A 230,686-nucleotide genomic window follows, 5' to 3' on the forward strand; every position below is an offset into this window, starting at 1 on the left:
TTTTTGTCTCCAAAACACCTCAGCAACACCCCAAAACCCCAACCCTCAAACCAGAAAAAACACCTCACATAAGGAAAAAACCCGATCAACCCAGACCAAACCTATGTCGGAGCCGCGTTCCTTATCGGGTCAAACTGCCCTCTGCCTGGAGGGGTCGGCCTGCGGGCGGAAATCAGATCGCACGGGCAGTTGCTCCAGAGCATCGCGGATAGCTTCCCTGTCGCGATCCTTCACCCTTAGCATCGGGGCCCTAGGAAAACTGTCGGAAAGGCCTTGCAGACCCTGAGCTGCTTTGATCCGTGCGGGGAGATCATCTCCCTTGAGCGTATTCCACAGTCGAACCAACCCAGCGTGGATCTCGACTGCGCGGACTGTGTTTCCAGCCTGAATGGCGTTCCACAATTCAACGTTTGGGCCTGGCGCCGCGCTGGCGACCGCTGCAATAGATCCTGCGGCTCCGAGTTGGTAGCAACTCATCAATGCATTGTCGATCGCCGCATAGACTTTATCCGGCCCGATCTCAGCGACCAGATTTGAGTAAGCTTCAAAGCTTTTGTCGCTCTGCTTCACACCGCACACTTCCGGGATCGTCTTCAGAATCGTCGCGCAGGTTGCGGGGCTCAGAATGTCCCAGGGCAGAACGTTGTAGATTATGACCGGCACGTCAGCGGCCGCCGATAAGGTTCGGTAAAATTCGAGCAATCCTTCGATCGAAGGTCGGAAGATGTAATGCGGTGGCGCGATCTGCAGAGCTTCGATGCGTACATGCTTGAGTGCTTCGATACGGCCCAAGGCGGAGCGTGCACTGTCGACGATGATACTCGCGATAACGGGTATCTGACCTGAAACACAGTCGACCGCGGCGCTGGTCAATATGGCGAGCTCGTCGGCTTCAAGCGTGTATCCTTCCCCGGTGCTGCCGCCAACAACGACACCGTGAACTCCGTGAGAGAGCGCCCAGTCGACCTCGCTTCTGAAAGCCTGCAGATCAAGCTCACCTGTGCTGTCGAAAGGCGTCGTCAATGGGACGAGCACCCCGCGTAGCTTATTGTCAGTACTCATTGGCAATCAAGCCTCTTAGGATCGGCGAGGATCGTGGCCCAGCGACCTCGAAATCTGGTCAGCCGTCGAGGTGACGATCGGAGCGATCGTCAACACCCGATCACGTGTCAATCGATCGGCCGGACCACTCACGCTTATCGCCGCAAACACTCGATCTGCTGCATTGTAAATCGGTGCCGCGACGCAGCGTATATTCGGTTGATGCTCCCCTTCATCGACAGCATACCCACGCTTCGCTATCTGACGAAGTTCTTTTCGAAGATCAGCCGGGTCCGTTATCGTGCTGGGTGTGTATGGAACCAAACCTTGCTTGATAATCTTCTCGATCGTTCTCTCATCTTGGAATGCCAAGGCGGCTTTTCCGACCCCTGTGCAATATGACGGTGAGATAGAGAGCGTCGTTGTCCAGTTCACGCTAGATCCGCTCGGTTCCAAATGCTCCACCGAAACCATATTCGTTCCATCGAAGACACAAAGGTGCGAGCCCTCGCCCGTCGCCTTGATGAGCCGATCTACAAGTGGTCGTGCTTCGTTGAATACATCGAGATTGCCGAGAACAATGCTGCCGAGTTCGAACAGGCGAATACCCATCCGGTACCGATCTCGACCCTTGTCTTGCTCAAGGAGCTTCACCTCGCGCAAGCTGCTGACCAAGCGATGAACCGTCGTCTTCGGCATCCCGCAGCGCTCTGAAATTTCACTGAGGCTCAGACTCCGGTCATACCGATTGAAGCAATCGAGAACGACCATGAGCTTTCGCATGGACTTCAAAGAACCTCGTTCCGCTGTTTCGGATCCAGTCTTTCGAGCCGGCTTTCGTTCGCTCTTCGATGTCGCCCTGTCAGTCAACGTTGAGCGGTCCTCAATTTTCGCAGTCATGCTTTCCTACTCTATAGATCCATCAGCAGGAACAAAATGGAAGTCTTCTGGTGGCGCATACAACGTTAATATATGAATTATTGTTGCGCAATTAAGGGTAGCGGTGCCTTCTGGCTCGGTGAACAGGACGGATGTTGAACTGATAAGTTGAGTGCCAAGATCAACCCAAAGACCAATAACCCGGTTGTCAACATGAGATCCGGTTCAATGCGAAGCGGATCGGCGTGGCTAAGCCCGTACGAAACGGGTTCCTCTTGACCCATGTATGCGTCATGCCGCTCCAGCCTACCATCCGCGCGGCACCGTCCCAAAGGAAACAGCAACTTTCGTCTAGCCCCTCGCCATGAGCCAGAGGCGGGACCAGCACCTCCGAGATTCAAATTCAAAGCTTACGGCGAATAGCGATTGACATCGGCTCGAGGCGGCGCAAAATTAACTTATTCCGCTATCCGGAGTTCTGTACGCAAAAGATGTGTCTTTGGTTTCAAAAGGCGCTTGAGGGAGGAAAGTATGCTGGGATCATCGAGATATCGTTCCATCGTGGCATCCGCGTTGCTAATCGCGGGTGCTGTCGTCGCGAGCTGCGTGCCTTCCGAGGCGCAGACGATCAAAGAAATCGTCGCCAAGAAGAAGATATCCATCGGCGTCATGACCGGGATACCGCCCTACGATACGGTAGATACAAGTGGAAAGACAATCGGTTATAACGTCGACTTGGCGAATTTGATCGGCAAATACCTCGGCGTCGAAGTCGAAATCGTGCCGGTGAACAATTCGTCCAGAATTGCGGCTCTGGAATCTGGTAAAATCGACGTCCAGATCGCTTTGGCGACTGCGACCCCTGAGCGAGCCAAGGTTGTGATGTTTACCTCCCCATATGGGAGCTATGACATGTCGCTCATCGGGGCGAAGACCGCAAATATCAAGAAAGTCGACGATCTGGCTGGGAAGAAAGTTTCTGTTCCGAAAGGCAGCACGCAGGACCTGACTATCTCCGCGTTCAATTTCCCGGGGATGCAGGTGGTCCGGTTTGACGACGACGCCACGGCAATGCAGGCGCTGGTATCCGGCCAAGTCGACGCAACCGCCGCACCTGCCGTCATGGCGAACGACCTGCTCAAGAAGAATGGTCTGGAGCGGCTGGAGGTAAAAACTCCGATCTACTCTCAGTATCAATCAATGGCCGTCCGCATGGGCTCTTTCGAACTCCTGCAATGGCTCAACAATTTCATCTTCTACATCCGAACCGACGGTCAGCTCGACGCGCTTCACAAGAAGTGGACAGGCGTCCCCGTCCCCAACCAACCGCTGCCGTCCTTCTAGTGCGACACTGAATGCGACCCTCTCGATAAACGAAATGTCTGAAGGCGGAGAAACTTGGAGAGGTCGACACGCCTTTCCACTCTGCCTTCGATTTCCGAAGTTCAAACGATAGGCGCCAGAAATCCATGGCCTATGAGATGCAGTTCCAACCGGTGCTCAATTATGCCCCGGATCTCATCGATGGAACGGTCACCACCCTCGTCTTGGCGTCTCAATCCATCGCGCTGGGTGTCATCCTTGGCGGATTGGGAGCAATCGGTCGCACGGAAGGACCGTCATGGCTGTCGATCGCCATTTCCACCTATGTAGAAGTCTTTCGGAATACACCGCTGCTCGTCCAGCTGTTTCTGGTATTTTTCGCACTTCCCATGATAGGACTTCAGGTGCCCGTCATGGTGGCGGCAGTCCTTGCAATGGCTCTCAATCTCGGGGCCTATGCCACAGAGATCATCCGGGCGGGTATTGTCGCCATTCCCAAGGCCCAAATCGAAGCCGGTCTTTCTCTCGGCCTGTCAAGGTTCCAAATCATACGTCATATCATCTTCATCCCGGCCTTGATGATCATATATCCGGCTCTGACGAGCCAACTGACCTTGACGCTTCTAGGCACAAGCATAGCTTCGGCAATATCGGCGGCCGAACTTTCGAGCGCTGCAAGCGTCATCGAGTCGAAAACCTTCAGAAGCCTGGAGACATACATCACCATCGCCTTGATCTATATCAGCCTGACTTTCATGTTCAGGTTCTTGTATTGGATTATTGGCAAGATCCTGTTTCACCGAAAGGTCGTCACATCCAAGAATGTCGTTGAGGATCCTCTTCTGACGGGAGCTGGGGCATGATCCAGACCTTCAGCTGGGATCATGTCATCTTCCTCTTGCGGGGCGCGACCTGGACCTTGAGCCTGTCCATCATCTCGTTTCTCGTTGGCGGTGCGGTAGCCCTGCTCTTGGCGCCCCTCAGGGTTCTTGGCCCCTCTCCAGTCCGCGCGAGCATCAGTGGTTATGTTCAGATTGTACAAGCAACACCGTTGCTGATCGTGGTTTTCCTAGCCTTCTATGGTCTTAGCTTCCTGAACATTCATCTCCCGCCCCTTTTCGCTGCGGGAATATCGCTTTCGATCTATTCATCCGCCTTTCTCATCGAGATATGGAGAGGATGTATTCAAGCGATAGGACGGCCACAATGGGAGGCTGGCGACGCGCTTGCCCTCTCCCTAGTCCAGCAACTGCGATACATCATTCTTCCGCAGGCCTTTAGGATCGCCATACCGCCGACAGTCGGCTTCATGGTTCAAGTGGTCAAGAACACCTCTGTCGTGGCCCTGATTGGCTTCGTGGAACTGACGCGTGCCGGTCAACTTCTCAACAACATCACGTTCCAACCGTTCGCCGTCTTTTTGACGGTTGCGGCAATCTATTTCTGTGTCTGCTTTCCTCTCTCCCTCACAAGCAAGTATCTCTCTTGGAGGATCAATGTCGCCCATCGTTGAGCTCAAGCGCATCAGCAAATCCTACGGGGCCGTCAAGGTGTTCGAGGGCATCTCACTGAGCGTCAAGCCGGGTGAGGTCGTAGCCGTCATCGGACGCAGCGGTTCCGGAAAAAGCACGATGCTACGTTGTATCAATGGACTCGAGCGAATTCAAGGTGGCGAGATTCACGTTGCCGGACACTGCATTAAGCCAGAAACGAAGAACCTTCAGGAATTGCGACTTGATGTTGGAATGGTTTTCCAGAGCTACGCGCTGTTCCCGCACCTCACCGTCAGGGAAAACATCACCCTGGCGCCACGAGTTGTTAAGAAGCTACGCTCTGAAGAGGCCGACGCGGTAGCTGCATCGGTTCTGAAAAGCGTTGGGCTGATAGAGAAAATCGACGCCTACCCGGATTCACTGTCGGGCGGGCAGCAGCAGCGGGTCGCCATTGCACGCGCGCTGGCCATGAAGCCGAAAGTCATGTTGTTCGACGAGGTCACTTCCGCTTTGGATCCGGAGCTTACGGGTGAGGTCCTCAAGGTGATGGAAGAACTTGCCGCTGCGGGCATGACTATGATTCTGGTGACCCATGAGATGAGGTTTGCCGAGAACATCGCTGATACGACCGTCTTCATGCACAAAGGGAAAATTTGGGAAGAAGGAGCGTCGAATGAGCTCTTCACAAACCCAAAAACGCCGGAGCTGAGAGGCTTCATTCAGGCTTAGCATTGGTCCCGAAGGACTGAACCTGATCGCTTTTTGTAAGGTGACTCACATGCCGAAGTGGAACGTTGTCTATTGTGACCAGCCGCATCCGATCGCGCCTGAGATCGCTGCCCTTAGCAACGACTTCAATCTCATTCGGCTGCCGGCGGATGCGAGTCGGGAGGAAGGCTTGAGCATCCTCAGAACCGCTCACGTCTATCATAATCCGAATCCGCCCTGGCGCCTGGATCGGGAAGTGCTTGAGCAATGTCCGGAGCTCTTGTTCGCGTCTCCCGACGGTGCAGGGTATGACAGCATCGACGTGTCTGAATGCACTGACCGTGGCGTCTGCGTTGCAAATCAATCGGGACTGAACTCGGGCACGGTCGCGGAGTTCGCAGTATCCGTCATGTTGGCGCATGCGCACCGGATTCTGCCTGCAGATCGAGCCATGCGGCGTGACCGCAGCTGGACCCGACTCTCCTTTACCGGCAGCGATCTGCGAGGAAAGACGCTTGGAATCGTCGGGTTCGGTAACATTGGCTCCCAAGTAGGTGACATTTGCCGAAATGGCTTCGAGATGAACGTTCTCGCTTATGACCCCTTCGTCTCCGAGGAGAGAGTTCGGGCAAGAGGCGCCGAACCGGCCACGCTTGAGACAGTGCTGTCGGAGAGCGATGTTGTGACTGTTCATATGCCGTTGTCCAAGGATACCCAGGGGATCATCGGAAGGCGTGAGCTTGAAAGAATGAAACACGATGCCCTTCTGATCACGACAGCCAGGGGAGGCGTCGTCGATGAGAACGCACTCTACGAAGTCCTCCGATCCGGGCATCTCAGTGGAGCTGGTATCGATGTCTGGCTCGAAGAACCGCCCAGCATCAATAACCCGCTTTTGACCTTGGACAATGTCATAGCAACACCGCATATCGCAGGAAGTACGCGACAGGGATACCGGGCGGTGTCGGTTGCCGCGGCTGAGCAAATCGTCGCCGTTCTCAGTGGCGAGAAACCCAAACGTATTATCAATCCAAACGTCTGGCCAAAGTTTCTGGAGCGGTTGCACGCATCGATAAAGAGCTCTCTGCTGACAGAGGCAGGTTGAATGTCCGATATGGATTTAATGCGGATCTGAAAAGAAGTATTTCAGATGTTTTCGGGCTGAATTTCAACTTACCTGGACGGCGTAGAGAACTTTCATCGTGATGAATAACCGACGATTGTCTGCTTGAATAATATTGTCAGCATTGAATTAACTCTTGGGTTTGCGTCGGTTCCATAGAGACAGGCAATTGACAACGTCACATCGAGACGTATCATGTTTTCCGAAATGTGGAATTAAGAACCGGAAATGGGAGGCGACATTGGCTGCGCGCGTGCTTTGTGTCGGGGTGGCAGTTCAAGACAATATATTTGCCGTCGAGAAGATTCCCTCCTCCCCGACGAAAAACTTCGCCACGGACTTCGGCGAAGCTGGTGGCGGGCCTGCCGCCAACGCTGCTGTCACGGTCTCGCGGCTGGGCGGACAGGCCGCATTATGGGCGCGCGTCGGGGGAGATCATCTAGGCGAGCGCATCATTAAAGAGCTACGTGAATCTGGTGTCGACACAAGGCACATCCGCCAGATACCCGGGCGCCGATCTGGTGTTTCGGCTGTCGTCGTTGATCGCAACGGCGAGCGGATGATCACCGCATACGCCGACAAGGAGCTTGATCGAAACCCGGACTGGCTTCCGGTCGATGAGATCGATTCCTTCGATGCCGTGCTGGCTGATGTCCGGTGGCCAACTGCATCGGAGCGCGTTTTAAGAGCGGCAAGAGATAAGAGCGTGCCGTCCGTTCTGGATGCGGATCTAACGACCGACGATGCCATCGCGAAGCTCGCTCCCCTTGCAGATCATACGGTGTTCTCCTTGCCAGGACTGCAACGCTTCACGGACATATCTGATCCTCAAGAGGCTCTTCAGTCAGCCCAGGCGCGTGTAGGCGGACTGGTCGGGGTCACATTAGGCTCACGTGGATTCACATGGCTGGAGGCGGGGAAACCCTGTCATGTCCCTGCCTTCACGGTGGAAGCGATCGATACGCTCGCAGCTGGAGATGTCTTTCATGGAGCCTATGCCTTGGGTATCGCAGAAGGACGTGGCGTTGCCGATGCCGCCAGACTGGCGGCCGCGACAGCTGCCTTGAAGTGCACCCGGTGGGGAGGGCGAGCCGGGATACCCGCTAGAAGCGAAGTCGAATCGCTGCTCCAGGGTCAGTTGGCCGCCACTTAAAATCTAAATGCCTCGTTCGAAATGGAGACGATCAGAATGAAAAGCGAATCCTTCCCGATCAGAAAACGACTTGACGCCAATGAGACAACGTTTGGTGCCACAGTTTACTCAGGGTCCTGTCTTGCAGTTGAAGCCATGGGTCACTGGGGGCTTGATTTCGCCTTCATCGATGCGGAGCACACCGCCTTCTCGGTCTCCGGAGACATCGAGAAGATGATCATGTCAGCGAAGCTCACAGGCATATCGCCGATGATCCGCGTGCCGAGCGTCAACGAGGTTGATGTCCGCAAAGTCTTCGAAATGGGAGCCGAGGGCGTCATCGTTCCGCAAGTGAAAACCGCCGATGAGATGCGCACGATCGTTCGGGCGGCGAAATTCCCTCCCATCGGAAGGCGGGGTGGCGATGCATCCGTCCGCTCGGCTCGCTGGGCGGGCCCCGGATTCAACTGGCCTGAATATACCGAAGCCGCGAATGCGAGCACGCTCGTCATTCCCATGGCGGAAAACTTCGAGTTCTTCGATAATCTCGATGAGATCCTCGAAGTCGACGGAATTGACATCGTCAATTATGGACCTGTTGACTACGCACTGTCCAAGCATTTGCCAGTGGATTACTCGATGTCCGGCAAGGAAATCGACCAGCTTCTCGATCTGCTGATCGCCAAGTGCCACGCTAGGGGCATCAAGGTCATGGCGCCATGCATTCCAACAAGCCTGGAGAATGCACAACGACTTATCGAGAAGGGAGTCGATATGCTGATCATGGGCAATGACATGATGTACATTAATAACGGATGTCGTCAGGCCAGGGAGGGCGTCATCGACCATGTACGCGCCACGGCGCCTCTGGCGCGAGCGAGCTGAGGCGCGCCATGGAAATATCAGCTGGTAAGCTCAGAGGTCTGCGGAGACTGGCAGACAAGGCTGGTCGTTTCAAGATGGTGGCGGTCGATCAGAGGCCGCCCATGATCAAGTCTATCGGGGAGAAGATCGCACCCCGTACCGCGGGGTATGACGAGATAGCTCCCGTCAAGGCTCTGCTCGCACGAACATTGACTCCTATGGGGTCAGCCGTGCTGATCGATCCTGATTATGGGTTTAGCCTAGCCGCCGATGGTATTCCGGCGGATCGCGGATTGCTGATCACGCTTGAGGATTTCCGATTTGAGGATTCCCCTGGAGGACGAATGACCCGCTTGCCCGACGGCTGGGACGTCGGGAAGATCAAGCGAATGGGAGCCGACGGCGTCAAGCTGCTCCTCTGGTATCGGCCCGATTGCAGTCCGGAAGTCGTGGAGCATCAGAAGCAACTGGTGCGTCAGGTCGGAGAGGCGTGCACGCGATACGACATCGCCTTCCTCCTGGAACTCCTCGTTTATCCTTTCAAGGGAGCTGCGAACCACACGACCGATTATACGGAGAACAAGGAAAAGTATCCGGAACTAGTGCTTCAAAGCTTAAGGGATTTCGCAGATCCCTCCTACGGCGTCGATATCTATAAGCTCGAGAGCCCGATTCCAGCCGATACCCTGCCGGATCCGAACGAAGACAGCGCCGAGACTCGCAAGGCTCAAGAATGGTTCGACAAGATCGGCACGATCATCGATCGACCTTGGGTGATGTTGAGTGCCGGAGCCGGCATGGAGCAGTTCCGCCGCGTTCTTGCTTTTGCCTATAAGGCCGGAGCCAACGGATACCTCGCGGGCCGCGCCATCTGGTGGCAGGCTTTTGGAACATACCCGGATTTGTCGGCGATGGAACTCGGCCTGGAACGGGACTCCGCACGCTATATGGAGGAGATCAATCTCCTGACCGACAATCTCGCACGTCCCTGGAGAATGGCGCCCGCTTTGTCGAACGGCGTACATCTCAAGAATGCCGGGCCTGCATTCCCAGCCTCATATGATGACTTTAGTGCCACGGCCGCCTGAAAGAACAGAATATGCTGAATGATCTCAAGAATAAGCGCGTCCTCGTGACAGGATCCAGTACCGGGATCGGTGCGGCAGTCGCGCAGGGCTTTGCCAGGGTGGGTGCGCGCGTTGTCGTGCACTACAAGTCGAGTGCCGAAGAGGCCGCTAGTATCGTGACTGCCATTCAGGAGACCGGAGGCGAAGCGCATTCGGTTCAAGGTGATGTCGCAAAGAGTGAAGAATCAAATCGGATCGTCGAGGAAGCGGCATCTCTGTTAGGTGGCCTCGATGTTGTTATCAACAACGCCGGTGCGATGGTTAAGAGGGCGCCGTTAGCGGAGGTCGACGACGCTCTGTACGACGATGTTCTTGACTGCAATGTTCGCTCGGTCATCATGATTTCGAAGGCTGCTGTCCCCCACTTCGAAAGGGCAGGCTCCGGCGTCATCGTGAATACAAGTTCGATCGCGGCCCGAAACGGCGGCGGACCCGGCGCTGGTCTCTATGCAGGCGCAAAGGCATTCGTCGGTAACATCACGCGCAATATGGCCAAGGAGCTCGCCGGTCGCAAAATCCGTGTCAATGCAGTTTCCCCAGGTGTGATCCTGACACCCTTTCATGAGCGCTTCTCGAGTCCTGAATGGCTTGAAGCCATGCGCAAGACGATCCCGATGGAGCGGATTGGGAGTCCGGAGGATTGCGTAGGCGTATTCTTGTTCCTCGCGTCGGATACAATGAGTGGCTATATAAATGGTCAAACCATTGAAGTGAATGGCGGCCAATACATGCCTTAGTGAGGAGCTGCGCTAGCCCTCCATAAACTGGGCGTAAAACGCTTTCGGACCCGCCAAATCCCAAGACGTCCAAACTCGCATGACCCTGATACGGACGCTGCGATGTCGGACAAAGTCCGAAAGTTTTCTAGTGTGCGCTGTTGGTGTCCACCGCCTAGAGAAAGTCCTGGTTGATCATCTGGCGGGGCACCCGCTAGACCCTGCCGCGCACCTTGAGGTGACGGGGCAGGGGAATTCTATCGGCTTCCGGTGGGGCGTTGTAGATGGCTGAGAACCACATATCCGACAGGGTGGTGGCCACGAGCCTCGTGTCATCCTCGAACATGGCCAGGGGCTGGGTTCGCCCATAGATTTTCAGCAAAAGTTCATCCACCATTCCGATCAAGCAAAAAATCGTCAACCTGAGCTTCTTCTGATCCCAAAGTTCCAGTTGCCCCTCGCGACCGAGGCGCGCGATGACTCTTTCCACCATGACATCATCCGAGCGCCGCCCAACCTCGGCGATCAACTCGTCCTCGTCCTTGAGTTGGAAGTGGCAGCGCATCAAGCCGACATTTCGCCGGAAACACTCCACGTAGTGGAGATTGGCCAAATGAATCGCTTCATATTGTGACGCATCCCGCGGGATTGGTTCACGTGACGCTCGAACGAACTTGAAATAGTCAGCAATTGTTTTGGCGACGACATCCCGTTTGGCTGGAAAGTAACGGTAAAATGTACCGTGAGCAATGCCAGCGAGCGCTGTGATATTGTCGACAGTAATCGTATGGTAGTTCTTCTCATTCAGAAGTCTAGCCGTCGCAAGTTCGATCTGAAGTTCGGTCCGAACCGTCTTCTTCTCGCCTTCCGCTACAGAGACGAGTTTTTCAAGATACCTTATGTAGTCACAGTCGAAGTCGTCAAACAAGCAGCATCACCTTTTGCCAATCCCTTGCTTCTACCAGCGTGCCACACGTTTTGCCAAATGTCCGCACTGCAAAACAGGTCACTTGACAAAAATGACGGAAACGTCATTTTTGGTTCGCACCTTGCATCGGAGCTAGCATAGATGACCTCAGCCGGGGCGACGATCGACTTCAAGAACGTACGCAAGACATACGGCAAGTTCGTTGCACTGGAAGACTTTTCGATGCGTGTGGAGGGCGGCGAGTTCATGACCCTTCTGGGCGCCAGTGGCTCGGGAAAAACCACCGCCCTCAATTCCCTTGCCGGTTTCGTCGATATCGACGGCGGCGAAATTCTGATCGATGGCGTACCGATAACCAAGCTGCCGACGGAAAAGCGCGATATCGGAATGGTGTTTCAAAACTATTCGCTGTTTCCCCATCGCAGCGTGATCCGAAATATTTCGTTTCCACTGGAAATGCGTGGCGTAGCCCGTGACGAGGCCCGGCGGCGATCTTTCAAGGCGCTTGAAATGGTGCGCTTGGACTCGCTGGCCAACAGGATGCCGCACGAGTTGTCGGGCGGCCAAAAGCAAAGGGTCGCATTCGCTCGCGCCGTCGTGTTTGAGCCACGGGTCTTGCTAATGGACGAACCCCTTGGCGCTCTGGATCTGAAGCTGCGTGAGACGCTTCAGCTGGAGATCAAGGAGTATCAGCGACAAATCGGTTGCACTGTCATCTACGTCACGCACGACCAGAGTGAGGCGCTGACGCTGTCGGACCGAATGGCAGTGATGGATAAGGGGCGCGTTCTTCAGATCGGCACTCCGGAACAGCTTTATGACAGGCCGCAATCGCGATTTGTCGCAGGGTTTGTCGGCTCCAACAACATCCTCAAGGTCCAAAGCGTCGAAGAGGGGTTCATGACTCTGGAGGGGCTCGGCCGCTTCAAGGGGGACGGCCGTCATCTGATTCCGGGCGGCTTTGTGTCGATCCGGCCTGAACTCATCACCATTCGCCATGGGGGCTCCGGGGCTCACATGGCGCATCTTTCCGAAGCCGTCTTCTTCGGCAATTCCGTACGCTACATCCTCCGCGCCGCCGACAGCAAAGAAATATCGGCCATCGAACATCGACGGCCAGGGCAAGACGTACTGCCGCTCGGAACGGCGGTCGCATTCGACCTTGATACCAGCGACCTCGTTCCGCTCTTGGATTGACTCAAACGGGTTTTGCAAACAACAACAGGGGACGTGCAATGACCAAGATCACCAGAAGAACCTTCGGAATCGCAGCCGGCGCATTAGCAGGCTCTCTTGCATTCAGCCCGTCATTCGCCGAGGACGTGACGATCGTCGTCAATGGCTCGGGCGGCGCGCTCGCTCAAACCATCACGAAAATTTTCGAAGAGCCCTTTACCAAGGCGACGGGTATCAAGGTGAGACCGACGGCACCGGTCAGTCTTCCCAAACTCAAGGCAATGGTCGAATCCGGAAACGTCGAATGGGACGTAACCGAGCTGAACGGCGACGATGTCGTAACCGCCACGAAAGCCGGTTGGTTGGTGCCCATCGACTACAAGGCTATCGACCCTGATAACAAGCTGCCGGCTATCGCGAAGCAGCCCACAGCGTTGGTCCGCGCATCCTACTCGACGGTCATCGCGTTTCGGACCGACAAGTTCGGCGGAAAAACCCCGCAATCCTGGGCCGATTTCTGGGACGTGAAATCCTTCCCTGGTCCTCGCTCCCTGGAGAACTCGCCGAAGGGTAATCTCGAATTTGCCCTGCTGGCAGATGGCGTGGCGCCGGACAAGCTTTATCCGCTCGACGTTGATCGCGCATTCAAAAAGCTTGATCAGATCAAGAAGCACATCCCGGTCTGGTGGACGAACGGCGCGCAGCACGTCCAATTGCTCATCGATGGCGAGGTCAGTATGACGTCGTCCTGGAACGGCCGGATCACGCCGCTCAAGAACGAGGGCAAGCCCGTCGACATCACGTTCAAGGGTGGCGCGTTGATGCTGTCCTACCTGGGCATTCCCAAGGGGGCAAAGCATCAGAAGGAAGCCTTGCAGTTTATGAAGTTTCGCATGGATCCTGTCGCGTCCGCGGAGTTCGTGAAGCAGGTTCCTTATCCAGGGTTCGTTCCGGGCATGATGGAACTGCTCGACCCTGCTTTTGCCGCTACGTTGCCGACGTCACCTGCGAACGCAGCGGTGCAGTTTGATTTCAACAGCGCTTGGTGGGCGGACAATCTCGATGCCGTCCAAGCCCGCTGGAATGAATGGCTGCTGATCTAGTCCACGCGAAAAGCCTAATACCGCCATGAAAATCCGATGGTCAAGGACGATCCTGCTTCTCACACCGGCAACCCTGCTGGCGGCAATGCTCTTCGTCTATCCGGTTTTCGGCGTACTCAGCCTGACGGTTCACGATGGAACATCCTTCACTGGCGAGCCGATCCGGCAGGTTTTCAATTCGCAACTCTCCATCATCGTGTTGCAGCGGACATTCGTGACCGCTGCAACCGTTACCTTGATCTGCCTGCTTATGGGATACCCCATGGCTTATTTCATGGCAGGCCTCTCACCCCGCAAGCGCGTTCTGGCTACATATCTGATCTTGCTGCCGTTCTGGATCAGCGTCCTGATCCGAACCTATACGTGGATCATTCTTCTGGGCCGTGAGGGCATTCTCAACAAGGCTCTGGTGGCGATCGGCCTGACCGCGGAGCCCATTCAACTCCTTTACACCCCGTTCGCGGTGCATATCGGCATGGTTCAGATCCTTCTGCCGATCGTCATCCTCACCTGCCTGACTTCGATCTTGGATGTGGAGCGAGACCTCGTGAAAGCTGCACGGATATTGGGAGCCACGCCCGCGCAGGCTTTTTGGAAGGTTCTGTTTCCCCTGAGCGTCAGCGGGGCCGCAACCGGCGGCATCATCTGCTTTATTCTGTGCCTCGGCTTCTTCGTGACGCCCACATTGCTGGGTGGACGCACGAGCCTGCTGATCGCTAATCTGATCGACCTTCAGGTTCATAAGACCTTGAAGTGGGACCTGGCGGCCGTCATGGCATCGGCGATGCTGGCTGCAACATTCACATGCCTGCTGGCCTATTGGATGCTGACACGCAAAAGGGCGGAATTCGCGACTGGAGGCCTAGCGCGATGACCCGTATCGTTCTGCTGGTGTATTTTGTGCTCGTGACAGGCTTTCTGCTACTGCCGCTCATCTTCCTCCTTCCGATCTCCTTGACGAACAGCCAGTTTCTCGAATTTCCTCCGAAGTCCCTGTCCCTACGATGGTATCGTGAGTTTTTCATCGATCAGAGTTGGGTGGATGCGACACTCGTCAGTCTCAAGATCGGCTTCGGCGCGACAGCCATTAGTCTTCTTCTCGGCACGTTGGCGTCTGTCGCGCTGGTTCGTTCGAACTTCAGACTCAAGGGCATTTTGACGGCGATCTTCATCGCGCCGCTCATCATCCCTTCCGTCGTAATCGCCCTCGCGCTCTACATCGTGTTCCTACGGTGGAGATTAGTGAACAATATTTATGCTTTGACGATCGCGCATGCGATGATCGCGATGCCTTATGTGGTGATGATCATCACAGGGAGTCTTCGTCGCTTCGATATGACGATTGAACGAGCGGCGCGCATTTTGGGGGCGACGCCGGTCAGAGCATTCATTCATACGACGTTGCCGTTCCTGACACCCGCTCTGTTCGCGTCAGGAATCCTGGCCTTCTTTGCGTCCTTCGATGAACTGATCATTACGCTCTTCATCTCAGGCGGTCTGCAGACGCTGCCGGTCCGGATTTGGAACGATCTCAGCCTCAAGCTGGATCCAACCGTCCCCGCCGTTGCTGTCATGCTGACGCTCGTCAGCATCCTCGGAATGACGGTTGGCGAAATCGCCCGTCGTAGGAACGAGCGCCGGTACCAGAGCAACCCTATCTCCGAGGCTTAACATGAACGATGCCGCCGACTCCAGAACTTGGTCCGACTTGAAGCCCATTGTCGACAAGATGCGAGAGAACATCGAAGCGACGCCGCTTGGACGAAACATCGGCTCGTTCGTCGATGACATGGTCGCGGCCAATCGCGACCGGAGGTTCTGGACCTTCTTCGAGGAGGAGGATGGCGGTGTTGCGACTTACGGTCAGGTACAAGACGCCATCGCCAGAACGGCGGGTGGGCTCTATGCAGCCGGCATACGGAAGGGATCGCATGTCGCGGTCATGCTGCCGAATATTCCAGCTTTTCCGATCACATGGCTCGCCATCGCAAAACTCGGCGCAGTCATGGTGCCTGTCAATGTCGGCTATACCGGGCGAGAGCTCAATTATGTGTTGACCGATTCCCAGTCGACTTTCCTGATTATCCATGCCACTTGCATTCCTGCCTATGAAGCCCTCGGTGACGAAGCGCCCTTGCCGCCATCCGCCGTCATGGTGGTGGGTGCCGGCGCGCACGAGGCAAGCGGATATTCCCGCATCGACGATAACGCTCCTGACCTCCCTCAGGATCTTCCAGAACCTGCGCTCGATGATCTCGTCAACATTCAGTACACATCCGGCACGACAGGATTTCCAAAAGGCTGCATGCTGTCGCACCGTTACTGGCTGACAATATCGCTGGTGGCGGCAATGCGCGGCGGAGAAGACGAAGATGTTAAGAACGTTCTCGCCGCTCAGCCCTTTTTCTATATGGACCCGCAATGGCTGACGCTCATGGCGATGAGGGTCGGAGGTCAAATCTTTGTAGCCCAGCGCGCAAGTTCAACCCGTTTCATGGATTGGGTGCGGCGCTACGACATCGAATATTGTCTGTTCCCTGAGATCATTTATCAGCAGCCGGAGACGGCAGCTGACGGAGACAATCGACTCAAGCGAGTTTCTGTTTTTGGCTTCAACAAGGAGAAGCATGCCGACTTTGAACGCCGCTATCACACGCTGGCCCGCGAGTCGTTTGGCATGACAGAGGTTGGATCCGCGCTGTTCGTCCCTCGGGAGGCCTATCACATGGTGGGTTCGGGCACCTGCGGAATGGTATCGCCCTTCCGCGAAGTTCAGATTACCGACCCCGAAGGGAATGTGGTGCCGAACGGCGAGGTCGGAGAATTGTGTGTGCGGGGACCTGGCATCATGCAGGGTTACTACCGAAAGCCGGAGGCGAACCAAGCTTCGTTCCGCGGTGATTGGTTCCGGACGGGCGACTTATTCTGGCGTGATGAGCAAGGATTTCATTACATCGTCGGCCGTCTCAAGGACATGATTCGACGCAGTGGAGAGAATATTGCTGCACGAGAGGTCGAGGCAGCCCTTTCCGAGATGCCGCAGATTCTTGAGGCAGCGGTGGTCGGCGTCAAGGACTCAGCGCGGGGCGAGGAGGTGAAAGCCTACATCGTGCTCCAGCCGGGTGTCTCTGAAGCAGATGCCACTCCCATGATGATCTTCGAACATTGCAAGAGCCGGCTCGCTTCATTCAAGACGCCCCGCTTTGTCGAGTATCGCGATGCCTTGCCTAAAACGCCGTCCGAAAAAATCGCAAAGCAGAAACTCATCGCCGAGAAGCCCGACTTGCGAGTTGGTAGTTTCGATCGCGTGACCAATCAGTGGCTCTGAAGAAATCAGAAGGACGAGAAAGATGCCTTTCGAGTACAAGCGCAGCGGAAAAATCGGCTATTTCACCATTCGCAATGGTACAGTGAATCCGATGACGCCGGCGATGCACAAGCAGTTCTATGGGATGATGCTTGAGTTTCTTTCGGACGATGAGGTCAGCGTGGGCATCCTCCAGGGTGCTGGTGACCGGGCTTTCTCAGCTGGTGACGACATCAAGAACGATTACGCCAAATTCGATACCCCGGCGGATGAGTTGGCCTACTATCTTTGGCCCAAACACCGTGTGGCGGAAGGCGAACCGGACACGTTTACTTGGTCACGGGAGGTACTCTCGCTCAATCGTTTCAAGCCGATCATCGGAGCGGTACGTGGCTACTGCTACGGTCAGGGAATGATCTATCTCAGTCATCTCACCGATATCCGGGTCGCCTCGGAGGATGCCAAGTTCGGCTTTCCCGAGATCGCCTATGGCATGGGCGGGGCGGGAGGCTCAACACGCCTGTCTCGCTATGTACCCCACACGGTTGCGATGGAGATGTTGCTCACCGGTGACCCGCTCTCGGCTCAGGATGCGTTGCGCGCGAACCTCGTCAATGCCGTTGTCCCTACCGATCAGGTCCTGGCGAAAGCCGAGGAATACGCCGAGCGTGTCGCACGCCATCCGCTGCTGGCGTTGCGGATCGAAATGGAAGCCTCCATTCGGTGCATGGATATGTCGCGCCAGGACGCGCTCGACTACGTGAAGAACTTGTATCGGATGCAGCGACTTACCTACAATGGCGATGAGAAGGTTGGATCGTTCCTTTACAAATCGGCCTAAGCCTTCACATCGTTTGTGAGCCGGGCCAAGGCGGAGAGAGCACCTTGTTCAGCCGCTGAACGAGGCCGATCTTGACCCGGTATGCCAGACCTCGGTGGTTTTAGATCCCCGCAACCAAACACAACAAAGCCCTCGACGGTTCTTGCCGCGAGGGCTTTTTGCTGCCCCGGAGGTTCGACAGTTCAAGTGGCCTACGAGGAGCGAAAAACTCGGACTAATCGATACGCTGTAATATAAATAAACAGTTTTCGGAACCGTCGAGCTTGCTTCGACTTGTCTCCAAGTCTGCTCACGACGAAGGCTAGGACATGAGACTTACCCTCGCTCTGACCATGCTGATTTCGGCAGTTCCCCCCGTTCTGGCCCAGGTACCGGCAGAGGTCGAAGCCTGCAGGATCGCGGGCTTGGCGGCCATCAAGGAGAAGTCGCCTTCTCTCGACCAGATCACGCTGGATATCGAATCGCTTGCGATCTCGAAGGCCGATACGAGCGTTGGGACAACCCCTATCAAGATGGTCATCATGGGCGATGCGTACCTGCAGCGCGACAAGAACGACAAGCCGAACCGATTCGTCTGCCTCATCAGCGAAGGCGGCAAGGTCGTCCTGACCTTCTTCACGGAGCAGTGACAGTCGCTTTGGGGCAAGGCCGGCTCTTCTGCTTGAGAGGCCTCGACGCCTAGCCGGCAGAGGTTCCATGGTCGTTGATCTCGACCCAGTAACCGTCAGGGTCTTGGATGAAAATCTGTCGGTAGCCCCCGGGAGCCGAGCCGATGCGGCTCTCATGACCGGGAAAGTCGGAGAATGGGATGCCTCTCGCGCCCAGGTCGGAGATGACGCCCTCCAGATCCGACGTGCTGAGCGCGAAGTGCACGGCTTTCTCGAGATGTATGGCCTTGGCATCGCCTTCCGTCAGATGAAGGGCGCCCAGGCCGTTGATCGAGAGCCAGCGAATCTGCGGATGACCCGGCTCTATGGAAATGATCTTGAACCCGAAAACGTCCTGGTAGAAGCGGAGACTGGTCTCAAGGTCTCGAACCAGCAACGAACAATGATCGAGGCTGTAGGGGCGGGGCATGGCATCTCCTCTGGCGGCAATAGTGGCAGGATAACCAATTCGTCTCCGCAAGCAGTTCCTTATACGGGATTTCACCCTATTTCTTGAGGTCGACCTGAAAGAGAAGCGACCGCATGGCGTGGCATTCCTCAGGGCAGGTGGGACGTTACCCGGAATGCCACGCTTCGCCGATCTAACCCCGGACCCCTATATCGTACTTCTCACCGGAACGGGTCTTTTGATCGCTTTGGTCGCTTGGCTTCCCATGGTGCTCAAGCGTCTTCCCTTGTCACTACCCATCGTATGCATCGGGCTTGGTGCTGGAATCTTTTCGATTCCTCAAATCACCTTCAAGCCACACCCGATGGAGCATCCGGAGTTTACGGAGCGCTTCACCGAATTTGTCGTCATCATTGCCCTCATGGGTGCGGGACTCAAGATCGACCGTGTCTTCGACTTCCGCCGTTGGTCGATTACATGGCGCCTTCTGGCGGTCACCATGCCACTCAGTATTCTGGCGATCATGCTGGTCGGATCATGGGCGGGACTGCCTTTCGTCGCCGCTCTCCTCATGGCAGCCAGCCTCGCCCCCACCGATCCGGTTCTTGCATCCGATGTCCAAGTCGGTCCCCCCAAAAGCGGCCAGGAGGACGAAGTCCGCTTCGGTCTCACCTCCGAGGCAGGTCTCAATGACGGTTTTGCCTTCCCGTTCGTTCACCTGGCCATCGCCCTGAGTCTCTCAGCAGCAACCGGAGCACCGTGGCTCGGGCATTGGCTCACCTACAATGTGCTCTGGGAGGTCGGGGCAGGCGTGGGCGCCGGATGGCTGATCGGGTGGGTCTTCGGCTGGCTGACCTTCCGCATTCCATCCGAGAACAAGCTGGCGCAGACGGGGGACGGCCTCATAGCCATCGCGGCCACGTTCATGTCTTACGGACTGACCGAGATGATCCATTGCTATGGCTTCCTGGCCGTCTTCGTCACCGCCCTGACGATCCGCCATTCCCACCGTCAACACGACTTCCATCGCGAGATGCACGACATCACCGAGCAGGTCGAGCGCCTGGCCATGATGGTTCTTCTGCTCCTGTTCGGGGGCGCACTGGTCAGCGGCCTGCTGGAGCCTCTTACGATGGCTGATGTCGGGCTCGCCCTCGTCACGCTCCTGATCATACGACCTGTCACAGGCCTGATCGGATTATATGGGTTCAGGGCAGCGCCGAGCGAAAAACTCACATTGTCCTTCTTCGGAATCCGAGGCGTCGGATCGTTCTACTATCTCGCCTATGGCCTGAACCATGCCAGTTTTCCGCAACCGGAACGGCTCTGGGCCATCATTGGGCTGATCGTCCTTCTGTCCATCCTGCTTCACGGGCTGACCGTCACCCCGATCATGCGTCTCCTGGACCGAAAGCAGGGCCGGGATCCAGACGCCCCCGAGCGGGCCGAGATTCCGCCGCCCGGCCTCACAGGTCCCTCGCAGCCCACCCGGTAGGCTCCGCTGTGGAGGACCGGGAGACGCAGTGCAGGCCACGTCTGCCAAAACGCTCAGGCGGCCTTGATCTTCGTGTCGGTCTGGGGGTAGCGGAACTTCGTATCCGTCAGGCCGGCTGCATCGGAGAGTTCCGCAGCCAGAAGCTGGGCCGACAGGATGTCCAGGATGCCTCGCGCGATACGACTCTCCTGGGCTGGCACCCGGAGCACCGTCAGGCGCTCACCATCCTCGATGTCAAGGCGCGCGGTCACCAGCACGACCGGGCAACCGATCGTTTCCAACTGGTGGGCCATCTCCACCTCTCGGCCATCGCCGAAGACGAGAACGCCTGTCTTTCCGTCCATCGATTCCATCGGTCCATGAAGGTAATGACGGGTGTCGAATGCGCAGGTGGGCACCCGCGAGGCTTCACGAACCAGGAGGGTTGCGCCCTCGGAGGTGCCAAGAGCCGCGCCTGCGCCTACGCAATCGATCGCCCTTCGATCCGCAAACAAATGCCCGATGCGATGCATCTTCTCGGCGGAGAGAGACAGTACATCTCCGGCGAGGCCGGGAAGCGCATCCCAGTCGGTCGCCGTCGGTCCGCAGAGCTTTTCCAGGAGAAGGCCTGCAACCAGGAGGGTCCCGGTATAGCCTGTGCTGGAGGGAGTCGCATCCGAGCCATTCTCGATGGTGACGTGGCGGCCCGCGGCCTCAGCCAAAGGGCTTTCAGGGTCCTTGGTGATCGCTAGTTTGGCGGCCTTGGGATGATTGCGAAGGGCCCGTACGGTCTCGATGCTCCGGCCGCGATGCGAGAGCGCGATCATGACGTCCGCGTGATCCCCACCCTCCATCAAGTCGACGGGACGGGTCGGAACGGCACGCCGGCCACGGCGCTGCAACTCGCTGGCCACGACAACAGCGGCGGCATAGCTTGCACCGATGCCGGTGACAGCGATGAGGCCCGTCTTCAGGGGTTCCAAATCGAGCTTCTCGATCTCGGCCCGCGCGTTCAGGCAATCCCTAAGGGATTCCGGCTGGCGCGCTATCGTGGAACGGTAACTCATGACATGAAGGCCTTTCGCTAAGCTGGTATGTTTAGAGAGTGGACAATACGGGGAGAGCTGCGTTCGTCCTGGGTGCAGAAATGAGCGACGCAGCAATCCGGCACGCCCCTTCGACAGGGGGGCCGGGATAAAGTTTGGCGGCAATCTGCCCCTCGAAACGCAGCGAAACCTGTTCGAAGAAGGCATTGGCGAGGAGGGGTTGGGATGCGATGACGCTACCGCCGGCCACGACCGTTACGGCGTCCGAGCCGTTTTGCCTCAAACGCGCTACAAGATCCGCGAGCTCCTTGGCGCCATCCCGAATGACCTGACGAGCCAAGAGCGATCCTCCTTCGGCCGCCTCGAACACCACTTGGGCGTGGCGCCCGAGGGCGGCCGCTCCGCCTTGCCGTCCGACGGCGCTGCCGATGCGGGCGGCGGATGGGATGTCGAGGGCCTCAAAGAGGGCGCGCACCAGGGGCTCGTCCTCCGTCCCGCCATAGTCGAGGTGCAGCGCTACCGCGCGCGCCGCCTCGCGAACGAGGCCGGATGCGCTGCCGTCGTCTCCGATAATCCAACCCCAGCCGCCTGCCACAAGCATGCGGCCTTGGGACGTCCGGCAGACGGCAATCGAGCCTGTGCCCGATACGAGACCGATCTGGTTCGTGAGACCGAGTGCGGCCGGGAGCAGTTCAGCATCGTTGACAACTTTGACCGGGAACGTGGTGTGAAGGGACAAAGCAGCCTCAAAGGCGAGGCATTCCGCCTCGTCGTCACACCCATGGGCACCCACCGCCAAACTGGCAACCGGGGCACCTTCGGCGAATCGTTGCGCGATCGCGAGCAACGCGACAGCGTCGGGGGCCCAGTTCCGCACGCGCCATTGCGCCGTGGGGAGAACGAGATCCCGGCGAGACCCAGCGGCATCATAGGCTCGGAGATGGGTCTTGGTCCCCCCGATATCGATTCCGATCATGAGCGGCGTCATGCAAGCCTCTTCGATATCATGACAAAGTTCTCTTTACGTCCCTCGCAGCCAGAGGGCTGCGGGGGCATGTTCAACCGTAGCGTTTCGAAGGATTAGGAGGCGGAGCGAATGCGTTCGCCTGCCTCGTCGAACAGAAGAATGCCGGTCGTATCGAGCTGAGCGACGCACTCTTTGCCACCCCGATAGCGGCCACCGTTGCTGCGGACCACCAAGCGTTCGCCGTTCGGCAGATCGGTATGCATATATGTGACATCGCCTAATTCTTCGACGAATGCGACCGTGGCGGGAAGTGACACGGCGCTATCGGCATCCTCGGAGAGTCCGACATATTCAGTGCGAATGCCGACCTGTACTTTCCGAAGCGAAGAATCGAACCCTCTGAACGGAAGATCGAACTGTTTCAAAGCGCCGGTCACTGCAAGAGTGATATGGTCGGACTCCACCCGAGCGACATCGGCGTCCATGAAGTTCATGCGAGGCGAACCAATGAACCCTGCCACAAACTTGTTGGCCGGATCGTCGTAGAGATCGAGCGGACGCCCACACTGCTGAATGACGCCGCCATGCATCACCACCATCTTGTCCGCCAGTGTCATCGCTTCGACCTGATCATGGGTCACGTAGATCATGGTCGTCTTGAGCTTATCGTGGAGTTGGATGAGTTCCGCCCGCATCTGAACGCGTAGCTCCGTGTCGAGATTTGAAAGCGGTTCGTCGAATAGAAACACCTTCGGTTCACGGACAATTGCCCTCCCGATGGCCACGCGCTGCTTCTGGCCACCAGACAACTCTCCGGGGCGCCGCTGAAGAAGATGTTCCAGCCGGAGAATGTTGGCAGCCCTCTCGACCTTCTCCTTGATCCGGGCCTTCTTTTCCTTGGCGATCATCAGGCTGAACGCCATGTTCTCAAAGGCAGTCATGTGAGGGTACAGGGCGTAGGATTGGAAGACCATCGCGACACCGCGACGGGCCGGGTCGACCGCGTTCACGACCTGCCCATTGAGGCGGATCTGCCCCGTGCCGATGTCCTCAAGCCCCGATATCATGCGAAGGAGAGTCGACTTCCCGCATCCGGACGGTCCCACGAACACTACGAACTCGCCGGACGAGATCTCCAGATTGATGTTCTTCAGAACGTTCACGGCCCCATAGGACTTCGACACGTTCGTGATTTCGAGCTGTGCCATTTTCAGACCTCCAAGTTCTCTTCCGGCCCCATGTACCTGAAGGCGCTACCCTTTCGACCCCGACATCGCGATACCTTCGACGATCTTGCGCTGGAAGATCAGGAAGAAGAGGAGCGGGGGAAGAGCGGCCAGAAGGTTGGCCGTCATCACGATGTCCACGGTCTGATGGGAGTAGGGTGAGTTGAACAGACCCACTACCTGACCGACGGTATAGAGTTCCGGGCTCGGTGCCACGATGAGCGGCCACATGAAGTTGCCCCATGTCTTCATGAACGTCAGAATCGCCAATGTCACGAGGGCGTTCTTGGAAAGCGGCAGGGCGATGTACCGGTAAAGTTGGAAATGGCTGGCGCCATCGAGCCTTGCTGCCTCGATCATGTCCCGGGGAATCGTCTTCATGAACTGGATCAGCATGAAGAGGCCAAACGCAGATGCAAGGCCGGGAACGACGAGGCCCTGCATGGTGTTCAGCCAACCGAGGCTCGCCGTTAGAAGATAGGTCGGTATGATGGTGACGGCGGTCGGAACCATCAGCGAGAGCATAACGGTGGCGAATAGGATGCGTTTTCCAGGAAATTCGAATAGCGCGAACTCGAAAGCCGCCATGGATCCGATAATGAGAACTCCGGCGATGGTCAGCAGGCTATATGCCACCGACACGTAGTACGCCTTCATGTAATCCGTCTCTTGCATGATCATAAGGATCTTGCTGATGCCGGCGCTGAACGACGTCGGATACAGGCGAGGGTTCAGCGAAACAGGTGTTCCCGGCTCTGCGAAAACGACATTGACCATCCACCAGATCGGGAAGACCGCCACGATGGCGATACAGGCCGCCGTTATCCACTTGAGGAGTGCCCACCCGGAGAAGGGTAGCGCAACCGCGCGGGCCGGGTTGGAATAGGCGGTGATGGCTTCAGCGGTCATCTGTCATATCCCTTCCGGCGCAGTGCAAACATAGCTGCGGTGAACAGCATGATGATCGCGGTCAGAATGAACCCATAGGCCGCGGCCTGTCCGAACCTCAAGGAGCCGAATCCGCGACCCATCATGTCCATCACTGGAAATAGAAGCGCGCCTTGGCGGCCGCCATAGCTGGCAAAAGACGAGCCCGTGAGGAGCCACGGAACGTCAAAGACCTGGAGGGCAGAGATGAAGCCGTACGTCGTCACGAAAAACAGGACCGGATACAACATGGGGATCGTGATGTAGCGCACCTGCTGCAGGCGGCTCGCGCCATCGAGACGGGCGGCTTCGTAATAGTCCTTGGGGATATTTTTCAGGCCGGCCAAGATAATCACCATGTTGAAGCCTGCCGACACCCACACGTCGACTGCGATGGCCGCATAGAGCATTGTCCCGGTGTCGTTGAGAAAGTTGATCGATCCCATGCCGAACCAACCCAGGATCATGTTGAGCAGACCGAAGTTTGGCGTGTAGATCCAGCGCCAGACAGTCGCGGCCAAGAAGGCCGGCAGTACCACTGGCAGGAAGAATGCGCTGCGGAAGATGTTGGACCAGAAGCCTTTGAAGCTATTGACAAGCAGAGCTAAGCCGAATGCGACAGATATCCCGAGTGGAACCGTGATGGCGATGTATTTGCCCAGATTCCACATGGCCTTCTCGAAATCGCGGGAAGCGAGGATCCGCTGATAATTCCCGAGACCGACGAAGCGCGTGCTGGTCGTCGCGTTCCAGTCGTGAAAGCTGTAGAAGAGCCCGCTTGCGATGGGATAGAGGAAGAAAACTGCAAACAGCAGCATGAATGGAAACACCATCATGTAATGCGGCAGATGTTTCTTGACTGTCACGATATGCCCCGCTGCGATCGCCTGGCCGGATGCCTCACCCGGCCAGGTCCTGTCGGAGATGTCTTTCAGTTACCTGCGATGCAGTCGTTCAGTTCTGCGACGAGCTCTTCGGCGCCTTTCTGAGGACTCATGCCTCCGTCCGCGACGGCTGCCGCATTGTCCGTGACGGTGGACTTGTAACAGTTCGGATAAGCGCCGACGAAGTACGGCGGTTGGACCTCAAGGGCGTATTTCACCGCCTCGACTGATCTGGCGATCAGCGGCAGGGCCGCGACTTCCGGATCCGCCATGGCGGCCGCATTGGCGTTGTAGCGTGAGAGAAGCTTCGCCCAGCGGACCATCTGTTTCTTCTCGGCGACATACGACGCGAACTTCCAGGCGATATCGACGTTCTTGCCGGGAGCAACGGCCAGGATTTCGTAGCTCTTGATGCCCGCATGGTCGCCGGCCTTGGCGGCCGGGACCAGCACGAAATCGTATTTCAAGCCGGAATCGCGCGCGGCTTGCTTATAGGTGGGGTCGACCCATGGGCCAATCACATGAAAGGCAAGCTGGTTGGTGATGAAAAGGTCCTTCGTGGCCTGATCGTTGCGACTTGTCCCGCTCGTAAGAGGCTTCATGTCGACAAAGAGCTGCAGTGCCTTAGCGTAGCTTTCGGGCTTGATCAGCGTCTTCTTGGAGGCAAAATCAATTCCCCATTCGGCGTCCGGTCCCACGATGGCATAGGTGCTTGCAACCGAGTTGAAGACCTGGGTCTGGTCCGGCATCGCAAACTTCCCGGCGGCCTTCACCTTCTTCATCTAGCCGAACCACTCCGCCCAGTCTTTCGGCGGAACCGTCGTGTCGATTCCGGCCTCTTTCAGAACGGTAAGGTTGCGGAACATGATCTCGCCGAACCCGGTATAGGGCAGGCAGTACATGGTTTGGGGCTTCGGACTGCAGCTCGCGATCGCATCCTTGTCAAATTGGTCGCGGTACTCCTGCGGCATGGCCATCCAGCGCGAGTAGACGTTTTCGACGGCTTTGGCCTCGACGAGTTGAGCGCCGACGGCGAGGCCGTTCATGAACACGTCCGGGAGATTGCCGCTGGCGGCGCCCGTGACCTGACCCGTGGTGAGGTCGTCGTCGCCCTTACCGGAAATCACGATCTTGACGCCGGGATTTTGCGCTTCGAACTCAGAGATGAATTGTTGTTGCATTTTCAGGGCTTCGCCCTGCGCAAAGTCCGAGTAGACCCAATACTGAAGCGTCACGGGCTGCTGGGCTTGGGCGGTCGTTCCAGTCGCGACGGCTAGGGCGAGGACGCTCGCTTGTGCGAGACGGCGTAGGTTCTCCATCGATGCCTCCGATGTGGCTGCTGCTGTTCCATATGCCGCGTTCTCGCCTCCCGATTTGGAGCTTCGCGATCTGTTCTAATTAGTTACGTACCTTAACAAACAAATTAGATCTGGCAACGATCTTCTTCCGTAGCGGCAGGTCGGAGAATTTTTCTTTCGGGTGAAGCGGCTTTGACCAGCGGCGGGATCGCGACTGGCACAATGGTGGGATCTTCAGCGATCCTTAGACCTCGAGATCCTCGATCAGCAGAGCACAAGCGTGCTCCGCGGTCAGCAACTCGATTCCGAGCACAGTCGCATCGGGGCCGAGGACGCTGGTCTCGATTTGAGTCGGATAGCTAAGCCGATCCACCACGTCCCGGACATAGGGAAGGATGAGGGGGTTGTTTCCGATGCCTCCGCCGAGAACCACAAAACCCGGATCCACGATGCTCACCGCTGAAGACACGATGGCGCCGATGTCTTCCGCATGATGGCGCACGTGCTCCACCGCTACCGGGTGACCGGCCTCCGCCAATGCCAGAAGCTGAGCCGGGTCGATCGGGGGAGCTCCGGCTTCCGGTGGCCAGGCTTGCCGCACGCGCTCCAGGAAAGCCTCCGATCCCACGTAAGTTTCAAGGGCCGCATTCTCTGGTCTGAGGCCTGGTCCCCAGGGGAAGGACAGGTGGCTCACCTCTCCGGCGCCGCCGTTGCGTCCCCGCACAAGCTGGTTTCTCAGGACGATGCCCATGCCGATCTTCAGGCCGATCTGGATATAGACGAAGTCGGCCCGGCCTTTGGCGACCCCATGGCTGTGCTCCGCGAAGGCGGCGCAATTGACGTTGTTCTCAAGTATCAGCGGTATACCGGGCCGGGGGGTGAAATGCGCGAAGATGTAGTCCTGGCGCGTGGAGACCGTGTCGCCATCCTTGTCCACGACCCGCGACGGGAGGGCGATGCCAACTGCCCTTAGCGGTCCCCAGCCGGGCTCGGTGATCGCACGGACGGCGTCGACCTCCTCGGCGACGGCCTGACTGATTTCGCTTGAGAGGTGCCGCTGGTTGGAGGGCAGACGGTAGATGCGGCTGTGGAGCAGCCGGCGATCGATCGTCGAGACGCGGAGCCGGACATGCGTCGAGCCGGCGTCGACCGCTATGATGTGACCGGCCCCTGTTCCCAGGCGATACATGGAGGCCTTGCGCCCAACGGCGCCCTGAACCTCGCCGATCTTCTCGACGTACCCGACCCGATCCAACTCCGCCATGGATGACGAGAGTGTCGGTCGCGAGAGACCGAGGGCAGCCCCAATCTGGGGGCGGGTCGCCGGACCGGAGGCGTAGAGCGTCCGAAACACGGACTTCGCGCTCGCCGTAAAATTCGCCCGGTTGCCGCCGTTGGACAATCCCCCCGCTCTCACATTATTCCTTTCTGAATGTAAGGTAGCCTGACAAAATAGTTACATTATCTGATTCGTAAGCGCAAACGCCCCCATCGCCTCCGGGTTCGGGCTGGATAGGAGAAGCCCTGATGGTGATTGAGGCGGGTCTGAATGAGGTCGGGTACGATATTCCCGCACGCCTTGGCGACCGGCTGGAGGATGTCCAAACTCCGGCTTTGATTGTCGATCTGGACGCCTTCGAGCGCAATTGCGAAAGAATGCGCGCCTACGTTCAGGACATGGGCGTCCGGCTGCGTGCCCATGCCAAAACCCATAAGTCCGCCGACATCGCCCGCTATCAGATGGCGAAAGGAGGCGCCTGCGGGATCTGTTGTCAGAAAGTCTCCGAGGCCGAAGCCTTGGCCCGGGCTGGCATCCGGGACATCCTGATCGCCAATGAAGTCACGGATCCGGCCAAGATCGACCGGCTGGCGCGACTCGGCCTCAAGGCCCGGATCATCGTCTGTGTCGACGATATCAGTGTCGTCTCTACTCTCTCGGATGCGGCTGGAAGACACGGATCAACCATCGAAGCCTTGGTCGAGATCGATTGCGGGGCAAGACGATGTGGCGTGAGGGATTCTGAGCAGGCGGTCACGATCGCGCAAGCCATCGAATCGGCAGCTCATCTGAAATTTGCTGGCCTGCAAGCGTATTTCGGCAGCGCTCAGCACATTGTAGACCCCTCCGAGCGGCGTACAGCTATCGGGACGGCGATCGACCTGGCTCGGGAGACGGTGGTGCGTCTGCGCGAGGTGGGACTTGAGTGCAGCATCGTCGGTGGTGCTGGAACCGGCAGTTACAACATCGAAGGCCGGTCTGGCATCTATAACGAATTGCAATGCGGATCATACATCTTCATGGATGCCCATTATGGGCGTGTCGTCGATGACGATGGTAGCGTCGTCGGACGGTTCGAGAACGCCTTGTTCGTGCTGACCTCCGTCATGAGCCACCCGTCCGCAGACCGGGCCGTGTGCGACGCAGGATTGAAGGCGCACTCGATCGACAGCGGTTTGCCTGTCGTGTTCGAGCGCCCGGATTTATCTTTTATTGGAGCATCAGACGAGCACGGGGTTATCCGCGACCCCCATGGCACGCTCAAGCTCAACGAACGCCTGAAGCTAGTTCCTGGACATTGCGATCCCACCTGTAACTTGTACGACTGGTATGTCGGTGTGAGGAACGGGCGCGTCGAGGCACTATGGCCGGTCACGGCTCGCGGCAAACTGTATTAGGCCGGATGCCGTGCTCGATCTTCGTCGGACGGATTCTCCAAGCCGATTTGCCCCTATCTTTTCGCAAGCCAGCGCGGGACGCGAACGTGCATATGGTCGGCCGTGCCTTTGTGGTGCTTAAAGTCAGGCTGTGAGCGCAGCCGAGTCGTGCGCCGCATTGCGCGTAGAGACGGCAGTCTTGCCTTCGCTTTCGGCACCCTTGAGCTCATTTGCACAGAATTAGGTCTAGGTTTCGGCGCATCTCTCCTGTCCGGAGATAAGTGATAGTATTTAATGCAAATTCCTATAATTGAAACGTAAGGTGAGTTACGTCACATTTATTGGAAAGCTGTTGACGGGATGAATGTTTTGCGACCTAATTGAGGGGCTGGATAGATCTTCAATGTAAATAAGGCAGTGTCCGATCATGGAACCCGTTGTGCGCGTGAAGAGCGGAAGTAAGTTCGAGGATCTTTATAAGTTTTCCCGCCTCGTCAAAGTCGACAACTGGATCTACTCATCCAATACCGCCGGTCGCAACTACCAAACGCGCGAAATTTCGTCCCATACGAGTGAGCAGGCGCATCAAGCATTGTCCAACCTCGAGAAGTCCCTCGCGTCGCTTGGGGCGAAGCTCTCCGATGTCGTGCGCTTCCACGTCTCGGTCGCGACGCCGGACGACCTCGATCCGGTCCTCAAGGCTATCGCCGATCGCGTCGGCGCAAATGATCCCGCTCACACCATCGCCATCGGGCCGCTGCCGCAGCCGGAGATGAAGCTCGAACTTGCTATCATCGCCTACAAGCGAGACCCCAACGTACCGGATGTCGTTCACAGCATCACGGTCTGATTGTTCAGCGTGGAAGGGGGCTTACCATGAATGCGGATGTCGTCATCGTCGGATCGGGCATCAGCGGCGCGGCAAGCGCCTATGAACTTGCGAAGGCTGGGCTGAAAGTTGTGCTCGTCGACCGTTTTGGACCTGCCGCCATGGCGTCGGGTTGGACGCTCGCCGGGGTTCGCCAGTCTGGACGGCATCCGGCCGAACTGCCCCTGGCCAAGGCAGCAGTGGAGATCTGGGCGACGTTGGCGGAGGATCTCGACGGTGAAACTGGCTACCGTCGCGGAGGCAATCTGCGTCTCGCGCGAACGCCGGAAGAGGTTCCCGTCATCGAGACCCTGGTCAAAGAGCAGCGAGCCGCAGGACTCGACCTTACGATCCTGCCGACGACAGCGGATGTGCGTGCGGTTGCTCCCGCCCTTTCGGAGACAGTGCTGCTGGCATCCCACTGTCCTAGCGATGGTAGCGCGGATCCTGCCACGACGGTCCAGTCCTTCGTGCGCGCCGCCGAGCGCCTCGGCGCCGTAACCCGGTTCGGCGAACGTGCGCAGCGCATCCTCGTCGAAAACGGCCGCGTCGCCGGCGTTGAGACCGACAAGGGTCGAATCTCGTCTGCGAGAGTCGTGGTCGCGGCCGGAATCTTCGGCAACGAGTTGTTGAAGCCCTTAGGGTATGAGGTTCCGCTACAGGTTCCGATGGTAACGGTGCTGCGTTCGGCGCCAGTCGATCCTGTCTTGGAGCAGGTGATCGGCGTCGCCAATGCGGATTGTGCGGGCCGGCAAGAGAACAACGGCCGCTTCAGGGTGACCAGCGGCCTTCAGGACTGGCACGGCGGATTGCGCGAGCGCCAGAGCGAGAATGGCCTCCGGCCGTCCGTGCTGCCCACGGGTGCCAGCATGGCGGAAGTGGTCCGGCTCTTCGGCGAGGTCGTTCCGGCCTTTGCGGAAGCTCAGATCGAGGATTACTGGGCAGGATTGATCGATCTGACCCCAGATGCCCTGCCCGTGATCGACGGCACGCTCGATCCCGAGGGACTGATCGTCGCTATGGGTTTCTCTGGCCACGGCTTCTGCCTGGGACCGATCACCGGTCGCATCATCAGCGATCTCGCTCAGGACCGGCAGACGGATCTTCCCATTCAGCCATTCGGAATCCGGCGCTTCGCCGGTCTTAGAAATTCACAGGAGCCCGCCACCCTTCACGGTTAAACCTTCGCTTCCAAGAGGCCGGCAAAGAGCCTCCGTCAAGCCTGAACAACCAGAGGATCCTTCAATGACACTCAAGCCCGCTATACTGAGCTCGCTCGTCCTAGGCACCCTACTGTCCGCCACCGCCCTGAATGCGCAGACACTCCGGGTAGCCGTTCCAGGCAGCGACATGGGAACGCTCGACCCCTACCGGGCGAGTGCGACGTTGGATATCAACGTCGTTAACTGGCTGTTCAACGGCTTGGTTCGCATCAAGCCCGGCCAGATCAGCCCTGAGATGATCGAGCCCGATCTCGCCGAGAGCTGGACGACGTCCAGCGATGGCAAAACCTGGACGTTCAAGCTGCGGGACGGGGTTCAGTGCCAAGGCGGCTATGGAGCCCTCACGGCCGATGACGTGGTCTACTCGCTCAAGCGCGCCGCCAACAAGGACACATCGAGCTTCTATGCGGAGTACGCCGCCTTCGATACGATCACGGCATCGGATCCGAAGACGGTGACGATCACCTTGAAGGAGACCGTTCCCAGCATGCTGGGGCTTCTGGTTCCCTATCACGGGGGCAACATCGTGTGCCAAAAGGCCGTCGAAGCCCTTGGCGCCGAATTCGCCCGCAAGCCCATCGGGACAGGACCGTTCGAGTTTGTCGAGTACCGCCCCCAGCAATATGTGAAGCTGAAGGCCAATGAGGCCTATTTCCGAGGCGCGCCGAAGATCAAGGAAATCTTGTTTCGCTACATCCAATCGGATTCCAGCCGCGATCTTGCGTTCCAGTCCGGTGAGATCGATCTGATCAACGGGCGTTTCGAAGATTCCTGGGTCAAGCGCATGGCTCAGATCCCGAACACCAAAGTGGACATTCTGGGACCGCTCGAGATCCATAACATTCATCTGAACATGACGCAGAAGCCGCTCGACGATTTGCGGGTTCGCCAAGCGATCGCTCACGCCATCGACCGCGACGCCATCGTCAAGTTCAGGGGAACCTCGATCTCGAAGGCTGCCGAGTCCGTTATCCCAGGAGGATATCTCGGCTTCGCACCGATCCCTCTCCTGAAATATGATCCGGCGGCGGCCAAGAAGCTTCTCGCCGAGGCCGGCTATCCCAATGGCATCACGATCAAGTCGATCCAGACGACCTTGCCGGCGATGCTGACGACGATGCAGGTGGTTCAATCTCAGCTGCGCGCGGTGGGCGTCAATCTCGAATTCACTCTGGTGGATCATCCCACATTCCACTCGCAGATTCGCCAGGACCTATCGCAGCTGGTCTATTACGGCGCCGCTCGGTTCCCCGTGGCGGACACGTTCCTGACGCAGTTTTTCGATTCGACCAGCATCGTTGGAAAGCCGTCAGCCGTAACCAACTTCTCCCATTGCGATGTTGCGGATGATGAAATCAAGTCCGCTCGCACCGCCGGCGATATCGAGAAGCAGAAGGCGCTCTGGGTCGATGCACAGAAGAAGATCGCCGATAAGGTCTGCGCGATCCCCCTCTATGAGATGGGACAGCCTTGGGCTTGGACGCAGAAGCTGGTGTTCGACTATCCGGTGAAGGGGTCGCTGAACCTCTCTCCACCCATCGATGAGACCACTCAGCTTCGGAACTGAGGGATGACCGCTTTCATCATCAAGCGCCTCGGCTTCGCCGTCGTGACGCTGTTTGCGGTGCTCAGCCTTGTCTTCTTCATCGTGCGGATCCTGCCCGGCGATCCAGCCATGGTGATCCTAGGGGACCAGGCGAGTGCCGCAAGCATCGCAGCCCTCCGCCAGAAGCTCGGTTTGGACCAGCCATTGCTGGTCCAATATCTCAACTTTCTGGTGGGGGCGATCCGCGGGGATTGGGGCGTCTCGATGGTCAGCGGCCGTCCGGTCATCGGCGAAGTGCTCAGTGTCCTGCCGAGCACGATCGAGCTGACGCTTGTTTCCCTGTTTCTTGGAGTCATTCTTGGGGTGCCGGCAGGCGTTTGGGCCGCCGTGAACCGAAACCGGATTCCCGACGTCGTGACACGCATCGTCTCCCTGCTGGGACTGTCGGCGCCAGCGTTTGTTTCGGGTATCGTTCTTCTCTTGATCTTCGCCATTGCCCTGCAATGGTTTCCCGTCATCAGCAGCGGGCAGGACACGTCCTTTAGCGGTCGCCTGCGAGATCTCGCGCTGCCGGCCGTGAACCTCGCTCTGATCATGGCGGCCTATGTGACGCGTGTGACGCGTTCGGCGATGCTCGAGGTGCTCGGACAGGATTATGTGCGGACCGCTCGGGCCAAGGGTGTGCCGGCTGGGGTCGTGATTTGGCGGCATGCCATGAGAAATTGTCTGATTCCGGTCATTACTGTGATTGGCCTCTATCTCGGAATCCTGATCGGCAACTCGGTTCTGACGGAAATCGTCTTCAACCGGCCGGGGCTCGGAAAGCTCATCGTTGGAGCGCTCACGCAGCGTGACTACACAATGCTCCAGGGTATGATCGTCATCTACACATTGATCGTCGTTCTGGTGAATCTCATCACGGACCTCGCCTACGGTCTCGTTGACCCCAGGGTGCAATACCGATGAAAAGTGATCTTTCCATCCCGACGAAGGCCAGCCCTCCCTCCGAGCTCAGGGCCGTGTCGAGCCTGGCATGGCGCGCCTTCGTTCAGGCCTTTCGCACCAACGCGACGGCAGCCGTGGGCGCTGTCCTTTTCATGATCATCGTGGTGCTGGCCGTTGCGGCGCCATGGATTGCTCCCTACGATCCCATCAGCCAGGACATGATCGTCCGCATGGAGGGGCCCTCGATGGCCCATTGGCTGGGGACCGACTATTTCGGGCGAGATACCCTGTCCCGCCTCCTCTACGGCGCGCGTTACTCTCTGGTCATCGGCCTGCTGTCGATCGTTATCGCTGTTGCGGTCGGGACCGTTATCGGTCTCACTGCGGGTTATTTCGGCGGACGCCTCGATATCGTAATCATGCAAGTGATGGACGTCGTCCTGGCATTCCCCGCTCTCATCCTCGGGCTGATCCTCGTGGCGATGCTCGGGCCCACAATGATGAACATCGTGTTTGCGATCGCCTTCACGGCGATTCCACCCTTCGCGCGAATCGCCAGGGCGCCGGTCATCGCCCTTCGGGAGCGCGAGTTCGTCCAGGCCGGAAAGGCGCTCGGCTTCTCCAACCTGAGGATCATGTTCCGTCATCTTCTTCCGAATATCCTGCCCGACATTCTCGTCATGGCGTCACTTTGGATGGCGACGGCGGTTCGGACGGAAGCCTCGCTTGCCTTCATCGGTCTTGGAATCGCTCCGCCGACGCCCACCTGGGGCGGCATGGTCCGCGAAGGTTTCGAGAATATTCTCGACAATCCTTCCCTGGCGATCTTTCCCAGCCTGGCGGTTCTGATCCTGGTTCTGGCGCTCAACCTTCTTGGCGACGGCTTGCGTGACGCAATCGACCCGAAGTTGCGGACCGAACCATGATGGCTTCCCCTGTGAAGGTCTCTCAGATGGCTGATGTGGCGAGCGCACCCGTGCTGAGCATCAAGGACCTGACGGTTCGATTCGGCCAGTACGAGGCCGTCAAAGGCATCAGCTTTAACGTGGCGCAAGGCGAGACGGTTGCGCTGGTGGGTGAGTCCGGCTCCGGTAAGAGCGTGACCGCTTTGTCCATCATGCGGCTTCTTCCCGAAAGCGCATTTCTGGGGGGCGAGATCCACTTATCCGGCCAGGACATGATGTCCCTCCGGGAAGCAGACCTGCGCGCGATGCGGGGAGGTCAAGCCGGGATGATCTTCCAGGAGCCGATGACCAGCTTGAATCCCGTGCTCACAGTCGGTTTTCAGGTGAGTGAAGCGTTTCGTTATCACGGAGACTACTCTCAGAGTGAGGCGGACGCGGAGGCGCTTCGGTTGTTCGAACGCGTCCGCATCCCGGACGGCAAGAAGCGGTTCGGCCAGTACCCTCACACCTTCAGCGGCGGTATGCGTCAGCGCATCATGATCGCCATGGCGCTGGCGTGCCGCCCGAGATTGCTCATCGCGGACGAGCCAACCACAGCGCTTGATGTGACCGTTCAGGCAGAGATCCTCAATCTCCTCGCCGACTTGCAGCGGGAAACGAACACGGCCGTTCTGTTCATCACGCATGATATGGGCGTCGTCGCGGAGGTCGCCGACCGGGTCGTAGTCATGCGATACGGCAAGGTCGTGGAGGATCGCACGGTCGAAGACCTCTTCGCCGAGCCTGGTCACGACTACACACGGCAATTGCTTTCGGCCGTGCCGCGCCTCGGTGACATGCGAGGCGAGAATGCGCCACGTCGTTTCGGATCGCCAACCCCTCACACTGAGCGCTTGGGCCCAGGCAACAACTCCGGGGGCACTAGTCGCTCGAAGCCCGCAGCACTCAGCGTCGAGAGGCTCACGACGCGCTTCCCCGTGCGCGGTGGCATTCTCGGGCGGGTCAATGGCTACGTCCATGCGGTCGAGAACGTATCCTTCACCGTGGCACCCAATGAAACTCTGTCGCTGGTGGGCGAGTCCGGGTGCGGAAAGTCGACGACCGGGCGCAGCATCCTTCGGCTTGTCGAGCCCACGGCCGGCGCCGTGCGGTTCGACGGGCAGGATCTCCTGTCCACCAGCGGAGCAGCCCTGCAGGAGGCGCGCCGGCGGATCCAGATGATCTTTCAGGACCCGTTCGGTTCCCTCGATCCCCGGCAGACCGTTGGCTCAGCGATCGCCGAGCCGATCCTCGTTCATGGACACAGGACAGGGGCGGAAGCCAGGGATCGGGTTGCCCATCTCATGGAGAGGGTGGGTCTGAGCGCCGGCCATGCTAGCCGCTTTCCTCACGAGTTTTCAGGCGGCCAGCGCCAGCGCATTTGCATCGCAAGAGCGCTTGCCCTTGAGCCGAGCTTCATCATCGCAGATGAAGCAGTGTCGGCCCTCGACGTGTCGATCAAGGCGCAGGTCATCGACCTCTTGCTTGACCTTCAGGAGGAGTTCGGCCTCTCCTATCTCTTCATCAGTCACGACATGGCGATCGTCGAGCGCGTCAGCCATCGCGTTGCTGTCATGCTGCTGGGGCGGATCGTCGAGATCGGTCCGCGCTCAGCCGTCATCGAGAACCCGCAGCATCCCTACACAAGGAAGCTTCTCGCTGCCGTTCCGATTCCCGATCCGAGCCTCCGCAGGATTAAATCCACTGGTGCGCGACAAGTGGACGAACTCAAAAGCCCGATCCGCCCCTTGGGTTACACTCCGACACCGCAACGCTTCCACGAAGTAACTCCTGGCCACTTCGTGGAAGAGATCTAGTGCGCCGACTTATTTACAATCCTTGACATAAAGGACATTTTTCCATGACCGATGTTGTCGTTATCGGAGCCGGAATCAGCGGGTCGGCCGCCGCCTATGAGTTGGCGAAGAATGGTTGGAACGTCACTCTCGTCGACCGGTATGGGCCAGCCGCGATGGCATCCGGATGGACCCTCGCAGGTGTGCGCCAGTCGGGCCGGCATCCGGCCGAATTGCCGCTTGCAAAAGCAGCCGTCGAGATCTGGTTGACCCTCGCAGAAGAGCTCGGTGCTCCGACCCATTACAAGCGGGGGGGCAACCTGCGTTGCGCTCGTAATGAAAAGGAAGTTTCCGTTATCGAGCGCCTCGTGAAAAGCCAGTCTGATGCTGGACTCGATGTCCAGTTTCTTCACGGGAAGGAGGTCCGGTCCCTTGCGCCGATAGTTTCCGAGAAGGTGCTCGCGGCAAGCCTCTGCATGAGCGATGGCCAAGCCGATCCAATCTCGACGGTATCCGCTTTCGTCAATGCCGCTCAGCGGGCCGGCGCAACCCTGCGCTTCGGCGAAAAGGTCCTGTCGATCACGGTCGAAGGTGAGCGTGTCACGAGCGTCGTAACGGATAAGGGTCAAATCCCGACACGTCATGTCGTCGTGGCCGCCGGAGTGTTCGGAAACGACCTGATCAACCCTTTGGGCCTTCACGTCCCGTTCGATGTCATGTCGGCGACGATCATCCGCTCGGCGGCCATGCCTCGAACCCTGGAACAGGTCATCGGTGTCGCCAACGGGGATACGACGGGCCGTCAGGAATATGACAATCATTTCCGCATCGGCGGCGGACACGAATACTGGGACGGAGCAATGGATGACGGCGAACGGCCGGTTGTCTATCCGAAGGCCGCCAGCATAGCCGAGGTTCTGGAGCGCTTCTGCGATCTCGTTCCCTCATTCAAGGCTGCCGGAATCGAGCGGGCTTGGGCAGGCCTCATCGATCAAACCGTCGATGCGATCCCAGTCATCGACACTGCACCTGAGATCGAGGGTCTGGTGCTTGCGCTGGGTTTCTCCGGGCATGGATTCTGTCTTGGTCCGATCACGGGCAAGATCATTGCGGCGCTGGTAGAAGGAAAAAGACCGGATCTCCCGATCGAGGCTTTTACCATTGACCGGTTCAAGGATATGCAGGCGTCTTCCAGCACTGTCACGCTTCACGGATGAAAGCGTCCGGTCTCATGCCATCATGGTCGCCCGCAGATAAACTGATGGCCTAGCGATCCAAGGCTAACGGCAATGCATTTCCATGATTCGCCGGATCTCTGAGGCGATCTCGGCCGCGCGGGAATCGTCGAGTTGGCTAGACGGAATTGCAATCGAGAGCGTGGCCGGCAAGGGCATCCCATTGCGGCGGATCCCAACGGCGACGCCGCCCGCATCGGCGTAGGTTTCACCGATGTCATAACTGAAGCCCATTGTAATCCCGCGATCCAAGCGGGTCAGAACATCGCCCTCTTTCGTGTTGTTGTACCGGGCGTATCGTGGAGCATTGTGAGCAATGATCGCAGCACGGGTCCGTTCGTCTAGGGAGGCGAGGATCGAAATGCTGCCTGGACCGATGCCGAGGGGGACGCGGCCGCCAACCCCGCCGGTCAAGGTTTGGACGAAGGCCGTTCCCTCCTGCATGTCGACGCACATCGCGTCGAACCCTGCCCGGACGAGCAAGTAACTCGAATACCCGACCTGCGCGGCGATTTCGACGACCGCCGACCGAAACTGACGGACCAGTTCGTTGATTGAACTCGGCCGGTTGGAGAGGCCGAAAATTGCAGGCCCGAGTCGGTAGAAACCCCGTCGACCTGTCCCCTCGACGAATCCATGTTGAGCCAGAGCTGTCAGAGCCCGATGGGTTGCAGACTTTGCCTCCCCGATGGCGGAGGCCAGATCCTTCAGGGATACACCCATCGGTCCGGCTTGCCCGAGATGCATCAAGACTTCGCAGGCTCGTTCCACATTGCTCGAACTGCTTTGACCCATTTTGCACCGCAACCGCTGGCTGGACCCCTCTTTTTGACATCCGATTCAGGGCCGCGCAAGAACGAGGACGGCGTCGAGCAATCCCAACCTTTCAGGCTACTGCTGGCAGAATGGCCGGAGCGCAGTCCGAATGAAGTCGACGAGTTGCTGAGCGGCAAGGGATAAGGGGCGCCGGCTGGAGGTCAGGACCCAAATGTCCATTGATGTCTTCGGGATGAGGGGGCGGCGAACGATTCGGTTCTGCGCATAATCCACGCCGATGAAGGGCGGCAGGATGGAGACGCCCACACCATTCGCGACGAAGCTGCAGGCCGTCTCCGACATAGGCACTTCGATCCGGTTGCGCTTCTGCACTCCGCGAATCTGGAAAGCCCGGTCGATCGTCATCAGGGAGCAGTCATCCCGTTCCAGGGAGATGAACGCCTCATTGCGCAAATCCTCGACGCCGATGGCTTCCTTGGAGGCTAGAGGATGGTCGGCCGGCAGAAAGCACATGAAGTCGAAGCGCAGGATCGCCTCCGCGTCGATATCGGGGTGGTCGAACGGCAGGACGCTGAGGCCGACATCCACCTGCTGCCCGATGATCAATTCAGCGATCCGCGGCGAAGCCCGGCTTTGAAGGGTGAGATGCAGGTCGGGCTGCGCCTTTAGAAAGGGCGAGAGGGCTTGCGGGAGAAAGCGTGTCGCCAGGGCCGGCATGGCCGCGATGGTGATCTGTCCCCATTCGCGGTTTCTGACAGCCGCAGCCACGCGCTCCACTCGCTCCGTGCCGGAGATCAGCAATTCGACCTCCGCGGCGACAAGGCGGGCTTCCCGTGTGGGGACGAGCCGGCCGTTGCTTCGCGAGAACAGGGCGAAGCCGCAGCTCTCAGCAAAGCTCTTGAGCAACTTACTGACTGCGGGTTGCGAGATTCCGAGCCTCTCGCCCGCATGCGTGGCCGATCCGGTTTCCATCACGGCATGGAAAGCTTCGATCTGACGAATGTTCACTTTGGAATCTTTCAGCTGCCTGCTGGCAATATGAGATCTGGTTATAATGGACAGCCAAAAAGGTATTTGACAAGCATATAGTGGAAATCTCTAATCGCTGAGGCAACGCGCCTTCCTCCGCCGCTCGTCAGTCGGGAGAGCCCCGAACCTAGCGCCGAACTGCTCGAACGAAGGAAGGCCTTCCGAAAGGCTGATCGATTGGGCCGCCTGCCGCCTGTGCAAAGATAATCAAGGGAACCGAGTGCGATGAAATCACTAGCAACAGCAGGAGCCTTTGCGGCCCTGATGGCCACGGCGGCACCAGCCTTCGCGGGCAACCTCGTCGTTTGCATCGAAGGGAGTCCGGAAAGCTTCAATCCGCAGCTCACCAGCAATGCCACGACCAGCATCGTCACGGGCCAGATCTATGACCAACTGATCTCCGTGAAGGCTGGAGGATCGGATCTCGAGCCCTCCCTGGCCGAGAGCTGGACTGTCTCTGAGGACGGGCGGACTTATACGTTCAAGCTCCGTCGAGACGTGTCGTGGCACTCCAACAAAACGTTCAAGCCATCGCGCCCCTTCAATGCCGACGACGTGGTCTTCTCGTTCGAGCGGATGATGAAGGCCGACCATCCGTATCATAAGGTGAGCGGCGGAAACTACATTACGTTCAACACCAAGTTGGCGGATGCCCTGGCGTCCGTGCGGAAAATCGACGACTACACCGTCGCTTTCACGCTCAAGGACCCGCTGGCGCCCTTTACCGGAATCTTGTCGCACCAATCGCTGGCGATCCTGTCCGCGGAGTATGCCGACCAGCTCCTCAAGGCCGGTACGCCGGAGCAACTCGACCGCCAGCCGATCGGTACGGGCCCTTTCCAGTTCACGGTCTATCAGACCAACGCCATCGTCAGGCTCAAGGCCTTCCATGAGACCTGGGGCGAGCGGGCCAAAATGGAGGCCCGGACCCCGAAGGTCGAAGACCTGATCATGCCGATCTCGACCGACGCGGCGGTGCGCCTGCAGCGGGCTCAGGCCGGAGAATGCCACATCGCTAACGCTCCGAGCCCAACGGACCGAGAGGCGATCAAGGCCAGCCAGAGGCTGAACCTCGTGGAGACGCCCGTCGCGTCTTCCGGATTCGTGGCTTTCAATTTCAAGGACAAGCCTTTTCAGGACAAGCGCGTTCGTCAGGCCTTGGCAGACGCTATCAACATGAAGAGCCTCGTCGACATCGTCTTCGACGGCACGGGTGGTGTCACTGGCGCCCTGATCCCGGCTTCGCTCTGGGGCCACAATCCGGATCTGAAGGGGCATCCCTATAATGTGGAGCGGGCCAAGGCGCTGCTGACGGAAGCTGGGTTTCCCAACGGCTTCGAAACCCAGCTCTGGGCTCTGCCGGTCACCCGTCCCTACATGCCCAACGGTCGCCGCGCGGCCGAGCTTATCCAGTCGGATTGGGCCAAGATCGGCGTGAAGGCTGAAATCGTGAGCTTCGAGTGGGGTGAGTACGTCAAGCGCGCCCGCCTGGGCGAAGCCAAGATGGCCATGTTCGGCGGGATCTGGGACTTTCCGGACCCGAGCCAGATCCCGAACAATTATTTTACCTGCAATGCGGACGGCAAGCCGAGCCCATCGAACATCGGAGCGTGGTGCAACGCGACATTCAATGATCTGATCTTGCGCGCCGGGCAGATCACCGATCAAGGGCAGCGTGCCGAGCTCTACAAGCAAGCCCAGGTCGTCTTCAACGAAGAGGTCCCGGCTATCCTGTTCGGAAGTTCGTCGGCTCTGCTGGCCGTCAGCAAGTCCGTCGAGGGGTTCACGCCGGCCGTATTCGGAACGAGCCGGTTCTCCGGCGTCACGGTCCCCTAGGGCGGCCTTGCTCCGGGAAGGATCGCAAGGCCCATCATTCCGTCCCATCATCGAGACAAGGCGCGCGCCTGGGAGCGCGCGTCCATCCCCTGGAGTCAAAAATGCGTGTCGTTGTGATCGGCGCAGGGATCCTCGGATCCAGCGTCGCTTATCACCTTGCCCAGAAGGGCATCGAAGTCGAAATCATTGATGAAGCCCATCAGGGCAAGGCGACCCTGGCGGGCGCCGGGATCGTCTGTCCTTGGGCGACAAAGGCCACCGACCCGCAATGGTATGCGCTGTATGCCGCCGGAGCCGCGTCCTACGCCGGGCTGATCGACGGCTTGATCGAGCGTGGAGAGGACGACCTGGGATATCGGCGCGTGGGCGCCTTGATCGTCGCCGAAACGGCCGAGGAGCTCGATGCCGCCGACCAGCGGATCCAGTCGCGGATCGGGAACGCCCCGGAGGCCGGCTATGTGCGCCGTGTGACCGCTCAGGAGGCCAAGCGCCTGTTCCCGCCGCTGCGGGAAGACCTGGCCGGGATCTACATCCCGGGCGGTGCCCGCGTGAACGGACGCCTGCTCGCCGCCGCGATGACGCGGGCCGCGGTGGCCATGGGCGCGGTGCTGCGCCACGATCACGTGACGCTCGACCTTCAGGACGGTCGTCCGCGTTGTCTCGACAGCAGTGGCCGGACCATCACGGCTGACGAGATCATCGTCACGGCAGGGGCTTGGGCCTCGCAGATCCTCCGCCCCATCGGATTGGAGCATCCGGTGGCGCCCCAGCGCGGACAGATCATCCACATCCAGCTCCCCGGCGTGGAAACGAAGTCGTGGCCGGTCCTTCTCCCGATGACGAGCCACTACCTGCTGGCCTTCGACGACTCCCGCGTCGTGGTCGGCGCGACCCGCGAGGACAATACCGGGTTCGATTACCGGGTGACCGCGGGCGGGCAGGCGGAGGTGCTCAATGCAGGCTTGAGGTTCGCTCCGGGCTTGGCCTCGGGCACCATCATCGAGACGCGGATCGGCTTTCGGCCCGCAGGCGAAAGCATCAAGCCGATCCTAGGGCGCGTTCCAGGCATCGAGGGGCTCATCGTCGGCAACGCGCTCGGCGCGTCGGGCCTCTCCATCGGGCCCTACGCGGGTCGGCTCCTGGCGCAATTATGCGCGGGAGAAACGCCCGATACGACCATCGAACCTTACGCCCCGGCCGCATGAGCCGGGCAACCACCGCAGCAAGAGAGAGTAATCCCATGACGGACATCATTCGCCACCGTAAGCACAAGATCATGCATGGAGCCGTCGAGCATAACGGCGTGATCTATTTCGGCGGCCATGCCGCCAACGATCTCACCAAGGGCATGGGGGATCAGACCCGCGAAGTCTGCTCGAAGCTCGATACGTTCCTGAAGGAGCTTGGCACCGACAAAACCAAGATCATTGCCGCCCGCATCTACCTCAGCGACATGTCGCAGAAGGAAGAGATGAACAAGGCTTGGCTCGAATGGATCCCGGAGGACGATCTCCCGTCGCGGGCGACGATCGGGATCGACAGCCTGGGAGATCCGAACCGACTGATCGAAGTGATCATCACGGCGGCACGGTAAGCAGGCCGAGGAGGGGCGCACGAGCGCCCTTCCACCGACGACGTATCCCAGGGAATCCGATATGGTCGAGATGAGGCAGCGGATCGATGACCGCTATGTGACCGCTGAGAAGTACACCACTCTGCGCGGCATCCATCAGGATGCCCGAAAGAACCTTTCGGACGCGCAGTGGAACTATCTTTGGTGCGGCACCGGAGACGAGGTCACGCTGAGAGACAACACGGCGGCATTCGACCGATACCTGTTTGAGACGCCTCTCTTCGCCGGGATCAGCAATCCGGACACGAGCACGAGCGTGCTGGGCTTCGACCTCAGCTTTCCGGCATTCATCGCGCCATTCGGCGGAGAGGCCGCCTTTCATCCGGAAGGGCATCTGGCCATTGGACGCGCGGCGCAAAGCGTGGGCATTCGCCAGATGGTGCCGGTAGCCGCGTCCTACTCCCTCGAAGACATTGCAGCCGCCTCCGCGGCCGCCGCCATCTTCCAGATGACCTTCGTGGGCGATGAGGGCGCCGTCTTGGCCATGATGGAGCGGGCCAAGGACGCGGGGTATCGATACATCTGCGTCACGTACTCGCCGATCCGCCAGTGGCGCGAGCGCATGATGGAAGACCGCTTTTCCATTCGCGGAGAGAAAGGTCCGGCCAATTTCGGGCCCGGTCGATCCGATCCGTCAAGTCTAACCGAACTTCTGGACTTCACTCAGCCGCGTTGGAACTGGGCACAGGCGGCCAGAGCGATCGCGCGGGCCCCGCTGCCTTGCATCGTCAAGGGCGTCACCAATGCACGCGACGCTCAAGCGGCGTTGGATGCGGGGGCAGCCGCTCTCTACGTCTCGAACTACGGCGGCCGTACAGTGGACCGGACCCCGGCCGCCCTCGATGTCCTGCCAGCCGTGAGGGCGGCGGCAGGGCCGGAGGTTCCGATCATCTTCGACTCCGGGATCAGGCGCGGCAGCGACATTGCCACCGCGATCGCGTTGGGGGCGGACGCCGTCGCTCTCGGCCGTCTGATCGCCCTCGGCCTGGCAGCCGACGGCGAGGCCGGTGTCCGCAGGACGCTCGAACTCCTGCAGCGGGAGTTCTGGACGACCCTCGGCCATCTGGGCTGCTCATCGGTCGGCGAACTGACGGGGGATGTCCTCTATAGGCAGGCGCGTTCGTGAGCCTGGCATCAAATGGGCAGCCCTGGCCATGAGCGCCGACCGGCCGCATAACGGCATCTGGCGGCCTCGTCGCGTGGCGGGCCAAGCTTACAGGGCGCCACTCTCAACTCCCGAGGCGAGGTCCAGAGCTTGCTGCCTGGCCAGTTGGATCAGGGCCTCCCTATCCCTCTCTTGCCTCTCGTTTCACAATATCGTAAAGCCAAGGGACCAGACCGGGCCCCTCTGACAACTCAGGCGAGTTGTGATGTCGGACTGGAGCATCCCATAGGTGGCCCGGTTCATGACGATGTCCTCACAGTGACGGCCTCATCGGCATCTCCCGCATTAGGGCGGGCGGTGCGCTTGAGCTTGTGAGCACGACAGCCTCAAAAGAGCCGGCGCCTGCCTTTCACCGGAAAGCAGGTCCCGTATGAGCGAATTTTTTACACCGGAAGCCCTCTCGGCCCTCCTTCAAGTCATCATGATCGACTTGGTGCTGGCGGGAGACAACGCGATCATCATCGGCCTTGCGGCGGCTGGACTGCCGAAGGAGCAGCGGGCCAAGGCAATTCTGATCGGAATCGTCGCAGCGACTGTTCTGCGTATCGTGTTCGCGGCCGCGACCACCCAGCTTCTCCAGATCGTGGGCCTTCTCCTGGCGGGCGGCATTCTCCTGCTGTGGGTGTGCTGGAAGATGTGGCGTGAGCTTCGCGCCGGCCATGGCGAAGAGGTTCAGGCGGAGGAAGCCCTCACGGGGGCCGACGTCGACAAGGACGGCCGGGTCGCCGGCGCGGCTCCGCGCAAAACCTTCGCGCAGGCCGCATGGCAGATCGTGGTGGCCGACGTATCCATGTCCCTCGACAATGTTCTGGCCGTGGCCGGCGCCGCTCGCGAGCATCCCGAGATCCTGATCTTCGGTCTCGTGCTGTCCATCGCCCTGATGGGCCTCGCAGCGAGCTTTATCGCTCGGCTCCTGCAGCGCCACCGGTGGATCGCCTATGTGGGCCTTGTCATCATTCTCTATGTCGCCGGCGAGATGATCTATCGCGGAGCCATGGAGGTTTGGCCGCTTCTCAGCGCACCGTAGGGTACCATACGGGTCGGCCGGCTCTCCCTCGGGAGAGCCGGCCGAGTTCAGATGGCGCCGTGAAGGATCGCGAAAGCGGCCGCCCCGCCGGCCAGCACGAAAAGCGGATTGAGCTTCGGGCGCCACGCGAAGATCAGGCAGGCGAGAGCCGCTATGATCCAGGACAGGGCCCCGGCTCCGGCCACGCGGAAGATCGCCACCACGCCGGCGAGAATGAGGCCCGCCCCGATGGGGGCCAATCCGGTTTCCAGCGCCGTGTGCCAGTGCCGGCCTCGATAATGACTCCACATCCTGGCAACGCCGTAGCACAGCAGCGACGATGGCACGAACAGGGCCAGCGTGGCGATGACGGCCCCCGTCCAGCCTGCCACCTTCCAACCCAGAAGCGTCACGAGCATCGAGCCCGGGCCCGGTGCAGCTCTTGCGATGGCAAACAGATCCACGAATTCCCGCGCCGTGACCCAGCGATGAACCTCGACGGACTGGTGCTGAATGCCCGCGAAAATGCTGGGGCCGCCGCCAATCGACACGAGGGAGAACGGCACAAAGACCGCCACGAGGGACCAGAGCAGGTTCTCACGCATTCGATGCGGCCTTCCGCCAGGCGAGGAGCACCGATAGGGGCGCCAGAACCAAAACCACCGGGACGAGGGGCCACTGCATGATGCCGACCGCCGTGAACGTGACGGCCAGGGTAATGAAGGGGACGAGGCTTGAGCTCGCGCTGCGGGCCCCCTTGATAGCGACGACCAGAAGCAGCCCGATGGCCGCCGCGGCGGCGCCGCTCATGCCGTCCTGAATCCAAGGCATCGTCGATAGGCGGTCATACGCGACCAGGAGGCCGATCACGGCGAAGAAGGGGCCCGCCACGAGAGCCGTCACGGCACAGATCGCACCAGCCGGGCCGCGCAGGCGCTGTCCGATATAGACAGCCAGATTGGTCACATTGGCGCCGGGAAGAATCTGCGACAACGCGAGACCGGAGAGAAAGTCGGCATCGGTCATCCATCCCCGCAGGGTGACCACGTCACGATAGATCCACCCGGATAGTCCGCCCCCGAAGCTGAACAGGCCGATCCGGAAGAAGATGAGGATGATGGAGACGAGGGGGACGGAGGGGCGATCCAAGGGCATCGTGCACATTCATGATGGGGTGCCTGCGGCGGGGCGAACATTCGGCTGCCGGCCCGTCAGAATATACCTGAACCCCGGAACGGCAATCGGCTCCCCGCAGACCTATCCCACCGTGAAACAACAGCAGCGCTTCGGACTTGATCCGACGGGAGCCAGGGCCTTAGCTCAAGGTGGCGCTCTCCTGACGAGGGATCACTTCGTCGGTCTCTGCGTTCGAGACCGGCGCCCCGGAAAGGCGCCCGGTTGCTCCATCTTGGCGATCCGAGCCCGCACTCGCCGGAAAACCCCTTGGGGCCAGGCCGGAACGTCTCCTATCTGACCTCCTCGGCCGTGCCTCCGATGGCCTCTTCGAGCAACCTCATCGCCCGCGCGCCATCGGCGATGGTCGGGACGTCCACAGACTCGCGGATCGCGCGGGTAAAGTCTCCCAGGAGTGCATGATACCCCTTGTGGTCTTCGTTGGCGGCGGCCGTCAGATTGGGCTCCCAGACCAGTGTATCCACTCCGTCGGCGAGCGTCGCATCGCGATCCGACACCTTGAAGGGCGGGGCTCGGTAATAGCGGACCTCGTGGACGTTCCTGACCTCGACGCGGCGATGGTCGCCCATGACCTGCCACCATTCCATGGGCGTTCCGCGCGACTGGTGGGTGCCCACTACGAGGGTGCCGATGCCACCGCTCGTGAAGCGGAAGTCGACGTGCAGGAGAAGCTTGCCGGGGGCCATTTCGTGCCGGCGCGCGCTCACCGACGCGACATCACCCATGAGTGATGGGACGAGGTCGAAGTAGTGCACGCAATGATGCAGGTAGAATCCGCTGTAGTCGGGATCCTTGGCGAAATAGGTCGGCGCCGTCATGTACTGGCCCAGGAAGCTCGCGCGCTCTCCGAAGTCCGGTGCCCTGAGGATGTTCGAGGCGATCCTGTTCGCGGTCGAATAACGCTTCATGAAGCCGACGACGACCGGCACGTCCTGCCGCTTCGCGGCGGCGGCCAGCTGCTCGGCCTGCGCGGCCGTGGGCGCCGGAGGCTTTTCCATGAAGACCGGCAGGCGCCTCTCGATGGCGGCCATTCCAATGTCGAAATGGCCTTGGGGGCCGATGGCCAAGCCGAGCGCGTCGACATCGCCTCGGTTCAGGATGGCGCGCCAATCCTGCGTCGTGTTTTCCGGCGGAACCCCGAAGCGGGCGGCCGTTCTGGCGAGGCGATCCCCATCCGCGTCGCAGAGGGCCGCGATCGTCACGTCATGACGCATGAGCTGTGGCAGCAGCATCTCGTTGGCATGGGTGCCGCACCCGATCCAGGCGATCCGAACGGCGCTCATCGATAGCTCCCCGCGAAGGACAGTGCCGCCTTGAGGTAGCTGATGCTCTCGCCCAGCTCCCCGTCTTCGTCCCGCGTGGGGGCGCGCCATTGAGCGAGGGTGACGCCGGCCCTCTCGTCGTCGCGGCGGAACGGCTCCAGGACGATCGGTCCTTCGTAACCGACGTCATGCAGAGCCCGGGCAATCGACGGCCAGTCGATATGGCCGGATCCGACAAAGCCGCGATTGTTCTCGTTGGCCTGGAAATGGACAAGCCGCTTGCCCGTGGCCCTGATCGCGCGGCTCATGTCGAACTCTTCCATATTCATGTGGAACGTATCGAGCATGACGCCGAGCCCAGGGGAATTGACGCGATCGACGATCTCGATGGCGTGGGCGGCCGTGTTGGCGATGTCGGTCTCGAAGCGGTTCAGGGATTCGAGGCCCAGGACGATGCCGGCGTCGAAGGCTCGCGGTGCGGCCCTCTCGAGCCCTGAAACGACGCCATCGATGCGCCTCCGGCGCTCATCCGGATCGACCGGAGACGGTGCACGGCCGGCGAAGACGAGAGGAGCTCCATAAAGCGGGCCGCCCACGATGCGCGCGCCGAGGGCGGACGCGATGTCGATGCAGGTCTCAAGATACGCGACCCCGGCGTGATGGGCCTGTGGGTCGGAGCTGGCGAGATCCCGCGTGAGGTTTACCCGCGCCGCCAGGACGATCGACAGGCCTGCATCGGAGGCGGCCCGGCGGGTCTCGTCGAGATCGAGCTCGCCCGGCTCCGGCACGAGAAGTTCCACCACGTCCGCGCCTGCCGCCTTCATGCGGGCGAAGGTGGGGAAGTGGTCGCGCGTGAAAGGACGCGCGTAGAACATGGAGATGACCCCGATGGGATTGATACTTGTCATGACTTCACCGCACCGGCCGTGAGACCGCCCACGAGCCTTCGTTGCACAAGGAGGAACAGGATCGTGACGGGAAGGGCGATGAGCGTTCCGCCCGCCGTCAAGAGGCCCCACTGGATCGTGAATTCACCGATGAAAAGCTGCAGTGCCACCGTGACGGTTCTCACGGACTGGCCCGACAGCATCATGGCGAACAGGTACTCGTTCCAGGAGGTGATGAAAATGTAGATCCCGGCCGTTACGACGCCCGGCGCCACGAGGGGCAGCACGATGAGGCGGATCGTCTGCACGCGCGTTGCCCCGTCGATCATCGCGGCCTCGTCGAGATCCTTTGGGATCGCGTTGAAGTAGCTCGTCAGCATCCAGATCGCGAAGGGGATCGCAAAGGTGGAGTGCCCGAGGATGACGCCCAGGAACGTGTCGAGAAGGGCCAGGTTCTTCATGAGAACGAAGAGCGGAATGATGAGAAGCACCACCGGAAACATGTTGATGACCAAAAAGCCGGTCATCAACATACGCCGTCCTCGAAACCGGAACCGGGAGAACGCATAAGCGGCCGGGATGGAGACGGCGAGCCCGAGAATGGCCGCTCCTGCCGCGATGATGAAGCTGTTGAGGAGGTTGCCGGCGAAGCTCGTCCGGCTGATCAGCTCCCGGTAATGATCGAGCGTCGCGTTCTCGGGCAGATAGCGGACAGGCCAGAGCGAAAGCTCGGCCTGAGGCTTGATCGAGGTCAGCACCATCCAGATGTAGGGCGCGAGCGCGAAGACCAGGATGGCCAGCACGGGCAGCTCCACCTCCAGGAACCGCCTTGTTTTGGTCCTGCGGTCCTTCATCGGTCGAGATCTCGCGAGGCGCGCCGGACGTAGAGCCAGACGACGGTCAGCAGTAGCAAGGTGAGGATGAGGGCCAGGGCCGCCCCGTAGCCGAATTCCATGCTGTTATAGGCGCGCACGAACGAGTAGAGGGGGAGGGTGTGCGTGGCATAGCCCGGCCCGCCGCCCGTCATCACGAGAATGACGTCGAGGGAATTCGCCACCCAGATGGTTCGCAGGAGGAGGGCGGTCGCGATGACGTCGGCGATGCTCGGGAGCGTGATGTGCCGCAACATCTGGCCGCGATTGGCGCCGTCGATCTCGGCGGCCTCGTAGAGTTCCGACGGGATCGTCTGAAGGCCTGCCAGGATCGTGATGGCGAAGAAGGGGAAGCCCTGCCAGATCAAGGCCGCCATGATCGACGGCAATGCCAAATCGGGCCGCGCGAGCCATGCGATGGGCGCGTCGATGATCCCGGTCCGAACGAGCATGTCGTTCAGGACGCCGACATTGAAGTCGTACATCCACGTCCACATCAGGCCAATGATGACGCTGGGGAGAGCCCACGGAACAACGACCAGAGCGCGTGCAAAGCCGCGCCACCAAAAGCTTTGGTTCAGGAGCAGCGCCGTTCCAAGCCCCAAGAGGAATTGCAACCCGACCACGCCGACGATCCAGATCGCGGAGTGACCGAGCGAGATCCAGAAGACTTCGTCCTGTAGGATGGCGGCGAAGTTCCGCAGGCCGATGAACGTTGCCGCATCGGGTTCGTAGAGGAGGTAATCGTGCAGGCTGAGCCAGATCGTCTGAACGGCTGGCACAAGCACGATGGCGGCCGTGATCGCCAGGGCCGGGGCCAGGAACCAGGCGGGCGTCCAGCGCGAGAAGCTGTTATGGGCGGACGTGATCAAGGAAGCGTTCCGGATTGGGGCGGTGGCGTGCCACCGCCCGGTCGGGCTTGGATTGCGGCCGTTGTGATGTTCAGCCGTTGAAGTGCTGCTCGATGGCCTTCATCATGTCGTCCGGCGAGATCTCGCCGTTCAGGGCGCGCTGCATGTTGGTCGGCCAGATGCGGGCGATGAAGTCCGGCGTCTTGGGATGGTCGGGGAGCGATCCGGCGATGGGGAGCGAGGCCTGGCTCGCATCCACGAAGCGCTTGGGATGGCCGGTCCACTTGGCGGCGCCGGACGTGGTGATGGGCAACTGCCCGGTGAGCTTGTTGAGCTCGATGTTGTTGTCCGCCGTGGACAGGAAGGCAATCCATTTGAAAGCCGCCTCCTTGGCCTTGCTGGCGGCAAAGACGGCGTTGGATTCGTCGCCGAAATAGGTCCAGCCCCGCCCGTCCGCCGCGCGCGGAACCGGCACGGCCGAGACCTTGTCGCCCAGGGCCCCGACGATCTCGTTGGCGGATCCCACATGGTGCATGATCATCGCGGTGCGACCCGCCTTGAAGGCGTCCACGATCTGCCGGAAGCTGTCGGTCGGGGCGGAGGCCGGCGTGACCTTGGCGTCGCGGGCTAGGCCCACATACCAGCGGTTGGCCGCCAGTGCCTTCTCGCTGACCATGCCGCCCTTCTCGAAGCTGGCGCCGCCGCCGATCACGAACGGCCCCCAGTTGTCGAAACCGCCGGCGCCGCCGCGCATGCCGAAGCCCGCCATGTCGCCCTTGGTGAGGGCTTTCGCGGCCGCCAGGAACTCGTCGAAGGTCTTCGGCGGCTGAATCCCGGCCTGCTGGAACAGGTCCGGACGGTAATAGAGATAGATCACCACATATTGCAACGGCAGGTAATACTGCTTGCCGTCGGCGCCCTTGTTGATCTTCCAGATATTGTCCGGGATGTCGCTGCGCCCGGCCCATCCGCCGATCATCGAGTCGATGGGCTCGAGGGCCTTCATGGCCGCAAGGCGCGCCGCCCAGGAGAGGCGAACCATGGCGGCGTCGGGGCCGTTTCCGGCGACAAGCGCCGCGAACAGGCGTGTCTGGTAGTCGTTGCCGCCGCCCCACGGAATGGCCTCGGCCTGGATCTTGATGCCGGGATTCTCAGCCTCGAATTTCGCCACGAGGGCGGCGGGCGTGTTCTGCGGGTTGTCGAAGTGATACCACCAGCGCACGGTCGCAGGCGTCTGCGCGATGGCGGGACGGGCCAGCGGGGCTGCGAGGGCAGCGGCGGCTGATAGCTTCAGGAAGTCGCGGCGCTCCATGATTGTGTTCCTCCCAGGTTCTTTTCGTTGAAATGTGAGACGATGAAGTCGGCCCCCGACGCGATCATCTTGCGAGCCGCGCTGAGTTCCCGGGTCATGCGGAGACAGCCGTGGACCACGCCGGGAACGTGGTCGCAGCGGAAGGATATGCCGGAGGCTGCGAGCTTCTCGGCCAATTGAAGCGTGTCGTCGCGCAGCGGGTCGAGGCCCGCCGCCGACAGGTACAGGGGCGGGAGGCCGCTCAGATCATGCCTCACGGGGGTGGCGAGGGACGCGGCGTCGTCGCCCTCCGGGCCCAGGAAATTCGTCCAGTACCAGCGCATGTTCACGCTGGTGAGCAGGTAGTCGCCTCCACCGAACGCGGCGTGGCTCGCGGTCGAAAAATCCGGCGCGTAGCAGCCGTAGAACAGGGCCGCCGAGGCCGGCATCGGCAGGCCGCTGTCACGGCGGGCCAGAAGGGCCGCGAGAGCCAGATTGGCGCCCGCGGAATCCCCCGCCAGGGCAATATCCCTCGCCTGAAGAGACGCTCCCAGGCCACCATTCTCGACGAAAGCCAGGGCCGCCAGAACGTCGTCGAGGGGAGCCGGGAACGGATGTTCCGGAGCGAGGCGGTAATCGATACCGAGCACGGGCAGCCCGGCCTCGGCCGCGAGATTGCGCATCGTGCCGTCATGGGTGTCGATGGACCCGAACGTCCAGCCGCCCCCATGGACGTAAAGGATGAGTGACCGGATTGTCCCCGGGCCGGGACGGTACAGGCGGGCCCGCATCCGGTGCGCGCCCGAACCGATCGCCAGCTCGTCGGCCGCCATGGCGGGCGCGCCCTCGCTCCAGGGGATGGTGCCGGCATCCGATTGCCGGCGGGCGACATCAATGGGCAGCGTCTTGAAATCCGTCTGCGGCCCGGCCCGCATGCGGTCGAGGATCACCTGCATGTCCGGATCCACGAAGGGCGTCATGGCTGCTCCTGCGTGACGATGGTGTCGATATGGTCGCCGATGGCCTGTGCCAGGCCGCTCGCGTCGCGCGCCGCAAGGTGCTCCAGCAGGGCGTGGTGGCGGTGGGCCGTCTCGGTGAGGGGGCGTTGATGCCCCGGCGCCCAGAGCTTGGACCGGTGCGTGTGGATTGTGCAGCGCGTCAGGATCTGCTCCAGCGCCTCGAGCCCCGACAGCTTGAACAGGGTCAGGTGGAAGGTCATGTCGAGTTCGATCAGCGTGAAGGCATCGCCCTGACGGGCGGCGTCCTCCATCTGGACGATGAGGCCGCGCAAGTCCTCCAAGGCCTCGTCGGACACGTTGCGCGCCGCCTTCAGGGCCCCGCGCACCTCGATCCGGCGCCGGATCGCGAGGGTCTCCTCGGCCTCCTCCTGGTCGAGGCGGGTCACGGTCGTGCCCCGGTGACCGGCCCGCGTGACGAGCCCGTCCTCCTGCAGCCGCAGGAGAGCCTCCCGGATCGTGCCTTGGCTGCAGCCGATCTCACGCGCCAGGCCGAGTTCAGTCAGGCCGCTGCCGGGCTGCAGTTCGTTCATCATGATGCGCCGCTTGACGGTCTCGTAAACGAGCTCGCGCGGACGCTTGATCGACACGACGTTCATGGCGCCCCTGATCGGTTATCAATATCGATAATGGGGGGAGCGCGTGCGGTCAATCGCAGGGAGCTGAGACTTAAGGCGTAAGCGAAAACGCCGGAGACAACTGGAAGGACCAGTCGCCTCCGGCGTCATGCAGCCTGCGGCGGCAGGCGCCGCTTCCTTGTTGATCGGCCTACAGGTAGGCCGTCGACAGGGCCGGCACCATGGCGATGATCAGCAGGCCGACGAACAAGGCCGCGATGTAGGGCCAGATCGCGCCCATCGCCTCGTCCGGCGATACGTTGCCGATCTTGCACGCGATGTAGAACCCGACCCCGATAGGCGGCGCCATGAGGCCCACATTCATCGCCGTCACCACCACCATGGAATAGTGGATGTCGTTGATCCCGAGGTTCTTGGCGATGGGGAACATGATGGGCGCCATCAACACGATGGCGGGCAGCCCCTCGAGCACGCAGCCCAGCACCATGAACACGGCGATCGTCACCATCATGTAGGTGATCCAGCCGCCCGGCAGGTCCGTCACCATGGCGGCCATCTTGAAGGCGAAGCCGGTCTGGGTCAGCGTCCAGGCCATGGCCGAGGCGGTGCCGAGGATGATCAGGATGGCGCCGGACAGGGCGGCGGTCTCCACCAGCATGCTGTAGATCTTGCCCGGCCGGATGCCGCCGTAGAGCACCATGCCGATGATCATGGCATAGAGCACCGCGATGGTGGACACTTCGGTGGCGGTCGCCACGCCGCCGCCGACCGCACTGCGGATGATGAACGGGAGAACGAGGGCCGGGCCTGCGACGGCCAGGGCCTTGCCGACAGCTTTCAGGGGCGCCCGGCGGATGCCCTCCATCATCTCGCCCCGCGCTTTCCAGCGCGCCAGGATGGCGAGCACGGCGAGCAGCACCATGGCGATCACGAAGCCCGAGGTGAACAGGCCCGCGATCGACACGCCCGCCACCGAGCCCAGCACGATGAGCACGATGGAGGGCGGCACCGTATCGGCCATGGCAGCGCCCGTGGCGAGCAGCGCGATCATCTCCTTGGGCTTGTGGCCACGCCGCTTCATCTCCGGGAAGAGGGCGGGCGCGACGGTGGCCATGTCGGACACTTTCGATCCCGAAATGCCGGACACGAGGAAGAGCGAGCCCAGCAGCACGTAGGACATGCCCGCCTTCACGTGACCGAGGAGCGAGGCCAGGAATTCCACGATGGCGCGGCCCATGCCGGTGGCATCCAGAATGCAGCCCAGGAACACGAAGATCGGAACGGACAGCAGGATGAGGCTCGACATGCCCTCGTCGATGCGCCCGATCATCACGATGGTGGGCATCGAACTCGTGAAGGTCAGGAATGCGAGGGCGCCCAGGCCGAAACAGAACGCGATGGGAACGCCGATGGCCAGGAAGAACGCCACGAAGCCGACGAGGAAGATGATGATGTTGAAGTTGCCCAGGGCCGGGAGGCTCGGCGAGGCGAGCCACAGCATCCCGAGCGCCACCACGATGAACCCGACCGCGAGCCCCAGATCCTGGGCCTTCGCGCCGCGATAGGCGTCCCGCAGCGCCAGGAGCGCCATCAGGAAGATGCCGGCCGGCAGGGCCGCCGCGCGCCAGCTCATGGGAATGTTGAGGGCCGCCGACGTGATGAATGATTCCTCGACCGCGTATTCATAGGCCGGCCAGGCCATGCCGAGAAGGAAGGTCGCCACGAGCAGGGGGCCCAGGGCGCTGAAGAAGCCCCGGATTGTCTCCGGCATCATGTTGAGGAACAGCGTCAGGCGCAGGTGCTCGTTGCGGTCGATGGCGATCACGGCCCCGAGCATCGCGAGCCACAGGAAGCACATGGAGGCCGCCTCGTCGATCCAGACGATGGGCAGCGAGAGAACGTAGCGGGAGGTCACGCCCATGAGCAGCAGGCCGATGATCAGCGTGAGCAGGACGGCCGAGACAAATTCCAGGGGCTTCAGGAGGGCCGAGCCGCTTTGCAGGCCGACCGGCGGTCCTTCCAAGTCGTCTATGTGAATACTGTCCGCTGCCGCGCTCATGGTTCCCTCTCCTGGTTTTGCCGCTTTTGGCGTTGTCTTGGCATGGTTGGGCCCAGCCTGGTTCGTTGTCATTGTGGCTCAGCTCATGGTGTTGGGGTGGTCAGTGCCTGCATCACGGCAGGTTCTCCCGGAAAATCACCTCGACCCGCATGGGGTCGGGGGGCGTGTCGAGCTTGCGTCCCTCGCGCAGGTCCCGGAACAGGGATGCGCATTTGACGATGGTGTCCTCGGCGCTTTGGGTGATGACCGCGTCCATCGTCCCGTCGAGCAGTAATTCGCGGGTGTCGGACGTCAGGCCGTGGCCCACGAAGACGATGTCCTGGTCGCGGCGCGCGTCCTTAAGGGCGCGGCTGATGCCGGAGGCGCCGCCGCCGATATTGTAGATGCCGTCGAGGTCCGGATGCTGGGTGAGGAGGGCCCGCATCTGCCGGTAGTTGAGCCCTTCGTCGTCCTTGCCTTCCCGCAATCCCACCACGTGGATGTCGGGATAAAGCTCCTGAAGCAGGTCGAGAAAGCCCATCTCGCGCTCGCCATGGGCACGGTAGCTGAGGCTGCCCGCGATCATGGCGACCTTCGCGGGCCGCTTGCCGATGAAGCGCGCGAGCAGGTAGCCCGCCATGCGCCCGGCGGCGCGGTTCTCCAGGCCGAAATACGCCACCCGGCCCGGGCTCGCCACGTCGGAGATCAGGGTCGCGACGGGTTTGCCCATGGCGGCGATGCGATTGACGGCCTCGCGCACGATGGGGTGCTCGATGGCCATGAACGCGATGCCGTCCGCCGTCTTGGCATGCCGGTGCAGGGTGCGGGCGAGAAGGTCGGGGTTGAAGCTCGGGATGTATTCGACCGTGGGTTTGATCGAGAACCGCTCGAGCTGCGGCGCCATCTCGGTGACCATGCGGCCGAGACGCGCGATGTAGCGGTTGCTGCCCTCCGGCAGGATGAAGGACACCGGAGAGAGCGGACGCACGTCCCGGGCCCGCTCGTCGCTCTCGTCCACGTAGCCCAGTTCCGCCGCCGCCTTCATGACGCGCTTGATCGTGCCGGTTTTGACCCCGGAGCGGCCGTTCAGGACGCGGTCCACGGTGGCGGTGGACACGTCGGCGAGCCGGGCCACGTCGACGATGGTCACGCGGCGGCTCAGGGAGAGGGACTCTTCGAGAATGCTCATTGATTACATCAAAATACATCAAAACTTTGATTTGACCACATCAGTATTATGACTGATTTTCCCGTTCGGAAAGAGAAAAACCATCTTTTCGGGAGGAAATTGATGACGACGATCAGCAGACGGTCCATCCTGAAGGGCCTGAGCGTTGCCCCGGCTGCCGCGACCCTGTTCACGGTTCCGCGCTACGCCAAGGCGGCGGAAATCACCCTGCGCTACGGTAACAACCTGCCCCTGAGCCATCCGCTGAACATCCGCGCCAAGGAGGCGGCGGACCGGATCGCCAAGGAAACCAATGGCCGCGTCGAGATGCTGATCTTCCCGGCGAACCAGCTCGGCGGCGACACCGACATGCTGTCTCAGGTGCGCAACGGGGCACTCACCTTCTTCACGCCGTCCGCTCTCGTGATCGCCACCCTCGTGCCGGTGGCGGCCATCAACGCCGTGGGCTTCGCGTTCAAGGATTACAACCAGGTCTGGGCCGCCATGGACGGCCCCGTGGGCGCCTTCGTGCGCAAGGCCATCGCGGATTCCCGCCTGCATGCGCTGGAAACCATGTGGGACAACGGCTTCCGCCAGATGACCACCAGCGGCGCGCCCATCAAGGACGCGGCCGGGATGCGGGGCCTGAAGATCCGCGTGCCGGTCAGCCCCATCAGCATCTCGATGTTCTCAGGCCTCGGCGCCGCGCCGGCCAGCCTGCAATTCAGCGAGGTCTACACGGCGCTCCAGACCAAGGTGGTCGACGCGCAGGAAAACCCGCTTCCGATCATCCAGGTGGCCAAGCTCTACGAGGTGCAGACCTCCTGCGCGATGTCAAACCACATCTGGGACGGCTACTGGTTCATCGCCAACGGCCGCCAATGGTCGAGCATGCCGGCGGACGTGCAGGAGATCGTCTCCCGCGCCATCAACGAGGCGGGCCTGAAGCAGCGCCAGGACATCAAGACCCTCAACGAATCGGTCCAGGCCGACCTGCAAAGCAAGGGTCTCACCTTCAACGAATGCGACACGGAAAGCTTCCGGGCCAAGCTGCGCGAGGCCGGCTTCTACAAGGAGTGGAAGCAGAAGTTCGGGCCGGAGGCCTGGGGCCACCTCGAGAGCGTGGTCGGAACGCTCGCGTAAGCCGTCCGGCTCTCGCATCGCCATCGATCTCTGGCGCGGTTGCCCGCAGCCGCGCCGTTCTTCGTTCATCAAAGGTCAAACATGAGCCGCTTCTTCGGTGAAATCAGGCAGGCCGGATACGTCGTCGACGACATCGAGGCCGCCATGGATTATTGGACGCGCGTTCTGGGCGTCGGTCCGTTCTTCTACAAGGAGCGGGTTCCGATCGAGAATTACGTCTACCGGGGCGAGTCGCACCAGCCGCACAACTCCGTAGCGCTCGCGAATTCGGGCCCGCTGCAGATCGAGCTGATCCAGACCCGCAACGACGCGCCGTCGATGTATCGCGACTTCAAGGAGGGCGGCCATCGGGGCCTCCAGCACGTCGCCTACTGGACCGAGGATTACGACGCGGACCTGGAGCGTCTCATCGGCCAGGGCTTTGTACCCGTCATGAGCGGCGAGGTGGGCGAGCGGGGACGCTTCGTCTATTTCGACACCGAATACCACCCCGGCACCGTGATCGAGCTCTCCGAGGTCGCAGGACCCAAGGGTAAGATGTTCGACCTGATCCGGGCGGCGTCCGAGGATTGGGACGGGCAGGATCCCGTGCGCCCGTTCCCGGATCTCTCCAAGCTCTGAGGGACCATGTCGGACCAGCATTACGAGGCCACCTACCTCATTGAGACGCCCCTGCCGCTTGAGAAAGTGGCGGAGGTGATGGCGGGCGAGCAATCCTGCGGCACCTTCACCCGGGTGGAGGGCGAGACCGACGAGTTGCGCGCCCGCGCGCGGGCCGAGGTCGTGTCCTTGCGCGATCTGGGCGAGGTCGAGCCCTCCATGCACAGCGCGTGGCTCGACCGGAAGGGACTGGCAGGCCGCTCGCGCCGGGGCGAGGTGACGATCCGCTTTCCCGTGGCCAATGTGGGCGTCAATCTCTCGACGCTCGCCGCCACGGTGGCCGGAAACCTGTTCGACCTCGGCGAGGTTACGGGCCTTCGCCTGGAAGCCCTGAGACTGCCGGGCGCCTACCGCAAGCAATACCCACTGCCGCCCCATGGCGTGGCCGGAACGCGCCGCCTGACCGGCGTCGGGCAGGGCGCGCTCGTCGGCTCGATCATCAAGCCGAATGTGGGCCTGTCGGCGGACGAGACGGGGGCCCTCGTGGCGCGCCTGTGCGAGGCGGGGCTCGATTTCATCAAGGACGACGAGATCTCGGCCAATCCGGCGCATGCGCCCTTGCAGGCCCGCATCCCGGCCGTGATGGCGGCGGTGCGCCGCCACCGGGACCGCACCGGCAAGAACGTCATGGTGGCCTTCAACATCACGGACGAGACCGACGCCATGCGCCGCCACGCCGATCTGGTGGCGAAGGAGGGCGGGTCCTGCGTGATGGCGAGCCTCAACTGGTGTGGGTTCTCCGGCATCGAGACCCTGCGCCGTAGCACCGATCTTGTCCTGCACGGACACCGCAACGGCTACGGCGCCCTGTCGCGCCATCCGGCGCTGGGCATTGGCTATCTGGCCTATCAGACCCTGTGGCGGCTCGCGGGCGTGGACCACATGCACGTGCACGGCCTCGGCGGAAAGTTCGCCCAGGAGGATGCCGAGGTCGTGGCGAGCGCAAGGGATTGCCTCACGCCGCTCTGCGACGTGGACGACAGGGTCATGCCGGCCTTCTCGTCCGGCCAATGGGCCGGAACCGTGGAAGAGACCTTCCGGGCCACCGGCACCTCCGACCTGCTGTTCATGGCGGGCGGCGGGATCATGGCGCATCCCGGCGGTCCGGCCGAGGGCGTCGCGAGCATCCGCGAGGCCTGGCGGGCCGTGGAGGCAGGCGAGAGCCTCGACGAGGCGCGGGCGCGCCACAAGAGCCTTGCCGACGCCTATACGTTCTTCGGCAAGCATTAGGGACGGGAGACAGCCGTGACGCCGTCCTACGGGTGGTACGGAGACGACTTCACCGGCGCGACGGATACGCTGGCCACCCTGGCGCGCCGGGGCCGGAGTGCCTTCCTGTTCCTGCGCGTGCCGGAAGAGCAGCACCTGAACGGGTTCGCCGATCTCGACGCCGTGGGCATCGCGGGGGCGGCCCGCACCATGAGTCCGGACGAGATGCGGGCCGAGCTGGAGCCGGTCGGCGCCTTCTTCCGGGCTCTCGGCGTGCGTCTTCTGCATTATAAGTGCTGCTCGACCTTCGACAGCGCGCCCGAGCGCGGCAATCTCGCCACCGCCATCGCGGTCTTGCGCGGTTCGGTGCAGCATCCTGGCGCCGCCATCCTGGGCGGCCAGCCGTCGCTGGGCCGCTATTGCGCGTTCTCCAATCTGTTCGCGGCATTCGGCCGGGACGGCGTTCACCGCCTCGACCGTCATCCGGTCATGAGCCGCCATCCGGCGACGCCCATGAACGAGGCGGATCTGCGCCTGCATTTCGCCGCCCTCGGCCTGCCGGGCGTCCAAGGGATCCACTGGCCCGCCCTCGGCCACGATGGAGCCGCCGACGAATGGGAGGCCCTGTCGTCGACGGCGCCCGCGGTGCTGTTCGACGCCCTCGAAGCCGGACACGTGGGGGCGGTCGGGCGCTTGCTGCGCGAGGCGAGCCGGGGCCGGTCCCTGCTGGCCGTGGGGCCGAGCAGCGTCGCCCAGGCGTTCTTCGAGGAGCGGGACGGCATCGCGACCGCTCCGCCGGTTCCGGCGGAGGGTCCGGTCCTGGCCTTCGTGGGGAGCCTGTCGGCCACGACGCGGGCCCAGATGGCCGCGGCGCGCTCCTATCGGCGCATCGCCGTCGACCCCGGCATCCTGACGACCAGCGCGGACGCGCGGACCCGGATCGCCGAGGAGGCCGCGTCCCTGCTGGCGGACGGCCGCCACGTGATGCTGTCCACGGCACCAGACGAAGGAGACGTTCCACTGTCGGCCGCCGCCAGCCTGCCCGATCTGAGCGCCGTCCTCGTCGACGATGTGCTCAAGCGCTGCCCGGTGAGGAGGCTCGCCGTCGCGGGCGGGGACACGTCGAGCAAGATCGTGGGCCATCTCGGCTATTGGGGTTTGGGCTATTACGGCCAGATCGGCAACGGCGTCGCGGTCAGCGCGACCCGCAGCGACGATGCGGCCCGCGACAACATGGTCCTGATGCTCAAAGGCGGCCAGATGGGCCAGGAGACCCTGTTCGAGGACTTCCTGGAGGACCGGGCGCACTGGTAGCGCGCCCGTCGCACCGCCGCGAAATCATGCTATGCGGCGTGCCAGCGATTCACCAGCGAGGCGGCGGACCAGACATGACGAAAGCGCTCATCATCGGCATCGGAGCTGGGGACCCCGACCACGTCACGATCCAGGCCATCAAGGCGCTCAACCGGGTGGATGTGTTCCTCGTGCCCACCAAAGGGGACGAGAAGGCGGATCTCCTGCACCTGCGCCGCGAGATCTGCGAGCGCTACATCGAGGGCCGATCCTACCGGTTCGTGGAGTTCGAGCAGCCCCGGCGGGATGATCCGACGGTCTCGTACCGACAGACCGTGGAGCAGTGGCACGACGCGATCGCGGAGCGTTATGAGAGGCACCTGCTCGACGAGTTGGCCGAGGGGCAATGCGCCGGGTTTCTCGTCTGGGGCGATCCGTCCCTGTACGACAGCACCGTGCGCATCCTCGACAAGGTGCGGGCCAGGAGCCGGATCGCGCTCGACTACGAGATGATCCCCGGCATCACCAGCGTCCAGGCCCTGACCGCTCGGCACGCCGTGCCGCTCAACCGGATCGGTGAGGCGGTTCAGATCACGACGGGCCGCAAGCTGGCTCAATGCATGCCCGAGGATGCCGGCAGCGTCGTCGTCATGCTTGACGGCCAGCAGGCCTTTCAGGCGATCCCGCCCGAGGGCCTGGAGATCTTTTGGGGCGCCTATCTCGGGACCGAGGACGAAATCCTGATCGCGGGGCGCCTGGAGGACGTCAGGGACGAGATCGCCCGCGTCCGGTCCGAAGCGCGCGGCCGCAAGGGCTGGGTCATGGATACCTACCTGTTGCGCAAGGTCGATCCAAGCAACGCGTGAAGATCATGCAGCCGATCCCGCCGCCATGCATCCGGCTGCTCTCCGTCGAGGGTCGAAGAAGCATATCGTTAACCAATCTCTTCTAGAGATGACCTTACGATACTTCTTCAACGGGCCACACCATGACGATCATCGGGACCCTGTCGCGCCGGCAGTTGCTTGGCGGCTTTGCCGCGTCAGTGGCCCTGATGGGCGGTTCCGGCCTCTGGGCCGATCCGGTGTCAGCCCAGCAAGTCGAGGACATCAATGACCTGAAGCCCGGGGAGTTCACGTGGCATCCGGACCGCTCGCCGGACGGACCCGTCGCCATCATCGTGTCGATCCCCGACCAGCGCGTCTCCGTCTATCGCAACGGCATCCGCATCGCCGTCTCGACCTGCTCGTCCGGGCGGCCCGGCCACGAGACCCCGCTCGGGGTCTTCACGGTGCTCCAGATGGCCAAGACCCACCGGTCCACGATCTATGACGGCGCGCCCATGCCGGATATGGAGCGGCTGACATGGTCGGGCGTGGCGCTCCATGCGGGCGGCCTGCCGGGCTATCCCAGCTCCCATGGCTGCGTTCACCTGCCCCGCGCCTTTTCCGACAAGCTGTTTACGATCACCCATGTGGGCACGCCCGTGATCATCGCCGGAGCCGCCGGCGACCCCGCCACGATCCTGCATCCGGGCCTCGTTCTCACGCAAGCCTCCGAGTCCGAATTCGACAAGGCGTTGGCGGACCTGAAGGACCGGACCGTGCCCGGTTCGGACCCGGCCTCCTCGACGGCCCTGTCCATGATCGTGTCGTCGGCTGATGACGAGATCGTCGTCATGGAGAACGGCGACACGGTGGCGAGCGGACAAGTCACGATCACTCCCGCCGATACGCCGCTGGGCTCGCACGTCTTGATCTATGGCGGCATCGATCCGGCCGCCCGCCAGATGATCTGGCACGCCATCCCCTACACGACGGAAGCCACCGCCCAGACGGCCCAGGAGGCCGCGGGAGTCCTCCGGCGCATTCGCGGGACGGACGCGATCTTCAGGAGGATCCAGGACCGCCTGCATCCCGGCGCGATCCTCATCACCACCGACCTGCCCCTGACGCCCGAGACGCGGAGCGGCAAGGATTTCGTGGTCATGTCGGCGGCCGATGCCTGATCGCCCCTCCAACCACGGCGACGGGCATCGCCTGTCCCGGCGAGCGTTGATGCTGGGATCGATGGCGGCGCTGCTGCCGGTCGATGCCGCCCCCGGCCAGGAAGCCGGCGCGGCTCCGCTCATCTCCGCTCCACGCCTTGTTCCGGCCCGGTCGCTTCCCGTGCCCGGCACCGTCAGCCCGCCGCTCCAGGCCGTGATCGGGGCGCCCTATCCAACAGGCTGGGATGCCATCCCGACCTCCCCGGAGGCCTGGAGGGCCCTGGCGGCCCAGAGTTCTGCCGCCGTTGCGCCCCATCTGCCGGCGATCCGGGAGCGCCTGGGCGTGACCGTCGAGCCCTCGCGGATCGCGGGCGTGAATGTGTTCATCGTCACGCCGAACGATCTTCCGACCGCCAACCGCGACCGTCTCCTGGTCCATGTCCATGGCGGCGGCTATGTGCTCTATCCGGGCGAGGCCGGGGCGGGTGAAGCCATGCTCATGGCGGGCTATGCCGGTTACAAGACCGTGTCCGTGGATTACCGGATGCCGCCGGACCATCCCTTTCCGGCCGCCCTCGACGACGCCATGGCGGTGTGGCGGGACCTGTCAGGCCGCCAGGATCCCCGGCGGATGGGGATCTTCGGCAGCTCGGCGGGCGGAGGGCTGACGCTGGCGATGGTCCTGCGGGCCAAGGCGGAGGGCCTGCCGCTTCCCGGCGCCATCGCGCCCGGCACGCCCTGGGCCGATCTCACCGGCGCGGGCGACACGCTGCAGGCCAATGCCTATGTGGACAACGTGCTGGTGTCGTATGCGGGCTGGGTCGGGGCGGCGGCATCCCTCTATGCGGGTGGCCAACGCCTGACCGATCCTCTCCTGTCGCCGATCTTCGGGGATTTCCAGGGGTTTCCGCCCGCGATCCTGACGTCCGGCACGCGGGACCTCTTCCTGAGCGACACGGTCCGGGTTCACCGCAAGCTGCGCCAGGCGGGCGTCGAGGCGTCGCTGCAGGTCTTCGAGGGGCAGAGCCATGCTCAGTTCCTCACGCCTTTCGTGCCCGAGACCGAGGAAGCGTTTCGTGAGATCGCGCGCTTCTTCGCGCGCCATCTCGGCTAGGATGATCGAAGCTGTGCCGCTGGCGTCGGCGCGGCCCTTGTGGTTACGATAGGGCAGCCGCTCACCGGCACGCTTCGGCGCCGGTTGGAGAGGCATCGGGGCAACAACCATGGGAAACGATGCAGCGGCGCCGGTCGCGATGCCATCCGCCGCGCCGGACCGTCCGGTCCGGCCTCCGGGCCCGTGCCGCCCCGACGAGATCCGGCTCGGGCGCGCCATCTGCGGCCATTTTGGGCAGGCCGAGCGGCGGGAATGGTGGCTCGCCAACGGCTTGGGCGGCTATGCGGGCGGCACGGTCGCCGGCAGCCTGACCCGCCGCTATCACGGTCTCCTGATCGCTCCCGTCGAGCCGCCCCTGGGCCGCAGGCTCATCCTGGCCAAGGCGGACGCCACGCTCGTGGGCGGCGACGTGCCCGTTCCCCTGTTCACCAACGGCTGGATGGGCGGTGCCATCGCGCCGCCCGGTCATGTGCGAATCGAGAGCTTCCGGTTCGACTACACGGTGCCGGTCTGGATCTACGAGGCCGAGGGCCGACGCATCGAGCACCGGATCTGGATGGAGCCCGGCGCGAATACGACCTATGCGGCCTGGCGCCTCCTGCCGGATGCCTGCGCGCCGAACGCCGCGCTCGCCCTGCGCGTCGCGCTCCTGGTCAACGACCGTGACCACCACGGCAACATGGTGCCGGGCGGGTTCACGCCAGACATCGCGGCCGAGGGGGACACGCTCACGATCCGGGACGGGTCCCTGTTCACGCTCACGATCGCGGCGCCGGGCGGGTCCGTCACGGCCGCGAATGAGTGGTACCGGAACTTCGACCTGTCGCTGGAGGCCGACCGAGGGCTCGATCCCGTGGACGCCAACCTGTTCGCGGGCTCGGCCGATCTGCCTCTCGGTCGGGGCGCCCTCATGGGGATCGTCGCGAGCCTCGAGCCTGACGCTTCGACCGATCTGGAGGCTGCCCTGGAGCGGCGCCTCGCCCATGACCGCAGCGTCCTCGCGGCGGCGGCCCGCACCCTGCCGGACAGGCCGGACTGGATCGCCCGGCTGGCTCTTGCCGCGGACGCGTTCGTCTTCGCGAGGCCCTTGCGGGACATGCCGGACGGGCAATCGGTCATTGCGGGCTACCCGTGGTTCGGGGATTGGGGCCGGGACACGATGATCAGCCTGCCCGGTCTTACGCTGGCGATGGGACGGCCGGACACGGCCAAGCGCATTCTGCGGACCTTCGCACGTTTCGTCAGCCAGGGCATGCTGCCGAACGTGTTTCCGGGCGACGGCGCAGAGCCCGCCTACAACACCGCCGATGCATCCCTCTGGTTCTTCGAAGCCTGGCGGGCTTATGTGGACGAGACCGGAGACACCGACGCCCTGCGCGAGGTCTATCCGGTTCTCGAGGACATGATCGCCTGGTATCTGAAGGGGACGCGCTACGGCATCGGCGTCGACCCCGCCGACGGGCTGCTGCGGGCGGGCGTCTCGGGCGTGCAGGTCACTTGGATGGACGCCAAGGTCGGGTCCTGGGTGGTGACGCCCCGCATCGGCAAGGCGGTGGAGATCAACGCCCTGTGGTTCAATGCCCTACGGATCATGGCGGATTTCGCGGCACGGCTGGGCCAGCCGGATACATTCAGCGAACCAGCGGAGCGCGCGCGCGCGGGCTTCTCGCGGTTCGTGCGACCGGACGGGCAAGGGCTCTACGACGTCATCGACAGCCCGGAAGGGCAGGACACGAACATCCGGCCGAACCAGATCTTCGCGGTCAGCCTGGCGCATAGTCCGCTGGAGCGCGACGCGCAGGAGCGGGTCGTCGCGTGTTGCACCCGTCACCTGCTGACGTCCTATGGCCTGCGCTCTCTGGCGCCGGGCAGCGCGGGCTACTGCCCCGTCTATGGCGGCAATGTCCGGGAGCGGGACGGAGGATATCACCAGGGCCCGGTCTGGACCTGGCTGCTCGGTCCATTCGCGCTGGCCCATTACCGGGTGACCGGCGATGCCGGGGCCGCTCTGGCGTTTCTCGATCCCTTGCGGGATGCTCTGGCCGACGGGGGGCTGGGCACCCTCGGGGAGATCTTCGACGGCGACCCGCCGCATCATCCGCGCGGCGCGCCGGCCCAGGCCTGGTCCGTCGCCTGTACCCTCGACGCCTGGCGGCGTCTCCAGGGGGAACTCTCCTCCAACCAAGGCAGGACCTGAAGCCATGGCGGCAGCATTCGACCCGGAGCGCAAGCGCCTGCGGGAGGCCCGGGACGGCAAAGCCCGTTGGCGCCGGTGGGGCACCTATGTCAGCGAGCGGCAATGGGGCACCGTGCGGGAGGATTACAGCCCAGACGGCACGGCCTGGGACTACTTCACCCACGACCATGCCCGCAGCCGCGCGTATCGCTGGGGCGAGGACGGCTTGGCGGGGTTCTGCGACGAGGACCAGTACCTGTGCCTGTCCGTCGCCCTCTGGAACGGGCGGGATCCCATCCTGAAGGAACGTCTCTTCGGCCTCACCAACGCACAAGGCAATCACGGCGAGGACGTGAAGGAGATCTATTACTATCTCGACGCCATCCCGACCTATTCCTACGCGAAGATGCTCTACAAGCTCCCGCAGGGAGCCTACCCGTATCAATGGCTCATCGACGAGAATGCGCGCCGTCACGGCCGGGGGGAACCCGAATTCGAGCTGATCGATACCGGGCTGTTCGACGAGGACCGCTATTTCGACGTGGAGGTGGAATACGCCAAGGCCGACGTCGACGACGTTCTGATGCGCGTGACGGTGCATAACCGAGGCCCGGAGGCGGCGCCGGTTCACGTCCTGCCCCAGGCGTTCTTCCGCAACACCTGGTCCTGGCGCGAGGGAGAGCCGAGGCCTGTGATGACCGAGGAAGGCTACGGTCTCGTCCGCGTCGAGCATCATGACCTCGGCCTGTTCCACCTGGCTTTCGACGAGCCTGACGAGACTCTCTTCTGCGACAATGAAACCAACATGCAGAAGGTGTTCGGCGTCTCCGGGGAGCCGGGGTTCTCGAAGGATGCCTTCCATTCCTACGTGGTGGATGGGCGCCCTGACGCGGTCAATCCGGACAAGACCGGCACCAAGGCGGCGGGCCTCTACCGGCGGGACGTTCCGGCCGGCGGGCACGTGACGTTTCGGGTTCGCCTGCGCTCCGGCGAGCCGATTCAGAACCGGTTCGAGAATTTCGCCGAGATCTTCGCGGCCCGGCATGCGGAGGCCGACGCCTTCTACGCGGCGCAGCAAGCCCGGGTCGCGGACGAAGACATGCGGCTCGTCCAGCGCCAGGCTTTCGCCGGGATGCTGTGGAACAAGCAGTTTTACTTCTACAACGTCTCGGAATGGCTCGACGGCGACCCAGCCCAGCCGCCGCCTCCCGAGGCGCGCAAGCACGGACGCAACAAGAAGTGGCGGCACTTGAGCAGCGCCAGCATCATCTCCATGCCGGACAAATGGGAGTATCCCTGGTTCGCCGCCTGGGACCTCGCCTTCCATTGCGTGACGTTCTCGCTGATCGATCCCGACTTCGCCAAGGACCAGCTCGCCCTGCTCTGCAAGGTCTGCATGATGCACCCGGACGGGGAACTGCCCGCCTACGAATGGGCCTTCGGGGACGTGAACCCGCCCGTCCATGCCTGGGCGGCCCTGCGCGTGTTCGAGAACGACCGCCGCCAGAACGGCGGCGTCGGCGACAACGACTTCCTGGAAGGCGTCTTCCTCAAGCTCATCATGAACTTCACCTGGTGGGTGAACCGCAAGGATTCGGACGGACGCAACATCTTCGAGGGCGGCTTCCTGGGCCTCGACAATATCGGCATCTTCGACCGCTCGGCGCCCCTGCCAACGGGCGGGTACATCAGCCAGTCCGACGGCACGGCCTGGATGGCGATGTACTGCCTGAACATGATGCGCATCGCTCTCGAACTGGCCGCCCACGACCAGACCTACGAGGAACTGGCGATCAAGTTCTTCGAGCACTTCCTGTTCATCGCCAAGGCCATGACCGACATGGGCGAGGAGAGCATCGGCCTCTGGGACGACGAGGACGGATTTTACTACGACGTCCTCTGCATGCCCAACGGCCAGAAGATCCCCATGCGGCTCCGGTCCATGGTGGGGCTCATTCCGCTCTTCGCCGTCGAGGTCATTGAGAAATCGGTGCTCCTCAGCATGCCGGGTTTCGCCGAGCGCCTGAGCTGGTACCGCGAGCGGCGAGGCGATCTCGCGCAGCTCGTTTCGCGCTGGGCCGAACAGGGCAAGAACGGACGCCATCTCCTGTCGCTGGCCCGCGCGTTCCGCACGACAAAGATCCTCCAGCGCATGCTGGACGAGAGCGAGTTCCTGTCGCCTCACGGCATTCGCGCCCTCTCGCGAAGCTATCTCGAGCATCCCTACGAATTCGACTATAACGGCGCGCGCTACTGCCTCCAGTACCAGGCGGCCGAGTCGAACAGCAGCGTCTTCGGGGGCAATTCCAACTGGCGTGGACCGGTCTGGATGCCCGTCAATTTCATGATGGTCGAGAGTCTTCGTCGCTTTCACGACTATTATGGCACGGACTTCAAGGTCGAGTGCCCGACGGGCTCTGGCGTCAAGATGTGCCTTGGCGATGTGGCCGATGAGCTCTCACGTCGTCTGACCTCGCTGTTCCTGCGCGGTCCGGACGGGAACAGGCCCGTCTTCGGCGCCAACCGGAAGCTCCAGACCGATCCGCACTTCCGGGACTACATCCGCTTTCACGAGTATTTTCACGGCGACAACGGATCTGGGCTTGGAGCGTCCTGCCAGACCGGTTGGACCGGCCTCGTGGCCAATCTCATCGATCATCTGGCGTCTCAATCGGCCGAGGAGCCACAGGAGAGCCGCGAGCGGACATCCGCCGCCGCCTCGTCGTGAACCACACCCACATCATTTGGAACCGAACCATGTCACTTGAAAACAAAGTCGCCATCGTCACCGGGGGCAATAGCGGAATCGGCAAGTCCATCGTGCTGGCTCTCGCGGCGCAAGGCGCGAAGGTCGTCATCGATTATCTCTTCGATCCCGATGCGACGGACGCCCTCGAGAAGGAAGTCGCCGGTCTCGGCTCGCAGGCGGTCGGTTGCCAGGCCGACGTGAGCAAGGTCGACGATCTGCAAAAGCTGATCGACACAGCCGTTCAGACCTTCGGCCGCGTTGACATCATGGTCAACAATGCGGGCGTCGAAACCCGCACATCCGTGCTCGACACCACAGAGGGGCAATACGACAAGGTGCTGGACGTCAACCTGAAAAGCGCCTTTTTCGGAACCCAGATCGCCGCCAAGCAGATGATCAAGCAGGGCGAGGGTGGACGCATCATCAACATCACGTCGGTACACGAGGATTGGCCGATGCCAGGCAACACGCCCTATTGCCTGTCCAAGGGCGGCATCCGCATGCTCACGCGCACCGCCGGGGTCGAACTGGCAAGCCATAACATCCTGGTCGTGGGAGTGGGCCCCGGTGCCGTCGCCACGCCCATCAACACCTCGACCATGAAGGACCCGGCCCTGCTGGCAAAGCTCGATGGCGCGATTCCGCTCGGGCGCATGGCGCAGCCGGAGGAGATTGCGAATGTCGTGGCCTTCCTGGCGGGCCCCAACGCCACCTACCTGACGGCCACAACCATCTTCGCCGATGGCGGCATGATGCAGAGCAGCGTCGGACTCTAGTGGCGATGAGCGACCATTACGACGTTATCATCATCGGAAGCGGCGCCGGTGGCGGAACGCTGGCGCGCAAGCTGGCACCGTCAGGCAAACGCATTCTCATCTTGGAACGTGGCGATTGGCTTCCCCGCGAAGCCTTGAACTGGAACACCGCAGCCGTGTTTCAGGAAAACCGCTATATCTCCCCCGACACGTGGTACGATTCCGAGGGACGCGCCTTCCAACCGCAGGTGCATTACTTCGTGGGGGGCTCGACGAAGCTGTTCGGGGCAGCCCTTTACCGCCTGCGCAAGGAGGATTTCGGCGAGACCCGCCATTATGACGGCGTCTCTCCGGCTTGGCCCATCTCGTATGAGGAACTGGAGCCATATTACACCGCCGCCGAGCAAATGTACCATGTGCACGGCCAGCATGGATCCGATCCGACGGAACCGCCCACCAGCGGACCGTATCCGGATCCGCCGATCTCCCATGAGCCCCGCATCCAAAGGCTTTTCGACAACCTGGAGGCAGCGGGCTATCACCCGTTCTATGCGCCATCGGCAGTTATGCTCAATGAAGCCGACATGGCCTACAGCACCTGCATCCGGTGCCAGACCTGCGACGGTTTTCCGTGCCTTGTTCACGCGAAATCCGACGCGGAAGTCGTGGGTGTCAGGCCCGCGATCGAGTTCGAGAACGTCACGCTTTTGCGCAATGCCGAGGTTCTGAAGCTGGAGACGGACCCGGCGGGCCGTTCTGTCACGGGGGTGGTCGCCACCGTGAGCGGGCAACCCGAGACATTCTCGGCCGACATCGTGGTGGTGTCGTGCGGGGCCGCGAATTCGGCGAAGCTCCTGTTGGGGTCCGCGAACGACGCGCACCCCAACGGTCTCGCCAACGGGTCGGATCAGGTGGGCCGGAACTACATGTTCCACAATAGCCAGGCGGTGCTGGCACTCTCCCTCGAGCCGAACCCGACCATGTTCCAGAAGACGCTGGCACTCAATGACTTCTACTTCGGCATGGACGGCTTCGACTATCCCATGGGCAACATCCAGATGGTGGGGAAGTCGCTCGGAGCCATGTACAAGGGCGAGAAGCCGTTGGAGACTGCTCTCGTGCCGGTGGGCCTGCTCGACGATGTGGCGCACCACGCGGTTGATTTTTGGCTCACCACGGAGGATCTGCCAGATCCTGAGAACCGTGTGACCCTGGAAGCGGATGGGCGCATCAGGCTGAGCTACACACCCAACAACCAGGTGCCGAAGCAGAAGTTGTACGAGAAGCTGAAATCCATGCTGAACCATCTTGGCATGCACCCTGATTTCCTGGTGCATCGCCAAGCCTACATGAAGACCGACATTCCCCTCGCCGGTTGCGCCCATCAGGCCGGGACATGCCGGTTTGGCGACGATCCCGCCACATCCGTCCTCGACCGCAACTGCAAGGCCCACGAACTCGACAACCTCTACGTGGTCGATACGAGCTTTTTCGTCAGCATCGGGGCCGTCAACCCGTCCCTAACGGCAATCGCGAATGCGCTGCGGGTTGGCGACCACCTCCTGCAGAGGCTCGGCTGATGGTGGCGTCCGGCCGCGAGATCGGCCTGCTCTATGCCGCGGCGGTCGCTCAGGGTCTCGCGCTGGTTACCTTTCCGGCCGCGAGCGCCGTTTTCACCGATCCGAACGGGTTCGCCTTCAGCAGCACCCAGTACGGCACCATGTTCCTGCCTCAGTTCGTGATGGCGATCCTGGCGTCGAGCCTGGCGCCGAAGCTGGCGGCTCGCCGAGGCCTCAAAGCCGTTCTACTGGTTGGGCTTGTGGCCGATCTCGCATCGATGGCGGTGTTGGCGGCCAGCGCGTTGATGACGGGAACGGCGATTGCGTTTCCGATCATCTGTCTTGCGACCGCAGCGCTCGGTTTCGGTTTCGGCGCCACCGTGACGGCGCTGAACAGTCTCAGTGAGGCGTTCTTCCCCGAACGGCCGGATCGGGCCGTTTTGACCGTCAACGCTTTGCTCGGCGTCGGCACCGCCCTGGCGCCGCTCTTCGTCGCCGTATTGTCCGGCCTGGGCCTCTGGTGGGCTCTGCCGGTCTTGATGGTGTTGTGTCTGGGACTCATTCTGGTCCTGCTTGTCAGGCAGCCGCTCCAGGCGGGCGTGCCAGGCGAGACGCGGTCGACCTCTCAGACGAAGGAGCATCTGCCAGGGCGGTTCTGGCTCTATGGCGGCGCGGTTCTGCTCTACGGCATCCTTGAAACCATCAGCGGCAACTGGGGAACACTCTATCTCAGCCAGGAGCGCGGCGTGCCCGTGCATGAAGCCTCCTATGCGCTCACGGCCTTTTGGGTCGCGGTCACGCTCGGGCGCGTCATCGTCGCCGGGTTGGCGTCACACGTTTCGCCGCGCGTCATCTATCAGGCCCTGCCCGTTCTTCTCGCCCTTGCCTTCGGGGCGGCGGCAAGCGCGCATTCCGGGTGGAGCGGTATTCTGGCTTTCGGCCTGTTGGGGCTGGCATGCTCCGCGCTGCTGCCTCTCAGCCTCAGCTTCGCCGGCAGCGAGTTTCCCCGTCTCACCGCGACGACGGCGGGTGGTTTGCTGGCCTTGTATCAGATCGGCTATGGCATCGCGGCGTTCGGCGTCGGACCCCTTCAGGAGATGGCGGGCGTTTCCTTAGGCCGCATATTCCAGGCCGGGATCGTCATTGCTATCGCGCTGACGGTGGCGGCGTTCCTGATTGCCCGCCGCAACTCTTCCGCGCGCGCCTGATAGGAGAAGACGTCCTCAAGCCGCGAAGGGCGCAACCTCCACACCCTCCGCCTCCAGGCGGAACCTCACCGTGCGCGCGAGGTTGACCGCTCCCGGCGTATCGCCGTGAACGCAGACCGAGTCCACGCGGGTTTTCATGCGTTTCCCGGAGGTGGACACGATCTCCCCGTCGCACACCATGCGCAGAACCCGCTCGGCCACCACGTCGGCGTCATGGATGACGGAGCCCGGTTGAGAACGTGAGACGAGCCGCATGGCGTCGTCATAGGCGCGATCGGCAAAGACCTCGAGGGCGTGGGGCATGTCGAGCGCCAGGGCGGCCCGCTCCATGGCGGTCTGGGGCATCACGAGATAGACGAGACCGAGATCGACCGCCCGAATGGCGCGGCCCACCGCCGTGGCGAGATCCTCATCGTCCATCGAGAGATTGTTCAACGCACCGTGCGTCTTCACATGGGTGACCCGATGGCCCGCCATCGCGGCCAGCGCTTGGAGGGCGCCGATCTGATAGGCGACCATCGCCTCGATGTCGGAGAGACTGTCGCCGCGAATGACCCGGCGTCCGAAACCCCAGAGGTCGTTGAAGCCGGGATGGGCCCCGACGCTGACGCCCTTGCGCTTCGCCTCCAAGGCCATGCCGCGCATGATCGTGGGATCGCCGGCATGAAATCCGCAGGCCACGTTCGCGGTGGTGACGATATCGAGCATGGCGGCATCGTCGCCCATGCGCCACGCCCCGAAGCCCTCGCCCAGATCGGAATTCAGATCGACCCTCATGGCATCCCCCTTTGACGATCGGTTCATAGCCCGGATGACGCTCCGGCGTCACCCGATCGGACAGGCTCGCCCGCCAGTTTCGCGCTCAGACGGCCGTGCGTGGGACGCAGGCGGTCAAGCATGAGATAGATGATCGGGGTCGTGTAGATCGTCAGGATCTGCGACATCACGAGACCGCCGATGATCGTGATGCCGAGAGGCCAGCGCAATTCGGCTCCAGGTCCGGTCGCGAGGACGAGGGGGAGGGCCCCCAGGAGCGCCGCGAGCGTCGTCATGGTGATGGGGCGGAAGCGCGCCATACAGGCCTCCCGGATGGCCGCCTCGGCCGAAAGGCCGTGACTGCGCTGCGCCTCGATGGCGAAGTCCACCAGCATGATGCCGTTCTTCTTGACGATCCCGATCAGCAGCATGATGCCGATGAGGGCAATGAGGGATAGGCTCGTCCCGGTGACCCACAGCGTCAACAGGGCCCCCAGGCCCGCCGAGGGCAGGGTCGAGAGAATGGTCAGCGGATGGATCAGGTTCTCGTACAGGATGCCGAGCACCAGGTAGACCGTGATGAGCGCCGCCAGGATGAGAACCACTTGGCTCGACTGGGTCTGGGTGACCTCGCCCGCATCGCCCGCGAACTCGACCCGGACCGCTTCCGGCATGTGCAGCTCCATCAGCGCGCGCTCGATCTCCGGCGTGACGACGCTGAGTTCCGCGTCCTCCGCGATGTTGAAGCTGATCGTGGCCGAGGGGAACTGACGCTGGTGGTTGACCACGAGGGGCGCGGAGGAGAACTCGACGCTCGCCACGGAGGAGAGCGGGACCTGCGTGCCGTTGCCCGCCGACACGAAGAGCCTGCCGAGGCTCGTGACGTCGCGCTGCAGGTTCGGGTCCACCTCCAGGATGATCCTATACTGGTTCCTGGTCCGGTAGAGCGTCGCCACCTGGCGCTGCGAGAACGAGTCGTTCAGGACCGCCGTGATGTCCCGCACGGAAACGCCGAGCTGGGAGGCCCGCGTGCGATCGATCCTGACATAGGCCTCGGGCCCGCCCTGTTCGCGGTCGGTGTTGACGTCGAGGACACCCGGAACGGTGCGGATCCGGGCCACGGCCCGCGGAACCCAGCGCGTGAGTTCCGCCAGTTCCGTGCTCCAGAGCGTGACTTGGTACTGCGAACGCCCGCCGCGTGCCCCGATGGTGATCTCCTGGGGCGGGAAGAGCGTAACCTGGGCTTCGACGATCTCGGCGAGCTTGGGCCGCAGGCGGGCGATGATTTCCTCTGCGGTCAGCTTGCGCTCCTCGAGAGGCTTCAGATTCAGGAAATAGCGCACCTGGTTGCCCGAGCCAAACCCTGAACCACCGACCGTAGAACTGACGCCCGACACCGCCGGGTCGGACATCAGCACGGCCATGACTCGTTCATCGATCCGGGTCATGGCCTGGAACGAGGTATCGGGCGATGCCCGGGCGAAGCCCATGATCAGCCCCGTGTCGCCCCGCGGAAGGATCGCCTTGGGCAGGGAGACGTAAAGCCCCGCTGTCAGGCCGACGGCCCCGAGGGTGATGAGGAGCATCAGCCATTTGTGCCCGAAGGCCCGGTCGAGGGTGCGGGCATAGAAGGCGCCGACCGCCTCGAGCACCGGCTCGACCAGCCGGTCGAGGGCTGTCTGGCGCGGACGCGGCAGGGTGCGGATGAAGCGGCCGCAGATCATCGGCGTGACGGTGAGGGACACCACCGCCGACATCACCACCGCGTAGGTGAGGGTCAGCGAAAATTCCTGGAGGATCCGTCCCGTGACGCCGCCCATGAAGAGGATCGGAATGAAGGCCGCGATCAGGGACAGGCTGATGGAGATCACCGTGAAGCCGATCTGCCGGGCGCCCAGCAGGGCGGCTTGGTACGGTTTGAGACCCGCTTCCATGTTGCGGTAACAGTTCTCGATCATCACGATGGCGTCGTCCACCACGAAGCCGACCGAGATGGTCAGCGCCAGCAGGGACATGTTGTTCAGGCTGAAGCCCGACAGCCACATGAGCGCCACGGTTCCGGCGAGCGACAGCGGAACCGTCACGCCCGCCGCCGCGGTGGGCACGCCCCGGCGCAGGAAGACGTAGACCACCAGCATGACGAGAAGCACGCTCAGGCCCAGGGTCAGCTGCAATTCGTCCACGCTGGCCTGGATCATGGTCGTTCGGTCGTTGACCACCGAGAGAGCGGTGTCCGCCGGGATGAGGAGGTTCAGCTCGGGCAGGAGGTCCCGCACGCGCTTGACCGTTTCCACCACATTGGCTTCGGACGTCTTCTGCACCATGAGGGTGACGGCAGGCTGCCGGTTGTATCCCCCTGCCGTGCGGCTGTTGCGCGTGGCTGCCTCGACCTTCGCGACGTCGGTGAGTCGCACGATATTGCCGCCATCGGCCTTCAGGACGATCTTGGAGAAATCCTCGAGCGTCGCGATCTGGCTGTTGGTGCCGATCAGGATGCTCGTATCGGGTCCGTCGAAGCGCCCATTCGGGCCCAGCGACGTGGCGCCGGTGATCGCGGTGCGCACGGCTTCCATGCCGATGCCGCGCGCTTCGAGGGCCGCCGGATCGATGGCGACCCGGAAAGCCGGCTGATCCGCGCCCCCGACCGTGACTTCCGCAACCCCCGGAGTCTGCGCGATCCGGGTCGCCACGATGAGATCGGCAATGTCGTAGAGTTCGCTCGCGAGCCGGTTCTTCGAGGTCAGGGTCAGGGACAGGATCGGGAAGGCCGCGGGGTTGAATTTCCGCAGGCGCGGTTCCTGCGACAGGCTGCTCGGCAGGTCCGCGCGGGCCGCCGTGATCGCGGCCTGTACGTCGCGGGCGGCATCGTCGACGTTGCGGCTGAGCTCGAACTGGATCGCGATGTTGGTGGAGCCGAGAGCGCTTGTGGAGGTCAGCTCCGTCACGCCCGCAATGGTGCCGAGATGCCGCTCCAGGGGTGCCGCCACCGTGGCGGCCATGACCTCCGGGTCCGCCCCCGGCAGGGACGCGGATACCCGGATGGTGGGAAAGTCCACGCTCGGCAGGCTGGCGACCGGCAGGAACAGATAGGCGACCAGCCCTGAGAGGAGGAGGCCGACGGCCATCAGGAATGTGCCGATCGGCCTGCGGATGAACGGCTCGGAAATGTTCATCGCGAGACGCTCATGGAGATGGCTCGGGCGCCTCGTCGCCGTCGACGCTCAAGCTCCCGAAGCGCCGAGCCACCCGGCGGCGGACGCCGTCCATGGCGAGATAGATCACCGGCGTCGTGTAGAGGGTCAGGATCTGGCTTGCCAGGAGGCCGCCGATGATCGTGACTCCGAGCGGAACCCGCAGCTCCGCGCCCGCGCCATGGCCGAGAACGAGGGGCAGGGCGCCGAAGATGGCCGCCACGGTGGTCATCATGATGGGCCGGAAGCGCAGGTGGCACGCCTCGCGGATCGCGGCTTCCGGCGAAAGGCCGCGCGTCCGCTCGGCATCGATGGCGAAATCGATCATGATGATCGCGTTCTTCTTCACGATGCCCATCAGCAGGATGATACCGATGATGGCGATGAGCGACAGCTCCATCCCGAAGGCCATCAGCGCCAGCAAGGCGCCTACGCCCGCCGACGGCAGGGTGGTGAGGATCGTGAAAGGATGGACAAGGCTCTCGTAGAGCACGCCCAGAAGGATGTAGATCACCACGACGGCGGCCAGGATCAGCCAGGGCTGGCTCTGCAGCGACGCCGCGAACTCCTCCGCGTCGCCCGTGAGCGTGCCGTAGAAGTTGGCCGGAAGCCCGATCTCGGCCTCCGCGTCCTCGACGGCCTGGATGGCCTGGTCGAGGGATGCGCCCGGCGCCACGTCGAAATTGAAGGTCGCGGCGGGGAACTGCTGGACGTGGTTGACCACGAGCGGAGCCGCGACCCGCTCGACGCGCGCGACCGACAGGAGCGGGATCTGCGCGCCTCCCGTGCCCGCCACGTAGACCTTGGCGAGGGCCGACGGGTCGCTCTGGTAGCGGGGATCGGCCTCCAGCACGACGCGGTATTGGTTCGCCTGCCCGTAGATGGTGGCAATCTGGCGCTGCCCGAAGGCGCTATAGAGAACGTCGTTCACAGCCTGCATGGTGACGCCGAGGCGGCCCGCCGCCACCCGGTCGACGGTGATCTGCACCCGCTGCCCGTTGTTCTGGAGATTGGACGACACATTGGCGAGAACCGGACTGTTCCGCAGCGCATCCTCCACGCGAGCGGCCCAATCCGGAAATGTCTGCTGGTCAGCGCCCACCAACACGTACTGGTATTGCGTCCGACCGGCCTGCGTGCCGATCTGGATATCCTGCACGAGCTGGAAATAGGCCGTGATGCCGGGGATTACCCCGACCTGCTCGCGCAGGCGCGCCATCACGGCCTGAGCATTCTCCGTGCGAGCGGACAGGGGACGCAGCACGACGGACAGGCGGCCCGTGTTGAGGGTCGGGTTCGCCTCCCCGATTCCCACCACCGACACCACTCCCAGGACCTGAGGATCCCGTCCGACGATCGTCTCCACCTGTTGCTGCAGGGCCTGCATGCGCTCGAAGGACACGTCCTGGGCGGCCTCCGTGGTGACCGTGAGGAGGCCGCTGTCCTGCTGGGGCATGAATCCCTTGGGGATCGCGACATAAAGCCAGACGGTCGCCACGAGCGTCGCGAGGGCGACCAGCAGGGTGAGGGCGCGATGGCGCAGGACCCCGTCCAGGGTGACCCGGTAGAGCCCCAGAAGACCGTTCAGGGTGCTCTCGCTCCACCGAACGAGAAAAAAGTGCCGTCCGGGCCGTGCGGGCTTCAGGAGCCGTGCCGCCATCATGGGCGTCAGGGTGAGCGAGATGACGGCCGACACCACGACCGTGATGGTCAGCGTGAGGGCGAATTCCCGAAACAGGCGGCCGACGATTCCCGTCATGAAAAGGAGCGGGATGAACACCGCGACGAGGGACAGGGTCAGCGACACGATGGTGAAGCCGATCTCGCCCGCGCCCTTATAGGCCGCCTCGAGGGGCGAATGGCCCTCTTCGATGTAGCGCACGATGTTCTCGATCATCACGATGGCGTCGTCGACCACGAAACCCGCCGCGATGGTGAGCGCCATCAGGGACAGGTTGTCGATGGTGAAGCCCGCGAAATACATGACGCCGAAGCTGCTCATGAGGGAGAGCGGCAGGGTCACGCCGGCAACAAAAGTCGCGCTGAAGGTGCGCAGGAACAGGAGCACCACGAGAATCACGAGGGCGACGCTGAGCACCAGGGTGAGCTGGACCTCTTTCACCGAGGCCTTGATGGTGGCGGTGCGGTCGCTGACGATGGACAGCGTCGCGCTGGCCGGGACGGAGCGCTGGAGCGCCTGGATCTGGCGGCCGATGAGGTCGACCGTCTCGACGATGTTGGCGCCGGGCTGTCGCTGCACGTCGATGATGACCGCGGGCTTGCCGTTGTAGAAACCCGAAACCTTGTCGTTCTCCAGCCCCAGCATGATCTTGGCCACGTCCTTGAGGAGGACCGGCGATCCGTTCGCGGTGGCCACCACCACGGTCTCGTAGGCCTTGGCGTCGCTGAGCTGGTCGTTGGCCGCGATGGTCAGGGCCTTCTGGGCTCCGTCGAGGGAGCCTTTGGATCCCGACAGGCTTGTATTGGCGATGGCGGTGCGAAGCGTGGAGAGCGAGATGCCATACGAAGCAAGACGCGGGAGGTCGACCTGGATGCGGATCGCTGGCCTCACACGTCCTTGCACCGTGACGCGCCCGACGCCTGATATCTGGCTCAGCCGCTGGCTGATGAGCGTGTCGGCAAGATCGCTCAACTGCTCGAGGGGCAGCGCGTCGGACGTGAGGGCCAGGGTCACGATGGGCGGATCGGCGGGGTTCACCTTGGCGTAGGTGGGCGGGTAGGGCAGGTCGTTGGGCAGCGTGGCGTTCGCGGCGTTGATGGCGGATTGAACGTCCTGCGAGGCGGCATCGATGTCCCGGTCGAGAATGAACTGCAGTGTGATCTGGCTCCACCCGTAGGAGCTCATGGAACTCAAGGTCTGCAAGCCCGAGATCTGGCTGAGCTGGCGCTCCAGGGGAGCGGTGACGAGGGACGCCACCGTGTCGGCGCTCGCACCAGGAAGCTGCGTGGTGATCTGGATCGTCGGGAAGTCGACCTGGGGCAGGGAGGAGATCGGCAGGAGCCGGTACCCGAGAATACTGCCCAACAGCACGGCCACCGCCAGGAGAGCCGTGGCGATGGGACGCGCGATGAAGGGAGCCGAGACGTTCACGGGGTCGAGGCCGGTTCGGCCGCCGATGCGTTGCGCCTGCGGCGTTGGTTCCCCTGATTCGGTTCGCTGGCCGTGGCGGGCTCACCCGACGAGAGGGTGATCCGGGAGCCGTCCTGGAGATTGGCGAAGCCGCTCGTCACCACTTGCTGACCGGCATCGAGACCGCCGGCGATCACGGCCTGCGTTTCGTTCTGCTGGGTGATGCGAACCGGCGTCAGCTTCACGGTGTCGTCGGGCTGGACCACATAGACGAAGCTGCCCACCGTGCCCTGCTGGACGGAGGCGGCCGGCACTACGATGGCGCCGCCCAGCGTTTTCAGGAGAAGGCGCACGTTGACGAACTGGCCGGGCCAAAGGCGCCCTTGGGCATTCTCGAACGTACCCTTCATCTTCACCGTGCCGGTGGCCTGGTCGACCTGGTTGTCGATAACCTCCAGCACGCCCGCGTCGAGCTGCTGGGATCCGATGCTTGCCGTCACGGACAGGGGCCCCTTGGCGGTCGCCACCTCGGAGACCACGGTTTCGGGCAGCGTGAAGAGGACCGAGATCGGGCGAAGCTGCGTGATGACCACGAGGCCGGTTTCGTCTCCGGAACTCACAAGATTGCCCTCGTCGATCTGGCGGATGCCCGTGCGCCCGTCGATGGGGGCCGTGATGGTGGTGTAGTCGAGACTAGCCTGTGCGCTGTCGATGGCGGCTTGGTCCTGCCGCACCTGTGCCTCGGCCTGAGCCACCGCGGCCCGCTGGGTATCGGCCTGCTGCTTGGAGGCGAAATCCCCCCGCGCAAGGCTCGTATAGCGTTCGAGATCCCGGCGCGCATTGTCGAGGCTGGCCTGATCCATGGCTTTCTTGGCCACCGCCTGATCGAGGGCAGCCTGATAGGTCACCGGGTCGATCTTGGCGAGAACGTCGCCCTTCCTGACGTCCTGGCCCTCCTTGAAGTTCACGCTCAGGAGACGGCCGCTGACCTGGGCCCGCACCGTGACGGTCTTGTAGGCCCGCACGGTGCCCACGCCGTCGAGATAGACCGGCACGTCGGCCGCCCGTGCGGCCTCGGCCAGGATGGGCACCGGGAGGCTCCGGCGTCCCCCCGGACCGCGAGGGGCGCCCGAAGGAGAGCCGCCACGGCCGAGAGCCGCATCGCCGGCCGGCCGGTCGCCCCAAAACGGAATGGCGTCGCGCATGGTCCAGCCGATGCCGGCAAGAGCCGCCAGGGCGATCAGCAGGACGAGGGTTCTGGGCTTCATGAGGGTTTTGGTTTCCTTTCGGCCGTTTCACGCCCGCCGCGCACGGGCTTCACGGCACGCGCGCCACGTCGAGGCCTGGGCCCCTCTCCCAGCCTCCGCCGAGCGCCCGGTAGAGGTCGACCACGGATTGCAGCCGCGCCAACCGGGCCTGGACCAGGGCATTCTGCGCCGAGAACAATGTCTGTTCTGTGTTCAGGAGGGTCGTGCGGTCGATGATACCAGCCCGCAACTGCTCCACCGAGATATCATAGGCGCGCTGCGACGATTCAACCGCCTTGCCCTGGAGGGCCTCCTGCTCGGCGGTCTTGCGATAGGCCACGAGAGCGCTCTCGACCTCCTGGAAGGCCACCAGCACGGTCTTCTGATAGGTGACCAGCAACTCGCGAAAGCGCGCCTGGTCGATCTCCACCTGGCCCTGGAGGCCGTAGGCGTCGAGGATGGGCTGCGTGAGCCCGGCGGCCACCTGATAGAACTGGCTGGACGGGTTGAGCAGGGTGCGGAGCGCCGCGCTCTGGAAGCCGCCCTGGCCGGTCAGCTGGATGGACGGCAGGAGCTGCGCCTTGGCGGCCTGGACGTCGAACCGAGCGGCGGCGAGCTGGGCTTCCGCACGGGCAATGTCGGGGCGCCGCTCAAGGAGCCCAGACGGCAGGCCCGGTCGGATCGCAGGGATCCGCAGCGCATTCAGGCTCGCGGTTGCGACTCTCACGGCGTCCGGCGTCTGCCCGAGCAGGACCGCCAGGGCGTAAAGGTTCTGCTCCAATTGGATCTCGAGGCCCGGGATCCCGGCCCGGACATTGTCGACCAGGCTCTCTTGCTGGGCCTCATCCAGATTGGAGGCGGTGCCGAAGCGCACGCGGGCCTGGACGGCCTCCAGGATGCGCTGGGCGCTCGCCAGGTTGTCGCGGGCGATGGCGATCTGCTGCTTGAGAGCCACCACCTGGAAGTAGGTGTTGGCCACGGTGGCATCGGTGGTGATGATCACCGTCGACAGGTCGAAGGCGCTTGCGGCGGCGCTCGCCTCGGCGGAGCGTCGGTTGGACAGGTTCTTGCCCCAGAAGTCGAGTTCGTAGCTCGTGCTCAAGCCGGCGGAAAGGTTTCTCGAACGACCGCCGGAGCCCAGGCCCGATCTGGCGCCCCTGTAGGATTGGCCGGCATCCGTGGTGGCCGACAGGCTCGGAATGAGGGCCTGGCTGGCCACCTTGATGGCCGCGTCCGCCTGTTCGACCCGGGCGACGGCGGCTTCGGCGTCGAGATTGCCGGACCGCGAGGCCTGCATGAACCGGTCCAGTTCCCTCGACGAGAAGACCCGCCACCAGCCATCGGACGGCCACTCGGCCCCGGGGCGGGAGGGGGCGTTCTTGAACCGGGCCTGGACGGGCGCGCTGAGGGCTTCGACCCCGGGATCGACCGCGCAGGCGGAGGCGCCGAGAGCCAGGACGAGGGCACTTGCGACGCGAACATAACCTGCCGCACGGGCAGAAGGACACAACCTCATCGACGCCGGGCTCACTGGAACTGCCCCGATGAGTTAACAGCTATTCGGCAGAGAGCCAAGAAAGCCCCTAGGTCGCCCCGAACGCAAAACAGGGAGGCTGACCTCCCTGTCGACACCGAACGGCCACTCTGGATGCGGCCTCGCCTATTTGCGCTGCGGCCGAAGCGACCGGGCCAGTTCGCGGATGACGTTGTCTTCGATGTTCAGGTTCAGCCGGTCGATCTCGTCGCTGGAGGCATCCACCTCCACGGCCGTGCTCGACTCGGAGGCCTGCGGGGCGGCGGGTCGCTGATTCGACGACGCGCGGCGCTGCGGCTCGGGAGCGGGTTCCTGGCGCGTCGCCTCCTGACGGGACGATGGCTGGGGTGCACCGTAACCGCCGCGCGGGGCCGCATAGCGGTTTTCGAAGATGTCGAGCAGCGTATTGAGAGCCGCATTGGTGAGCGGAATTTCCGGCGCCTGCGGCAGACCTTCGAGAGCGATGGAGCGGTTGTGATAGGCTTGGTCGGCCGTAACCTCAGGTCCGAACCAAGACGGAGCGCGGAAATCCCGCGCATCCTCGTCGCGCTCGAACTCGACGGATATCAGATCGAGGGGGCCCGGCGTGACGAAGCGGCTGATGCGAATGTCATGGTTGCCGACGGTCAGGACGGAGCGCACGTAATCGACCTTGCCGGGTGTGACGTCGAGCAGCGCTTCCGCATGCGGGCGCGGCACGTCCGTGCGTTCTTCGACCGGCATCCCAGCACCGGTCGTGATCAGCACAAGGCTGCTCTGTTCGCCATCCAGATAGACGTAGGAGCTGCGATCCGCCTGATTGGGAAAGTAGCCTTCCGTCACACGGTTGCCGCCGCGCTCCTTCCGAATGAGGCGAGCCAGCGAAGAAGCTACGAGAAAACGTCGGGTCTGACTCATTGCGGCACACGCTCCCTGACCACTTAGGCTTGGTATTCTAGCTTAATTAGGGAACCAATGACCTTTGGTAAACACTTGTCCCCCATGAATGACAACTTCAGGGTTAACGGCGGTGTATAAACCCAGGCTCGTGCGAAAAACGCAGACCGCGATCCCGAATGACGACCATCCATGGCGTGGTAACGGGCTTCGCACCCGCACAGGAGTATAACACGCTTCCTCCTGCTACGACGAAATCGCGGCCGCCGAAACGTTGTATTGGTTGCAACGACCCGCTCCTGTCGCCGCAAGTCTTCTTCAAGTCTAACGAGTGTTCGCGCGATCTTGTGAGATATCTCACAGCGTCTCGTCGGATCGCGTGTTAGGGGTAGTCCGACAAGACCGGATCGGATTGCTGCATGTTATGGTCTGGGCGGCGGGAACTGAATCTGAGTACCCCCAGGCCGAGAGGTTCCTCGAAAGAGATCCGAGAACGGTTCGGTGAGCCATAGGATCGCTTCAGACGCGTCGAACATAAGAATTGTTACGGCAAGTCTGCATCATATGTTGTGTTCAGACTACTTTCCTACCTCAAAAGTGCAGAACGATACCTCCTTTCCACTTTAGTTAACATAAGACGCACGCACTATAGTCATCATTGAAGTCGGCCAAAGGATAACGAAGATGCCAAAAGGTGAAGCGCAGGTCAGTACGGTTCTCGTCTGCAATAATCCCATGCTGCGTGAGGGCCTCAAGCATATCCTTACGGATACGCGCTTCGGTATCTGTCCGGAGGATTCAATCTCCGGTGATGCCGGCCAGTTCCAGAGCGCGGACTCGGCGCAACTCCTGTTCATCGTGGACGCGAACCACGATTACGGAAAGCCGGCGGAGCGGATCCGCAGTCTTCGCATTCAGTATCCGGCCGCAAGCGTAGTGGTTCTCGCCAATCATTTCGACATGAGCGACATGATGGCGGCCCTCGATGCCGGAGCCCAAGGCTATTGCCTGTCGACCATCGACTGCGCGGTTCTGGTGAAGTCTCTCGAACTGGTCATGCTGGGCGAGACGGTGTTCCCCTCCGCCTTGTTCCTATCGAACGTCGCCAGCTTCCAGCGCGGCCGGGACGTCGTCGAGGCTCCCGTGCGCGCCGTCCGGTCCGCCCAGTCCGACCGTCAGGCCAGGAACCTTTCCAGCCGCGAGGCCGAGATCCTGCGCTGCCTGATGCAGGGTGCGCCCAACAAGGTCATCGCGCGGGAACTCGACGTGGCGGAGGCGACCGTCAAGGTTCACGTTAAGGCCATCCTGCGCAAGATCCAGGTGTCGAACAGGACGCAGGCGGCGATCTGGGCGACCGAGCATATGTCGGACGAGCCGTCCGCAGTCGCCCGATAACGCGGAGAACCCTCTCGTCCGGGCGCAACGTCGCTCGAGACTGTCATGACGCGGCGGGCCCTGTGCCCGCCGTTAGTGTATGAAGCTGCGGCCAAGCGGGATGGTGAAGAGGATGCCGCCGTCCTCGTCCACCACTTCGAGGCGCCAGCCCTGCCAGTCCTCATTGCTCATGTCGTCGTCCTCGCGCAGCTCCTCGACGGCTTTCATGGCCTGGGCGCGCGCCTCCTCGACATCGTCGACTTCGATGCCGTCAGTGTCCTTGATCGTGTCGGACCCGCTGAGGAGGTTAAAGTAACATCGCATAATTTTTAAAGCGGTAGCTTCCATCTGCCTTCGCCATGACGTTGAGATCGCAAAGCCCGGCCATGTATTTCAACGTCGTGAGTTCACTGTCTGTCTAGATGTGCCCGAAGGGTCTGTCCAGCATCGCAGACGGCGAACCGCTTGGGAGGTAGAATTTCCCAGAACTGGTTAAACCTTTGTGAAGGAAAATGATTTTTCCAAGCCGGCCTCCTCCTTCCGACCAGCGTGGCAACAGGTTCCCAGATCCGCTACCGCCTTGGGGGTATGTCACCCCTTCTATGTATTTCTCAGCTTCAGGTTGCGTATCCAGGCTAATCACCGGCCCAATACTTATACTGTCTTCATTGAGACATCATGCCGTCCTGAGCCGCCATCACAACATTTGTGCGGTTTATCGTTCGAAAGCGCGAATTAATTAGTTGTAAAACGCTGATTCTACGGTACTCTTAACCCATAGTTAAGTAAGATCAGCATTGACATCGCCAGCATCGTAGGGGGGCTGAATCATGCGCAAGAGCAATGACCCGAACAGCCTTTTGGATGTGGATTCCTTCACTCAGGATACCTATCCGAGGTACTCACAGTCGGCACCCGGCCTGGACATGACCCTGAAAAGCATCAAGGCTCCTCCGGTCGTCGCGACCCTCTTGGTCGAGCCCAACACCCTCCTGCGGGAAGGCCTCAAGCGCATTCTGTCAGGAACGGATTATGGCGTCGTGGCCTCGGGGACAGCGATCGAGGACCTCCCCGTCGCCCGGATCGCCCACGCACACCCCCAGCTCCTGATCCTCGGCGTACCGTGCAACCACGACACTCTCGCGGCCGATCTCCAAAGCCTCAAGGCAGAGCGGCCGGGCCTCAAGGTCGCGGTTCTGGTCGAGACTTACGATCTGGACCAAGTGGTCGCGGCCTTCGATGCCGGCGCCGATGCTTATCTGGCCAAGACCATCTCTCATGAGATTCTGCTCAAGTCCCTCGATCTCGTCATGCTGGGCGAGATGGTCTTTCCGTCGGCCATCCTCGATCTCGTCCGCCGCCAAGCCGCCGCGACAGTCCAGGAGGCTCCGCAGGCGCATCCGATCCAAGCCGTCGACGGTGACGGCGAGGCCGCGCCCAAGCAGCTCTCCGTGCGCGAGACCGTCATCCTGCGTTGCCTGATGCAGGGCGATTCCAACAAGCTGATCGCCCGCAAGTTCGATATCGCCGAGGCGACCGTCAAGGTCCATGTCAAGGCAATCCTGCGCAAGATCCAAGCCAAGAACCGGACCCAGGCCGCCATCTGGGCTGCCAGCCACCTTCAGTCGAGCCGGTCGGGCGCGCAGGGCTGAGTGCCGCCCGCCCGTTTGGGTGTCCGATCTGTCGAAAAGGGCCCGCAATTCGCGGGCCCTTTTCTTTTTAGGCTCAAGCGCGGGATTGTTTGAACGAAGAGGGCCGCCGGAGCGGCCATAGAATCGGCTGGTGCCAGGGCATTTTTGGGTGAACTGGGTAAGGTTCATCGCGCAAAGGGCGCCATCGCAAGGACCGGAGCTGCTTCCATGTCATCGGAAGCAGCTCCACGGGCCGGGCTCAGCGCCCCAGTTCCTGCTTGGTGGAGCCACGCCGCTTCGTGCGCGAGATCAGCACCTGCGTGTCGACAGGCGTCGCCTCCTCTGTCGGAGAATCCTCCTGCGAGGGCAGCCGGACGGGCTTTCCAAGGCCCATGTCCTTTGCGAGCTCCGACCGGTGCTTGGAGTAGTTGCGGGCCACCATCGGATAGTCCGGCGGCAGGGACCACTTCTCCCGGTATTTTTCGGGCGTCAGGCCCAACTTGCCCAAATGCCGTTTGAGCGTGCGATAGGGCTTGCCATCCTCCAGGCAGATCAGGAAATCCGCCGTCACCGATTTCTTGATCGGAACTGCCGGCTCCTGCTTGGCGACCTCCGGCGGGGCCGGAGCGGGCCGCCCCAGGAGAGCATCGTGCACGGCTGAGATGAGGTTCGGCAATTCCGCACGGGGGACCGGGTTGTTGCTGACATAGGCGATGACGATGGAAGTGGTAAGTTTTGTATAATCGATTGGGGAGTTCTTGGATTGGTCCATCGATCCCTTGTCCTCTGTTTGGCGCCCGCGTCGAAAATTTGACCTTCCTTGTGCTTTAAGTAAACCGTTAGATAAGGCGGTTTTATGGTTTCTTGGTGGTCTTTGGAGTTATATTTACGTATCCAATATGATTAGTGAATACAAATCTAAGTATAGTAACTGCAATATTAACGATCTCAACGGATGAATCTCGGTCCGATTCTTAATTTTTGATGATCTTGAAGGGCGCTGACGCGGTGATTTGTGCCGAAAAGTGCCTTAGGGAACAGGCAGCTTCCGATGCAAGAAGATAAACCGAGTTTTACTGGCCGCCGGCGGGCTTCGATGGAGCGTAGCCGAAGGAGCGATCGGTATTCACCGGCCGCCGTAGAAGTTTAGGAGCTTAGTTTTCAGTCTCTCGGCTAGCCAGTACAAATGATGGCGCCAAGGCCAGGCGCGAAGGCCAGTGATGGATTTTCGCTATACATGATCTCGAAACCTGGCTTCGCGGCCCCCGGCACCGCGGCCTGTATGACGATGGGGCACGGGCGCCTCGGGCTGGCGGGTCCGCAGCACGGATGGCGCAGGGAGCCTCGAGCGATCCTGTTCAAGCGGTAGAAGGTCCAGCCATCCGGCGGGTTGGCCCTGCGGGCCCCTCGCGACCTCCGCGCCTGACGGACGGCTGGAGGCGCCATGTCGTTTGACCGCTCATGCCCCATGGGGTCGCAATGCGCCATCGAAGGCGACGGACGATGGTGCGCTCAACGAAAATCGGCCGGCCGCGCGAAAGCGGGCCGGCCGACGAATCGGTCTATGCCGAGGAAATCAGGCGAGCTCGATCGCACCGACCTCGAGGCCCTTGCGGCCCTCGACGATCGCCACGCGCACGGTCTGGCCCTGGTCCAGTCCGCTGAGGCCGGCCCGCTCCACCACCGAGCAGTGGATGAACAGATCCTTGCTCTCCCCCTGCACCGCCACGAAGCCGAAGCCCTTCACGGGATCGTACCATTTCACGGTGCCGGTCTGGTCCGGCGGGCCCGCGACGGGGCGCTGCTGGAAGCCGCCGCCGCCGCCCGGACGCCCAGCCGGACGTCCGCCACCGCCGCCCATGGGCGGACGGGGACGGCGCGGCGGCTCAGGCTCGGCCGTGCTCGCATCCACGCTCACGATCTCGTTCACCTGCGGGCCCTTCTGGCCGGCGCCGACGCGAACCACGAGGGTCGTGCCGGATTCGAGCGCGCTGTAGCCAGCGGCCTCGACCGGACGGATATGCAGGAACGCCTCCCCGGAACCGTCGGTCATCTCGACGAACCCGAAGCCTTTCTCCGCATTGAACCATTTCACGCGGGCTTCCGTCTCGGGGCCTGAAGCGGCCGAAGCGGGAGCATGAGAACGTGCTGGTCTGTCGTAGGATGATGGTGGAGGCGCATAGTCGCCCCAAGGATCAGCAGGTTGATCGCCGAACTGACGTCGACGGTCACGATGATCGTTACCCCGGCCCATAAATAACTGCCTTCTGAAGTCTGTAGTTTCGTCCGCTCACTGTAGGCCTAACGCTCTCAATGCTGAAGCGCAAGGAGGGGGCCCGCTCCACCATGCCAGTCCGATAGGGCACTTGGGAGAGGATTTTCATTCCATGCCTACTCCCGAGGGTCCATCGTAAAGCTATATCTGGCGAAACAGCTACGGCTAAAGTGACCCGCTTTCCACAAGAAAGCAAGTCAGTTTGAGAGAAATGCCAGTGTTCCCTTCGCGAACAACTTGCTTTACGAGCATTCTAAGTTTGACAAAAACTAATGCTCACAGGAAATCCCGGAAGGATTGCGATGGATCAGACCGACCAGACGAAAGTCGATTATACAGAGCTCACGGCCCATGTGGTGTCGTCCTATGTGGCTCATAACGCGGTCCATCGGGCCGACCTTCCGACCATGATCGCATCCGTCTACGGCGCCCTGCAGGGCTTGGGCGCCCCCAAGGCGGCGGAGCCGGTCAAGCAGCCGCCCGCCGTCCCGGTCAAGAAGTCCGTGACGCCTGACTTCCTGATCAGCCTCGAGGACGGGAAGCATTACAAATCCCTCAAGCGGCACCTGACGAAGCTTGGGATCACGCCCGCCGAGTACCGCGAGAAATGGGGCCTGCCGCGGGACTACCCGATGGTGGCGGCCAGCTACGCCCAGCGCCGCTCCGAACTCGCCAAGAGCATCGGCTTGGGCAGCATGCGCAAGCAGGCCGCCGAGCCGGAGGTCGAAGCGGCTCCGGTCGAAGCGCCCAAGGCGAAGCGGCGCTCGCCCGCCAAGCGCAAGGCTGCCCGGTAGGAACGCGGCCTCTTCCCAAAAAGGCCCGATCTCTCCACGAGGCGCCCTCTGTTCGAAGGGGGCGCCTTTTTCTTGCGCACTGATAGCAAGCGCGGCTCCATCCGGGAAACTCGTCCATTTTCGATCTTGACCTTCCTATGATGGGAAGGTTTAGACAGGAGGCCGTCTGGACTTCAAGGATCCTGCCGTGACGGATACGAACGCCCGCCCCATCCTATCGCCTGTCGAGGTCCTGGATATCACCATCCGGGGGATGAGCTGTGCCTCCTGCGTCGGACGGGTCGAGCGGGCGGTTCGGGCCGTCGATGGGGTGGAGGATGTCGCGGTCAACATCGCCACTGAGGGAGCCCGCGTGTCCTTCAGGGGGGCGCGGGGGGCCGGAATCCTCGAGGCCATTCGGTCTTCCGGTTACGAGCCCGAAGAGCACCAGGCCGAGCTGACGATTCGGGGAATGAGCTGCGCCGCCTGCGTCGGACGCATCGAACGGATCCTGAAAGCCGTGCCGGGCGTGACCGGGGCGAGCGTGAACCTCGCGACGGAGCGAGCCCGCGTCACCTTCGTTGGCCGTGACGACGTGGCGGCGGATGCGGCCGAGGCCGTGACGGCCTCGGGCTACGAGGCCAGGGTCGTGACCGCAAACCAGCCTGCGGGCGGCGCGGACGAAGCGCGGACAGCCGACCTCGCCGCTCTTCGCGGCTCCCTCATCATCGCCACCCTGGCGACCCTGCCGCTCATGGTCATCGAGATGGGTTCGCACCTGTCCGACGGCCTCCACCATGCCCTGGCGGACGGGCTGGGGGAGGGGATGGCCGGAGCCATCGCCTTCATCCTCGCCAGCATCGTACTCCTGGGGCCGGGACGGGTTTTCTACCGCAGAGGGTTCCTGGCGCTGCTGCGGGGGGCTCCCGACATGAACTCCTTGGTGATGCTCGGCACCGGAACGGCCTATCTCTACTCCACCGTGGCCGCTTTCCTGCCGTCGCTGCTCCCCGAGGGTCTCGCCCACACCTATTTCGAGGCCGGGGCCGTGATCGTCACCCTGGTCCTGCTGGGCCGCTACCTGGAGGGGCGGGCACGGGGACGGGCCGGGTCCGCCATCCGAGGGCTTCTCACGCTCCAGCCGCCGGTCGCTCGGGCCGTCCGCGACGGGCGGGCAGAGGACGTGACGGCGGATTCGCTCCGGGTGGGCGACATGGTGATCGTCCGACCCGGCGAACGCATTCCCGTGGACGGAGACGTGGTCTCGGGATCGTCCTACGTGGACGAGTCCATGATCACGGGGGAGCCTGTGCCGTCCGGGAAGGGTTCCGGGTCGTCCGTGGTCGGCGGAACCGTCAACGGAGCCGGAACCCTGACCCTGAAGGCCACCAAGGTCGGACGCGACACGGTGCTGGCCCAGATCGTCCGGACCGTGGAAGAGGCGCAGGCCTCGAAGCTGCCGATCCAGGCTCTCGTCGATCGGATCACCCTGTGGTTCGTGCCGGCCATCATCGCCTGCGCATCGCTGACGCTTCTTGTCTGGCTCCTGTTCGGGCCCGACGCGTCTCTTGGCCTCGCGGTCGTCAACGCGGTGGCGGTGCTGATCGTGGCCTGCCCCTGCGCCATGGGGCTCGCAACGCCCACCTCGATCATGGTCGGCACCGGCAAGGCCGCCGAACTCGGCATCCTGTTCCGCAGGGGCGATGCGCTCCAAGCCCTGCGCGACGCCCGGGTCGTGGCCCTGGACAAGACCGGGACGCTCACCGAGGGACGCCCGGCGCTGACCGGGATCGAGGCGAACGACGGTTTCGACGAGAACGAGGTTCTCGCCCTCGCGGCGTCCGTCGAGGCGCGCTCCGAACATCCCATCGCGCAGGCCATCGTGGCGGAGGCGCGCCGGCGAGGATTGCCCCTGGTCGAGCCGGCCGCGTTCGAGGCCGTTCCGGGCTTCGGCATCGAGGCCGAGGTCGCGAGCCGTCGTCTCGCCATCGGAGCGGATCGCCTCATGCGCCGGAAAGGCCATGACCTGGCGGCCGGCGCACAGGCGGCGCAGGACATGTCCCGGAAGGGGCACACGCCGGTCTATGTATCGGTCGACGGACGGCTTGCGGCCGTTCTGGCGGTGTCCGACCGCATCAAGGACACCACCGCGCCAGCCCTCGAGGATCTGCGGCGCATGGGGCTCAGGGTCGTCATGATCACGGGCGACAATCGGGCCACGGCGGACGTAGTCGCGCGGCGTCTGGGGATCGACGAGGTGTTGGCCGAGGTGGTGCCCGCCGGCAAGGCCGAGGCCGTGAGGAGGCTCCAGGCGGGAGGCGATGCCGTGGCCTTCGTGGGCGACGGCATCAACGATGCCCCAGCCTTGGCCCAGGCCGATATCGGCATCGCCATCGGCACCGGAACCGACATCGCCATCGAGGCCGCCGACGTGGTGCTCATGTCCGGCGACCTGCGCAACGTTGCCCGCGCGGTCGCCTTGTCGCAGGCCACCCTGCGCAACATCCGCCAGAATCTCGCCTGGGCCTTCGGCTACAACGTCGTGCTGATCCCGGTCGCGGCGGGAGCACTGTATCCGGCTTTCGGGATCCTGCTCTCGCCCATGTTGGCCGGGCTTGCCATGGCCCTGTCGAGCGTGAGCGTCGTCGGCAATGCCCTGCGGCTGAAGCGGTTCCGGATGCCGGTCTCGCCCGGCGTCCCGGCTGTGCGGGCGAGCGAATGACAGAGCAGGAGGCCATGCGATGAATATCGGCGAAGCCGCGCGCGTCTCGGGCGTCTCGGCCAAGATGGTGCGCTACTATGAAAGCATCGGCCTCATTCGGTCGGTCACGCGCACCCAGAGCGGATACCGGGTCTACAGCGACGACGATGTTCATGCCCTGCGTTTCATCCGCCGCGCCAGGAGTCTCGGCTTTTCGGTGGACGAGACATCGCAGTTGCTGGCCTTGTGGCACGACAAGTCCCGCGCAAGCGCCGACGTCAAGGCGTTCGCGCTCAAGCATGTGGCGGAGCTTGAGACGAAGATCGCCGAGCTGCAGGCCATGAGCCGCACGCTGCAGCACCTGGCGAGCCATTGCCACGGCAACGACAGGCCCGATTGCCCCATCTTGGACGACCTAGCCGACGACTCGTCTCGCGCGTCTCGGTGATCGGCGCTGCCGCTGCCTCAGGTCGATGCGGGCGGCACCGGATGGGCGGCGTCCGATCGGGGAGCCGTTCGCGGGAGATCAGTCCCGACGCCCTTGCGTTCGAGGACGCGACGTCCTATATCGGGTCTGTCAACCGAAGTTGTTCGGCCTATGCTCCGCTGCTCGTCGATAGAGCCCGTGAGCCTCTTTTCCGCTAGCATTGAAGTTTGACGGCCACGCCATAAATGCCGTGGCCCATCCGTCGTTTTGCTCCGCAATCGATTATCAAGAACCAACAACGTCGCACGGCCCGACCGGCCTCAGCGGCTCAAGGAACGCTATGCACACCCGCACTCCCATCAAACCCGTCAAGGCCATGCCGCGTCCTCTTTCGGCCAAGCCTTCTCCCCGCAAGGCCATGCCTTCGTGGAAGCCCCAGGTGCCGAACCTGACGCGCGACGAAATTCGTGAGATCGTGATCGATCTCATCGGCTGATCGAGCGGCCTGACGAAAAAAGCCGGAGCAATGGCCTCCGGCTGCTCGCTTCTCCTCGGGATCCCTGGATCCCCAATCAGACCTGAAGGCGGGCAAGGTTTTCGCGGTCGCGCCCCTGTCGGGCCTTGTGCTCCCTCTCCCGCGCCGGCCGGGACCGTTGCCACATGTAGATCCCCAACGGAAGCGCCAGCGCCGCGAGGCCCAAAAGGACAGTGACCACCGACAGTCCGCCCGCATCCGAGCGGGGATGCCCCATCACGCGATCAAGGGGATTGGAGCGCCGTGGCCCGTCGTCGCCGACGACATCGCGGTAGTCCATGGCCGAACCGCCGGTGCCATACCCCGCGCTGTCGCCGTAATCCCGTTCGGAAGGGGAGGCCTCAAGCCGGGTTGCCCTTGCATCCTCGATCGGAGCCTCTCTGAAATCGCCCGCCGCGTCCTGCCGTGATGTCGTCATGGGGTCCTCGTCTCACCGCGAAACGCCCGGCCTGAGAAGCCAAAACGTGCGGGCCTAACCGGACGCCGGGCCGTTTTGTTCCGAAGCTGTGCCGAGGCCTGCCCGAAACGATCCGTGCCGATTTCCGGTCGGATGCGTTAGTCCACCAGCTGCAACAATCGTGTCATCTCCATGCCCCCATCCCCCGTCTACCGTCCCGCCATGCGCCACGGCGATCTGGGCTCCGAATTCTTCGATGTGGTTCGGGCCGCGTCGTTCCCCCGGCACCTCCTGCGATACCGCAATCAGCGCTGGGCCGAGCGGGTCGGGCTCGGCACCCTGACGGAGACGGAGTGGCTCGATCATTTCGGGCGGTTCGAGCCCCTTCAGGGCAGTTTCCCGGAGCCCCTGGCGCTGCGCTATCACGGCCATCAGTTCCGATCGTACAACCCCGATCTCGGAGACGGCCGCGGGTTTCTGTTCGCCCAGCTTCATGATCTTCGGGACGGTCGGCTTCTCGACCTCGCCACCAAGGGCAGCGGCCAGACCCCCTGGTCGCGTCACGCGGACGGACGGCTGACCCTCAAGGGTGGCGTCCGGGAAATCCTCGCCACCGAAATGCTCGAGGCGCTGGGTGTCGAGACGTCGAAATCCTTCAGTCTCGTCGAAACCGGCGAGGAGCTCGAGCGGGGCGACGAGCCGTCGCCCACCCGCGCCTCGGTGCTGGTTCGCTTGAGCCATTCCCATATCCGGATCGGGACCTTCCAGCGTCTTCTGTTTCGGGACGACAGCTCCAATCTCGGAAAATTGCTCGACTACACCGTCGAGACCTATTTCCCGGGCCTCTGGCGGGACGACCGGGCTCAGAGGGCCAAAGCCTTCCTTGAAGAGGTCTGCCGCCGGGTCGCCCGCATGGGCGCCGAGTGGATGACCGCCGGCTTCGTGCATGGCGTGCTCAATACGGACAATATCAACGTCACGGGCGAGAGCTTCGACTACGGTCCATGGCGCTTCCTGCCGGCCTACGACCCGGCCTTCACGGCCGCCTATTTCGACCAGACCGGACTCTATGCGTTCGGCCGGCAGCCGGACGCCCTGCTGTGGAACCTCTACCGGCTCGCCGAATGCCTGCTGCCGCTGGCGCCCCAGGCGGAGCTCGAGGCCGCTCTGGCGGCGTTCGAACCGGCCCTTCACGAGGCCTTCGCGGCCCATCTCCTGCGCCGCCTCGGGCTTGCTTCCGCGGGTCCTTCGCGGGACGCGGCCCTGGCCCGTGCCCTGTGGACCTTTCTGTTGGAATCGAAAGCCCCGTTTGAGCAGACGTTCTTCGACTGGTACGGGGGGCTCGCGAGCGCGAGGCGAGCTCAGGAGGGACCCTCCCTCAGCTACTATGCCCATCCGGCTTTCGAGCCGGTGCTGGCTGCCATGGACGGCTTCACGCCGGTCCAGGGGCTGAACCTGGACGATCCGTACTTCGCGGGCGCCCGGCCCTGCACGATGCTGATCGACGAGGTCGAGGCGATCTGGGATCCGATCGCGGCCCGGGACGACTGGTCGGCGCTGGAGACGAAAATCGAGGCGATCCGGGCGATGGGGCGGGCTTATGGGGCCGAGGCCGGCGTCGATCCGTCTCCGGTACCCGGACAGGCGGGCCCGTTCTGAGCTTCAGCGGGCGTAGACCGCCGAGTTGCCGGCGTGCTCCCGCACTTCCACACTCTCGAGCCAGACCCGCCCTCCGGTCTCCTTCTGCACGAAGGCCAGGACGTAGTCGAAGACGTAGCGGGCCGTCGCTTCGCAGCCGACGGAGGGCATGAGCCGCACGTCGGCGAGGCCGAGCCGTCCCAATTCCTCCAGACGGCCGCGCTCCGGGTCGTCCTCGGCCACCAGCATCGTGTGGTCGAACATGTGCTTGAGCCACTCCTTGACGGGCTTGAGACCGCCGAAATCATAGCACCAGTTGCGCTCGTCGAGCTGATGGGTGGCGAAAACGAACTTGAAAGCCAGGGCGTAGCCGTGGATCAGGCTGCAATGGGAATGGGTCGCCCGCCACTGGCGGAAGCAGCACGACAGACCCTCGTTGTGATCGTAGGTCTTGGTCGAACGATAGATCTCCCGCCCCGGCATCCCCGGGACGTCGAGCTTCGAGAGGCCAGCCGCTTGGTTCACGCGCGTCTCCTGGTGCTTCCGTCCTTCGGGGATAGGTTCACTCGGGGGATAGGTTCACTCGGCGGCGCTGCGGTCCAGAGCGATGCACTCGTTCAGGAACTCATTCTTAAGATCGGCGGATTCCGCCAGCTGTCCCCAGTAATACGTGTTGACCATCCGGCTGCGCCGGGTGGCCCTGACACCGCGCTGGGTCTTGCACATATGGACGGCGCTGATGCGCACCGCGAGACCGCGGGGCTTGGTCATGTCGACGATGTACTGGCCGATCTGCTTGACCATCTCCTCTTGGATCTGGAGACGCGACGCGAAATGGTCGACGATCCGATCGTACTTGGACAGGCCGATGATCTTGCCCTCGGCCGACGGGAGAATGCCCACATAGGCGTGCCCGTAGATCGGCATGAGGTGATGGGCGCACATGGACCGCACATCCAGAGGACCCGTCACGATCAACTGGTCGTAGGCTTGAGCGTTGTCGAATTCCGTGATGCGGGGCGGCGCGGTATAGCGGCCCTGAAGGATTTCCTCGACATACATCTTGGCCACGCGCTGGGGGGTGTCGCGGGTGTTGTGATCGTTCTGGTGATCGATGTGCAGGATGTCGAACAGTTCTTCGAGTTTGCGAGCGGCGGCAGAAATCATAGCCTCGCGCTCGGCTTCATTCATTGGCTCATCCATGGCCTCATTGCAGAGGCGGGCTTGATTCACCTTACGGACATAGAAATTCATGGCGAGCCTGCTTGTTTTATTATATGAATACAGCGCTTTAAGCTGTTGTTTGAGTTGGTAGACTCCGGTTGACAAGAGCCTGACGCAGAAGGCTATATACTAATTCTGCGACATTTAAACTCTATTATAAGAATAAAAATTAACTTAACGCAAAGTTATAAGGGTGAATGTCGGAAGGTAGAACGAGGGGGCAAAATGCTTACTGCTAAGTTGAACCGTACAATGCTAAGTTTCCTGGCCGGTCTGGGAGCACTGCTCGTTGCCGTCACGGCCCAGGCCGGGTCTCTTGCGACGCCCACCGAGAAGCCTATCCTGACAATCTCTGGCAAGATCGACACGACGAACAAGGACGGGACCGCCCAGTTCGACCGGCCCATGCTGGAAGCCCTGGGAATGACCACCATCGAGACCACGACGCCGTGGTACAGCGGCCCGGTCAAGTTCGAGGGCGTGTCTCTCAGCAAGCTCATGAAGCAGGTCGGCGCGTCGGGCGAACGGGTCTCGATCGTGGCCCTCAACGATTACAGCAGCGAGATCCCCATTGAGGATTTCGAGAAATACAACGTCATCCTGGCGGTCAAGCGCAACGGCGAATACATGCCGGTTCGGGACAAGGGCCCGCTCTTCATCGTCTATCCGTTCGATTCCAATCCGGACCTGAAAAGCCAAACCTTCTACAGCCGGTCCGTGTGGCAGGTTGCCAAGATCGTGGTGAAGTAACGGAGCCGATCAGTCTCTGGAGGCTGGGCATTTGTCGCTGCGCATACTCAAACTTGTGCTGACGATTGTCATCAGCTTCTTCGTGCTGTCGGCAGGCTACATCTCCTGGCTGACCGTCGAGCGGCAGACCGCATTGCAGCATGTATCCCGGTACAACACCTCCTGGCTCGCGAGCCAGGCGGTGTCCGAGTTCATGCGCCTGCAGCACCGCATCAGCGCCTATGGGCTTCCCGGCAGCAGCGTCGACAAGGAGGAAGTGCAACTGCGCTTCGACATCCTGGCGAGCCGGGCCAAGCTGCTCAGCGACGGCGAATTCCAGGACTTCGTTCAGCGCGACGCCGAGCGGACCGAAGCCATCCAGAGCCTCAACAGGGCCCTGGCCGAGGCGCAGCCCATCATCGACGACATCGACCAGCCTGGTGCGGTGCAAAAAGCACTGACGATCCTCGATCCGCTCGAGACGAAGCTGACCGGACTGGCATCCGAGGCCAACCATTACGGGGGCCTGCGGGCGGCAGAAGACCGCAACGAGCTTGTGCGCTTGCACTGGCTCTTCTCCAGCCTTGCCGGAGGGCTCATCGTCTGCGGCTTCCTCCTCATCGGCCTGCTGGGCTGGCACAACCGGCTGCTGAGCCGGGCCCATCGGGAGCTGCGCACGCTCGCGGAAGACCTTCAGGCCACCTCCGCCGAACTCGAGAAGGTCAACAAGGCCCTCGGGCATGCCTATGCCGAGCTTCAGCGGCGCAACGAGGTCCTGCAGATCCAGGAGCTGGAGCTGCGAACCCAGAACGAGCGGTTCAACGCGGCCCTCAACAACATGCCCCACGGCCTGTGCATGGCCGACGCCACGGGCCGGATCATCGTCTTCAACGCCCGCTTCGCCCAGCTCTTCGATCTGGAGCGTAACGTCCAGGCGGGGACGACCCTCAAAACCCTTGTCGAGACCGGCGCCAGGGGGCGCGAGGGCGCCGAGGCCCTGCGCCGCATCTGCATCGAGCAGCAGGACCTGATCCGGGATCGCCGGTCCGCCTCGTTCATCCATGAGCAGCCGGACGGCCAAACCTTTTCGATCTCCCATCAGCCCATGATCGGCGGCGGCTGGGTGGCCACCTACGAGGACATCACCGAGCGCCGCCAGGCCGAGTCCCAGATCGCCTACATGGCCCACCACGACGCCTTGACGGATCTGGCGAACCGCATCCTCTTCCGGGAGAAGATGGAACAGGCGCTGGCCGACCAGGCCTTCCGGACGAACAGCCTGGCGGTCCTGTGCCTGGACCTGGACCGCTTCAAGGACGTCAACGACTCCCTCGGCCATGAGACGGGCGACATGCTGCTCAAGATCGTGGCGCAGCGCCTGCGCGACTGCGTCGGCGAGGAGGATGTGGTGGCCCGCCTCGGGGGCGACGAGTTCGCGATCCTGCAGACCTCGGTCTCGGAGCCGCACGACTGCGCGATCCTGGCCGCCAGGGTGGTGGATGCCCTCGGGGCTCCCTACGATCTCGACGGGCAGGAGATCGTCATCGGCACGAGCGTTGGCATCGCCCTCGCGCCGGACGGTCAGGTGGCTACAGACCAGCTCCTCAAGCACGCCGATCTGGCTCTCTACCGGGCCAAGGCCGACGGACGTGGAACCTACCGGTTCTTCGAGCCGGAGATGGACGCCCAGCTCCAGGCCCGGCGCGTGCTGGAGGTCGACCTGCGCAAGGCGCTGGTCAACGGCGAGTTCGAGCTGTTCTACCAGCCGCAGGTCAATATCCGCGCCCACGAGATCAGCGGCTTCGAGGCCTTGCTGCGCTGGCGCCACCCGGAACGGGGTATCGTATCCCCGGCGGAGTTCATCCCGGTGGCGGAGGATATCGGCTTGATCTCGCCCCTTGGCGAATGGGTCATCGAGCAGGCCTGCCAGGAGGCCGTCACCTGGCCCCGCGCCTCCAAGGTGGCCATCAACCTGTCGGCCGTGCAGTTCCGCAGCAAGACGCTGGTCCAATGCGTGAGCAATGCGCTGGCGCGCTCGGGTCTCGATCCCAACCGCCTTGAGCTGGAGATTACGGAATCCGTCCTGCTCCAGGACAACGAAGCCATACTGGCCATCCTCTACCGCCTGCGGGAGCTGGGCGTTCGCATCGCCATGGACGATTTCGGAACGGGCTATTCGTCGTTGAGCTACCTGCGCAGCTTCCCGTTCGACAAGATCAAGATCGATCAGTCCTTCGTGCGGGAGCTTTCATCCCGGGCGGATTGCTTGGCCATCGTGCAGTCGATTACGAGCCTGGGCAACAGCCTGGGCATGTCGACCACTGCCGAGGGCGTCGAGACTGAGGACCAGTATCTCCAGCTCCGCGCCGCCGGCTGTACCGAGGTGCAGGGCTACTACTTCGGACGCCCCAAGCCGGCGCGGGAGCTCATCCACTCGCTGGCCGACATCGCCGAGGTCGCCTGATCGCCTCAAGGGGTGGGCATGTCGGGCGCCGGGCCCAGGATCCGCGCGTGCTCGGCCTCCGCGGCCCCGTAGGCGGCGCCGGCCAGGGCCGCCAGCCCCGCCCGGTCCCGCAGGGTGATGCCGCCTCTCCTGGCCCGAATGGCGCCGGTCCGCTCGATGGAGCGCAACGCCCCCGTGATCCCGGCTCTCCTCACGCCCAGCATGGCCGACAGGAACTCGTGGGTTAGAGGGATATCCTCCCGGTCCACCCGGTCGTGGCGCATGAGGAGCCAACGGGCGAGCCGCTGCTCGATGGTATAGAGGCCGCTGCTCAGGGCTGTCTGGGCGACCTGCGCCAAAAAGGCCTGGGCGAACTTCAGGAAGTGCGCCCGCATGGAGGGGCTGTCTGCGAGAAGGGTTCGCAGATCCTCGACCCGCACGCGCAGCGCCCGGAAAGGCACCTGGACCACCGTGTCGTGAGATGCCACGCCGACGCCGTGAACGATCGCGAGACCCGACATCCCCTCGGGTCCGACGACCCCGATTTCCATGCGTCTCCCGTCGGCCGCCGAAGCGACCACGGAGGCGGCCCCAGGTCCCGGAAAATAGACCGCGTCGATGGCCTCCCCCGACTGCTCGAGGCTGTCGCCGAAATCCAGCGAGACCGGCTCGAGGAGGCCGGCCAGGAGAATGAAATCCGAGGGCGGCAGCGCCGCCAGGAGACGGTTCTGAACCGAGCTGCGGGTCAGGGGCAGCGACATCCCACACGCTCCTTGGACGATACGCCCGCCTTATCCGGCCCTCATCGGCTTGCCCGATCACCGGGCCGAGCCTTTCTGTCACGTCAACGAATGAAGGCCGTCGAAGTTCTGTACGCTATGGTACGTAGAAGTGCGCTATCCCGTCTTATCCGTGTTCCTTTTTCAAGGTTTCCAAAGGTATTGATCGAATAACTCTTAGGTATTAGCAAAAAGACGCGACTTCACCGTTTCCTTACTTTCATAGGAAATCCCTCCTTCGATGTCGCTCATCTCATCAGACAATTCAAATTCAACTGAATGGAATCTAGATGCTTGGAGTGAATATATCCGGTGGTGAGTACAAGGAATCCGGTACTCAATACGGGAAGGACTATATTTTCCCCTCGACCACAGAGATCAATTATTACGCCTCTAAGGGCATGGACGTCATTCGCGTCCCGTTTCAGTGGGAGCGGATGCAGAAGTCCCTCTACGGCAACCTCAACGCCACGGAAGTCGCCCGTCTGAAGGACGTCGTGGCCTATGCAAACAGCAAGGGCGTTGCGGTCGTGCTGGACGCTCATGATTACGGGACACGCAAGGTCAACGGAAAGTCCTACAAGATCGGCGTCGACTCCCAGGCTCCCGCATCCTCCCTCGCCGACTTCTGGGGCAAGATGGCGGCGATCTTCAAGGGCTCGAACGTCCTCTACAACATCATGAACGAGCCGCATTACCAGACGTCGGCGCAGCAGGCTGTCATCAACAACCTCGCCATCAAGGCGATCCGCGACGCAGGCGCCAAGGAAAAGATCCTGGTGCCGGGCTCGAACTGGACCGGCGCCCATTCGTGGGTTTCGGGCAGCAACGACACGGAGGTCGGCCTCAAGACCGTCGATCCGCTCAACAATTATGCCTTCGACGTGCATCAGTATCTGGATTCGGATTCCTCGGGCACCAGCCCGACGGCCGTGTCGACGGAGATCGGCGTCCAGCGCCTCACCAAGATCACCGAGTGGGCCCGAGCCAACAACAAGGACCTGTTCCTCGGCGAGTTCGGCGCGGCCAACAACAAGACCGCGCTTACCGCTCTCGACAAGATGGTCAAGTACATGGACGACAATGCCGATGTGTGGATCGGCGCGACCTATTGGGCCGGCGGCGCCTGGTGGGGCGACTACATGTACTCCATCCAGCCGAAGGACCTGAAAGCCAAGGGCGTCAACGCGACCGACAAGCCCCAGATGGACATCCTGGAGAAGTACGACCTCAAGGACGGCGGCGCCCACTCAGCCTCGGCCCTGACGGTCACGGCGCAGCCGGCTCCGTCCTTGTCCCGCACTGCGATCAACGGCACCGACGGCAACGACAACCTGAAGGGGACGGCAGGCGCCGACGCCATCAAGGGTCTCGCCGGCCATGACACGATCGTCGGCAGGGCCGGTGCCGACGTCCTCGCGGGAGGCGCGGGCAACGACAGGCTTGTCGGAGGCGCGGGCAACGACCGGCTGATCGGCGGTCCGGGTCGCGACAAGCTGACGGGCGGTGCGGGCGACGACATCTTCGTCTTCAATGCGAAGCTCTCGGCCAAGACGAACGTCGACACCATCACGGACTTCAACGTCGACGATGACGTGATCCGGCTGGACAGCGCGGTCTTCACCAAGCTGGCGAAAGCCGGTCCTCTGGCAGCCGGCAACTTCTACAAAGGGCTCGAGGCCCACGACGCCAACGACCGGATCATCTACGACAGCACCACGGGCTCCCTGTCCTACGATGCGGACGGAAATGGCGCCGGTGCCGCGATCAAGTTCGCTCACCTGGCCAAGAACCTGAAGCTCTCGGCCTCCGACTTCGTCGTGATCTGAAACATCTCAGAACCGTATTTTGCGCATCGACAGGGCCCCGAAAGGGGCCCTGTCGCGTTGTTGCACGGTCAATGTTCCACCCTGCCGACCCATTCGATCATGGCGAATCGAATTTGGTCCGGTCCAAGTGCCGCCGCACTTGATAGGCGTCTCAAGAGCGCGAAACCGACTGTACTTCTAGGATCATATTCCCTAACGGCTAAGTTTTTGCGGTTGCGAGGAACTTTTTTCCGGGCGGTGCCCTGCCACGATCTGGCGGCTTGACAGCAATATTTTATACAATCTACAAAATGACGACTTTCAAAGGAGCATCGGAATGGCATTCCAGATCGGCTGGCAGGGCGTTTTCCCGGCAGTGACCACCCAGTTCCACGCGGACCTCAGCCTCGATATCGAAGGAACGCGCCGGGTTATGGATGCGCTCATCCGCGATGGCGTCTCCGGCCTCATCGTTTGCGGCACGGTCGGCGAGAACTGCTCGCTCACGCGCTCCGAGAAGATTGCCATCATGGAAGCCGCCAAGGATGTGGCCCGGGGCCGCGTTCCCGTGATCTGCGGCGTTGCCGAATTCACCACCGCCTTCGCGTCCGAGGTCGCCCGCGAAGCCCAGCGGATCGGTATCGACGGCATCATGGTCATGCCAGCCCTGGTCTATTCCTCCAAGCCCCACGAGACCGCCGCGCACTTCCGGGGCGTCGCCAAGGCCAGCGACCTGCCGGTCATGGTCTACAACAACCCGCCGATCTATAAGAACGACGTGACGCCGGAGATTCTGGCTTCGCTGGCGGATTGCGAGACCATCGTGTGCTTCAAGGAATCCTCCGGCGACACCCGCCGCTTCATCGACGTGCGCAATATGGTCGGCGACCGTTTCGTGATGTTCGCGGGCCTCGACGACGTGGTGGTCGAGAGCGTGATGGTGGGCGCGCAGGGCTGGGTGTCGGGCATGTCCAATGCCTTCCCCTGCGAAGGCGAGACCTTGTTCCGGTTGGCCCGCGACGGCCGTTTCGCCGAAGCGATGCCTCTCTACGAGTGGTTCATGCCGCTCCTGCACCTCGATGCGCGCCCGGATCTCGTCCAGTGCATCAAGCTGTGCGAGCGCATCATGGGCCGCGGCACCGACTTGACCCGTCCGCCACGCCTGGCGCTGGACGACGCGGAGCGCGGCGAGATTGAGTCGATCATGGCCAAGGCCCTGGCGAACCGGCCCGTGCTGCCGGATGTCGGCCTCAGGACGGCAGCCTAAACGTCATGGCACGCCATACCTTCTTCTGCATCGACGGCCATACCTGTGGAAACCCCGTCCGCGTCGTCACGGGCGGGAGCATCCCGCAGCTCCAGGGCGCCAGCATGTTCGAGCGCCGCCAGCATTTCCTGGCGGAGTTCGACTGGATCCGGACCGGATTGATGTTCGAGCCGCGCGGCCACGACATGATGTCGGGATCGATCCTCTACCCGCCGACCCGCCCGGATTGCGACGTGGGCATCCTCTTCATCGAGACCTCCGGGTGCCTGCCCATGTGCGGCCATGGCACCATCGGCACCGTGACCATCGCGTTGGAGCATGGTCTCATCCAGCCGAAAACGCCGGGCCTTTTGAGGCTGGACACGCCCGCCGGCCTCGTCGAGGCCCGATACGAGCAGAACGGCCCCTATATCGAGAGCGTGCGCATCACCAACGTGCCGTCCTTCCTGTATGGCCGCGGCTACGAGGTCGACGTGGAGGGCTTTGGTACGTTGACGGTGGATGTCGCCTATGGCGGCAACTTCTACGCCATCGTGGAGCCGCAAGACCGCTATTCGGACCTTGCGGACGTGGACCCGTCCGACATCCTTCGATGGAGCCTAAGGCTGCGCAAGGCCTTCAACGAGCGCCACCGGATCGTCCATCCGGACAACCCTGCGATCGATCGCCTCACCCATGTGCTATGGACCGGGAAGGCCCAAGGGCCGAACGGCTCGGCACGGAACGCCGTCTTCTATGGCGACAAGGCGATCGACCGCTCACCCTGCGGCACGGGAACGTCCGCCCGCATGGCTCACCTGGCGGCACAGGGAAAGCTCTCGGAGGGCGATGCCTTCGTGCATGAGAGCATCATCGGCTCGACCTTCACGGGCCGCATCGAGGGGCGGACGAAGGTCGGCGACCGGGATGCCATCGTGCCGTCGATCGAGGGCTGGGCGCGGGTCACGGGTTTCAACACCATCGTGATCGACGAGCGGGATCCGTTCGCGCACGGCTTTCAGGTCACGGATCGCTAGGCGATGAACCCCCCGCGGGCCGCGAAGCCTCTTGGACACCGCACCATGGCGCTGGCGGCGGCGGATGCGCTCCGCCAGCGGATCCTCGGCGGCGTCTACCGGGGCGGGCACCAGCTTCGGCAGGACGCGCTCGCGAGCGAGCTCGGGATCAGCCGCATCCCCCTGAGGGAGGCCTTCGTACAGCTCGAGAGCGAGGGTCTCGTGAAGATCCTGCCCCATCGCGGCGCGATCGTATCGGAGACGTCCGTCGATGAGATCGACGAGCTGTTCCAATTGCGGGCACTATTGGAGCCACGCCTGCTCCGTCATTCGGCGCCGCGCCTGACGACGGAGGATCTTGCCGCTCTCGACATGATCCTGAGCGAGTACGATGCCGCCATGCTGTCCGACGACGCCTCGCGGTGGGGCGAACTCAACACCGCCTTCCACCAGCAGCTCTATGCGCGCGCGGAGCAGCCGCGAACCGCCTCCATCGTCGCCACGTTGCTGCAAGGGACCGACCGCTACACACGCATGCAGCTCTCCTTCACGGATGGGCGGGCGCAGGCGCGGGAGGAGCATGCCCGTCTCCTGCAGCTCTGCCGATCCGGCGACGTTGCGGAGGCCTGCGCGCTCTTGACCGCGCATATCCGGCAAGCCGGTCACGCGCTGGAATCGTTCATCCGAAACAGGCAGCCGCAGGATCCCGAATCCTGAGCCTCCTGTCCGTCCCAATGCTGGCCAAAGGAATGGGCCCGCCGAAGCGGGCCTGCTCCGTCGTTTCGCCGAAGGATCAATCCTTCCAACGGCCTTCGTACTTGAACTCGGGAGCCGCCTGGAGCTGCTCCTTGGTGGCGTTGATCGTCCCGCGCCACGCCTTGTCGGCCTCGTTATAGGTCAGCATGACAGCGGACGGGTCCACAACCACATTACGCTCGCCAACCCCAAGGAACCCGCCGACCGAAATCACGTAGCCAACGAGACGGCCTTGGCTGATCACGGCATCCTCGATTTCGCCAACCTTCTCGTTGGCGGCATTGCGCAGGTCCACATCGTCCAGACGGTCGCTGGTGATCGCATCCTGCGGCACCGTCACGAAGTTCGGCGCAGCGGGTGCCGGAGCCTGGGCGAAAGCCGAGCCGGCGAGAGCGGCCGTGGCCGCAAGTGCGATGAGGACGCGTTGCATTCAATGTTCTCCCTGGTGGATGCCATCGGAGAATGCCGCCCCGCCGCTAAGGTTCCGATCCCTCATGCCGATCCGCCGGATCCCTGTCGCTAATCCCGTCGGGCAGCGCTATACTGAGTTCCAAGGGCTCGACCGAGGTCCGACCACGGGTTCGAGCAAGGATCCGACCAAGGGTTCGATGCCCGTCACGCACGCTTATTTCCCAGGGAGATTTCGATGTCCAAGCCGCCGGGCCGCACGCGGCCGAGCGATCCGCGCCAAGCCGCCGAAGCGGCCTTCAAGGCCGTGACCGCGAAGCCCCTGGAGGCTCCGCCCAAGCGGGCGTCCGTTCCGAATGCCAAGGAGACGGTTTCTCTCCGGATCGACCGGGACGTGCTCGATCACTTCCAGGAGGATGGCCCCGGCTGGCAGGAGCGGATCAACGACGCCTTGCGCAAAGCAGCCGGAAAATAAGCCACGGACATCTGATTGGCGTCCGGCCGGAGACCATCAATCGTCGGAGGACGAGGGGTCGACCTGCTGGAGGATGGACCCGACAGGCACCCATCCGGTGCATTGCCGGCTGGTGGGGACGAGGTAGATCCGTCCGTCCTCAACCTCCTCGACGCGGCACGCATAAGCTCGCCGGTCGCCCGGAGGGCGATAGATCACCGTCATTCCGATCTCGAAATCGGTGCCATCTGGAACCGGGTTCGCTGCAGCCGCAGGAACAGGATGCCGCGCGGCCTGAGCGTGCTGATCCCCGCTGCGGGCGCGATAGCGGTCCAGGGCCGTGATGGCGATCCGCGCCCGATCCCTGTAGCGGTCCGACAGGACGCGAATGAGCGATCCATCCTCTCGCCCCGGATACCACGAAGTGCCGCCGATCTTGGCCAGCTCCTCGGCAACAATCTCGATTTCATCGTCAGTCATGGGCATTCTCCGGCCGGGGAAGCGGGTCGGCTGCCAGTCCCCAACACGATGACATTTGTTATTCAATCATGGACTGTGAAGGGGGCGCAATCCTATCCCGAAGAGTCGTTATCCATGGCGCAAAGGCCTTAATGACAAAGGGATATGCTCCTTTGGAATCAAGGCTTTTTCTCTCCGGACGAACAGGGACCGCAGCTTGGCCGGGAACGAAGGGCGCGCGGACCCGTTGGCCTTCGAGACAAAGGGGCGAAAGCCGCTTTCGTGTTTCCATGGTCTGGAGGATGCATGCCCACGAACCTTCCTCAGGAAAGCCGAATCCGCCCCACCGGGTCCATGGAGCTGGATCCCAGCGGCGAAGGTGTCGCCGTCGACGAGACCCGGCGCATGATCGCGTCCAACAAGGTCGAAGGCACGGCCGTCTTCAATGGCCAGGGCGAGGCGTTGGGATCGGTCTACAATTTCATGGTCGACAAGTTTACGGGACAGGTCGGCTACGTCGTCATGTCCTTCGGGGGATTCCTCGGCATCGGAGAGCGCTACCATCCCCTGCCATGGAAGGCGCTGACCTACGACACCACCCTCGGGGGCTATCGGATCGACCTCGACCGGGACAGGCTGGAGGAGGCGCCGAACTACGGGCCCGACGACGATCCTTTCGCGGATCCGGATTACGGGCGCCGCCTCGACGACTATTACGGCCCGGCCCGGATCTGAGGATGTGGAGGGCAGGGGGCTGGGCGTTGCCGCTGAGGCACCATTTGGTTAACGTCCCGCCCAAACAGACGGGAGAGAGTCGTTGCCTCGGCTGGTAGTTGTTTCAAATCGCGTCGCCGTTCCGGACACGTCCGGCAAGAGCGCGGCGGGTGGCCTCGCCGTTGCCCTTAAGGAGGCGTTCCAGTCGAACCGTGGGCTCTGGTTCGGCTGGAGTGGAAAGGTCTCGGCCCACCCGTCGGCCACCCCAAGGATCACCGACCGTGGCCGCGTCCAATACGCCCTGATGGACCTCTCCTCCATCGACCGGCAGGAATACTATAATGGGTTCGCGAACCGGGCCCTCTGGCCCACGATGCACTATCGGATCGGCCTGTCGGAATTCTCGCGGGCCGATTATGCGGGCTACCTCCGGGTGAACCGGACCTTCGCAAATGCGCTCGCTCACATGGTCGAACCCGACGACCTCATCTGGGTCCACGATTATCACCTCATCCCGTTGGCGTCCGAACTGAGGGCCTTGGGGGTGCGCAATTCCATCGGCTACTTCCACCACATTCCCTGGCCCGCCCCGGAGGTTCTGGGCACGCTTCCCGGCAGCCTCGAACTCTTGCGCACGATCGCGGAGTACAACCTCGTCGGCGTTCAGACCGATCGCGACGCGGACAACCTGCGTCGCGGTCTCATCCAAGAGGCTGGCGCCTCGCCAATCGGCCCCGATCGGGTCGGCCTCGGCAAGCTGCGCACCCGCGTCAAAAGCTTTCCCATTGGAATCGACGTCAACGGATTCCAGCAGGCCGCCCGGCGTCCAGGCTCGAACCGGTTGCTCACGCAGACGGCGGCGGGCTTGGGCTCGCGCAAGCTGATCATCGGAGTGGACCGACTGGATTATTCGAAGGGCATCCCGGAGCGCATGGAATCGTTCGAACGCTTCCTGATCGGCAATCCGGATTATCGCGGGCGCGTCACCTACCTGCAGATCGCGCCGACAAGCCGGAGCGAGGTGCCCGAATACGCCACGATCAGCCGTGCCGTGAACGAGACGCTGGGACGCATCAACGGCTCCCTGGGAGAGCCCGGCTGGGTGCCCATCCATTACGTGAGCAACAGCTACCCGCGCTCGATCCTGGCGGGCCTCTACCGGCTGGCTCAAGTTGGACTCGTCACGCCCATGCGGGACGGCATGAACCTCGTCGCGAAGGAGTACGTGGCCGCGCAGAACCCCGACGATCCGGGCGTCCTCGTGCTGTCGAAATTCGCCGGCGCGGCGGAGCAGATGACGGATGCGCTCCTCGTCAACCCCAATGACCGGTTCGAGGTGGCCGAGGCCATTCGCGAGGCGCTCCAGATGGGTTTGGAGGAGAGGATCCGCCGCTGGGAGGGGCTGATGAGCGCATTGCGCGCTTCCGACGTGACCCAATGGGCCGCGACCTTCCTGAAGGACCTCAAACGGAGCGGATCCGGCGCGGGAGTAGGGCGCCGGGAGGGTCAGGAAGCGGCCCAGTAGGGATGCCGCCCTGGGCAGGTGCCGCTCATGAGCGGCGGTTCAGCACCAGGTAGGCGGCAGCCGTCCACGAGAACGTATCGCCACCGAGACCCTCGCCCGTGGTGGGATCGAAGTACTCGCAGAAGCCGGCGCGCTCCATCGCCTGGACGGTTCCGCGCTCGACGCGGCGGGCCGTGTCGTTCAGGCCGTTATGGCGAAGTCCGTCCGCGATCAGCCAATTGATGACGGCCCAGACCGGCCCGCGCCAGTAGCGCCTGGGCTCGAAAGCCGGGGCTGACGGCATCGTGGACGGAACGCCCACCGCCATGCCCTCGCACCAGTGTGCGATCTCCGCGTCGACGGCCTTGCGCTGGGATTGATCGAGCATCACGGCAATCAGCGGGATGAAGCCCGCCTGGGTCGGCGCCGCGATATCCTCGCCGGACACGAGGTCGCGGGAGACGAAGCGGCTCAGGTCATCGCGCCAGCGGCCCGCGAGACCCTTCTCCAGCGTCTCGGCCATGGACGTCAGCTCGGTGGTCTCGTCTGGGAGATCGAGCCTTCGGGCCAGATCGATCAGGTCCCGCGTCGAGCGCGCCAGGATGGCGGTCATCTGCACTTCGGCGACTTTGAACGGCGCCGCCTTCCACTGCTTCGCCGGATCCCATCCGCAATCCCGGTACACGTCGACGAGGTGGATGAAGCGCTGGTAGTCGACATCGCGGGGCCGCATGGATGGGTCCACATGGCCCGTATCCTTGCGCCGGATCGCGGTGGTGGTCGTCGTCGGCACACGCGCCAGGGCCTCGTCCCAAGCCGGGGAATTGTCGCTGCCGCTCTCCCAGGGGTGCAGGATCGCCACCAGTCCGGTCCCTTCGGGATCCCGCGCCGCCAGCCACCAGCGATGGGAGCGGAGCGCGTTGCGGAAGAGCTTGCGCGTCCGCTCCGCGGCGCCGGCATCGCCTGCCGCGACGGCGGCTTCGTGCACATGGCGCAGGGCCATGCCGAAGACGGGCGGCTGCGTGATGCCCGAGGTCGGGATACGGTGCCGGGTGCCCCACACGTCCGGGCCGGGAAAGTAGGTGTCGCTCGGCGCGTGGAAAACGATGTGCGGGATCATCCCGTCGTCCCATTGTCCCTCCGCGAGCCGCTCCAGCTCACGGTAGGCGCGGTCGACGTCGAACGTCGCAAAGCCCATGGCCACGAAGGCCGAATCCCAGTTCCACTGGAACGGGTAGAGCCGTTCGGTGGGCACGGTGTAGCCGCCGCGATCGTTGCGGGCCAGGATCGCGCGGGCGGCCTTCGCCATGTCGGGGCGTGTCATGTCGTTCATCGGGTGGAGTCCTGTGGGCGCGCCAGGGCGCGACCGGTTGAGGTGTCGATCCAGGTGAGGCGGGAGGGATCGACGGTGAGTCCGACGCGCTCGCCCGCACGGACGGTCGCGGTCGGCGGTGCCACGATGCGGGCCGCCTGTCCTTCGATGGAGCCAGTGAGCAGCAGGTGCGAGCCCATGGGCTCGACCACCCGCACGTCGAAGGGGAGGCCGCTGCCGTCGCCGGACAGATGCGCGTCCTCGCCGCGCAGGCCCAGGTCGAGATCGAGCCCTCCAGCGGGCGCCACGAAGCTTACGGGGCCGATCCGCACCGTTCCGCTTTCAGCCTTCACCTTGATGAAGTTCATGGGCGGGTTGCCGATGAAGCCGCCGACGAAGCGGGTGGTGGGGGCTGCGTAGACGCTGAGCGGCGTGTCGATCTGGTCGATCTTGCCGCCATACATGACGGCGATGCGGTCGGCGAGGCCCATGGCCTCGGTCTGGTCGTGGGTGACATAGATCGTGGTCGTTCCCGCCTCGCGCAGGACCGCCTTCAGCTCGGTGCGCATTTCCAGGCGCAGGAGCGCGTCCAGGTTGGAGAGCGGTTCGTCCATCAGGAGCACGGCGGGCTGAACGGCGAGCGCCCTCGCGACGGCCACGCGCTGGCGCTGCCCGCCCGAAAGCTTCGCCGGATAGCGATCGAGATAGGGCTCGATGTGCAAAAGCGCCGCCGCGCGCTCCACCTGGCGCTTGACCTCCGCGTCCGGGACCTTCTTCATCCGCAGCCCGAACGCGACGTTCTCGAACACAGTCATGTGCGGGAACACGGCATAGTTCTGGAACACCATCGCGAGACCGCGCTCGCGGGGGGAGAGCGCGCTGACGTCCCGACCTCCGATGACGATGCGGCCCGAACTCTGGGTCTCGAGCCCCGCGATGATGCGCAGGAGCGTGGTCTTGCCGCATCCGGAGGGTCCCAGGAGTGCGACGAACTCCCCGTCTCCGACGTTCAGCGATACCTCCTGCAAGGCGTGGAAGTCGCCGAAATGCTTGCTGACCCGGTCGATGACGATATCGGCCATGGGAGCCTCCGTTTACTTGCTCGCGATGCCCCACACGGCGAACAGGTATCGCCTGACCGCGAAGATGAAGAGCACCGATGGAATGATGAGGATGAAGCCGCCCGCGAACCGGTAGTGCAGAGGGCTCTCGGACAGGACCTTGAGAAGGTAGGCCGTGAGCGTGCGTTCGCGAACGGTCAGGATCGAGGCCGCGAAAACCTCGTTCCAGGAGATCACGAAGGCAAAGATCGCGGTGGCGGCAAGCCCTGGAAGCGCCAGCGGCATCACGACCCTTAGAAAAGCTTGGAATCGGGTGCAGCCGAACACCCAGGCTGCCTCCTCGTACTCCCGCGGGATCCCCATGAACAGGCTCTGGGTCACGAGAACCGCGAAGGGCAGGGCCAGGACCGTGTGAATCAGCGACACTCCGAACGCCGTGTCGTAGAGGCCGAGCCGGATGAAGGAGACGGTCAGCGGAAGGGCCAGGATAGCAAGCGGAAAGGCGCGGGTGAGCAGCACCAGCAAGCGAAAGGCCGTCTGTCCCTTGAACGAGTAGCGTGCGAGCGCGTAGCCCGCCGGCGCTCCGAGCAGCACCGAGAACAGGACCGTGAAGCCTGCGGCGATGAACGAGTTCATCAGTGCGCCGAACACACCTTCGATGTTCAGGAACTGCAGCATCGAGGCCGCCGACAGGTCGGAGGGCCAGATCGATTTCGGCCAGCGGAACACTCCGAGACGTCCGCCGAAGGCGCCGAGCGCCACGAAATAGATCGGGAGCAGCACCCAGGCGAGGACGGCGATGATGCCGGTCCAGAGCAGCAGGCGGCGCGCGCCCGGAACGGAGATGCCGGACGGTTTCACGATGGGCGTTGCGGTGACGCTCGTCATGGCAGCTGCTCCGGGCGGACGCGCAGGACGCGCAGGTAAAACACCGTCGCGGCGATCGAAATCGCCATGATGAGGACGGCGTAGGCGGCCGCGACGCCATAGTTCTGGTTGATGTTCTGCCAGTTATAGGCCTCGCCCGCGAGCACGGGGAAGTTCGTGCCGCCGAGCGCGTAGACGACGGCGAAGACCTCGAAGGCCAGAACGGTGCGCAGGATCAGGGCCGATTGCAGGCTGGGCTTGAGCAGCGGCAGCGTGATCTTGCAAAAGCGCGTCCAGGGCTTGGCGCCGAAGATCTCCGCCGCCTCGGAGAATTCCTTGGGGATCAGCTGAAGACCCGCGATGACGATGACGAGCACGATGGCGGTGGCGCGCCAGACTTCGGCCAGCACGATGCCGATGAACAGCGTGACGGGCGTCTCCTGCGACAGCCATCCGGTCTGGCCCTGGATCAGCCCCAGACCGTAAAGAGCGGAGTTGAGATAGCCGGAATTCTGAAGGATCGCGAGCCAGGCCAAGCCTGCCGCCAGATCCGAGATGCCAAGCGGAATGGTGAAAACCCACAGGATGAGATCGCGGCCTTTTCCGACCTTCGAGATCATCAGCGCCATGCCGATGGCCAAGGCGACCTGGAGCGGCACCACCACGAGGGTCAGCATGAAGGTGTTGCGGATCGCGACCGAGAAGTTCAAGTCGCCCGCCATGCGCGCATAGTTGCCGAGCAACGTTCCGTCGTCGGACGAGAAGGACAGCCAGATCGTCTGCACGAGCGGCACGATGAAGAGCGCGCCGAGGAACACGACCGATGGCGCGATCAGGGCGTAGGGGATCCAGTTGGCACGCGTTGGCATGGCCGCTCCGGCAGGATGGACGGGAGGTCTCCCGGATCAACGCGAGCGATCCGGGAGGCAGGTCTCGGATCAGTTGACGGGGCAGGCGCCCTGGCTCGCCTTGTCGGGCGACCAGCAGGGAGCGTTGGTCTGCTTCATCAGGCCGTCGAGCACTTTGGCCTGGTCCTCCAACACGGTCTTCACCGGCTCGTTGCGCAGCACGATGCGCTGGAAGGTGTCGTTATAGACCTTGTTGAACTCGCCGCCCTTCGCGCCGAGCCCGACGGGCAGCAGTGACACGACGGCGTCCTTGGCCCCTTGCGTCGCCGCAACGGCGTTGGCCAGCAGCTTCACGCCGGGTCGCAGGTTGGTGGGCAGTTCGGCCTTCACGACAGGGAAGAAACCCACTTCGGCCGCGGTCTGTACCTGAACCTCGGGCTTCGTGAGATGCTCGATGACAGCGACGGCGCCCGCCCGGTTCGGCGCGTCCTTCGGGATCGCGAGCCCGGCGACGACGGGCATGTAGCCGCGCCCCTTCGGGCCGGCCGGAGCCGGGAACGTCACGAACTGGTCGGGCTGGGCATCGAGCGCATCCTTCACGCGCGCCACGTGGTCCCACGCGACCCACACTTCACCGGCGAGCAACGGCTCGTTCATGAAGTTGTAGTTGGTGGAGTTGGGATTGCTCACGGCCCACAGGGCCTTCATGGTCTCCCAGCCCTTCTCGGCATCAGCCGACTTGAACGGCGTCACGACGCCGCCCGTGAAGGAGGGGTAGAAGTAGCCCTGAAAAAAGCGCGGCAGCAGGCCCGTCGGACCCGCCGGGAAGCCGAGACGGCGTTGGCCCGTCTTCTCGGCGATGGTCTTGCCCCATTGCAGGAGCTGGTCGTAGGTTAGGGCATTGACGTCCGCGCCCTGCGGCAGGAAGGGCAGGGCCTGCTTGTTGGCCACCATGATGTAGGTGGCCTGCATCCATGGAATGTATTGCTGCTTGTCCGTGCCGAGCTTGCCGAGGGTCATGAGGTTCTCGGGGATGCCGAGGCTCGCGACCTTGGCGGCCAGGTCGTCGACAGGCTGAAGATCGTCCGGCACATGGGGTTGCAATTCGCCATGAAGCGCGCCGACGACGCTCACCGTACGCTTGCCGGCCTGCGTCTCCGCTTTCATGCGTACCGCGAAGGCCGGCGGCTCGTCCACCACGTAGGTCACCTTGCCGGCGATGCCCTTCAGGAGCACGTCGCGCACCTTGGTGGCCTCCTCGATCGGGCGAAGCTGGGTCGAGTAGAAGACCGTCTCCTGGGCCCTGGCGGCGGAGAGCCCGCCGATCATGGCGACGGCGATCGCGGCCGTCCTGAGCATGTCCTGTTTCATCGCATTACCTCCGGCGCTCCTTATCGTCACCCGCCCGGCCCGGATCGCTTGGCCGAACGGTCTCCCGTCACGGCGGGGCCGCGTGCGTGGCGCGCGGCACCTGCCGGACAGGCAAGATTCTTTGAAGATCCCGTGGGTCCCCGCCGCCGATCCGGGCCAGCAGCATCTCGGCGAGCTGGCGTCCCACCTGGGCGTCCGCGATTTCCATGGTGGAGAGCGGCGGATCGGTGAACGCGGACGAGGATATGTTGTCGTGACCGATGACGGAGACGTCCCGGCCGGGTCTCAAGCCCATATCCTTCAAGGCCTGCAGCGCCCCGATGGCGATGCTGTCCGTGGCGCAAAGCAGGGCCGTGGGGCGATCCGGCTGCGCCAGAAGGGCTCTGGTGGCCTCGTAGCCGCCAGCCTCGTTGGGGAAGGCTGTGACCTCGGCTCTTTCGGAGAAGCCGAGGTCGGACAGACCCCGCAGCCATCCGGTTCGGCGCAGGCCCGCGAAGGTCAGATCCTGCGGCGCCCCGATATGGGCGATGCGCGCGTGCCCGAGGCCGCCCAAGGCCAGCGTCGCGGTCCTGAAGGCCTCTTCGCCGTCGCCGTCGATGAAGGCGTGGCCCTCGTCCCGCGTCGTCCGGCCATGGGCCACGAACGGGATGCCCCGAGCCTCGAGGAAGGCCACGCGTTCGTCGTCCCGGTAGGTGCGCACGACGATCATGGCGTCCGCGCGCCGGCCCTCGACGAGGCGGCGATAGGTTTCCATTTCGCCCTTTCGGCTCACCGTGGGGACGAGCATGAGGTCGAGCCCGTCCTCGGCGAGCCGCTCCCCGCAGGAGGCGAGCATGTCGAGAAAGATGGCGGGACCGAAATGGCCCGGTTCGGCCGGAAGGGTCACGGCCACGGTCTCAGGGCGCCGCCGCCGCAGGCTTCGGGCGGCCGAGTTGGGCTGGTAGTTCATCGACCGGGCGGCCGCCTGTACGCGCTCGCGCGTCGCCGGCGCCACGTCCCCGTAGCCGTCAAGGGCACGGGATACGGTCGTGATCGACAGTCCGAGGGACTGAGCCAGTTGCTTCAGATTGGCCAAAGGCGCCTTTGCCCGTGCGTTGCCTTGATGAAGTTATATCCAAAACGTTTTGGATAACTCAATCAGACATTCGTCTAGCGTCGTCCTTGGGTGAACCTCTGCCCTGCAACGTCGGCTGGTCGCACCTCTGCCTGGGCGGGTCGAACGTTCTCGAATCCCAGCCCTGCGCGATGCAATTGAACTCCCCGTCGTAGTTTTTATAAAAGAACATTTCGGTTGACGAAAAGAACGGCTTGCCTACAATCAGTCCTGTTCTCGGGCTCAGGCCCGAAGCCGCGGTGATTTGAAGTGTGCAGCTTGCGCCGCGTCATCAAACGCTAAAGCGTCACGATGCGTCTCATGCGCTTCGTGATCCCATTGAAGGATTGCGATCATGACGAACCCTCTTCCGAGCAGGACTTGGTCCCGAACGGTTCGCCGCGTCCGCGGCGCCCGCGACTGGTTTCGGTGTTGAAGCGCGGCCTTCCGGCGTCCGATCACCTTCCCGTCAGCGCGGCCCTTTCCGGGCGGCAGAAAGTCATGCTCATGTCCACCACCACTCACGTCATCGAAGTCGGCGACGTTACGGCCGGCATCATCGTCGCCATCAAGGGCGGTTTCCGCTTCTTCGCGGCCGAAAGAGCCTTCAAATCACTGGATCTCGCCGTCTTCCCGACGATCGAGGATGCCAACCGGGCGGCGCGGGAGAAGCTGCCTCGTCAAAAGCATTAGAAGCCCCGGCGGTCCGGCCGGCCGCCTCGTCCTGCCTCTTTCAACGACACTCTGGGCCCGGGCGGGCCGGTTTCGAAGGCAACTTGATCTTGCCCGCCCGATCCTTATTGATGTCAGCGGTTGAGTGCCGTGGATGATCGGTCCCGTTGAGACTGCTCCGTATCTGTTTCCGAGGAGAAAGACATGCAGGCCGTGCCCCATCGACCGACCGCCCATGGGCGGCGTTTCAGGCCCCTCTGGCGCGGCTGCGCGGCTGCGCTTGTGGCGGGAGCTGCGATGCTGGCCGGCGGCTCTCACGCTCAGGCGCAGACGCAGCTTCTCAACGTGTCCTACGATCCGACCCGCGAGCTCTACCGGGAGATCAACAAGGCTTTCGCCGACGAGTGGAAGCAGAAGACGGGAGAGACCATCACGGTGCGGGCCTCCCATGGCGGCTCGGGTGCCCAGGCCCGGACCGTCATCGACGGCATCGATGCCGACGTGGTGACGCTGGGCATCCCGTCCGACATCGATGCGATTGCCAGGGCCACGAAGAAGATCCCGGCGGATTGGCGCTCCAAGCTGCCCAATAACGGCCTGCCCTACACGTCGACGGTGGTGTTCATCGTGCGAAAGGGCAACCCGAAGAGCGTCAAGGACTGGGACGACCTCGCCAAGCCGGGGGTCCAGGTGGTGACACCCAACCCCAAGACCTCCGCGGGCGGACGATGGAACTTCCTGGCCGCCTGGGGCTACGCGCAGCAGAAGGAGGGCGGCAGCGTCGAGAAGGCTCGCGCCTTCGTGACCGAAATCTACAGGAACGTCCCGGTGCTCGACACGGGCGCACGGGGCTCCACGGTCACGTTCGCCCAGCGCAACATCGGCGACGTTCTGCCGGCCTGGGAGAACGAGGCTTTCCTGATCTTGGAGGAGTTCGGCAAGGACAAGTTCGACATCGTCGTGCCGTCCGTCTCGATCCTGGCCGAGCCGCCCGTGGCCCTGGTGGACGGGAACGTGGATTCCAAGGGCACCCGCAAGGCCGCCGAGGCCTACTTGCAGTTCCTCTACGGCGACAAGGCCCAGGCGATCTTCGCCAAGCACCATTATCGCCCGAGCAAGCGCGAAGCCGCCGCCAAGGAGGACCTAGCGGACCTGCCGGAGATCAAGCTGTTCACCATCGAGTCGCTCCAGGGCAACTGGGACGACATCCAGAAGAACAACTTCGACAGCGGCGGCATCTTCGATCAGATCAGTAAACGGTAGTTCATGAGCTCTGCCGCACCGGTGCTCTCGCGCCTCAAGCGTCCGAGCGTGATCCCAGGCTTCGGGATCACGTTCGGCTTTTCGCTGTTCTATCTCGGTCTCATCGTTCTGCTTCCGTTGGCGGCGCTGATCGTGAGGGCATCCCGCATCGGCTGGGACGGGTTCCTGGCCGTCGCCACGGACTCGCGGGTGCTGGCCGCCCTGAAGGTCAGCTTCGGCATTTCGCTGCTGGCCGCTCTCGTGGCGTCGGTCTTCGGCCTGCTCGTGGCCTGGGTGCTCACGCGCTACGATTTTCCGGGCCGGCGCATCATCGACGCGGTCGTGGACCTGCCCTTCGCGCTTCCGACGGCGGTCGCCGGGATCGCGCTCGCGGCGCTCTATGCGCCCAATGGCTGGATCGGCGGCCTCGTGGAGCCGTTCGGGCTCAAGATCGCCTATACGCCGGCCGGCATTTTCATCGCCCTCGTGTTCATCGGCCTGCCTTTCGCGGTGCGCACCGTCGAGCCGCTGATCGCGGAGATCGACCGGGAGCAGGAGGAGGCCTCCGCCACCCTCGGAGCGTCCCGGAGCCGAACGTTGTGGAAGGTTCTGTTGCCGCCGCTCATCCCGGCGATCCTCACGGGTTTCGCGCTCGCCTTCGCCCGGGCGGTGGGCGAATACGGATCGGTGATCTTCATCGCCGGCAACCTGCCTTACGTGTCCGAGATCGCGCCGCTGCTCATCGTCATCAAGCTGTCGGAGTTCGACTACGCGGGCGCGGCCGTCATCGCCACGATCATGCTGGCGATCTCATTCCTGGCGCTGCTCGTCATCAACCTGATCCAGGCCTGGAGCCGGCGGAGGTTCGGCCATGTCTGACCGGCCCCTGTCCCCCTCGCCCGAGGGCTGGGAAAGCGTCACCACCGAGCGTCCGGTCGTGCGCTGGACGGCGATCACGGTCGCGCTGGTGTTCCTGGCCCTGTTCCTTCTCCTGCCGCTCGTGATCGTGTTCGTCGAGGCATTCCGGCGCGGGGCGCAAGCCTATCTCGAGGCGTTCCAGGAGCCGGACGCGCAGGCGGCGATCTGGCTGACGCTCACCGTGGCGGCCATCTCGGTGCCCCTCAATGTCCTGTTCGGGCTCACGGCCTCCTGGGCCATCGCCAAGTTCGATTTCAAGGGCAAGAGTCTTCTCATCACCCTCATCGACCTGCCGTTCTCGGTCTCGCCGGTGGTCGCGGGGCTGATCTACGTGCTGCTGTTCGGGGCGCAGGGCTTCTTCGGGCCCTTTCTGTCCGCGGCCGGCTTCAAGGTGATCTTCGCGCTGCCGGGCATCGTGCTCGCCACGGTCTTCGTCACGTTCCCGTTCGTGGCCCGGGAACTCATTCCTCTCATGCAGGAGCAGGGCACCTCGGAGGAGGAGGCGGCCCTGACGCTCGGGGCCTCGGGCTGGCGCACGTTCTGGACCGTGACGCTGCCCAACATTCGCTGGGGGCTCCTGTACGGCGTCCTGCTCTGCAACGCGCGCGCCATGGGCGAGTTCGGCGCGGTCTCCGTGGTGTCGGGACATATCCGCGGTCTCACCAACACGATGCCGCTCCACGTGGAAATCCTGTACAATGAATACAACTTCGTCGCGGCCTTCGCCGTCGCCTCCCTCCTGGCGGGCCTTGCCATCTTTACCCTCGGCGTCAAATCCTTCCTCGAATGGCGCTATGGCGATTCGCTCTCGAAGCGCGTCTCGCATTGATCGGAGCGAAGGTTTGGAGATCAGGGTCGCGGACGTCGCGAAGCGGTTTGGGGCCAATGCAGCCCTCGAAGACATCAACCTGACGGTGCGGCCCGGCGAGTTGCTGGCCCTGCTGGGGCCGTCCGGCTCCGGCAAGACGACGCTCTTGCGGGTGATCGCGGGGCTCGAGGAGGCGAACCAGGGCCACGTGTATTTCGGCGGGCAGGACGCCACGAGCCTGCCGGTGCAGAAGCGTCAGGTCGGGTTCGTGTTCCAGCATTATGCCCTGTTCAGGCACATGAACGTGGCCGACAACATCGCCTACGGCCTGCGCGCCCGCGAGCGGGCCCGCCGTCCCGCCGAATCCGAGATCCGCGACCGCGTCGGCAAGCTGCTCGACCTCGTGCAACTGCCGGGACTGGAAAAGCGGTTCCCGGCCCAGCTCTCCGGCGGGCAGAGGCAGCGCATCGCGCTCGCACGGGCTCTCGCGGTCGAACCGCGCGTGCTGCTGCTCGACGAGCCGTTCGGCGCGCTCGACGCGAAGGTGCGCAAGGACCTGCGCGGCTGGCTGCGGGAGATCCACGAGCGCACGGGACAAACCACAATCTTCGTGACGCACGATCAGGACGAGGCGCTGGAACTGGCCGACCGGGTCGCGATCATGAGCCAGGGCCGCCTGGAGCAGGTGGGGACCATCGACGAGGTGCAGGACAGACCGGCCACGCCCTTCGTGATGAACTTCCTCGGAGATGCGGTGCGCTTCGACGCCACCGTGGCGGACGGGCGGATCCTCGTGGCGGGGCGGCCCCTGGGCTTCAGGCCCCCGCAAGGGCTGTCGGGCGCCGTCGACCTCTATTGCCGCCCTTGGCATCTCCACCTCGTCCCGTCGGAGCAGGAGGATGCGAGCGGCACGATAACGGCCATCCGCCGGTTGGCCGGCGCACGGCGCGTCGAGGTGTCGGGGGCCGCGGCCGAGACGCTCGAGATCGACGTGCCGCTGGACGCTCCGCTGCAGCCGGGCGAGACCGTCCATCTGGGCATCAAGCAGGGCTTCCTCTTCCCGCGATAGGACAGAATGCCGCGAAGATCCCTGACCCGGAAGCGTGGCGTTTCCGAGACGTGGCGGCCCCCTTGTGCTAGGCTTGCGCCGCGATGACCGCTTCGACCGCCGTGTCCGGCCCCAAGACGGCCCTTTCAGCCGACAGGCCCACTTACCGACAGGCCTGCGGCGCCTGCTCCGGCTGCACGGTCCGGCGCATGGCGGTGTGCGCCGCCCTGGCGGACGACGAGGTCGCCGAGATGGAGCGCGTCATGAGCTCGTTCACGCTCGAGCCCAATCAGGCGCTGGTGGAGGAGGGCGACCCGAAACGGCGGGTCTTCACCCTGACCTCCGGCATGCTGCGGCTGTCCCTCATGCTGCCCGACGGCCGCCGCCAGATCACCGGCTTTCTCATGCCGGGCGATTATCTCGGCCTGTCCGACGATGAAGTCTATTCGCAGACCGCCGAGGCTGTGATGCCGTCCGTCCTGTGCGGCTTCGCGACCGCCGACATGGACAAACTCATGGAGCGTTATGGGCGCCTGAAGGACCGGCTCCACCTCATGACCCGCCGCGCCTTGCGTCAGGCGCGCGAGAGCCAGATGATCCTCGGCCGCCTCGCCCCGTCCGAGAAGGTCGCGTCCTTCCTGCTCGTCATGTCGGCCCGGGCCGCCGAGCATGGGCAACCCGAGAGCCCGGTCCATCTGCCCATGACCCGCACCGACATCGCCGATTTTCTCGGGCTGACGGTCGAGACCGTCAGCCGGACCTTCACCAAGTTGAAGACGCAAGGGCTGATCCGCCTTCCCGACCCCCACTCGGTCGAGATCGTGGACAAGCGGCTGCTCGCGGCGGTGGCCGGCAACGTCGCCTATTGAGGGCTGAGGCGCCCGTTTTCGACCCGCAAGACCCGGTCCACGGCCCCGTCCGGGAGGCTCGCATGGGTTGCCAGCAGCACCGTCCGGCCTCGCGTGGCCGCCGCAAGATCGGCCAAAAAGTCCGCTTCGGTCTCCCGGTCGAGGCCGCTCGTCGGCTCGTCGAGGGCCACGATCCTGGCCCCTGAGAGCAGCACGCGAGCCAGGCAGAGCCGCCGGGTCTGTCCGGCCGAGAGGGTGCGCCCGGCCTCTCCGAGCCACGTGTCGAGCTCCTCGGGCAAGCCTCGTACGAAGCCGTCCAGTCGGGCCGCCCGAAGGGCGCCCCAGAGAGCATCGTCATCCGCGTCGGGGCAACCGATCCTGAGATTGTCCCGGATGGTGCCGAGGAAGACAGGCGTGTCCTGGCTGAGCAGGGCGACGCGCCGGTGCAAGTTGGCCTGCGTCACCGTGCGGATATCCTGTCCGGCGACACGGATCGCGCCCGCCTCGGGATCGGAGAGGCGCAGGAGCAGGTGCAGGATCGTCGACTTGCCGCAGCCGCTCGGGCCGATGATGGCGACCCGTTCGCCATCCCTGACCTGCAGGCTGAGATCCCTCAGAACGAGCCTGTCGGGAGTGTGGCCGAAACGAACCGCCTCGAAATGCACGGAGCTTCCTTCCGGCAATGCCGATGGCCTTGCCGGGTCGAGGATGGTCGGTTCGGACGCGGCCAGCGCCTGGACCCGACGGCCCGCCGCGAGGGCCGCACCGAGCCGACCGGCGCCGCGGGCGAGAAGGCTCGCCGCCTCGAAGCTCGCCAGCGTGGCCAGAAGAAGCCCGACCAGCACCGGGCCGTTGACCGCGCCGGTGTCGAGAGCCTCCAGGCCTTGCCAGAGGATTCCGACGAGTGTCACTCCACCCATCGCCTGGACCCCGGCCGTACCGAGGGCGTTCAGGGCGCTCTGCCGGGTCCGGGCCCGCGTGAGGCGGCGTCCGGAGGCCGAGAAAGCTCGAAAGGCGCTCTCGGTCTGGCCCATGGCCCGGAGGTCCGCGTGGCCGTCTATCGCGTCCAGGACCCGCATCCGTAGCTCCGCCGAAGCCAGGGTCGCGGCCTCTCCCGGGCGCTGGCTCGCAAGGGCGAGGGCGATCGGGAGAGCTAAAGAGGCGCAGCCGAAGCCGAGGGCATAGATCGGGGCCGCATCCGGCAGCAGGACAGCCAGGAGGGACGTCATCGCAAGGCCCGCCGCAAGCGCCGTCAGGATCGGCCCGATGGCCGTCAGGAAGACGGTGTCGAGGGCGTCGACATCCGCAGTCAAGCGGGAGACCAGATCACCTCGCCGGAAGAGGCGACCCTGGAACGGCACGCGTGGGACCAGCCGGCGGAAGAGCCAGCCGCGAAGGTCCGCCAGGAGCTTCAGGGTGGCGTCATGGCCGACCAGCTTCTCGCCGTAGCGCGCCACGATCCGCATGAGGGAGAGGCCGCGCACCATCGCCGAGGGGCCGAACAGGTTGAAGGCCAGCCCAGCCGTCGTGAGCGCGGCACCTGTCAGGAACCAGCCCGAGACGCCGAGCAGGGCGATCCCGGCCGCCAAGGTGACCAGGGACAGGCCCAAAGCGGCCAAGAAGGGTCCGGTGCGCTTGCCGGCAAGGTGAAGGATCAGGCTGAGACTGTTCATGCGGCACCTTGCTGGGGCATGGGCGACAAGGCCCGGCGGGGGCAGAGGACGGGCAGGAGAGCGCCTCCTCCGATGACGAAGGTCCGGTCCATGGCGGCCGCCAGGGCCGCCGAATGGGTGGCGACGATCAGCGTGCGGCCCCTGGCGAAGGACAGGATTCCCTCGATGACCCGCTCCTCCATATCCGGGTCGAGGTGGGCGGTCGGCTCGTCGAGCAGGACGATGCCGGGATCGCGCAGGTAGATCCGCGCCAGGGCCACCCGGTGCGCCTCGCCACCGGAGAGACCGAGCCCGCCTTCGCCGATGGGGGTGTCCAGACCTTGCGGGAGCGCGTCGGTGAAGGCCGTCACGCCCGCAAGGTTTGCAGCCTTGTGCAGGAGGCTGTCGGGCGCTCCGGGCTGGCCGAGGCGGATATTGTCCGCGATGCTGCCCTGAAAGAGGTGCGGACGCTGGCTCAAGTAAGCCACGTCCCGCCGCAGGCCATCCTCGGACAAGCGCGACAGGCTCCGCTCCCCGAGCGCGATCTCGCCCTGGTACTTCCGCAAACCCGCCAAGGCTTCCAGCAGGGTCGACTTGCCAACGCCGCTCTCGCCCAGGACCGCCACGTGCTCGCCCGGCAGGGCCACGAGCTTGGCGTGGGACAGGATCGTGCGCCTGCTTCGCGGCGCGGTCAGGGTCAGGTCCGTGGCGAAGACGGACACGGCCCGGCCAGGCCTCTCGGCCGGGCAATGCCCGATAGTGGGGGCAGGGGCCTCCGGCAGGCCCTCGAACAACTCCGCGATTTCGGCCAGGGCGGCCTTGGCGTTGGCGCGGTCGTGGTAATGGACGGCGAGCTGGCGCAGGGGCAGGTAGACCTCCGGGGCCATCAGAAGGCAGAACAGGCCCGCCTGAAGGGTCAGCGCGCCCGTGCGCAGCTCCACGAGGCCGAGATAGGTGAGCCCGACGTAGAGGGCCACGCCCGCCACGCCGAGAGCCGCGAAGAACTCCAGCACCGCCGAGGACAGGAACGCGATGCACATGACGCCCAGCGTCCGCCGCCGCAAATCGTCGCCAGCCTCCTCGATCACGGTGGCCTCTGCGTCGGCCCGCCCGAAGAGCCTGAGGGTGACGATGCCCCGCAGCCGGTCGGCGAACAGGCCGGACAGCCGGGCGAAAGCCTGGACGTGGCCCCGGCTCGCGGCTTCGGCGCCCCAGCCGACAAGGGCCATGAAGACTGGGATGAGGGGCGCGGTGAACAAAAACAGCAGCCCCACCACGACATCGACGGGAAAGACCGCCGCCGCGAAGGCAAGCGGCAGGATGGCGGCGCTCACCGTGGCCGGGAGGTAGCGGACCAGGAAGCCCTCGACGGCTTCGACCTGATCCACCACGGCGCTGGCGAGCGCGCCCGAGGCGCGTTCTGCCGTCCAGGCAGGGTGCTGGGCCAGGATGTGGCGGAACAGGGTCTTGCGCAGGCGGGCCTTGACGGTCTCGGCGGCCCTTGCCCCGGCCTGCTCTCCCGCAAAGGCCAAGAGAGCTCGCAGGGCCATGAGTGCGCCGATCCCGAGGATGGGCTGGAGGAGGCTCATCCGCGGAACTTTCCCGACAACCGCATCATGCAGGACACCGGAGAGCAGGAAGGCCTGTCCCACGAGCAGCAGGCCCCCGATCAGGGGAGCGGCCACGGACAAGGCCGCGAGAGGACCGGTCTGACGCCACAGACCCATCAGGCGGCGCATGTGAACACGCCCCTCGGGCCCCCGTCCGGTCTCCATGTCCCGCTCCATGACCCCACCCCATTCCGATCCAGGGCAGGGATAAGGCTCCCGGTGACGGCGAGCATTGATTTGAATCAAGGCGCCTCCGGGCAGGCAGGTCTAAGCCCGGGGTCGATCCGGCACCGGCCGGGTCCGAACAAGGCACCGCATATGATCGACTACACCGTCGTGGACCTGTCGCGCCTGCAATTCGCAGCGACGGCCATGTATCACTTCCTTTTCGTGCCCCTCACGCTCGGCCTGTCCTTCATGATGGCGATCATGGAGAGCGTCTATGTCATGACGGGCCGCGACATCTGGCGGCGCATGACCCTGTTCTGGGGCGTCTGCTTCGGCATCAACTTCGCCATGGGCGTTGCTACCGGCATCGTCATGGAATTCCAGTTCGGGACGAACTGGGCGTACTACAGCCACTATGTCGGCGACGTGTTCGGAGCACCGCTTGCCATCGAAGGCCTGATGGCGTTCTTCCTGGAAGCGACCTTCATCGGCCTGTTCTTCTTCGGCTGGGACCGGTTGTCGAAGGTGGGCCATCTCGTCGTCACATGGCTCGTGGCGCTGGGCGCGAACTTCTCGGCCCTGTGGATTCTCATCGCCAACGGCTGGATGCAGAACCCAGTCGGATCGACCTTCAACCCGCAGACCATGCGCATGGAGATCGTCGACTTCATGGCGGTGATCTTCAACCCCGTCGCGCAAGCGAAGTTCGTGCACACGGTGAGCGCCGGCTATGTCACGGGCGCGATGTTCATCATCTCGGTCAGCGCTTACTTCATGCTGCGCGGGCGTCATCTCGAACTCGCCAAACGTTCGATGGCGGTGGCGGCGAGCTTCGGCCTCGCGGCATCGCTGTCGGTGGTCGTGCTGGGCGACGAGAGCGGATACGTCACCACCGAGCACCAGAAGATGAAGCTCGCGGCCATGGAGGCCATGTGGGACACCGAACCCGCGCCGGCGGGCTTCACGCTCTTCGCGCTGCCGGACCAGCAGACGCGCCAGAACACCTATGCGATGCACATCCCCTATGCGCTCGGGCTGATCTCGACCCGCTCGATCAGCAAGGAAGTGCCCGGCATCCTGCCCCTTGTGGAGCATGCCAAAACGCGGGTCCAGAACGGCACCAAGGCCTATGCGGCCCTGCAGGCCGTGCGCGCCAACCCGAACGATGCCGAGGCCCAGAAAACCTTCGAGGCCAACTGGCACGACTTGGGCTACTCGCTGCTGCTCAAGCGCTACCGCGACGACGTGCAGAACGCGACGCCCGAGGAGATCGAGAAGGCCGCCTTCGACACGGTGCCGCACGTGCCGCCGCTGTTCTGGAGCTTCCGCATCATGGTGGCTTTGGGCTTCTACTTCATCCTGTTCTTCGCGGTCGCGTTCTGGCTCGCCACGAAGCACAAGCTCGGCGACAGCCGCCTGCTCCTGAAGATCGCGCTGTTCAGCCTGCCGCTGCCGTGGGTGGCCATCGAGGCGGGTTGGCTCGTGGCGGAATACGGACGCCAGCCCTGGATCATCGAGGGCGTTTTGCCGACCTTCTATGCGGCCTCCGGCCTGACCCTGACGGACCTCGCCATCAGCCTCGGCGTCTTCCTGACGATCTACACCGTCCTGTTCATCATCGAGATGATCCTGATGGTGAAGGTGATCCGCAAAGGGCCCGCCGACGAATTGCTGGTGCAGGACGGCCTTGGGGGCGGCGCCTATGTGCCCGCCGGCGCCACCGCACGCCCCGAACGCTGAAGCCTGTCACATCGAAGGATATCCACGTCATGGAATTCATCCCCCTTTCCTATGAAACCCTCCGGATGGTCTGGTGGCTGCTGCTCGGCATCCTCCTCATCGGCTTCGCGCTCATGGACGGCTACGACCTCGGCGTCGGCGCGCTCCTGCCGTTCGTGGCCAGAACCGACCCGGAGCGGCGCATCCTCATCAACCTCGTCGGCCCGACCTGGGAAGGCAACCAAGTGTGGCTCGTGCTCGGCGGCGGCGCCATCTTCGCCGCCTGGCCGCCGCTCTACGCGGTGTCGTTTTCAGGGTTCTACCTGGCGATGCTCGTGATCCTCGTGGCCCTGATCCTGAGACCGGTGGGCTTCAAGTTCCGGGGCAAGATCGCGGATCCGCGCTGGCGCTCGGCGTGGGACGGGGCGCTGTTCGTGGGCGGCGCGGTGCCGGCGCTGATCTTCGGCGTCGCCGTCGGCAACGTCCTGCGCGGTGTACCCTTCAACCTCGACGACACGTTGCGGCCATCTTATGCGGGCACGTTCTTCGGCCTGCTCACGCCCTTCGCGTTGCTCTGCGGGCTGGTGAGCCTGTCGATGGTGGTGGCCCACGGTGCCGCCGTCATCGCGGCCCGCACGGAAGGCGTCACGGCGGTGCGGGCACGGGCCTACGGCAAATGGGCCGCGATCCTGACGGCTTCGTTCTTCGCGCTCGGCGGCCTGTGGGTGGCCTTCGGCCTCGACGGCTATAGCGTCACCAGCGTGCAGGATGCCGCCGGGCCCTCGAATCCCCTGGCCAAGACCGTCACGACCGCCACGGGCGCATGGCTGGCTGGCTATGCCGCCCGGCCGTGGACGATCATCGCGCCGCTTCTCGGCTTCGCGGGCTGCGCCATCGCGTGGATCGGCCTGACCGCCCGGGCGTGGAAGACATCGCTCATGGGCACGAGCGCCGCCATCGTGGGAGTCATCTCGACGGCGGGCCTGTCTCTCTTTCCGTTCCTGCTGCCGTCGTCGCTCAACCCCAATGCGAGCCTCACCGTCTGGGACGCTTCATCGAGCCACCTCACCCTGTGGACCATGCTGATCGCCACCTGCGTGTTCCTGCCGATGATCCTGGCCTACACGGCCTGGGTCTACCGGGTCATGAGCGGGCCCGTCACGGCGGATTCCATCGGCCGCAACCCCAACGCCTACTAGGGAGACCTGAACATGTGGTATTTTTCCTGGATCCTCGGGGTTGGCCTTGCCTGCACCTTCGCCATCCTGAACGCCATGTGGTTCGAGATGCGTGAGGATGTCCGCCGCGAGGCTAAGACCAAAGGCCGCCGGACATGAACGAGGGTCTGATCCGCCGTTATGCGGGCCTGTCGGTCCCGCGCTACACGTCCTATCCCACCGCCGCGGAGTTCTCCCCGGCTGTGGGAGCCTCAGCCCATGAGAAATGGCTCAAACAGGCCGATCCGCGCGAGCCGGTTTCGATCTATCTCCACGTCCCGTATTGTCGCGAACTCTGCCACTATTGCGGCTGTCACGCGAAGGCTTTGCGCCGGGCCGACGTTCTGGCGGATTACCGTCAGGCGCTGGAAGCCGAGATCCGCCTCGCGGGCAGCCTCCTGTCGTCTCCATTGCGCGTGGCCCGGCTCCATTGGGGCGGCGGGACGCCCAGCCTGCTGGGCGGAGAGGGCTTAGCCTCCGTCATCGACGTGCTGCAGCGATACGTCATGTTTCAAGACGGCATGGAGCATGCCATCGAACTCGATCCGCGCCATGTGGATGCCGGTCTTGCAAGGGATCTGGCACGCATCGGAATCAACCGGGCGAGCCTGGGGGTGCAGGATCTCGATCCGGCGGTTCAGCGGGCCATCGGCCGGGTGCAGCCCTTCGCCCAGGTCGAGCACGCCATGGCTCTTCTGCGTGAGAGAGAACTTGCCGACCTCAATGTCGATCTCATCCATGGCCTTCCGTTCCAGACCCAGGACTCGATCCGGCGGACCTGCGCGCAGGTGGCCGACCTCAAACCGTCCCGCGTCGCCTGCTATGGATACGCGCACATGCCGGAGCGCAAGCGTCACCAGCGCCTCATCGACACGTCCGCGCTGCCGGGGCCGCGCGAACGCTTCTTGCAGGCCCAGGCCGTGGCGGAGGCCTTTCGGGCGCGAGGCTATGTCGCGGTCGGGATCGATCACTTCGCCCAGCCGGGCGACCCGGTCGCGCAAGCCGCCCAGGATGGGACCCTGCACCGGAATTTCCAGGGATATACCGACGACGACCGGCCGGTGCTCATCGGCTTCGGAGCCTCCTCCATCTCGCGCTTTCACGAGGGCTTCGCCCAGAACGCAACGGATATCGGCGCCTACAAGGAGGCTGTCGGCCGGGGGCAACTCGCTTCCGCCCGGGGCTACCGGTTTTCGGACCAGGACGAGATGAGAGGGGCCATCATCGAATCCCTGATGTGCCGCTGGAGCGTCGACCTCGGCGAGTGGGACACGCCCGACCGGTTTGCCGACGAGCGTGCGCTCCTGCGCCCGTTCATCCTGGACGGCCTCGTCCGGCTCCAGGGGACGCGCGTCGTGATGACGGACGAGGGCAGACCTTTCGTTCGCTTGGTCGCCGCGGTGTTCGACGAGTTCCGGCACGATGGTCGCGATGCCCGCTTCAGCAAGGCGGTCTAAGGGATCCGCTGACCAATATGACGTTAGGTAAACTTGCCTTTACATTCGATGGCGGGCGTGTAGCCTGCACGCCAATCATCGAACGGCCGGACCAACGCTCGCCTGCTGTCCGATTCGACAGACTGGATTGGCCCTCATGCTCAGCCGTAGCCTCATCGCCTTGGCCCTCCTGGCGCTCCCGGCCTCCGCGGGCGCACAGGTCTCGGCCCGGATCGGCCTCCTGTCCTGCGACGTGTCCGCCGGCGTCGGCCTCATCGTGTTCCAGAAGCAGACCATGACGTGCACCTTCCGGCCCGACGGCGGTGGGGCGCCGGACCGCTATACCGGTTCCATCGACCAGTACGGTCTGGAGATCGGCGCGACGGAGCGCAGCCACCTGGTCTGGGCCGTGGCCGCAGCCTCGCAGGGCCTTTCCCAGGGGGCGCTCGCGGGCACTTATGCGGGCGTGAGCGCCGACGCGGCCGCCGGGATCGGCGCGGGCGCCAGCGCCCTCATCGGCGGCACGGGCCGGGCCTTCTCGCTTCAGCCCATCGCCGTCGAAGGGGAGACCGGGATCAACCTCGCGGCGGGCGTCCGCACCGTCACCCTGCGGCCCGCGAACTGACCTGATAAACAAAAGAGCAGGACGCCTCCGGGCGTCTCTGCCTAATCTGCCGACGCGTTGCATGTTGCCCGACCTCCCTTCGAAGAGGATGTGCTGCCTTGCTGTCCCGCCGCTCCGTCGTCCTGGCCTTCGCTGCCGGATCGCTCGCCTCCATCCGCCACGCGAGGGCGCAGACCCCCGACGCGTATTTCTCCGGCTCGGCCGACGACAGCGGATTCGAGTTCCGCTCCACCAACATGAGCATGATCCCGCCGGAGTTCCGGCGGCAGCTCGTCCCTTATGCCTACGACCTGCAGCCCGGCAGCATCGTGGTCGATACCCAAGCCCATCACCTCTACCGGGTGCTCGATCAGAACACGGCCCTGCGCTATGGCGTGGGCGTCGGCCGTGAGGGGTTCCAGTGGTTCGGCAGCGCTCAGGTGATGCGCAAGGCCACGTGGCCGAACTGGACGCCGCCTCCCGAAATGCTCCAGCGCCAGCCCGATATTCCGCACTTCATGAAGGGCGGGCCGGACAATCCTCTCGGTCCCCGCGCCATGTATCTCTACCGGGACGGACGCGATCTCCTGTACCGCATTCACGGCACGACGGAGCCGTGGACCATCGGGACCGATGTGTCCTCGGGCTGCATCCGGATGCTGAACGAGGATGTCATCGACCTGTTTCAACGCACGCCCACCGGCACACCGGTTTTCGTGCTGAAACAGCGGGTGTGAGTTCGAGGAGCAGGCACCCATCTCGAGGAGGCCCATGTCGATCCAGTTCCTGCAGTCGCGGGGCGACGAAGCGCCGATCGCCATCCCGGCCATGGGGCTGAAGCTTTTGGTGCGCCTGCCTCCGGACAAGACGGGCGGCACGCTCTCCATCATCGAAACCACGAACGCACCGGGTTTCGGCCCACCCTTGCACCGCCACCGCGAAGCGGAGATCTTTCACGTCCTGGAAGGTGAGTATCTCTACGAGGTCGACGGCAAGCGCTTCCGCGCCCGGGAGGGCGACCTGATGAGTATTCCGGGCGGCGCGGCCCACGCCTTCGTCAATCTGACGAACAAGCCGGCCCGTCAGTCCGTCATCATCGCGCCGGGCCTCGATGCGGCCGGGTTCTTTACGGAGTTGGCCGGCGTGATGCAGGACGGACGTCCCGACACCGACACCCTGAACGCTTTCGGCCGCAAGTGGGGTGTCGAGTTCCTCGGACCACCGCTGATGCCGTGACGGCGGATCGAGGCGGCGTCCGCTTCAGGCGTCATCGGTTGCTCGGTGCGGCGGCCGCGCTGGCGAGGTAAGGATCGTTGCCCTGCGCGACCTCTCGGCTTCCAAGAAGCGTCTTGGGTTCCAGATAGGCCTCCAGCCCGTAAGGGCCGTGCTCGCGACCGATGCCGGATTGCTTGAATCCGCCGAACGGGGCCAGGGGCTCGTGATGCAGCCCGTTGACGAGCACGCGTCCGGCCGCGATGCGGGAGGCTACCGCGCGCGCCCGTTCGTCATCCTTCGAGATCACGCAGGCCTGAAGCCCGTAGACGGTATCGTTGGCGATTGTGATGGCATCCTCCTCATCCTTGTAGGTGATGAGCGACAGGACCGGACCGAAGATCTCCTCACGCGCAATGGTCATGTGGTTCTGGACATCCGAGAAAACCGTGGGTCGGACGAAGTAGCCCTCCAATCCGTCCGGCTTGCCCTCGCCGCCCACGACGATGCGGGCACCCTCTTCCAAGCCGACGCGGATGTAGCGCTGGACACGCTCCCATTGCTTGAGGCTGACCATCGGGCCGATGGCGGTCTCGGGATTGCGCGGGTCCCCCACTTTCACAGCCTCTACGGTGGTCCGCAGCCGTTCCTCGGCTTCCCTCTTCCTGCTCTCCGGCACGAGGATGCGGGTGCCTGCCAGACAGGCCTGACCGCTGTTGATGAAGCCCGCCCTCACCGCCAGCGGAATAGCCGTGTCGAGATCCGCGTCCTCCAGGATGAGGGTCGGGGATTTCCCTCCGAGTTCCAGTGTGATCCGTTTCAAGGTTTCGGCGCCCGCTCGCATGATGCTCTTGCCCACCGCCGTCGAACCCGTGAACGAGATCTTGGCGATGTCGGGGTGGCGGGCCAGCTCCGCTCCCACCACATCGCCGCGGCCGTTGACGATGTTGAAGACGCCGTCCGGGAGACCGGCCTCGTGCAGCGCCTCGGCCACGACCTGCGTCTGGAGCGCGCTCATCTCGCTGGGCTTGATCACCGCCGTGCAGCCTGCCGCCAGCGCGAAGGCCAGCTTGTTGCAGATGAAGCCCGCATTGGCATTCCAGGGCGTGATCAGACCCGCGACGCCGACGGGCTCCAGCACCACGTCGGCGCTGCCGATCCGGCGTTCCAGGGGGTAGGTTTCGAGAGTGCTCGCGGCATCCAGAAACGATTGCGCCGCATAGCCCGCGGCCCAGGCGGCACGGGAGACCGGGGCCCCATATTCCTCGATCATCGTCTCGGCGATCCGATCCGTCCTGGCCGCCACCGCCTCGTGAAGCCGGCGCAGGAGTGTGATGCGGTCGGCCTTCCGGGTTCGCGAGAAGGATGGGAAAGCGCGCCGCGCGGCCGCGATGGCGAGCCCGGCATCTTGTGCGTTGCCAAGTCTCACCTGCCCGATCACCCGGCTGGTCGAAGGGTTGAACAGATCGAAACGTTCCTCGCCCCGCGGGGTCACGAAGGAGCCGTCAATGTAGATGGTATCGATGGAGCGCATGAACCTTCTCCGTTCGGATTGTGAACTGGAGATAAGCCGCCTTGATTGGTCCGATAATCCGGATAAATACGGACGAGGTATTACGGTATCCGGGATAATGGCCCGCACGGGACTGACGGAATATGAGGCCGTGATGGCCGTCGCCCGCCACCGCAGCTTCCGGGCCGCGGCGACGGAGCTTGGCCTGTCCACCACGGCGCTCAGCCAGACGGTGGCGGCGCTGGAAGCCCGGCTCGGGGTCAGGCTGTTCAACCGCACGACCCGGAGCGTCTCGCTCACGGCTGCGGGAGAAGGCTTCATCGAGCGGCTCGCGCCGGCAGTCGCGGCGATCCGGGAGGCCGAGGAGGCGGTCAACAGCCACCGGGACACCCCTGTCGGCACCTTGCGTCTCAACACCTCCGTGGGGGCGGCCCGACAGATCCTGCAGCCCATCGTGTTCGCGTACCTGCGGCGCTATCCGCAGATGAAGGTGGACATCGTCACGGAGGGACGGCTGGTCGACATCGTGGCCGACGGTTTCGATGCGGGGATCAGGCTCCTGGAAGCGGTGCCTCAGGACATGATCGCGGTCGCGTTCGGTCCGGATCAGCGCCTCGTCGTGGTCGGGTCTCCCGATTACCTGGCGCAGAACCCGGCGCCCCAGGCTCCGGCGGATCTCCTCGCCCACAGCTGCATCCGCAGCCGGTTGCCGAGTGGATCGATCTGGCGGTGGGAGTTCGAGCGCCGGGGCGAGGAAGTGACGGTCGACGTCCAAGGGCCGCTCACCCTGGACGAGGCGCACCTGATGCAGGATGCCGCCCGCGCGGGCATCGGCCTCGCCTATCTGTCCGAGTGGAACGTGGCCGAGGACCTCAAATCCGGCCGCCTCGTGCGGGTTCTCGACGAGTGGACGCCGTCTTTCCAGGGCCTCTGCCTGTACTATCCCGGACGGCGCCATGTCCCGGCCGGGCTGAGAGCCTTCATCGGGCTCATCAAGGCGGTGCGGGAGCGCTCGGCCTGATGCCGTGCTAGCGGATGGAGCGGATGCCCAGCCGGAAGGACAGCCCCGCCAGGAGCACCAGGGCGGCGTTGATCAGGAGCCCGTCCGCGAACCCGATGCCGACGGCGTCGATGGTGCTGCCGATGGCGATGGGACCGACGATGAAGCCGGCATCGCCCACGGCGCGCAGGATCCCCATGGTCGGGCCGTACTGGCCTGGCGGCGCCGTATTGGCCGCGAAGGCGTTCGAGGCCGGTCCGCCGAGGCCGGTGGCCAGGCCGATCAGCAGCACGCCTGCCCAATAGAGATTGATGGAGGGGCTGAGCGCGATGACGGCCAGCCCGAGGGCCGTGAAGAGGCTCGACATCAGAATGATCGTCTTGTGGCCGTGATGATCGCAGATCCAGCCCGCGATCGGCATCACGATCAGGGTGCCGAACCCGATGAGCGAGATGGCGATGCCGATGCTGTTGACGCCCAGCTCGAAGCGCTGCTGACCCAGGAGGGGGATCATACCCCAATTGGCCGCCGTGCGGGTGAAGAAGATGCTGAAGGTCACGCCGGCGACGAGCAGGAAATTGCGCTTCGTCACGACCTGCGAGATCATCTGGAAATGGCTCTCGTGATGGCCTGCGGGCTTGGCTTGTGTCTCCCGGCAGCGCAGGAGCGCGTACGCCGAGGCAAGGGCCGTGCTGGCGGCCCAGAACCAGAACGGAGCCGTGATGCCCCAAGCCTCCGCCACGATGCCGCCGAGAGCCGGCCCGATGCTGGTGCCGGCCAGGAGGGCACCGAGATAGAGCGCCATCACGCGGCCTCGCGTCGTCGGCGAGCTCAGGTCGGCCAGAGCCGTGGCCGCAGCCGTCATGTAGAGTCCCGAGCCGATCCCCTGCAGGAAGCGCCAGATCAGCAGCACGACGAAATCGTCCGCGAGAGCCGCGCCCACCGACGTCGCAGCGATCAGAGCCGGGCCGCCCCACAGCAGGAGCTTGCGGCCGAAGCGCTCGGTCAGGAGGCCTGCGGGGATATCGGCCGCGAAACGCCCGACGCCGAACATCGTGATGACGAGGGCGGCCTCCGTCGCGCCGACGGAGAAGGATTGTCCGTAGAGGCTTAGCACCGGCGCCACCATCCCCATCCCGGCCATGACGAGGCACACGATGACGAGGAGGGAAGGCAACATGGGCGTCTGCCGCAGGATGTCTCCATATGATGCCCGGCTGATCGCGTCCATTCCGCCCCCCTAAAAAACCCGGCCGCCGTTGGGGTGGCCGGGCTCCATCGATCTACTTGGTCTTATGCTTACTCGGCAGCGACGGCCGACGGAGCAGCGTTGCGAACGAGACGCTCGCAGACTTCGTCCGTGGTCATGACGTCCCCGAAGGTGAGATAGAATGCGATGAGGGACGCGGCATGCTCCTCGTCGTTCGAGGCTGCATTGGCGTCGCTGACCATGAGCGTCTTGAAGTTCAGCATCATGGCGTCGCGGGCCGTCGACTCGCAGCACACGTTGGTGACGCAACCGGTGATCAGGACGGTATCGAGACCCCTGGCGCGCAACTGGGCTTCCAGGTCCGACGAACCCTGGATGAGGGCGCTGTAGCGATACTTCTTGATCGTCAGATCTTCCGGCGCGGTGACGAGATCCGCCCAGAGCTCGTGGCCTTCGGTTCCTTCCGACATGGCCTCGATGCGCTTCTGCTTGCGCTCGGGAAGCGTGAGGCATTCGTGCATGTGCGACCAGCTCTCGAGGGTCTCGTCCGTGAAGGTGTTGCGGATCCACACGACGGTGCCGCCTGTGGCGCGCACGGTCTCGGCCAGACGGTTGACGTTCGGCACGATCTCGCGGGCCATGTCGCAGAGCGCGTGGGCCACACCCGGCTTCATGAAGCCGTTTTGAAGATCGATGACGACCAGCGCCGTCTTGGACGGATCGATATTGTCATAGGGGTGAGCCGTTCCGCGGCGGGCGACCACCCGGTCGGTCACATGTTTCGGCATCTCGAATGTATGCATCTCTGGTCTCCTCTCACAAAAAGGTCATTCGGCCGGGACGAGGTCTTGCGGGGCATGAACGCACCGGACGCACTGGCCCGACTTGAGGGTGTACGGGGGCGGGATGGCCGCCCGACACCGATCGATGGCCTCACCGCAGCGAGGCTCGAAGCTGCAGCCCGGGGGAAGCATGCGCAGATCGGGCGGCGATCCCGGAATCGTTTGCAGCCTCGTGCCGCGTGGCTGCCCATGAACGGTCGAGGATAGAAGTCCGCGGGTATAGGGATGAACCGGATCCTGCAGGACGTCCCGCACCGAGCCGGTCTCGACGAAACGTCCCGCATACATGACTGCGATTCGATCCGAGACCTCCGCGGCGACGCCGAGGTCGTGCGTGACGAAGATCACGGCCATGCCGAGTTCCTGCTGCAGGGACCGGAGGAGAAGCAGGATCTGGGCCTGCACCGTGGCATCGAGTGCGGTCGTGGGCTCATCGGCGAGAAGCACGCGAGGAGAGCAGGATAGGGCGAGCGCGATCATCGCCCGCTGGCGCAGGCCACCCGAGAGCTCGTGCGGATAGGCGTCGAGGCGCCGCTTGGCGCTCGGCACCTGGACGAGCTCCAGCATCTCGAGAGCTCTTGTCCGGCCCGCGCGCCGGGACACGCCCTTGTGCTGAGCGACCATCTCGGCAATCTGGTCGCCGATGGTATAGACCGGGTCGAAGGCGGTCATCGGCTCCTGGAAGATCATGGAGATGGTCGAGCCGCGCAGGGCCGCCATCGACCTGCCGGACGCTTTGAGCACGTCGTGGCCCGCGACTTCGACATGACCGGTGATGCGCGTGCGATCCGGCGCCAGGAGGCGCATCAGGGCGCGGAGTGTCACGCTTTTCCCGGAGCCGGATTCCCCAAGGATGCAGAGCACCTCGCCTGCCTTCAGGCTGAACGCGACGCCGTTGACGGGCCTGACGGTGCCCTCGCGCCCATGAAATTCGACCGTCAGGTCGTCGACGTCGACGATGGACGAGAGCTGGGTCGGGATCTGCGTCAGCATGGGAGTGACTCCTCGACGAATTCGCCGGCGCGGCTATGGCCGGAGCGCGGGTCGGCCATGAGGCAGGCGGCCTGGTGGCCGCCGCCCACGTCCGCGAGGGACGGCAGTGTCCCGGCGCAAACGTCCTCGGCGAAGGGACAGCGGGTGCGGAAACGGCAGCCGGAGGGTGGGTTGACGGGGTTCGGCGGATCGCCGGAGAGTGGCGGCGTCGCCATGCGCTCGTCCGGATCCATGGACAGGCGGGACCCGAGGAGCGCGCGCGTATAAGGGTGGCGCGGACGCTTGTAGATCTCCTCGACCGGCCCGACCTCCATCACGCGCCCGAGATACATGACCAGCACCCGGTCGGCGATGAACTGCACCACGTTGAGGTCGTGGGAAATGAAGATGTAGGTGAGGTTGAGCTGATCCTTGAGATCCGAGAGAAGGTTGAGGACCTGCGCCTCCACGGATTTGTCGAGGGCCGATACGGCTTCGTCCAGCACGACGAGGCGCGGCGACAGCGCCAGCGCACGGGCGATGTTGACACGCTGGCGCTGGCCTCCCGACAGCTGATGCGGATAGCGCCCGCCGAACTGACGGGGGTCGAGGCCGACCCGCTCCAGCAGCTGGTTCGCTAGGGCGCGCGCTTGGGTCTTCGGCATCCCGTGCACGATCGGGGCGAAGCTGATGGTATCGCGGATCGGCAGGCGGGGATTGATCGACGAATAGCTGTCCTGGAACACCATTTGCATCTGCCGCCGCAACTCCTTGACGGAGATGCCGCGTGCTTCGCCCACCGCGTCGCCGTCGAAGACGATGCTGCCGTCATCCGCGCCCATCAGCTGCATCAGGAGCCGCGCCAGGGTCGACTTTCCGCAGCCCGACTCGCCGACGATGCCGAGGGTCTCCCCCTTGGCGACGGCGAAGGACACGCCGTCGACCGCCTTCACGGTCTGGCCCGGCTGTCCGATTCGGTCGGCCTTGATGGCGAAATGCTTGCGCAGGTTCTCCACGATCAGCATGGGCTGAGCGGGGCCGCCGCGGTCGCTGTGGCGGGTCGCCGCCGGAGTGAAGGTGATTGCCATGGCTGGGCCCTACATTTTGACGTCCATGGCGCTTCTCAGCCCGTCACTGACCAGATTGAAGCACATGGAAACGATGAAAATCGCGACGCCCGGCATCGCGGCGACCCAGGGCTGCACGTAGATGGCCGGCCGAAGGGTGCTAAGCATGAGGCCCCAGTCCGGCTCGGGCGGGCGCACGCCGAGGCCCAGGAAGCTCAGCCCGGAGGCGATCACGATGGAGACGCTGACGAGGCCGCTGGCATAGATCATGATCGGCGCCAGGACATTGCCGAGCACATGGGTGCGCAGGATTGGCCATGCGCCGGCGCCGCTGGCCCGGGCGGCCTCCACGAAGTCGAGGTTGCGCACCTGCGTGGTTGAACTTTCGGCGATGCGGCAGATCGGCGGAATGAAGATCAGGATGAGCGAAACGACGCCGTTCACCATGCCGCCGCCGAGGGCCCCCGAGACGCCGACGGCTAGCAGAACCGACGGGAAGGCATAGAACACGTCCATGACGCGCATGATCGCCATGTTGACCCGCCCGCCATAGAAGCCCGCGACGATGCCCAGAGCGCCGCCGATCACGAAGGCGACCGCGACCGGGAACGTGCCCATGAAGAGCGAAATGCGCCCGCCGTACAGGATGCGGCTCAGGATGCAGCGTCCGAGCTCATCCGTTCCCAAGGGGTATCCGGCCGTCCCGATTGGCTTCAGGCGGCGGCTTATGCCGGTCGCATAGGGATCGTGCGGGGCGAGCAGTGGCGCGAAGACCACGGCCAGCACGATGAGAGCGAGCAAGCCGAGGCAAACCAGCGTCGTGGGGTCGTGCCTGAGCCGACCCAGGACGCTGCGCCAGTAACCGCGCTCGACGGCAGCGGATCGTTCGATCTCGATCCGCGCGAGGGGGAGGGTTGAATCCGTCATGGTGCGTCGCCTTCCTCAAGCCCGCCGGATGCGCGGATCGAGTGTCGTCTGGAGGAGGTCCACCAGCAGGTTGGTGAGAACGAACATGAGCGCCAGAACCAGGATCGTGCCCTGGAGGATCGGCACGTCGCGGCGCAGGATCGCGTTGTTCAGGAGAAAGCCCGTTCCCGGCCAGCTGAAGACCGTTTCGACCACGATGGAGCCGCCGATCAGGTGGCCGAACTGCAGGCCCATCACGGCAAGAACGGGCGCTGCCGCGTTCTTGACCACATGGCGCAGAACGCCGCGCTCGCTGAGGCCCTTCGCCCGCAGGGTCTGGACGAATTCATGTCCCAGCACCTCCGCCACGGAGGCGCGGACCGTTCGGGCGATGATGCCAAGCGGCACGAGGGCCAGGGTGATCGTGGGCAGGATGAGGTATTTCAGGCTCTCAAGATCGAGGCCGAAGCCCTGCGAGCCGGACTTGCCCATGCCGACGGCAGGCAGAAGGTTGAGCTCGACCGCGAAGACGATCACCAGGATGATGCCAAGCCAGTAGTTCGGCACGCTGACGCCGAAGATCGCGATGCTCGTGACGACCTTGTCGGAGACCTTGCCGTGGAGGTAGCCCCCGACCCCTCCGATGATGATCGCCAGCGTGAAGGCGACGGCCACCGCGCAGGCGCCCAGCAGGAGCGTGTTGGACAGGGCCCGGCCGATCTCCTCGATCACCGGCCGGCCCGTGCCGATGGAGGTTCCGAAGTCGCCCGTCAGCACGTTTCCGAGCCAGAACAGGTATTGCATCGGAACCGGCCGGTCGAAGCCGTACTTGGCCTTCAGCTCCGCCACGGCCTCCGGCGGCGTATCGTCCGGCAGCAAAGTTTGAAGCGGGTCGCCGGGCGCGAGATAGACGAGGGAGAAGCAGACGATGCTGACGCCGAGCGCGATCGGAACCGCATAGAGGATTCGGCGGAGGATGTAGTAGAGCATGGGAGCGGTCCATCCGTCCGGCGCTTCCTGCGAAGCGCCGGTCAAGGGAAGCGGGTCAGGGCGCGACGGTGACGGGAGTCAGGTCCTGGAACCAGTTCTTCGACTGCACGAAACCTTTGACCTTCGGGCTCATGGCGCGCGGGTTCACGTCATGGGCGATCCAGATCATCAGGGCGTCGTCCACCATCTTCTGGTGCGCCTCTGCGAACAGGCTGGCCTGCTTCTCGGGATCGAACTCGACGACGGCTTTGGCGCACACGGCGTCGATCTCCGGGTTCGAGTAGTGTCCCCAATTGGCACCCTTGGGCGAAGCCTGATCGGTCTGGGCGAACCGGCAGATCGCGCCGAACGGCTCCTGCGTGTTGCGGCTGAAATTAATGCCGTTGATGCCCGCCTGCATGGTTTCGGGAGCCTTCACGCCCTTGCGCTGCGTTTCGATCAGGGCGTTCCAGTCCATCACCTCGAATTCGACGTTGATGCCGATGTCGCGCAGGTTCTCCTGCACGAACTCGTTCATGGGGAGTGGTTGCATCTGGCCCGATCCCGCCGTGGAGATCGCCATCTTGACCTTCACGGGCTTGCCGGGGCCGTAGCCCGCTTCCTTCATCAGCTTGAGAGCAGCCTCCTTGTCGGTCTTGATCTGGAAAGCCGGCTTGCCGTACCAGGGATGATCCGGCTCCACATTCCCTGTGGACTCGATCATGAGGCCGCCGAGCATCTCCTTCATGCCGGCGCGATCCACGGCGAGGTTTGCGGCTTTTCGGACCCGAACGTCGCTCCAGGGGTTGCCGGGCTGGTAGCTGAGCTCCCAGGACCAGATGTGGGGGTATGCGTTCGACACGATCTTCATCCCGGCCTTCTCGAGACGCGGAATGGTGTCCGGGAGCGGCGCCTCGATCCAGTCGACCTGTCCCGACAGGAGAGCCGCCGATCGCGTCGTGGCCTCCGGCATCGGCATCGCCACGAGGCGGTCGTGTTTGGGGATACGCTTCGGGTCCCAGTAGTTCGTGTTCTTCACGAGCTCGATGCGCTCGCGGGGTACGAGCTTGCTGAACAGATAGGGACCGGTACCGGACGGGTTCTTGCCGAAAGCATCCCAGTCGCCCTTCACCTCCTTGTAGCGGTGCGGGCTGACGAGGAGCACGTAGGCGAGCTGGTAGGGCAAAAGGGCGGTCGGGTCCGTGGTATTGATGGCGATCGTCATGTCGTCGACCTTCTCGACGTTCTTGATCGAGATGATGCGGGCCTTGACCGAGGCGGCCTGCGCGGCGTGATAGTGCGGCACCTTCGAGTCGAGCAGGTGCTCGAAGTTCCACACCACGTCGTCGGCCGTGAACGGAGCGCCGTCGTGCCAGCGCACGCCCTCGCGCAGCTTCAGGATCCAGCGGTTCTTGTTGGCCGGGTCGACTTCCCAGGACGTGGCGAGGCCCGGCACGATGCCGGAGGGCTTGTCGGCGGAGGACAGGTCCCAGGCAATCAAGGAATCATAGAGGTTGTAGCCGACGAAGCGGTATCCCTCGAAGCCTTGATCCGGATGCCCGATGGTGATCGGCACGTCGCCCGCCGTCATCGCGACGCGCAGGACGCTCTCCGCCGAAGCGGAGGTCGAGAACGAGGCTGCGACGGCCAGTCCGGCGAGTGCAGCTCTCAGCTGATGATTCCACATGGTCCCTGTCCCCTGGATGATCGTTCGGCCGGCCCTTAAGCGCTGCCGGGCTACGGAACCATCGTCGCAAGGACCGTGCCAAACCGGCGGTTCAGGGTCGGCCACAAGGCCTCGGCATTGACGGGGCGGGCCCGCGTGAATTCGACAAGGCCTTGATCAGGATGGATATTCCAGGTCTCGCAGAAGCACATGCGGCGGACCTCCAGGTGGCCCGGGATCGCACGGCTTCACGGCCCCGTCTCCTCGGGAGCCTCGTTGCCCGGTCCCGGCGTGTTAAGCGTTCGCTTAAGCCCCCGTGCCGCGTGGCGCGTCATGAACTGACTAAACATCCGTCAGATCCCAGGGCCTGACGCGAGACGTTCGACAAGGGCGGGGATGCTTCTGGCATGGGGATTGCTTGAGCGTTCACGCAAACCCTGACGGATCGGCCATTCCCTCTTGCCATGAACGATAGAAATCTCTCCAAGCTGCCCGACTTGCGCCTTCTGTCGCAATTTCTCACGGTCTGCGATGCGCAATCCATGACCGCCGCAGCCCAGCAGATGGGCGTTTCGACCGCTGCCGTGTCGCAGGCCCTGCAACGTCTGGAGGCCGACATCGGTGTTCCCTTGCTGGAGCGAGGGCCGCAGGGCGTACGCGTCACGCCAGCGGGAGCCGAGCTGCGGGACCGTGCCCGGGCCCTGCTGGAGCGCGCCGAGGAGACCATGGAGGCGCTGCGGCCCTATCAGGCGCGCGCCATCCCGCGACTTCGTCTCTATGTGCTCGAAAGTGCCGCCAGCTACCTGATCCCATCGATCATCATGTCCCTCGACAAGGCCGTAGGAGAGCTCTCGGTGAATTCCGGCAACAATCCGCACTACGCTGAGGACCTCCTGCGGGGCAGGCTCGACATCCTGATTTCCGGCGATGAGTTTCCCGGGATCGACACCATCGACCGGTGGCCGCTCTGCCGCGAGAAGCTCGTCATCCTGGCGCCTGCCGGCCTGCCCGACGACCTCCTCACCGTCCAGGCCCTCTGCGAACGCTTGCCTCTGTTGCGCATCACGCGCGGGAAGCGCGTCGACAACCTCGTCACGGCCTACCTGGAGGAAATGGGTCTCGATCCTCCTCGGCGGGTCGAGGCCTTCTCGGCGTCTCCGATCCTCGACCTGATCGGACGCGGCTATGGCTGGACGATCACGACGCCGCTGAGCGTCTGTTACCATAAGCCGGAACGGGACAAGGTTCGGTGGCTGGCGGTGCCGCAGAACCATTATAGCCGGGACCTGTTTCTGTTCGCCGAGAAGGACAGGCTGCTGGACGTCCCCGGCATGTTGGCCAAGCAGTGCCACCGGGCCCTGCGGGCCGAGGTCAAGCAGTGGAGCCAGTCGCTGCCGCCCGAGGCTGCCGATGCCATCGCGGTGTTCGACCGACCTGTCCAGCGGCTGGGCCGGAACATTTGACCGCTTCGAAGGCGCGCTTGACGGTCGTCGGCGCAGGCCGCTTGCCCTTCCAGGCACGAAACCGCTAACTCTGCCGGCCGACGCAGCGGCTGGAGCGACCCGTGACCACTTATCCCGAGGCGAGACTGAGGGTCTATTTCGATGCCGAGACCATGCTGGGGCCCGGCAAGGCCGATCTCCTTCAGAACATTCACGAGACCGGCTCGATCTCGGCTGCGGGCCGCCGCATGGGGATGAGCTACAGACGTGCCTGGACCCTGGTCGATACCCTCAACCACTATTTCCGGGAGCCGCTCGTCGTGTCGTCGGCGGGCGGAAGATCCGGGGGCGGGGCGACCCTGACCCCCACCGGGATAGAGGTGCTGGCCCGCTACCGCCACATGCAGACGGTGACGGAGGGCGCCATCGCGGCAGACCTCGCGGCCCTGTCGGGACTGCTCGGATCCCGCTCCTGACTCGACCTGCCTGATCCGGGCTATGAACCGGAGGCCGGCCTGTTCAGGACCGTGAATCCCTGCTTCTCGAAGATCGGCCTCGCCGCGGGCGAGCGCAGGTAGTCCAGGAAGGCGGCGGCGCCGGGATGGGACGATTCCTTCGTGACGGCGACCGGGTAGACGATGGGCGGGTGGCTATCCGCCGGAAAGGTTCCCACCACCGCGACGCCGGGATCGGCCGCAGCATCGGTCCGGTAAACGATCCCCAGGGGCGCCTCGCCGCGCGAGACCAGGAGCAGCGCCGCCCGCACACTGTCGGCCTGGGCGATCTTGTCCCTCGCGCTAGGCCAGGCACCGAGCTTTTCGAGGGCGGCCTTGCCATATTTGCCGGCCGGAACCGCATCGACATTGCCCATGGCGAGACGGCCATCCCCCAGGCGGGAGGCAAGGTCGAGGCCCGGTCCGACCGCGATGGGCTTCGCATCGTCCTTGGGGGCGACGAGCACGAGGCTGTTGCCGAGGAGGCTGACGCGGGTGTCCGGCCTGATCAGGTTGCGCTGGGCCAGATAGTCCATCCAATCGAGGTCGGCGGACACGAACAGGTCCGCCGGAGCCCCGGCCTCGATCTGCTTGGCGAGGGTGTTGCTGGCCGCGTACGAGATCTTCGGCGCTGCCTCCCCGGTGGCCTTCGCGTAGCCGGCCGACGCTTCGTCGAGGGCGTTCTTCATGCTGGCGGCCGCAAAGACGACCAAGTCCTTGGCCCAAGCCGCGCCGGGCGGAAGCGCCAGCCCGAGGAGGACGATCAGCGACAGGGCAAGACGCGAAGGCGTCGGCATCATGCATTCTCCACAATCGTTATATCTCTAGAGATATAACGCTTGGGCCAGGGGCGGCAAGTCTCTTTGGCCCTCCGGCCGAGGGCAGACCTCCTCCCGTCAGTCCCGGAACACGACGGTCTTCGATCCATTCTGGATCACGCGCCCGTCGAGGTGCCAGGCAATGGCGCGGGACAGCACGCGCCGCTCGATGTCCCGTCCCTTGCGCACGAGATCCTCGGGCGTGTCGTGGTGGGAGATGCGCTCCACGTCCTGCTCGATGATCGGTCCCTCGTCGAGATCGGCCGTGACATAGTGGGCCGTGGCGCCGATGAGCTTCACGCCGCGGTCATGGGCTTGATGGTAGGGCTTGGCGCCCTTGAAGCCCGGCAAGAAGGAGTGATGGATGTTGATGCAGCGGCCCGAGAGCTTCGCGGCGAGGGAATCCGACAGGATTTGCATGTAACGCGCCAGAACCACGAGGTCGGCACCGGATTCTCGCACGAGCCCCCAGAGCGCCGCCTCCTGCTCCATCTTGGTCTCCCGGGTGATCCTGAGGTGATGGAATGTCAGGCCCGTCATGTCATGGTGGGCGAAATGCTCCCGCGCGTGGTTGGACACGATGCCGACGATCTCCATGGGAAGCTCGCCGATGCGCCAGCGATAGAGCAGGTCGGCCAGGCAATGGTCGAACTTGGACACGAGAATGAGAACCTTCTGACGCTCGCTCCGGTCGCGGATGGTGAAGTCCATGCCGAAGGTGGCCGCCACGGGCGCGAAGCCCTCCCGCACGGTCTGCGCGCCCGCGCTCTCGTCGACGAAGTTGAAGACGACGCGCATGAAGAAGCGATGGCTGTCGAGGTCGTCGAATTGCTGGGCCTCGATGATGTTGCAGCCAATCTGGAACAGGTGCGTGGAAACGGCCGCGACGATCCCCGGGCGGTTGGCGCAGGACAGGGTCAGGGTCAATTGGTCGGCGGACATGAATGGGTCCCGTCGTTGGAAGGGTTGCAAGGTTCGGCGGGACATTAGGCGGGCGCGGCGCGGCGCTCAACCTCGCCCGGCGCCGCCCCCGGCCTCTTCTCCGACGGCGTGCGTTGCTGCGCTCCTGGCGCCGCCGTCACGGCCGAGAACCGTCCAATGGTCCCGCTTGCTTGCCGACCTATCTAGTTGTCGATAGACCATCCTCGACCCCCGTCCGGCGCGCGGCCTCGTTCGTCCGGCGGATGCGGGGAGACCTCACATTCCGTCGTCAGAAGGCGCCCCATGGCTCTCGTCAAGAAGTCCGACCTCTCAGAGGCTCATCGCCCGGATCCGGGCAGCCTTCCTGCGGAGCCGGCGCGGCAGGGCGGCTCTCAACGAAGGGCCCAGGACCGGTCGCGGGCGCGGCAGAAGGCGGCCGAACGGATCGGAGCCGCGACGGAGCAGCTCGCCGGGGGCGTCGCCGAAGCGTCGGCCGCCGCCGAGGAACTGCGCAGGGCCCTCGAGCAGATCGCGGGAGCGGCCGAACAGGCCGCGGGGGCCTCGCACCAGTCGCTTGCGTCCATCGGGCAGCTCGGTGCGGCCTTCTCGGCGGCGCGGGCTTATACGGAGACGTCCCGGAGCCGCACGGCCGCGCTCCAGACCTTGCTGGCCGAGACCGGAACCCAGATCGATGCGTCCGTGGCGGCCGTGCGCGCGAACGCCGCCCGGCAGAACGGGTCGGTCGAGACCATCGCCGTGCTCGAACGGCAGGCGACCGACATCGACGAGATCACCCGGGCGGTCGGCGAGATCGCCGACCAGACGAACCTTCTGGCGCTTAACGCCGCCATCGAGGCGGCGCGGGCGGGCGATGACGGGCGAGGCTTCGCGGTGGTGGCCGATGAGGTCAGGGCGCTCGCCGCCGCGTCCGAGAAGGGCGCCGGGGACGTTCAGACCCTCGCGGTCGACGTCGCCGAAGAGGTCCGCTCCCTGGCGGCCACCATCCGCGAGACGGCTCATGCGATCGGCCGCGAGGCCGACGGCGCCGGGGCCATCATGGCCACCCTGGACAGCCTCCGGAGCGACATCGGTGCCCTGGCGGAGGGCAGCCAGACGATCCTCCTGGCGGCCGTGGAGGCCGAAACGGCGATGCGGGAGGCCCAGCGCGGCAGCGAGCAGATCGCGAGCGCGGCCGAGGAGCAGGCCGCCGCCACGTCCGAGGCCCAGCGGGCGGTACAGGAGCAGAGCTCCGCCCTCGACGAGAGCCAGCAGACCGCCGAGAATCTCGCGGCGCTGGCCGAGGACCTTCAATCCAACGGCCTGCTGGCCTCCGGGGCCGGGCAGGTGGGCTCGGGCGCCGAGCAGCTCTCCGCCGCCATCCAGGAGATTTCCGGCGCCGCCGGCCAGATCCTGACGGCCATCGACCAGATCAGCCAGGGCGCGGCCATCCAGGCCGCCGCCACCCAGCAGGCGAATGCCGCTATGGTCCAGATCAGCCGGTCGGCCGTCCTCTCGCGCAGCACAGCTGCCCTCGCCATGGAAGGAGCCGACAGGATCCGATCCCAGATCCAAGCCAACCGGAGCGCCGTCGTCGCGCTCGTGGACGGCATTGGAGCCGCCCTGGTCGAGACCCATGGGGCCATCCGGCGCGTCGGGGGCCTGGAGGGCGCGGTGCGGCGCATCGAGAAGATCGTGGACGGGATCGGGCTGATCGCGGTCCAGACGAACATGCTTGCGGTCAGCGGCTCCGTCGAGGCCGCTCGCGCCGGAGACCGAGGTCGCGGATTCGCGGTGGTGTCGGCCGATATCCGGGCGCTTGCCCGCAACTCCTCCGCCAATGCCGAGCGCATCAAGGACCTTGTGCGTGCGATCCGAGACCAGATCGCCCTCGTGCGGCGCGACCTGGAGCAGATCACGGCAGTGTCGGAGGGCGAGGTCGCCAAAGGCCGGATCGTAGCCGAGCGCCTGGAAACGGTCGAGACCGAAGCGGATGCGATCCATCAGGGCAGTGCCGGCATCCTGTCTGGGGCCGACCAGATCCTGAACGCCGTCGGGGAGATCCAAAAGGGAACCCAGCAAATTGCCGCCGTGGCCGAGGAGGCGTCCGTCGCGGCCGCGCAGGCCGCGACGGCAGCCCGCCAGCAGGCGCGGGGCGCCGAGGACCTGGCCGCAGCCATCGAGGAGATCGCGTCCTTGGCCGAAGAACTCGTCACGGCGGAGGCTTGATCGCCGTGGCGGCGGCGCAACGCGCTCCCACGGACGAGGGCCTGACGCTCGTCGTGCGCGTCGGCGACACCCTGTTCGGACTCCCCGGCGCGAGCGTCGTGGAGGTCATCCGCTATCCCGCCCTGGCCCGGGTGCCCCTGGCCCCGCCGAGCCTTGCGGGCGTCGCCAACCTTCGGGGGACGGTCCTGCCCGTCGTCTCCCTGGCGGTCTTGACCGGGCTGTCGGAGACCGCGTCCGAAACCGGGTCGGGGGCGCGCGTCGTCGTGATGGAGCATGACGGCCCCCTGGGGCTGGCCGTGGACGATGTCGCATTCTTCGGGGTTCTGGAGGACGGGGCGACCCAGGACGGCGATCCCATCCGCATGTTCGCCTTGGATGCCCTGCTGGCGCGGGATTTCGACGACCGAGGACGCCGTCGGGCGCGCCAGGAAGGGGCCGAGGCCGCGATGCCCGTTTCGGTCGATCAGGACGAGGCTGGTCGGTTCTTCCTGACGTTCGAGGCTGCCGGACAGGAATACGGGCTTCCTCTCGACTGCATCGAAGAGATCGTGAACGCGCCGGGCCAGATGATGAAGGTGCCGCGAACGGATGGCGCCATGGCGGGCGTGGCCGACCTGCGGGGGCGCACCCTGCCTCTGGTCTGGGCGCGAGCCCTCCTGGGCCTGCCGGCGGCGGGCGGATCCGGTCGGCCCAGAGCCGTGATCCTGCGCTCCGCAGGGGCCGAGCTCGGCCTGATCGTCGACAGGGTGAGGGACATCGTTCGCGTGTCCGACGCGGAGGTCGACCCGGTTCCGGCGATCCTGACCCGGGGCGGTGAGGCCGAGATCCAAGGGATAGGACGCCTGCAGGACGGCATGCGGCTGGTGTCCCTGCTGTCCCCCGACAAGCTCCTGCGCGCCGTGGAGGGCCCGGAGGCGGACGCCCCGACGGGGCACGGCACCGAAAGGTTCGACATGACAACCGCCGCCACGGAGCAGTTTCTGGTCTTCCGCCTCGGCGGCCAGGAATACGGCCTGCCGGTCGCCGCGGTCGAGGAGGTCGTTCGCCTGCCGGACGCGCTCACGCCCATCCCCAGGGCTCCGGCCTTCGTCGACGGTGTCATGAACCTGCGCGGGCGTGTCGTCCCGGTGATCGACCAGCGGCGGAGGTTCCAGGTCGAGGGTCGGGAGAGCCTTCGCGCCCGGGTGATCGTGGTGGGCATCGACGGGGTGCAGGCGGGTTTCGTGGTCGACGAGGCCTCGGACATCCTCGCGGTGCCGGCGGACCGCGTCAGCCAGACCCCCGAGCTGGCCGCAGGCGGTTCGGGCCTGATCGACCGGATCGTCAATCTCGACCCGGACGGCCGCATGGTCCTCCTGATCGATCCCCGGGAGCTTCTCGATCGGGCGGAGAAGGACCTCCTGCGGGGCATGCTCGAACAGGAGCGCCCCGCCCCGTGATCCGCGTCCTGATTGTCGACGATTCTCCCCTGATCCGCAGGCTCCTCGGCGGCATCTTCGATGCCGAGGGCGACTTCGAGGTGGCTTTCGCGCGGGACGGCCAGGAGGCGCTGGCCCTGCTGCCGGCCTGGAAGCCCGATGTCGTGACCCTGGACGTGCAGATGCCCAACATGGACGGGCTCGCGTGCCTCGACCGGATCATGCTGGAGCATCCGTGCCCGGTCGTCATGGTGTCGTCGCTGACCGAGGCTGGGGCCGACACGACCCTCGAGGCGCTCGACCTGGGGGCCGTCGACTACGTTCCCAAGCCGGGCGGCGCCATATCGCTGAAGATCGAAGCGCTAGCGCCGCTTCTGGTCGAGAAGGTGAGGGCGGCTGCGAGCGCCCGGTTGCCCAAGTCCAAGCGGCTGCGCGATCGGGTGAGGCTCCGGACGGGCCTCGACCGGCCGCCGCCCCGGCCGGTCGCGCCGTCGCGCCCGTCGGGATCGGGAGCCGGAGCATCCTCCCCTGCGCCGGGCGACGGCATCGTCCTCGTGGGCGCGTCCACGGGCGGTCCTCCGGCGCTCGACGCGCTGCTGATGCCCCTTCCGGCCTCGTTCCCATGGCCGATCGTGATCGCCCAGCACATGCCCGCCACCTTCACGGGATCACTGGCGCGCAGGCTCGACAAGCTCTGCGCCATGCCAGTCTCCGAGGTGGTCGGGCCGACCCCGCTTCTGCCGGGCCACGTTTACATCGGGCGAGGCGACGCCGACATCATCCTGAGCGCCAGGGGCACTGGGACCATCGCCTTGTCGGCTCCATCGAGCCCCGACTACCGCTGGCACCCGAGCGTCGACCGTCTCGTCGAGAGCGCCATGGCGCATCGGGAGGCGGCCCGGATCGTCGGCATTCTCATGACCGGCATGGGGAACGACGGCGCCCGGTCCATGACGCGCCTCAGGGCCGCAGGCGGGCGCACCCTCGCCGAGGCCGAGGAGACCGCCGTCGTCTGGGGCATGCCGGGCGAACTCGTGAAAGCGGGCGGCGCCGAGATCGTCGCGCCCCTGGACCGGATCGCAGCCCGCCTCATGGACATGGTGCCGTCCCGATGATCCAGGTCCCTTTCCTGGCCGAGGGCATGCGAGACCCCCTGCAGCCCCTGAGCGCCGAGGAATTGCTGCAGTTCTGCGCCTTTCTCTACCAGAGAACCGGAATGCAGTTCGGAGAATCCAAGCGCTACTACATCGACCGCCGCGTCGCGGACCGGATGTCGGCGACGGGCGCGCGCACGTTCATGACCTACCTGTCCCTGCTGCGCACCGACGACCGGGAGGTGGAAAGCCTCATCAATGCCTTCACGGTGAACGAGACCTATTTCTACCGCGAGGACCACCAGCTGAACTGCCTCAGCCGGGCGATGCTTCCGGAGATCGTGCGCACGCGCGGGCCGGGAGACCCGGTCCGGATCTGGTGCGTTCCCTGCTCCACGGGAGAGGAACCTTATTCCGTCGCCCTTTGGCTGCTCGAGAACTGGCCGGTCGTGGACGCCTACAACGTGGAGATCGTCGGCTCGGACATCGACACGAACGTTCTGGCGGCCGCCAGGGCAGGGTCCTATGGAGCGCGGTCGGTGACCAAGCTGCCGCCGGACGTGCTCCAGCGCTATTTCGAGCCTGGGGACGGGGCCTCATGGACCATCATCCCCGACTTGCGGGAATCGGTGAGATTCACGCAGGCCAACCTGATCGACGCGAACTCGATGGCTCGCCAGGGCCGTTTCGACGTGATCTTCTGCCGGAACGTGCTGATCTATTTCGACGACGCCTCCCGCGCCGCTGCCGCCCGGACGCTGTATGATGCGCTGAACCCCGGTGGGTTTCTCTGCCTGGGCCACACGGAATCCATGTCCCGGATCTCCGACCGCTTCGAGGCCCGCCGCTTCGAGGATGCCGTGGTCTACCAGAAGCCCATCCGCAAGCTCCCGGAGCGCTGACGGTGGACGACCTCCTTCACCATTTCATCGTCGAGGCGAAGGAACTCATCCAGCAGGCGTCCGACGACCTTCTGGCCCTGGAGCGTCGACCGTTCGATCCGCACCGTCTCGACAGCGCCTTCCGGGCGGTCCACACCCTGAAAGGGTCCGTGGGATTGTTCGACCTGAAGCCTTTGGGCGACCTTCTTCACGCCGCCGAGGACCTGCTCGCGGCCGCGAGAGCCGATGGTCTCGATCTCGATGCGGCGGCCCTGGGAGCGCTGTTCGCCTGCCTGGAGGCGAGCGAGCGCTGGGTCGGAGCCGTGGAGGCCAACGGAGACCTGCCGCCGGATGCTCCGGAGAAGGCGGACGCCCTGGCGGCCGGGGTGCGGTCTCTCCTCGACACGCCGAACCCTTCCTTGGCTGCAGTCGCCTCGAGGGCGGACGCGGCCTGGGCCGATGCTCTCTTCGATGCCCTGCGGGGCTCGGACCCGGCTGCGGCGGCATCCGGCCGGCCACTGACGGCGATCCGCTACGAGCCGCGCCCGGATTGCTTCTTTTCCGGCGACGATCCCCTTGGGCTGATGCGCTCGGTGCCGGAACTCGCCGCACTGAAGGTCTCCGCGCGGGATCCCTGGCCGCCTGCCGGGAGCTTCGACCCCTTCGCCTGCAATCTCGTCATCGAAGCGCTGTCGGGGGCGCCGCACCCGGATGTGGCTGCCGTATTCCGCTTCGTGCCGGACCAAGTCCGTTTCCTCGTCCGCGACGCGGAACCGGCTCCAGCCGTGGCGTCCGCGCCCTCCGGGGCACAGGGACCGGATTCCGGTCCACCTGCCGGCCCCAGAACCGTGCGGGTCGAAGCCGGCAGGATCGATCGGCTGGCGGATCTCGTGGGCGAGCTGATCGTGGCCAAGAATGCGCTCGCGCATCTGGTCGACGCAGCCGGGCGGGTCGGTGAGGACGTCGATTGGACCGGGAAGCTCGCGGCCCATCACGCGGTCATCGACCGCCTCGCCGGGGACCTGCACGCGGCCGTCGTGGATGTGAGGATGCTGCCGCTGCGGGATATCTTCCGCCGCTTCCCCCGGACCGTGCGCGAGATCGGGGCGCGGCTCGGCAAGACGGTCGGCCTGACCGTGAGCGGCGAGGACATCGAGGCCGACAAGACCGTGATCGACGCCCTGTCGGAGCCCCTCGTCCACGTCCTGCGGAACGCGATCGATCACGGCGTGGAGCCGGGAGAGGTGCGCCTGGAGGCCGGCAAGTCTCCGGAGGCGACGATCACCCTCCGGGCGTCCCGGTTCGGCAACCGCCTGTCCATCGAAGTTTCGGATGACGGCCGAGGGATCGATCCCGCCCGGATCCGCCGGGTCGCCGCCGAACGCGCGGTTGTGGCGCCGGACCGGCTGGCGGCCATGTCGGATGACGACATCCTCGACCTGGTCTTCACCCCGGGCTTCTCGACCTCGGGATCCGTCACGGACCTGTCCGGCCGTGGCGTCGGCATGGATGCGGTGCGGGCTGCGGTCGAGAGCCTCGGCGGGCGGGTGAGCGTTCTCAGCCGCCCCGGGCATGGCACCACGGTCAAAATGGATCTGCCCACTTCCGTGGTCATGACCCAGATCATGTCCGTCGAGGCTGGCGGCCGCGTGCATGGGGTCCTCATGGATTCCATCATCGAGACGGCCGCCATCAGGCGAGACCGCATCGCCCCCGTGGGAAGCGGCCGGGCTTTCGTCCTGCGCAACCGGACCGTTCCGCTGGTGCACCTTTCGGCTCTGCTCGACGGGCCGGAGAGAGACTCGCTTGCGCAGGACGTCAAGGTATTGGTCGTGCGGGTCGGAAGCGAGCCCGTTGGGGTCGCGGTGGACCGATTCATCGACCGGATGGACGTCATGATGCGTCCCATGACCGGCATCCTGGCCGGGGCTCCAGGGCTCATCGGCACCACGATCCAGGGTGACGGATCGGTTCTCATGGTCCTGGACATCGCGGAGCTGATCGGATGAGCGTTCGTTTGGAAGCCGAGGTGGTCCACCTGGAAGGCGATTGCGGGGTCGAGGACGCGGAACCATTGCTCGTGCTTCTTCAAGCGGATCGGTTTCGAACGGTCGACCTGGACAGGGTTGATCGTCTCCACACGGCCGTGTTCCAAGTGCTCTTTGCCCTGAGGCCGCCGCTGCAGGGCCAGAGCCCGGATCTCTTCGTGCGGGAACGGCTGCTTCCGATCCTGTCCTAGAAGAGGCCGCAACCTCGGTCTGGGCGGGTTGCAAATCGCCGGAGCCGCCCATAATCGTAGGGAAAGTGATCGCAGGGTGGGGCCGGATGGACTCCAGTCCTATCGGAGTAGGTGGATGGCAACCGTCCTCATCGTAGACGACAGCAAGCTGGCCCGTATCGTCGCCACGAAGGCGTTGACGGCTCTCCAGCCGGACTGGGAGCGGGTGGAGGCCGGCAATGCCGACGAGGCGCTGGCCGTCGTTGGCGAACGCCAGATCGATCTGGTGCTGATCGACTTCAACATGCCCGGCCGGGACGGGCTGGACCTGGCCGCGGAGTTGCGGTCCAGGCATCCCGACATGCCCATCGCGCTCATCACCGCGAACGTGCAGGACGAGGTCATCGCACGGGCGAGGGCCATCAACGCGACGTTCGTCGGCAAGCCCCTGACGGAGGATGCCCTGCGGGCCTTCGTGTCAGGCGCCGCGCTGCGTCTTCGTAAGGCGCAAGCCTGATGTCCTACGACATCGACCTCAGTGACCTGGAGCGCGATGCGCTGACGGAACTCGTCAATATCGGTGTCAGCCGGTCAGCCGCCAGCTTGCGCAAGATGGTCGGCGAACAGGTCCTGCTCTCCGTCCCGTCCGTGGAGGTCATGAGCCGCAAGGCGGCCGCCACCCTGGTAGGCGAGCGGGAGGCGGACCAGCTCGTAGCCGTCCAGCAGACCTTCGAGGGCGTTTTCGCCGGCAGGGCGCTTCTGATCTTCCCGGAGGCCAGCAGCCTCGAGCTCGTTCGCGCGGTCGCAGGCGACGAACTGTCGGGTGAGGATCTGATCGATATCGAGAACGAGGCGCTGGCTGAAACCGGCAACGTGGTTCTCAACGGCTGCCTCGCCACCATGGCCAATATGCTCCAACGGTCGCTGACCATGTCGTTGCCGCAGGTTTTGCGCGGTGACGGCGCCCTTCTTTTCGCCGCCCGGGAGGAAAGCGACCGGGAGGGTCTGGTTCTGTTCCTCTACATCAACTTCTCGATCCGCCATCGCGACATTCGCGGCTACATCGCCATGCTGATGGATGTTCCCTCCCTGGCAGCCCTCAAGCAACTGATCCGCAGCTTCATCGAGCGTGTGACGGCGGAGTCAGAGGCGGGAACTTCATCGGCCGCTTCGGGCTAGGATGAGGCCTTGACCATCCCGAACCCTCACATCTCCGAGCCGTTGCGAGAGGCGCACCGGGCGGGTGGGCCCGTTCTCGCGGCGCTGCTGCGGTCCGACACGGCCGCAGCCATCCTGGACCTTCGTGCGCCTCACAGGCCGGTTCTCGCCGTCAACGCGGCCATGGAGGCCCTGACGGATACGGCCAAAGGCGCGCTTGTCGGACAAGGCACCGACACCCTGTGGCTGCCCGGAACCCGTTCCGACACCCTGGTCCGGCTCGGCCACGCCCTCGACGGCGGGCCGGCGGCGGACGGGGAGGTGCCGGGCCTGCGCCATGGCGTGGCCGGGACGCCGCTCAAGGTTTTCATCGCGCCGTTTGGAACCGAAGCGGCCTTCGCGATCGCCACATTCACGCCTCTCGAGAGCCGGGCGGCCGCAACCGAGGCGCAACTGACGGCCGCCACCGAACGTCTCAGGCTGACCCTGGACGTGGCCGGCAGCGCCGGTAGTTGGGACTGGGATATCCGTGCCCGACGCTTGACGGCCGACGACCGCTTCGCCGCACTCTACGGCCTCGATCCGGAGCAGGCGGCCTCCGGGCTTCCGCAAAGCGTCTTCTTTTCGGTGATCCACCCCCAGGACCGGCCGCGTATCCAGATGGCCGTCGCGGGCATCGTCGAAGGCGCGGAGCTGTTTTCCAAGGAGTTTCGCGTTCGCGCCCCCGACGGTTCGTGGCGTTGGGTCCATGCGCGAGGTCGCAGTCATCCCGACGAGGCAGGCGAGCCGATCCGCTTCACGGGGATTCTCGTCGACATTACGGACCAGAAGCGGATCTCGGAGCGACTCAGGATCGCCCAGACGGCGGGCGGCATCGGGACCTTCGAATATGTCGAGGGGTTCGGCACCGCAACGGTGTCGCGGCAGTTCTGCGAACTCCTCGGACTGCACACCGCGAGCGTCCTGCCCGTCAAGACGATCAACGCGCTTGTCTGCGCGGGCCACGTTTTTCTGGCGGACGCCCATGCGGATGGCGGAGAGCGCTCCGCTTCCATCGAGACGCGCATCCGCCGCGCCGACGACGGCGAAGTCCGCTGGCTGGCCCGCCGCGGCGAGTTCGTGGAGGATGCCGAGACCGATGGGGTCCGTTTCGTCGGCGTGGTCTACGACATCACCGAGACGAAGCTGGCCGAGGCCTATCTCCAGAACCTGAACGAGACTCTCGAAGAGCGCGTCGAGCAGCGGACCCAGGAGCGGGATCGCGTTTGGAGCCTCTCGCGCGACCTCTTCGCCACCTGCGCCATGGACGGTACGATCCGGCAGGCCAACCCAGCATGGCTGGACATGCTGGGCTACGCGCCGGGCGAGATCGTCGGAACCCGGCTCGAGGTCCTGGTGCACGACGAAGATCGTGCAGGGCTGAAGGATCATTACGCATCCCTGCGCAAGGGCTTCGCTACCCACGATCTCGACGTGCGGTTCCGGCATCGCGATGGATCGGACAGGTGGATCAACTGGACGCTGACGCCGGAAACGGAGGTCTTCCACGGCATCGGACGCGACGTCTCGCAACGCAAGGTTCTCGAAGACCAGCTTCGGCAGGCTCAGAAGATGGAGGCTGTGGGCCAGCTGACGGGCGGGATCGCGCACGACTTCAACAACCTGCTCACCGGGATCATCGGCTCCCTCGACCTGATGCAGACCCGCATGGCGCAAGGGCGCCACGACACCCTGGAACGCTACGCCAAAGCCGCCATGACGTCCGCCAACCGGGCGGCCGCGCTCACCCACCGCCTGCTCGCCTTCGCCCGCCGCCAGCCTCTCGACCCCAAGCCCGTCAACGCCAACCAGCTCGTTACCTCCATGGAGGAACTCCTGCGGCGGACCATGGCCGAGAATATCCGGCTCGAGCTGGTGACCTCGGGTGGGCTGTGGCTGACCCTATGCGATCCCCATCAACTGGAAAGCGCGATCCTCAACCTGGCCATCAACGCCCGCGACGCCATGCCGGATGGCGGCGTACTCACCATCGAGACCGCGAACGCGCACTTGGACAGCGCCTATGCGGCCGCCCAAACGGATGTGGAGCCCGGCCAGTACGTGGCAATCTGCGTGTCCGATACGGGAACCGGCATGCCGGCGGACATCATCGCCCAGGCCTTCGACCCGTTCTTCACCACCAAACCCATCGGCCAGGGTACGGGCCTTGGCCTATCCATGGTCTACGGCTTCGCCAAGCAGTCTCAGGGGCATGTCAGGATCTACAGCGAGGTCGGGCAGGGCACGACCTTGAAGATCTACCTGCCGCGATATCATGGAGACGTGGAAGCCGAGGCCGCCCACGGGGGGCTGGGCGATATCCGCCGCGCCGACTCGGGCGAGACGGTTCTGGTGGTCGAGGACGAGCCCGTGGTGCGCGCGCTGATCCTGGACGTGCTGGAGGACCAGGGTTACACGGTGCTCGAGGCCGTCGACGGGCCTTCGGGCCTCAAGATCCTGGAATCCGCCCGGCGGATCGACCTTCTGGTGACGGATGTGGGCCTTCCGGGCATCAACGGGCGTCAACTCGCGGATTATGCCCGCTCCTTCCGGCCCAGCCTCAAGATTCTGTTCATCACGGGCTATGCCGAGAATGCCGCCATCGCGTCCGGCTTCCTGGACCCCGGAATGGAGATGATCACCAAGCCGTTCGCCGTCGAAGCCCTGGCGACCCGCATCCGCAGGATGATCGAGTCGTCGCCCGTCGGGTCTTGAGGGCTTATGCAAGCGGTGGGGGTCATCTCTGCAGGGCGGTTCGCGGTTCTGGCGATCCTGTGCCTGCTTCTTGGAAGCAAGACTTTCGCCTCACCTATGACAGGGCGCTCGGCCGTCGAAGCCGAGTTTCGAATGTGGTTGGAGCAGAGCGTCTGGCCCGATGCCCGGCAGCAGGGGATATCGCGCGCGACGTACGACCATGCCCTGGGCAGCATCGGCCTCAAATGGGATTTGCCCGACCTCCAGCCCCCGGGAAGAGCGATCCCTTCGGGCGATCAGAAGCAGGCTGAGTTCCAAAGCCCGGGGCGCTATTTCGTGGAACGGCAGATCGTCGATCTGACCACGACCGGCAAGGGACTTCTCAACCGGTGGAAGACGGTTCTGGACCAAGTCGAGAGCACTTATGGCGTGCCGCGCGAGATCGTGGTGGCCATCTGGGGGCGGGAATCCCATTTCGGCCGGGTGGTTCCTCGACACGATGCCCTGAGCGTGCTGGCCACTCAGGCCTTCATGGGGCGGCGGGGGGCTCTCTACCGCCCGGAGTTTCTGGCAGCTCTCACCATGGTCGAGAAGGACCACGTGCCGGAGGCGCAGTTGCTCTCCTCATGGGCGGGCGCCATGGGGCAGCCGCAGTTCCTGCCGTCGAAATATCTCCGCTACGCCGTCGACGGCGACGGCGATGGGCGCCGTGACATCTGGCGTTCCGTGCCCGACAGCCTCGCGTCGATCGCCCATTTCCTGCGGGAGCACGGGTGGCGGCCGGATCGAGGATGGGGCGAGGAGGTGCGCGTACCGTCGGGCGTTCCTTGTACCCTGGAAGGGCCACGTCAGGGCAGGCCGGGCTCCGAGTGGACGGGCCTGGGGATCGTTCCCGCGACAGGGCGCGCGGGCGCGCCCCGGGATGCGACGAGGTTTCTGCTGATGCCGGCCGGCCGGCTGGGTCCGGCTTTTCTCGTGACGGATAATTTCTACATACTGAAGCAGTACAACGAATCCGATCTCTACGCCCTCTTCATCGGGCACGTGGCCGACCGGTTGGGCGGCACATCATCCTTCTCAGGAACATGGGCCCCGACGGCCTCGCTGAACCGTGGCACCATCACGGTGATGCAGCGGACGCTTCAGGATCAGGGTTACGACGTGGGCAAGGCGGATGGCCTCGTCGGCTTCGCCACGAGAACCGCCATCGGAGAATGGCAGAGGAAGTCAGGCCGCGAGGCGACCTGCTATCCCGACGCGGACCTGATCCGCGCGATCCGCTGAGGCGGCGGCGTTCCCGGATCGCGCCGACGGTCAGCGGCCTCTTCTCAGGCCTGCGATTTGGAGCAGCGTACCGGCCGCCGCGAAAACCCCGCCCAGGATGACGACACCGATCCAGCCGCCATGGGCCCAGGCCGTGGTGGCGGCCGCCGAGCCGAGAGCGCCGCCGACGAACATGGTGGACATGAAGATCGTGTTGAGGCGGCCACGGGCTTCGGGGCGAAGCGCGTAGACGATGTGCTGGTTCGAGACCAGGGCACTCTGAATGCCGAAATCCAGAAGAATCACGCCAACCACCAAACCCGGGATCGTTTCCCACAGGCCGAACACGATCCAGGACAGGAATGTGAGTGCGGCGCCCGATGCGATCACAAGGCGGGGGCCGTAGCGATCCGCGAAGCGGCCCGCTACGGGAGCCGCCAGCACGCCCACGGCGCCGACGATTCCAAAAAGACCGGCCACGTCGGCGCCGAGCCCAAAGACCGGCTCCTGCAACCTCAGCGCCAGGATCGTCCAGAAGACGCTGAATGCTGCAAAGAGCATGGCCTGCGTGGTGGAGGCCCGGCGCAGCACCGGAAGCTCGCGCCACAATCCGCCTAAAGAGCCCAGCAGTCCAAAATAGCTGAGCCCGGCCGCCGGGCGGCTGCGGGGAAGCATCACCATCATCATGGCGCCCGCAGCGAGCGCAAGGGGAACGCTCAGCCAGAACATGCCACGCCAGCCGATGGAGGTCGTGACGAGCCCCGCCACCGTCCGGCTGAGAAGGATGCCGCACAAAAGGCCGGCCATCACGGAGCCGACGGTTGCGCCGCGCCGCTCGGGCGCAGCCAGATGAGCGGCAAGCGGCACGATTTGCTGCGCGACGGTGGCTGCCGCGCCGACGAGGACGGACGCCAACAGGATGGTTACGGCGCCCGATGAGAGTGCGGTCGCGGCGAGTGCAACCGCAAGGGCGAGGAACTGTGCGCCGATCAGCCCCCTGCGCTCGGTCAGATCCCCCAGAGGCACGAGGGTCAACAGTCCAAGCGCATATCCGAGCTGCGTGGCGGTGGGCACGAATATCGTGAGGGCGTCGGGATATTCGCTCTCGATGACGCCCAGCATCGGCTGGTTGTAATAGATGTTCGCGACCGCGATTCCAGCGGCTGCCGCCATGGCAAAGGTCAACCTGCGGCTCATGGCGCCGGTGTTAGGAGAAGCCGTACGTTCCGAGAGCGTCGTCATGAGGATCCTCCTCGTTGCGGCGAGACATTAGGACATCGCGCACGACGCTCCCACCCGTATTTTCCCATGCAAACCTTGGTTCAGGGTTTTGCCACTATGCTCGAAACCGGGACCAGTTCCCGAGAGTCGCTCGCAGTTCACGCCTCACGCCGGCTCACCAACGATCTTCTGGCCTTCATCGGGAACTGAATGCAAGATTGCTCGCCCGGACCATTCTTCAGGAAGTTGCAACCATGAGCAACCTTGCCGACCGCCAGCATCAGATGTTCCCCGTCTTCAACGCGGAGCAGACCGCGATTGCCCGGCGTTTCGCCAGCGGACCGGAGGAGAGCTTCGCGCCTGGAGGGAGCGTCTACGCCTTCGCGGCCGCTGATGCACCCGCCTGGCTTGTCCTGAAGGGGACGATCGAAGTGGTCCGCCGCGATGGCCTCAGCCGGGAAGCTCCCATCACGGTCCACGGGGTGGGTCAGTTGACCGGCGAGGTCGCACAACTGGCGGGTCGGCCCTCCCTGGTATCCGCGCACGCGGGTCCGGAGGGCTGCACCGCACTTCCCTTCGATCCCGCCCATCTTCGGGCCCTGATGGTCGGGGCGGCCGAGCTTGGCGAGACCGTGATGCGCGCCCTCATTCTCCGGCGGGTCGCGTTGATCGGCGAGGGTGGGGCGGGCACAATCCTGATCGGATCCCCGGGCAGCCGGGACATGGTGCGTCTGCAGGATTTCCTGACGCGCAGCGGCATTCCCAACCTCGTCCTCGACGCCAATGCGGACGAGGAGGGTCGAGCCCTCATCGAACGCGCCGGCATCGTCCCCGACGATCTGCCGTTGGTGGTCTGTCCGAGCGGGGCGATCCTGAAGCGTCCGAGTGATCGCGATGTCGCTGCGTGCCTTGGGATGACACCTGCTCTTGACGCGAACGCGGTCTATGATGTTGCGGTCGTCGGCGCCGGGCCGGCTGGCCTCGCGGCTGCGGTTTATGCGGCCTCCGAGGGGCTGAAGGTCATCGTCCTCGATGCCCGCGCAACGGGAGGACAGGCAGGTGCATCCGCTCGGATCGAGAACTATCTCGGTTTTCCGACCGGAATCTCTGGCCAGGCCCTTGCAGGCCGCGCCTTTAATCAGGCCTTGAAGTTCGGCGCCGAAATCGCCGTACCGGTCGAGGTCGAACATCTAGAATGTTCGAAGGCGGCGCTGACCCTGTCGCTCACGGGCGGCCAGCGCCTGCTGTCCCGGTCCGTGGTCATCGCCTCCGGGGCCCATTACCGAAAGCCGAACGTTCCCAACCTTTCGATGTTCGAGGGGGCCGGGGTCTCTTATTGGGCCTCTCCCATCGAAGCGCGACTCTGCGCCGGAGAGGACATCGTGCTCGTAGGAGGTGGCAACTCCGCCGGTCAAGCTATCGTTTTTCTCGCGCCGCAGGTCAGGCGGCTGCATGTGGTCGTTCGCCGGGACCTGACGCAAACCATGTCGCAATATCTGATCGACCGGATCGCGGCCTTGCCGAACGTTGACATCCATGTCGGCTTCGACATCGCGGCGTTGGACGGAGATGCCGGAACAGGTCTGAAGTCCGTTCTCTTCCAACAAGAGGACAGTGCATCGAGCCTCCGCTTCGACGTGCGTTATCTTTTTCTGTTCATCGGCGCCGATCCCAACGCGGATTGGGCGCGCAACTGCGTCGAAACCGATGACCGGGGTTTCATCGTTACGGGCCAAGGCAGCCATTCTCTTTGCACGAATGTTCCCGGTGTCTTCGCCATCGGCGATGTTCGAGCCGGCTCGACAAAGCGCGTCGCGGCAGCCGTCGGCGAGGGCGCCGCAGTCGTTTCGCAAATTCACGCATTGCTGGCCGAGCAAACAGCCAAGGAGGAAGCTTGATGTCCTGTACTCACCGCGCAACGATCCATGAGGTGGTTCCCAGTGCCAGAGGGTGTGAGGAGTGCCTGAAGATCGGCAGTCCATGGGTTCACCTGCGTCTATGCAGGAGCTGCGGCCATGTCGGCTGCTGTGACGATTCCCCTCACAAGCACGCGCGGTCGCACTTCCACGCAACGGGGCATCCGATCATCGAAGGCTACGATCCGCCTGAAGGATGGGGGTGGTGCTTCATCGACGAGGCCGAGGTCGAGCTGCCTGATCAGACCCCGCAATGGGGCCCGATCCCGCGATACGTATAAGGCCGCCCTTATCCCTTCCGCCCTTCGGAGTGCCCGATCATGACCGAACCGACCCTTTCCTTTCGCTATCGGCTCGAGAGCGCCCCTCCGCGTGTCGGCGCGGGCGGGGTCACGCGTGGGGCCTCCGTCAGGGAGTTCCCGGCCAGCATTGGAATCGCCGGTGTGTCCATGCGCCTCGCGCCAGGTTCGATGCGCGAGTTGCACTGGCACGCCAATGCAGCCGAATGGGCTTATGTCGTGTCCGGCCAGTGCCGTACGACGATCCTTCACCCCAACGGTGCCGCTGCGACGGACACCTTCGGGCCAGGGGACGTCTGGTATTTTCCGCGCGGCTGGGGTCATTCGATCCAGGGGCTTGGGCCGGGGGATTGCCATTTCATCCTGATTTTCGACAATGGCGACTTCTCGGAGGACCACACTTTCAGCATCACGGACTGGCTGTCGCGGACACCACCGGATGTGCTCGCTCAGAATCTGGGATTGTCGCCGGACGATCTGGCAACTCTGCCCAAGGGCGAAGCGTATTTCGCCCAGGGTCCGGCTCCGGACGATCAGTCGGCGGATGCTGCGCCAAGGCCCGCAGCCCAGCTCACCTCCACCCATCGCTATCCGCTGCTGGCCCAGCAGCCGCGGAGGGTCGCGGGCGGGGGTACCCAGCGCGTGGTCACGGTCAATGAGTTTCCGATCTCGACCACCATGGCGGGATCCATTCTCGAGATCCAGCCGGGCGCAATGCGCGAATTGCACTGGCATCCCAACGCAGACGAATGGCAGTATTATCTTGAAGGGCAGGCCGAAATGGCCGTCTTTCTGGCCGAGGGGCAGGTGGTTACGGATCGGTTCGAGGCAGGCGATGTCGGTTACGCCCCCATGGGTTCAGGACATTACATCCGTAACATCGGTGCAACTCTATTGCGCGTTTTGATCGGGTTCAACAACGGCCGGTATGAAGCCAACGATCTCTCTGCTTGGCTGGCTTCAAACCCTGTCGATGTCCTCGCCACGAACCTCAATCTTTCGCGGGAAACTGCCGCAAAACTGCCTCGACAAGCGAAATTCATGATACCCAGCGGGTCATCACACTTTGCGGCGACGACTGACGATGGCGAACGTCATTCGGCGTCGTGAAGGCTCGCAGGTCACACTTGATGGACCGTCCTATCACGGGCGCGGCCGAGTTCTCCTCCATCGGCAGCACAGGTCAGGTCGCAAAAGCCGTCTGGCTCTCGTAGGATCACTCGAGCATGCTCGTGATCCTGGATGAGGAAGTGAGGATCAGGATCCGCAATCTGCAGATGTCCTCATATGGCAATGGATTAACGTCCCAAAAGACCTCTTTCGACGTCAGGAGCAAGAGCATCGCCGGCTTCGATACTCTGCAAATAGGAGCCTATGAGGTCGCCGCCGCTCGCAGGGACGTAAGATGATCCATCCGGTTCGGCGATTGCCAGAACGACTTGCCAACCTCCTCCGGACCGGCAGGCTAGTGCGGTTGTCACGCCGGACGCTTGTCGGAGACTGAACTCCCTGCAAAGCCTTCCCGCCGTTTTGTATGTTGCAGCCACACGCAGGTTCCCAAAAGCTGTTGCCTCCTGGGTGCCGGAAGGCGCGGTAGCGAGGAGGCGCGCCACTTCTTTGCTCTCCAGGTACCCGAGCTGGTTCGCAGCGCTATCCGAGTCGTTGGCATAGCGACCGGCGACAAATCCGCCGAGCCCTACGGCCGCGGCCGCGATGGATGCCGCCAAAGGCATCCAGACCACTTGGAGGCGTCGAGGCTGCCGCGCCTGCGGCGCGGAGGCGACCGGCTCTATATTATCTCTCTGGAGGCCGGTGGCGTCATCTGCGGCTGCCTGAACTTTCTCCTTGACGGCGGATAGAAGGGCTGGGGAAACGGCCAGTTTATCCGGCGTCGAGAGCACGGCACGCGCGACCTGACGGCTTCGAATGTACCCCGCAATTTTGAGGGCCGCTGATGCGTCGAGGGTGATGGCCTGTGCCACGGCCTCGGCAACGTCATCGTCAAGTTCGCCATCGGCGAAGGCCATCAGGAGTTCATCTGTGAGATGGATATTCGACAGGGCCATTATGATTCCACTCCGTGCTTCCCGTTCACGCAGCCTGCGTCACTTCCGCGATGCGCCTCCTCGCTCGCGACAGACGGCTCATGACCGTTCCGATCGGAACGCCAAGGACCTCCGCAGCCTCCCGATAGGCGAGGTCCTCGACGCAGACCAGCAGGAGAACCTCCCTCTGATCCGAGGGCAAATCTTCGATAGCGCGCTGAACCTCGGTCAACGTGAGTTTACTGATGATCTGCCTTTCCCCGCTCTCATGGTCGAGCAGATCCTGCTCGTGATTGCGAACATCGTCCGTCATGGCGTCGTTCCTATGATGGCGCACGTGGTCGATCCAGGCGTTGCGCATGATGCGAAACAGCCAAGCATCAAGCCGGGTGCCCGGGCTCCACTGGTCCGCGCTCGCCAGAGCCTTCTCACAGGTGATCTGGACGAGGTCGTCCGCTAGCGGCGACGAGCGGCACAGCATAAACGCAAAGCGTCGGAGACGCGGCAGAAGCACTACCAGATCCTGCCCTATGGCCGACATAACTCCTCGCTACTCGCACACCTGAGGAACGTTTGGACCATCCCGAATATTCCTGCCAGTTTTTGATTTTGACGTGATCGCCTGGCATTTTCCAGCATTATCCGGGTAGCTCAGGCAGTGTATAAACAGGTTGCATTGCGGGAATAAACCAGATCCTTGATCCGTTCCCTGTACTACAGGGAGTGGTCTCGATGAATGTGGAAGCAGAATTCGAACATATGGAAGCAGATCGGGCTCGCCTTGACGGCTTCGAGAGCATCCTTGCGGCGGTCATCGACATGCTTGTGGCCGACGATAAGAAGGCCCAGGGGGACCTCGGGGAGCGATTGGACCTCATAAGGGCGATTTTGCGGGCCGAGAACGCTCACTTCGAGACCATCGGGATGGTCGAGAGATTTCATGCGCTTGTCACTGACCGCGATCTCGACCCCATCCCTGCCCCTGATGTCGCCGGGTGCCGGAGGCGAACTGAACGGTTTCAGGGGAGCTAAGGCTCAAGGTTGGTGACGGCTTGATCCTCCAGGGGTGCGCGGCTGCGAACTCTCCCTTCCTATCTGACTTTGACAAGCTTCGCGGCTTGTGAATTCAATCGAGTGTGTAGACCACGGATCGTGTGGTCGCGTCCACGACAAATCTCTGGCCGGCATAGGCAGCGTAGCGGTAGGAGCCATGCCCTGGTATCTCCCGGAGAATGGCAGTCGGAGGTAACGTCCTATCCTCGTGGTCATGAGAATTTCTGATTTTGTCGAACTGGCGCGACGTAGTCGATAGCAAGTCGAGGAGCGAGTCTGCGCTCAAGGGAAAAAGGTGTTGTGCGGAGCGATCGTGTCCGATCCAGAGCACTGGCATGCCACATGCAACCACGACTGTGATGATGCGGAAAAAGATACTCACGTGATGCATCCTGCAATGACGCTTCTCGCTCATAACGGATCGTGAGGCGTCCTTATTCCAAACCTAGTTGATGCATGCTCAGCATACTGGCGATCCGGGCCGGATGGGCCCACGCCGCATGAGGAAACAACCCTGCAGAAGTGTTATATTATCGTGATTCCGGTGTCGCCGTCGGATGGCCTCATTCGCGATGATAGACAAGCGTTCATGAATATGAATACTTAATGAATGAAGTATAAAATTTCGATTACAACGAAACCGAATGTGTTTGACCGCGTTCGATTGACTGCGGGCAACATGCTCGCAGACGAAATTTAGGAGTTCACGATGTCGAAGAAGATCCTACTAACCGGTGCCCTTCTTGCATCCCTTGTTCCGGCTGTCAGCTTCGCTCAGTCCGGCGGTGCTGCGGCTGGGGCCGCGACCGGCGCTGTTGGCGGCGCGATCGTCGGTGGACCCGTTGGAGCCGCCGTCGGAGGGGTAACCGGTGCGATCGTCGGAGGCATCGCCGATCAGCAGCAGCCCCAGTTCCGGACTTACGTCACCACCCAGAAGATTCCGTCTTATGCTTACCGAGAGGACGTCCGGGTCGGCTCAGTTCTCCCTGAGGCTGGAGTCACCTACTATGACGTGCCCACCGAGTACAAGGTGAAGGGCTATCGCTACACTGTGGTCAATAACACTCCCGTTCTCGTCGAACCCAGCAGCCGCAAAGTCGTGCAGATCATTCGCTGAGGCGGCTCAACTTCACAGTGACACGGGTGGCGTCGTGAGCCGCCCGTGTCATACCCGTGACTTGAACTAAATCTTGGCGCGCTGCCATCCGGTGAGAATAGGACCTGTCTTGTCGTCCTGATCATGGTCAGAATGGTTCGGAGCGCACTCCTCCGGCTCGCACGATGCGAGGACGAGTTCCAACGCAGACTTGGCGAGGCGCAACTGTCTAAGGTTTGCTCTGGCCGACACTGCGATCTGATTGGCGTCAAACGTGAGAGTAAAGGTACCCTCATGCTTCGCGACCGTCATGTTCTCAAGCTTGAAATTCTTCACCAACGATTCCATCGCTCTGGTCTAGAGCGCAAGACTAGGGAGCCGTCCCCGAGAGTGGCACCGGAGGCGTCTGATATTCGTCTCTTTGTCTGGAGGCGCCTAAGCCATTTTGGATTTGATCCGGGCCACCAGGGCCCGTAACCGCATCTCCGTTGCCACTCGCTCTTCCAGTAGCCTTGCAAGTTCGCTGTTCGGATCCTGCTCACGCAGTTCCTTCGCCACGCGGATCATCTCTTCCATTGCAGCTTCACTCTCGATGCTCTGGGCTGCCAATCGCAAAGCTCGGTTGATCATGAGGCATTGTTCCTGGTCGCTCCTGGAACTGAGAACGTTAGAAACCTCGATTTATTCCAAAAATGGGACGAAGGGTGATGAGCCTGGCAGAAATTAAAGCTGACGGACTACGAGCCTATGAATGATCTGTCGGTGCGCGGCTCAAAAGTGTCAACGAACTGGCTCCCAAACCTGTCTCTAGCGGCTTTTATCTGGGGTGTAAGACAATATTCCAGAATCGTATGCCGCATGGCATCCTCGCATTTCCTGGGACGCGGGCGCTAACTGGCGACTTCACGTAAGCACAAGTCCATCGTTCGCTGCTTCCAAGCTTTCAGGGAGAAACAATAAGCAATATGGACGTCATGCTCAATATGATCCGAAGAGTCACGGTTCCCGTTTGGGCGACGTTCATCATTCCCCGATCCTTCACCCAATGGTATGGACGCAGCTGATGTCGGGACTCGCTGCCGTTTTGAAAGCGACATCACTGGGGAGAAGATCGATCACCTTTTCATCAAGAGCGAAACGGACAACTTGGGCTGGCGACGTTCAGACTGGCTCCAAACGGAAGGCGGCGTAGGCAGGTGGCGTCGCTATCGTTCAAAAGTCCCGTTGAACACGCAAGCGCCCCTCCCAGGTGTCTTCAGATCCAGTTGATCGGAAGGCGCCTGTTGGGTCGCCAGCTGCCGTTGTCAAAGGAACAGCCACTCGCTGGCGTGGATCGACCCGGATGTAGAGTGCCTCCACGCCAATCTGGAATTCCTTCACCGGCATCCAGATCACGTTGGCGCCAACTCGGTATTCATTGAAATCAACAATCCCTGTCGTCGACCCTGCCGATCCATTGGCAAGTGTCGCCGTTGTGGCCGGTACCACGTACTGAGCGCCCCTGGGAGCATCGAAGCGCATCCAGGAGCCAAACAGATTCGTCTGGACTGTGGGTGTCCAGTTATGATTGAGGCCACCTGCGATGGCATAGGCTTTGTTCGTCTTGAACTCGCCCGTGAACGGTTCGACGAAGGCGTCGGTGAATGGCATGGTCAATGGGCCGGCGCTGATAAAGCCGTTACTTATCGGTCCTGCCTGACCTGCATTCAGATATCCGATCGCTCCGTTTGCATAAGCGGTCGAGATCCATAACGTATCGCCCTCGCCGAGGGCTGGAACGTTCATATAGCCATGAGCACCGAGCGCGAATCCATACTCCGTCCCCGCAAATGTGGGATTAGGCAAACCCGTGACTGGATTGAACACCGGTAGGGTCACTCCACCCACCGCTGTGACACCCACCGCCACGTCGCGAATCTGGTGCAAGGCCGCAGCTAGCTGTACCTCGCCCCAAGTCCCGGTGTAGCGAAGATTGCCAACAACATCAGGCATTCGCTCCCCCGCATAGGTCGAAGCGATCGGTGCAAAGACCGGGCCCGTAACCCCTGCTCCAAACAAGGGGAAGGACAGCTCGTTGTTGACCCTGCGCTCAATCCCATCCTCCAGTGATAGGGTGGCTGACAAGCCATTGCCGAAGGAATAGGTGTAAGCAAGGAGGGTCACTTCAGCGTTTGAAGGATCATCAAAGCGCAGATCGCCAAAATTGGGAGCTGGCAGATCCGGGCTCGTGAAAAAAGACACCGCGCGACCGGCAGTCAGCCCGTCAAACTGGATAAAGGCTTGAGAAATCTCAGGACTGGTGTCAATCCCGCCCCCTGTATAGGCGCCACTGCTGCGGGTTATTTCCATCCGGATATAGGCACGCAGTATACCGTAGGCCGTGGCCGTTCGCGCATCGACGTTAATGCGCCCGCGGGCTCTAAAGCCGATTGTGTCCTGTAGACGAGTGACAGGTTGCAGATAAAGGTACTCCGCGCGTACACGGCCTCCAACTCGGAGGCAGGTCTCCGTCCCAGGAACGTAGAAGAAGCCGGCGCCGTGGGTGGAGCAAATTCGCACATACTCGATCGGAGACGCGGCTTTTGCAGGAAGGTCGGAAGCTTGTGCGCCGCCGGTCATGAACGCGGCACATCCCAGGAACAGAGTTCGGACAGACGCCATAGCGCACACTCCAAAACAATGGCTCATCGATGCTCATCAAAGACTGTGCAGACGAACGGATGACGTCAAGCAGGTCCAGATAGACAAGTAACCTTCCATAAGTAAATCTTGATCGGTGTTGCTGGCCAGCATCATACACAAGCCTCAACTCAGCATTACCTGAACGGCGATGATCTTAACGATGGTCATGCTGGGGAAACAAATTGCGTAACCGATGTCCGTGCGTTCCGTTGGCGCAAGACGTGCTGCCGCCACGACGATGGCGGGATTGCCGGTCGAACCTGCACAGACCCCGAGCAGATCATCGAACGGAATGCGCAACAAATGTCCGGCGACCAGCACGATCAGCACAAGGGTAAGCAACACGGCCGCGCCGCCGAGAAGGATCTGAATCCCATTGGTCGCGATTGTCTGAACAAAGGGGCTGCCTGCGCCAATAGCCACCGAGCCTATGAATACGGACAAGCCGAGGTTTCGCAGGACCAGGTTGGCGATAACTGGTATCCTCCAGCCCAATGGCCCGGTGCGACCGAGCCAGCCGAGAGCGAGCGCCATAACGAGGGGACCTCCCGCCACGCCCAGACTGAAAGTGCCGCCTCCCGGCAACGGGACAGGGATCATGCCAAGCAGCAGGCCCAAAGCAATACCGACACCGACCGAAACGAATGAAAGTTCAGCATTGCCCTTGATGCTGTCACCGAAGTGACGCCGGATGTCGATCTTTCGGCTTGTAGGAACTGCGGCTACCAGCTGATCGCCGAATTCGAGTGTCAGATCAGGAGACGCAATGATGTCGACGTCACCCCGGCGCACGTGCGATATGGTAACAGGATAGTCCGGGAGGGGGATGTCGTGCAGACCTTTGCCGACAAAGGTCGCTTTCGAAATATAGACCCGCACCACGTCGAAATCGGCACGATCACGGCTGATACGTCCCGGCTCTTCGTGTCCCATGCTCTCCTTCGCTCGCTCGATGCTCGATGGGTTGCCGACCAGCAGTAGTCCATCACCTTCGTGCAATCTCATACTGGCGACTGGGGGTTCATTTACATGGTACTGACGGACTGCGACGATCTTGAGATCTGACGGAAGGATCGCGGAGACTTCCTCAACCGTTCGATTCTCGCATGTCGACTCGAGCGTCAATTCGGCAATTCGAACGTTCTGCGGAGGCGACGCAAATTTGGGTTTGACCCAAGCGGCCATAAAGGTCATCAGGATAATCGGCCCGACGACGCCAAAGGGATAGGACACCGAGTAGCCGATGGCAGGATCCTGATTGTCTGCCGCCGCCAAGGCGGCCTGCAGTGTCGGCGTGCTTGTACCAGAGCCAGCGAACAATCCGGCCGCCGTTGCCGTCGAGATGCCGAGCGGGCCCGCCAGCGACATCGCGACCAGGAGCGAAGCGATGACAGCTACAGCTGCAAGAGCCATATACTTGATCCCCGGTCCGCGTAGGCTTGCAAAAAATTGCGGTCCATACTGGATGCCGACGCCGTAGACGAACATGACCAAGCCGAGCGTACCGACTAAACTTGGCGGGGCGGCCCTCGGTGCGATGGCGCCGATAGTCAGGCCGGTGAACAGCACCGCTCCGGCACCGAAGGAAACGCCGGCGATCGAAATCTGTCCTATCGCGTAGCCGGTGGCAATGGCAAGGAACAGCGCCAGAAGGGGAGAGGCTTCGAGCAGCATACGAATGACATCGAGCATCAACTTCCCCTTATCTTACGCGGCAGCCGGTTTCCCGAAACTGTCCGATCACCCGCGCCACAAGTTCAGGGGAGGGGGATGGAGTGTCGGACAGCTCATAGTGGAGGTGCATAGCCTTCCATTTGAAGGCTCCCATTTGATGGAATGGGAGGACCTCGACCCATTCGACGTTGCGCATGGGCGCAACGAAATGGGCAATGCCTTCAACATTCGCCGGATCGTCGGTCAGTCCCGGTACGAGTACAAAGCGCACCCAGACGGGCTTGCCAAGGGAAGCCAGACGTTCTGCGAACTGGATGGTTGGTCTAATGTCCTGCCCCACGGCGCGGCGGTATGTGGCCGGATCCCAAGACTTGATGTCGAGCAAAACGAGATCGACCTGACTTAGATACTCGTCGTCGGCTCGTGTACCGAGGAAGCCTGACGTATCCAAAGCCGTATGAAGCCCCATTGCCTTAGCGGCGGCGAAAAGGCGCTTGGTAAAGTGCAGCTGAACGAGTGGTTCGCCACCCGATATCGTCAGCCCCCCGTTCAGGGCACGCAGTGGTGCCGCATAAGCGTCAAGAGCGGTTTTGGCACGGTCGAACGAAATCTTGGTGCCGTCCTTCAGATGCCAAGTGTCGGGGTTGTGGCAGTACAAGCACCGCAGCAGACACCCGCTCATAAACACGACGATCCTGATGCCAGGCCCGTCCAGGGTGGATCCCGTTTCATAGGAGTGAATCCAGCCAAATTCGGCACGAGGATCGTTGAACGTAGCCGCGTCGGGTGCATCTGGGGATTGTGCCTGCTGCAGGTCGAACCGACTATGGGCCCAGGGCTCGTCTGCCATGACATCACTCTTGACCATGGAACGTGCGGCTGATCACGTCCATTTGCTGATCTCGCGTGAGTCGGACGAAATTGACCGCGTAGCCGGAGACCCGTATTGTCAGTTGAGGATACCTATCTGGATGCTCCATCGCATCGATCAGGGTGTCCCGGTTGAGGACGTTGAGGTTCATGTGAAACCCCCCCTGACCACAATATGTGTCCAGCACTTTGACCGCCTGACTGATCTTCTCGCCCTGATCCAGGCGGTTGAGACTCGGCGTGACGGACACGGTGTAGCTGATTCCGTCCTGAGCATCAGAATAGGGCAGCTTGGCGACCGATAGGCACGAGGCAAGCCATCCATGGCTATCGCGGCCATGCATCGGGTTGGCGCCGGGTGCGAACGGTTCGCCGGCTTTGCGGCCGTCGGGCGTGTCGCCAGTGTTTTTGCCATAGACGACGTTGCTGGTGATCGTCAGCACGGACTGAGTGTGAACGGCATTGCGATAGGTCTGGTGCTTGCGGATTTTTTTCATAAAGCTGGAAACCAGATCCGCCGCGATGGAATCGACACGATCGTCGTTGTTGCCGTACTTCGGGAAGTCGCCATTGATCTCGTACCCGACGATCAATCCGTCATCGCGGCGGACCGGCCTCACCTCGGCGTGCCTGATAGCCGAGAGGCTGTCTGCGACTACCGACAGGCCGGCGATGCCAAAGGCCATCGTGCGGAGGATCTGCTGGTCGTGGAGCGCCATCTCGAGGCGCTCGTAGTAGTACTTGTCGTGCATGTAGTGAATGCAGTTCATGGCGTGGACGTAGGTTCGCGCGAGCCACTCCATCATGTTATCGAATTTCGCCGTGACGTCGGCATAGTCGAGGGTCTCACTCGTAACGGGCAGTGTTGCCGGACCGACCTGCTCGCCGCTGACCTCGTCTCGACCGCCATTGATGGCATAAAGCAAGCACTTCGCGAGGTTCACCCGCGCGCCGAAGAACTGCATCTGGTTGCCGATACGCATGGCAGAGACGCAACAAGCAATGCCATAGTCGTCACCCCAATATGGACGCATGAGATCGTCATTCTCATATTGGATCGAGGATGTCTCAGCCGAAACTCTGATGCAATAACGTTTGAATCCGTCTGGCAATTGACGCGACCAGAGCACGGTCATGTTGGGCTCCGGCGCAGGCCCCAGGTTGGTGAGCGTGTGCAGCATTCGGAAGCTCGTCCGGGTGACCAAGGGACGGCCGTTGAGGTCCATGCCGCCGACGCATTCTGTGGCCCAGTAAGGATCTCCAGAGAAGAGGGCATCGTATTCGGGCGTACGGAGAAAGCGGACGATGCGAAGCTTTTGAACGAGTTGATCAACAAGTTCTTGAGCACCCGCTTCATCCAGAGCGCCACTTTTCATGTCGCGTTCGATATAAATGTCTAGGAAGGACGAGATCCGTCCGATGGACATCGCCGCCCCGTTGGCCTCTTTGATGGCCCCGAGATATCCGAAGTAGGTCCACTGAACGGCCTCGCGCGCAGTTCTCGCCGGCTGCTCGGTGTCGAGCCCATAGGTCTTGGCCATCACCGCCAAGTCCGTTAATGCTCGCATCTGCTCGGCTAGTTCCTCGCGCTCACGGATGACATCGTCGGTTGGCCATTTGGCGTCGAGCAGCGCCCGCTCGGACCGCTTGGCTGCCAGCAATTTGTCCGTGCCGTACAAAGCCACGCGGCGGTAATCGCCGATAATCCGACCGCGGCCGTATGAGTCAGGTAAACCTGTGATGATGTGGCTGCGGCGGCACGCCATGATTTCGGGCGTATAAGCGTCGAAGACCCCATCGTTGTGCGTCTTACGGTATTTGGTGAAGACTTCATGCACGGCAGGGTCCGGTTCGAACCCCGCCGCCTTGACGCCTGCCTCGACCATGCGCAATCCGCCATATGGCATGATCGCACGCCGGAACGGCGCGTCGGTCTGCAGTCCGACAATGACCTCGTTCTCACGGTCGATGTAGCCGGGCGCGTGCGAGGTCAAGGAGGAGGGCGTCTTAGCATCGACATCGAGGACACCCTTGCGGATTTCTTCCTGGAAATAGGGCTGTAGCTTCGCCCAAACGGCTTTCGTCCGCTCGCTGGGACCGGACAAAAACCCCTCGTCACCCTCGTAAGACGTGACATTCCGCTGGATGAAGTCGCGGACATCGACGGTGTTCTGCCAACGTCCAGGGACGAATCCGGTCCATGCGTCCAGCGAAGGTATGGCGCCGGTCGTAGAGTTTGTTCCTGCCTGATGGTGCTTCGCCTGCCGCTTTCCTGCCTGTTGCTCAGGCTCATCTGCAGATCTTTTCGCAGCGATGGCTCCATCCGGCATAACAACCTCCTCCCGCAACGCTGATCGTGTCTTCAGTAAACGTATCTCCGGTCACTCACGTGGGGTGTCAGGTAGATCAGCAGAGCACTAGGTTCTGAGCGAGTCCGGCTTCACTCGTTTCCTTGTACTTGGGATTCATGTCCCGTGCGGTGTCGGCAAGAGTCTTGATCGTGGTGTCGAGGTCTACCCGATGCCTGCTGGCGATCTCGTTGGTCGCAATCATGGCGGCTGTCCAAGCTTTCACTGCCCCGAAAGCGCAGCGCTCGATGCACGGTACCTGCACATAGCCTGCCACGGGATCACAGGTCATGCCCAGGTGATGCTCCAGGGCCGACTCGGCTGCGTTCTCGATCGTGCGTGGGGGCTGATTCATCACCTGCGTGATCAGGGCTGCCGCCATCGCAGAGGCGACGCCGATCTCGGCTTGGCAGCCTCCTTCGGCAGCGGCCAGAGTAGCATTGTGCTTGCAAAGGTATCCGACGACCGCCCCAGCGAGAAGGCCTTGCCGTATCTTGTCCATCGGCACAGCGCGGCCGCTTTGGGTCAACGCGTAGACGATTGCGGGCATCACTCCCGCTGAGCCGCCGGTCGGCGCTGTGATGACCAAGTGGCCCCGGGCGTTCTCCTCGGAGGCGGCTAGAGCAAAGGCGGACACCAAGCCAATGGCGCGGTCGCTCACATAACTGTCATCATTGGCGCGCTCAAAGACGGTGGCTGCCTTGGAGTGGAGCTTGATCGGCCCAGGCAGGACATCGTCCTTATAGGAAAGGCCGGTCTTTACTGTGGCAATCATCGCGTTGGCGATCTTGTCCAGGAATGCGTTGATTTCTTCATCGCTCTTTCCGGACACAGCGATCTCGTTTGCCATCGCGACATCGGCAATCGAGAGATTGTTCGCTTCAGCGTGCTGCCGCAGCTCCTTCATCGTTGAATAGGGATATTTCGGCTGCCCTTTCTTGGGCGGTTCGTATCCCTTCCACTCGATGAAGCCGCCGCCGACCGAGTAGTATTCCTGCTCGTAGAGAACATTGTCGCCGGCCATGAGGCGAGCCGTCATGGTGTTGGGATGAGGGAACTCGCCCTTGGGCGCGTCATAGACGATGTCGGCGAGCGACAGGTTGAATGTCTTGTTTCCGAGCTGTACCGGGTAGGTTTGCTGCGGCGTCGCGATCATCTCATCGAGGAAGCGCGGGTCTACGGTGGCCGGCTCCTTACCCACAAGACCGGCCAAGGCGGCGCGCTCGGTGCCATGACCTTTTCCTGTCGCGCTGAGGCTGCCGAAGAGGTGAACCTTGAGGCCGGTGGCCTGCGCCAATTGATCGGCTGGTAGCTTCGTACAGCGTTGGTAGAAATCGTAGGTAATGCGCATGGGTCCGATGGTGTGTGAACTGGATGGACCGGGCCCGACCTTGTAGAACTCGTCCACCACAGTCATCACGGGCCCTCTGGACGCCTTGACGACGTCGAGATCCGGGGACAGGGTCGAGCCCATCTTGAGTCCGGGGTCACTGTCTGCTGCACCCCTCTTGGATTTCTGCGTGGTGGCCTCTGTCGCAGCCTGCTGCGCCCGGGCGTCAGGGCCCCAAGTCGTGCCCGTCATGACGGCTGCCGCACCAATAGCGGCGTTCCGTATGAGAAACGCTCGACGGTCGACGCCCGGTGGAACGCTCATCGGCTCAAGTGATGCCGGGAACAGTGCATCGTCGTCGCTGGAGCGGGGCATGGGCGTGTCCTCCTGCGCAAGCATCGGAGGTGATTTCGGTTTGAGACACCTCCACGTTTATTGTAGTGCAAAGCAGTATAGGCTGCTTTTGATGGCATCCTAAGTCTGGTGAGGTGGTATGCTTGATCGAAGGAGACATACCTTTGATTTTTTAGGACAGAACGCTCTCAAGCGCAGCGGAGAGTTCTTTTCCTGGCCTGATCTGTCCACCTCACCCTGAGTGCTGAGCTGCAGGGTTTAGTAACGTTCCGGAACGATGTGCTTCGATGGCAAACCGGCCTCGACGCCCTTGGGACGGCCTTCTGCCTTCGGCACGCTGGGCAGTTTGAGTTTCACCTTTTCGTAGGGGACTTGGCTCAGCAGGTGCGCGATGAGATTGAGGCGTGCCCTGCGCTTGTCGTCGGACGGGACGATGTACCATGGGCAGGCTTCGGTGTCGGTGGCGCGCAGCATGTCCTGGTAAGCCTCTGTGTAATCCCACCAACGCCGTACCGATTCCGTGTCCATTGGACTGAGTTTCCAATGCTTGACGGGATTGTCGATCCGGTCGGCGAAGCGAGCTCTCTGTTCGTCCTGGCTCACGTCGAGAAAGTACTTGATCAGAATGATACCGTTATCCACGATCTCGTTCTCGAATGATGGTACCAAGCGCATGAAGCGCTTATACTCGTCGTCGGTGCAGAATCCCATGACCCGCTCGACGCCGGCCCTATTGTACCAGGAGCGATCAAACAGCACGATCTCGCCACCGGCTGGAAAGTGAGCGATGTAGCGCTGCATATAGAGTTGGCTTCGTTCACGCTCGGTCGGGGCCGGTAGGGCGACATGCCGGAACACCCTCGGGCTGACACGTTGCGTGATCCGGCTGATCACACCCCCCTTTCCGGCCGTATCGCGTCCTTCGAACACCACAATGATACGCGCGTCCGTCGCTTTTACCCATGTCTGCAAGCGTACGAGCTCGACCTGCAGCCTTGCGAGCTCGCTCTCGAATTCCTTCCGCTTCATGGGCGTCGTCGCTGACCGCGAGTGACCCTCCGCGGCCTTGTTCGCCTTCAGGGTGTCTTGCCGGCTCATGACCGTCGCCCTCCTTCTGACTCTACCAATCGGTCCTATCGCAACCGAACCGTTCAAGTGTGTAGCTTTAGGTTACAACGTTAAATTAAATAAAGAGGACGGTGTCCTGCGATACATAATCATTGACGGTGACACCGTCTCAGCAGACCGACATGCGAGCGCGATCTGCTCGGCCGTGCCCGTCGTCGGCGAAATCGATGCCAGGGCGTAGGAGCCCGATTCTGACCATGCCGATGACGTCGGCGAGCAAAGCGCTGACATGGTTGGCGAGGGCCATCTCGCTTAGGTTGATGGCGACGAGACCATCGATCAACCAAACAAGGCTTATCCGTCTCCCTCCATGATCCAACGCCCCGGTACCGGAAGCGCCCAGCGATATTGCTCCGAGTGATCGGCTGGGCTTGACGGTTTGGGACAAACTCTTGACCCGACCGGACATCGGGGGGGCAATTCCGCGAAATAGCCCTAATCCGTGGTTAAGCTGCGCAGGAACTGATATATATTGTTTGTCGATGACGCGTGCGACCCTCACGGTGCTGCCGTATCATACCGTGAGGTCGTGCTGAACGGCTCAGGCATTGGCGAGGCGGCCATGACGACGATCAATAGTATCGTGCCATTGTCCACAAATGTCGGTCGAGAGAACTCCATTCCAACCCAGCCGACCATTCCGGCGGGCCCCGGTCGGATGCTACCGCCGGGACACATTCATCTAGGGGTCGCCAAGGAGATCGCCCCGACCTTATGTGACTTCGGTATCGACCCAGATCCGGTCATCAGCGAGGCAGGGCTCGACCCGAGTTTGTTCGATGATGGTGCGAACGTCATCCCGCATGCGTCCCTGGGCCGATTGCTCACCCTATGCGTAGCCCGCACCCATTGCCAGCACTTCGGGTTGTTGGTTGGTCAGCGCGCCACGATCCTGTCGCTGGGCATGGTCGGGCGGCTAATGCAGCATTCGGATACCGTGGGCGATGCCATGCGGGCGCTCGTGTCCAATCTCAGCATCCAAAACCGGGGAGCCGTCCCGTCCCTGACGACTCTGGGCGAGACCGTTCTGTTTTCCTTCTTGGTCTATCAACCGAAGGCCGAAAGCGCGGATCAGATCTCCGATGGGTCCATCGCCGTGACGGTTAACGCCTTGCGTGCCTTGTGCGGTTCCGAGTGGAATCCGATCGAGGTGCTTCTGCCCCGAGTTGCACCGGCAGACAAGGAGCCTTACCGGCGGCACTTTCGGGCCCCCGTTCGGTTCAACCAAGAGACGGCTTCCATCGTCTTCCCGGCCAGCGACCTGAACTGCCGGGTGGCCGGCGCCGACCCGTTCGTGCGAGGTCTCCTGGAAGAGCGGATCCAGCAGATGAAGCGCACTCAAGGCTCCGTCCTGTCAGACGACATCCGGCGGCTACTGCGGTCCCGGCTGACAAGCCAGCACTGCTCGGCTGACGAGATCGCCGACCTGCTTGCCATGCACCGGCGTACTTTGAGCCGTCGTTTGAAAGGCAGCGGCATGGGATACCGGGCAATCACGAACGAAATGCGCTTCGAAATCGCCCGTCAGCTCCTGCAGGACACCGAGGTGCCGCTTGGACAAATTGCTGCCGCTCTGGGCTACTCCGAGGCCAGTGCTTTCACCCGCGCCTTCCGTCGTTGGTCCGGCCAGACCCCGACCGCCTGGCGCTACGCTGGCCATCCGAACTGAATCGAAGGATGATCAAACAGCCAAGTGACTGTCCCGTCCGATCAAATGACGGCGTTCTGTAGGCGGGCGACGACCGCCTGGGCTGACTGACCCTGCTCCGGAGAAACGATGCCCATTCCAGCTTAACTCGATCCTCGCAAGGCGCCGAGTCGTGTGGGCGGCTCAGTATCCTCAACTGTCAAAAGAAAGTCCCAAGCGGACAAGCAATCACGTTTGAAGCAGATAGGATGCGCGCGGTTTGGCAGCGGGAGGCCTGTCGGAAAGGGGGGAGCAATGGGCACGCCATCCACCCAAAGGTTCAGCAAGCCGGCGTCAGGATCCGGCCCGTTCACGGAGGATCTGCGCCGCCTGCTTCGGACGGAATTGCTCAAGAGCACTTGTTCAGCCGCTAAGGTTGCCAGATTGTTCTCGATGCATCGCCGTACGATGAGCCGGCATCTGCGCACAGAAGGGCTAGCCTTCCGACAGGTCGCCAACCAGATCCGCTACGAGATTGCTTGCCAGTTGCTGCAGAACACCGACATGGCGCTTAGTCAGATTGCTGCAGCTCTCAAGTATTCCGAGCCCAGCGCCTTCACGCGAGCCTTTCGCCGGTGGTCAGGTCAGGCTCCGTCGGCTTGGCGTGCGTGCCATTCCAGCACACGGACATTCAGGACGCGAATGAAAATAGATCCTGAATCAGGCTTAGAGACCGCTCAGATTCGCGGCGGCCTAGTCTCGTCTCAGACCCCTATATGAGCAGTCCAAACTCTCGCCTGTTTCCGCACCACAGTCCTAAACTGTCAAAACGTTGGCTCAATGGGTCAAGCGCTGGATCCCAGGACAGTCATACTCACGACTGCAAACAGGGCGGGCAGCCACAACGCAAGGCGCGGGAGGCGATCTCGCAGACGATAGGCTGATCCGGCAGTGTCTTGATGGTTCATGACTGCCCGTCGGGCGCAGCGTGGAGGCGATCATGACGGTTGCGATCTCGACCCCGAGTGCGTCACAACCCAGGCTTCGGCAACACGACAAGTACGATCGTCTCATTGCAACAGCCCAGTCGCTTCAGAAATTGAAGGTGGCGGTGGTGCATCCCTGCGACCCGGCATCGATGAGCGCGGTATTCGAGGCGGCACAGCTAGGACTGATCGAACCGATCCTCGTAGGGCCACCCGACAAGATGCAAGCGGCTGCTGCTGCGCTGGCTAAGGATCTGCCAGTGGGCCAGTACGTCGAAGCCGCGCATAGTCATGACTCGGCCAATAAGGCTGTGGAACTCGTAAAGGCCGGAGAAGCCGGAGCCTTGATGAAGGGCAGTCTTCACACGGACGAGATGATGGGTGCCGTGGTCCGCCGTGAAGGCGGGCTTCGCACGGCCCGCCGGGTGAGCCACTGCTTCGTCATGGACGTGCCGGGCCACGAGACCGCGCTCATCATCACCGATGCGGCAGTGAATATCGCGCCAACCCTGGAAGATAAGGTCCACATCGTCCAGAACGCCATAGACCTCGCGCATGCGCTGCGCGTGGATCCGGTACGGGTCGCGATTCTGTCGGCGATGGAAACCGTCAACCCAAAGGTGCCGTCCACCATCGAGGCTGCGGCCTTGTGCAAGATGGCCGATCGCGGGCAGATCACGGGTGGAATTCTCGACGGTCCGCTGGCGCTCGACAACGCCATCGATCTTGGCGCCGCCGCGATCAAGAAGATTCAGTCGCCCGTGGCCGGACAGGCGAATGTGCTGGTCGTCCCCGACCTCGAGGCTGGCAATATGCTCGCCAAAAGTCTGACCTTCCTGGCCGATGCGGATGCGGCCGGCATCGTGCTCGGTGCACGTGTGCCGATCATCCTCACCAGTCGGGCCGACGCGACGATCACGCGGCTTGCGTCCTGCGCCGTGGCTTCGCTCGTCGCCGACGCCGCGCGGGCGCGTCTAGCGGTTCTGGGATTTTAAGTCATGGTGCCTGTCCTGATCGTCCTCAACGCTGGATCATCAAGCCTCAAGTTTCAGGTTTTCGATGTGCTCGATGGTGCGGAGCCGCAGCTCGTCTGGAAAGGCCTCTACGAAGGTCTGGGTGGAAACGCGCACTTCGTCGTCAAGGATGCAGGCGGGATCGTGCTTAGAGATGAGATATGGGACGAAGGCAGGCCAACCAGTCATGAGGAGGCGCTGACGCACCTCGTTGCGTGGCTGAGTCAGTTTCGCGAGGAGCGCCAACCCGTGGCGATTGGGCACCGAGTCGTCCATGGCGGCGAGATCTTCTCGGCTCCGGCGATTGTTGACGAGTCCGTCCTCCAGCGGCTTGAGGTCTTGGTGCCGCTTGCGCCGCTGCATCAGCCCCACAACCTCGAGCCGATCCGGATCGTGCGCCGACGCCTGCCGGAGATGCCGCAAGTTGCCTGTTTCGACACGGCCTTCCACCAAAGCCAATCTGATATCGCCACTTTGTACGCTCTACCGCGAGAAATGCGCGAACGGGGCGTGCGGCGCTACGGTTTTCACGGTCTTTCCTACGACTACATCTCGTCCGTGCTCGAAGGATACGATCAACACGTCGCCGAACGACGGGTGGTCGTGGCTCATCTCGGCAATGGAGCGAGCCTATGCGCCCTCAAGGGCGGTGTGAGCATCGCAACGACAATGGGGTTTTCCGCTCTCGATGGGCTTCCGATGGGCACGCGCTGCGGCACGGTCGACGCCGGTGTCGTTTTCTACATGCTCCGGGAGATGAGCCTGTCGCCCGGCGAGGCCGAGCGGTTGCTTTACACCAAGTCTGGCCTTCTGGGTGTATCAGGCATCTCAAACGACATGCGCACGCTGCGGGCGAGAGAGGCTGTGGACACCAATGCCAAGCGCGCTATCGAAATGTTCGTTTACCGCATCGTGCGTGAGATCGGTTCACTCGTCGCGGCCCTAGGTGGCATCGAGGGGATCGTCTTCACTGGAGGAATCGGCGAAAACGATGGGGCCACGCGTGCTGAGGTCATCGAGGGTCTTGCCTGGGCCGGTTTCACACTCGATGACGTTGCTAACCGTACCGGAGGTCCGCTGATCTCATCCGGCAAAGGACCTAAGGCTTGGGTCATCCCTACGAATGAAGAGCTCGTGATTGCACGGCAAACGCGCAGCGTACTTAGCACCATGCCCTCTAGAATCGCGTCCTGAACAGGGAGGTTGTTATCATGGAAACGCTGAAGACCAGGCCTGGCGAAATGGCTCAGCAGGAACTTGCGGACGAAACCTTCATGTCGGCCGCCGACCTGCGCAACTACATGACAGAGATGCTCATGGCGAAGGCGTCCAAGTCGCTGGAAGGCATGGATCGGGCCGAAAAGGCGCGGCATGAGCTGATCAAGCGGATGGCTGAGCCCATCAACCTGACGCAAGAGCGCCTGAAGGAGATCCTCCAGCCGCTGAAGGCGAAGCTGAAGTCGGCAGCCGAGCGAGGTCAAACGGAACTGATGGTCATGCGGTTTCCCAATGCATTGTGTTCCGACCATGGCCGCGCGATCAACAACTCCGATCCTGCATGGCCTGAGACACTGACAGGACGCCCACGCCAAGCCTACGAACTGTGGCGAGATCAGCTTAGAGACGCCGGGTTCAAGCTGAACGCGATGATCATCGAATGGCCAGGTGGCATGCCAGGTGACGTCGGGTTCTTTCTCAGATGGGGCGAGTCCAAGCGATAGACCCCGGTTCGGACGATCCCCATGCCCCAGAACAAATCGAAGATCACAACGAACAACGATAGCCCAGCGACGAAGCTGGGCCGGCTGGCGCAGTCTCAGGCGAAGGTTACGGAGATTTATCAGGAGCGTCATACCAAGGCGGCGCAGCGGTATCTCGAGGCTGTGACGACCGCAGGTGAGGCGGTGCGAGACGATGGGTTCCTCTCGGCGTCACCGCTGGATCTCTGGTATGATGCCGGCGCTTACTGGCTCGACTTCACGCAGCGCTCGATCCTGTTCTGGGATACGCTGCGCCAGCGCGGCAACAATTGGATCGACCATGAGCGCGCCGGCAAGCCGCCGTTGCTGGACTTCGATTGGGAGTTGATTGCGGACGCACGTACATTCGAGCGGCCGGTGAATTATGCCCTCGTAAGAATTCTACCGCCCGATGGGATAAAGATTGATCCTCAGCTCCGTGCCTTTGTCATCATCGATCCAAGGGCCGGACATGGACCGGGTATCGGCGGATTCAAGCAAGAATCTCAGGTAGGCGTTGCGCTCAGGGCTGGTCATCCAGTCTATTGCGTAGTCTTCTTCCCCGAGCCAATGCCAGGGCAAACGCTTGCCGACGTGTCGCGTGCCGAGGCCGAGTTCCTTCGCATCGTCGGAGTCCGCCATGCGAATGCTCGCAAGCCCGTCCTATTCGGAAACTGCCAGGGCGGATGGGCCTCGATGCTTGTTGGCGCGATGGAGCCCGATCTTATGGGACCCATCGTCATCAATGGGGCGCCCATGTCCTACTGGGCCGGGAATGATGGCGAGAACCCAATGCGATATGCGGGCGGCATGCTCGGCGGCACTTGGCCTGCGCTCCTCGCCAGTGATCTGGGCGCCGGTCTGTTCGACGGGGCCTATCTCGTTGAGAACTTCGAGTATCTCAACCCGGCCAACACTTATTTCAATAAGTACTATAAGCTTTTTTCGAAGATCGACACCGAGCCGGAGCGCTTCCTGGAGTTCGAGCGGTGGTGGGGCGGCTTCTTTCTGATGAACCGAGAAGAGATCAAGTGGATCGTCGACAATCTGTTTGTCGGCAACAACTTGGCTGACGGCAACGCAGAGTGGTCGGAAGGGCGTGCGTTCGATCTACGTGCCATCAAGTCTCCCGTTGTCGTGTTCGCATCGCTTGGCGACAACATTACTCCACCGCAGCAGGCCTTCAACTGGGTAGCCGATCTCTATCCCACCACCGAGGCGCTTAAGGCGAACGGGCAGGTGATCGTCGGCTTGATGCACGAAAGCGTCGGCCATCTCGGGATCTTCGTCTCAGGCGCGGTCGCGAAGCGCGAGTACACACAGATCACCGATCTGATCGGATATATCGAGCATCTGCCCCCTGGCCTCTATGGTATGCAGGTCGAGGAAGTGGAGATGCCTGGCGGCGTGCGCTACGATGTGCTGCTGACGGAACGACGTGTCGAGGACTTGCAGATCCTGCAGAGGTATAACCGCAAGGATGAGATGCCGTTTAGGGCGGTGGAGAAAACCTCCGAGGCGCTCGCCGCCGCCTATGAAACTTTCGTGCGTCCATTCTTGGTGCCGACTGTCACGCCGGCCATGGCCGGTCTGGCCCGCGCCTTCAATCCTCAGCGCGTACAGCGCTGGGCGATATCAGATCTCAACCCCTTCCTGCTGCCGCTCAAGGGTCTGGCCGATATGGTGAGGGCAAACCGACTGCCGCACGGAACAGACGGCCCAACAGCTAGAATGGAGCGATGGTCAGCCGACGTAACCTCTGCCTCATGGGATCTTTATCGCGACCTGCGCGATGCAACCGTGGAGAATATGTTCTTTCGCACCTATGGCCCAGTCAGTATTGGCATGGCCGAGAATTACAAAGAAGACGTGATAAAGAAGCCTGGCGACGAACGCATGGCTCCGGCGGTCAAGGAAGCGCTGGCGCATGTCAAGGATGGGGACCGGACGACGGCCATGGTTAGGGTAGCCCTGCTGTTGATGAAAGCCGGCACAGGGCGGCGAAGGCTTTCGACGCTGAAACGGGCACGCGACCTCGTCGGCAAGGAGGTTGGGCTTCTGGAAATCCCCGTGGAAGCCGCCAGGCGGGTCATCCGGGAGCAATCCTACATCGTTGACTTCGAGCCGGCGAAGGCTCTTGCCACACTCACCGATCTCCTCCCGTCTCCCGGCGACCGAAACAATTTGCTCGATCTGCTTGACCGGATCGAGGGACGCATCGAGGCCAACGAAAAGCAGATGACGCTGCTGGGCGAGATCCGGCGACTTCTTGCCGAGGACAGCGCCGATGCCAAAGGGTCGGACCGGACGGTCGCCTCGCTGCTGGCGGCTGTTCCACCGGAAGTCCGTTCGGAAGCACGGGTCAGGCGACGCCCCGCGCGCCGCTTCGTCCCCTCCCAACGCACGAGGGCGAACCCATGAACGAGCAGCCGACCAGACTGGAAGGGATTACCGTTCAGTCGAAGATCCTTCGCGGCCAGCGGGCTCTCGTCATCGGCATCGCCAACGAGAGTTCGATTGCCTATGGCTGCGCCCGCATCTTCCGTCAGCTCGGAGCCGACCTTGCCGTTACCTATCTCAACGAGAAAGCTCGTCCGCATGTGGAGCCACTCGCCAAGGATCTCGGTGCGGCAATCGTCGCGCCCTGTGACGTGGGCCACGATGGCGAACTCGAAGCCGTGTTCCGGCAAATCCGAGAGACATGGGGCGGGCTCGACATCGCGCTCCACTCTATCGCATTCGCGCCGAAAGTGGACTTGCAGGGTCGGCTCGTCGACAGTTCGGCTGCGGGATTCAAGGAGGCAATGGACATCTCCTGTCACTCGTTCATCCGTATGGCTCGGCTCGCCGAGCCTCTCATGCATGACGGTGGAACGCTTCTGGCGACGACCTACCACGGTGCCAGCAAGGTCGTTCCGAATTACAACCTGATGGGACCGGTGAAGGCGGCACTGGAGAGCGCTGTCCGCTACCTGGCGTACGAGCTTGGCGACAGGCACATCCGCGTGCACGCTGTATCGCCCGGCCCGTTGAAGACACGGGCGGCATCCGGCCTCAAGGACTTCGACGTCCTGCTGTCGGACGCGATCGAGCGCTCGCCCATCGGTGAGCTTGTCGACATCGACGATGTCGGCCTCACGGCCGCCTTTCTCACGACGCCGTTCGCGCGGCGGCTCACGGGAACGACCACCTATGTCGATGGCGGGTTGAGCATCGTGGCTTGAGGGATCCAAGCGTAAAGGAACTTGTCTATGCCCATCCATCCCGTCTCAGCAGATCGGCATGACGTTCTCGCGCCGCCAGCTCACCTGTCGGATCGCGCCGCCCGGGTGGAAGCGCAGGGGGCGAGATTGATTCCAAGGCATGTTCGAGGTGCTGGAGTTGGAGAATTGGCATGACCGCATCATCGAACCCAGCTGCCCCTGAGCACCTGCCGGTCTTCGTCACTGCGCCTGGCGGGACGGATGTCCTGATGGTGATCGTGGCCGTTTTTCTTCTGGTCGCAGTGCTGGCAGTCGGACTGCTGTTCCTGCGGCTGCACACTCTGCCGGAACGGATCGCGCACCGGGGTCACAAGCTGCAGTTCGAAATTGTCGCGATTCTAGGCTTGCTGGCGCTGTTCACGCATGTGCACCTGTTCTGGGTCGCCGGGTTGCTTCTCGCCCTGATCGATATTCCCGACTTCGGCAATCCGCTGCGCCGGATCGCCGGGTCGCTGGAGAAGATCGCCGGCCTTCCGCCGGGTGAGGGCGCCGGAAGGGCTCCGGACGAGATCGGTGTTGCCACCTTGCCGCCCGAAGAGGCGAGGGAGGAGGCGGTCGAGGTACCGAAGACCCTCACCTTGGCGCGCACAGTGAAGGAGCGGACCCATGCTTGAGCTGCTTCTCTGCTCTCTTCTGACGATCCTGCCGGATTACCTCTACCGCCGCTACCGCCAGGGCAAGCGGCTCGGTCAAGAAATCACGCTCTATTCGGTCTGGTTCGAGCTGCGTTGGGGTATCGTGTCATGCCTGATGCTTACTGTGGGCTTGATCACAGTGGTGTTTTACAATCACCCGGCGACAACAAACGCCACCGCATACTTTCGTACCATCCCGGTCTTGCCCGAAACCAACGGCCGCGTCGCTGAGATCTACGTCGATGGCGTGAGCGGGGATGTCAAGCAAGGTGCGCCTCTTTTCCGGCTCGATAGCTCCAAGCAAGAAGCAGCCGCCGAGACCGCACGCCGCAAGATCGCAGAAGTCGAAGCAGCGCTCGTGGTCACGAAAACGGAGATCCAGGCGGCCGAAGGCAAGATTATCGAAGCTCGCAGCAACTTCCAGCAGGCGGTGGACGAACTGGAAACCAAGCGTGAGATCTACCGCCGCAATCCCGGCGCGGTTGCCACCCGCGACATCGAGAAGCTCCAGGTCGCCGTGCAAGGGCGCCAGGGCACTATCGATGCCGCCATCGCCGCCAAGCAGCAGGCCGAAGCGCAGCTCTCAGCCCTTCTCCCCGCCCAGAAGGCCAGCGCCGAGGCTGAACTGGCCCAAGCAGAAGTGGATCTGGCAAAGACCCTCGTCCGGGCTGGTGTCGGTGGACGGGTCGAGCAGTTCACGCTGCGGGTGGGAGACATCGTCAATCCGCTGATGCGTCCGGCCGGCGTCCTGATCCCGGAGGGCGCAGGGCGTGGACGCCTGCAGGCCGGCTTCGGGCAGGTCGAGGCCCAGGTGTTGAAGGTCGGGATGGTGGCTGAGGCGACCTGTGCGTCAAAGCCCTGGACGATCATTCCGATGGTGGTCACCGGGGTGCAGGACTATATCGCCGCCGGCCAGATCCGCAGCGGCGAGCAGTTGCTCGATGCGCAGCAGGTGACGCGGCCAGGGACCGTTCTGGCCTTCCTGGAGCCTCTCTATGAGGGAGGGTTCGACGCCGTTACTCCGGGCAGCAGCTGCATTGTCAATGCTTATACCAGCCATCATGACGAAATCATCGCACCAGAGACCGGTATGGTGCGGGGGGTGGTGCTCCATGCGGTGGATGCCGTCGGGCTCGTTCATGCCATGATCCTGCGGATCCAGGCTTTGCTATACCCGATCCAGACCCTCGTGCTCGGGGGGCACTGACAGAAATGGCGCGCGGCGGAAAGCACCCGCCGCCGCTTGGTATCCGGGAGTTTGCCATACGTCTTCCATGAGGAGGAGTCATCATGGTCGCCAGGCCACAAGCATCTGTCACGTTGAATCGCGTTCAAAGCGGCGCCCTGTCGGCACGATCCGACAAGGCCCAGGCCGTGGCGCAAGCCTTGGAAACGTGGTTCGCCACGGCTTCGGAATACCAACGAGAGATGATGGGCTTCGTGTCCATGCGCCTTGAGAAGGACGCCGATACGACCCGCGAGATCCTGGGATGTAGAAGTCTGGCGGATGTGACCGCCATCCAATCCCGATGGATGGAAGAGACCATGCACGACTACAATTCCGAGGTCGACAAGCTGATGAGTCTCTGCACGAGGTCGGCTGAGCCCGTCGATAAGAGGTAACGGCCGCACGGATCCTGTTCCCGGATCGGCGTCTCCGTTACCCAGAGCCCAGGCGACAGGCCGGGCCAATCGGCGCACTTTGCAGGGTGACCCCAATCCGTAAAGCATGTGTGACTATATGGATGTATGGAGCAGGGTCCATGAGATCGGGGCTTGCGGCTTTGCTGCCGGTCCTTCACGCAAGCTGGAGCACGACGTGGGTGGCATCCGGATCCCGTCGGGTTCTGATGCCGAGCCCGCTGGACGCAAGCACCTTCAGCATCGCAAGGTTGTCCGGCAAGACATCCGCGGTCAGCTCTTCAAGCCCAACCCGGCGGGCAATCAGCGCTAAGTGGTGCAGCAGAGCCGTGCCGATGCCGAGCCCTTGATGAGCATCGTCCACAGTGAAGGCGAGCTCGGCCCGGCCCGGCCGCTCCACGATGTAACGCGCTCCGCCGACGACCAGCGGCGTCCTGTCCTCCTCTAGCAAGGCCACCAGGGCGACATGAGCTTCGAAGTCGACATCGAGATAGAACTCGATCTCCCGGTCCGTGAAAGCTCGCTTGAAGCCGAAGAAGCGCCGGTAGAGGGACCGGTCGCTGGTCCGGCCGACGGCGGCAAGAAGGCCGGCCCGGTCCTCGGGCCGGAGGGCGCGGATCTCGGCTGTGCGCCCGTCACGCAGGGTCGCGATGGCCGAGTACTCTGCCGTTCGCATCATGGCGTCGTCACTGGAGGCATGATCCGTTCTCACCAGGATCGTCGGTAGGCCGCGCGAGGTCCGACGTACCGGGGGCCATAGTAGCCCCGGTACGCACCGTAGTAGCGGGGCCCGTAATAGGCAGGGCGAGGATAGTATCGTGGTCCATAATAGACCGGCTGCGGGTCGTAGTACCCGACACTCGGCGCGTAATAGCCCTGCCAGGGAGCGTAGGCCCCGTAGCCATAGGCCGGATACCCATATCCATAAGCCGGGGCAGTGGCGGCCGCGGTGATGAGGCCTCCAAGGATCGCACCACCGATGAGCCCGGCGGCGATGGAACCGCCACCTCCCCACCCGCCGTGGCCGTAATAGCCGCCGTGGTAGCCCCAGCCGGGGTATCCATGCCGGTATTGAGCGTCCGCTGGCTGGGCGCTGTAGGTCACAATCAAGGCGGCAGCGGCGAAAGTCGCGAGATTCCTCATGTCAGCCTCCAAAGGCTCTGTATCCACCCCGTCATTTCTTCTGTCGTCCGCCACGTTGGTCGAGACTAGCGTCTCAGGCGCGACTTCTGCAGCGTCTCGCCGTTGCCTCGAGCGTCCCGAGGCGCGGTGTTGAGGCACAACCTGATCATATTGTCGTCCATGTCTCGCATGGTCAGGCAAACCTCCGCCTCCTCGAGACAGTCGGACGCATTTCCATAGCGGGCGCACAACTCCTCGCTCCGGGCCCGGATGGTGTTGATGAGCCCATAGATGAAGTTGCCGTTGAGGTCTGGCTTCGTGGACGATTTGCGCGCCGCCGCTTTGGTGGCTCCGGATGATCGCTTCGAGGTGGCGATGAGCGACGCCGAACCGGCCTCCCGGACGCGCTGAGCCGGTTCCAGGTTAGGGTCGTCCGCCAAGGCAGCGGCGGCTAGGAAGGGTGTCCCAAGCAGGAACGCCGCTAGGATAGACACAAGGGATCGTTTCCGAAGTGTCCACATGCTGATACCCCCACTCTCGGCTTCGGCGCCCGTGCTGACGGGCGGAGCAGCCCGCCAACGGGATCGGAGGCTGTTCCGCAACCAAAGCCGGGGCGATGGCTCGGTCGTCGGCCACGCCACTGTCGCTCGCATCGTGTCAAGGCGCAGGCCAGGTTCCGCCGCTCGGGCGGAGGCGTTGACAGCTCAGGACGGGCCGAGGCGGCCCCAGGGACGCGGGAGGGCCCCCCAAGCTGCCTGACCGTCATCGCGAGCAACGTTGGTATGCACTGCCGACCGTGTCCTGCTCGTTGAAGAAGCGCTTGAGCGAATTGTCCGGCTGGGTTGCCATGAGAACCATGACCTCGTGGCCGGCCACGGCGTTGGCACAGTCGAGGGCAAGACGCTGACGATCTCCCGTGGGCTTGACGGATTTGATCCGGCACGTTGCCTGGGGCGTTCTCAGGCGGTTGCCGGCGACGATGAAGGCCGGTGCGAAGATGTTGACCGGTTTCTTGAACGACGCTCCTTTCCCGGTGGACGCGTAAATCTCCGAACAGTCCAGCCCCCCGGCCAGCCAAGCACCTTGGTACCCCGACAGGCTCGCCTGAGCCCAGGCTCCTGGCACGAATGCCAATGTGGCAAGGCTCAGACCGAGCCCAATGCCAGGGAGTAGTCCCGCCACTCGCATCGTGCTCTCCTCCCGGCAAGGCATCTATCTGTGACAGTCCCGGATGCCCCATCCCTGGCTGGTCAGTGTAAGCGGGACAGGCCATGCCGCTTGACCGGCGAGGACAATCTCTTGGCAGTTTGGGTCACCTGTCCGTCGCGAGCGATCAAGGGCGCCGAAGACGAAGCGCCAAGCTCGCCAGAACGGGTGAGCGGGTGAATTGTCGACCGACAGGACATTTTCCGCCGCACTGCCCAGGAGCGATGCCTTCGTGCTTGAACGTCCCGCTTGTCGCCAGTCTCCTGCGGCGTCCGATCCGCAAGCTGTCGCAGATTTCCGACACTGGGTCGGGTGCATTCCGGGCGAAATGGGCGTCATTCGCGGTGTCTATAGAAGCCTCGCCGTGAGAGGCATTCTCAGTGCCACATTCGGTACCCGCCGACGGTGATCGCCGCCTTGGCGGCACTGCGAGCGGGCAGGAATTTCCAGGAAATGCTTGTCCCAAACTGCAAAGTTCCTGTCCTGAAGTGTCAAGCATGAGGTGAGAGCCGATGGAATGCTTGTCTCGGCCGAGCTTGGATCGCATCCTCCGCAGGCCCGCGTTCCGATTGCGACGGGATGGCTCCTTGCTCCTCGTCGACCATTCATGGGAGAGGCGCATGCATGAGCGGTCCCCAGGCCAATGCACTCTTGGATTCATCGGACTGTCTCTCACATTCGGCCTGACTGCCTTTGCCTCGATCGAGGCAAAGGCAGCCGCTCCGCCTTCATGGGGATCGCAGACGGAAGCTCCATCCAGCCTGCTCGAAGTCGTCCTGGCGCGAGATCCAGCGTACGCTCGGGCGGCCGCCCGCGGCCCACGAGGCGGCGCCGTGGCACGCGGACCTCGTGGAGCCGTAGCCCGGGGCCCGCAGGGTGGGGTCGCAGCCCGCGGAGCTTACGGGGGAGCTGCGGCGCGCGGCCCAGCGGGCAATGTCGCGGTCCGTCCGGGTTATCGGCCGGCCGTGCCGGCGGGCGGCTGGTACCGGCCGTCTTCCTACTGGTGGCGCCCTGGCACGGCGGTGGCCGCTGGCGCAGCCCTCGGCTTCGTGACGGCAGCGGCCGCGACGGCCTATGCGACGTCTCCGGCACCCGCCGCCGGCTCCTGCTGGTACTACACCAACCCCCAACGCACCCAGGGCTTCTGGGACGTCTGTCCCCGCTAAGGAGCTCCCCATGCGCCCGGCCGTCCATCACTCCCGGTCACGACCATGGCACGGCTCTAAGGTTCGTCGTGGCTACCCATGGCGCATCCCGCTGCTCAGTCCGTCTGTGATGCGCGTCATTCGGCGCCACTCCAGCAGGATCCTGACGCCACTGTACGAAATCTGCTGAGGGTATGACGATGCGCGACAACATCGGAGAGGCATTGCAGGAAACCGTCCGCGAACCGGGGCAACCGATTCTGATCCCGGCCACGTCTCACGTGAAGTCGCGACAAGCACTTGCGCCGGGTTACATTCATCTTGGTGTCAGCCGAGAGATCGCTGCGATCCTGTGCGATTTTGGCGTCGACCCCGATCCTTTGATCCGAGAGGCCGGGCTCGATCCTCGCCTCTTTGAGGACAGCCAGAGCATCGTCGCGTTCACCGCGTTGGACAGGTTATACACCTTGTGCGTGGCGCGGACGCGCTGCCCGCACTTTGGTCTTCTGGTGGGCCAGCGCGCCACCATCCGGTCCCTCGACCTCATCGGACGGCTGATGCAGCATTCGGAGACAATCGGCACGGCCCTTCACTCGCTTGTTTCGAACCTGCGTGTCCAGGACAGGGCGGTGGTGGCCTCTCTGACCGTGAGTGATGATGTCGCCCTACTCACCTACGCGGCCTACCAGCTTGAGAGCGTGAGCGCGGAGCAGATCACCGAGGCTGCAGTGGCGGTTTCCTTCAATGCGCTGCGCACCCTGTGCGGCGCCGAGTGGCGCCCGACGGAGGTGCTCCTGGCGCGCATGCCTCCAGCCGATTCCGGATGCTATCGGCGCCATTTCCTGGCTCCCGTCCGCTTCAATCAGGAGAGCACGACGCTGGTCTTCCCGGCAAAGGACTTGAAGCGGAAGGTGATTGGCGCAGATCCCCTGCTTCGCAACATGCTGGAAGAACAGGTTCGGCGGCAAGGGGGCGACGCGCACGTGACGTTCTCTGACGACATCCGCCGGCTGCTGCGCATAAGGATCATGAGCCGTTCCTGCTCCGTGAGCGTATTGGCCGGATTGCTGGCCATGCACCGGCGCACCTTGAGCCGGCGCTTGAAATACAGCGGGTCAGGATATCGGAGCATCGCCAACGAGATTCGCTTCGAGATCGCACGGCAATTGTTGGAAGACACCAATTTGTCCCTGGGCGAAGTCTCAGCGGCGCTCGGCTACTCCGAAGCGAGCGCCTTCACCCGAGCCTTCCGGCGCTGGTCGGGCCGGACCCCGACAGCCTGGCGTTGCGAAAGGCCATCGCAGGTGATGAGATAATTGTCCACAAGACGAAATGACTTGGACCGGTCTCCGCCGGGCTATCCGTTGGCCGGGCGCTCAGCGCGGCAACCCTCGCATAGGCATCGCGGCTCCCCCAAAGGTATCGTTGCGGATCCCCGGTGACTGTGATGCTTGGGAGGAGACATAGTTAGGCGGGCGTGAATCCGAGCTTGAGCCTGAGACACACGCTGCCAGGGCAGCGCACGTCAGGAATCCTACGATGATCGTCCGCATGGAGTTTTCTCGACTGTTTTCATGAATGCCTATGCGCCTGCCGGGCCAAACAGGCCGGCCGACCCATCTAATGCGCGAAGACCCAGAGGTCGATGTCCTCCTCGTCGTCCATATCCATGTTGCGGCTCTCCATGGCAGCCCGAAGGCTGTCCATAGCGTGCACCGTCACGAGGCGAAGTCGCGTCCGCTGGTCCGAAGTGAGGCTCTGGTACAGCGGCTGCCAAGCATCGGCCAGCTTCCTCAATCCGGCCGCACGATCCGCCAGGATATCGGCGCGCTGGCGATACAGCTGCACAGGATCCATGTCGCGCGGCTGATCCAGGCGATCTCTCAACGAAGCCAGTCGGCGGTAGCGGGTTTCAGCCCTGGTGCGGATCGCTTCCTCCACCCCGGGCCAAAGCTTTTCCTGGTCCGGGGTAAGTTGCAATGCGGCTTTGATCATCCCGACCCGAATGTCGGTCAGCATCTTGGCATCAGCCTGATTGAGCCGTCCGTTGTCCGGCGCGCCGGCCTGAGCGGAGGGGGGCTGCTGTGCATGGGCCATGGGCGCGCCAACGATGAACAAGGCTGCGACGGCACCGACCAATTCCTTCCGCATCTCGGCCTCCTGCTGATTCCCATGGCAGCCAGACTAAGGACCCAACTGCCGCCTGCTTGACGGCTTGGGACACTTGCTTGGCAGTTTGGGACGACGATGACCACGCCACTCTCCCAATGGGGCCTCGGCGCAGGAATTTCCGTTCGACCGAACGCGCTCGCCTCGGCAAGGGTATGCCTTCGCTCGACTGTCTGAGAGGCGTCTTGGGGCAACTCCGTCGACGACTGAGAATTTCCCGAGCAAGGACTATGGCAATAAATGCGAAGATCTTGTCCCAAACGAACAAGCATGCCTTTCAGAGACGGTCACACTGGACTCTCCTACTGTCATCTTGCCGGCGCGGTGTGGTGCTGGCCAGCGGAAGGGAGGAATCCGATGAACAGGACTCTCCTGGCCCTGTGCGCCCTGGCAGCGGGTGCGCTCCTGATCCCGGACGTTGCCGATGCCCAGCGCGGAGGTCGCGGTGGAGGGGGCGCCCGCATCGGCGGAGGAGGGTTCGGCGGCGGTGGAGGCTTCCGGGGTAGCAGCGGCTTCCGCGGCGGCGGCTTCGGCGGTGGACAACGAACATTCGTTCCTCAAGGAGGGATGGGCGGATCCCGGGTCGGGATGGGCGGCGGCTTCGGGAGCCAGGGCGGAGGCGTCCGACCGGGGCCTGGGGGACTCCGCCAAGCGGCGATCAACAGTCCTGGCCGTTTCGACAATCGCGGCGATTGGCGTGGGCGATACCCGAATTACGGTGGGCGCTATCCCTACTACGGACGCTATCCTTACTACGGCACCTACTACGGCGGTTGGGGATGGGGCGTAGGAACCGGAGCCGTCATCGGGGCTGCTGCCACGTATCCATACTATAACAGACCGTACGCCTTGTACCAGACACCGGTCGCCTCAGGCGTCGGCGGGTATTGTGCGACCTCGGTGCGAACCTGTGCACTCATCAATGCGGCCCCAGTCGGCACCGGTTGCTCGTGCCGCACTTCGGGAGGGCGCGCCCGGGGCACGGTCGTGGGAGCGTACTGATGCGCGCACGCCAACGCGCGGCTCGCTGAGATTAGGTCGGCACATAAAGACCCATCGCTCCGAAAGAGGGACAGGAATATGACCAAATCACCGAGATCTGTTCAAGGCGGTCAACTCGCTCTGGCGATCGCGCTCATTTCGCTCACAGGGAGCTCTGCAGGAGCCGTCACCGGGACGGTCCATGTTCAGGTGGTCAAGGCGGGATTCATCGTTGGCGTTGGCGGCGGTCATGGGACGCTTGTTCTGCAAGGGCGCCGGTATCCACTGAGCGTGGGAGGTCTGAGTCTGGGTGCGACCATCGGCGTATCCAAGGCCGAGTTGGTCGGGCGAGCCTACAACCTGCGCCAACCCTCCGATATTACCGGTACCTACACGGCGATTGGCGGCGGTGTCGCGGTGGGGGGGCGGAGCATCGGGCATTCGCTTGCAGAACTCGAAAGGCGTCGTGCTGGAACTGCATGGTCGCACGATTGGACTGGAGTTCAACGCGAACGTGAGCGGCGTAGAGATCAGCCTGCGTTGATCCGACCGGACACGCCGGATGATGCAGACGGCTTGGCATACGGCCGCCTACAGCATTTATCTATGAGCAGCCGAGACTGCCAACCGCTCGTCTCTGTCGACCAAGCACCGCGCGAGCCGGGATAGAGGAAAACGACGCTGACATCAGGTGGGAGGTCATGGCGGACAAGTCATATCCTGACGCAAGCTTTGCTCCTTTCGCGTTCCTCTTCAAGCCCTCTGTCCTATGGCTCGTGATCCTTGCGCCGGTCGCTGCCATTCTCGATCACGCTGGCCACGTGCCGGCCGGCGTGATTTTCTTCTGTGCCGCCTTGGCCATTGTACCATTCGCCAAGCTGATCGTTCAGGGAACCGAGCAGGTCGCCGTCCACACAGGCGCCACCATTGGTGGCTTGCTAAACGCCACTTTCGGCAACCTTCCGGAGCTGATTATCGCCATGGTGGCTCTTCGCGCGGGGCTGCTCGAGATGGTGCGCGCCTCCATCGTTGGTGCGTTGCTCGCCAACCTTCTGGTGGCTCTTGGCTTCTCATTTCTGCTCGGCGGCCTGCGTCATCACAGCCAGGAATATAACCCAAACGCGGTCCGGACCTACGCGTCGACGATGGTCTTGGCCTGGATCGGCCTGGCGCTGCCGAGCGCGTTCCACCGCGCCCTGGAGTCCGAGCCTCACCTCGGCGTGCATTCAACGCTGGATCTCGTTGTTGCCGTCGTCTTGCTTGGTCTCTATGGTCTTTTCCTGCTCTACTCGCTGCGAACCCATCCCGAGACTTTTACCGAGCTGAACGCGCCCATAATGGACGAAGGAGCTACGGCACACACCAGCCTTGGATGGGGGGTCACGACACTGCTGCTCGCCTCTTTGGGCGCAGCGTGGATGAGCGAGATCCTCGTTGGCGCCGCCGAGCAGGCGGGGCGCTCGCTCGGGATGTCCCAGATGTTCATGGGAGTGATCGTGCTGGCACTGGTGGGGAGCGCGGCCGAATCCGGGTCTGCCATCGCCATGGGCAGAGCCAACCGTCCCGACCTGAGCATCGGCATCGCCCTGGGGAGCTGCGTTCAAATCGCGCTCTTCGTCGCTCCCATTCTAGTGCTGATCGCGCCTGCCATGGGGCAGCCTCAGTTCCGGCTGGTTTTCTCTCAGGCCGAGATGTGGATGTTGTTCGGGGCGATACTTCTTGGAGCAACCGTTGCGGCCACGGGCCGGTCCAACTGGTTCAAGGGAGCCCAACTGCTCGCCCTGTATCTCATCATCGCGACGATCCTTTACCTCATTCCAACCGCCACGCCGTAGAAAGCTTCTCATGCTGCGACAGCTTCTCCTCGGGGGTGCCGTGAGTTTGGGCAACATCGCCATCCATGCCACCGTAATGGCTACGCTTGTGAGCGTTGCCCGACACGCTCTCAGGTGGGGACACAACCGGCTCCCAGCTTGGCTCGCTGCCGTCATGGTTGCGACGGTCGGGGTGCTGATGATGGCTCATGTCGCCGAGGTGCTGGTGTGGTCGCTCGCATACGCACTCCTGGACGCCGCTCCGGTCGGGACCGATGTCGTCTATTTTGCCTTCGTCAACTACACCACGCTCGGCTACGGTGATGTCCTGCCGGTCGAGCGTTGGCGTCTGCTCGGCCCGCTGGCAGCCATGAACGGCGTGCTCCTGTTCGGCTGGTCGACGGCGGTGATCTTTGAGGTTTTGAGGCAAGCCATGCGGTTGCGTGACCACAAGGGCAAGGCGTAAGCGGCGGAAGACAGAGAACTGCGTTCGATCTCGACAGGCCTGCTCAGACCCCTTCATGCCGTTTCTTGATGGCGCAGGACTGCCGTGTCGATCGTGGGGAAGAATCGGGTCTCGCCGAACCGATCGAACAGCCCAAACCGCCTCAGCTTGTCCTTGACCGGATCTTTCAATTCCGCGAAGCGAAGCTCGATGCCTTGCGCCAGCAAGGTCTCGTCAAGATCGGCCAGGGCATCGGCTGCTGTCACGTCGATACTTGTGACGGGAGCAGCGGCGACGACTACGCAACGAACCGGTGTCGGTGATTCTGCTACAGCGGCAAGGACGCGCCCGCGGAACAGTTCAGCATTGGCAAAAAACAACGGTGCGTCCCAGCGGAACAGGACCAGGCCAGGAACCCGACGGGCCTTCGGGTAGCGCGTGACATCGTGATAACCCTCGACGCCGTCCGGACGTCCCAGGATGGCGGAGTACGGGCGCCATCCGTCCCACAGGAACTCGATGACGGCGATCACGACCGCCAGGCCGATCCCGGGAATGGCGCCGAACACGGCCACACCGGCCAGACACGCTATCGACAGACAGAACTCCCAACGCTGGATTCGATAGATCCGTCCGAGGTCACCGAACTCGAACAGCCCAACAGCCGACGCGATGACGACGGCGGCGAGAGCGGCGGTCGGCAAGTTTTGCAACAGATTGGGAGACACCAGCAACAGCAGGCCGATGGCTAGTGCGCCAACGACGCCCGTGAGCTGCGTGCGCGCTCCGGCAGCCTCGGCGACGGGCGTGCGCGAGCTGCTGCTGCTGATTGGGAAGCCCTGGAAAAACCCTGTTGCCATGTTGGCTGCTCCGAGCCCTACCATCTCTTGGTTAGGATCAACTGCGGAACGCGTCCTTGCAGCGTAGGCGCGGGAGAGCACACTGGTATCGGCGAACGAAACCATGGCGACGGCACAGCCTCCGATCAGCACTGGAACAATGTCGCCGATCTCGATCCAGGGGACAGCGAAACGGGGCAGGCCCTGGGGCAGGGAGCCGAGTACCGAGACCTCGTGGCGCTCAGCGAGGTCGAAGGCGCGGACGAGAACCGTGGCGCCGACGACGGCAACCAAAATGCCGGGTACGCGCCGGTTTCCCCGCAGCATCAGGATCGTTGCCAGGGTTCCCAAACCGACGGCCAGCGCTATCCAGTTCGTCCGGCCGGCGATCACGGCCCTGCCGATAGCCAGCAGGTCCTGCAACGGTCCTGTGCTCTCGATCGAAAAGCCGAATAGCTTGGGGAGTTGGCTGATCAGGACGGTCAGGGCGATGCCGTTCATGTAGCCATAGCGGATCGGCTTTGAGAGGAGTTCGGTCACGAAGCCAAGGCGTGCCAGGCCGGCCAGGATCAGGATCGTACCTGAAACGAGCGCCATCATCGCACCCAGGGCGATGGCGCGCTGCGGATCGCCGGCCGACAACGGGAGCACAACGCCGAGGATGACGACCGCGAGAGCCGAGTCCGGACCTAGAACGAGAATCCGGCTCGGCCCGAACACGGCATAAACCAGCAACGGGACGATCGTGGCGTAAAGGCCGCAAATGCCCGGCAGGCCCGATGCGACGGCATAGGCGATGCCGACCGGGACAAGCATGGTTGCCAGCACTAGGCCGGCTATAACATCATGGCTCAGCCATGCGACCTGATATCGGAAGAGGGTGGTGAGCCCGGGCATCCAGCGCAACCATTTGGGCTCATGGCTTGCCCCAGAGGCGAGCGAGGCCCCTTCGTAGTCGCGGATGCTTCGAGCGTCATGTCCGCCCACCTCACCCTCATTCGGTTGAGAGCGAGGTGGACTCGTTGAGTGCGTGCTGGCCATGACCACACTCCGGTTTGCCGTCATCGTCGCCCGCGATACCGTCCCGAACGGGAATGCCTTGACGGCAGCTTGGCCTTGACCACCAGCCGGCACCTATTCGCTGTCTGCCCGCTCGGCAGTTTGACGGTCCCCGTTCCATAGAGGGCTTGGCCGGCATGTGCGCAATCAAAGGTCCGACACATGTTGTCGGGCAAAACGATGGGCCGTGGCCTGCTGCAGAGTGTGGGGTACGTCCTATTCACCCGATACGGCCTACTTGCGCTTCGGATATTGAGAGACCTAGACCGAAAGGTGCCCCATCATGGCGAGTGGCAGACACCGGTTAGGCTTCAGTATGCATAAACACCATGCCATCGCTTGACCGAACATGACTGCGGCTTGGCATTTTGGGACAAGTCTCGCCATGACGTCTCTCGGAAGGGTTCATCTTAGGATTCGCCCAGCGTCCCCGTTCCTGTGGTCGTCTACACCTTTGAGATGATCTTCAAGCTGACTGTTGCAGGGCGCACTTGCCCTTGAGCGCTGGAGTAATCAACCGACCAACGCGCACAGAAGGGACCCTAAAAACACGATCTTAAGGAATCGCCGCAGACCTGATCAAGGCAACAACGGCCTGACGCGTGTGGTCGAGGTGGTCTGCGAGCAATTCGAGACAGGCAGGGTCTCGCGCAATCACCAGATCCATCAGGCGTCGATGCTCCGCCACAATATCTCGCCCAATCTTTGCCTGGTCCGATCCCGCTAGACGCAGCGCGCGATAGCGCTCCGTCTGGTCGACCATCTGATTGATGAGGCGAAGCAAACGAGGGGAGGGCGCCGCGGAGACGAGGCTTGTGTGAAAAGATCGGTGACGTTTCTCCCACTCGCTCACGGCGTGTCCCTGATCTTCATTTCGATCCGGCAGCGGAGCCTTCTCCATGCGGTGCCCCGCTGCCAGAATGGCCCCTTCCCAATTGTCGTCGCCATGAATGATCGCCAGCGCCAGCGCTTCGCGCTCAAGCGCGATGCGGATGCGGTAGACGTCCTCCACGTCGTTGACCGAGAACGAGGGCACACGCACGCCACGGTGGCTCGTGGCCTCCAGAAACTGCTCCCCAACCAAACGGGCCACAGCCTCCCGAAGTGGACTGACCCCACAATGATAGCGTTCGAGGAGGTCTCGCGTCAGGAGCGCCGAGCCGGCCGTGAGAGCCCCGGCTAGGATGTCGGACTTCAAGGCCCCATACACTTGCTCCGCCAGTGTTCGTCCTGGCGGCGAAGGGTTGGAGAGGGAGATCATACTGTCACTCATGCATAGCGCATAACAGGTTTCGGATAAGTTGTCTCTATTCCAAAATTTTTCCATTTTCCAAAATATTGACAGGTTCGGAAATAGCGGCCATCGTGGTGATGACAGGATTATGAAGGGTGGGGCAGCAGATGTGGGCACTGGCAACAGCCCAACTCGATGGCAAGCCAACAGCATGCCTCGTGCGGGATGAGAATTTATACCCGCTCGCATCCCTGGCAGCGGAGGCTGGCATCACACTGCCGACAACAGTGGCGGGACTGTTCGAGGATTGGACCGCCAACGAACGACTGCTGCAGCGCCTAGGGAATACCACCGTCACTCCGTTTGCCGTGAATGAGGCTGAACTGAAGGCACCACTGCTCTATCCCGGTAAGATTCTCTGTGCGGGTGCCAACTACTATGACCACATGGCCGAGATGGGCTTCCCGGGAACCACGAAAGAGAGCCAACGGCTCTTCTTTTTCATGAAGCCACCGAGGAATGCCGTTGTCGGTCCCGGTCCTACGGTACTGATGCCCCGGGGCACGAAAGCCTTCGATTGGGAAGTCGAGTTGGCTGTTGTTATCGGCCGAACGGCGCGCCACGTCTCGCCTGAAGACGCTCTAGGTCATGTGGCCGGCTACACGGTCGCCCTCGATTTATCCGCTCGCGACTTCAATCGGGCGCCCGAGCAATTCTACAAGCTTGATTGGGTTGCCGGAAAGGCGAATGATACCTGCTGCCCCCTTGGTCCATGGATCGTACCGGCCTCAACCTTTCCCGATCCCCAAAAGGCCCGCCTGAGGCTCTCGGTGAATGGAGAGCTCAAACAGGACGGGGACGCCGGTCAGATGATCTTCTCCGTTGCGGAGCAAATCTCACGCGCATCGGAAATTATGACGCTCGACCCAGGAGATGTCCTTTTGACAGGAACGCCCGCCGGTGTCGGCGTGCCCAAACAAACCTTCCTCAAGGTGGGAGACCGGATCGACGCTGAAATCGGCGGGATCGGCCTCCTCTCCGTAACCATTGCGGGCGAGGCTTAGCGCCCATGTCGAGCGCGCCACTCGCCTTTGTCACGGGAGGGGCGTCCGGGATCGGGCTGGCAACGGTGAAGCGCCTGGCGGAGGACGGCTATCATGTCGTCGCAGTCGATTGTCATCGGGAGCGCCTCGATGCGTTGGCCTCATCCTCCAACGACGCCATCACGCCGTGCCTGCTCGACATTACGGATCGAAGGGCCGTCGCCTCGGCCATTGCTGCCCTGCCGAGGATCGATGCACTGGTTTGCGTCGCCGGGATCTATCAGCCGCGTCGATGGGATGAAATCTCCGATAACGACTTTCAGCTCATGCTGAACGTCAATCTACTCGGAACGTTCATTCCGATGCAGGAGGCCGCCCGTCGCATGACGCCGGGCTCCCGCATCGTGACTGTTTCGTCGCGAGCCGCCATTGGCGGCATCGGGTTTGCCCATTACGTTGCTTCCAAGGCGGCCATCATCGGGCTGACGCGTGCACTCGCCATGGAGTTGAAGGAGCGCCAAATATCGGTCAACTCGGTCGCTCCAGGCTTCACGGACACGCCCATGACCCGCAGCATGCCCGAGGACCAGTACGCCGCCGCCCAAGCCCTTGAACCGACGGGGAAGGCTGCGGATCCTGCCGACATCGCTGAAGTGATCGCTTTCTTGGCTGCGCCCTCGACACGCTTCATCACGGGTCAGACAATCTTTGTCGATGGCGGGAAATCGCTCGGAGGACTTGCAATCTGAAGAATGTGGCCGGCGACCGGGCGAAGAACTCTGGCGCCATTCGTTCCAAAATGCAGCAACACCATCCAGAGGACGAACAATGAACGCGCGTCATGTCATTCTTGCCTTGAGCCTTATCGTGGGTTTCACGGGCACTGCGACGGCTCAAACCCAACTCCGCATCTCAACCGCGGCCCCGGAGGTCAGCCCTCTGACCGACGCCTTCCGCCACATCAAGCAGCGGATGGAAACGGCCCACCCGGGACAGGTCGCTGTGTCGGTGCATCCTGCGTCCACCCTCTTCAGACAGGGGACCGAACTTCCCGCCATGCAGCGCGGCAACCTTGAGATGGCGTCACCTGTCACCTTTGAAATTGAAGGTCAGCTGCCAGAGTACGGTGTTCTCAGTGCCGGTTATGTCTTCCGCAGCCCGGAACACATGCTCAGGGTCTTCAACAGCCCGATCGGCGAGGAGTTCTACGCCAAGGTCGCCGACAAAATGGACCTGATCATTCTCGACACAGGATACCTCGGCACTAGGTCCGTCGGCCTGCGGATGGCCAAGAACGTCAAGAGCCCGGACGATTTCAGCGGTGTCAAGCTGCGCATGCCGCCCGGGCCTGCCTTCCAGACACTGGCCCGTGCGATGAAGCTGACGCCCGTCGCGATGCCGATCACAGAGGTCTATCTCGGCCTCAAGACTGGATCGATCGACGGCCAAGACAATCCGCCCGGCCTGACACGCGACTGGAAATTTGATGAGGTTACCAAGGAGATGGTCCTCACCAAGCACTCAGTTCAGCCCGTATTCTTTTCGATCTCCAAGGCCGCTTTCAACAAGCTGACGCCTGAGCAGCAGGGCACGCTTCGGGCAGCCGCCAAGGAGGCCGCCGCCATGCAGGTCAAGAATACGCTTGCCGATGAGCAGATAGCCCTCGCAAAGTTCAAACAAGGCGGAATGGTCATCAGTGAGCCGGATCTTGCTCCCTTCCGCGCGAGTGCGTCAAAGCTTTACGCCGATGAGGGCTTCGAACAAAAGTGGCAGCCAGGCCTCAAGGCGAAGATCGAAGCTGTTCAATGACGGGAGAGGTGTCAAGGGGCCCTCCCGGTTTGGCTAAGGAGCGAACGATGGCTGCCGTGGGTGCAACGAACTTGCTCAAGCGATTGCACCGCATTGCCGAGATTATCTCAGGACTGATGTTCGCTGGGATCTTCGTGGTCTTTCTGCTCGGGATCGTCATGCGGTACGTGTTCTCACGGCCGCTGATGTGGGGCGATGAGGTGGCGATCATCATCATGCTTTGGTGCACGCTCCTGACAGACGCCTTCGTTGTCCGATCAAAAGACCACGTGGCCTTTGATGTCGTCTGGGACCTCGCGCCAGCGCGGGGCCGGAGAGCTATCGGCATTCTGGGTTCGGGGCTGTTTGCCCTCATCCTCCTGTGCGCGCTGCCTACCATATTCGACTACATTCTCTTTCTGTGGCGGGAGAGAACTGACGTTCTGGAGTGGAGGCTTGATATCGTCTTCTCCTGCTTTGGAGTTTACATGGTCATGGTTGTCGTCCGCCTTGTGGCGAAACTGGTTGAATTCAGCGGAAGGCATTGGCGGGAGCACGTTGAAGCCGATAGCGGGCCCAGTACTGAGAATATTGTGGGTTGAGACATGAGCGTTGGATTGTCGGCCCTCTGCCTCACCTTTGTGTTGGGCGCCGTTCTGCGAGTTCCCGTCGTTCTGACGATGTTTGGAAGCGGCATCGTGTATCTTTGGGTGAGCGGCCAAGATGTCGGCTTGATCGTCGATCAGACGCTCAACAACACGATCGGCATGAACACGCTCCTGGCGGTTCCGATGTTCATCCTTGCGGCAAACATCATGAATGCCGCGACGATATCCGATCGCCTGTGGCGGGCCGCTAACGTCCTCGTGGGCCGCCTGAGAGGGGGGCATGGCCACGTCACCGTCCTCATGAACGTCGCCATGTCATCAATGACCGGAAGTGCTGTCTCGGAAGCAGCCGGCGCCGGAATGGTTGCCATCAAAATGATGCGCCAAGAGGGGCGCTATCCTGGTGGCTTGGCGGTCTCTGTCGCATCGGCGGCGTCCCTGCTGGGGCCCGTCATGCCGCCCTCGATCCCGCTCGTGCTGTATGCCGTCATCTCGGGTGCATCCGTTGGAGCCCTGTTCCTAGCGGGCATCATCCCTGCCTTCTTGATGGCTCTGTCTCTTTCGGTCCTGATATCGATCCTTGCCCACAAGCGTAATCTTCCTCGCGCGGCGGACAGTCAGCAAGGGAGCAAGGCCCAGATTCTCCTCCAGGCCCTGGTGCCGCTCACTCTTCCCGTCGTCCTCCTGGGCGGAATATGGAGCGGGATTTTCACACCCACGGAAGCGGCTGCCGTCGCGGCATTCTGGGCGATCCTATTGGGCGTGGTGGTCTACCGTAATGTCAACTGGCAAACGATGCTTGCCGTCTTTCTTGAGTCGGCTCGACAGTCGGCTATCGTGATGATGTTGATCATAAGCTCCTTCATCATCAATTTCGCCATTACGAACGAGGGTATCGCGCAGCAGCTGGCGGCATGGATCTACGGTATGCAGTTGTCGCCGTTCGAGTTCCTGCTTCTGGTCAACGTCATCTTCCTTCTCTTGGGAACAGTGCTCGATGGAGCCGTCATGTTGATGGTCTTCGTCCCCGTCCTTCTGCCCGCCGTCAACGCACTCGGGATCGATCTTGTCCATTTCGGAATCGTCGTCATCATTAACTTCATGATCGCGATCATCTCGCCTCCCTACGGGCTGGTCCTTTTTGTTCTCTCTTCCCTGACAAAGGTGCCCATGAGGGATATCAATCGCGAGATCTGGAATTTTTGCATTCCACTCGCTGTCGTCATGCTGATCCTCAGCGCCTTCCCGAGCATCGTCCTCTTTCTCCCTCACTTGTTCGGCTACAAGTAGCATAGCTGTAAAACGAGGCTCCATGTTATGATTGTTCGAAGTGCCTATATGGAAGGTGACGTCGCCGAGTCTGATCGGGCGGCGTTCGATCTCGGTTGCCGGAAGGTAGTCGAGGCGATCCGATCCTATCCCGGCATCCGTGCCGTGAAGCTGCGACGCCTTGCGCGTTCGGAAGAAGGAGCGCCGCCGGTTTTAGCCATATTCGACCTTTACTTCGATAGCCTTGAGGACATGGATGCCGCGCTGGCAAGCGAGACGCGCCAACTCGTCCGATCAACGATTGCTTCTTCGATATCGATGTTTCGGGGTCGGGTCTATCACTTGGTCTTGGACGAGGACGCTGCGGCGCCTGCGCCATGACCACGCTCGTGACAGGTGCCGGTCTCATCGGCTGTCTCACGGCAGAGATGTTGCTCGCCTCAGGTGAGCCCGTTCTCTTGATGGACATACGGGATGAACCGCCCCCTCATTTCGACCGGAAACTGAGCTACGCCCGTTGTGATGTCACCGACCGCGAGAGCGTCTCGGACTTCGTCGCTCGCCACCACGTGAGGCAGGTTGTCCACACGGCTGCCATGCTCTCAACACAAGCCCGCCTACGTCCCTTCGAGGCTTACCAGGCGAATACGATGGGGACGGCGTGCATCTTGGAGGTGGCGCGGCACCACGGCCTAGGTCGGGTCGTTCTCGCAAGTTCCACGACGGTGGGGTATTCCACGTTCGAAACAGCGGGAGGGCCAAAAGTCGAGGAAGACTTCACGTTAAAGGTCGTGAGCGAGCGGCCTCGAAGCCTTTATGCGGCCAGTAAGCTTGCCGGGGAGCATCTGGGACTTCTCTATTCCGATCTCTACGGCGTCGACGTCGTGATCCTTCGCTACGGGGCCGTTCTTGGGAAAGGCTCGAATTTGCCTTCGAGCGTGCCCGGACGCCTTCTATCGATCCTGAGTGAAGCTGGGAGAAACGGCACAATCGCTGACTTGAGCGACCCTCTTTACTCGTGGGGCGGACGGGAAGAGTTCGTCGATGCGCGCGACTGCGCGAGAGCCAACGTGTGTGCCTTGAGTGCTGCCCAACCGCTTCATAGAATATACAATGTCGCAACGGGACAATGGTATACTCTCGACCAGTTTGTGTCTGCCGTCCGCTCGATCTATCCCGATCTACAGGTCGACTTGCCTTCAGAGATCAGGACTGGGTTCGCTGGTTTTCCCTTTCTGCGGCCTGGCCCGTCTGACACGTCGGCGGCTACGAATGAACTGGGATTCACATCTGTGTACTCTTTTGCCGAAACGGTGGCGCATTGTGTGACCTGAGGATACGCTCATCGCAGCATGGATCTTGGGTAATTTCTAGACTGCGCCGAACCGGCCCGTTGGCGCGATGCTGGCTTGCAAGTGAGCCAACGGCGACGAAACCCTTGCCGAAAGCGCCGCCCCTGAAGTTGGCTGTATCTACGACTAGAAAATCCAACGTTTGTCACCGATGCGAGCGCCAAAGCCTCGTCCAAAGGTGAGAAGCGCTTCGACGATTAATTGGTCTCCAGTTCTTTCGATGGCGAATAGCGGGTAAGAAACACTGATGGCGACACTCATGGATTTTTGTGGGTCCTCGAAGCTGACTGAAACGGCCCTGACGCCCTCGAACAGCTCTTGATCCGATACGGCATAGCCCCGCATCCGCGTCACGGCAATATCTCGAAGCAGCGCCTCAACGGAGATGTTGGCCCGTTGCGCCGAGAGACCTGGAGAACTGGAGTATAGCGTTCGAATTTCTTGGTCTGTCTTGAGAGCCAGCAGGGCCTTGCCCATGGCGGCCGCGTGAGCAGGCAACTTGTGACCGGGTTCGACGGTGAACTGAATAGGCTGAGGGCCTCGTACGGTTTTGAGTACGATGACCTCCGTGCCTGATGGAACTCCGAGCCACACTGTGTGCTCCGTCTGATGCGCGAGTTCCTCCATCTCCTTTCGGGCCTGCTCCACCAAGTCGAAGTTTCGATGGAAGCTCGCGGCGATCTGCACCGCGAGGATGCCGGCTCGATATCGCTGCGTGCTGGGATCCTGTTCGAGCAACCCACCCCGGGCGAGTGACGCCAGCAATCGCGATGCATTGCCTCTCGTCATGTCGAGGTGACGGCTGGTATCCCCAACCCGGAGCTCTCCTCCGTTGTCGACGAGGAGCCGAAGGGCACGCATCGCATTGTCGATCGATTTCATGGGCCGAGCTGTCCCCTGTCGCTTGACGGAAAGGAAGTCTGATGTCTACCATAATAAACAACATGTTGCATAATATGCAACTACTGACGAGCGGGAGAAGGCGATATGAAGGCGACCGGGGGTGCATTGGTTTACGAGACCCTGAAGAGCCACGGGGTGTCATGCATCTTCGGGATGGAGGACCCCGTTCATCTCTTCCACGCTGTCGACCGGTCTTTCACGCGGATCGTGACCGTACGGGATGAAAAGCACGCGGCGATCATGGCTCACGGCTATGCCCAGGCGACCGGACGGCCGGGCGTTTGCGCATCGACCTTCGGACCGGGGGCCACGAACTTGATCACGGGTCTCCTTGAGGCTCAGCGCTCGTCGGTTCCAGTCATCGCTTTGGTCCAGGACCACTCGCTCACCCTCAAGGACAAGCACGCCAGCAGCGCGCTCGATCACGCGACCGCCTTGGCTCTCTACACCAAGACGGTGATCCGCATCGACGCGGCCGAGCAAGCTGGCGATGCCATCCGGAAGGCGTTCAGGATCGCCACAACCGGGCGTCCTGGGCCTGTGGCGGTCCTTTGCCCCAACGATGTCATGGCCGCCGACGCCGAGGCGGAAACATGGGCCGATCAGCATTACACACACTTCCCCGCCAATCGGGTTCGAGCGAGCCGCCACTCGATCGAGGAGGCCGCGCGTTTGCTCGTGAGTGCTGAGCGACCCCTCCTCATCGCTGGAGGCGGATGCGTTATTTCCAATGCGCAGGATGAGGTACGGATGCTGGCAGAGTTGCTGGACATCCCTGTCGCGACGACCATGACAGGCCGAGGGGCGATCGAGGATGCCCACCCCCTGGCCGCAGGTCCTCTCGGCTCTACGACAGGCGGACGCTATGGCCGCGGCCAGATCTCCAATGCGCTGTTCTCCGAGGCGGATGTCGCCTTCATCATGGGGTCCCGCACCGGGCAGATCTGCTATAGCAATTGGACCCTCCCGAAGCCTGGAACGAAGGTCATTCATCTGGACATCGACCCCGAGGAGATCGGCCGCAACTTTACCACGGACGTCGCCATGGTCGGCGATGTGCGGGATACCTTGCGTGATCTCCTCATGCTCTGTGCGGATCAGGGGCTTGCAAGGACGAATCCCGTGGGAAGGCAACGAATCGAGCGCCTGAGGGAGGAATGGCACGATGAATTCCAGCCGGTAGCCCGGTCCTCGCAATCTCCGATCCGGCCAGAGCGCCTTCTGTCCGAGATTTCGGCGCAGGCAGACAAGGCAACCCTGGTGGTCACAGACGCGAGCTACATCACCGGATGGGCCATGAGCCATATCGACGTGCCGCAGCCGGGCCGCTTTATCCTTTCGCCGCGGGGAACGGGCGGAATCGGCTGGAGCCTGCCCGCCGCCATCGGCGCCAAGATCGGCGATCCCTCTCGAAAGGTCGTCTGTCTCACCGGGGACGGCGCCTTCGGGTATGTGTTCAACGAACTGGAAACTGCAGCTCGCTATGCTGTGGATGTGCTCGTCGTTGTGTTCAATAACGGTACCCTGGGCTTTCAGCGGCATTGGGAGCAGAAGCTGATGGGAACCTATCTCGAGTGCGACTTTCTCGACATCGACTATTCCGAGGTTGCGCGGGCCTTGAAGTGCCGGGGCGAGCGCGTCACGGACGCGGAGGAGATTGAAGCTGCGATCGCACGCGGTCTCTCCACCGGCGGCCCCTATGTGATTGACGTGGTGATCGACCCGAACGCCACCGCCCCGATCGTGGGGTTTGAGGAGATCCTCGAGCGCGATGCCGTGCACTGAGACGGTGCCGTCCGCCACGAGAGCATGTTTGGCACATAACAAGAGGGAACGATCATGCGAAAGACCATAGGAGCACTAGTAGCAACGGCAGCGTTCGCCTTCGCGGCGTTGGCATCGACGGTAGCATCGGCAGGCCCGACCCTTGATAAGGTCATATCCCAGAAGAAGTTGGTCGTCGGGGTGGCCCCCTGGAACAAGTTCGTTCTGCTCAACCCGAAAACCAATGAGTATGAGGGCTACATCGTTGACGACATTCGCAACTTCGAGGCAATGACCGGGATCAAGGTCGAACTCGTCAACACCACTTGGAGCGGCCTCGTCGCGGGGTTGCAAGCGGGCAAGTGGGACGTCGTGATGAGCGGCCTCGGGGCCACGCCCGAGCGGGCCACTGCCGTCGCGTTCGGCGAACCTTTCGGCTATCTATCGTCGACAGCCGTCGTTCGCGCCGATAGCCCGATCAACTCGCTCGCGGATCTCGACAAAGCCGGAAATGTCATATCAGTCGTCTCAGGGACGTCCGCGCAGCAATTCAGCCAGCGTACGTTCAAGAACGCGAAGGTCACGCCATTGGCCGATACAGGCGCGGCGGTTCTCGAAGTTATGCAGGGAAGGGCAACAGCCTACATTGGTGACTCCGTTTCGAACGAGTTGCGGGCCAAGGAAAGGCCGACCGAACTGAAGAACATCAAGTTTGGCGGAAACGAGACTGAGTGGACTACGATGAACCATGCCGTGCGCTATGGCGATCTCGATCTCATGGTCTTCCTCGACACGTATATCCGCTCGATGAAGCTGCGCGGATGGTACCGCGGACTAGCGGAGAAGTGGGGCTTGCCCATCGAACTCGCCACGGGCCCGCGCTGACGGGCAGACATGCTGAGGGCCGCGGCCTAGAGCTTCGGTCTTCAGCCTTTGATCGTTCATCCAAGTGTTGGGGGCGAGGCGGACAGGCCAATGGACTATAAGTTTCAATTCGGCGTACTGGCCGACTACGGTCCCTATCTCGCGGGCGGCTTGTGGCATGCCTGGTGGACAAGCCTACCAAGCATCGTCTTCACAACCATTCTGGGGGTTATGCTGGCCGCCATGGGAATGTCGCGGAAGTGGTTCCTGCGAGGGTTCTCGGTTGTGTTCGTGGATCTCTTCCGCACGCTTCCTGTGGTTGTCCTTCTCATCTGGATCCACTACGTCATGCCGATCCTGACCGGGGTCTCGTTTTCACCAACAGTGAGTTCGATTATCGCCCTGTCCTTGAACGGCGCGGCTCTTGCATGCGAGGCTTTCCGTGGAGGGCTTGAGGCCATTCCCACCACTCAGGTTCAGGCCGCGCAGTCGCTTGGCTTTTCCCGTTGGCAGGTCATGCGCTATGTCACGCTTCCCCAAGCTGCCTTCGCGACACTGCCGTCTCTGACGAATGTACACATCACAGTGATCAAGAACGTCACCGTAACTGTCCTGATCGCCGTACCCGAGGTGATGTTCAGGGCCCAAGAGCTAACCGTTCAATTTTTCCGGCCTCTCGAGTTTTATACAGGAGCGGCGGCGCTCTACGTCGCTCTTATTTGGGGTTATGCCTTGTTCATGCGCTCGCTCGAAAGGCTTCAGAAATGGCAACCAATCTGATGCTGGCGGCGACAGACCCCGCGGAAACATATATCCGATTCAAGGACGTCCAGAAGTCGTATGGGGCAGTCAGTGTTCTCAACGGAATATCTCTCGATGTCGCCAGGGGAGAGGTTCTGGTGCTTTGCGGCCCCAGCGGCTGCGGTAAAAGCACGCTCCTCCGATGCATAAACGGGCTTGAGGCGATTAGCAGCGGGACTATCGCCGTCGGCGAGAACCGTGTCGATGGAGCCTCCCAGGAGGTCTTGCAGCGGATCCGCTTGTCGACAGGTTTCGTGTTCCAGAACTTCAATCTTTTTCCCCATATGACGGCGCTTGAGAACATCACGATCGCTCCCCGAAAGATCCTCGGCCTGCCGCAACGCGAAGCGACTGCGGAAGGGATGAGGTTGCTGGAGCAGGTCGGTATGGCTGAGAAGGCAAATGTCTATCCGTTTCAGCTCTCTGGAGGGCAACGCCAGCGTGTTGCGATTGCCCGAGCGCTTGCCATGAAGCCGTCTCTTATGCTGTTCGACGAACCGACCTCCGCCCTCGACCCGGAGATGCGTGAGGAAGTCCTTCAGGTCATTCGGCAAGTTCATGACGAACACAACATGACGATGATCGTCGTCACTCACGAGATCGGCTTTGCGAAGAATGTTGCAAGCCGGGCGATGTTGTTGGACGCCGGCAGAATTGTCGAGGAAGCCCCTGCCCGGATTTTTTTCGAACAACCGACGCAAGAACGGACACGTCGCTTCCTTCGCGCTATCAGTAACGACTGACCAAAGTCTTTCTGGCAAGACATCGAGAACATGGCTACTGATGCGAATTGATCGGCGGATGATGGATCGACTGCCCAAGGCCTGATACCATACGGCCGGCACTCCCAAGGATCTAGCGACATCCCGAGATGATCTCATGGCGGATAGCGTCAGCACGCTGGGCCACCTCCGTATAGACCTCGTCAAGCCTGACCCGGAAGCTTGGCGTCATCGCTCCACCCCATACTCGCCGCTGAAACTCACGAGGTGTTGGTGAAGCCTGTCTATGACGATCGTACGCGTGCTCGCGCGGCGCTCGATGAGGCCGATTTGGCGATAGACTTGAGGGTCTCCAAACGGGGCTGCCACGACCTCGCCAGGGGCCTCCTTCAAGGCCGTGTATGGGGCCACCGATGCTCCGAGCCCGTGGACGACGCTACCGACGACGGCTGTCATGGTGTCGATTTCCGCAATCAGGTTCGTGACGATCCTGCTCTTCGCCAGTTCGGTGTCGATCAGTTGTGCCAAACGGTACCGGCTGTTGAACCTCACATACGGGAGAAGCGAGAGCATTTCCGCCGCGGGGATCTGCGGCGTCCCTCGCGGTGCGATCGCGAACAAGGGCTCGCTGATGAAGGGACTCCACCTCAGTGTCGACCCAATCCCAGGATGGTCCGCCACCATCGCCGAATCCAGCCTTCCCGACACGACATCGTTCAACAATTCGTCACTGTTGGCGACATGCAGCTTCAGCCTGAGGTCAGGATAGTCAGCCTTCAAGGCGACGAGGGCCCGAGGCAGGAGTGACAATGCGCTCGAACGAACGGACCCAATCGTGAACGTACCGGCAATCGCTTTTCCGGAGATGGCATCGATCACGTCATCCGCAGATCGCACGAGGTTGCGTGCCGCGTCGAGCATTTGGAGACCTTGACTGTTGAGCGTCATCGGCCGGGTGGAGCGGTCGAAGAGTTCGGCCCGAACCTCACTCTCCAGGGCTTGGATCTGCTGGCTGACGGCAGACGGGGTCAGTCCGACGGCGTCGGCAGCCTTGGCCAACGTTCCATGCTCTACGATTGCGATGAACGTCTTTAATTGACGCGTATCCATCTCGCCAATCCCGAATGTTTATTCAGAAAATCTGTAAATAAATGTCAGAATTTTTCGATTTTTTCAAGAAATCTCTATGTTACGAATCGTGACCAATAAGACACCGAGAAAAACTTCGGGATTAGGGAGGATAAGATCCAAGGCGCGATAGCCTCGCTCCGCGTCCTCGCTCGTCCTGACCGCGAGGACAGCATGGACAGCCGCAACATCCTGGTTACCGGACCGGCCATCAACGAGCAGGCCGTCAAGCTCATCGCCGATAACGGCTACAGTGTAGCCTATGTCCCGCCCTACACGAACGAGGATGATCTGGTCCGGATCGTCGCCGAGGTCGACCCGGTGGGGGTCGTGGTCCGGATGGGGCGCTTCGGGGCTTCCGCCATTGACGCCGCACCCTCGCTGCGCGTCCTCTCCAAGCACGGCGTCGGGGTGGATAATATCGACATCGACGCGGCGACCCGCCGGGAGATCCCCGTCGTTGTTGCCGCTGGTGCCAACGCCCGCTCCGTTGCCGAGCACGCCATTACGCTTATGCTGACCACCGTCAAACGCGTCGTGCCACTCGACGGCGGTCTGCGCGCCGGCCGTTGGGAGAAGGCCGGGTTTTCCGGCGTGGAGGTCGCAGGCCTGACCATGGGCCTCGTCGGCTTCGGCGCCATCGCTAGGCACACGGCCGTGTATGCGAAGGCTCTCGGTCTCGATATCCGCGCCTTCGACCCCTTCGCCGATGACGCGGCTTTTGACGAAGCTGGTGTCATCCGCGATGCAGACATCGAGGGCCTGCTTGCCGCTTCCGATATTGTCAGCCTCCATTGCCCCCTGACACCGCAAACGCGCAACCTGCTCGATGCCAAGTCCATTGGGCTGATGAAGCCTGGATCTTTCGTCGTCAACACCGCTCGCGGAGGTCTGATCGATGAACATGCCTTGGTCCAGGCCATCGACAGCGGCCATATCGCCGGTGCCGGTCTCGACACCTTCGCGGCGGAGCCGCCCTCACAGGATCATCCCTTCTGGAGCCGACAGCAGATCGTCGTGACACCACATATCGGAGGCGTGACTAAGCAGGCTAATGCCAGGGTCGGAGTTGACGCGGTCGAGGGGATCCTGGCCGTCATCCAGGGTCGCGATCCGGGCCGGGAGAGGATCGTGAACTACCGCGCGCTCGCCAAGGCATCGACCTGAGTGATGCCTGTGTCGGACTTCCACAAGCGAACAACTATGAGGAGAAGACATTGAGCATAGGATTTAGGGTCCGCAACCGGGAGCGCGCCGTCGACCTGGAATGGGTCGAGAAGTTCAAGGAGCTTCCCGTCGCCAATGTCAGCGACAGCATGTTCCGCATGAGTGCTGCCGGAGCGCAACTTCGCCCGATGCACCGGGAGGGCAAGCTTGCGGGTCGAGCCTTGACCGTGAAGGCGCCGCCCGGCGACAACCTGATGCTGCACAAGGCCATGGACATGGCTGAGCAGGGTGATGTCATCGTCGTGGATGCAGGCGGCGAGGTCACCCATGCCCTTATGGGTGAGATGATGCTCGACTACGCACGCAGACGCGGAGTCGTCGGCTTCGTCCTCAACGGCGCCATTCGCGACGCCGACGCTTTCCTCGAGATGAACGTTCCATCCTTTGCCGTCGGTGTGACCCATCGCGGGCCGTACAAGAACGGCCCAGGCGAGGTGAACTGCCCGATCGCCATCGGTGGTATGGTCATCATGCCGGGCGACCTCGTCCTTGGCGATGCCGACGGCGTGGTCGTCGTACCGATCGATGATGTCGCGGACGTCTACGAGAAGACGGTGGCCAAGCACGCCGCCGAGAACAAGCAGATGGACGCCATCAAGTCAGGGACCCACAAGCCGACCTGGTTCAACGACACTCTCGTCAAACAGGGTTGCGAACTGCCAGCCTGAGTACGTCCGAACCTCGGGCACGGAAACAGACAGGACCGCATCCGCCTTTCCGGCGGGCGCGGGCAACAAGAGGCCGCCATCGGTGCACGATGTCATGGCCCCGCACCACGAAGCCGTACCCGAATCCACCCACGCCCAATCAACTGCAACGATCACCGTCCAAGGGAGAACGCCATGAAGAACCTGATCCGGAATACTGCACTTGCCACGACGATGCTGCTTGGCATCGGAGCCGCTCATGCCGAGTGGCCCAGCGATCGGCCCATTGAAATGATTGTCGCCTTCGCCCCGGGCGGCGGCACGGACGTAATGAATCGGACGCTCGCGCCCTACATCGAGAAGGAACTCGGCGGGAAGATCACCATCCTGAATCGGCCCGGCGCCTCGGGTGAGATCGCCTACACCGCGTTGACCCAGGCCAAGCCCGACGGCTACACGCTGTCGTCCCTCAACACCCCTGGCTACCTGACGATGCAGATGGACAGAAAGGTCCGTTTCGATCCCAAGAAGCTCTGTCTGGTCGCTCGTATCGTCGAGGATCCGGGCTCGTTCATCGTCCAGGCGAACTCCCCGTACAACTCTCTCAAGGATTTGGTCGCCTTCGCCAAGGCCAATCCGGGCAAGGTTACCGTCGGCACGACGGGACTCGGCACGGATGAGCATCTCGCCCTGCTGCAACTTGAGAAAGCTGCCGGCGTGGACCTGACACCGGTCACGTTCAACGGTGCCAACGAGGCCAGGACGGCTTTGCTCGGCGGCCATGTCACAGCCATCGGAATCAATGTCGGCGAATTCCAAAGTGGCGACAGGTCGGCCTTCAAGTCGCTCGGCCAGTTCGCCGATCAGCGATCCGTCATCGCGCAGGACCTTCCGACGGCCAAAGAGCAGGGCTTCGATGTCATCATGAGTTCGGAGCGCGGCATCGCCATGGGGTGCGATGTTCCTGAAGCCATCCGGACGAAGTACTCGGATGCGGTCAAGAAGGCGCTCGACAATCCAGAGTTCCAGGAAAAGGCCAAGCAGCAGTCGCTGCCTCTGTCCTACCGTTCGTCGGAAGATTGGAACAAGGAACTCCCGGCGCGGGCGGAGCGGCTCGGTGAGGTCTGGAAGCTCGTCAAGGAACAGAAGTGATGGCCGGCCCACGCAAGGCTGGCGGCACCGGGGACCGTCCGGATCTCCTGACCGCCGCCCTGTTCGTGGGTCTTGGTGCGGTCGGCCTCTGGGCCGGGCGCGACCTGACCATGGGCACCGCCGCCGCGATGGGGCCGGGGTACCTGCCGAGGATCGTCTGCTGGCTCCTGATCCTCGTCGGGCTGACCGTCGGCGGGATGGGTCTCTTCCGGGCCCGCGAGGACATCACGATCCCGAACCTTCGTCCTCTCGCCGTCATTCTGCTTTCGGTCGTGGGCTTTGCCTTCACCGCCGAGTACTTCGGCTTCGTGGCCGCCTCTGTCTGGCTGCTCTTGATCGGAAGTCTCGCGGACCGCGAGTCCAGATGGCGCGAGGTGATCCTGCTCACGGCCGGTCTGACCGCCTTCGGTGCATTGGTCTTCATCGTCGGTCTCGGCGTCCAGTTGCCGATCTGGCCTTTCTGAGGAACGGAACATGGAATTCCTCGATCTTCTCATGCTTGGGTTCGGCGAAGCGCTGAACCCGACGAATCTCGCCTTCTGCCTTTTGGGCGCGCTCCTCGGCACGCTGATCGGCGTGCTGCCGGGCATCGGACCGACCGCCACGATTGCCGTGCTGCTCCCGATCACGTTCTATCTCCCTCCGTTGGCGGGTATCATCATGCTCTCCGGCATCTATTACGGGGCGCAGTACGGCGGTTCGACCACGGCCATCCTGGTCAACCTGCCGGGCGAGGCGTCATCCGTGGTGACCGCGATTGACGGCTACAAGATGGCTCAGAACGGGAAAGCCGGTTCGGCCTTGGCCGTTGCGGCGCTCGGATCCTTCTTTGCCGGAACCGTCGCGACATTCGGCATCGCCATCGCAGGCCCGACGCTCTCGTCTTTCGCTCTCTCGTTCGGCCCCGCCGAGTATGTGGCCCTGATGCTCTTCGGCCTGCTTGCGGCCACGGTGCTTGCCCGAGGGTCTGTCCTCAAGGCGATTGGCATGATCTTGTTCGGCTTGGCCCTCGGCATGGTCGGCATCGATGCGGCTTCCGGTGAGGAACGCCTGACCTTCAGCGCAATCGAACTCTTCGACGGCATCGATTTCGTCGTCATCGCCATCGGCGTCTTCGGCTTCACCGAGATCATCGAGAACCTCGAGAACGTGGAAGCGCGCGGCGTCCTGGTTCGCAAGCTCAGCCGCCTCTGGCCCACGCGGGAGGACTTTCGCAAGGCTTGGCCGGCTGTCCTGCGCGGCACGGGTGTAGGAACCTTCCTGGGCATCCTGCCGGGTGGCGGTGCGACGCTGGCGGCCTTCTGCGCCTATTCCCTGGAGAAGAAGGTCGCGAAGGATCCAAGGGAGTTCGGCAACGGGGCCGTCCAGGGCGTGGCAGGCCCCGAGGCCGCCAACAATGCCGGGGCGCAGTCGTCTTTCATCCCGCTGCTTACGCTCGGCATCCCGTCCAACAACATGATGGCGATGATGCTGAGCGCCTTCATCATCCACGGCATCACACCGGGTCCGACCGTCCTGCAAACCCAGCCGCAGATCTTCTGGGGCCTCGTGGCGAGCATGTGGGTCGGCAACCTGATGCTGGTCGTCATCAACCTGCCGCTGATCGGCGTCTGGGTGAAGTTGCTGACGGTGCCTTACCGCCTTCTTTACCCAGCCATCCTGCTGTTCTGCTGCGTCGGCGTCTATAGCATCAACAATCGGATCTTCGACGTGGTGCTGGCCGCAGGCTTCGGGCTGCTCGGATACCTCTTCCGGAAGGCGAAGTGCGAACCGGGGCCGCTGTTGCTCGGCTTCGTGCTCGGTCCGTTGCTCGAAACGAATATCCGCCGTGCCCTGGTGATCTCGCAGGGAAGCCCGAGCGTATTCGTCGAGCGGCCGATCAGCCTCGTCCTGCTGATCGCCACCGCCGCGATGCTCGTCCTCATGGTCCTGCCGTCCTTCCGCAAGACCCGAGAGGAAGCCTTCCAGGAGGAAGAAGCCTGAAGTCCCGTTTGACGGCCCAACGGGGCAGGTACTGCATCGCGATCCCTACCCCTCCTCCATGAACAGGCGCCTTGCCCCTGTCAGGCAGAGTAAAGAAGACCGTGCTCGGCGGCGACACCCTCCCCGATGGTTCTCAGTCGTATCCGTGATGCGATGAGGAGCGGGTGGCACGGAGTTCGTGCTCCGTTGCGGGGGGACGATCGCACTTTCACCATCGGGTACGTCCCTTTCCTTGCTGAATGGGCGTGAGGGTGCCCCAAGCTGCCGGAGCACTCATGACGTTCGCCCAGCGCGCTCGTCTTATCCGGCGCAAGATCATCCTGAAGAGCCTCGATCGGTGCGAGGCGGGCCCGAAGACGACGATGGCCGCAAGGAAGAAGACATGAAGGACAGTTCGGACATTCCACGCGGCATCGAGCGGTCCCCGACGAATCTGGACTCGGCGCCCGTCAGAGACATTGCACCGGCGCCTGCCGCCCTCTCGCGCCGTCTGCGCGGGATCCTCTCGCTCGACGACTTCGAGAATGCGGCACGCCGTCACCTGCCACGCCCGATCTTCGGGTACGTGTCAGGGGCCTCCGAGACCAATGCTTCCCTTCGCGACAACCGGTCGGCGTTTGGGGAGTTCGGCTTCGTCCCGCGTGTGCTGGTCGGGGTGTCCGAGCGGACGCAGAAGGTCGAACTGCTCGGTCGCTCCTATGCGGCCCCATTCGGGATCGCTCCGATGGGGATCAGCGCCCTGTCCGCCTACCGTGGTGATCTAGTCCTGGCGCGGGCGGCCGGGGAGGCGAACATCCCGATGGTGATGAGCGGGTCTTCCCTCATTCCCCTGGAGGATGTCGCCAAGGCGAATCCTGCGGCGTGGTTCCAGGCCTACCTGCCGGGGGAGCCGGATCGTATCCTCGGATTGCTGGAGCGCGTCGAGCGGGCGGGCTTCGAGTCACTCATGTTGACCGTGGACACGGCGGTTCTGGCCAATCGCGAGAACAACGTCCGCAGTGGCTTCTCCACACCTCTGCGCCCCAGTCTCCGCCTGGCCTGGGACGGCATGATGCGACCGAACTGGACGCTGAACACGTTTCTTCGGACGCTCCTGAAACATGGCATGCCCCATTTCGAGAACTCATATGCGACACGCGGCGCGCCCATCCTCGCCAAAAGCGTGATGCGGGATTTCGGCGCCAAGGATCATCTGAACTGGCGTCATCTGGAGTTGATCCGGGAACGGTGGAAAGGGCGTTTGGTCCTGAAGGGCGTCATGGCCAAGGAGGATGCCTGCATGGCCCGAGATTGTGGTGTCGATGGCATTGTTGTCTCGAACCACGGCGGCCGGCAGCTCGATGGAGCGGTATCTCCCCTACGCGTTCTGCCTGCCATTGCGGATGCTGTCGGAGGGGCCATCCCCGTCATGATGGACGGCGGCATCCGGCGAGGGTCGGACGTGCTGAAAGCTATCGCCCTTGGAGCGAAGTTCGTCTTCGTCGGCCGCCCGTTCTTGTATGCGGCTGCAATCGCAGGCGAAGCCGGGGTCAGCCATGCCATCGACATTCTCTCGACCGAGATCAGCCGCAATATGGGGCTGCTCGGGATCAACTCGCTCGGTGAAATGGGCCTGGACCGACTGATTCACCTCAAACATATCGACGTCGGCAGCATCTGAAATTCATGTCGGCACCGGATCGGAAGGTCCGGGTCTGTGACAGTCCGGCCTCTGGCAATGCCCCGCCATCAAGTGAAACGCCGTCACTGGTCCGTTCGGTACGCCCGCATCCCCACCTAGGCTGGATGTTCAGGACGGTCAAACAAGACGGAATCGGAGCCCCAAAGGCCCTGCTCCAACCTGAATAAGGGCACCTCAGACGATGCTGCCCTGGGATTCGTTAAGGCACCGCACCTCGCGAGCTTTGGCTCACGTAGCAAAAACGACACCAACATCGGCTTGGGTAATGGCGGTGGACGCAGTCACCTGCGAACCTGTCTCTGGGAGCTGTTCCCTGTTTTGCGGGAAAATAGAGGGAAAATTAAGCCAGCTTGCCTCCTTTCGCATTCCTCTCGGGAAAGAGCGATAGCGATATCAGCGTCTTAGCGCCAAAATTCCCTGTCTGGAAAACAGGGAAAGCTTTGGAGAAAGCAGCGACGGAAACATAGCAAAAAGGCAAAGCTCAGTTCCAAACAGCGGCGCTAAGGGTGGGGTTTTCTAGGACAATGTAGTCTGACCGCAGAACCGCGGCATCAGCCTTTGGGTGAATGTCGGAAAGAGAGTCTTAGAATCTGTATAACGCATCTAAAACTCTGGGAGAGGCTGGATCCTACCGGAATCCACTCTGATAGGGCACATTGTCAGGGATTTCCGAAAGCGTCACAATGATCGTCCTCGATCCAACCGAAAACCTACTGGACAAACTTATGCCTGAGGTACTGCTGGGAACCGGTCTAAGGCGACGAGTCCAGCGGCTGCCACGGAGCCGGGCGACCCGCCAGTCATCGTTGAGATCACGAAAGAGAGCAAAGCCACCTCTACATCGACACCTGCAATCTCCATGCACGTGAGGCTGAGATCGTCGCCTTCCGTTTGGGGGCGACCCTGAAGGCATTCAACGCGGCACGCTTTCTGGAGGTCGGTAGATTGAGCGCCTGCGAGAAAACTCTCCGCTAGCCGGACTGAAAGCGCGAAACGCTCCTTATCGAAGGCGGAACTCCCCTATGCGATGATCCATGCGTACATCTGGATCCAACTCTCTCATGAAAGAACCCAGGTTGGGCCTGAATCCTATCGCCTGGGGTGAGGCTTCTTCTTCGCGGTCAAGCATTGTTGACGGTAGGTTGGGGCTCCTCCGCCGAAGAGTGCTCTTGGGGACTCTCGTGGATAACCGTCAGAACCTGACGGCGAAGCGAAGGCTTCCCTCCTGACCAAGGTAGTCCTCACCGAACTGGGCCTTGTACTCGGCCTTCAGCTCGTATCCTGAGGTGCTGAAGATCTGGACGCCACCCGAGACGTCGCCGAGAAAGTTGGGGAGGCGAGCGCTTGCGTCGTACCCACCGAACGGATCCGTTGATCCTTGCAACCGAACACGGCTGGTGAACTCGTCATCCGTTAGGAAAGTCACGCCGACGCTGGCGTATGGGCGGAGCCAAAGCTGCTCGGACAAGTCGATGCGTCCGCCGACTTCGATGTTCGGGCTCGCGGCGAAGATCAGATCCTGGCGGCGGTCGACCGCCAGAGCGAAACCTGCCGGTCCGGTTTCCATATAGCGCGGCGTGTGGCTGTAGAGGACGTCAAGGTCAAGATAGGGACGCACGTACCAGGATGAGTACGCGAATTCATAACTCGCCCTGAACCGCGCACCTGCCGTCAGCGTCTCGCTGTCGCTCGTCGTCATCCAGCGCATGGGCCCGACCTCATTGAGGCGGCTGTGGTCGTACCAGCCGTAGCCGAGGTTGAGGGAACCCGCGAGCAGCCAGTTCCCGAGCTGACGCTTCAGCGACACGGAAACATCAGCGGCGTCGCCATCCACCTTCGACGTGCGGCCGGTGACCGACAACGACTTGCGTCCGTAGGATGCCGACAAGCCCGTAAACCAATCGGGAGCGAATTCGCGCTGATAGCCGATCCGCGCATCGACCCCATCAAGCTTGTAGCCAGTCACGTCCGTGGAGCCGAACTGAGAGGTTCGGCTTGCCGTTATCCGGCCCCAGGCGCAGTCGCCCTCCTGAAGAAGGGTCCCCGCGTCGACGAAGCTCGGACAGCTCATCACGGAGCCGAGGGATGTTCGCGACTGGCTGGTCTGTGCAACGACGGCGCTGCCGACATCCTCAGGTATGAAGGCGCTCAGGGCCTTCATGTATTCTCCGGCCGAACCGATATGCGCGAAGCGTGCGAAGAGTGGCGCCTGGGCAATGGAGCGTGCATTCCAAGAGGACTGCAGATGCTGCGCGGCATTGATTTGGTTCCTGGAGAGAGCAATCCCTTGCGGCGATGTGAAGTTGGCACTGGGCGTGATATACAGGCTTTGACCGGACCGGCTCACGTCCCAGGTGATCGGAACCACCTCGCTGAGGCGGCCGGGTCCGCTGACATTCGCGCTCGACGTCAACGTCTTGGTGGCCCGCAATACCTCATAGCGGTCGGGCAGCAGCGCCGAAATCGTTGGAGAGATGGCCCCCTCCACCTCGGCCGATCCCGTCACGCTGAGGCGGCCCGAAACAGGCGCCTGATCTGGGCTCTCCTGATCGATCTCGACCGATAGGATACCAGCGGAGGTCTGTTTGAAGTTGCCTGTCAGCGACGTGCCCAGACGCGGCCCGCCTGCATGGAGCGTGCCTTCGTTCGTGAAAGTTCCTCTGGCGCCGAGATAGAGGATTCCGCTGCCGCTCGCACCAGTCGGATCCACATAGCCGCCCTGCTGGTTGTTGAACGCATTGACCTCGTTGGTCCTGCCGCTTGCCAGGTCGACGCTCCCTTGGATCATGCCTTGGTTTTCAACAGTCTCACGACCGAAGGAAGCGGATATAGCCGTGCCCGAGAGCGCGCTGACCAGCGAGCCGCTGTCGATGGTCAGCGTGTTGGAGGCTCCTCCATCGATGCGGACGGCGGCGCCGGTTCCCGAACCGCCCGAAAGGGTGCCTGCATGACGGATCGTAATGTTTGCACCTGCCTTCGACGGATCGAGGTTCCTGATATTCGCCTGGACGCCGCTTTGAGCGAATATGCCGTCGCTGTCCTTGCCGGACGTATCGATCAGACCGCGCGTTTTGATGTCAATGATGCCGCCTTGGCCGATGGTGCCCGACCGATTCTCCTTTCGGGTCACGTCCTTGACGAAAGCACTGTTCGCGTTGGCGACAAGACCGCCGCCCCCGCCGAGGCTCTGCGCGTGAATGCCGTGCGACTGCTCGCCCGTGGTCGTGATGGTGGTGAACCCGTCATCGGCAGACGTGACCGTGATCTTTCCGCCGTTGCCGCTCGATCCATTGAGGAACTCGTAGGTCATCGGCTGGTCCGCCTGTCCACCGCTGTCCCAACTCCCGGCGTAGCCTCCGCCGCCGCCGATGGATTGCAGCACGATTGCACTGGAATCGTTCCCGGTGGTGCTCACGGACGAGCCCGCAGCGAGCTTCACCTCTATTGCGCCGCCGTTACCGGCTGCCCCGCCCGAGCCGCCAATTCCAACCTTCACCTTGGCGACGCCAACTTCTTTCGTGTCAGTGTTCCCGCCGAGGCCGCCGCCTCCGCCAATGGATTGCGCAAGAAGTCCGAAAGCGCCTCGACCGGCCGTGCTGACGACCCCCTTGTGGTCGATGGTGACGGCTCCGCCATTTCCCCCGACATAGCCTTCGCCGCCGAATTTCAGATCCAGGGACGGTTTCGGGAGGATCGTGGTGTTGGGATTGTAGGTCGCATCCCCCGACGTAACGGCGCCGAGTTTCTTCAAAAGCTTCTCGGCGGCCTGCAGAGCATCCTGTTCCTCGGTCGACTGGCTGGAGACGAAGTACTGCCGTTTCAGGGGATCTGCCGCGTTCGAGAAGAAGGTGCCACCTCCACCGCCGATGGATTGCGCAACGATGCCGTGCGCGTTGGCGCCCTGAGTTGAAACCGACCTGGTGTTGGTAACCGTGACCTGACCGCCGTCGGAGATCGAGGGCTGCGCCTTGGTGGCCTGTCCACCCTTGCCCCCGACGCCGACATTGAGTGACAGCGAAAGAGTATCGGCATTGGCCGAAGCGCCGCCAATGCCGCCACCGCCGCCCACGCTTTGCGCAAGAATGCCGAAGGAGGATTGTCCTTCGGTTGCTATCGCCCCATGGTTGGTGACGCTGACCCTTCCGCCGAGCCCCCCACCGGCTCCGTTGCCGCCGATGGCGATCGTCGCGTTCAGCTTGTTGTTTCCGTTCGCATAGGCCCCCCCGCCGGAGCCGCCGCCGCCGCCGACACTCTGGGCCAGGACACCGTACGAATTCGCGCCCGCTGTTACAACCTCGCCGTCATTGGCCAATGTCACGTCGCCGCCGTTGGTTCCAGCGCCGCCGGAGCCGCCCACACTGACGGTCAGGCCTGCATTGGGAACCTTGATCTGTCCCTTTTCCAGCTCTTTGTTGTACTTCTCGATGTTCTCCTTATATCGGCGGGTCGCGATCTGCGTGGCCGCAAAGAAGCCGGCCTTCATGAGTCTTTCGTCGACCGGCTTGTTGCCGTTGAACATATCGGCATCGAAGCCGACCATGGCGTCCTTGATGCCCTTGAAAAACTTCTTCCGATCAGGCTCGCTGTCGATAACCTTCTTAATGTCCGCATTTATTTTATAGTACTTGCTGAACTCTTTCACGAGCTGCGTGAGGTAGCCTATGGTGAAATCGGGTGTGCCCTTCTGCGTCCCCGTAAAGCCTCCGCCCATGCCACCGCCACCGCCGACGCTCTGCGCCAGGATTCCGTGCGAGCCCTCGGACCTCGTCTCGACGCGCCCTTTCGCGAGGTTGTTCACGGTGACGTCCCCACCTTGTCCTGCTCCGCCGCCTTTCCCTCCGATGGTCACGTTGGCGGAAAGCGTTCCCTCTCCGCCACCGTTGAAACCTCCGGCCATTCCGCCGCCCTTGCCGATGCTTTGCGCGAAGATGCCGGTGGAGTTGCTTCCGTTGGTCAGGATGCCGCCACTATTGGTGACGGTAACGGTGCCGCCCTTACCCCCTGCGCCGCCAGACCCACCGATCGCGATGTTCGCCGTGATGGAATCCGCCAGCGAGAGCATCCCCACATACGTGTTGAGCTGCTTGTTCTCGACTCCGACCACTGTGGAGGTATTGGCAAGGCCGCCGATGCCGCCGCCTCCGCCGATGCTGGCGGCCGACAGTCCATTGGAAAACTGGCCGCTCGTGGTGAGATACCCGGAATTCGCGACCTTGACGTTCCCGCCACCGCCGCCACTGCCGCCCGAGCCCCCCAGAGCGACGCTGGCGCCGATGTTCAAAGTCGCGCCGAGGAGCTGGTTACTCGTTTGAGCCGAGGCGGCGATGCCGCCGCCGCCGCCGAGGCTGAGCGCTTGGACCGCGCCGGATTGCGTACCTGCCGTGGTGATGCCGGCATTGTTGCCGAGCGTCACGGCTCCACCCGTTCCGCCCGTACCTCCGCTCCCGCCGAACGCAAACGTCATGGCGATCGACGGCAACCCGCCTGCGGAGAGGACTGTCGCGTTCGCAGTAGCGGATCCGGCCATACCGCCGCCTCCGCCGATGCTCTGGCCGAGGAGGCCGAACGCGTTTGATCCGGTCGTCTTCAGGTTTGAGGTGTTGGACAGCGTGACGGCGCCGCCGTTGCCGCCTCCGCCACCATCTCCGCCGATGGCGAGCGTCCAATCCGTGATGATACCAAAGGACGTGCCGGTGGCATCGCCCGCCACCCCACCCTTGCCGCCCACGCTTTGGCCAAAAATCGCAGCTGAGCCCACGCCCGAGGTCGTGACCGAGCCCCCGTCGGACGGCTCGAGCGTGACGGCGCCGCCCTTGCCGCCAGAGCCGCCGCCGCCGCCAATGGCGACGGTGAAGCCGAGACCCCCCGACTTCGCCGAACCGCCGACCCCACCGCCGCCGCCGACGCTCTGGGCAAGGAACCCGAAGGCGTTCTCGCCCTCCGTCTTCACGTCGCCGGAGTTTTGGATGGTGACCGCTCCTCCGTCGCCGCCCGACCCCCCATTGCCGCCCTTTGCGGCAAAGAAGCCCCATGCGGACTGGCCGCCATCGCCACCACCCTTGATGGTCTGGTTCTTGATGTCATCGGCGATCTGAAAGGCCGCGAGGGCATCCCCGCCACCGACGCTCTGGGCCACGACCGCGCTCGCGCCTGATCCGGCAGTCGTGACCGTCCCTTCGTTGACGATCGAGACGCGTCCGCCCGTCCCCGCATTGCCGCCGGGCGCGCCACCGAAATTCAGGAAGTTGCCGCTGCCGCCGAGACCACCGGTTCCGCCGACGCTTTGCGCGAAAATCGCGAAGGAGTAATCGCCTTTCGTCGAGATCAGGCCGTTGTTGGACATGACAACTTGCCCGCCGCTTCCGCCGTAGCCCCCGCCTGCCGTGGAGCCGCCGTCCGGCGTTCCGATGCCGCCGTTTCCGCCAACGCTCTGGAGGGAGACGGCAGGCGCCCGCGACCCGAGCGTCGTGACGGTGCCGCTATTGGCGACTTGAACGGAAGGATCCGAGGCGGTGTCGTTGGCGCCTCCACCGGACCCGCCTGACCCGCCGACTTTGATAACGGCCCCAAAGGCCGTGGCCCGCCCGCCATTGCCGCCCGCGCCGCCGACGGATTCCACGAGAACAGCCGGCGCATCATCCTGGCTGGTGGAGACGCCGCCCCCCGGCAGGATGCTCAGCTGCGCCTTTCCGAGGGTGCCACCCATCCCGCCGTTCCCAGGCGTCGAATCGAGAACGCCGCCATCGTTTCCGCCATCTCCACCGCGTCCGCCGAGAGACGACAGGTAGATGGCCAGCGAGTTGCGGCCTTGGGTCTCAATGCTTCCTCCCAGTGTCAGGCTGGTGATGCCACCGTCGCCGCCGAGATTTCCGTGGGTCGGGAAGGTCAGGAAGCCGTTCGTATCCCCTCCGGCCGCGCCTTGACCGCCCTGGGAGTACAGGCGCAGCACCGTCACGGGCGCGCTGTTAGGAGCGCCTGAATTGGTCGATTGAAGGGTTGCTCCCGCATCCACGATCGCCGACACCGTTCCGCCCATCCCGGCCTTGGCGGTGCCGGGGCGCGTCTGGCCGAGCAGGAAGTTCCCGCCAATCCCCGACGCGCCACCCAGGCTTCCCAGAGTCACGAGGCTCGCCAGCCGTCCTGACGCCATCGAAGCATTCGTCTTGAAGGCAATGTCCCCGCCGCGTCCACCGGCCCCCGGCGGACGGCGCCCGTTGTCGCTGGAGTCGAGGACCGCATCGCCACCATCCCCGCCTTGGGAGAAAAGCCAGACCAGAGGGAAAGATGCCTGGACACCAGGACTGCCGAGATCCCGCAGCATGCCTTCATTCATAAACGTGACGGTACTGCCGTTGCCGCCAGGAGCCGCAGCCGCGAGACCGCTGCCCTTCCCGCCGTCACCACCGTAGGACGCCATGTTCACGACCCCTACCGTCAATCCGACCTGGGCCTGGATCGTGCCGCGGTTGGTCAAGGCGAGGGGTGCCGGGGTCACCCCGTCCGTCGCATCATCCGTCGAGAAGAGGCCCGAACTCCCATCGGCGCCGTTCGTGCCGATCGACCTTAGATGAACGCTCGGATAGGTCTTGCCGATCTCATAAAAGATTTGCGCATTTGCGGGCTCTAACGAGACCAGGATCGAGAAAACAGACACGCTCAGCATGAGGCCTGACGAGACAGGAACGCTGGTATTGATCACGGACAAGCTCGCTCACGATGCAAAAGACTATAGCTTCTTGCCTTTGACGTGATGTACCTGATTTATGCAATACAACTTTGGGGAAGTCGTCAAAATGCCACAATCAAAACATTGTTTTACTACAATGTAACATCATTTGATGTGATTTTCCGGTTAAGTGCCGCATTCTTGGACTCCATCCATCTGCCTTGCCAGGATAGAGTTCGCTCCGGCTGCTTCCTTCGGGGGAAATCGGTGAAGGGAGCAGGCTTCGAGACCCCGAAGACGCCCGCCGGAAGGGCGGCTTTATCGTCGACCAAGACTGACCTGACTGGGTGGAATTGGACTAGGTTGATTGAGAGAATTGACCTGGAACAAGGAGCCCCCCATGCTGAAGGAGAGGTTTAGTTCGGAGCAGATCATCGCGAAGCTGCGCCAGATCGAAGTGCAGTTGGCTCAAGGCAAGAGCATCGCGCTCGCCTGCAAGGACGCTGCCATCTCGGAGCAGAGCTACTTCCGCTGGCGCAAGGAGTATGGCGGCCTGCAGATCGAGCAGGCTCGGCGCCTAAGGATCTGGAGCGGGAGAACGCCCGCTTGCGCCGGCTTGTGGCCGACCTCTCCCTGGAGAAGCAGATCTTCAAGGACATCTCGCAGGGACCCGAGGGGCAGCGTCAGCAAAACTTGTAAGCCCCGAGCGACGCCGGCAGGTGGTGAGCCGCATTCGGGAGAAGTACGGCCTCTCGGAGCGCCACGCCTGCCGCCTTGTCAGCCAGCCGCGAGGGGCACAGCGCTATGTGCCCATCCTCGCACTCGCTTCGCAGTATGAGCGGTACGGCTACCGGCGGATCACCGCCTTGCTGCAGCGGATCGGCTGGAAGGTGGGGCGGGATCGGGTGCAGCGCATCTGGCGCCGCGAGGGGCTCAAGGTTCCCAAGAAGCACAAGCCTCGTGCTCGGCTCTGGCTCAATGACGGCTCCTGCATCCGACTACGACCTGAAAGAGCCAATCACGTCTGGAGCTTCGACTTTGTCGAGAGCCACACCCATGACGGGAGGAGCCTGCGGATCATGACCCTGATTGACGAGTTCACGCGGGAGTGCCTGGCCCTGAAGGTGGCGCGGCGGATCAACAGCTTCGGGGTGATTGAGACGTTGGCTGACGTCATGCTGGCCAAGGGCATGCCGGAGCATGTTCGTTGCGACAACGGCCCCGAGATGGTCGCCCGGGCTTTGCGGGAGTGGCTTGCGCAGCTCGGCAACAAGACACTGTACATTGAGCCTGGCAGTCCTTGGGAGAACGGATACTGCGATAATTTCAACAGTAAGCTCAGGGACGAGTGCCTGAAGCTGGAGATCTTCTACAGCCTCAAGGAGGCTCAGGTGATCATTGGCGCTTGGCGCGATCACTACAACCGCGTGCGGCCTCACGCATTTTTGGGCTACCGGCCGCCTGCACCAGTGACACTGGAGGCGATCACATAGCAGCTACCCACGTCCGCAATCATGCAGTAGGCTCTCAATATGCCTGGTCCAAAACCCCGGTCAGGTCAGTAGCAGTCGCGATCCTTACTCATGCTCTTCGAGTCCAACACATCTTCTTCGTGAACTCAGAGTGGAGCGATCTGCAATCGCTTGAGTTGGCTTCATCCCATAAGTCCGGGCACTGATACCGAGCAGACTATTCGCGCACCAGAATTTTCCAGATGCCGTTGGCGGCTGCAACCACTCGGGTCCCGACGATGAGATCGGCCTTCATAAAAATAAGCGAGCGTGTCTGGCGCACGACTTCGGCTCGAGACTCGATGAACTCACCGATCTGTACTGCATCCAAAAATTGAACATCCAATTGAATTGTCGCATGAGGCTTGTTGCCGGTATGATGACGCGCCGTCATTCCTAGCGCACGATCGGCAAAAGTCATGATCATCCCACCATGGACGACACCTCGCCGGTTATGATGCTTCGAATCCGACAGGAACGCGAAACGCATTCCACTCTCGGTGGATTTTTGCCAGATTGGGCCGACAAGACCAATGAAGCCGTCGTCTGCAATAGACACCCATCCATGCGAGGCAGGATCGAAAGGTGCGCTCTGGCGTCCATTGTTTGGATTTAGATCACTAACGTCCATTCGCTGGGTCTCCTTACGGGCTCGATCTTGTGCGGATATCTGCTCGACGAGGCAATTAGCCCCGGTAGTAGTCTGAAGCCAGATGGAAGTGTCGTGCTCTTCCTGAGATCATAAACTTCACACATCGACTTAGACTAAAGCGATTGGCCATTCTTGGTTGGAGTCTTGCTGTCTGTCACATAAGGGAAGGTGACGGATCGATGTTGCTCAACGTTTTCGAATTCGTATAGTATAACTGTTGCTTGTGGTCGAATAGTGCGCATGCGCCAGACTGGCTATTATGATACGCATCACAGTGCTCACCGCACTATAAATGAGGCAACGAAAGCGACGGCACTGGACGATCGAAACCGAGATGACTACTCGACTAACCGTCGATAGGCTGCCACAGCCACTGCGACGCTGCTAAGCAGTTACGATTGGTGGCTTGCTGGGACGGAGCCTTCGCAAGTCTACCGTTGCAGCAATCAATCGGAAGTAAAACGTAGCAACTCATCAACTTCCGACTGTGAGCACGATCTTTCCAAAATGGCGTCCACTCTTCAGCTTTAGCAATGCCTCGCCAACATCCTTCCAATCGAATACCGAGTCGATGACGGGACGCATCCCATTGGTCTCTATCGCACGGTTCATGTCTGAAAAGGATTGTTTTGAGCCTACCGAAATCCCCCGCACGCGTGCTCGACGCCGGAAGATCATCAGTGGGTCGATTCGACCGTCGACCCCACCAAGGTAGCCGACTACGTTGATCTGACCAGCAAGGCGGAGAGCCAGTAGTGACTGCGTAAGGGTCTCAGGACCTCCCACTTCGACGACGTGGTCCACTCCTCGGCCGCGAGTAAACGCAAGAACAGAATTGGACCAGTTGGGTTCCTCTCGATAATTGATTGTGGTCGCTGCGCCGAGTTGTAGTGCCTGCTCACACTTCACTTGACTGCTTGACAAGACGATCGCGCGTGCGCCCGACATGACAGCGAACTGCAATGCGAATACTGAAACGCCTCCCGTGCCCTGGATCAGGACATCGTCACCAGCCTTGAGGTGACCTTCGGTCACGAGCGCATGCCAAGCCGTGACAGCGGCACAGGGAAGAGTCGCCGCTTCCTCGTAAGAAAGATGGTTTGGGAACTGGACTACGCCGTCTTGATCGAGCGCAACGTATTCCGCCAGGACGCCCTGCATGGCGCCTCCAAGTTGACGCGTAGGGTCGGCAAGTTCGGACGGCCCCCCATACCAACCCTGCCAAAACGTACCACAAACCCTGTCCCCAATTTTCACTCGCGTGACATCCTTGCCGACAACAACGATGTCGCCTGCACAGTCCGACAGGGGCACAAGCGGAAGGGGGAACTCCCTATTAAAAGAACCCGTAATGATCTCATAATCGCGGTAGTTGAGGGAGGTGGCCCGAATGCGCACCAGGACCTGTCCAGGATTGGGTTCCGGCTTTTCCCGGTCGACCATATGCAAATGCTCAATGGTTCGACCGCCATTCAGAACGACCGCCTTCATGGCACTACCTCAGCGGTCGATCAATGAGCGAGGAGCAGGACCTTCATAGGCATAATCAGATGACTTTGGCACTGGCCCCTTGATGCGCTCCTTGCGGCCACTCTGCTCCCAGGCGTGCGCTATGACGCCAAGGCTACGCGAGAGAACTAAAAGAGCGCGCCCCATGGGCGGCTCAAATCCGAGTTCAAGGTAGACGGCGCCCGCGGCCGCATCGACGTTCATAGGGATGGGCTTTCCCTTGACGGCTGCAATCGCGTCCTCGACCCTTTGCGCCATATGCACGAATTTCCCGTCGATGACGCCTTCCTGAGCCGCCTGCGAAGCGAGTTCCAGGACCCGAGGCGATCGGGGATCACGCTTATGAAAGCGGTGGCCATAGCCGGGGACGAACCCACCATAGGCCTGTGAGCGCTCGAAAACGTCCTGGCCGAGGGATAACAGATCTCCCGTTGACGTCTCATCATTAACCAGACCTCGGAGCAATTCCATGGATTGCTCGATCGCACCCCCGTGTATGTCGCCCAGAACACCGATACCCTCCGCAACCGCCGTGTTCATGCCGACGCCGCAGGTGACAGCCATACGGGCAATAGCGATACTTGGTGCATGGGGACCGTGATCGACACCTCCAAGCATGGCCGATTCCAGGAGACGCGCTTGCGGTGCCGTCGGTAGGTCACCTCGTACCAAAAGCCATAACATGTCGATGAAGCCGATCCGGCCGATCAGCTCCTCGACCGCATATCCGCGTAACCTGATGGAATTTGGTTTCACTTCGGTGATCGATGTCCGCCACCACTGCGACACTTCGTCGTTTCGAACATGGTCCATGTCTTATGTCTCCTGCCGGCCCGTTTGAGCGGGATCCAAGCTATTGAAGTGATCGACCAAGGCTCCCGCTGTCATCATTTCGACGCCAGGGTGGGCTTTGACGAGCTCCAAGGTCTCCTGAAGGTAGCGGATGCGGTGAGGCGAACCGAACACCCAGGGATGCACCCCAATCGCGATGGAGCGCGCGTTTGATGCTGAAACGGCAGAAAGACCATCCAGGGCATCCGATACGAGAATGGGAAACCGATGGGCTGGAAGCTTACGGAGCCAGATGGACTGAACGTCATCCCACTCACTCGGTGCCGGAAGGGCGACCAAGCCCCGAGCGCCATTGTGCCGATACGGTTGCTCATCGTTGGACCAATCGAGCGTGTATGAAAATCCGCAGGCGCTGAGCAGTTCCGACGTCGAGGGCGTTGTGCCGAAATCCTGAGATAGCCATCCTTCGGGTGGTTTGCCGAAGGCAGCCGCGACTGCATCCCGGGAGTTGCGGATATGGGAAGCTTCCTCGTCTCGGCTCATCCGGCTGGTGATCATGCGATTGGCGGTCAATCCATGAGCAATAACCTCGTACCCGCGGGAGGCGATTTCACCGACGATTTCGGGATGAGCCTCGATGGCCCCGGCTCCGACTGCCGCTGTGACCGGAATCTGCAACTGGTCCAGGACGCTGAGCACACGATACAGGCCCACGCGGTTGCCATATTCGCGGGAAGACCATGTCCGGTAATCCGGGGTATAATTTCCAAACTCTCCTTTGAATCGGGGATCACGGTATGAGCCTTCAGGGGCAGTGAGCTCGTAGTGTTCAATTTGGAGAACAATGTAGACCGCAATTGTGCGCCCACCGGGCAGCGCAAATGCTGGCCGCTCCGGCAGAGCCGAGTAGAGGTAGATGGTATGATCCATTCCAGGGCGGCGTTGCGTCGGCATGTCGCTAACTCCTGACAGCTTCTGGCCCGGCTTGTTGAGCATTGTACCAATCGGCGATTTCTTCTCCAGTCGCGAACCAGACTTTTGAATGGGAGCGGATGTAACTCAATGCCCGCTCAAGGTATTTCAGGCGGTGCGGCCTGCCCATGATGTAAGGATGAACCGCGATGTTCATGACCCGCGGATGATCTGCACCTTCACGATAGAGGGTATCGAACATGTCGCGGGCAATAAGCTCGAACTCCGGGCCCTCGCCCGAGTTGGCGTAGAGGACCGAGTCGTTGAGATCCATTTGATACGGGATGCTCAGAAGCTTGCCGTTGCGCACCCGGATGGGCGTGGGCTGATCGTCATGATAGAAATCGCAGTAGTACTTGATGGCGGCTTCCGCCACGAGGTCGGGCGTATTGAGCGTGTGCGATGCAGCTGGCGAGAACCACCCTGCCAGTTGTCGTCCCGTCAGCCGTCGGTATGTTTCGACGCAATCCGTGATGATGGCCCGCTCCTCATCTTCAGGCAAATTCCACAAATATTGCGTATTGTAGACACCGTGGCACATATAGTCCCATCTGCGACGCTCGCAGGCCTCAAAGATCGTCGGGTAATGCTCAAAGTTCGCAAGATTGAGGGAGACGGTGCAGCGGATGTCCAAGGAGTCCATGACATCGAACATCGGCCATAGGCCAACGCGGTTTCCATAATCCTTGGTAGCGTAGCCGAGGACATCGGGGTGAGGGCAGCGCGGCCAAGGATCGCGCACGCCGACGGGGTCGGGCAGGTATTCATAGTGCTCGATATTGGGACAAACCCATACCGCGAGCTGGGCATCATCGGGCCAGGAGAAGCGCTTGCGCGAGACGATCGCGCCTCCCGTAAAGCGGTTTGGATCGTTCAGCATGGGAGACTACTCCTCCGGTCGCCCGAGG

205 protein-coding genes and 2 pseudogenes (1 of these 207 cut by a window edge) are annotated in these 230,686 nt (G+C 62.8%); 122 read left to right on the forward strand and 85 right to left on the reverse strand.

Features of this window, described 5'->3' with window-relative positions:
* Positions 1–129: 129 nt before the first annotated feature.
* Together ILT42_RS13935 and ILT42_RS13940 are read right to left on the reverse strand one after the other, a co-directional pair.
* Complete coding sequence (locus ILT42_RS13935) at positions 130–1,062, reverse strand: dihydrodipicolinate synthase family protein (protein ID WP_204216226.1); 933 nt, start codon at positions 1,060–1,062, stop codon at positions 130–132.
* Positions 1,063–1,077: 15 nt separating this feature from the next.
* Entirely contained in the window at positions 1,078–1,812 is a 735-nt protein-coding gene (locus ILT42_RS13940; protein WP_204216227.1) for an IclR family transcriptional regulator, read from the reverse strand.
* Positions 1,813–2,451: 639 nt separating this feature from the next.
* Here ILT42_RS13940 and ILT42_RS13945 point away from each other — a divergent pair.
* From ILT42_RS13945 to ILT42_RS13985, 9 genes are all read left to right on the forward strand, one after another.
* Positions 2,452–3,264, forward strand: coding sequence for a transporter substrate-binding domain-containing protein (locus tag ILT42_RS13945; RefSeq protein ID WP_204216228.1), 813 nt, complete (start codon positions 2,452–2,454; stop codon positions 3,262–3,264).
* 125 nt (positions 3,265–3,389) lie between these two features.
* The gene (locus ILT42_RS13950) at positions 3,390–4,106 is read left to right on the forward strand and encodes an amino acid ABC transporter permease (RefSeq protein WP_204216229.1); all 717 of its coding nucleotides are present in this window, start codon (positions 3,390–3,392) and stop codon (positions 4,104–4,106) included.
* Complete coding sequence (locus tag ILT42_RS13955) at positions 4,103–4,756, forward strand: amino acid ABC transporter permease (protein WP_204216230.1); 654 nt, start codon at positions 4,103–4,105, stop codon at positions 4,754–4,756. The genes ILT42_RS13950 and ILT42_RS13955 overlap by 4 nt, the downstream gene beginning before the upstream one ends.
* Complete coding sequence (locus ILT42_RS13960; RefSeq protein WP_229428670.1) at positions 4,740–5,465, forward strand: amino acid ABC transporter ATP-binding protein; 726 nt, start codon at positions 4,740–4,742, stop codon at positions 5,463–5,465. The genes ILT42_RS13955 and ILT42_RS13960 overlap by 17 nt, the downstream gene beginning before the upstream one ends.
* A gap of 49 nt (positions 5,466–5,514) precedes the next feature.
* The gene (locus tag ILT42_RS13965; RefSeq protein WP_204216231.1) at positions 5,515–6,549 is read left to right on the forward strand and encodes a hydroxyacid dehydrogenase; all 1,035 of its coding nucleotides are present in this window, start codon (positions 5,515–5,517) and stop codon (positions 6,547–6,549) included.
* Between the two features lie 259 nt (positions 6,550–6,808).
* Complete coding sequence (locus ILT42_RS13970) at positions 6,809–7,720, forward strand: PfkB family carbohydrate kinase (RefSeq protein WP_204216232.1); 912 nt, start codon at positions 6,809–6,811, stop codon at positions 7,718–7,720.
* 36 nt (positions 7,721–7,756) lie between these two features.
* Positions 7,757–8,584 carry an HpcH/HpaI aldolase family protein gene (locus ILT42_RS13975; protein ID WP_204216233.1) on the forward strand — a complete coding sequence of 276 codons (828 nt, stop codon included), beginning with the start codon at positions 7,757–7,759 and terminating at the stop codon, positions 8,582–8,584.
* Between the two features lie 8 nt (positions 8,585–8,592).
* Positions 8,593–9,651: a tagatose 1,6-diphosphate aldolase gene (locus tag ILT42_RS13980; protein ID WP_204216234.1), complete on the forward strand. Its 1,059-nt coding sequence runs from the start codon at positions 8,593–8,595 to the stop codon at positions 9,649–9,651.
* Between the two features lie 11 nt (positions 9,652–9,662).
* On the forward strand, positions 9,663–10,427 hold the full coding sequence (locus ILT42_RS13985) for an SDR family NAD(P)-dependent oxidoreductase (protein WP_204216235.1): 765 nt from the start codon (positions 9,663–9,665) through the stop codon (positions 10,425–10,427).
* 193 nt (positions 10,428–10,620) lie between these two features.
* Here ILT42_RS13985 and ILT42_RS13990 read toward each other — a convergent pair whose 3' ends face one another.
* Positions 10,621–11,334, reverse strand: a complete 714-nt coding sequence (locus tag ILT42_RS13990) for a TetR/AcrR family transcriptional regulator (protein ID WP_204216236.1) — start codon at positions 11,332–11,334, stop codon at positions 10,621–10,623.
* A gap of 141 nt (positions 11,335–11,475) precedes the next feature.
* Between ILT42_RS13990 and ILT42_RS13995 the strand changes: the two genes are divergently transcribed.
* The 7 genes from ILT42_RS13995 to ILT42_RS14025 all read left to right on the forward strand — a co-directional run bounded on the left by ILT42_RS13995 (position 11,476) and on the right by ILT42_RS14025 (position 18,390).
* Entirely contained in the window at positions 11,476–12,531 is a 1,056-nt protein-coding gene (locus ILT42_RS13995) for an ABC transporter ATP-binding protein (protein ID WP_204216237.1), read from the forward strand.
* Positions 12,532–12,569: 38 nt separating this feature from the next.
* Positions 12,570–13,613 (forward strand): ABC transporter substrate-binding protein, encoded by a 1,044-nt coding sequence (locus tag ILT42_RS14000; protein WP_204216238.1) that lies wholly within the window; start codon positions 12,570–12,572, stop codon positions 13,611–13,613.
* 85 nt (positions 13,614–13,698) lie between these two features.
* Positions 13,699–14,487 carry an ABC transporter permease gene (locus ILT42_RS14005; RefSeq protein ID WP_204216239.1) on the forward strand — a complete coding sequence of 263 codons (789 nt, stop codon included), beginning with the start codon at positions 13,699–13,701 and terminating at the stop codon, positions 14,485–14,487.
* Positions 14,484–15,284 (forward strand): ABC transporter permease, encoded by an 801-nt coding sequence (locus ILT42_RS14010; protein WP_204216240.1) that lies wholly within the window; start codon positions 14,484–14,486, stop codon positions 15,282–15,284. The genes ILT42_RS14005 and ILT42_RS14010 overlap by 4 nt, the downstream gene beginning before the upstream one ends.
* 1 nt (position 15,285) lies before the next feature.
* The gene (locus ILT42_RS14015) at positions 15,286–16,941 is read left to right on the forward strand and encodes an AMP-binding protein (RefSeq protein ID WP_204216241.1); all 1,656 of its coding nucleotides are present in this window, start codon (positions 15,286–15,288) and stop codon (positions 16,939–16,941) included.
* 22 nt (positions 16,942–16,963) lie between these two features.
* Positions 16,964–17,761: an enoyl-CoA hydratase/isomerase family protein gene (locus ILT42_RS14020; protein WP_204216242.1), complete on the forward strand. Its 798-nt coding sequence runs from the start codon at positions 16,964–16,966 to the stop codon at positions 17,759–17,761.
* Between the two features lie 308 nt (positions 17,762–18,069).
* Positions 18,070–18,390, forward strand: a complete 321-nt coding sequence (locus ILT42_RS14025; RefSeq protein WP_204216243.1) for a hypothetical protein — start codon at positions 18,070–18,072, stop codon at positions 18,388–18,390.
* A gap of 49 nt (positions 18,391–18,439) precedes the next feature.
* Here ILT42_RS14025 and ILT42_RS14030 read toward each other — a convergent pair whose 3' ends face one another.
* On the reverse strand, positions 18,440–18,838 hold the full coding sequence (locus ILT42_RS14030) for a VOC family protein (protein ID WP_204216244.1): 399 nt from the start codon (positions 18,836–18,838) through the stop codon (positions 18,440–18,442).
* Positions 18,839–18,992: 154 nt separating this feature from the next.
* Here ILT42_RS14030 and ILT42_RS14035 point away from each other — a divergent pair, with 154 nt between their 5' ends.
* A complete protein-coding gene (locus ILT42_RS14035; RefSeq protein ID WP_204216245.1) occupies positions 18,993–20,312 on the forward strand; it encodes a cation:proton antiporter in 1,320 nt (439 codons plus the stop codon).
* Positions 20,313–20,365: 53 nt separating this feature from the next.
* Here ILT42_RS14035 and ILT42_RS14040 read toward each other — a convergent pair whose 3' ends face one another.
* The 7 genes and pseudogenes from ILT42_RS14040 to ILT42_RS14075 all read right to left on the reverse strand — a co-directional run bounded on the left by ILT42_RS14040 (position 20,366) and on the right by ILT42_RS14075 (position 28,056).
* Complete coding sequence (locus ILT42_RS14040; RefSeq protein ID WP_204216246.1) at positions 20,366–21,358, reverse strand: SIS domain-containing protein; 993 nt, start codon at positions 21,356–21,358, stop codon at positions 20,366–20,368.
* A 31-nt stretch (positions 21,359–21,389) separates the two neighbouring features.
* Positions 21,390–22,325 carry an N-acetylglucosamine kinase gene (locus ILT42_RS14045; protein WP_204216247.1) on the reverse strand — a complete coding sequence of 312 codons (936 nt, stop codon included), beginning with the start codon at positions 22,323–22,325 and terminating at the stop codon, positions 21,390–21,392.
* Between the two features lie 92 nt (positions 22,326–22,417).
* Positions 22,418–23,512, reverse strand: coding sequence for an ABC transporter ATP-binding protein (locus ILT42_RS14050; RefSeq protein ID WP_204216248.1), 1,095 nt, complete (start codon positions 23,510–23,512; stop codon positions 22,418–22,420).
* A 45-nt stretch (positions 23,513–23,557) separates the two neighbouring features.
* Positions 23,558–24,439 (reverse strand): carbohydrate ABC transporter permease, encoded by an 882-nt coding sequence (locus tag ILT42_RS14055; RefSeq protein ID WP_204216249.1) that lies wholly within the window; start codon positions 24,437–24,439, stop codon positions 23,558–23,560.
* Positions 24,436–25,323, reverse strand: coding sequence for a carbohydrate ABC transporter permease (locus ILT42_RS14060; protein WP_204216250.1), 888 nt, complete (start codon positions 25,321–25,323; stop codon positions 24,436–24,438). Before ILT42_RS14060 ends, ILT42_RS14055 begins: the two co-directional genes overlap by 4 nt.
* Positions 25,324–25,388: 65 nt before the next feature.
* A pseudogene (locus ILT42_RS22885) lies at positions 25,389–26,660 on the reverse strand (ABC transporter substrate-binding protein).
* Between the two features lie 223 nt (positions 26,661–26,883).
* Positions 26,884–28,056, reverse strand: coding sequence for an ROK family transcriptional regulator (locus tag ILT42_RS14075; RefSeq protein ID WP_204216253.1), 1,173 nt, complete (start codon positions 28,054–28,056; stop codon positions 26,884–26,886).
* Between the two features lie 110 nt (positions 28,057–28,166).
* Here ILT42_RS14075 and ILT42_RS14080 point away from each other — a divergent pair, with 110 nt between their 5' ends.
* The 8 genes from ILT42_RS14080 to ILT42_RS14115 all read left to right on the forward strand — a co-directional run bounded on the left by ILT42_RS14080 (position 28,167) and on the right by ILT42_RS14115 (position 37,833).
* Positions 28,167–29,315 carry a DSD1 family PLP-dependent enzyme gene (locus tag ILT42_RS14080; protein ID WP_204216254.1) on the forward strand — a complete coding sequence of 383 codons (1,149 nt, stop codon included), beginning with the start codon at positions 28,167–28,169 and terminating at the stop codon, positions 29,313–29,315.
* Positions 29,316–29,733: 418 nt separating this feature from the next.
* The gene (locus ILT42_RS14085; RefSeq protein ID WP_204216255.1) at positions 29,734–30,144 is read left to right on the forward strand and encodes a Rid family hydrolase; all 411 of its coding nucleotides are present in this window, start codon (positions 29,734–29,736) and stop codon (positions 30,142–30,144) included.
* A 26-nt stretch (positions 30,145–30,170) separates the two neighbouring features.
* Positions 30,171–31,343: an NAD(P)/FAD-dependent oxidoreductase gene (locus ILT42_RS14090; protein WP_204216256.1), complete on the forward strand. Its 1,173-nt coding sequence runs from the start codon at positions 30,171–30,173 to the stop codon at positions 31,341–31,343.
* 64 nt (positions 31,344–31,407) lie between these two features.
* Positions 31,408–32,952 (forward strand): ABC transporter substrate-binding protein, encoded by a 1,545-nt coding sequence (locus ILT42_RS14095; protein ID WP_204216257.1) that lies wholly within the window; start codon positions 31,408–31,410, stop codon positions 32,950–32,952.
* 3 nt (positions 32,953–32,955) lie between these two features.
* Entirely contained in the window at positions 32,956–33,897 is a 942-nt protein-coding gene (locus tag ILT42_RS14100) for an ABC transporter permease (RefSeq protein WP_229428672.1), read from the forward strand.
* Complete coding sequence (locus ILT42_RS14105; protein WP_204216259.1) at positions 33,894–34,802, forward strand: ABC transporter permease; 909 nt, start codon at positions 33,894–33,896, stop codon at positions 34,800–34,802. The genes ILT42_RS14100 and ILT42_RS14105 overlap by 4 nt, the downstream gene beginning before the upstream one ends.
* Positions 34,803–34,828: 26 nt before the next feature.
* The gene (locus ILT42_RS14110; RefSeq protein WP_204216260.1) at positions 34,829–36,637 is read left to right on the forward strand and encodes an ABC transporter ATP-binding protein; all 1,809 of its coding nucleotides are present in this window, start codon (positions 34,829–34,831) and stop codon (positions 36,635–36,637) included.
* A gap of 44 nt (positions 36,638–36,681) precedes the next feature.
* On the forward strand, positions 36,682–37,833 hold the full coding sequence (locus ILT42_RS14115) for an NAD(P)/FAD-dependent oxidoreductase (RefSeq protein WP_204216261.1): 1,152 nt from the start codon (positions 36,682–36,684) through the stop codon (positions 37,831–37,833).
* A gap of 63 nt (positions 37,834–37,896) precedes the next feature.
* Here the strand turns inward: ILT42_RS14115 and ILT42_RS14120 are convergent, their stop codons facing one another.
* Both ILT42_RS14120 and ILT42_RS14125 read right to left on the reverse strand, forming a co-directional pair.
* Entirely contained in the window at positions 37,897–38,646 is a 750-nt protein-coding gene (locus ILT42_RS14120; RefSeq protein WP_267874467.1) for an IclR family transcriptional regulator, read from the reverse strand.
* 96 nt (positions 38,647–38,742) lie between these two features.
* Positions 38,743–39,636, reverse strand: a complete 894-nt coding sequence (locus ILT42_RS14125) for a LysR substrate-binding domain-containing protein (protein ID WP_204216263.1) — start codon at positions 39,634–39,636, stop codon at positions 38,743–38,745.
* 246 nt (positions 39,637–39,882) lie between these two features.
* On the opposite strand from ILT42_RS14125, the gene ILT42_RS14130 reads away from it, so the two are divergent.
* From ILT42_RS14130 to ILT42_RS14150, 5 genes are all read left to right on the forward strand, one after another.
* Positions 39,883–41,493 carry an ABC transporter substrate-binding protein gene (locus tag ILT42_RS14130; RefSeq protein WP_204216264.1) on the forward strand — a complete coding sequence of 537 codons (1,611 nt, stop codon included), beginning with the start codon at positions 39,883–39,885 and terminating at the stop codon, positions 41,491–41,493.
* A gap of 101 nt (positions 41,494–41,594) precedes the next feature.
* Positions 41,595–42,698 (forward strand): NAD(P)/FAD-dependent oxidoreductase, encoded by a 1,104-nt coding sequence (locus tag ILT42_RS14135; protein ID WP_204216265.1) that lies wholly within the window; start codon positions 41,595–41,597, stop codon positions 42,696–42,698.
* Between the two features lie 35 nt (positions 42,699–42,733).
* A complete protein-coding gene (locus ILT42_RS14140; RefSeq protein WP_204216266.1) occupies positions 42,734–43,087 on the forward strand; it encodes a RidA family protein in 354 nt (117 codons plus the stop codon).
* A 61-nt stretch (positions 43,088–43,148) separates the two neighbouring features.
* A complete protein-coding gene (locus ILT42_RS14145) occupies positions 43,149–44,252 on the forward strand; it encodes an alpha-hydroxy acid oxidase (protein WP_204216267.1) in 1,104 nt (367 codons plus the stop codon).
* A 409-nt stretch (positions 44,253–44,661) separates the two neighbouring features.
* A complete protein-coding gene (locus tag ILT42_RS14150) occupies positions 44,662–45,318 on the forward strand; it encodes a TerC family protein (protein ID WP_204216268.1) in 657 nt (218 codons plus the stop codon).
* Between the two features lie 47 nt (positions 45,319–45,365).
* On the opposite strand, the gene ILT42_RS14155 is transcribed toward ILT42_RS14150, so the two are convergent.
* From ILT42_RS14155 to ILT42_RS14205, 11 genes are all read right to left on the reverse strand, one after another.
* Positions 45,366–45,902, reverse strand: coding sequence for a chromate transporter (locus ILT42_RS14155; RefSeq protein ID WP_204216269.1), 537 nt, complete (start codon positions 45,900–45,902; stop codon positions 45,366–45,368).
* The gene (locus ILT42_RS14160; protein ID WP_204216270.1) at positions 45,895–46,452 is read right to left on the reverse strand and encodes a chromate transporter; all 558 of its coding nucleotides are present in this window, start codon (positions 46,450–46,452) and stop codon (positions 45,895–45,897) included. Before ILT42_RS14160 ends, ILT42_RS14155 begins: the two co-directional genes overlap by 8 nt.
* A gap of 311 nt (positions 46,453–46,763) precedes the next feature.
* Positions 46,764–47,774, reverse strand: a complete 1,011-nt coding sequence (locus ILT42_RS14165) for a Gfo/Idh/MocA family protein (RefSeq protein ID WP_204216271.1) — start codon at positions 47,772–47,774, stop codon at positions 46,764–46,766.
* The gene (locus ILT42_RS14170) at positions 47,771–48,661 is read right to left on the reverse strand and encodes a sugar phosphate isomerase/epimerase family protein (RefSeq protein ID WP_204216272.1); all 891 of its coding nucleotides are present in this window, start codon (positions 48,659–48,661) and stop codon (positions 47,771–47,773) included. Before ILT42_RS14170 ends, ILT42_RS14165 begins: the two co-directional genes overlap by 4 nt.
* Positions 48,658–49,494: a carbohydrate ABC transporter permease gene (locus ILT42_RS14175; protein ID WP_204216273.1), complete on the reverse strand. Its 837-nt coding sequence runs from the start codon at positions 49,492–49,494 to the stop codon at positions 48,658–48,660. Before ILT42_RS14175 ends, ILT42_RS14170 begins: the two co-directional genes overlap by 4 nt.
* Positions 49,491–50,384 (reverse strand): carbohydrate ABC transporter permease, encoded by an 894-nt coding sequence (locus ILT42_RS14180; RefSeq protein WP_204216274.1) that lies wholly within the window; start codon positions 50,382–50,384, stop codon positions 49,491–49,493. Before ILT42_RS14180 ends, ILT42_RS14175 begins: the two co-directional genes overlap by 4 nt.
* A gap of 70 nt (positions 50,385–50,454) precedes the next feature.
* Entirely contained in the window at positions 50,455–51,675 is a 1,221-nt protein-coding gene (locus ILT42_RS14185; protein WP_204216621.1) for an ABC transporter substrate-binding protein, read from the reverse strand.
* Positions 51,654–52,634, reverse strand: coding sequence for an alpha/beta hydrolase (locus ILT42_RS14190; RefSeq protein ID WP_204216275.1), 981 nt, complete (start codon positions 52,632–52,634; stop codon positions 51,654–51,656). Before ILT42_RS14190 ends, ILT42_RS14185 begins: the two co-directional genes overlap by 22 nt.
* Complete coding sequence (locus ILT42_RS14195) at positions 52,631–53,269, reverse strand: GntR family transcriptional regulator (protein WP_204216276.1); 639 nt, start codon at positions 53,267–53,269, stop codon at positions 52,631–52,633. Before ILT42_RS14195 ends, ILT42_RS14190 begins: the two co-directional genes overlap by 4 nt.
* A gap of 169 nt (positions 53,270–53,438) precedes the next feature.
* Entirely contained in the window at positions 53,439–55,307 is a 1,869-nt protein-coding gene (locus ILT42_RS14200) for a TRAP transporter large permease (protein ID WP_204216277.1), read from the reverse strand.
* A gap of 112 nt (positions 55,308–55,419) precedes the next feature.
* Complete coding sequence (locus ILT42_RS14205; protein ID WP_204216278.1) at positions 55,420–56,475, reverse strand: LacI family DNA-binding transcriptional regulator; 1,056 nt, start codon at positions 56,473–56,475, stop codon at positions 55,420–55,422.
* Positions 56,476–56,577: 102 nt separating this feature from the next.
* Between ILT42_RS14205 and ILT42_RS14210 the strand changes: the two genes are divergently transcribed.
* The 12 genes from ILT42_RS14210 to ILT42_RS14265 all read left to right on the forward strand — a co-directional run bounded on the left by ILT42_RS14210 (position 56,578) and on the right by ILT42_RS14265 (position 72,307).
* Complete coding sequence (locus tag ILT42_RS14210; protein ID WP_204216279.1) at positions 56,578–57,597, forward strand: TRAP transporter substrate-binding protein; 1,020 nt, start codon at positions 56,578–56,580, stop codon at positions 57,595–57,597.
* A gap of 81 nt (positions 57,598–57,678) precedes the next feature.
* Entirely contained in the window at positions 57,679–58,218 is a 540-nt protein-coding gene (locus tag ILT42_RS14215; RefSeq protein ID WP_204216280.1) for a VOC family protein, read from the forward strand.
* A 6-nt stretch (positions 58,219–58,224) separates the two neighbouring features.
* Complete coding sequence (locus ILT42_RS14220) at positions 58,225–59,487, forward strand: ribulose-bisphosphate carboxylase large subunit family protein (protein ID WP_204216281.1); 1,263 nt, start codon at positions 58,225–58,227, stop codon at positions 59,485–59,487.
* A gap of 15 nt (positions 59,488–59,502) precedes the next feature.
* A complete protein-coding gene (locus ILT42_RS23220; RefSeq protein WP_204216282.1) occupies positions 59,503–60,780 on the forward strand; it encodes a four-carbon acid sugar kinase family protein in 1,278 nt (425 codons plus the stop codon).
* A 74-nt stretch (positions 60,781–60,854) separates the two neighbouring features.
* Positions 60,855–61,625, forward strand: coding sequence for a precorrin-6A synthase (deacetylating) (gene cobF, locus ILT42_RS14230; protein WP_204216283.1), 771 nt, complete (start codon positions 60,855–60,857; stop codon positions 61,623–61,625).
* Positions 61,626–61,747: 122 nt separating this feature from the next.
* Complete coding sequence (locus tag ILT42_RS14235; RefSeq protein WP_204216284.1) at positions 61,748–62,767, forward strand: L,D-transpeptidase; 1,020 nt, start codon at positions 61,748–61,750, stop codon at positions 62,765–62,767.
* The gene (locus ILT42_RS14240; RefSeq protein WP_204216285.1) at positions 62,760–63,860 is read left to right on the forward strand and encodes an alpha/beta hydrolase; all 1,101 of its coding nucleotides are present in this window, start codon (positions 62,760–62,762) and stop codon (positions 63,858–63,860) included. Before ILT42_RS14235 ends, ILT42_RS14240 begins: the two co-directional genes overlap by 8 nt.
* 109 nt (positions 63,861–63,969) lie before the next feature.
* Entirely contained in the window at positions 63,970–66,057 is a 2,088-nt protein-coding gene (locus ILT42_RS14245; protein WP_204216286.1) for an amylo-alpha-1,6-glucosidase, read from the forward strand.
* Positions 66,058–66,061: 4 nt separating this feature from the next.
* Positions 66,062–68,764: an MGH1-like glycoside hydrolase domain-containing protein gene (locus ILT42_RS14250; protein WP_204216287.1), complete on the forward strand. Its 2,703-nt coding sequence runs from the start codon at positions 66,062–66,064 to the stop codon at positions 68,762–68,764.
* Between the two features lie 29 nt (positions 68,765–68,793).
* Entirely contained in the window at positions 68,794–69,561 is a 768-nt protein-coding gene (locus tag ILT42_RS14255; protein ID WP_204216288.1) for an SDR family NAD(P)-dependent oxidoreductase, read from the forward strand.
* A gap of 5 nt (positions 69,562–69,566) precedes the next feature.
* Positions 69,567–71,120, forward strand: coding sequence for a GMC oxidoreductase (locus tag ILT42_RS14260; protein WP_204216289.1), 1,554 nt, complete (start codon positions 69,567–69,569; stop codon positions 71,118–71,120).
* Positions 71,120–72,307, forward strand: coding sequence for an MFS transporter (locus tag ILT42_RS14265; RefSeq protein ID WP_204216290.1), 1,188 nt, complete (start codon positions 71,120–71,122; stop codon positions 72,305–72,307). Before ILT42_RS14260 ends, ILT42_RS14265 begins: the two co-directional genes overlap by 1 nt.
* A gap of 15 nt (positions 72,308–72,322) precedes the next feature.
* Here ILT42_RS14265 and ILT42_RS14270 read toward each other — a convergent pair whose 3' ends face one another.
* The 6 genes from ILT42_RS14270 to ILT42_RS14295 all read right to left on the reverse strand — a co-directional run bounded on the left by ILT42_RS14270 (position 72,323) and on the right by ILT42_RS14295 (position 83,023).
* Positions 72,323–73,084, reverse strand: coding sequence for a LamB/YcsF family protein (locus ILT42_RS14270; RefSeq protein ID WP_204216291.1), 762 nt, complete (start codon positions 73,082–73,084; stop codon positions 72,323–72,325).
* 23 nt (positions 73,085–73,107) lie between these two features.
* Positions 73,108–76,236 (reverse strand): efflux RND transporter permease subunit, encoded by a 3,129-nt coding sequence (locus tag ILT42_RS14275; RefSeq protein WP_204216292.1) that lies wholly within the window; start codon positions 76,234–76,236, stop codon positions 73,108–73,110.
* Between the two features lie 10 nt (positions 76,237–76,246).
* Positions 76,247–79,366, reverse strand: a complete 3,120-nt coding sequence (locus tag ILT42_RS14280) for an efflux RND transporter permease subunit (protein WP_204216293.1) — start codon at positions 79,364–79,366, stop codon at positions 76,247–76,249.
* Positions 79,363–80,613, reverse strand: coding sequence for an efflux RND transporter periplasmic adaptor subunit (locus ILT42_RS14285; RefSeq protein ID WP_204216294.1), 1,251 nt, complete (start codon positions 80,611–80,613; stop codon positions 79,363–79,365). The genes ILT42_RS14280 and ILT42_RS14285 overlap by 4 nt, the downstream gene beginning before the upstream one ends.
* 49 nt (positions 80,614–80,662) lie before the next feature.
* Positions 80,663–82,108, reverse strand: coding sequence for an efflux transporter outer membrane subunit (locus tag ILT42_RS14290; protein WP_204216295.1), 1,446 nt, complete (start codon positions 82,106–82,108; stop codon positions 80,663–80,665).
* 144 nt (positions 82,109–82,252) lie between these two features.
* Entirely contained in the window at positions 82,253–83,023 is a 771-nt protein-coding gene (locus ILT42_RS14295) for a hypothetical protein (RefSeq protein ID WP_204216296.1), read from the reverse strand.
* Between the two features lie 663 nt (positions 83,024–83,686).
* On the opposite strand from ILT42_RS14295, the gene ILT42_RS14300 reads away from it, so the two are divergent.
* Positions 83,687–84,397, forward strand: coding sequence for a LuxR C-terminal-related transcriptional regulator (locus ILT42_RS14300; RefSeq protein WP_204216297.1), 711 nt, complete (start codon positions 83,687–83,689; stop codon positions 84,395–84,397).
* Positions 84,398–84,469: 72 nt separating this feature from the next.
* Here the strand turns inward: ILT42_RS14300 and ILT42_RS14305 are convergent, their stop codons facing one another.
* Positions 84,470–84,724, reverse strand: coding sequence for a DUF6894 family protein (locus ILT42_RS14305; RefSeq protein ID WP_204216298.1), 255 nt, complete (start codon positions 84,722–84,724; stop codon positions 84,470–84,472).
* A 482-nt stretch (positions 84,725–85,206) separates the two neighbouring features.
* On the opposite strand from ILT42_RS14305, the gene ILT42_RS14310 reads away from it, so the two are divergent.
* Entirely contained in the window at positions 85,207–86,028 is an 822-nt protein-coding gene (locus ILT42_RS14310; protein ID WP_204216299.1) for a LuxR C-terminal-related transcriptional regulator, read from the forward strand.
* 238 nt (positions 86,029–86,266) lie between these two features.
* Here the strand turns inward: ILT42_RS14310 and ILT42_RS14315 are convergent, their stop codons facing one another.
* Positions 86,267–86,779, reverse strand: a complete 513-nt coding sequence (locus ILT42_RS14315) for a MucR family transcriptional regulator (RefSeq protein ID WP_204216300.1) — start codon at positions 86,777–86,779, stop codon at positions 86,267–86,269.
* A gap of 804 nt (positions 86,780–87,583) precedes the next feature.
* A complete protein-coding gene (locus ILT42_RS14320) occupies positions 87,584–88,102 on the reverse strand; it encodes a cold-shock protein (RefSeq protein ID WP_204216301.1) in 519 nt (172 codons plus the stop codon).
* 482 nt (positions 88,103–88,584) lie between these two features.
* On the opposite strand from ILT42_RS14320, the gene ILT42_RS14325 reads away from it, so the two are divergent.
* The 4 genes from ILT42_RS14325 to ILT42_RS14340 all read left to right on the forward strand — a co-directional run bounded on the left by ILT42_RS14325 (position 88,585) and on the right by ILT42_RS14340 (position 92,679).
* Positions 88,585–89,076, forward strand: coding sequence for a MucR family transcriptional regulator (locus tag ILT42_RS14325; RefSeq protein ID WP_204216302.1), 492 nt, complete (start codon positions 88,585–88,587; stop codon positions 89,074–89,076).
* Between the two features lie 187 nt (positions 89,077–89,263).
* A complete protein-coding gene (locus ILT42_RS14330; protein ID WP_324617739.1) occupies positions 89,264–91,777 on the forward strand; it encodes a heavy metal translocating P-type ATPase in 2,514 nt (837 codons plus the stop codon).
* A gap of 19 nt (positions 91,778–91,796) precedes the next feature.
* A complete protein-coding gene (gene cueR, locus ILT42_RS14335) occupies positions 91,797–92,204 on the forward strand; it encodes a Cu(I)-responsive transcriptional regulator (protein ID WP_204216303.1) in 408 nt (135 codons plus the stop codon).
* A 319-nt stretch (positions 92,205–92,523) separates the two neighbouring features.
* On the forward strand, positions 92,524–92,679 hold the full coding sequence (locus ILT42_RS14340) for a hypothetical protein (RefSeq protein WP_204216304.1): 156 nt from the start codon (positions 92,524–92,526) through the stop codon (positions 92,677–92,679).
* A 76-nt stretch (positions 92,680–92,755) separates the two neighbouring features.
* On the opposite strand, the gene ILT42_RS14345 is transcribed toward ILT42_RS14340, so the two are convergent.
* Complete coding sequence (locus tag ILT42_RS14345; protein WP_204216305.1) at positions 92,756–93,136, reverse strand: hypothetical protein; 381 nt, start codon at positions 93,134–93,136, stop codon at positions 92,756–92,758.
* A 171-nt stretch (positions 93,137–93,307) separates the two neighbouring features.
* On the opposite strand from ILT42_RS14345, the gene ILT42_RS14350 reads away from it, so the two are divergent.
* Positions 93,308–94,774 (forward strand): protein adenylyltransferase SelO, encoded by a 1,467-nt coding sequence (locus tag ILT42_RS14350; protein ID WP_204216306.1) that lies wholly within the window; start codon positions 93,308–93,310, stop codon positions 94,772–94,774.
* A 3-nt stretch (positions 94,775–94,777) separates the two neighbouring features.
* Here the strand turns inward: ILT42_RS14350 and ILT42_RS14355 are convergent, their stop codons facing one another.
* Positions 94,778–95,278 (reverse strand): 6-pyruvoyl trahydropterin synthase family protein, encoded by a 501-nt coding sequence (locus tag ILT42_RS14355; RefSeq protein ID WP_204216307.1) that lies wholly within the window; start codon positions 95,276–95,278, stop codon positions 94,778–94,780.
* A 54-nt stretch (positions 95,279–95,332) separates the two neighbouring features.
* Positions 95,333–95,944: a GTP cyclohydrolase I gene (gene folE / locus ILT42_RS14360; RefSeq protein ID WP_204216308.1), complete on the reverse strand. Its 612-nt coding sequence runs from the start codon at positions 95,942–95,944 to the stop codon at positions 95,333–95,335.
* Between the two features lie 285 nt (positions 95,945–96,229).
* On the opposite strand from folE, the gene ILT42_RS14365 reads away from it, so the two are divergent.
* A complete protein-coding gene (locus ILT42_RS14365) occupies positions 96,230–96,727 on the forward strand; it encodes a molybdopterin-dependent oxidoreductase (protein ID WP_204216309.1) in 498 nt (165 codons plus the stop codon).
* A gap of 31 nt (positions 96,728–96,758) precedes the next feature.
* Entirely contained in the window at positions 96,759–99,170 is a 2,412-nt protein-coding gene (locus ILT42_RS14370; RefSeq protein WP_204216310.1) for a putative bifunctional diguanylate cyclase/phosphodiesterase, read from the forward strand.
* A 5-nt stretch (positions 99,171–99,175) separates the two neighbouring features.
* On the opposite strand, the gene ILT42_RS14375 is transcribed toward ILT42_RS14370, so the two are convergent.
* A complete protein-coding gene (locus tag ILT42_RS14375) occupies positions 99,176–99,910 on the reverse strand; it encodes a Crp/Fnr family transcriptional regulator (RefSeq protein ID WP_204216311.1) in 735 nt (244 codons plus the stop codon).
* A 317-nt stretch (positions 99,911–100,227) separates the two neighbouring features.
* On the opposite strand from ILT42_RS14375, the gene ILT42_RS22890 reads away from it, so the two are divergent.
* The 4 genes from ILT42_RS22890 (at position 100,228) to ILT42_RS14395 (ending at position 104,715) form a co-directional block, all read left to right on the forward strand.
* Entirely contained in the window at positions 100,228–101,757 is a 1,530-nt protein-coding gene (locus ILT42_RS22890) for a cellulase family glycosylhydrolase (protein WP_324617740.1), read from the forward strand.
* A 316-nt stretch (positions 101,758–102,073) separates the two neighbouring features.
* On the forward strand, positions 102,074–103,003 hold the full coding sequence (locus ILT42_RS14385; RefSeq protein WP_204216312.1) for a dihydrodipicolinate synthase family protein: 930 nt from the start codon (positions 102,074–102,076) through the stop codon (positions 103,001–103,003).
* Positions 103,004–103,008: 5 nt separating this feature from the next.
* Positions 103,009–104,019, forward strand: a complete 1,011-nt coding sequence (locus ILT42_RS14390; RefSeq protein WP_204216313.1) for a 4-hydroxyproline epimerase — start codon at positions 103,009–103,011, stop codon at positions 104,017–104,019.
* 3 nt (positions 104,020–104,022) lie between these two features.
* Positions 104,023–104,715, forward strand: coding sequence for a GntR family transcriptional regulator (locus tag ILT42_RS14395; protein ID WP_204216314.1), 693 nt, complete (start codon positions 104,023–104,025; stop codon positions 104,713–104,715).
* A 76-nt stretch (positions 104,716–104,791) separates the two neighbouring features.
* On the opposite strand, the gene ILT42_RS14400 is transcribed toward ILT42_RS14395, so the two are convergent.
* Complete coding sequence (locus tag ILT42_RS14400; RefSeq protein ID WP_204216315.1) at positions 104,792–105,184, reverse strand: PRC-barrel domain-containing protein; 393 nt, start codon at positions 105,182–105,184, stop codon at positions 104,792–104,794.
* Between the two features lie 216 nt (positions 105,185–105,400).
* Between ILT42_RS14400 and ILT42_RS14405 the strand changes: the two genes are divergently transcribed.
* On the forward strand, positions 105,401–105,637 hold the full coding sequence (locus ILT42_RS14405; protein ID WP_204216316.1) for a BrnA antitoxin family protein: 237 nt from the start codon (positions 105,401–105,403) through the stop codon (positions 105,635–105,637).
* A gap of 36 nt (positions 105,638–105,673) precedes the next feature.
* Here the strand turns inward: ILT42_RS14405 and ILT42_RS14410 are convergent, their stop codons facing one another.
* Positions 105,674–106,096: a hypothetical protein gene (locus tag ILT42_RS14410; RefSeq protein ID WP_204216317.1), complete on the reverse strand. Its 423-nt coding sequence runs from the start codon at positions 106,094–106,096 to the stop codon at positions 105,674–105,676.
* A 285-nt stretch (positions 106,097–106,381) separates the two neighbouring features.
* Here ILT42_RS14410 and ILT42_RS14415 point away from each other — a divergent pair, with 285 nt between their 5' ends.
* Positions 106,382–106,810: a PRC-barrel domain-containing protein gene (locus ILT42_RS14415; protein WP_204216318.1), complete on the forward strand. Its 429-nt coding sequence runs from the start codon at positions 106,382–106,384 to the stop codon at positions 106,808–106,810.
* Between the two features lie 82 nt (positions 106,811–106,892).
* On the forward strand, positions 106,893–108,314 hold the full coding sequence (locus ILT42_RS14420) for an alpha,alpha-trehalose-phosphate synthase (UDP-forming) (RefSeq protein ID WP_204216319.1): 1,422 nt from the start codon (positions 106,893–106,895) through the stop codon (positions 108,312–108,314).
* Positions 108,315–108,339: 25 nt separating this feature from the next.
* Here ILT42_RS14420 and ILT42_RS14425 read toward each other — a convergent pair whose 3' ends face one another.
* The 6 genes from ILT42_RS14425 to ILT42_RS14450 all read right to left on the reverse strand — a co-directional run bounded on the left by ILT42_RS14425 (position 108,340) and on the right by ILT42_RS14450 (position 114,827).
* Positions 108,340–109,626, reverse strand: coding sequence for an amylo-alpha-1,6-glucosidase (locus tag ILT42_RS14425; RefSeq protein ID WP_204216320.1), 1,287 nt, complete (start codon positions 109,624–109,626; stop codon positions 108,340–108,342).
* Positions 109,623–110,687: an ABC transporter ATP-binding protein gene (locus ILT42_RS14430; RefSeq protein WP_204216321.1), complete on the reverse strand. Its 1,065-nt coding sequence runs from the start codon at positions 110,685–110,687 to the stop codon at positions 109,623–109,625. Before ILT42_RS14430 ends, ILT42_RS14425 begins: the two co-directional genes overlap by 4 nt.
* Before the next feature lie 12 nt (positions 110,688–110,699).
* Complete coding sequence (locus ILT42_RS14435; protein WP_204216322.1) at positions 110,700–111,554, reverse strand: carbohydrate ABC transporter permease; 855 nt, start codon at positions 111,552–111,554, stop codon at positions 110,700–110,702.
* Positions 111,551–112,402 (reverse strand): carbohydrate ABC transporter permease, encoded by an 852-nt coding sequence (locus ILT42_RS14440; protein WP_204216323.1) that lies wholly within the window; start codon positions 112,400–112,402, stop codon positions 111,551–111,553. The genes ILT42_RS14435 and ILT42_RS14440 overlap by 4 nt, the downstream gene beginning before the upstream one ends.
* Before the next feature lie 69 nt (positions 112,403–112,471).
* Complete coding sequence (locus tag ILT42_RS14445; RefSeq protein ID WP_229428696.1) at positions 112,472–113,710, reverse strand: ABC transporter substrate-binding protein; 1,239 nt, start codon at positions 113,708–113,710, stop codon at positions 112,472–112,474.
* A 109-nt stretch (positions 113,711–113,819) separates the two neighbouring features.
* Positions 113,820–114,827 (reverse strand): LacI family DNA-binding transcriptional regulator, encoded by a 1,008-nt coding sequence (locus tag ILT42_RS14450; protein WP_204216325.1) that lies wholly within the window; start codon positions 114,825–114,827, stop codon positions 113,820–113,822.
* 339 nt (positions 114,828–115,166) lie between these two features.
* On the opposite strand from ILT42_RS14450, the gene ILT42_RS14455 reads away from it, so the two are divergent.
* From ILT42_RS14455 to ILT42_RS14480, 6 genes are all read left to right on the forward strand, one after another.
* Positions 115,167–115,538: a hypothetical protein gene (locus ILT42_RS14455; RefSeq protein WP_204216326.1), complete on the forward strand. Its 372-nt coding sequence runs from the start codon at positions 115,167–115,169 to the stop codon at positions 115,536–115,538.
* Positions 115,539–115,814: 276 nt separating this feature from the next.
* The gene (locus tag ILT42_RS14460; RefSeq protein WP_229428697.1) at positions 115,815–116,780 is read left to right on the forward strand and encodes a sulfate ABC transporter substrate-binding protein; all 966 of its coding nucleotides are present in this window, start codon (positions 115,815–115,817) and stop codon (positions 116,778–116,780) included.
* 3 nt (positions 116,781–116,783) lie between these two features.
* On the forward strand, positions 116,784–117,638 hold the full coding sequence (cysT, locus tag ILT42_RS14465) for a sulfate ABC transporter permease subunit CysT (RefSeq protein ID WP_204216328.1): 855 nt from the start codon (positions 116,784–116,786) through the stop codon (positions 117,636–117,638).
* Complete coding sequence (gene cysW / locus ILT42_RS14470) at positions 117,631–118,506, forward strand: sulfate ABC transporter permease subunit CysW (RefSeq protein WP_204216329.1); 876 nt, start codon at positions 117,631–117,633, stop codon at positions 118,504–118,506. The genes cysT and cysW overlap by 8 nt, the downstream gene beginning before the upstream one ends.
* Positions 118,472–119,554 (forward strand): sulfate/molybdate ABC transporter ATP-binding protein, encoded by a 1,083-nt coding sequence (locus tag ILT42_RS14475; protein ID WP_204216330.1) that lies wholly within the window; start codon positions 118,472–118,474, stop codon positions 119,552–119,554. The genes cysW and ILT42_RS14475 overlap by 35 nt, the downstream gene beginning before the upstream one ends.
* 188 nt (positions 119,555–119,742) lie before the next feature.
* Positions 119,743–120,402 (forward strand): Crp/Fnr family transcriptional regulator, encoded by a 660-nt coding sequence (locus ILT42_RS14480; RefSeq protein ID WP_229428698.1) that lies wholly within the window; start codon positions 119,743–119,745, stop codon positions 120,400–120,402.
* Here ILT42_RS14480 and cydC read toward each other — a convergent pair.
* Complete coding sequence (gene cydC / locus ILT42_RS14485; RefSeq protein WP_204216332.1) at positions 120,396–122,054, reverse strand: thiol reductant ABC exporter subunit CydC; 1,659 nt, start codon at positions 122,052–122,054, stop codon at positions 120,396–120,398. The two genes, ILT42_RS14480 and cydC, sit on opposite strands and share 7 nt — an antisense overlap.
* Entirely contained in the window at positions 122,051–123,808 is a 1,758-nt protein-coding gene (gene cydD, locus ILT42_RS14490) for a thiol reductant ABC exporter subunit CydD (protein ID WP_204216333.1), read from the reverse strand. The genes cydC and cydD overlap by 4 nt, the downstream gene beginning before the upstream one ends.
* Positions 123,809–123,964: 156 nt before the next feature.
* Here cydD and ILT42_RS14495 point away from each other — a divergent pair, with 156 nt between their 5' ends.
* From ILT42_RS14495 to ILT42_RS14525, 7 genes are all read left to right on the forward strand, one after another.
* A complete protein-coding gene (locus tag ILT42_RS14495) occupies positions 123,965–125,551 on the forward strand; it encodes a cytochrome ubiquinol oxidase subunit I (protein WP_204216624.1) in 1,587 nt (528 codons plus the stop codon).
* Positions 125,552–125,580: 29 nt separating this feature from the next.
* Positions 125,581–126,729 (forward strand): cytochrome d ubiquinol oxidase subunit II, encoded by a 1,149-nt coding sequence (cydB, locus tag ILT42_RS14500; RefSeq protein ID WP_204216334.1) that lies wholly within the window; start codon positions 125,581–125,583, stop codon positions 126,727–126,729.
* A 12-nt stretch (positions 126,730–126,741) separates the two neighbouring features.
* Positions 126,742–126,867, forward strand: a complete 126-nt coding sequence (gene cydX / locus ILT42_RS14505) for a cytochrome bd-I oxidase subunit CydX (RefSeq protein ID WP_204216335.1) — start codon at positions 126,742–126,744, stop codon at positions 126,865–126,867.
* Positions 126,864–128,204 (forward strand): oxygen-independent coproporphyrinogen III oxidase, encoded by a 1,341-nt coding sequence (hemN, locus tag ILT42_RS14510; RefSeq protein ID WP_204216336.1) that lies wholly within the window; start codon positions 126,864–126,866, stop codon positions 128,202–128,204. Before cydX ends, hemN begins: the two co-directional genes overlap by 4 nt.
* A 136-nt stretch (positions 128,205–128,340) precedes the next feature.
* Complete coding sequence (locus ILT42_RS14515; RefSeq protein WP_204216337.1) at positions 128,341–128,808, forward strand: DUF992 domain-containing protein; 468 nt, start codon at positions 128,341–128,343, stop codon at positions 128,806–128,808.
* Between the two features lie 98 nt (positions 128,809–128,906).
* The gene (locus tag ILT42_RS14520) at positions 128,907–129,524 is read left to right on the forward strand and encodes a L,D-transpeptidase (RefSeq protein ID WP_229428676.1); all 618 of its coding nucleotides are present in this window, start codon (positions 128,907–128,909) and stop codon (positions 129,522–129,524) included.
* Between the two features lie 34 nt (positions 129,525–129,558).
* Positions 129,559–130,023 carry a cupin domain-containing protein gene (locus tag ILT42_RS14525; protein ID WP_204216338.1) on the forward strand — a complete coding sequence of 155 codons (465 nt, stop codon included), beginning with the start codon at positions 129,559–129,561 and terminating at the stop codon, positions 130,021–130,023.
* A 31-nt stretch (positions 130,024–130,054) separates the two neighbouring features.
* Here the strand turns inward: ILT42_RS14525 and ILT42_RS14530 are convergent, their stop codons facing one another.
* Positions 130,055–131,533 (reverse strand): aldehyde dehydrogenase family protein, encoded by a 1,479-nt coding sequence (locus tag ILT42_RS14530; protein ID WP_204216339.1) that lies wholly within the window; start codon positions 131,531–131,533, stop codon positions 130,055–130,057.
* Positions 131,534–131,630: 97 nt separating this feature from the next.
* Between ILT42_RS14530 and ILT42_RS14535 the strand changes: the two genes are divergently transcribed.
* Positions 131,631–132,533: a LysR family transcriptional regulator gene (locus tag ILT42_RS14535; protein WP_204216340.1), complete on the forward strand. Its 903-nt coding sequence runs from the start codon at positions 131,631–131,633 to the stop codon at positions 132,531–132,533.
* 7 nt (positions 132,534–132,540) lie between these two features.
* On the opposite strand, the gene ILT42_RS14540 is transcribed toward ILT42_RS14535, so the two are convergent.
* From ILT42_RS14540 to ILT42_RS14570, 7 genes are all read right to left on the reverse strand, one after another.
* The gene (locus tag ILT42_RS14540) at positions 132,541–133,692 is read right to left on the reverse strand and encodes an MFS transporter (RefSeq protein WP_204216341.1); all 1,152 of its coding nucleotides are present in this window, start codon (positions 133,690–133,692) and stop codon (positions 132,541–132,543) included.
* A gap of 119 nt (positions 133,693–133,811) precedes the next feature.
* On the reverse strand, positions 133,812–134,525 hold the full coding sequence (locus tag ILT42_RS14545; RefSeq protein WP_204216342.1) for an isochorismatase family protein: 714 nt from the start codon (positions 134,523–134,525) through the stop codon (positions 133,812–133,814).
* Positions 134,526–134,549: 24 nt separating this feature from the next.
* Positions 134,550–135,557 carry an ABC transporter ATP-binding protein gene (locus ILT42_RS14550; protein ID WP_204216343.1) on the reverse strand — a complete coding sequence of 336 codons (1,008 nt, stop codon included), beginning with the start codon at positions 135,555–135,557 and terminating at the stop codon, positions 134,550–134,552.
* Positions 135,551–136,624 carry an ABC transporter ATP-binding protein gene (locus ILT42_RS14555; protein WP_204216344.1) on the reverse strand — a complete coding sequence of 358 codons (1,074 nt, stop codon included), beginning with the start codon at positions 136,622–136,624 and terminating at the stop codon, positions 135,551–135,553. Before ILT42_RS14555 ends, ILT42_RS14550 begins: the two co-directional genes overlap by 7 nt.
* 9 nt (positions 136,625–136,633) lie before the next feature.
* A complete protein-coding gene (locus ILT42_RS14560) occupies positions 136,634–137,530 on the reverse strand; it encodes an ABC transporter permease (protein ID WP_204216345.1) in 897 nt (298 codons plus the stop codon).
* A 15-nt stretch (positions 137,531–137,545) separates the two neighbouring features.
* Positions 137,546–138,499 carry an ABC transporter permease gene (locus ILT42_RS14565; protein WP_204216626.1) on the reverse strand — a complete coding sequence of 318 codons (954 nt, stop codon included), beginning with the start codon at positions 138,497–138,499 and terminating at the stop codon, positions 137,546–137,548.
* 55 nt (positions 138,500–138,554) lie between these two features.
* Positions 138,555–140,165, reverse strand: coding sequence for an ABC transporter substrate-binding protein (locus tag ILT42_RS14570; protein WP_204216346.1), 1,611 nt, complete (start codon positions 140,163–140,165; stop codon positions 138,555–138,557).
* Positions 140,166–140,608: 443 nt separating this feature from the next.
* Here ILT42_RS14570 and ILT42_RS14575 point away from each other — a divergent pair, with 443 nt between their 5' ends.
* Entirely contained in the window at positions 140,609–141,607 is a 999-nt protein-coding gene (locus ILT42_RS14575) for a LysR family transcriptional regulator (protein WP_204216347.1), read from the forward strand.
* 101 nt (positions 141,608–141,708) lie between these two features.
* Positions 141,709–142,062 carry a winged helix-turn-helix domain-containing protein gene (locus ILT42_RS14580; protein WP_204216348.1) on the forward strand — a complete coding sequence of 118 codons (354 nt, stop codon included), beginning with the start codon at positions 141,709–141,711 and terminating at the stop codon, positions 142,060–142,062.
* A 20-nt stretch (positions 142,063–142,082) separates the two neighbouring features.
* On the opposite strand, the gene modA is transcribed toward ILT42_RS14580, so the two are convergent.
* Positions 142,083–142,880: a molybdate ABC transporter substrate-binding protein gene (gene modA / locus ILT42_RS14585; protein ID WP_204216349.1), complete on the reverse strand. Its 798-nt coding sequence runs from the start codon at positions 142,878–142,880 to the stop codon at positions 142,083–142,085.
* A 96-nt stretch (positions 142,881–142,976) separates the two neighbouring features.
* Positions 142,977–143,840, reverse strand: coding sequence for a formyltetrahydrofolate deformylase (purU, locus tag ILT42_RS14590; protein ID WP_204216350.1), 864 nt, complete (start codon positions 143,838–143,840; stop codon positions 142,977–142,979).
* A 282-nt stretch (positions 143,841–144,122) separates the two neighbouring features.
* Between purU and ILT42_RS14595 the strand changes: the two genes are divergently transcribed.
* The 10 genes from ILT42_RS14595 (at position 144,123) to ILT42_RS14640 (ending at position 156,831) form a co-directional block, all read left to right on the forward strand.
* Positions 144,123–146,045 carry a methyl-accepting chemotaxis protein gene (locus tag ILT42_RS14595; RefSeq protein ID WP_204216351.1) on the forward strand — a complete coding sequence of 641 codons (1,923 nt, stop codon included), beginning with the start codon at positions 144,123–144,125 and terminating at the stop codon, positions 146,043–146,045.
* Between the two features lie 5 nt (positions 146,046–146,050).
* Positions 146,051–147,484 carry a chemotaxis protein CheW gene (locus ILT42_RS14600; RefSeq protein ID WP_204216352.1) on the forward strand — a complete coding sequence of 478 codons (1,434 nt, stop codon included), beginning with the start codon at positions 146,051–146,053 and terminating at the stop codon, positions 147,482–147,484.
* Positions 147,481–148,578 (forward strand): protein-glutamate methylesterase/protein-glutamine glutaminase, encoded by a 1,098-nt coding sequence (locus tag ILT42_RS14605; protein WP_204216353.1) that lies wholly within the window; start codon positions 147,481–147,483, stop codon positions 148,576–148,578. The genes ILT42_RS14600 and ILT42_RS14605 overlap by 4 nt, the downstream gene beginning before the upstream one ends.
* Positions 148,575–149,459, forward strand: a complete 885-nt coding sequence (locus ILT42_RS14610; protein ID WP_204216354.1) for a CheR family methyltransferase — start codon at positions 148,575–148,577, stop codon at positions 149,457–149,459. Before ILT42_RS14605 ends, ILT42_RS14610 begins: the two co-directional genes overlap by 4 nt.
* Before the next feature lie 2 nt (positions 149,460–149,461).
* Complete coding sequence (locus tag ILT42_RS14615) at positions 149,462–151,447, forward strand: chemotaxis protein CheA (protein WP_204216355.1); 1,986 nt, start codon at positions 149,462–149,464, stop codon at positions 151,445–151,447.
* Positions 151,444–151,677: a hypothetical protein gene (locus tag ILT42_RS14620; RefSeq protein ID WP_204216356.1), complete on the forward strand. Its 234-nt coding sequence runs from the start codon at positions 151,444–151,446 to the stop codon at positions 151,675–151,677. The genes ILT42_RS14615 and ILT42_RS14620 overlap by 4 nt, the downstream gene beginning before the upstream one ends.
* Before the next feature lie 115 nt (positions 151,678–151,792).
* Positions 151,793–152,173 (forward strand): response regulator, encoded by a 381-nt coding sequence (locus tag ILT42_RS14625; protein ID WP_204216357.1) that lies wholly within the window; start codon positions 151,793–151,795, stop codon positions 152,171–152,173.
* Positions 152,173–152,835: a chemotaxis protein CheX gene (locus ILT42_RS14630; protein ID WP_204216358.1), complete on the forward strand. Its 663-nt coding sequence runs from the start codon at positions 152,173–152,175 to the stop codon at positions 152,833–152,835. Before ILT42_RS14625 ends, ILT42_RS14630 begins: the two co-directional genes overlap by 1 nt.
* Positions 152,836–152,844: 9 nt before the next feature.
* Positions 152,845–155,568, forward strand: coding sequence for a hybrid sensor histidine kinase/response regulator (locus ILT42_RS14635; RefSeq protein WP_204216359.1), 2,724 nt, complete (start codon positions 152,845–152,847; stop codon positions 155,566–155,568).
* A 6-nt stretch (positions 155,569–155,574) separates the two neighbouring features.
* Positions 155,575–156,831, forward strand: coding sequence for a lytic murein transglycosylase (locus tag ILT42_RS14640; RefSeq protein ID WP_204216360.1), 1,257 nt, complete (start codon positions 155,575–155,577; stop codon positions 156,829–156,831).
* 30 nt (positions 156,832–156,861) lie between these two features.
* Here ILT42_RS14640 and ILT42_RS14645 read toward each other — a convergent pair whose 3' ends face one another.
* Positions 156,862–158,052 carry an MFS transporter gene (locus ILT42_RS14645; protein ID WP_204216361.1) on the reverse strand — a complete coding sequence of 397 codons (1,191 nt, stop codon included), beginning with the start codon at positions 158,050–158,052 and terminating at the stop codon, positions 156,862–156,864.
* A gap of 233 nt (positions 158,053–158,285) precedes the next feature.
* Between ILT42_RS14645 and ILT42_RS14650 the strand changes: the two genes are divergently transcribed.
* From ILT42_RS14650 to ILT42_RS14660, 3 genes are read left to right on the forward strand one after another with little or no spacing between them, the layout of a single operon-like run.
* Positions 158,286–159,929: an FAD-dependent oxidoreductase gene (locus ILT42_RS14650; RefSeq protein ID WP_204216362.1), complete on the forward strand. Its 1,644-nt coding sequence runs from the start codon at positions 158,286–158,288 to the stop codon at positions 159,927–159,929.
* Positions 159,929–160,228: a UBP-type zinc finger domain-containing protein gene (locus ILT42_RS14655; RefSeq protein ID WP_204216363.1), complete on the forward strand. Its 300-nt coding sequence runs from the start codon at positions 159,929–159,931 to the stop codon at positions 160,226–160,228. The genes ILT42_RS14650 and ILT42_RS14655 overlap by 1 nt, the downstream gene beginning before the upstream one ends.
* Before the next feature lie 39 nt (positions 160,229–160,267).
* A complete protein-coding gene (locus ILT42_RS14660; RefSeq protein ID WP_204216364.1) occupies positions 160,268–161,356 on the forward strand; it encodes a cupin domain-containing protein in 1,089 nt (362 codons plus the stop codon).
* A 188-nt stretch (positions 161,357–161,544) separates the two neighbouring features.
* On the opposite strand, the gene ILT42_RS14665 is transcribed toward ILT42_RS14660, so the two are convergent.
* Positions 161,545–162,312 (reverse strand): anti-sigma factor, encoded by a 768-nt coding sequence (locus tag ILT42_RS14665; protein ID WP_204216365.1) that lies wholly within the window; start codon positions 162,310–162,312, stop codon positions 161,545–161,547.
* Between the two features lie 25 nt (positions 162,313–162,337).
* Positions 162,338–162,832, reverse strand: a complete 495-nt coding sequence (locus ILT42_RS14670; protein WP_229428678.1) for an RNA polymerase sigma factor — start codon at positions 162,830–162,832, stop codon at positions 162,338–162,340.
* A 191-nt stretch (positions 162,833–163,023) separates the two neighbouring features.
* Between ILT42_RS14670 and ILT42_RS14675 the strand changes: the two genes are divergently transcribed.
* Both ILT42_RS14675 and ILT42_RS14680 read left to right on the forward strand, forming a co-directional pair.
* On the forward strand, positions 163,024–163,323 hold the full coding sequence (locus tag ILT42_RS14675) for a hypothetical protein (RefSeq protein WP_204216367.1): 300 nt from the start codon (positions 163,024–163,026) through the stop codon (positions 163,321–163,323).
* A 730-nt stretch (positions 163,324–164,053) separates the two neighbouring features.
* A complete protein-coding gene (locus ILT42_RS14680; protein WP_204216368.1) occupies positions 164,054–164,461 on the forward strand; it encodes a DUF1236 domain-containing protein in 408 nt (135 codons plus the stop codon).
* Between the two features lie 66 nt (positions 164,462–164,527).
* On the opposite strand, the gene ILT42_RS14685 is transcribed toward ILT42_RS14680, so the two are convergent.
* The 9 genes from ILT42_RS14685 to ILT42_RS14725 form a co-directional block, all read right to left on the reverse strand.
* The gene (locus ILT42_RS14685) at positions 164,528–164,776 is read right to left on the reverse strand and encodes a hypothetical protein (protein ID WP_204216369.1); all 249 of its coding nucleotides are present in this window, start codon (positions 164,774–164,776) and stop codon (positions 164,528–164,530) included.
* Between the two features lie 99 nt (positions 164,777–164,875).
* Entirely contained in the window at positions 164,876–165,070 is a 195-nt protein-coding gene (locus tag ILT42_RS14690; protein WP_204216370.1) for a hypothetical protein, read from the reverse strand.
* 582 nt (positions 165,071–165,652) lie between these two features.
* Positions 165,653–167,059 (reverse strand): porin, encoded by a 1,407-nt coding sequence (locus tag ILT42_RS14695; RefSeq protein WP_204216371.1) that lies wholly within the window; start codon positions 167,057–167,059, stop codon positions 165,653–165,655.
* Between the two features lie 186 nt (positions 167,060–167,245).
* Positions 167,246–168,814, reverse strand: a complete 1,569-nt coding sequence (locus ILT42_RS14700) for an aspartate:alanine exchanger family transporter (protein ID WP_204216372.1) — start codon at positions 168,812–168,814, stop codon at positions 167,246–167,248.
* A gap of 10 nt (positions 168,815–168,824) precedes the next feature.
* The gene (gene pflA / locus ILT42_RS14705; RefSeq protein ID WP_204216373.1) at positions 168,825–169,646 is read right to left on the reverse strand and encodes a pyruvate formate-lyase-activating protein; all 822 of its coding nucleotides are present in this window, start codon (positions 169,644–169,646) and stop codon (positions 168,825–168,827) included.
* A 4-nt stretch (positions 169,647–169,650) separates the two neighbouring features.
* Positions 169,651–171,996 carry a formate C-acetyltransferase gene (gene pflB, locus ILT42_RS14710; RefSeq protein WP_204216374.1) on the reverse strand — a complete coding sequence of 782 codons (2,346 nt, stop codon included), beginning with the start codon at positions 171,994–171,996 and terminating at the stop codon, positions 169,651–169,653.
* A gap of 76 nt (positions 171,997–172,072) precedes the next feature.
* Positions 172,073–173,719: an L-serine ammonia-lyase gene (locus tag ILT42_RS14715; RefSeq protein ID WP_204216375.1), complete on the reverse strand. Its 1,647-nt coding sequence runs from the start codon at positions 173,717–173,719 to the stop codon at positions 172,073–172,075.
* Between the two features lie 237 nt (positions 173,720–173,956).
* Positions 173,957–174,796: a polyphosphate kinase 2 gene (gene ppk2 / locus ILT42_RS14720; RefSeq protein ID WP_456085400.1), complete on the reverse strand. Its 840-nt coding sequence runs from the start codon at positions 174,794–174,796 to the stop codon at positions 173,957–173,959.
* Positions 174,797–174,935: 139 nt separating this feature from the next.
* Positions 174,936–175,109 carry a hypothetical protein gene (locus tag ILT42_RS14725; protein ID WP_204216376.1) on the reverse strand — a complete coding sequence of 58 codons (174 nt, stop codon included), beginning with the start codon at positions 175,107–175,109 and terminating at the stop codon, positions 174,936–174,938.
* 189 nt (positions 175,110–175,298) lie between these two features.
* Here ILT42_RS14725 and ILT42_RS14730 point away from each other — a divergent pair, with 189 nt between their 5' ends.
* The 10 genes from ILT42_RS14730 (at position 175,299) to ILT42_RS14775 (ending at position 185,712) form a co-directional block, all read left to right on the forward strand.
* Positions 175,299–176,495, forward strand: coding sequence for an AraC family transcriptional regulator (locus tag ILT42_RS14730; RefSeq protein WP_204216377.1), 1,197 nt, complete (start codon positions 175,299–175,301; stop codon positions 176,493–176,495).
* Positions 176,496–176,768: 273 nt separating this feature from the next.
* Entirely contained in the window at positions 176,769–177,233 is a 465-nt protein-coding gene (locus tag ILT42_RS14735) for a helix-turn-helix domain-containing protein (protein WP_204216378.1), read from the forward strand.
* Positions 177,234–177,453: 220 nt separating this feature from the next.
* Positions 177,454–178,434 carry a phosphate acetyltransferase gene (locus ILT42_RS14740; RefSeq protein WP_204216379.1) on the forward strand — a complete coding sequence of 327 codons (981 nt, stop codon included), beginning with the start codon at positions 177,454–177,456 and terminating at the stop codon, positions 178,432–178,434.
* 3 nt (positions 178,435–178,437) lie between these two features.
* A complete protein-coding gene (locus ILT42_RS14745; protein WP_204216380.1) occupies positions 178,438–179,646 on the forward strand; it encodes an acetate/propionate family kinase in 1,209 nt (402 codons plus the stop codon).
* A 17-nt stretch (positions 179,647–179,663) separates the two neighbouring features.
* The gene (locus ILT42_RS14750) at positions 179,664–180,173 is read left to right on the forward strand and encodes a hypothetical protein (RefSeq protein WP_204216381.1); all 510 of its coding nucleotides are present in this window, start codon (positions 179,664–179,666) and stop codon (positions 180,171–180,173) included.
* A 21-nt stretch (positions 180,174–180,194) separates the two neighbouring features.
* On the forward strand, positions 180,195–182,612 hold the full coding sequence (locus ILT42_RS14755) for a DUF3141 domain-containing protein (protein ID WP_204216382.1): 2,418 nt from the start codon (positions 180,195–180,197) through the stop codon (positions 182,610–182,612).
* The gene (gene fabI / locus ILT42_RS14760; protein WP_204216383.1) at positions 182,609–183,415 is read left to right on the forward strand and encodes an enoyl-ACP reductase FabI; all 807 of its coding nucleotides are present in this window, start codon (positions 182,609–182,611) and stop codon (positions 183,413–183,415) included. Before ILT42_RS14755 ends, fabI begins: the two co-directional genes overlap by 4 nt.
* Before the next feature lie 170 nt (positions 183,416–183,585).
* Positions 183,586–184,068, forward strand: a complete 483-nt coding sequence (locus ILT42_RS14765) for a hypothetical protein (RefSeq protein ID WP_204216384.1) — start codon at positions 183,586–183,588, stop codon at positions 184,066–184,068.
* Positions 184,061–185,296, forward strand: coding sequence for an HlyD family secretion protein (locus tag ILT42_RS14770; protein ID WP_204216385.1), 1,236 nt, complete (start codon positions 184,061–184,063; stop codon positions 185,294–185,296). The genes ILT42_RS14765 and ILT42_RS14770 overlap by 8 nt, the downstream gene beginning before the upstream one ends.
* A gap of 83 nt (positions 185,297–185,379) precedes the next feature.
* Entirely contained in the window at positions 185,380–185,712 is a 333-nt protein-coding gene (locus ILT42_RS14775; protein WP_204216386.1) for a phasin family protein, read from the forward strand.
* 175 nt (positions 185,713–185,887) lie between these two features.
* Here the strand turns inward: ILT42_RS14775 and ILT42_RS14780 are convergent, their stop codons facing one another.
* The 4 genes from ILT42_RS14780 to ILT42_RS14795 form a co-directional block, all read right to left on the reverse strand.
* Positions 185,888–186,409 carry a GNAT family N-acetyltransferase gene (locus ILT42_RS14780; RefSeq protein ID WP_204216387.1) on the reverse strand — a complete coding sequence of 174 codons (522 nt, stop codon included), beginning with the start codon at positions 186,407–186,409 and terminating at the stop codon, positions 185,888–185,890.
* Positions 186,410–186,438: 29 nt separating this feature from the next.
* The gene (locus ILT42_RS14785; RefSeq protein WP_204216388.1) at positions 186,439–186,873 is read right to left on the reverse strand and encodes a hypothetical protein; all 435 of its coding nucleotides are present in this window, start codon (positions 186,871–186,873) and stop codon (positions 186,439–186,441) included.
* Positions 186,874–186,938: 65 nt separating this feature from the next.
* On the reverse strand, positions 186,939–187,346 hold the full coding sequence (locus ILT42_RS14790; RefSeq protein WP_204216389.1) for a hypothetical protein: 408 nt from the start codon (positions 187,344–187,346) through the stop codon (positions 186,939–186,941).
* Positions 187,347–187,614: 268 nt separating this feature from the next.
* Entirely contained in the window at positions 187,615–188,040 is a 426-nt protein-coding gene (locus ILT42_RS14795) for a hypothetical protein (RefSeq protein WP_229428679.1), read from the reverse strand.
* A gap of 851 nt (positions 188,041–188,891) precedes the next feature.
* Between ILT42_RS14795 and ILT42_RS14800 the strand changes: the two genes are divergently transcribed.
* Both ILT42_RS14800 and ILT42_RS14805 read left to right on the forward strand, forming a co-directional pair.
* Positions 188,892–189,224 (forward strand): hypothetical protein, encoded by a 333-nt coding sequence (locus ILT42_RS14800; protein ID WP_204216391.1) that lies wholly within the window; start codon positions 188,892–188,894, stop codon positions 189,222–189,224.
* A 179-nt stretch (positions 189,225–189,403) separates the two neighbouring features.
* Complete coding sequence (locus ILT42_RS14805; RefSeq protein ID WP_204216392.1) at positions 189,404–190,519, forward strand: AraC family transcriptional regulator; 1,116 nt, start codon at positions 189,404–189,406, stop codon at positions 190,517–190,519.
* Positions 190,520–190,823: 304 nt separating this feature from the next.
* Here ILT42_RS14805 and ILT42_RS14810 read toward each other — a convergent pair whose 3' ends face one another.
* Positions 190,824–191,354 (reverse strand): Spy/CpxP family protein refolding chaperone, encoded by a 531-nt coding sequence (locus ILT42_RS14810; protein WP_204216393.1) that lies wholly within the window; start codon positions 191,352–191,354, stop codon positions 190,824–190,826.
* Between the two features lie 375 nt (positions 191,355–191,729).
* Here ILT42_RS14810 and ILT42_RS14815 point away from each other — a divergent pair, with 375 nt between their 5' ends.
* The 3 genes from ILT42_RS14815 to ILT42_RS14825 all read left to right on the forward strand — a co-directional run bounded on the left by ILT42_RS14815 (position 191,730) and on the right by ILT42_RS14825 (position 194,633).
* Complete coding sequence (locus ILT42_RS14815) at positions 191,730–192,374, forward strand: hypothetical protein (protein WP_204216394.1); 645 nt, start codon at positions 191,730–191,732, stop codon at positions 192,372–192,374.
* A gap of 680 nt (positions 192,375–193,054) precedes the next feature.
* A complete protein-coding gene (gene cax, locus ILT42_RS14820; protein ID WP_204216395.1) occupies positions 193,055–194,188 on the forward strand; it encodes a calcium/proton exchanger in 1,134 nt (377 codons plus the stop codon).
* Between the two features lie 154 nt (positions 194,189–194,342).
* Positions 194,343–194,633, forward strand: a complete 291-nt coding sequence (locus ILT42_RS14825) for a potassium channel family protein (RefSeq protein WP_204216396.1) — start codon at positions 194,343–194,345, stop codon at positions 194,631–194,633.
* A gap of 53 nt (positions 194,634–194,686) precedes the next feature.
* Here ILT42_RS14825 and ILT42_RS14830 read toward each other — a convergent pair whose 3' ends face one another.
* Both ILT42_RS14830 and ILT42_RS14835 read right to left on the reverse strand, forming a co-directional pair.
* On the reverse strand, positions 194,687–196,348 hold the full coding sequence (locus ILT42_RS14830) for a SulP family inorganic anion transporter (RefSeq protein WP_229428705.1): 1,662 nt from the start codon (positions 196,346–196,348) through the stop codon (positions 194,687–194,689).
* Positions 196,349–197,066: 718 nt separating this feature from the next.
* A complete protein-coding gene (locus tag ILT42_RS14835) occupies positions 197,067–197,771 on the reverse strand; it encodes a GntR family transcriptional regulator (RefSeq protein ID WP_204216398.1) in 705 nt (234 codons plus the stop codon).
* A 128-nt stretch (positions 197,772–197,899) separates the two neighbouring features.
* Between ILT42_RS14835 and ILT42_RS14840 the strand changes: the two genes are divergently transcribed.
* From ILT42_RS14840 to ILT42_RS14870, 7 genes are all read left to right on the forward strand, one after another.
* Positions 197,900–198,808, forward strand: coding sequence for a fumarylacetoacetate hydrolase family protein (locus ILT42_RS14840; protein ID WP_204216399.1), 909 nt, complete (start codon positions 197,900–197,902; stop codon positions 198,806–198,808).
* Between the two features lie 5 nt (positions 198,809–198,813).
* Positions 198,814–199,536, forward strand: coding sequence for an SDR family NAD(P)-dependent oxidoreductase (locus ILT42_RS14845; protein WP_204216400.1), 723 nt, complete (start codon positions 198,814–198,816; stop codon positions 199,534–199,536).
* Between the two features lie 79 nt (positions 199,537–199,615).
* Positions 199,616–200,596 (forward strand): TRAP transporter substrate-binding protein DctP, encoded by a 981-nt coding sequence (gene dctP, locus ILT42_RS14850; RefSeq protein ID WP_204216401.1) that lies wholly within the window; start codon positions 199,616–199,618, stop codon positions 200,594–200,596.
* Between the two features lie 47 nt (positions 200,597–200,643).
* Positions 200,644–201,177, forward strand: coding sequence for a TRAP transporter small permease (locus ILT42_RS14855; RefSeq protein ID WP_204216402.1), 534 nt, complete (start codon positions 200,644–200,646; stop codon positions 201,175–201,177).
* A 3-nt stretch (positions 201,178–201,180) separates the two neighbouring features.
* A complete protein-coding gene (locus tag ILT42_RS14860; protein WP_204216403.1) occupies positions 201,181–202,473 on the forward strand; it encodes a TRAP transporter large permease in 1,293 nt (430 codons plus the stop codon).
* A gap of 48 nt (positions 202,474–202,521) precedes the next feature.
* The gene (locus ILT42_RS14865; protein ID WP_204216404.1) at positions 202,522–202,833 is read left to right on the forward strand and encodes an EthD domain-containing protein; all 312 of its coding nucleotides are present in this window, start codon (positions 202,522–202,524) and stop codon (positions 202,831–202,833) included.
* A complete protein-coding gene (locus ILT42_RS14870; RefSeq protein WP_204216405.1) occupies positions 202,830–203,786 on the forward strand; it encodes an NAD-dependent epimerase/dehydratase family protein in 957 nt (318 codons plus the stop codon). Before ILT42_RS14865 ends, ILT42_RS14870 begins: the two co-directional genes overlap by 4 nt.
* 144 nt (positions 203,787–203,930) lie before the next feature.
* On the opposite strand, the gene ILT42_RS14875 is transcribed toward ILT42_RS14870, so the two are convergent.
* The gene (locus tag ILT42_RS14875; RefSeq protein ID WP_204216406.1) at positions 203,931–204,686 is read right to left on the reverse strand and encodes an IclR family transcriptional regulator; all 756 of its coding nucleotides are present in this window, start codon (positions 204,684–204,686) and stop codon (positions 203,931–203,933) included.
* A 105-nt stretch (positions 204,687–204,791) separates the two neighbouring features.
* On the opposite strand from ILT42_RS14875, the gene ILT42_RS14880 reads away from it, so the two are divergent.
* The 4 genes from ILT42_RS14880 (at position 204,792) to ILT42_RS14895 (ending at position 208,879) form a co-directional block, all read left to right on the forward strand.
* Entirely contained in the window at positions 204,792–206,492 is a 1,701-nt protein-coding gene (locus ILT42_RS14880; RefSeq protein WP_204216407.1) for a thiamine pyrophosphate-binding protein, read from the forward strand.
* 54 nt (positions 206,493–206,546) lie between these two features.
* Positions 206,547–207,356, forward strand: a complete 810-nt coding sequence (locus tag ILT42_RS14885) for a transporter substrate-binding domain-containing protein (RefSeq protein ID WP_204216408.1) — start codon at positions 206,547–206,549, stop codon at positions 207,354–207,356.
* A gap of 90 nt (positions 207,357–207,446) precedes the next feature.
* Positions 207,447–208,115, forward strand: coding sequence for an amino acid ABC transporter permease (locus ILT42_RS14890; protein WP_204216409.1), 669 nt, complete (start codon positions 207,447–207,449; stop codon positions 208,113–208,115).
* Entirely contained in the window at positions 208,100–208,879 is a 780-nt protein-coding gene (locus ILT42_RS14895; RefSeq protein WP_229428681.1) for an amino acid ABC transporter ATP-binding protein, read from the forward strand. The genes ILT42_RS14890 and ILT42_RS14895 overlap by 16 nt, the downstream gene beginning before the upstream one ends.
* A 207-nt stretch (positions 208,880–209,086) precedes the next feature.
* Here ILT42_RS14895 and ILT42_RS14900 read toward each other — a convergent pair whose 3' ends face one another.
* On the reverse strand, positions 209,087–209,968 hold the full coding sequence (locus ILT42_RS14900) for a LysR substrate-binding domain-containing protein (protein ID WP_204216410.1): 882 nt from the start codon (positions 209,966–209,968) through the stop codon (positions 209,087–209,089).
* A 192-nt stretch (positions 209,969–210,160) separates the two neighbouring features.
* Between ILT42_RS14900 and ILT42_RS14905 the strand changes: the two genes are divergently transcribed.
* From ILT42_RS14905 to ILT42_RS14930, 6 genes are all read left to right on the forward strand, one after another.
* The gene (locus ILT42_RS14905) at positions 210,161–211,153 is read left to right on the forward strand and encodes a hydroxyacid dehydrogenase (protein WP_204216411.1); all 993 of its coding nucleotides are present in this window, start codon (positions 210,161–210,163) and stop codon (positions 211,151–211,153) included.
* A gap of 50 nt (positions 211,154–211,203) precedes the next feature.
* Positions 211,204–211,881 (forward strand): RraA family protein, encoded by a 678-nt coding sequence (locus ILT42_RS14910; protein WP_204216412.1) that lies wholly within the window; start codon positions 211,204–211,206, stop codon positions 211,879–211,881.
* Positions 211,882–212,055: 174 nt separating this feature from the next.
* Entirely contained in the window at positions 212,056–213,012 is a 957-nt protein-coding gene (locus ILT42_RS14915) for a tripartite tricarboxylate transporter substrate binding protein (protein ID WP_204216413.1), read from the forward strand.
* Positions 213,012–213,476, forward strand: coding sequence for a tripartite tricarboxylate transporter TctB family protein (locus ILT42_RS14920; protein WP_204216414.1), 465 nt, complete (start codon positions 213,012–213,014; stop codon positions 213,474–213,476). Before ILT42_RS14915 ends, ILT42_RS14920 begins: the two co-directional genes overlap by 1 nt.
* 10 nt (positions 213,477–213,486) lie before the next feature.
* Positions 213,487–214,995, forward strand: coding sequence for a tripartite tricarboxylate transporter permease (locus ILT42_RS14925; RefSeq protein ID WP_204216415.1), 1,509 nt, complete (start codon positions 213,487–213,489; stop codon positions 214,993–214,995).
* Positions 214,996–215,377: 382 nt separating this feature from the next.
* A complete protein-coding gene (locus ILT42_RS14930; RefSeq protein ID WP_204216416.1) occupies positions 215,378–216,655 on the forward strand; it encodes an alpha-hydroxy acid oxidase in 1,278 nt (425 codons plus the stop codon).
* 1,213 nt (positions 216,656–217,868) lie between these two features.
* Here the strand turns inward: ILT42_RS14930 and ILT42_RS14935 are convergent.
* Positions 217,869–224,375, reverse strand: coding sequence for an autotransporter outer membrane beta-barrel domain-containing protein (locus tag ILT42_RS14935; protein WP_204216417.1), 6,507 nt, complete (start codon positions 224,373–224,375; stop codon positions 217,869–217,871).
* Positions 224,376–224,742: 367 nt separating this feature from the next.
* Between ILT42_RS14935 and ILT42_RS14940 the strand changes: the two are divergent.
* Positions 224,743–225,835: pseudogene (locus tag ILT42_RS14940) on the forward strand (IS3 family transposase).
* Positions 225,836–226,031: 196 nt separating this feature from the next.
* Here ILT42_RS14940 and ILT42_RS14945 read toward each other — a convergent pair.
* The 6 genes from ILT42_RS14945 to ILT42_RS14970 form a co-directional block, all read right to left on the reverse strand.
* Entirely contained in the window at positions 226,032–226,484 is a 453-nt protein-coding gene (locus ILT42_RS14945; RefSeq protein ID WP_204216418.1) for a PaaI family thioesterase, read from the reverse strand.
* Between the two features lie 495 nt (positions 226,485–226,979).
* Complete coding sequence (locus ILT42_RS14950; protein WP_204216419.1) at positions 226,980–227,996, reverse strand: zinc-dependent alcohol dehydrogenase family protein; 1,017 nt, start codon at positions 227,994–227,996, stop codon at positions 226,980–226,982.
* Positions 227,997–228,005: 9 nt separating this feature from the next.
* Positions 228,006–228,827: a citryl-CoA lyase gene (locus ILT42_RS14955; RefSeq protein ID WP_204216420.1), complete on the reverse strand. Its 822-nt coding sequence runs from the start codon at positions 228,825–228,827 to the stop codon at positions 228,006–228,008.
* A 3-nt stretch (positions 228,828–228,830) separates the two neighbouring features.
* Positions 228,831–229,760, reverse strand: coding sequence for a polysaccharide deacetylase family protein (locus ILT42_RS14960; RefSeq protein WP_204216421.1), 930 nt, complete (start codon positions 229,758–229,760; stop codon positions 228,831–228,833).
* A gap of 4 nt (positions 229,761–229,764) precedes the next feature.
* Complete coding sequence (locus ILT42_RS14965) at positions 229,765–230,658, reverse strand: polysaccharide deacetylase family protein (RefSeq protein ID WP_204216422.1); 894 nt, start codon at positions 230,656–230,658, stop codon at positions 229,765–229,767.
* 6 nt (positions 230,659–230,664) lie between these two features.
* Positions 230,665–230,686 carry the 3' portion of an ABC transporter ATP-binding protein gene (locus ILT42_RS14970; RefSeq protein WP_204216423.1) on the reverse strand. 728 nt of this gene lie beyond the right edge of the window, so 22 of the gene's 750 nt are visible here — the last part of the coding sequence; the start codon falls outside the window, past its right edge — the gene reads right to left on this strand; it ends in the stop codon at positions 230,665–230,667.

It is taken from the genome of Microvirga pudoricolor, assembly GCF_016892705.1.
GTDB lineage: Bacteria > Pseudomonadota > Alphaproteobacteria > Rhizobiales > Beijerinckiaceae > Microvirga > Microvirga pudoricolor.

Bases quoted from the DNA above. Each gene is read 5' to 3' on its own strand.
- ILT42_RS14920 (WP_204216414.1), top strand. From the start codon at position 213,012: ATGGCCGGCCCACGCAAGGCTGGCGGCACCGGGGACCGTCCGGATCTC.
- ILT42_RS14215 (WP_204216280.1), top strand. From the start codon at position 57,679: ATGAGCCGCTTCTTCGGTGAAATCAGGCAGGCCGGATACGTCGTCGAC.
- ILT42_RS14005 (WP_204216239.1), top strand. From the start codon at position 13,699: ATGCTCTTCGTCTATCCGGTTTTCGGCGTACTCAGCCTGACGGTTCAC.
- ILT42_RS13975 (WP_204216233.1), top strand. From the start codon at position 7,757: ATGAAAAGCGAATCCTTCCCGATCAGAAAACGACTTGACGCCAATGAG.
- ILT42_RS14430 (WP_204216321.1), bottom strand. From the start codon at position 110,687: ATGGCCGATATCGTCATCGACCGGGTCAGCAAGCATTTCGGCGACTTC.
- ILT42_RS14715 (WP_204216375.1), bottom strand. From the start codon at position 173,719: ATGCCCCGCTCCAGCGACGACGATGCACTGTTCCCGGCATCACTTGAG.
- ILT42_RS14210 (WP_204216279.1), top strand. From the start codon at position 56,578: ATGACGACGATCAGCAGACGGTCCATCCTGAAGGGCCTGAGCGTTGCC.
- ILT42_RS14885 (WP_204216408.1), top strand. From the start codon at position 206,547: ATGCGAAAGACCATAGGAGCACTAGTAGCAACGGCAGCGTTCGCCTTC.
- ILT42_RS14245 (WP_204216286.1), top strand. From the start codon at position 63,970: ATGGGAAACGATGCAGCGGCGCCGGTCGCGATGCCATCCGCCGCGCCG.
- ILT42_RS14140 (WP_204216266.1), top strand. From the start codon at position 42,734: ATGACGGACATCATTCGCCACCGTAAGCACAAGATCATGCATGGAGCC.
- ILT42_RS14220 (WP_204216281.1), top strand. From the start codon at position 58,225: ATGTCGGACCAGCATTACGAGGCCACCTACCTCATTGAGACGCCCCTG.
- ILT42_RS14240 (WP_204216285.1), top strand. From the start codon at position 62,760: ATGCCTGATCGCCCCTCCAACCACGGCGACGGGCATCGCCTGTCCCGG.
- ILT42_RS14460 (WP_229428697.1), top strand. From the start codon at position 115,815: ATGCTGGCCGGCGGCTCTCACGCTCAGGCGCAGACGCAGCTTCTCAAC.
- ILT42_RS14135 (WP_204216265.1), top strand. From the start codon at position 41,595: ATGCGTGTCGTTGTGATCGGCGCAGGGATCCTCGGATCCAGCGTCGCT.
- ILT42_RS14845 (WP_204216400.1), top strand. From the start codon at position 198,814: ATGTCGAGCGCGCCACTCGCCTTTGTCACGGGAGGGGCGTCCGGGATC.
- ILT42_RS14925 (WP_204216415.1), top strand. From the start codon at position 213,487: ATGGAATTCCTCGATCTTCTCATGCTTGGGTTCGGCGAAGCGCTGAAC.
- ILT42_RS14810 (WP_204216393.1), bottom strand. From the start codon at position 191,354: ATGCGGAAGGAATTGGTCGGTGCCGTCGCAGCCTTGTTCATCGTTGGC.
- ILT42_RS14620 (WP_204216356.1), top strand. From the start codon at position 151,444: ATGAGCGTTCGTTTGGAAGCCGAGGTGGTCCACCTGGAAGGCGATTGC.
- ILT42_RS14020 (WP_204216242.1), top strand. From the start codon at position 16,964: ATGCCTTTCGAGTACAAGCGCAGCGGAAAAATCGGCTATTTCACCATT.
- cysT (WP_204216328.1), top strand. From the start codon at position 116,784: ATGAGCTCTGCCGCACCGGTGCTCTCGCGCCTCAAGCGTCCGAGCGTG.
- ILT42_RS14195 (WP_204216276.1), bottom strand. From the start codon at position 53,269: ATGAACGTCGTGTCGATCAAGCGTCCGCGCGAGCTCGTTTACGAGACC.
- ILT42_RS14385 (WP_204216312.1), top strand. From the start codon at position 102,074: ATGGCATTCCAGATCGGCTGGCAGGGCGTTTTCCCGGCAGTGACCACC.
- cydC (WP_204216332.1), bottom strand. From the start codon at position 122,054: ATGAACAGTCTCAGCCTGATCCTTCACCTTGCCGGCAAGCGCACCGGA.
- ILT42_RS14565 (WP_204216626.1), bottom strand. From the start codon at position 138,499: ATGCTCTACTACATCCTCCGCCGAATCCTCTATGCGGTTCCGATCGCG.
- ILT42_RS14395 (WP_204216314.1), top strand. From the start codon at position 104,023: ATGAACCCCCCGCGGGCCGCGAAGCCTCTTGGACACCGCACCATGGCG.
- ILT42_RS14260 (WP_204216289.1), top strand. From the start codon at position 69,567: ATGAGCGACCATTACGACGTTATCATCATCGGAAGCGGCGCCGGTGGC.
- ILT42_RS14890 (WP_204216409.1), top strand. From the start codon at position 207,447: ATGGACTATAAGTTTCAATTCGGCGTACTGGCCGACTACGGTCCCTAT.
- dctP (WP_204216401.1), top strand. From the start codon at position 199,616: ATGAACGCGCGTCATGTCATTCTTGCCTTGAGCCTTATCGTGGGTTTC.
- ILT42_RS14315 (WP_204216300.1), bottom strand. From the start codon at position 86,779: ATGGACCAATCCAAGAACTCCCCAATCGATTATACAAAACTTACCACT.
- ILT42_RS14200 (WP_204216277.1), bottom strand. From the start codon at position 55,307: ATGAGCGCGGCAGCGGACAGTATTCACATAGACGACTTGGAAGGACCG.
- ILT42_RS14515 (WP_204216337.1), top strand. From the start codon at position 128,341: ATGCTCAGCCGTAGCCTCATCGCCTTGGCCCTCCTGGCGCTCCCGGCC.
- ILT42_RS14960 (WP_204216421.1), bottom strand. From the start codon at position 229,760: ATGCCGACGCAACGCCGCCCTGGAATGGATCATACCATCTACCTCTAC.
- ILT42_RS14670 (WP_229428678.1), bottom strand. From the start codon at position 162,832: ATGTCGGCCATAGGGCAGGATCTGGTAGTGCTTCTGCCGCGTCTCCGA.
- ILT42_RS14340 (WP_204216304.1), top strand. From the start codon at position 92,524: ATGCACACCCGCACTCCCATCAAACCCGTCAAGGCCATGCCGCGTCCT.
- ILT42_RS14275 (WP_204216292.1), bottom strand. From the start codon at position 76,236: ATGAACATTTCCGAGCCGTTCATCCGCAGGCCGATCGGCACATTCCTG.
- ILT42_RS13965 (WP_204216231.1), top strand. From the start codon at position 5,515: ATGCCGAAGTGGAACGTTGTCTATTGTGACCAGCCGCATCCGATCGCG.
- cydX (WP_204216335.1), top strand. From the start codon at position 126,742: ATGTGGTATTTTTCCTGGATCCTCGGGGTTGGCCTTGCCTGCACCTTC.
- ILT42_RS14765 (WP_204216384.1), top strand. From the start codon at position 183,586: ATGACCGCATCATCGAACCCAGCTGCCCCTGAGCACCTGCCGGTCTTC.
- ILT42_RS14015 (WP_204216241.1), top strand. From the start codon at position 15,286: ATGAACGATGCCGCCGACTCCAGAACTTGGTCCGACTTGAAGCCCATT.
- cysW (WP_204216329.1), top strand. From the start codon at position 117,631: ATGTCTGACCGGCCCCTGTCCCCCTCGCCCGAGGGCTGGGAAAGCGTC.
- ILT42_RS14610 (WP_204216354.1), top strand. From the start codon at position 148,575: ATGATCCAGGTCCCTTTCCTGGCCGAGGGCATGCGAGACCCCCTGCAG.
- ILT42_RS14805 (WP_204216392.1), top strand. From the start codon at position 189,404: ATGCGCGACAACATCGGAGAGGCATTGCAGGAAACCGTCCGCGAACCG.
- ILT42_RS14860 (WP_204216403.1), top strand. From the start codon at position 201,181: ATGAGCGTTGGATTGTCGGCCCTCTGCCTCACCTTTGTGTTGGGCGCC.
- cydB (WP_204216334.1), top strand. From the start codon at position 125,581: ATGGAATTCATCCCCCTTTCCTATGAAACCCTCCGGATGGTCTGGTGG.
- folE (WP_204216308.1), bottom strand. From the start codon at position 95,944: ATGAATGAAGCCGAGCGCGAGGCTATGATTTCTGCCGCCGCTCGCAAA.
- ILT42_RS14665 (WP_204216365.1), bottom strand. From the start codon at position 162,312: ATGGCCCTGTCGAATATCCATCTCACAGATGAACTCCTGATGGCCTTC.
- ILT42_RS13945 (WP_204216228.1), top strand. From the start codon at position 2,452: ATGCTGGGATCATCGAGATATCGTTCCATCGTGGCATCCGCGTTGCTA.
- ILT42_RS14170 (WP_204216272.1), bottom strand. From the start codon at position 48,661: ATGACAAGTATCAATCCCATCGGGGTCATCTCCATGTTCTACGCGCGT.
- ILT42_RS13950 (WP_204216229.1), top strand. From the start codon at position 3,390: ATGGCCTATGAGATGCAGTTCCAACCGGTGCTCAATTATGCCCCGGAT.
- ILT42_RS14875 (WP_204216406.1), bottom strand. From the start codon at position 204,686: ATGAAATCGATCGACAATGCGATGCGTGCCCTTCGGCTCCTCGTCGAC.
- ILT42_RS14160 (WP_204216270.1), bottom strand. From the start codon at position 46,452: ATGCCCTTGGATCGCCCCTCCGTCCCCCTCGTCTCCATCATCCTCATC.
- ILT42_RS14305 (WP_204216298.1), bottom strand. From the start codon at position 84,724: ATGGAAGCTACCGCTTTAAAAATTATGCGATGTTACTTTAACCTCCTC.
- ILT42_RS14855 (WP_204216402.1), top strand. From the start codon at position 200,644: ATGGCTGCCGTGGGTGCAACGAACTTGCTCAAGCGATTGCACCGCATT.
- ILT42_RS14650 (WP_204216362.1), top strand. From the start codon at position 158,286: ATGAGCAACCTTGCCGACCGCCAGCATCAGATGTTCCCCGTCTTCAAC.
- ILT42_RS14645 (WP_204216361.1), bottom strand. From the start codon at position 158,052: ATGACGACGCTCTCGGAACGTACGGCTTCTCCTAACACCGGCGCCATG.
- ILT42_RS14235 (WP_204216284.1), top strand. From the start codon at position 61,748: ATGACGATCATCGGGACCCTGTCGCGCCGGCAGTTGCTTGGCGGCTTT.
- ILT42_RS14095 (WP_204216257.1), top strand. From the start codon at position 31,408: ATGACACTCAAGCCCGCTATACTGAGCTCGCTCGTCCTAGGCACCCTA.
- ILT42_RS14475 (WP_204216330.1), top strand. From the start codon at position 118,472: ATGGCGATTCGCTCTCGAAGCGCGTCTCGCATTGATCGGAGCGAAGGT.
- ILT42_RS14815 (WP_204216394.1), top strand. From the start codon at position 191,730: ATGAACAGGACTCTCCTGGCCCTGTGCGCCCTGGCAGCGGGTGCGCTC.
- ILT42_RS14265 (WP_204216290.1), top strand. From the start codon at position 71,120: ATGGTGGCGTCCGGCCGCGAGATCGGCCTGCTCTATGCCGCGGCGGTC.
- ILT42_RS14090 (WP_204216256.1), top strand. From the start codon at position 30,171: ATGAATGCGGATGTCGTCATCGTCGGATCGGGCATCAGCGGCGCGGCA.
- ILT42_RS14050 (WP_204216248.1), bottom strand. From the start codon at position 23,512: ATGGCACAGCTCGAAATCACGAACGTGTCGAAGTCCTATGGGGCCGTG.
- ILT42_RS14165 (WP_204216271.1), bottom strand. From the start codon at position 47,774: ATGAGCGCCGTTCGGATCGCCTGGATCGGGTGCGGCACCCATGCCAAC.
- ILT42_RS14375 (WP_204216311.1), bottom strand. From the start codon at position 99,910: ATGTCGCTGCCCCTGACCCGCAGCTCGGTTCAGAACCGTCTCCTGGCG.
- ILT42_RS14640 (WP_204216360.1), top strand. From the start codon at position 155,575: ATGCAAGCGGTGGGGGTCATCTCTGCAGGGCGGTTCGCGGTTCTGGCG.
- ILT42_RS14695 (WP_204216371.1), bottom strand. From the start codon at position 167,059: ATGACCGGCGGCGCACAAGCTTCCGACCTTCCTGCAAAAGCCGCGTCT.
- ILT42_RS14010 (WP_204216240.1), top strand. From the start codon at position 14,484: ATGACCCGTATCGTTCTGCTGGTGTATTTTGTGCTCGTGACAGGCTTT.
- ILT42_RS14575 (WP_204216347.1), top strand. From the start codon at position 140,609: ATGAACGATAGAAATCTCTCCAAGCTGCCCGACTTGCGCCTTCTGTCG.
- ILT42_RS14055 (WP_204216249.1), bottom strand. From the start codon at position 24,439: ATGACCGCTGAAGCCATCACCGCCTATTCCAACCCGGCCCGCGCGGTT.
- ILT42_RS14745 (WP_204216380.1), top strand. From the start codon at position 178,438: ATGGTGCCTGTCCTGATCGTCCTCAACGCTGGATCATCAAGCCTCAAG.
- ILT42_RS14560 (WP_204216345.1), bottom strand. From the start codon at position 137,530: ATGACGGATTCAACCCTCCCCCTCGCGCGGATCGAGATCGAACGATCC.
- ILT42_RS14785 (WP_204216388.1), bottom strand. From the start codon at position 186,873: ATGAGGAATCTCGCGACTTTCGCCGCTGCCGCCTTGATTGTGACCTAC.
- ILT42_RS13935 (WP_204216226.1), bottom strand. From the start codon at position 1,062: ATGAGTACTGACAATAAGCTACGCGGGGTGCTCGTCCCATTGACGACG.
- cueR (WP_204216303.1), top strand. From the start codon at position 91,797: ATGAATATCGGCGAAGCCGCGCGCGTCTCGGGCGTCTCGGCCAAGATG.
- ILT42_RS14435 (WP_204216322.1), bottom strand. From the start codon at position 111,554: ATGACGAGCGTCACCGCAACGCCCATCGTGAAACCGTCCGGCATCTCC.
- ILT42_RS14825 (WP_204216396.1), top strand. From the start codon at position 194,343: ATGGTTGCGACGGTCGGGGTGCTGATGATGGCTCATGTCGCCGAGGTG.
- pflB (WP_204216374.1), bottom strand. From the start codon at position 171,996: ATGCCGGATGGAGCCATCGCTGCGAAAAGATCTGCAGATGAGCCTGAG.
- ILT42_RS14100 (WP_229428672.1), top strand. From the start codon at position 32,956: ATGACCGCTTTCATCATCAAGCGCCTCGGCTTCGCCGTCGTGACGCTG.
- ILT42_RS14540 (WP_204216341.1), bottom strand. From the start codon at position 133,692: ATGTTGCCTTCCCTCCTCGTCATCGTGTGCCTCGTCATGGCCGGGATG.
- ILT42_RS14205 (WP_204216278.1), bottom strand. From the start codon at position 56,475: ATGAGCATTCTCGAAGAGTCCCTCTCCCTGAGCCGCCGCGTGACCATC.
- ILT42_RS14445 (WP_229428696.1), bottom strand. From the start codon at position 113,710: ATGATCGGCGGGCTCTCCGCCGCCAGGGCCCAGGAGACGGTCTTCTAC.
- ILT42_RS14870 (WP_204216405.1), top strand. From the start codon at position 202,830: ATGACCACGCTCGTGACAGGTGCCGGTCTCATCGGCTGTCTCACGGCA.
- ILT42_RS14915 (WP_204216413.1), top strand. From the start codon at position 212,056: ATGAAGAACCTGATCCGGAATACTGCACTTGCCACGACGATGCTGCTT.
- ILT42_RS14775 (WP_204216386.1), top strand. From the start codon at position 185,380: ATGGTCGCCAGGCCACAAGCATCTGTCACGTTGAATCGCGTTCAAAGC.
- ILT42_RS14365 (WP_204216309.1), top strand. From the start codon at position 96,230: ATGCTAAGTTTCCTGGCCGGTCTGGGAGCACTGCTCGTTGCCGTCACG.
- ILT42_RS14690 (WP_204216370.1), bottom strand. From the start codon at position 165,070: ATGATCAACCGAGCTTTGCGATTGGCAGCCCAGAGCATCGAGAGTGAA.
- ILT42_RS14455 (WP_204216326.1), top strand. From the start codon at position 115,167: ATGCGCTTCGTGATCCCATTGAAGGATTGCGATCATGACGAACCCTCT.
- ILT42_RS14770 (WP_204216385.1), top strand. From the start codon at position 184,061: ATGCTTGAGCTGCTTCTCTGCTCTCTTCTGACGATCCTGCCGGATTAC.
- ILT42_RS14105 (WP_204216259.1), top strand. From the start codon at position 33,894: ATGAAAAGTGATCTTTCCATCCCGACGAAGGCCAGCCCTCCCTCCGAG.
- ILT42_RS14950 (WP_204216419.1), bottom strand. From the start codon at position 227,996: ATGAAGGCGGTCGTTCTGAATGGCGGTCGAACCATTGAGCATTTGCAT.
- ILT42_RS14410 (WP_204216317.1), bottom strand. From the start codon at position 106,096: ATGACTGACGATGAAATCGAGATTGTTGCCGAGGAGCTGGCCAAGATC.
- ILT42_RS14780 (WP_204216387.1), bottom strand. From the start codon at position 186,409: ATGATGCGAACGGCAGAGTACTCGGCCATCGCGACCCTGCGTGACGGG.
- purU (WP_204216350.1), bottom strand. From the start codon at position 143,840: ATGTCCGCCGACCAATTGACCCTGACCCTGTCCTGCGCCAACCGCCCG.
- ILT42_RS14425 (WP_204216320.1), bottom strand. From the start codon at position 109,626: ATGAACGACATGACACGCCCCGACATGGCGAAGGCCGCCCGCGCGATC.
- ILT42_RS13940 (WP_204216227.1), bottom strand. From the start codon at position 1,812: ATGGTCGTTCTCGATTGCTTCAATCGGTATGACCGGAGTCTGAGCCTC.
- ILT42_RS14570 (WP_204216346.1), bottom strand. From the start codon at position 140,165: ATGTGGAATCATCAGCTGAGAGCTGCACTCGCCGGACTGGCCGTCGCA.
- ILT42_RS14525 (WP_204216338.1), top strand. From the start codon at position 129,559: ATGTCGATCCAGTTCCTGCAGTCGCGGGGCGACGAAGCGCCGATCGCC.
- ILT42_RS14675 (WP_204216367.1), top strand. From the start codon at position 163,024: ATGAATGTGGAAGCAGAATTCGAACATATGGAAGCAGATCGGGCTCGC.
- ILT42_RS14955 (WP_204216420.1), bottom strand. From the start codon at position 228,827: ATGGACCATGTTCGAAACGACGAAGTGTCGCAGTGGTGGCGGACATCG.
- ILT42_RS14115 (WP_204216261.1), top strand. From the start codon at position 36,682: ATGACCGATGTTGTCGTTATCGGAGCCGGAATCAGCGGGTCGGCCGCC.
- ILT42_RS14945 (WP_204216418.1), bottom strand. From the start codon at position 226,484: ATGGACGTTAGTGATCTAAATCCAAACAATGGACGCCAGAGCGCACCT.
- modA (WP_204216349.1), bottom strand. From the start codon at position 142,880: ATGATGCCGACGCCTTCGCGTCTTGCCCTGTCGCTGATCGTCCTCCTC.
- ILT42_RS14550 (WP_204216343.1), bottom strand. From the start codon at position 135,557: ATGCTGACGCAGATCCCGACCCAGCTCTCGTCCATCGTCGACGTCGAC.
- ILT42_RS14025 (WP_204216243.1), top strand. From the start codon at position 18,070: ATGAGACTTACCCTCGCTCTGACCATGCTGATTTCGGCAGTTCCCCCC.
- ILT42_RS14000 (WP_204216238.1), top strand. From the start codon at position 12,570: ATGACCAAGATCACCAGAAGAACCTTCGGAATCGCAGCCGGCGCATTA.
- ILT42_RS14130 (WP_204216264.1), top strand. From the start codon at position 39,883: ATGAAATCACTAGCAACAGCAGGAGCCTTTGCGGCCCTGATGGCCACG.
- ILT42_RS14255 (WP_204216288.1), top strand. From the start codon at position 68,794: ATGTCACTTGAAAACAAAGTCGCCATCGTCACCGGGGGCAATAGCGGA.
- ILT42_RS14480 (WP_229428698.1), top strand. From the start codon at position 119,743: ATGGCGGTGTGCGCCGCCCTGGCGGACGACGAGGTCGCCGAGATGGAG.
- ILT42_RS14755 (WP_204216382.1), top strand. From the start codon at position 180,195: ATGCCCCAGAACAAATCGAAGATCACAACGAACAACGATAGCCCAGCG.
- ILT42_RS14660 (WP_204216364.1), top strand. From the start codon at position 160,268: ATGACCGAACCGACCCTTTCCTTTCGCTATCGGCTCGAGAGCGCCCCT.
- ILT42_RS14175 (WP_204216273.1), bottom strand. From the start codon at position 49,494: ATGAAGGACCGCAGGACCAAAACAAGGCGGTTCCTGGAGGTGGAGCTG.
- ILT42_RS13955 (WP_204216230.1), top strand. From the start codon at position 4,103: ATGATCCAGACCTTCAGCTGGGATCATGTCATCTTCCTCTTGCGGGGC.
- ILT42_RS14655 (WP_204216363.1), top strand. From the start codon at position 159,929: ATGTCCTGTACTCACCGCGCAACGATCCATGAGGTGGTTCCCAGTGCC.
- cobF (WP_204216283.1), top strand. From the start codon at position 60,855: ATGACGAAAGCGCTCATCATCGGCATCGGAGCTGGGGACCCCGACCAC.
- ILT42_RS14270 (WP_204216291.1), bottom strand. From the start codon at position 73,084: ATGAGGGTCGATCTGAATTCCGATCTGGGCGAGGGCTTCGGGGCGTGG.
- ILT42_RS14295 (WP_204216296.1), bottom strand. From the start codon at position 83,023: ATGAGTCAGACCCGACGTTTTCTCGTAGCTTCTTCGCTGGCTCGCCTC.
- ILT42_RS14035 (WP_204216245.1), top strand. From the start codon at position 18,993: ATGCCACGCTTCGCCGATCTAACCCCGGACCCCTATATCGTACTTCTC.
- fabI (WP_204216383.1), top strand. From the start codon at position 182,609: ATGAACGAGCAGCCGACCAGACTGGAAGGGATTACCGTTCAGTCGAAG.
- ILT42_RS14440 (WP_204216323.1), bottom strand. From the start codon at position 112,402: ATGCCAACGCGTGCCAACTGGATCCCCTACGCCCTGATCGCGCCATCG.
- ILT42_RS14350 (WP_204216306.1), top strand. From the start codon at position 93,308: ATGCCCCCATCCCCCGTCTACCGTCCCGCCATGCGCCACGGCGATCTG.
- ILT42_RS14045 (WP_204216247.1), bottom strand. From the start codon at position 22,325: ATGACGCCGCTCATGATCGGAATCGATATCGGGGGGACCAAGACCCAT.
- ILT42_RS14905 (WP_204216411.1), top strand. From the start codon at position 210,161: ATGGACAGCCGCAACATCCTGGTTACCGGACCGGCCATCAACGAGCAG.
- ILT42_RS14250 (WP_204216287.1), top strand. From the start codon at position 66,062: ATGGCGGCAGCATTCGACCCGGAGCGCAAGCGCCTGCGGGAGGCCCGG.
- ILT42_RS14155 (WP_204216269.1), bottom strand. From the start codon at position 45,902: ATGCGTGAGAACCTGCTCTGGTCCCTCGTGGCGGTCTTTGTGCCGTTC.
- ILT42_RS14285 (WP_204216294.1), bottom strand. From the start codon at position 80,613: ATGAAGCCCAGAACCCTCGTCCTGCTGATCGCCCTGGCGGCTCTTGCC.
- ILT42_RS14735 (WP_204216378.1), top strand. From the start codon at position 176,769: ATGGGCACGCCATCCACCCAAAGGTTCAGCAAGCCGGCGTCAGGATCC.
- ILT42_RS14900 (WP_204216410.1), bottom strand. From the start codon at position 209,968: ATGGATACGCGTCAATTAAAGACGTTCATCGCAATCGTAGAGCATGGA.
- ILT42_RS14190 (WP_204216275.1), bottom strand. From the start codon at position 52,634: ATGACGCCCTTCGTGGATCCGGACATGCAGGTGATCCTCGACCGCATG.
- ILT42_RS13985 (WP_204216235.1), top strand. From the start codon at position 9,663: ATGCTGAATGATCTCAAGAATAAGCGCGTCCTCGTGACAGGATCCAGT.
- ILT42_RS13995 (WP_204216237.1), top strand. From the start codon at position 11,476: ATGACCTCAGCCGGGGCGACGATCGACTTCAAGAACGTACGCAAGACA.
- ILT42_RS14895 (WP_229428681.1), top strand. From the start codon at position 208,100: ATGGCAACCAATCTGATGCTGGCGGCGACAGACCCCGCGGAAACATAT.
- ILT42_RS14185 (WP_204216621.1), bottom strand. From the start codon at position 51,675: ATGGAGCGCCGCGACTTCCTGAAGCTATCAGCCGCCGCTGCCCTCGCA.
- ILT42_RS14535 (WP_204216340.1), top strand. From the start codon at position 131,631: ATGGCCCGCACGGGACTGACGGAATATGAGGCCGTGATGGCCGTCGCC.
- ppk2 (WP_456085400.1), bottom strand. From the start codon at position 174,796: ATGAGCCGGCAAGACACCCTGAAGGCGAACAAGGCCGCGGAGGGTCAC.
- hemN (WP_204216336.1), top strand. From the start codon at position 126,864: ATGAACGAGGGTCTGATCCGCCGTTATGCGGGCCTGTCGGTCCCGCGC.
- ILT42_RS14290 (WP_204216295.1), bottom strand. From the start codon at position 82,108: ATGAGGTTGTGTCCTTCTGCCCGTGCGGCAGGTTATGTTCGCGTCGCA.
- ILT42_RS14700 (WP_204216372.1), bottom strand. From the start codon at position 168,814: ATGCTCGATGTCATTCGTATGCTGCTCGAAGCCTCTCCCCTTCTGGCG.
- cax (WP_204216395.1), top strand. From the start codon at position 193,055: ATGGCGGACAAGTCATATCCTGACGCAAGCTTTGCTCCTTTCGCGTTC.
- ILT42_RS14830 (WP_229428705.1), bottom strand. From the start codon at position 196,348: ATGCCCGGGCTCACCACCCTCTTCCGATATCAGGTCGCATGGCTGAGC.
- ILT42_RS14405 (WP_204216316.1), top strand. From the start codon at position 105,401: ATGTCCAAGCCGCCGGGCCGCACGCGGCCGAGCGATCCGCGCCAAGCC.
- ILT42_RS14625 (WP_204216357.1), top strand. From the start codon at position 151,793: ATGGCAACCGTCCTCATCGTAGACGACAGCAAGCTGGCCCGTATCGTC.
- ILT42_RS14530 (WP_204216339.1), bottom strand. From the start codon at position 131,533: ATGCGCTCCATCGATACCATCTACATTGACGGCTCCTTCGTGACCCCG.
- ILT42_RS13960 (WP_229428670.1), top strand. From the start codon at position 4,740: ATGTCGCCCATCGTTGAGCTCAAGCGCATCAGCAAATCCTACGGGGCC.
- ILT42_RS14145 (WP_204216267.1), top strand. From the start codon at position 43,149: ATGGTCGAGATGAGGCAGCGGATCGATGACCGCTATGTGACCGCTGAG.
- ILT42_RS14030 (WP_204216244.1), bottom strand. From the start codon at position 18,838: ATGCCCCGCCCCTACAGCCTCGATCATTGTTCGTTGCTGGTTCGAGAC.
- ILT42_RS14415 (WP_204216318.1), top strand. From the start codon at position 106,382: ATGCCCACGAACCTTCCTCAGGAAAGCCGAATCCGCCCCACCGGGTCC.
- ILT42_RS14400 (WP_204216315.1), bottom strand. From the start codon at position 105,184: ATGCAACGCGTCCTCATCGCACTTGCGGCCACGGCCGCTCTCGCCGGC.
- ILT42_RS14865 (WP_204216404.1), top strand. From the start codon at position 202,522: ATGGAAGGTGACGTCGCCGAGTCTGATCGGGCGGCGTTCGATCTCGGT.
- ILT42_RS14040 (WP_204216246.1), bottom strand. From the start codon at position 21,358: ATGAGTTACCGTTCCACGATAGCGCGCCAGCCGGAATCCCTTAGGGAT.
- ILT42_RS13980 (WP_204216234.1), top strand. From the start codon at position 8,593: ATGGAAATATCAGCTGGTAAGCTCAGAGGTCTGCGGAGACTGGCAGAC.
- ILT42_RS14880 (WP_204216407.1), top strand. From the start codon at position 204,792: ATGAAGGCGACCGGGGGTGCATTGGTTTACGAGACCCTGAAGAGCCAC.
- ILT42_RS14310 (WP_204216299.1), top strand. From the start codon at position 85,207: ATGCGCAAGAGCAATGACCCGAACAGCCTTTTGGATGTGGATTCCTTC.
- ILT42_RS14795 (WP_229428679.1), bottom strand. From the start codon at position 188,040: ATGCGAGTGGCGGGACTACTCCCTGGCATTGGGCTCGGTCTGAGCCTT.
- ILT42_RS14750 (WP_204216381.1), top strand. From the start codon at position 179,664: ATGGAAACGCTGAAGACCAGGCCTGGCGAAATGGCTCAGCAGGAACTT.
- ILT42_RS14835 (WP_204216398.1), bottom strand. From the start codon at position 197,771: ATGATCTCCCTCTCCAACCCTTCGCCGCCAGGACGAACACTGGCGGAG.
- ILT42_RS14545 (WP_204216342.1), bottom strand. From the start codon at position 134,525: ATGCATACATTCGAGATGCCGAAACATGTGACCGACCGGGTGGTCGCC.
- pflA (WP_204216373.1), bottom strand. From the start codon at position 169,646: ATGGCAGACGAGCCCTGGGCCCATAGTCGGTTCGACCTGCAGCAGGCA.
- ILT42_RS14630 (WP_204216358.1), top strand. From the start codon at position 152,173: ATGTCCTACGACATCGACCTCAGTGACCTGGAGCGCGATGCGCTGACG.
- ILT42_RS14555 (WP_204216344.1), bottom strand. From the start codon at position 136,624: ATGGCAATCACCTTCACTCCGGCGGCGACCCGCCACAGCGACCGCGGC.
- ILT42_RS14390 (WP_204216313.1), top strand. From the start codon at position 103,009: ATGGCACGCCATACCTTCTTCTGCATCGACGGCCATACCTGTGGAAAC.
- ILT42_RS14120 (WP_267874467.1), bottom strand. From the start codon at position 38,646: ATGGGTCAAAGCAGTTCGAGCAATGTGGAACGAGCCTGCGAAGTCTTG.
- ILT42_RS14110 (WP_204216260.1), top strand. From the start codon at position 34,829: ATGGCTGATGTGGCGAGCGCACCCGTGCTGAGCATCAAGGACCTGACG.
- ILT42_RS14930 (WP_204216416.1), top strand. From the start codon at position 215,378: ATGAAGGACAGTTCGGACATTCCACGCGGCATCGAGCGGTCCCCGACG.
- ILT42_RS14300 (WP_204216297.1), top strand. From the start codon at position 83,687: ATGCCAAAAGGTGAAGCGCAGGTCAGTACGGTTCTCGTCTGCAATAAT.
- ILT42_RS14325 (WP_204216302.1), top strand. From the start codon at position 88,585: ATGGATCAGACCGACCAGACGAAAGTCGATTATACAGAGCTCACGGCC.
- ILT42_RS14080 (WP_204216254.1), top strand. From the start codon at position 28,167: ATGGTGATTGAGGCGGGTCTGAATGAGGTCGGGTACGATATTCCCGCA.
- ILT42_RS14965 (WP_204216422.1), bottom strand. From the start codon at position 230,658: ATGCTGAACGATCCAAACCGCTTTACGGGAGGCGCGATCGTCTCGCGC.
- ILT42_RS14740 (WP_204216379.1), top strand. From the start codon at position 177,454: ATGACGGTTGCGATCTCGACCCCGAGTGCGTCACAACCCAGGCTTCGG.
- ILT42_RS14150 (WP_204216268.1), top strand. From the start codon at position 44,662: ATGAGCGAATTTTTTACACCGGAAGCCCTCTCGGCCCTCCTTCAAGTC.
- ILT42_RS14345 (WP_204216305.1), bottom strand. From the start codon at position 93,136: ATGACGACATCACGGCAGGACGCGGCGGGCGATTTCAGAGAGGCTCCG.
- cydD (WP_204216333.1), bottom strand. From the start codon at position 123,808: ATGGAGACCGGACGGGGGCCCGAGGGGCGTGTTCACATGCGCCGCCTG.
- ILT42_RS14680 (WP_204216368.1), top strand. From the start codon at position 164,054: ATGTCGAAGAAGATCCTACTAACCGGTGCCCTTCTTGCATCCCTTGTT.
- ILT42_RS14595 (WP_204216351.1), top strand. From the start codon at position 144,123: ATGGCTCTCGTCAAGAAGTCCGACCTCTCAGAGGCTCATCGCCCGGAT.